This is a genomic window from Labilibaculum euxinicum (assembly GCF_963678175.1).
Lineage (GTDB): Bacteria > Bacteroidota > Bacteroidia > Bacteroidales > Marinifilaceae > Labilibaculum > Labilibaculum euxinus.
In genome coordinates, this window is record NZ_OY782756.1 from 4,844,400 (window position 1) to 5,075,085 (window position 230,686).

The window sequence follows — 230,686 nt, forward strand, 5'->3', positions numbered from 1 at the left end:
TTCTTAAATCTGCTTCTACATCAACTTTATCGACCAAAACACGACAGTGAATTTCATTTCCACCTTGTTGGATCACAACTGGCCGGGTTTGAAATTCATCATTTCTATTTTCAGCATGAATAGTAGAACAACAAGAAATCAGAAGTATAAATAAAATTGTACGCATGAGTATTCGGTTTATCAGTTAATATTCTTTTAGAGCAACAATTACTTTTTCAGTTTCTCAATTTCTTTCTTTAATATCTTAATCTCATCAGTTTGAGATTTCAAATGAGTATTCTGATTTATCAGATATAATGTCAATTCCTCAATCTTTTGTAATAACTTTTGGTTCATCTCAGATTGATTCACTCCATTTTCCTGCATTTCTTTTGCCGGGGCAATTTCGGGCAAGTGTTTGTTCTCAATAATGTAATCTTCTAATTCCTCTATGGGACGAAGTACATAGTTCTCTCCGAATACAAAATCGGCTCCTTGCATATCAACCTTTAACTCTCTTGCTCTTATTGTTCCTAGAACATCAAGTTTGTAAGCTGGAGAGGATGTGCCAATTCCGATATTACCAACTTCTGATGTCATAAAAATTTGATTAACAGCACACTGCTCAGTGATATTCTGTTTATCGGATATGTTATAATCTAAAATGTCAATTGAAGAATAACCAACTGCATCTACCAACCATGATCTAATATTTAAAAATGGGTACGATGCAGTAGTATGTACCACAAAATCATATTGAGTACTACTCTCATATACCATAAATTCATATCTTGAATAAGCTCCTCCATGAACTTCCTGATTTATCTTTATTCCATCTCGCGATGAAATAAAATATTCATTTTCAGCTAAATTACTATTGTGCCAATTACCTCCATTAATGATAATTTTTAATTTCTGATATACACCACTACTCGATTTTGACAAACTTCCAGCCAGATAATACCTATCATATCCACTATTCCCTAGTCTTATTGACCTTCCAACATATTCCTGTCCAAAGACAGAAAATGATAGAATTAAGATCCAACCTATAATTAATACTCTCTTCATCTGGTTTTATTTTTTGCTTTTATTTTTCAATTCTTTATTCTCCTCTTGCAGATCTGTCACCTTTTTGTTCAAATCAATCACATAAAGCGTTAGCTCCTCTATTTTCTGCAATAACTTTTGGTTCATCTCAGATTGATTCACGCCATTAAACTGCATTTCTTTAGCTGGTGCAATTTCTGGAAGGTGTTTGTTCTTACTAATGTAATCTTCTAATTCCTCTATGGGACGAAGTACATAGTTTTCTTCGAATACAAAATCGGCAGTTTTAGCCTCTATTTTTAATTCTGTTGCTGTTATGGAGCCAGCTACATCAAGCTTAGAGGATGGCTCTCTTGTTCCAAAACCTATATTCCCATTTCCACTATAAAAAACACAAGTATTTACATCTGTACTTGTATTCCATATTTCTTCTCCTTGCGGAGAGTCTTCCACGCTAAAAAAAACAGCATACGAGTAGCCTCTCACCATAAAAGTGAAACCAACATGATAAACTGGTGTTTTTATAAATACATCGTAACCGTTATTACCATTTTTATCAACATTTCTATATGCATACCAATCAAAATCATTTGATGCATTTCCATGCAAAACTAATGTGGGCTTCTGGTTTGAATCAACTTTTTGAGGAAAAGTAAAATTAATTAAACCTCCTCCTGATCCATAATAATTCTGAAACATCAAACTTCCAGAAACGCCACCACGACTCCAACCAACATCATTAATACGAAAGAGTTTTAACCATTGCTGTTCTCCCGTATGATTATAGAATTCATAAACCCGAATTTGCGTAGCTTCAATATCGCCAATTATAGTTTGTGACTTACCAACAAACATATTGATCAAACAAAAAAATAGTAAAACATTTTTTTTCATTTTTTCAGTGTCAAATTCTTTAATTCTTGCTGTATATCTTTCAACTCTTGATTCTCACCTTTCAAACCATTTATTTCTTTTTGTTGTTGAATTGCATATAAAGTCAACTCCTCAATCTTCTGCAATAACTTTTGGTTCATTTCCGATTGATTCACTCCATTTTCCTGCATTTCTTTTGCCGGAGCAATTTCGGGCAAGTGTTTGTTTACACTTACAAACTCTTCAACTTCTTCAATTGTTCGAAGCTGATAATCTTTCTCGAATACAAAATCGGCTCCCTGCATATCAACTTTTAACTCTCTTGCACGGATAGTACCAACAACATCTAGTTTGTAAGCTGGGTTTGTTGTTCCAATTCCGACATTACCGTTATCAGCCCATTTTCCATTAGGGAAATAAATATTCCCCGCAAAACGGTTCTCATAGGGTACAACCATTACATTACTACTATTCAAAGCTTCATCGACAATTGTCCATCCTGCAAACATACTACTCGTTTCTCCTTTACCATTTGCATAAGCCCGAATTGTAAATCGATCATAAAAGTTCCGCTCATTGATGAAAATTACAATTTTACCATTTTCGACAGCAAGTTTAATTTCAGGTGTATATCCTCCATAAGATGATACTTTAGGAGAATAAAACACACCTCCATAAACATACCAAGTTATTGCTAATCCAATTGAATTATGCTTACCATAGCAATTCCCTTCCAGAATAATCGTAGGCATACTTATCCCATGTTGAAAAGGAATATTAGTTTCTATTTTAACCCCGTGAGTTGGTGTTCCGTTGTAATAGTAATTTACAACAGGCGTATAAACCTGCGAATAAAGTCCTGTGGTAAATAGCAATAATGATACAATTACTAATATTCTCTTCATCAGTTCTTACTTTTTAGTTTCTTTTTTCAATTCTTGATTCTCCTCTTGCAAGTCGGTCACCTTTTTGTTCAAATCAATCACATAGAGTGTTAACTCTTCTATTTTCTGTAATAACTTTTGATTCATCTCAGATTGATTCACTCCATTTTCCTGCATTTCTTTTGCCGGGGCAATTTCTGGAAGGTGTTTGTTTACACTTACAAACTCTTCAACTTCTTCAATTGTACGAAGCTGATAATCTTTCTCGAACACAAAATCGGCTCCCTGCATATCAACTTTTAACTCTCTTGCACGAATAGTACCGACAACATCAAGTTTATAATTTGCAGTTGTTGTTCCTATGCCAACATTTCCACCTCTGGATACGGTAAAATGATTTTTAATATCTCCAATAGCAAACAAATAATTCACATCATATTCATTAACTAGGTAACCAGATGGAATTACACCGTCACTCCAATTTACAGCATCCCATCCTGAAATTTGGACATTATCTTGAATAGAACAATTCACACTACCCGATCTTCTTACGAAAACTTCCAAATATTGTGTATCGTAAGTATTTTTAGTCAAAACCCTCACTTTTGTAAAAGTTAATTGATTATAGTAATTATGATTAATTAATGAAAAACTTTGACCACTTCTATAATTATAAGACGTACCTAGCTTAAATTCTAAAGTAGAATGACCTCCACTTGATATATAATCCCACAAAATAAACCTTGCGTTTGCACGATTACCTGAATTCTGAGCAATACGATACCATTTCCCAGCTACTACAGTTTTTGTTTGTGAAAATAAATTTTGAGTTGTGATAACAATAAAGAGTACTAATAACAGCCGTTTCATTTTTTCAGTATTAAATTTCTTAATTGAATAATGTCATTTTCCTGTTTTTTAAATTGCTTATCAAAGGCTGCAATTTTCTTTTCTTGTGCAATTGTATAAAGGGTTAGCTCCTCAATCTTCTGCAATAACTTTTGGTTCATTTCCGATTGATTCACTCCATTTTCCTGCATTTCTTTAGCTGTAACAATTTCTGGAAGATGTTTGTTCTCAATAATGTAACCTTCCAATTCCTCTATGGGGCGAAGTACATAGTTTTCTTCGAATACAAAATCGGCTCCCTGCATATCTACCTTTAACTCTCTTGCTCGAATAGTACCAAGAACATCGAGCTTGTAAGCCGGAGTACACGTGCCAATCCCGATATTTCCATTTTGGTGCATTGCCAAAACCCCTTCGCTTGTTTTCAACATAAGACCATAATAACCTGCCAATTGAACCGTTCTCTTAGTCTTCTCATAAGACAAAGAGGTAAAATTACTATAACCTATACCATACCAAGGACTATCATTTATTCTATCATTAATATTCCCGGAAAGACTAATCCTAGAAGCATTTATCCCATCCCCAATAACCTCTAGTTTCGCATTAGGGCTAGAAGTTCCTATTCCAACATTACCCCCATTAAAGTAACTAGTACCATGTGACTTAATGAGTACTTTTAACAATCCGTCACCATCTTTAAACCACAATTGACCACTCTTATCACTTGTAACTTCAAATCTAGAAACAAGTATATTCCCTGAATTATAAACATCATAAGACCTCGCAATACTACTTCCTTGATATATGGATATGTTACCATCTTCAGGAAACACGTTTGTCTGCGAAAATAAATTATGCGTTATAAAAACAACAAGAACAATAAATAATAACTTCTTCATAATATCCCTTAATTATTTTTTATAAAGGTTCTCTTCATATCTTCCCTTTTCATCACAATAGAGTCAGAATAAATTTTATCTACTTTAAAATCTTCATACTCTTTTCCTTCCTGCACCAAAAGATTTTTAGAGTTTATTTGCAAGATCCCTACAATTTTCTTTTTGTTTACAATGCATCCGCCATAGGTCATGTTGGGCCAGTTCCATACATAAACTTGGTTCATTTGTGAATTCTCCGGCGTATTTTCCAAAGCTCCATTCTCCTCGATTCTAAGATGCTTCAGGAATGGATCCGGATAATTTAGCAATAGGCTAAAATCATCAGTAATATCTGAAGCCAGCTTACTTCTAATTGCCGGCAATTCAGAATTTGGCAATTCGACATCAGGATTAGCTTGTTCAAGCACCCGATAAATAATATATCCCCATAGGATTAAGACCAATGGCAACAATACATATATGGTTTTCTTGTTACTCATTCGCTATTGTAAAACTAAATGCTGTTGTATACTCACTTTCATTTCCAGCCTTATCGAGAGCTTTCACTCTCCAATAAAAAGTTCCTTTTTCTGAAAATGTTATATCGTACTGTCTGGCATCCACTTCTTTTTCTTCAAGCAGAGTAGTTAAGCTCTGATCGGAATAAATCTGAATAAAAAAGACAATTGGTGTTAGCTCATTATCTTCTAGATGGGTCCAAATAAGCGTTTGGCTCAATCCGTTCACACTTGCCTTATCTGCAGGAGCAGAAAGAGTTGCTTTATTAGGTTCTGTTATGTCAACAACCAAGTTGCGATAGGTAACAGGCGTTTCTTCATTATTTACTGTATCACGAGCTAATACACCCCATGCGTAGGTTCCTTCTTCCAAATCCAATGTTAATTTAGTATCGGTAAGAATTTTAGGATCGATCACATCTTCACCTGACCAATCGGTTTGATGAAGTTCGAACTGATACTCATGAGCTATGCTCAATTCATCCCAATCGAAAACAATTTGGTTCACATTCAACTTAGCCTCTTTACCGGGTGATATCAATATCACTTTTTGTTTGGTAATGTCAACAGGTTCATTAATGACTAACTTTCTGGAGATAAAATCAGTAGTATATGCAGAATTTTCAGCCCTTACCCGCCACTCAAAATTTCCAGGGTAAAGGGTATGCTCAAATTTATTGCCTGTAATTAATGTATCCAATTCCAAACGCACAATGTCTGTAAAATCAGGATCTGCAATTTGAAGCCGGTAAGCATCAGCTCCGTCAACAAAATCCCACCAAAAAGTCAGACTCTGAGTTTCGGTTGATACACCATCAGCCGGGCCAAGAAGCTCAACACTATCATCTTCTATATCCTCCTCGGTAAAATCACTGCAAGCAATGCTTAATCCAAGTAAGATTATCATTACATAAAAATATCGTTTCAACATATGTGTGTATATTTTAGTCTCAAAAAATTAGAATCAAGTATTAAACCAAATTAACATCAAAACATGCCTTATAAAATGTTTCTTTTCAGCTATATCTTCGTTAAAAAAGATGCATCGTAACATGGCTGTGCTTTACTTTTTTGCCTCGATACAGCTAAAAATTAATTCATTTTAATTAAAGTCTGTTTTAAAATTAAATTGGTAGTTAAAACATGCTCCTTTACCAATTTTAATTATTCAATAACTTTTTATTTATTAATCTTAATTCACTGTTTGCAAATAAATTGTAAGACTCAAATACTCCTCACGTGTACGCTTGTCTTTCTTCAATAAAAAATGCAAAGCCGAAACTTTCCCCAAATATGTATCCTGTTCCAAAAAATAAACCATTTTAAGCAATCTGCTGTAGGTTCCTTCCACTTCCAACAGGTAAGTTTCTACACTGTAATCGTCTGTAGATAGTTCATGCGGCAATGGAAATTCACGAATCGTCAATGCATTTTGTTTGCAATAAACAGAAAGCTTCTGAAAAATCTCTTCTTGAGATATATTGCCCGAATGGGTACCTATTCGTTCTTCAATCTCTTTCAATCGTTGCTTTAAAATCTGTATTTGCAAAGGAGCATCGCTCAAACGATCCACTTGATCTTCTAACTGATTTACCTCTGCTGAAAGTTTTACCGTATTGGAAACAGCAAACGAATACACCAACAATCCTCCAAGCAAAAAAGCCAAAGGAAGAAGTTTCATTTTCGTGTTGTATGTTATTTTTTTCAGATTCATTTCACACGTATTTCGAGAATAAATTCAGCAGGTTCATTTTTTTGCTTTAAAAAATATTCTTGTTTCTCTACTTTATCAACCCATTCCTCTTTTTTCAAATTTTGAATCCATCGGTTCAGATCCATTGGTTGGTCGGTTTCCCCTTGTACCAAAATATTCCCCACATTGTATTGAATCTCTTTTCCTTTCCGAATCTTTTTTTGAAGAGGATTTACTTCCATTGACTGCAAGCGAACACTTTCCGGCAATTCAACAACCAATCTATCGGCATAGAAACACAATCTACTTTGAGTATTCAAACCGCTTTTTAATAAAAAATCTTCCTTCTGAGAAAAATCTATTTTTAAAGCATCTAATCTTGTGAGTAAGTTCCGGCCTGTTTCAACCTGAGCTGACAATTGAGATTGTTTCTTTCGAAGAGAATCAAAAACGAAAAAGTTGATCAATACGGAAAGAAAAATCACAACTAAACTTAAGGCACCGCCTTTGATCACAACTTGACGTGCAAAGAATTCATCAGCTAACACTTGTACCTCTTCCGGTAAATTTCTGCTTTCCCCAACAACCAAAGTAGATAAGCCCGATGCAAATGGCAGCAATTGATTGGCCCACAGATTCTCCCCGCCCAAATGATAATATTCCTGAGGTTTTGTTTCTGATTTTCGGTAATCATTCAACTTCCCATTTACAAACTGAAGCTCCACTCCGGGCACCAATAATTTTGCTTCCCCTTCCGGTAAAAGTGAAGACAAGGATTGAAAACAAATTGGTCCCAAAAAAATATCAACAATCCATAAATTGTGTTCCGAAAATTCTTTTATAATGGATGCTAACAAATCTCGACGCATTAAGGCAAGCAACATTCTCCCATCAGTCATATCCATCTGCTGCACCACGAACTCCTCTGTCCGAACATTGGGTAAAACAGCTTCCACCCCCTGCTCCATTTGTTCGGCATTCACTTTTTTTATCAGTACACCTGAACCAGAAACACACAGACTAATTCGACTTTGAGCAGGCACTTGTTCCCAAAAATCATCAATTGATCTTATCCCTTCCCCTTTATTGGCTAGTTGTATATCATCCCGCTTCCGCCGGAGTTCAATCATGTCTGCCTGCCAGTTTTCCGCTCCTTTTAATTGAAGCGAAACACCAAACAGCTGATTGCTTTTTGTAAATTCTTTAAGCTTTTCTTGCATCTGTTTATAATTTTCAGGCTGTTGTCAGATGAAACTTAGCATGAACCAATAATGATCCCCTAGTGTCAAAATCACTTTTGTATGGACGTTTAGGATCTCTTTACCCAATTATGGTAGGCTTAATTAAAATATTTAATTTACTTTTTGAATCCTCTTCCTGTCTGCTGGAAAAAAACCATTTTAGAATGGGTATTCTTGATAAAAAAGGAATGCCACTTGAGGTTTTGCTCTTTCTTTTCTCTTCCAATCCTCCTAATAATATGGTCTCCTGATTTCCAATACGAATCATCGATTTAAACTGACGGGTTACTTTTCCCGGAGGAGCAAATTCTGAAATTCTGGTTGTTAAATCTGACTGATTAACATCTATTTCAAGAGTAATATTTCCATCGCCGGAAACAAAAGGTTTTATCACTACTTTTAACTCCGCTTCTACTGGTTTATAAGTCGTCTGGCTCGACAATTGCGGATTCTGAGTTCCATAATAATCGTTGCGTTCTTCTTTGTAGTATTCTGTCTCTCCAATCACCAAAGTAGCCTCGTGCCCATTTAAGGTTGACAACCTTGGAGTTGAACGCAAATCAATTTTCCCTTGGGTTTCCAAAGCTTTTAATTTCACATAGAAATTAGGAGCTACCTTTCCTAAATTGGTCAGCCCCAAATCCCCCAATAAATTATTCACCGAAGAAGAACTTAGGGTCATGTCTACTCCGGATAAAATGGTTCCTGATGTTTCCACGGATTCTGAGCCCAAACCAGCTTCAATACCTGTCTCTTCACCTCTCTTGTCGGTTACCTCCATAATGATTACATCAATCAAAACTACAGGAACCAAACGATCTACTTCCTTTAGAAACAGGTTGAATTCATATATTCTATCTGCTCCGCCCATCACCACGAAACTATTCAGCTCGGCAAATTCTTTAATTTCAATTTCCCGGGTTAAATCAGCAGGAAAGTTTTCCTTTAGCTTCTCAACCGAACGAAACTGCAAAGGCAATAACTTGATGGTCTTAATTTCAGGGTTTGTTCTGTCTCCTACAAAACACACATCATTCTGAAACTTATAGGTACTTGCTCCTCCTTTAAACAAATAGTAGAGAAATTCTTCCCAGTTCACATTTTTCAGATGCAGATTTACATTTCCTTTGGGAGTGTTAAGTATTGCATATTTCTGATTTACTTCTTGAGCCACATAGGGAAATAATTTATCTATCGGATAATTATCAACATCAATTGTAATATCATCGGACGAAAGCACTTCCAACTTTGTGCCGGCCAGCATACTAAGTTTTAGATTTTGAACAGGCGGTTGGTTGGATTGCGAACTGCCGTTTCTTGAGCTATTCGCCAATTGATGTTCCAGCACATACAAAAGTTCATCTTCCTTTTTTACACGCAGATTATTCGAATAGGCCAATTGCTGCAATGCTTTATAAACATTCATATTCTGAACAAAACCATTCACTTCCTGCCCCTCCAATCCTGGCGCAAGAATTAGGTTCTTTCCACTTTTCATGGTTATTTCCCGGGCAACCTCTCCCAAACGGGCATTCGTAAAATCGTAGGACAATGTTTCGTTCTTTTCATTGTACTCAATATTTGGTGCAGGAGGTAAAGCGGTTGTCTGATAGGGCATATCCAATTTAATAATGTTCCCCATTACCTGCAATTGCAAATTGTATTCCCTGCACAAAAACAGCAAAACATCCTTTGCTTTTACCTTCGAAAAATTATTACTTACGTAGATTTCCAAACCCGTTGGGATACTTAAATTCAACTCTACATCGTTGGCCAAAGCCCTTAAAAATTCATCAACCCGGCTTCGGTTTACACTAATATTTACTTCTGAATTTAAAGCGGGAATTTGTTCTTTCGACAAGTCTTCCAAAACCTGTTGCAGACTATCTATTTTCACTTGTGCTGACAATTTTACCGGCACCACAAATAAAAATAACAACACGAATAAACTAAAATGTATTTTTTTCAAGATATATTAATTTCAGGGTTCTATTATTGTTGTGTGTAATTGTGTGCAAACAGTATAAATTGCTTAACACAAAGACATACAAGGCAAGCATTTACTTATGCTAATAACATACAATAACAATGCCTCTAAAATAGCATTATTTATGTTTTGTCGCAAAATAAATTAACTATCTATACTAAATTTAATTAGCGGAAGAAAAGTACTCTTTTAAACTCTAAAAACACCCGCTCTTCACTACGAAGTGTTATTTGTTCAATGTAATGTGTTCAGCACAAAACCAGATGATTCCACACTATGTAAATATTAACACCCGCAACAAAACAAATGGTGATTAGGTAAAGCATTAGCCGACTTAAGATGCATCATTGACATATTAATAAAATAAATGTCCCTGAAAGCTTCGTTAGACTGGTCTGTACAGAAAACGGCCTTCAATTCTCCAATAGCCGATTCGTTTTGAAATACCTTTTTCTGGTTAATTTGCTCCCTGCTCCGGCTAATTAAGCCGGGTGGCTGTATTTTTGTGAGATGAATCCGGCATTTTTGATCATGCGTCTGTCTTTTTGAGAGCTCAGCCTCTATTTTTTCTTCGGCTATTCTGACTGCAAGGGAGAGTGACCTCCCTTTTTGCCAGGTGCAGTTCCAAATAAGCTGGAACTTTCTCCCAATTTACCAGGCCATGCTCCCAAATAGCCAGTTCCCTTCTGGCGAAAAGCCAGCACGCTCTCACTTAAACTTAGGTTTAGCTCTTTCCAAACAAGAACCCATTCGCTAAAAGCCAGCCAGATGTGCAAAAAAGAGGAATGCACCCTATTAAAAGAAGGAATGCCTTAGCTAATAACCAAAGTGGAATAATGCACAATTGCAAAACTGTTTATAGATTTAAGGCATAACAAAGCCCAACACTTTTAATTAAGTATTGGGCTTTAATTTTCAGTTATCGCAACAAGTCACAGACTTGCTGCATGTGGGGGTCTCATGCCGGCCGCATTCTTAAGTACTTTGTAAATAGACAGTGCTATGGTTTAGTTGGGTTTGGATGCTCAGGCGGGATTTAATGTCGCTTATTTCTATAGTTTGAAAAAAGTTTAAAATATTTTTAGCTCTTATAAAGGGTTGTCAACATGGATACTTTCGGTAAAAAAATAGCTGCACTTAGAAAAACCAGCAAAATGTCGCAGACAGAACTGTCTAAAGCTTTAAATACTTCAACTTCTGTAATTGGAAGATACCGAACGTGACGAGATGACACCATCAATTGATGCTGCTAGAAAACTAGCTAAAATCTTAAAAACTACCGTAGGATATTTACTTGGAGAGACTGAACAGGAAGATCTATTCAAAGATCCTGATATGCTTAAACGCCTGAACGAGATTTAAAAAATGAACCAGGAAGATAAAGGACATATTCTTTCCGTAGTAGATGGGTTCATTAAATCAATTAAGCTTAAAAATATTACTGCGCTATAAAAACAAAGCCTACTAACATTAATGTAAGTAGACTTATATTTTTGCTTTTTTTATGGCTTACCTAAAGCACAAGTTGCAAACTTGCGCTAGTTGGTGGGTTATATTTTGCTTTCTATTTTAGCATACTCAAACTATCAAAGGTTTTAATGAGATGCTTTTAAAATATTCTTAACATTTATCTTCTCTATTATAGATAGCTTATCATTTACATCGTAATATTTTGGAATATACCATATTTTATCTGTAAAATATTCCTTCCATTTTTCTGTTTTAAAGATATAGCCATGACTAGCAAAAATTTCATTTCTCATTATATCTAAACTAGATTTATCCATTTTCATTAGTTCTGATAATCCAAGTATTCTAACTGTAGTCTCAGGATATTCTCGTCCTTTTGAAGGTTTGATTAGTTCTATCAAGCTAATACTCCTTTCTTTAATTCTCAAATAAGAATAATCCATTTTAGAAACTATTTCTTCATCAAGATCATTAAGCTCAACCGTTTTCTTTATAACCTCTATTAAGCTATCATTGACTATATCGACATCACAGCGCACTCCTCCCTCATAATCAATCATATTGCTACCAACTACTTTTGTCTCTACAACATTCTCATTTTTCGAAAAAAGAATAGCCAATAATGAAGAAGAATAGCCTCCTTCAGGATACATTGCTTCAATAATAAATACCGAACCATTCTTTACATCTATTGATTCAATAGCAAATATTGAAACTACATTATTATCAATTATAGATTCCCCTAATAATTTACGTGATAATTCAACAGGAACTTCTATCTTCTGACAATCTTGAGATGGCTGTAAAAAGGTAGACTCAAAAAAAGATTTAAACTTACCAAAATCTTTATTTGATATATCCTGAGAATATACGCATGAAGAAACGAACACCCATAGTAAAAATATTAGTTTTGTTTTCATATCCTTTATTTTAATTTACCCCATAGGTTATTACTAGTCATCCAGCTATTAAAATCATTCCAAGACATCCCACTTCCCTTATTTTTTGTAACATAAGTATCCATAATCAAATCTCCATCTCTATTAGTATGCCCAATTCTATTATTGCTATTTACACTTTTCCAAGTGGTTTCAACCTGTTTACCAGCTCCAGGAGAATGGGTCACTTCATAGGAAACTACATTACCATCCTTATCAACTTTTACTTGTCCTGTTGCAACCATAACATGATTAGCAGACCTTTTGCCTTTTTTATTAGCCCAAGTATTAAAAACTAAATCTCCCTCTTTTAATTGACTAAAATCTGAATGAAGTAAACCAGTTCCTTTCTTCTCTGCAGTTTGAAATGCTCCCATTTGTGCAGTCGCTCCAGCAGGTAAATCTGCCATATGTTTGTCTGGATCCGCATTAAAGGCTATTCGAGACAATCCAGAACAATCAATCCCAACTGATTGTCCTTTGGGAACATACAGGTTATTTATTGAATATATCTCAGATTTTGGCACAAAATAACCATATCTACTATTAACAGCTCTCTCCATTTTATAACTAGCGTAGGCCATTTTACCAACCATCCATCCCGTCATAGGAGAAACTAAATGTCCACCTTTATAAAAAGGGTTTTTCCCACCCCATTCATACCAAGTACCTAAATAAGAATTTGCTTTATTAGTGACATCAATTGGTAAATTACCATCAGGATCAACAAAGCGGATAGGATTATTTAAAGAATAATTATAAGAGGATAATTGAATATAGTTTTCAGCAAGTGCATCTGGTACATGCCACCTTCCTAAACTTGCATCATACATTCTGGCTCCGTAATCCAACCAATCCGTCTCTTCCTGCATCTCTTTGCCGTTGTACAGGTATTTTTGGTCTGCATCTGCTTTCGTGTTGGCCATGGCCATACGCATTCCAAACGGATAGTAATGGTTCAATTCGGTAGCCACACTGCTTTCTCCTTCGCCTACAGCCAGGCGGGTATTGCCCAAATGATCCTTCACAAAGTATTTGTAGGTGCCGCCTGTACCATTTACCTCCAGTTTTCCTTCGCTGTTCAGGATGTATTTCAAAGAGCCGTTCTCATAAACAAAGTTAGCACAATACTGCAATAATTTGTTATCCGGCAAACGGTTTTCCAGCTTTGCTCCGGATGCAGAATATGCATAGGCTACATTTCGCACCTTGTTAAGTGCATCTTTCCTGGTGATGCTCTCCGGCAAATTCAGCAGATTATAGGCAACCAAGCTGATCTTTTTGTTGTCGTCACTTATCATGTTGCCATTGGCATCGTAAGCATACTCACTTGTGGTATTCGAGAATTCTTTGAATCCTTTTGCATCATCCTTCCCATCGTTCACATAAGTCAACTGGTTGCCGTTGTATCCGTAAGCCAGCTGGTCTATTTGTGTGCCTGCTCCATCACGGTTCAGACTCAGAATATTACCGTTTAAATCGTAGGTAATCCCGTTTACATCGTAGGTGGAAGCTGTGTTTTTCCAACCGGATAAGTTTTCTCTAAAATCGGCATTGGTAATCCTGTTTAATGCATCGTAGGTATATCCGTAGGCTTGCTGGTGGTTGGTTAAACCGCTAATGCCATTGCTCCACCATTCCATGGAGCCAATGTTGCCGTTGTACTGGTTTTGCCCGCCAAAGCTTGTTGCTCCTGCATTGTAATTCAGGGCAAAACCAAATTCATCGCTTCCTTTGCCTGCCACAGCACTTTTTTTGTGTCCGTTCATGCTGGTCAGCCAGCCTCTGATATTGTACTGATAATCTAAATTACGGCCGGCGCCTGTCAGCTTTTTGGTTTTCAGCTGTCCCAGTTCATCGTAAATCATTTCGGATATCGTCGTTTTTGCTTTGCTTACTGCTCCGGAATACTGCTGCTCCACTTTGGTCAAACGTCCGGCATGATCGTAAGTCATCCATTGGGTTTCTACAATGGTTTTACTGTTGGCTATATGCTCATGAATGCTTCGGTCAACCTTGCCTACAAAATCGTAAACATTGGTAATCCGGTCATATCCGCCTAAATAGTTGTCGCTTCTGGATTGAACCAACCGGTACTTTTTATCGTAAAAGTTAACGGTCCACAGGCCTCCGGCTTTGCCTGATGATGCATTTAGGGTTTTTGCCCACGTAGCAGTCAATTGTCCTTTTGGTTTAGTCAACAAATACGAATTTGCAATTTGGGAAGTATTATAGCTCGTCTGCGGACAATGAGTAACACTATAATCTCCATAATAATTTGCAGTTAATACATCCGCATCAGCCAGTGTTTTGGGAAATGATTTGTTGTCGTACGACTTTAATGCTGTTCCCCGGCTTTCGTACATTGGGTTGGCTGTGCCGGCATAGAAAGTATTGACTTCTGTTTGAAGGTCGTCCTGATTTTTACTGCTGGTGTAAAAGCCTGTCAGTACTGCCCGGTTGAAACAATCGTATTTGGTTACCAGCCATTTGTTATCTTTTCTTTGGTTTCCATCCTGAGTCGCCACCAATCGGTCACGATCATCATAAACCATATAAACTGGTAATGCGCCGGGAAGTTTCTTCTCGATCATGCGTCTACGCCCGTCATACTTGTAGCTGTAACATAGATCTGACTGAATGCTCCCGCTTGTAATCGTTAAGCTATTTGTACTTGTGGCTGAAAAGGTGAAACCGTTACTTAAGGTTAAACTGCTCCCTTTTTCCACCAGGTATTTACTCACATTTTGACCGGGGGAACTAATGCTTTGATTGCTGTTGACCAAAACAACTCCCGACGATTGCTGAACATCTCCGAACATTTGTTTGACGGCCTCCGGAGGCAGTACAAAACGAAGCAGGCCAAAATCATCATATACGTAGTAAGTATCCAAAGAGGTGCTTTCGTTCAGATTGCTGCGTTTTAAAACAACCTGTCCCTGCTTGTCCTTGTATTCTTCTGTAGTATGGGATTTTCCTGAGATCCAGTTTTCATCTTTGTTTACTGTTTTGTACAACTGGTTGACTGAATAATACCCTTTATTTTCCAGTTTATTACTATTTACGGCAAACAGAATCACCTTGTCTGCTGCTTGATTGGATGCATATTCCAGCTTTACCGTATGGCCTGTAAAATCGGCTGCTCCCGGTTTTGGCTGCCAGACAGCCCCCGGTGCACCCTGTTCCAAAATCCTGTTCAACGGAGAATTGTCGTATTTTTTCGTTGAAAAAGGTACTGCATCATTCACAATTGAATTTACCTTAACATTATAAAACTGATAATGTTCACAACTACTTGTGTAATTATCATCTACAGCACTAGAATGAAATGAACCTGTTGTGCCAGAAAATGCTTCGTAAGGAAGATAATCTTTTTTTTGCCTTCCAAAATCATCATAACAAATAGGTTGAATGAGATCTTTTTCATTTGGGCTGGCTTTCACCTGAACAACTTGATTTGGACGTCCTAAACCATCGAAATACTGTACACTTGCTCCCAATTCCTTTAATGCAAGATTCTGAAGAGCAGACTCATTCTTCGCTTCTTTTATAGGTGCATAACTTGCAATATAATTCCTATCTGGCAAGGATAACAAAACCGGATCGGGAATCGGGTCTTCTGACACTGGTCCTAAATTGATTACAAACTTTTTCACTACAGATGAAAGATTCTCCTGTGCCAGCGAGGCAATATACAAACCTCCGTTTTTAATATAAGCGGTATAGGTTCCGGTAATTGTCCCCAATTGAATATCCGGCAGTTTTGGTGTTGTTGCTAATGTCACAATATATCCTCGCTTTAATGGACTGGATACAAATCCTGCACTAAAATTCACCGTTAATACATTACTTATCACACTCACTTGAAATCCGCCCCCACCGTTAACACTATAAGGTTTTAATTGCGTATAGCTCCAACTTTGGGAATAATTCTGATAGGTAGTTTGAGCTTGAATCAAAATCGTCGTACTAAAAAAGACGATCAAGACAATTATATATTTTTTCATATAATTATAATTTTATTTGGATTACACAAAAAGCTACTGATTTTGATAATGATAAGAATGGTATTTTAAAATATTGCCATCCTGATCTTTGATGTATTTCAACCTCCCAAAATTATCGTATTCATAGTAGGTTGTTATGCCGTTGGAATCCGTTTGAGAGGTCATCCCAATCAGTGGATCGTAAGTGTAAGTTGTGACCAGAGCACCTGCAATATTCCGTAAAGCATCTAAAGCTACCCTTAGCTTTTCTTCATTAGTGGCACTGCCTCTTATTCCATGATCGTTATCAGCATTGGACAGTGTCTGAATATTTGAAACGTTTACTACTGCTTCAACCTTCGAATATGTGGCATTCTCTATTTTCGCAACAGGATATTGATTGTTATAACCCCACAAATAAGTTGTACTAATGCCGGAAATATTTTCTATACTTATAGTTCTGCCACTATCACTATATCTAAGAGTAATATCATTTTTTAACCTATTGCTAAATGAATTAAAATCAGTTGCATTGCTCAACTCATTAACAGTAAGAGGAATTGTTAAATTCGATTCGCTAAGAACATATAAATTTGCAACATTTACATATGGTTGCACATTGTATTCATACAAAACAGAAGAAATAATCTTCTTTGTTTTTTCGTTTTGTGATTCTACGCAAATGGCTTGACTAATTTTAGCCTCCTGCAACTTTTTCGTATTCAAAATATTATCATTACTACTAAAATCCTGAGGATAGATGTATTTAGTAGAAACAGACTCTCCTTTACTATCATCTATTTTCTGAGATGCCAATCTTCTATTTCCATTATAAGTGAATGTCTTTACTGTTTCAATATTATCAATAACTGTTGTTTTGCTATCTAACCTGTTCCAATAACACTTGTAATCAAATTCATTATATAAATAGCGAGAATCAGCCCCTACAGTGTGAATTTTTATTGCAGACACCTTATCTAATATCATATTTGAATATTTATTCGTCTCTCTTTGCATTAATTTGTGGGAACTATCATAGACTCTTTTTTCCAACAACAATCCATTTTTCCAGCTTTCATCTTCAATAGGTCCAAAAACCCACCAAAGAGGTCCTATTGTATAATCTTGTTTTTCAGGATCTAAAAGGGTTGGTTGAAAAATACTACTAACCTCGTATGCCAAAACTTCATTGTAAGGATTCATAGAATAATCATATTCTGCATATCCATTACCTGATTCAAATTCTCTAACCCGACCATAACCCACTAAAGGACCTTCATACAAGCCCAAATTATATGTTGAGCCCGGAGATAATTCTACTGTCAACCTATAATCTGAATCGTCAAATTTAAATCTTCTAAGTGGAAATATATCAATATCCTTGTATTCATCACTATAAGACGTATACCTTAAAAACTTAGGGACTTCTCTACCTAATGCCGGATTTTCATATTCATACTTTTTTTCCTTTAATAGTGATCCATATTTATCAATATAAGAAATACCATCTACTTTTAAGCCCCAAAGTAATTCTTCGTTATATGGGTTTCTATGAGTCGAAAAAGAATACTCAACCCTACCTCCTGTTGGATAGATTACATTCTTTAATGTGCCGTATTTCATGTAATTTTCATCAGAACTTCGATCCGCCCCCGCTATTAATATATTAGATCCTTCAACTGGAAAAAAGTAGATCGAAAGAGTTGAATGTTCCAAGGGCATAGATGGATAATTATCCTTATAATTAAATGTTGGGATAAGTGTCGTATTATTGTTCTTTCCGTTATAATATCCACCTAAATCCTGTGCAAAGGATAGTCTACAAGGTAAAGGATCTTGTGTTTTTGATATGCGCCCATAATATTCAAAAGTGTAGCTTTTTTTATCTCCATTGGCTGCAACTTCAGTAAAGCTATCTAAATACAACCTGTAATTTACTTCATTTCGCCATCCTATTGGCGGATAACCGATTGATGTGAGAGAATATGGATGTGCCGTTTTCACACAATTATTTTCAAAAAGAAACTTTTTTACCGGCACACTATTCTTCGAATTATATATATTAATATCGGTTAGTTTTTTTTGATTGGAAATAGAATTCTCCACTTCTTCATTATTACATACTTCATACAACAAAGCAATAGAATCATTGCTTGATGTATATATCTTACGCAACAGATCACCCTGATACTTAGTTTCATAATTTCTTACGTATGGATTGTATATTTTAGATGTTACACCATTAGACCTAATCATATGAAATTCTGAATTTTTCGGAGGAATAACACAAGTGCCTCCTTTAACATATTCAAAATAGATTATATCATTTGAAGAGGCAGAACAAATCTTTTGTAAGTACCATTCATGATAATAAAAACCCGAAAGATATTTTCTCTTCCAAAAATAATACTTTGTTCCATCTGGTGTTGTGCAGATTATTTCTTTAATTTCTAATCCTTCTGTTTGTAATTCAAAACTAATGTCTGCTTGATTTTTCAAAACTACCTTTCCATTTTTCAAATAAAATCCTCCTGAATACCCATTAAAATTGTAATAGAAAGCATCTGGCTCTGTATCTTTAGTTGTAGCTAAATTCAACATATTATCAAAAATACCTTGCTCATCTGCTGGTAAGGGTAAATAATTTTTACCAGAATTCACTAAATCGACAAAACCACCTCTTACTGATCTTGTTATAACACCACCTGCGTTTAAAGTCCAACCAGTCCCCATAGATGTAGGAAGACTTTCAACCCTAACACCTTGCGCATCATACGACAAAGATAAGTTGGTGCTTAGGCTTCCACATTTCAGATTGTATATAGGAAATCCAATATTAGGTGTACCAGTAAATAAACTAACCGGAGTTTCTGCAACTTTAACTAAAGATGCAGCTTCCGGACTGGGACCAATGATATTTGTGTTTAAATAAGATCCAGAATCTTGTCCATTAACTTTATGAATAAAGATGCAAATCACCGATAATAGTATAACTATTCGTTTTTCCATATTTCAATTTTTTACTTTTTATAATAATTTTCATGAAAATTAAACTTCTGTCTGTAAATCAAGAGATGTTTTATTTCCTTTCTTCAGGCGTCAATACCTCTCTTTTATTACAACAACTTATTCATGTCAACTACTAACTCTGTTTTCTTTCATTTCAATTGCTTCTTGAATATCCTGTAAATGTTTTGGGTCCCCTCCTAAGCTCAAGAAAAATGGAAGCGAACTGATTAGTGATAATAATTTTATCTGCATAGTTTATTTATTTGACACTAATTTTTTAATAGTTTGTAATTCACTTTTCATAAATTTCATTTCTTCTTTCAGGCTCTCTCTTTCGCTCTGTTCTTTTTTCCTTGCTTTCTCCATCTCAATACTGTAAAGAGTCAACTCCTCCACTTTCTGTAACAACAACTTATTCATCTCAGCCAGTCCCACTCCATCCTCTTTCATTTCTTTGGCTGATGGAATATCTGGTAAGTGTTTGTTAGCATGAATAAATTGCTCCACTTCGATAAGAGGTCTTAATTGGTAATCATCTTCGAATACAAAGTCGGCAGTTTGAGCTTCTACTTTTATTTCGGTGGCGCGGATGGTGCCTGCAACATCTAATTTTGCATTTGGATCGGGATTATTCATTCCGATACCAACATTTCCTGTTTTCTTTAATATCATTAAGGGTTGCGATGTTGTGCCATCGTATTGGTCAAAAACAAAATCGCGGTAAGCTCCTGTTCCCCGCTTTTGAATTCTGATTCCATATTGTGTTGCATCGGCATAGCCATTGTTGTAAAAATCTAAAAACTCTAGATTACCTTTACTTCCACGCACCAAAGCAAGAGTCGCCTCCTTACCTTCTGTTTGATTGGCAGAAATTCTAAATACCGTTGCATCAGCAGCATCACCAGAACCCCAATTGGTAAGATCAAGAAAATATTTTTCCCATCGGGCCAATACCAAATCTGGCCATTTATTATTTTCAGCAGAAAATCCAATTCCTGCATTTTCCATAACCAAATCATGGCTTCCTGTGCCTTTTATGTGGAGTTTCCCATTTGGTGTTTTCGTTCCAATCCCTACATTACCATTTTCTTCAGCCATAAGAATACTTTTCCACAATCCCCAAGCATTACTGTCAGGTAATCCATTGCGATAATATAATCCACCATCATTAAAATTAAGTTGATGACTCATACAACCAGAGTTATCTTCCCAGGGAGCAATAGTAAGTAAACCTGAAAAATTTCCGCTTCCGGGAACTCCAAGTCCTGACCTTCTCTTGAACTCAATCTTCATTTCATGATTGTAATTTGTTGGTAAAGAAGGTACATCCCGTGTATCTGGAATCACAATAACTCCAACTTGCCCATAACTAACCGTTACGACAAACAACAAACAAATGCTTACTAATAATTTCATCATTCCTATCTTTAAAATTTTATTTATTTTCAAGTATTAACAATCTTGATAAGTAATCTTCCAATTTCTGATTTTGATGATCTATTATTTGTGATTGATCACTTATAATTTTATTCTGTTTAATTACATACAAAGTCAATTCCTCAATTTTTTGAAGCAACTTCTGATTCATCTCTGATTGATTCACTCCTTCTTTTTGCATTTGTTTAGCAGAGGCAACATCAGGCAAGTGTTTATTGGTAATTATGAATTCTTCCACTTCCGTAAGAGAAAGAAGATTGTAGTCTTCTTCGAAAACGAAATCAGGCCAATTACTGGAATTTTTAATTTGGATTTCTTCAAAAATTCCTTTCCCGCCTACAGCAAGTATAAATCCATTAGGTACGTCTTTATATCCAACTTTCAATTTTTTATATGTAATACTGTTTTGTAACCTAATGCCAATATCTTCAGAAAGAGGTCCAATTAATTTTAGTGCATTCTGTATAGAAGAAGCATTATTACTAAAAACATCAACCTGAACATAAAGGTTTGTCCCAGAATACTCATTTAATTTATAAATAGGAATCCGAACCTTATTATCCATCACTAACACCTCACCAATTCCATAAGTTTCAACAGTTCTTCCATGAGCAGTCACTACTTCAGAATTGTACTGGTCTACTGTATTACTTCCAACAGTATGATGAAAAGAAAAAAGCTTGGTAACTTTCCCAAAAGATGGAGCATAATTCCACCCTCCAAAAATAGTAACCTCAAATGCTCCTGTCATTGCAATATCATCCATTTCAATATATGCTACCTCATTCAGTATGTCATGCGTAAATGCAATATTCCCTTCCCACGTAGCATTTTGAGCACAAACTTGAACAATAATCAAGTTCATCAATACAATTAGCCCCAATATTTTCTTTTTCATTTTGAATCCCTTATAAGTTTTTCAATTTCTTTCTGTTGCTTAACATTTTCTTTTTTCATTTCAATTATATAAAGCGTCAACTCCTCAACCTTCTGCAATAAAAGCTTATTCATCTCTGCCAAGCCAACTCCATCTTCTTTCATTTCTTTTGCGGATGGAATATCTGGTAAGTGGTTGTTGGTTTTCACAAACTGCTCTACTTCTTCTAATGATTTCAATTGATAGTCTTCTTCGAAAACAAAATCGGCGGTTTGGGCTTGTACTTTTATTTCGGTGGCATGGATGGTTCCAACTACGTCTAAATTCCCGCTTACAATACCATTTTTCATGGCAAAATCCTCATCTGAATGATCCACGACAGGGGCAACAAAATTTGCAATATCAATCCCAACCGGAGAATCATAAATCTTGATTTGACCTATAGAATTCAACACATCAACCTTATTATACACATAGGTCATTCGAACATTATAAACAGAGTAATAGGCAACATCTACATAAATCGGAACTATCATATTATCGTATCCTCCATAGGTCGTTCCTGCTAGATATGACTCTCCCAATTCTACTTTCGCGTAATGACCACTACCATGAGATTCCAATATTTTCAATTTTTTGGGAGTAGTATGAGTTCCTTCACCATATCCTATCTGTATTTTATATTTTTCATACCCGGTATATGGTCTAACAGAAAAAAGTTCAACAATCATAAATCCACTTGCCTGCCAATGATGTGAATTCATAGCAACCTGAGCTATCTCATAACGTTTGGCTTGTGTTGCATTAGCCATTAGATTTCTTACAACAGAGGTTCTAATTCCATTTTGATCGGTGTGTGCTTCCTGACTTATTCCAATAAATGTTATTGCTGAAAGACTCAACAAAAGAAGTATTCTTTTCATTGTTTATTTCTTTAAATTTTCAATTTCTTGTTGTAAGGTTTGATTCACTGTTTTCAGAGTTTCTACACTCTTGCTTAAGTCAATCACATATAGAGTGAGTTCTTCTATCTTCTGAAGTAACTTAGCATCCATTTTCCCTAAGGAAACCCCTTCTTCCAAAACTTTTTCTTCTGATGGAATATCGGGCAAGTGATTATTGGTCTTAATAAAAGATTCCAATTCCATTAAACCAGTGAGATGGTAATCATCGTTGAAAACAAAATCGGCCCAAACATTAGTTTGAACTTTAACCTCTTTGGCCATTAGTGTTCCGTTAATTGCTGCATTACCAGCAACGGCTAATTTATTTCCATGTACGTCTTGAATACCAATCCCTAATTGTCCTTCCATAAAATTTACACCTCCACCTAAAAAATACGAGGTATAGTTTATTGTCGCTCCTTTTTGATTCAATTTAGAGTTAGGGCTGACTAAATAAGAATGATTTGGACCATTTACTTGCTTAAAAGGCAATGAATTCGCGATACCATCATACACACGAGGAATATTCATTTGTGCATTTATACTTCTAAAATCATAAGTAGTTCCTCCTCCACGCAACCAAATAATAAAATCTAAAGTTCCATTCGCACCTGTAGCATCTTTATAATCTGCTATAAATACCGAACCATGAAACTTAATATCGGCATCGCAAAAATGCGAAGAGTGCCCCCAACGTATCGTGTGAAATCTAAACTTTGCGATTAATGAGCCTCGCCAGTTACTATTTGTATGAACATTAGATCTTGAAATCTCCAACTGTGTCGCTCCACTCCCCCAACCAGCATCTTCAAACACAACAGGATAAAATTTATCAAAATCACCACCAACAGTGAAATTTTGACAGTCTATAGATTGTCCAAAAGCAAGTAAAACTGACAAATTAAGAACTATCCCAATTAAAATCTTCTTCATAATGTTGAGTATTTATCGATTGCTTATTTTTTGCTTAATAACATTTAGTTCTTCTCCTTGTCTCATTAACATCTTCTTTTGTGCCAAATTTTCAATTTCCAATTCTTTAAATCTCTTATCCTGCAAAATCAAATACAAAGTCAACTCCTCCACCTTCTGCAGCAACAATTTATTCATCTCAGCCAAGCCAACTCCATCCTCTTTCATTTCTTTGGCTGATGGGATATCCGGTAAATGATTGTTGGTTTGAATGAACTGTTCGACTTCTGCAAGTGGTTTTAACTGATAAGCATCTTCGAAGACAAAATCGGCAGTTTGGGCTTCTACTTTTATTTCTGTGGCACGAATGGTTCCTTCAACATCTAATTTATAGTCTGGAGTATCTGTTCCAATACCTACATTACCACCATTAAAAAATGTCGAACCTGAAGTATGTATTTGAATTTTCTTAATATGTTCTGTTTGAGAGATTGCTGAATACATCTGGAACACCGAAAATAAATATCCTTGTTCTGCCCCTCCCGGCTTCAACTTAAAAATATTGTGCGCATAATCACCTGACCTTGTTCCCATTGTCATATTATGACTTCCCCAATAGATATGATTATCACCTATACCTGAATTAACATTCATATCTCCACGAACATCTAATTTTTCAATAGGATTTGATGTACCAATACCAACATTTCCATTGTGTTGAAAATTTATTATTGTTTTTGTCCAATTGTTATTGTCATTTTGAGCCGAAAGAGAAAAACCTTTATTGCCCATTCCTATGTAATACCTATTCTGATTAGCAATAGCATCCGATCCATCATATATTAACTGAAATGGATAATTCGAGCTGGAAATGGATAATTTGGCCCATGGGACAGTTGTACCAATCCCAATATTTCCAGCAAAATACATTGTTGGTACACCATTGGCCGCCGGTCTGTTTTTAATCCAATAATCAACATTGTAGTTTTCATCTTTTAAAAAGATTGGATAACTTACTGTTCCATCATTGTCATATCCCTCAATCAATAGTTTTATTCCTCCAATATTTGCCCCGCTATTATGCAACCCCGAAATTGTCAACTGTTCACCTCCCAATGTACCACACTCTCCTGCATTCCACATTCCAAGTGATAATTGTGCAGTCGGCGTACTAACTCCAATCCCAACTTTTTTACTATTTTGGTAAATAGGACTATCAGTTCCCCCAACCTGTGTTTGTGCTCGCACAGATAAAACCAAAACCAACAGCAAACAAATACTCAATAATTTTCTCATAAACATACAGTTAACAATATTTTTCAATTACTATCTCAATACAATCAAAATCAGTTTTTAATCTTCAGCTTCAAATCTAATTTCTTGTAATTATCATACATTTCAAAAAATCACAAATTCTATTTATCTAAAATGGATTACTCAATTGCAAAATACAATTATAAAATTTCACATAAATACTCAATTCTTTATTCTTGTAAAGCACAAAAGGTAACCCTCATAACGAATATATTATTCGCTGTGATTTTGATTTATACTCATTCTAATTAATGAATTACAAGAACTTAATCGAAAAATACAACTAACATACTCTATATCAAACCAAAAAGAAAAGCCATATCTGTTTAATATTCATAACACCAATAATAATTTTAATTATAAGCAATTAACATTAACTATTTTAATATTTTTACTCTATTAATCAATTCAAATTACTAACAACCAAACTACTGCATCACATCATCCAAAAAAAGAACGTTTTATTTTATTAAACCACTCACTTCTATTAAACTTTAAAATAACAAAAAAACAATACGATTGCCATGAGAGTGTTCTCCCAATTTGATATGAATATATCCGACCTAACGTAAGTGCAAACAGCATTGAGAAAATTAAAACTGATGGAAAAGCATAGTAAAAAGAAAGAGTTAATAAAACACACAATTACAAATCCAATAAATTAGAGACCTAACAATTATGAAAAAACTAAGCACATTAATAGCAATCGTATTGTTTGCATTAAATTCCTATTGCCAAACAAATACTTTTCCTGCCAATGGAAATGTTGGAATAGGAACAACTTCACCTGTATATAAAAGTGTTATTTCGAATGATGGTGCTGCAGGCTTAGAAATCGACCCTGCAGGATTACAATTTCCGGATGGAGTTGGGATGCATACTTACAATAGAACAACAAATACGTATGTCCCCTTTCAAATTTACAGTTCAAAATTAATTCTAAATGGGGGGAATGTTGGAATTGGAACAAATAAACCAGTAGCGAGATTAGAAGTTAATGGTGATATCTCTTTGGCCCGAACTCATAAAATTAAATTTCTAGAAGTTGTTGGTGGAGGTGATCGTGCTTATATCCGATCAACTAACGGTACAAATGGAGAAGATTATAATTCATTAATATTTGCTGTTAATGCAGGGAATGAGTCAATGATTATTAAAAGCGATGGCAACGTTGGCATAGGAACCACAACAACCGGCACACACAAATTAGCAGTTAATGGTACAATTGGTGCCCGCGAAATTAAGATAGAAGCTACCGGTTGGTCCGATTTTGTTTTTGAAAACGATTACCAATTAAAAAACCTGGAAGAGGTAGAAAGCTACATTACAAAAAACAATCACCTACCCGATGTACCTTCGGAAAAAGAAGTTCTAAAAAATGGAATACAACTGGGCGAAATGAATGCCAAGCTATTGCAGAAAATTGAGGAACTCACTCTTTACATGATCGAGCAGAATAAAGAAATAAAGGAGTTACGAAAAGAGATTCAAGTTCTTAAAACAAGATAAATTCCTTTTACGATAAGAAGCATTTAAATAACTAAAACAAAAAAAAATGTCGAAAATGAAGAAAATAATAGTTTGCATTGCAAGCATATTATTGACAATGAACTCCTATAGCCAGTCCACAAACATTTTAGAGCAAAACGGCAATGTAGGTATAGGAATCAATCCACAGCACAAACTACACATACAAGGTACCCATTACAATAGCCAATTCTTATTACACTCTCTTGGTGGTGGCACTAGTGAAAGAATGGCTGATTTATTCCTGTGGGCAAGTGAGCCTGGTTTAACTTATTCTGGAACTGGAATTGGAAACAATGTAATTAATGTAAGTACTACTCCATATTTAAGAAGAATCAATAACACAAGAGGTGGTTCATACATAAGATTATTGGATGGAGAAATAAAAATGAATATAATAAAAACTGATGGTCACGACATCAATACTATATCAATTAATAATTCAGGAAATGTAGGCATAGGAACCACCACAACCGGAACGCACAAACTAGCAGTTAATGGTACAATAGGTGCCCGTGAAATTAAGGTAGAGGCTACCGGTTGGTCCGATTTTGTATTTGAGGACGACTACGAATTGAAAGATTTGGTAAAAGTTGAAGCTTTTATTAAAGAAAACAATCACCTTCCTGATGTTCCTTCAGAAAAAGAAGTTTTGGAAAATGGCATACAACTGGGCGAAATGGATGCCAAGCTATTGCAGAAAATTGAAGAATTAACACTTTATTTGATTAAGTAAAACAAAAGAACCAACAAACTAATCGAAGAAAACAAAGACTTCCGAAAAGAGATCGAAAATCTTAGAAAAAGAATAAAATAACTCAAATTAAAATTTTACTAAAATGAAATATATTGGTCTAAGTTTTTTATTAATCATGTTTGCGTTTGAATTATTTGCACAGCAAGATATTGAAATAGGATACTCTCATCAACTAAAATTACAAAGGGAAAATATTCACGGTGATGCATGGATACTACATAACGCCGAATATTCCCGAGACAATGATATCTTAAAATGGAAAAACACTCATAATAGTTTTGGTTCCAGAGGAATTCGTTTTTCATATAGTTCGATGAGCGGGATTCATTTTTATGCTGACAACAAAGCTTCAATCGCAGGATCTGAATTCACTCCTACAACGAGATTTTTCATTGGAAACAACGGAAACATTGGGATAGGAACAACTAACCCAAGTCAGAAATTAAGCATACAAGGAGGAAATATTTACATTGCAAATGGTGAAAGTTCCACCATATACTCCAGCGCTCATAATTTGTATTTCTCAGGCCCAGATAATGGATATGCACATAAAGGATATACATTTAGACCTGCATGGGGTACGCAAGGCGGTACATTTACATATTTAATGTTGCAAACAGCTGACACAAAAGGAGAATATCAAACAAAAGTATTCTTTCACTCAGCAGGAACAAGTTATATTAACGGAGGGAATCTAGGTATTGGTACTAAAGATACAAAAGGATTCAAACTGGCTGTAAAAGGGAAAATAGGAGCGGAAGAAGTTCAGGTGAAAGCTAATTATTGGTCCGATTTTGTTTTTGAGGACAACTACCAATTAAAAAAACTGGAAGAAGTAGAAAGCTACATTACAAAAAACAATCACCTACCCGATGTGCCTTCGGAAAAAGAAGTTTTGGAAAATGGCATACAACTGGGTGAAATGAATGCCAAGCTACTGCAGAAAATTGAGGAATTAACGCTTTATGTGATTGAGCAGAATAAAGAAATAAAAGAGATGCAGGCAATTATTGAAAGGAATGGTTTGAAGTAAATCCTCAACTTCAATGGGTTGTTTATTCCATCAGATGCATCATTGACATATTGATGGAATAAATGTACCTGAAAGCTTCATTAGACTGGTCTGTGCAGAAAGCCGCCTTCGATTCTCCAATAGTCGATTCGTTTTGAAATGCCTTTTCCGGTTAATTCGATCCCCGCTCTGGCTATGTAAGCCGGATGGCTGTATTTTTGTGAGATGAGTCCGGCATTTTTGATCCTTCGTCTGTCTTTTTGAGAGCTCAGCCTCTATTTTTTCTTCGGCTATTCTGGTTGCAAGGGAGAGTGACCTCCCTTTTTGCCAGGTGCAGTTCCAAATAAGCCAGAAAGTTCTCCCAAATTGCCAGACTATGCTCCTAAATAGCCAGTTGCCTTTTGGCTAAAAGCCAGTACTTTCTCACTTAAACTTAGGGTTAGCTCTTTCCAAACTAGAACCCGTTCGCTAAAAGCCTGCCAGATGTGCAAAAAAGAGGAATGCACCCTATTAAAAGAAGGAATGCTTTAATAAAATGCCAAAACATTGGATTCCTGCCCGCACAAGCTGATTCAATTTACTGCATGTGCAGACAAAAGAAATCCCGGAACATCATGCCCGGTATTACTGATTGTAAAAATTCATATTATACAATTGCTCTATCTGCTATTCACTTAGCTCTTCTGCGTTCTCCGTTTTTTTCCTTGAACGTGGAAAGCGGTTCTTTAATTCATTGGCTGCTTCCTTAGCTCCTGGCTGTCCCATGCCGGCCGCATTTTTAAGTACTTTGTAAATAGACAGTCTATGGTTTAGTTCGGTTTGGATCCTCAGGCGGGATTTAATGTCGCTTATTTCTATAGTTTGAAAAAAGTTTAAAATATTTTTAGCTCTTATAAAGGGTTTTCAACATGGATACTTTCGGTAAAAAAATAGCTACACTTAGAAAAACCAGCAAAATGTCGCAGACAGAACTGTCTAAAGCTTTAAATACTTCAACTTCTGTAATTGGAAGATATGAACGTGACGAGATGACACCATCAATTGATGCTGCTAGAAAACTGGCTAAAATCCTAAATACGACCGTTGGGTATTTACTTGGTGAGACCGAGCAGGAAGATCTGTTCAAAGATCCTGACATGCTTAAACGCCTAAACGAGATTGAAAAAATGAATAAGGAAGATAAAGGGCATATCCTTTCTGTAGTTGACGGATTCATTAAATCAATTAAACTCAAAAATATTGCGACACTATAAAAATACAAACCCCACTCACATTACTGTAAGTGGAGTTATATTTTTACTTTATTATTTACCGATTACCTAAAGCACAAGTTGCAAACTTGCACTATAAGGGGGCTTTTGTGTTTACTAAAATTTTATTGGTAATGTTATAATATTTACCCCTTGAGAAGATACTCCTTCAATTCTTTCTATTTCCAGTGAATTTAAATATTCTTCAAAGAAAGGCACATACAGTTTCATTTTATCAATACTCTCAGTATTATTAATGCCATAATAATAATCAATGAAATTTTCCCCATCTACTGTTTGTAGTTTCAGTTTCATTACTTTCACATTGACTATCTTAAGAGTACTGTCAACTATTTGCCCTTCTACAAAAGCAATTCCTTTATATTTCCCTCTCCCTAAACTATCAGGTAGATTAACATATGGATTAACTCTTAAAACTTTATAAGGTGATGGTTTTACAGGGTCAATAATCTCATTATTCTTCTCCCGTACTTTACAAGCAGATAAGCTTATAAGGATAATTAATATTAATAATTTATTCATAATTAACGTACTAAAGGGAAAAAATTCTTTATTAATGGATTTGCAGAAACAGGCTTAACAGATGCTCCCTTATAAAGTCCTTGCCCGCCAGTACTAGTAGTATTCGCACTACTACCTTTTTTAAAATTGTTAACCGCAGTACTATATTTACTATAATTAAAAGCTGGCGCCCAAATTAAACTATTCATAGCTCCATGATATGCATCTCCTGAATTTGTTCCATTGCCCCATGGCATCTCTGCATAAAAACCGACACTATTCATTTGACCAGTGTACTGTACTGCTCTTCCAAATAAATATGCCCCTATCTCATTATTAACAGTACCTTTTTGACCATGTTCATCTTGATAAGCATGGAATAGTTCATGTGCTGTAGTTCCAAGTATTTGCGCTCCTCCTAGTTTACTATTCATCCACGCACCTGCTTTTATTGTTCCTCCACCATCATTTTTATTTGCATTATAAGATAATGCTTTGTCTATTGGCTTTCCATTTTTATCGACAGGAACTTCATTCTTAAAATTAAACATATTCTCAGAAGAAGCAAGAGCTCCTAAGACAACGCCTCCTATCTCAGTCTTACCCATCTGATTTAAAGCATTTACAGAAGCAGAAATAAATGAATTATCACCCTTGTAATTCATCCCTGTTGTGTATTGCATTTTTTGCTCTTTATCATCTTTATCCTTATAATATATCCAAATTTCCTCTCCATTTGGATCAATGAGCAACATAGGATTATTTGCCACATAATTGTACGGAGACATAGAACTATATCTTTCTGCTTGAGGATCTATACAGTGCCACCTCCCCAAACTCGGATCATACATCCTGGCTCCGTAATCCAACCAATCCGTTTCTTCCTGCATCTCTTTGCCGTTGTACAGGTATTTTTGGTCTGCATCTGCTTTCGAGTTGGCCATCGCCATGCGCATTCCAAACGGATAGTAATGGTTCAATTCGGTAGCCACACTGCTTTCTCCTTCGCCTACAGCCAGGCGGGTATTGCCCAAATGATCCTTCACAAAGTATTTGTAGGTGCCGCCTGTACCATTTACCTCCAGTTTTCCTTCGCTGTTCAGTATGTATTTCAAAGAGCCGTTCTCATAAACAAAGTTAGCACAATACTGCAATAATTTGTTATCCGGCAAACGGTTTTCCAGCTTTGCTCCGGATGCAGAATATGCATAGGCTACATTTCGCACCTTGTTAAGTGCATCTTTCCTGGTGATGCTCTCCGGCAAATTCAGCAGATTATAGGCAACCAAGCTGATCTTTTTGTTGTCGTCACTTATCATGTTGCCATTGGCATCGTAAGCATACTCACTTGTGGTATTCGAGAATTCTTTGAATCCTTTTGCATCATCCTTCCCATCGTTCACATAAGTCAACTGGTTGCCGTTGTATCCGTAAGCCAGCTGGTCTATTTGTGTGCCTGCTCCATCACGGTTCAGACTCAGAATATTACCGTTTAAATCGTAGGTAATCCCGTTTACATCGTAGGTGGAAGCTGTGTTTTTCCAACCGGATAAGTTTTCTCTAAAATCGGCATTGGTAATCCTGTTTAATGCATCGTAGGTATATCCGTAGGCTTGCTGGTGGTTGGTTAAACCGCTAATGCCATTGCTCCACCATTCCATGGAGCCAATGTTGCCGTTGTACTGGTTTTGCCCGCCAAAGCTTGTTGCTCCTGCATTGTAATTCAGGGCAAAACCAAATTCATCGCTTCCTTTGCCTGCCACAGCACTTTTTTTGTGTCCGTTCATGCTGGTCAGCCAGCCTCTGATATTGTACTGATAATCTAAATTACGGCCGGCGCCTGTCAGCTTTTTGGTTTTCAGCTGTCCCAGTTCATCGTAAATCATTTCGGATATCGTCGTTTTTGCTTTGCTTACTGCTCCGGAATACTGCTGCTCCACTTTGGTCAAACGTCCGGCATGATCGTAAGTCATCCATTGGGTTTCTACAATGGTTTTACTGTTGGCTATATGCTCATGAATGCTTCGGTCAACCTTGCCTACAAAATCGTAAACATTGGTAATCCGGTCATATCCGCCTAAATAGTTGTCGCTTCTGGATTGAACCAACCGGTACTTTTTATCGTAAAAGTTAACGGTCCACAGGCCTCCGGCTTTGCCTGATGATGCATTTAGAGTTTTTGCCCACGTAGCAGTCAATTGTCCTTTTGGTTTAGTCAACAAATACGAATTTGCAATTTGGGAAGTATTATAGCTCGTCTGCGGACAATGAGTAACACTATAATCTCCATAATAATTTGCGGTTAATACATCCGCATCAGCCAGTGTTTTGGGAAATGATTTGTTGTCGTATGATTTTAATGCTGTCCCACGGCTTTCGTACATTGGGTTGGCTGTGCCAGTATAGAAAGTATTGACTTCTGTTTGAAGGTTGTCCTGATTCTTTATCGTCCCATTTGAATTCTTTGCAGGCTGATAAATTCCGGTTAGTACCGGTCGGTTCAGGCAATCGTATTTGGTTACCAGCCATTTGTTGTCTTCTCTTTGGTTTCCATCCTGTGTGGCCACCAATCGGTCTCGCTTGTCGTAAACCATGTATACAGGTTCTGCGCCGGGAAGTTTCTTCTCGATCATGCGCTTGCGAGAGTCGTATTTGTAAGAATAACATAAATCAGATTGAATACTCCCACTTGAAATAATTAAGCTATTTGAACTTGTGGCTGAAAAGGTGAAACCGTTACTTAAAGTCAAACTGCTCCCTTTTTCCACCAGGTATTTACTCACATCTTGACCGGGGGAACTAATGCTTTGATTGCTGCTCACCAAAACAACTCCCGACGATTGCTGAACATCTCCAAACATTTGTTTGACGGCCTCAGGAGGCAGCACAAAACGAAGCAGGTCAAAGTCATCGTACACGTAATAGGTATCCAGAACATCAATTGCGGTACCATTATCGGACCCGTCTTGTACATAGCTACGCTTCAGTATTACCTGCTCCTGCTTATTGGTATATTCTTCTGTAGTATGCAATTTATTCAATTCATCAGTCGTCTGATTTATCCAATTTTCATCTCTTACTACACTTTTATTCAACTCACTGGACAAGTAATATTTATCTTCGACCAATACTAAACTCTCATTTACTACCTTAAAACAATATACATCATTAGCAATATTGGCACCATAGCCTAGCCTAATACAATGTCCACTAACAGGCTGCCAATTCACACCTTCCCTCCCCTGTTGCACAACTCTATTTAAGGGGGAGTTCTCAAAAACAGTTCTAGCGTAGGGCGCATAATCATTTACTACATTATCGGTACTAGAGGAACTGTAAAAGTCGTGCTGAGCGACAATAGGACTAGCATATTTTACTCCCAAACCCACTTTCGTAGAATAAGGAAGATATTTCATTGCTTCTCTGCCATATTCATCGTAAGAAAAAGCCTGCACAATATCAGTCTTATCAGGAGAAGCCTGCCAATTTACAGTTTGTTGTGGACGACCAAGTCCATCATAGTAATCTATTATAAGGCTACGATCATCACTACTTAAATTATCAATCATATCTTTATCATCAATTCCCTCTTTTAAAATTGTTGTTTGCACAATATAATTCTGATCTCCAGGTAAGGCAATTTGCGGCACATTTATTTTAACAGGAATACTATAAATAAATGACCCATTGCTGAGTATTAATATTCCCGTATTTATAACATCACCAGAGTCCTCTCGACTAATCAATTCTATATCAATTGAATGAAGAGAAGTTCGAGTTATTGACATTTTCACCAATGATGTTTGGACATAAAAAGATAAATCACAATAAAGTCCTTGATCAAATGACAGTGATATTGTCTCTCCACTAATACCAGAAAATATTACAGTGGAGGGGGTTGTTGAGTTTACGGTACATTCACCCAACAATAAACTTATATTCATCAAGAACACAGTTGTGAGAAATGTAAAATATTTTATCGCTTTCATATTTTATTATATTGTTGTAAGTATAACTAATGATAGAAGTCAAGTACATCAAATACTTTTTCACTTTTATCTGTATTATCCCTTAAAAGGAAATATTATAATCATAAGATTTAACAATGTCGCCATTATTATTTCTTATTCGAATTAAACGACCAAAATCATCGTACTCATAATAAGTAGTTATGCCGTTAGTATCCGTTTCACTGGAGATGCCAATAAGCGGTTTGTAAGTATAGGTGGTCATTTGAGCATCGAAAGGATAAATCCTTATATACTTTATACTACTAGGAATATTACCTATCCCACCAAAACTTATTGTGCTTATTATTTTTTCTATCGAATACCATTTATCATCTCCTTCTAAGGTAACGACCTTATCATTGATATGGATTTGCGAAGTTGGAGCAAGGTCAAAAGGCCCACCGTAAAATTCTATCCGATATTTACCCCTTGGCAATGTTCGTAAATTCAGATCTCCTGAATTAGCTATATTTTGCCATCCTTCCTCATAGATACATTCCTTAAGTGTAGCATTCTCGATTTTCGCAACAGGATACTGGTTATCATACCCCCACATATAATTCACTACTATATCATCAGCCTTATCAATTGAAATAACATTACCAGTTAAATCATAAGTTAATGAATATTTTTTTTGATATTGAGTATTAGATTTCAACTCTCCGGTTTCGGTAAGTCCAATAAATGAGGATTTACTAATGGGACATTTCAAATCTATACTGTAATAGTCTGTTAGAAATATTTTTGAACCAACAACAGAATATAAATTAAAGGATGCATCTATAAGGCTATTACCTTTATATTTTCTGGATTCAATAAGAGTATTAATCCGATTTGAAATATTTAGCGAATCATATATATTGCCCTCCGAAACAAAATCATTAGGATAGCTCATTTCTTGAACATACAATTCATCTTTCGAATTTTCGGTTGAACTAGTCGAAGTAGCAACCCTATTTGGTAAATAGTTCTGCTGGTTGTACTTATAAGTATATATTTTTGTCACAGTACCCTCACTTGTTTTCTTTTCAGAAAGCAAGTACTTATATCTCAAAAACGTATAATTATATAATTTCCACCTTCCTACATATGCACATTCATTATATCTAATTGTCCCAGCATCAGTACATTGACAAGAAGGTCCCCTATAAGTATCGGTCATATAGAAATTCACATATTGTTCATTTTTTTTAGAATCGTCATAATCCTCATAATCCAGCGTTTCTTTGTAAACATAATTTCCATTTGATAAATAGTCAGTTGAAGATACCAGCAATCCATTATCCAAACAAAAATCTGTACAAAGTAAAAAATCAAATATAGGGTATGGTTCTTTATTCCTAAATTCCTTTATTACATACCCATTATTGCTTCCTGAACTAGTTGCGTTTTGTATTTTCACTCTGCTATACCCTACTATTGCTTTTAGTGGCGTTGTTGAACTCGAATATATTGTAGATGTTCCTGTTGTCCTTACTTCAATACCACTATTCGCACTATTACTATCCCCACAAACTATTTTATAATTTTCTTTTTTAGTATAATCTATTGGTGTCATCAAAATACCACTTGATGTACTATCATCATCAGTTGTATACTCATATTCTTTTATTGAAGCAATGCCTTCTGAGGTGCAGTTTTTTATTTTCTTTATTCGAAGTCCACCTCCTATAGATGAATTTGAAATGGTTGTATTTCCTTCTGTGGTTGTTTCAACCCACACAGAAACTTCATAATTACAATCATAAGAACTACATGAAGTATTTATACTCGCAACAATCGCATAATTTCCTGCAGGCAAGATCTTTGTTTCTGATTGAAAACCAGGTGACGTTGAAGACCAGCTTAAACCAACAGGACCGAGTAGCATCGTTCTACCAGATGAAGTTTCATCATCACAGGCTGGCGTGATGATAAAAGCACTTTTGATTTTCACCTTTGACTCGGATGTCAAAGTAAAAGTTGAATTTACCGAAGATGATCCTCTATAAACCATGGCCGATGCACATTGTTTATAACTTGTTAGCGGTCCAGATTGGGTGGATGAATATATTGTTGTATTACTAAAAGAATGAGGTTCAAAAGTAAATTCAGTACTTCCTCCTGTTGGATAGACTATTTTTTTTAGAGTCCATGCTGAACATGTCTGTGGATTAGCTCCTTTATTAGCCCCGTTAAAATCAAGCGCACCTCCGCTACTATATATACTAACAGGTAGAAAGGTACTATTATCACAACCATTATAAAAACCCCAATGATCAACAGCATAAGAGGTCTTTAATGGTAAATCTACTGATTCATTGTATACAAAACCATAGCGTTTTTTCGCATTAGAATAACCTTCTACAAGCTCAAGACTATTTAATTTTAACCGTTTCGATAAATAACAATTTGCCTTTGTGAAATTTTCATCCACGTAATAGTCACCTCCAATATCTGAACCCTGAAAATAGCTATAATTAAAAATAACACTTTTACGGTAATTTGTTTGAAATTTATCTGTAACACTAATTGAATCCAATCTAGCAGCACCAGAACCTTCAATGTCCTGACGGTTTTGACTTGTCCAAAACTTCACTGTCTCTTTTTCCGTTTCTATTTCTGAAAGGTATAAAGGAAATAATACATCATTTACTGACGAAAAGGGATGTGCTATTTTTTTGTTCATTCCATACTGACTATCATAGGTCTCAGATAATGGGTGAATAGGTTCTATTGATCCATACTTTTTATATGTAAATCGCACATATTTCCCTTCTGGACTAACAATGGATGTTAAATACCAAGCATTATAATATCTCTGACCAAACATCTCTCGAGCATCGAAAACATATATGTTCCCACTTTCATCTATTATTGATATTCCTTCAATTTTACCTCTCGAATTTAAAGTGGTTGTAATTGCAATTTTACTATCTTCTCCAAAGATTTCTGCTTGGCCGGTTGACCTATCAACATAGAAGTTTGCTGATATACCAAAGCAATTAACTGAAAAATAATCTAACTGTCCAATACCTTCCTTGATAGCTCCCATTATTGGCGCCTTGCATATCTTAGCTGGATGTTCATCATAACAAGCGCAAGGGTTTTCAAAGTTTCCGAAACCATATGTTCCATCTTCGAATGAAAAAGTAGCACTTACGCCATAATAATTACTTGATTTTCTAATATAATTTGACATATCACACCAATCTGAAGTAGGTATTGTTGTCCCATTATAGCATTGATCATTAGAACCGTTTGGGTGATAAAGAACAGCATTAACACAGCTTAAGTCCCATCCCAAACCAACCCAAGTTGCTTCTTGCGCTACACGAACTCCTGTTGCATTGTAAGTTGCCCCAATAGGTACACTTATCGATCCTGTTTTAACAATATGTATAGGAACAGAAATATTCGGAGTTCCTGTATATTCAGAACAATTAACTTCTCCATAACGTTCCAGACTTGCAACTTCTGGGGACTTCGGAATTACATCCGGAATGTTAAAGGAATTATCATTTGTTTGCCCAATACAATTAAACACGTAAAACGAAAAAACGAAAATCAAAAGTTGAAATCGTTTCCTCCAATTAAAATTATTATTATTTTCCATTTACTATTTTTTAATTAATTAGTTACACCTAGTAGTCTGTCGGACTTAATTTAAATTTGATTATCTCTATATTTAACATATGAAACGTTTTGTAGTCGCAAGTAGTTTCTCATTGTTTATTGGTATATTGATTCGATTTTTCTAAATAATTTATTCTCTTTCCTTGCTGCAAAATGTATAAGGTTAATTCCTCAACTTTTTGCAACAACAGCTTATTCATCTCAGCCAAACCAACTCCATTCTCTTTCATCTCTTTTGCAGATGGAATATCCGGTAAGTGTTTGTTGGTTTGCACAAACTGCTCTACTTCTTCTAATGATTTCAACTCGTAATCTTCCTCGAAAACAAAATCGGCGGTTTGGGCTTCTACTTTTATTTCGGTGGCACGAATTGTTCCATTCACCTCCAACTTGGCCGTAGGAGAAGTAGTTCCAATACCCACATTACCTGATCTTCTAAAAGCATTGTCGCCACTTGATTCCCATCCGTTTTTTAACCCGTAATAAGGTGTTGTAGCTTCGGGATGTAGAAAAAACAATTCAGAGATTCCTATCCTACCATCGGTACCTGTTGCAGACATAAACGTGAATCTCAATTTGGAAAAAGTCCCTGAAGGCATTCTCACATTAAAATCGGATCCAGAATAAATAGTTTGAGAATAATCCGCTACAGTCACCCAAATATTTGCTCCACTATGAACATTATATGCCTCAATTTTAAATTTATTAGCAGGCCACCATCTTGTAGACCACCCCACCCAAGCTCCTGCTTGGGTATGGTAAGCTGGTAAACCTTCAATTAAAATAACTGTTGGATTCTGCTCCGTTGGTGCAGTACCAGAATAAGAAGGAGTAAAAACTCCATCAAACATTCTCCTAAGATCTATTGTTCCACTGCCGGTTTGCGTAACTTGGTATCGCGTATCAGCACTAAATAAAAGATTGTGTTCCATACCGACTACATTTCTGTTGGTCGTAATTGTTTGCGAGCGGGTCGTGAGTGCGCTAAGCAAGAATAAACAAAGCGGGAGTCCCTTGGTCCATTTAAATAGGGTTTTCATACATGTTAAGTTTAGATTTTATTTCTGATTCATGAATTTCTCTATTGCTTGTAACCGTAAATCCAGATCTTCCAAAGCAACTAATTTGACTTTTTGGGTCTTAATTTCTTCCTTTTGCAATACCAACACTTCTTCTTGTTGATTTTGCTTCTCAACCAAAGTTTGGTTATCCTTCTTGAGTTGAATGGCGTATAGGGTTAACTCTTCAATTTTCTGGAGTAGTTTGGAATTCATTTCACCCAATGATATTCCTTCGGCTTTCACCTCTTTTTCTGTGGGAATATCGGGCAGGTGTCCATTTTCAATAATGAATTCTTCTACCTCAGTTAGATTTCTTAAACTATAATCCCCTTTGAATACAAAATCGGCCCAATTGGCTTCTACTTTTATTTCTTTAGCTCGGATGGTGCCATTTACCGCTAACATATAGCTATTAGGAGATTGTGTTCCTATTCCAACATGTCCGTAAAAAACTGAACAGGCATAATCGTGATATTCTGTAACATTGGGTGAATAATCCCCTACAATTAATAATACATCCTGATTTACCGGAATGCCCCGATTCTCATAAGCTATCCACTTCATATTTTCTCCGGTAGATTTCGTCCAACCCTTAAACCTAAACCCACTACTATGATAGTCAGGTCTGTATGGCACATCTAATGCCAGGTATTTTTTCCCTTGATACATTACCAATTTCAATTTCCAGACACCATCAGAATTAAAACTTGTAAGTCCTCCTTCAATATGAGTATAGCCAGAAGAAGTATTTACAAATGCAAGATTTGTTCGATTATTACTTACTTGACTCCCTCGAATTGCGCAAACCTCACCAATTGCAAAGTTTTTACCAATTTTTACTCCATCGTAAACTTCATGCAAAAGAATAACGCTTTTTGTGTAGTCTCCCAGTGTGTTATATCCAATATTTACAGCTTTAAAATCCTCTGGAGAAAGATTTGTTACCTGAGCAAATCCAGAATTTATTCCTACAAGGAAAAAAACTACTGTTAACTGCTGATATAATTTATTCATAATTTTATTATTGTAGATTATCTAGTTTTTCTCTTAATTCTATATTTTCATTTCTCACACGAGTCAATTCTCCCTCAATACCTTCCACTCTTTTATGAGTTTCCAGCACATATAATGTGAGCTCTTCAATCTTTTGCAACAATTTGGCATTCATTTCACCAACCGAAATCCCTTCTTGTTTCACCTCTTTTCCAGTTGGAATTTCGGGTAAGTGTTTGTTTTCCTGTATAAATGTATCGAGATCATTCAGGCTCCTCAATTGGTATTCGTCTTCGAAAACAAAATCGGCCCAGTCTGTATCGACTTTTATTTCTTTTGCTCGGATGGTTCCATTCACTTCCAATTCATGTTTTGGATTTGAAATTCCGATTCCCATTTTTCCTTCGATTACAGGATCTTTAATAGGTGCAGTAAATGATTGACGATCTCCTGTCTTGCTATCCCAAACCAATTGGTAGTCAACAGGAGGATTTTCATAAGTCCAGGACTCCAGACTTCCGGTTGCCTGATAATTGAATACTGCGTACCTGCAATAATTGCTTTGCCACATCCACAAATAGTGATAACCATCGGGAGCTTTGTAAATTCTCCATTCTATTCTGTTTGTATTAATTGTGCTTCTTCTGGCGGCATCCCCCATTTCAAAAAGCAATGGACGAATTCCTCCGCGACTGCCAAACGAAAAAATAGCATAATACTGTTCTGACCCTGTCCGACCAAAATCTGTTTGAATATTTAATGTTCCCGAAAATTGAGAATACTCAGCACCATCTATTGGTTCGCGGTTTTGTATCCGAGCTATTTTTACCCAGCGTCCGGTTGCTCCCGTTGCCCCCAATCCTTTTTCAATGGAATACCCTGTAAATGCATAAAGGATTAAGCATATTCCTAGCACTATTTTTTTCATTGCTGTTCTTTTTTAATTTGTGGTTTTACCGATTCGTTTTTCAAGACTTAAAACCCTTTTTATCAACTCCTTATTTTCAGAATTTTGACTTTCATTCTCATTTTTGAGTTGTATCACATAAAGCGTTAATTCTTCTATTTTTTGAAGCAACAGCTTATTCATCTCAGCCAAACCAACTCCATCCTCTTTCATTTCTTTTGCAGATGGAATATCCGGTAAGTGTTTGTTGGTTTGCACAAACTGCTCTATTTCTACAAGGGATCTTAATTGATAATTGTCTTCGAATACGAAATCGGCAGTTTGAGCTTCAATTTTTAATTCGGTGGCGCGGATGGTGCCTGCAACATCAAGTTTTATACCGGAATCTGGATTATTCTTTCCTATGCCTACATTTCCGCAAAACATCACATTCCCCCCTCCTTCAAACCTGGCAATCTGAGAGGCTGCATTTATATCTGCACAATCACCTCCTCGACAAGTATTTCCCCATATTGAAAATGAGTCATTAAAGTCATCGGTAATATATAATCGTAAATCAGAAGCTGAATTTTGATGAACTGGAACCAGCAATGCGGCATCGCTGGAATGCATTCCATCCTGATAACCCGAAACAGCATCTGTTAACCAAACAGTGTTTGCATTTCCAACTTGCAACCTATTTCTTAATACGAAACTACCATTAACATCTAATTTAGAAATTGGTTTACTTGTCCCCATACCAAGATTCTTAGCTATAAATACGTTCCCATTGTTATAAAATATCACTCTTTGATTACAACATCCATTGGAATCATCTGCCGGATAGTTCCAAAATTGCAATCCTCCTCCAGCATAATCCACTCCGTTTGAACTCATATTATACATTATCCAATTAGCTTGTTCTCCAATAATCCCGTCACTATAAAGTCTTAGATAACCACCAATACCATTATCACCACTACCTTGAATTCGAAGATTCCCTTTTACATCCAGACTTTCTGTTGGCGAATTTGTTCCCACTCCTACTTTCCCATTATTAATATAAACTGGACTTTCTGATCCTCCAATTTGAGTTTGTGCCCAAACAGATAAACTGGTGAGGCTTATAAAAATTAGTATGCTTAGTCTTTTCATAATTCAATTAATAGTTTATTTCCAATAATACACCTGTTCCCTGCTGAAGAATTCTTACTCAATACATTTCAATCAGCTAATAGATTGGGATAGATTTACTGACAATTATTTACCTAACAATATAGTTTCCAATTTGGCTAAACGGTCTTCAATCACTTCGCGGGAATTGGTCTCTGACTGAAGACTTTCATCTAATTCTTTTATCGTTTTTTGCTGTTCAATAGAATATAGCGTCAACTCTTCTACCTTCTGAAGCAACAGCTTATTCATCTCAGCCAAACCAACTCCATCCTCTTTCATTTCTTTTGCAGATGGAATATCCGGTAAGTGTTTATTGGTTTGCACAAACTGCTCTATTTCTACAAGAGATCTTAATTGATAATCTTCTTCGAAAACAAAGTCTGCAGTTTGAGCTTCAACTTTTATTTCGGCAGCGCGGATGGTGCCTGCTACGTCAAGTTTAGATTTAGGTGAAATAGTTCCTATTCCAACATTTCCATTATTCTTCACAAAAAATCTTTGTTTCCAATTCCCTTCATTATAAGTTGAAAAGTAAATATCGCTTGCACCATGTAATGCAATCACCTTATTCCCGGAACCATTTATATTACTCTCCAGAACAAGATATCCTTCACCACTTCCCCTAATTCGTCCTGAATTACCATCTCCGAAATAAGTCCAATGATTATAGGCATTACCTAATCTTGCGCTAACTAAATCTCCATGATAAAGAACTGCATTACTGACTTGTAGTTTTGCTTCAGGATTAGATGTTCCTATCCCAACATTTCCAATAAAACTCAATCCATTATTTACTGATTGCCAATAATTTGACAAGTTTAAATCCGTCACTTTAAGTTCATCTATATTACCGGAATGCCAAATTCGATTCCACTCACCCCAAGTAGATAGATAATTGCCACGCAGATATAACTCTGACTCTAATCCGGCACAAGGCATAAAAATTTGCCCAGAATATCGGGTATCCATAAAATTAAATGTAAAACCCGAACCATAATTAAATCCCGGACGGTTTACAGGTTGCCAACCCGTGCTGAAAATAGCTGTTTCGGTAAAATTCAAGTCGGATACACTTGTTTGGGTGTACTGAGCTTCAGTATTTGCATAGAAGCCCATAAATAAAATGAGAATAAGGATAAATTTTTTCATGTATTTTAATTCTTTGATTTTTGCAATGCCTGTACTTGCTGAGTTAAAGCATCAATTCGATTCGATTGAAATTCCATTTGTTGGTTTTGTTCCAGAAGATAAAGGGTTAACTCTTCAACCTTTTGAAGTAGCTTAGCATTCATTTCTCCTACTGAAAGCCCTTGTTTTCTGACTTCTGCTTGCGCTGGAACATCTGGTAAATGTCTATTATGAAGAATGTAGAGTCCCAATTCTGATAATGGCATAAGTTGATAATCTTCAGAAAACACGTAATCAGGCCAGGATTGAGATAATTTTATTTGAATTTCTTCAGCCAATATTTTCCCATCAACTGATAACCGATACCCCACAGGAAGATTACTCGATCCTATACTAACTCCCCCTCCTGTGCCATTGCCATGTAAAATCATTACTTCATTCCTATTGGCATTTGCTCCGCCACCAGATTCTGTATCGGTATTCACCATACGAAAAACCAATCTATTAGATCCTTCGTCATTGCGGTATTCTTGTATGGCTTCTGCATCTTGTACGAATGTGTAAATTGCCTCTTCAAAACCTGTAGTTCTTTTAATTACAAAGGGTCTGTTATCCTCTACTTCTCTGCTGTAATCAGCAAACGTATTATTAAAAATCGCAACTGGCGTGCCCTTTGCTTCTAATGTTCTTACATCAAAAGGTGCTACAGGAGACGTAGTTCCAATCCCAAGCCTCCCACTTTCCGGAATTGAGTTGGTTTGAGCTTGTACAGTATATAATGTGCTTGAAATAAATAGAAAGGTGACAATAATACAGGTTCGTATTTTTTTCATTTTCTTAGTTTTTTGAGTTTTCAATTTGGTTCACTTTGTATTGCAATTCCTGAATCTGCTTTTGTTGTTCTATCACGTAAAGGGTTAGCTCTTCTATCTTCTGCAATAGTTTCGCATTCATTTCTCCAAGAGAGACACCATCTTTTTTCACTTCATCTTGTGTTGGGATTTCAGGAAGGTGTTTGCTCTCTTTTATAAAAACATCCAGATCATTTAGGCTTCGAAGCTTGTAATCTTCTTCAAAGACAAAATCGGCCCAATTGGCTTCTACTTTTATTTCTTTTGCGCGAATTTTGCCATTGACAGCCAGTTTATATCCATTGGTATTTTGTGTTCCTATACCCACGGAACCATTCACATTTAATCTCATAACGTGCGTAAACTCTGAAAGACTGCACGCCGTTGCATCAATCCCCCACGTATTGCCGTAAAAGTCAAGATTGCTACAACCTCCAGATTCCATTGTCAGTACCATTCCAGAAGCAGTACTTGAACCAGACCAAACCGGTTTAAATTTGCTCACATCCCCGTCATCAATAACGGCGTTAAAGCTTATAATCCCGGCATTATTAACTGTTTCCCTTTCGTTCAACTCTATATAATCACCAACTCTTAGCCCATTGTTTGCTCCAACAGATTTACCTATATCAAGTCTCGATCTTGGAGTTAAGGTGCCAATTCCAACATTGCCATCAATACCACTCACTATAAACTTGTGACTCTTTGCATATCCTCCTGACCATACTCTAAAATCACCATTAGAACCTCCCAGGTCACAAAAACCTTCGAAACTTCCTGTACGCTCCATTCGCAACTGAATCATATTAAAATACCCAACACTATGAAGAGGAACCAGAGGATTTGGCGTTCCAACACCTACATAACTTCCCTTGTAATATATTGGACTGCTCTCAATTTGTGTTTGTCCAAATGTTGTGATAGCATCACAAATAAATAAGATGACAAGTATCCTTTTCATTACTTTCTAATTTCAAGTTCTTTAATTCTATTATTTTGACTTTCAATAGTCCTATTTAATTCTATTACATACAAGCTTAACTCCTCTATCTTTTTGAGAAGTTTCGCATCCATTTCAGCCAGAGAAATACCCTTTTCTCCCACTTCCTTTGCCGAGGGAATCTCCGGTAAATGTTGATTCTCATTGATAAAAGTTTCTAATTCATGCAAAGACAATAGTGAATAATTAGGTTCAAATACATAATCTGGCCAACCAGTCGCTGTTACTTGTACCTCTTTCGCATTTATTTTTCCATTAACTGAAAGTTTTGCTGTTGGAAATTTCATTCCAATTCCCACATTCCCATTTCCTTGAATCACGAATAAATGTTTAAACACATCATCCTTGCCTGTAGCTCCGTAAACAACCGATCCATCAACAGTATTATCATTACTGTCAGTCATTTCAAACACATATGCATCTTGATAATTTTGACTTCCTGCAAATGAAGCCTGTGCTCCAGCATCCTGCTTATAAATTTTCAATCCTGTTTCTGCACCTATTCCTCCAATAGATAGAACGTTTTGGTAATTCGAATTGTCAGTAGGATAATCTCCGCCATACTGAGATCGACTATTTAAATTAATACTTGTCGCCTCTACATACTGTGCCCTGATATAATTTACTGAGAGCAACATTATAAACAGGAACACCGCTGTTCCATTAACTTTTTTATTCATTTTATATTATTATAATTTGTTTTTTGTTTTCTACACAGCCTGTCCCGAACTTTTTTTGGGAGAACTTACCTTGGTGGAATAATCATCCTCCTGCATGTCAAAATATCCTTATCATGGACGTTTCATATTATTTTATTACAAAACATAAATGAGAATTATATTTTCATTTATAATATCAAGAAAAATTTATGTGAGCATACATTAATTTATCATTACATTCACATTTCTAAAAAATAGATTTATCAAAAAAAATGCAAAATTAAACAATCCTTTACCTTGTATATATATTCCTGTTTTTAGAAAAAGGTAACCCTTTAATTAACGATATTAATCATATATATACTCAGTCTAAATACTGAAATAAAAAGAAACTATAATACACATATTCATTTAATACCGAAATACTTATTGACATATTGATTTTGACAATTGATCTAATGTAACAGGTTGTACATCAAAAACAAGTAAACATTAATATATAAATAACAATCGAAATACATACGAAACAATAATATATCTCAAACTATTACCTGCAGAAAAAAAAATAACAAATAAAAGAGTATTAAAACATAATCTGGAAACAATCAACGAAACCAAATATTTGCACTAGATTTTGGCAAATGAGTAATTAGTTTAATCACTTCATTTATTCAAAGAAATTTCAAGAGATAAAAAGATGAATTCTGAAACTTGGAGGGTAATAAAATTAATTTTTCATAAATCTTTTTTACAGTAGATAGAAAAGCAGGCATTAAGACGAAAATGGGTAATATTAAGATTGAATGGTAAAAAATTAAAAGCAGGCACCTACTCGGTCACCTGAAAAGCAATACACACTAACTATCAATACATTAAGACTAAGTTTCGATTCCCTGCAGCTCCACCAGAAGAACCTCAAACTTCATCAAAACCGCTCAAACCAAAAGGTTTGAGCGGTTTTCTTTTTATATTGCAATCAAGAAAAATTGAAAATAATTCTATTTTCTTTAAGCATTATCTTGAAATTACACCAATTAAAAATCAAAACATTCATTAAAGCAATTTAGAAAAAAGCATTTTGAGTAATTGATTTAACAAGTTTCTTTTTCAGCTTATTTTCAGTGAATTTGTGCCGCCATTGTTTCACAGCATCTAATGTTGCGAATACTTTATTTTTATAATATTGCTTTATGTATTGCCATATTTTCTCAGAAGGATTTAACTCTTGCATGTATGGAGGGATTCGTATTAATCTAATATTCTCTGGTGTTGTGCAATGCTTAAAGGAATGAAAGCCAGCACTGTCAATTACCACTATCTTTAGTTCTGTTGGTTTATATTGAGAGAATCGTTCTAAATATTTGTAGAAGATATCGCTGGAAACGCCTTAAATTTCATAGACAAAAGAATCGCCATTCATAGGAGAGAAGCTTACATATAGGTAAGTATTCTTAAAAGCAAGTTGATATCTCACAACTGGCTTTATTCCTTTTATTGTTAAACATTTCCCTATAAGTGTCATTAAACCAAATCTGCTTTCATCTTGATAATATAAATTAACTGACTCATGCTTATCTTTATCAAGATTAATTCTATTTGAATGTAACCAATCAGGTAGTTTTTTAAAGACATCAATGGTCTGTTCGTTTTTTTTGTAATGAGATTTTGTCGGAGTTTTAAGTTTGCACTTGAAGTGTATAGTCATATAAGCTCTTAAAGTATAATATTCAATATCAGTGTTATATGTTGATTTAACCCAAATTACAGCATCCCAATACACTCACAATGGATTCTTAGAATCTGCACGCTTTTCTTTAAGTCAGTATGAATATCAGTTAATTACAAAAAAATATCCCATTTTGAAAAAATCAAGATGGGACATCTATTCTAAATATGACAATTTTCACATAAAATCGATACGTTCGATATCTTCCCATTTAAAGTTTTGGTATTCATCTTCATTTACAAAAATAATTACTCCCGCATTTTTATTGGAAACATCGGTTTGGTCGCCAAGATACAGCTTCATCCCATTTTTTAGTTCAACAAGACAATAGTTGTATGCCATTGGTTTAATACTGCCAATATTTCTAAAAGGGATAGCAAATTCCAATTTATCATTTAAACCATTTAAAATTTCCGAATCCATTGCCTCATCTAAATCGTAAACAATTACTCCTTTATACGATTTACCTTCCTTTGTAACTAATGTACCAAACAACCTTTGCGATGCCCTAAATTCAGATAAACAATCTGTATTTTTGGAAAGAGGAAGAATCTCCAAAGAAAGAAAGTGACTCCAGGGAAAATCTACTCTTCCAACATTAGGAATACTAACAATAATTCCTCTATTGTATTTATTAACATCATTCTCACCGGTCAATTCGAACTGTCGTTCGGAATGCAAAGTAATGAGACTTCCATTTTCTGTTTTTTCAATTTTTTTTATTTTATCAAAAGAGATGGATACGTCTCCATCACGGCTTCTTCCATCCAATTTATCTCCCAAAAGACGCTCATCGTGATCCCATTGAATAAAACCTGTAAACTCTCCTTTCGTTGTTGTAATCTTTCCATAAATTGGGTCTCCAAAAGTCTCCATATGATCAGTAGGTGTTGTTTCAAAATTGACTATATCAATACGATCCCAATCAATTTTCAACAAGCCTAATTCCTGATCAATGATCCAAACTTTTGTTCCCACATCATTTGAACCGCCACTTAAGTTAATATACTTTCCATTTTTAAGTTCTAAACTTACCGATTCGCTTCCAGTTACAGATATTGATTTTATATCGCCAAACCGACATTGAAATTTTCGATCGTAAACACTGGTTAAATTTCTCCTCTCATCATTAATTGTGACTTCGAAGCGATCCCATGTTCTATTTCTACTGTATCTCTCTTCATTATTTTTAATTTTGGATTCCGGAAGGTATTTCAGGTACGGATTTTCTTCTTTGTCAGCATTAAACACATCTGTTAAAAACACCTCTTCATCATCCCAACGAATGGCACCCTTATACACATCACCATCAATTGTAGTGATACTACCGTATAAATAACATGGATATGTTTGACCCAAAACAGAGAATGAGCCAAAAAACAGTTGAATTAGAAGAAAAAAGAATATGAGATTTTTTGCTAGACGATCCATACTTCCTGATTTAAATTTATTGTTCTTTCCGCTCGTATGACGAATAGACACAACAAAAGTTACACAAGAAATAAATATATCTTCAGCTATTTTTTACGAAACAGCACCTGAATGTTCTTTGATGACTCTGAAGGAGTAAAAATCTGTATTAATTCCCAATCTGAATCATAGTCGGCGATGAGCTTTTTTAAATTATAGATCTTGAGTAATTTCTCTGTTATATCATCTGATTTATCTGCAATTTCTTTGGATACATCCCAAGAAAATGATTCCAATCTAAAAAACACAGATATTTTCTTATTCGCAAGTTTAACTTCCACTTCTGCAACTTCATTATCATCACCAAGTGGTATCGGAACACATATTTCTCTCATGAGTAAAAGATTTAGAAGATTTATACCATATTGAGTTTATTCATATTTAATTGCCTTAATTGGGTCGGAACTTGCTGCCCGGTAAGACTGCCATGCTACAGTAAACAGCCCAATCACTAAAGAAACAATTAGGGTGACAACAAATATCCAAATGCCTATTGAAATGTGATAAGGAAAATCGCTCAACCAAGCACTTAAAGCCCAATAAGATATTGGAACAGCTATGATATTCGCAATTACAATTAACCTGATAAATTCACGAGTCAGCAAATACACCAACTTCGCTACCGATGCACCCAATACTTTCCGAACACCCAGCTCTTTGGTTCGTTGCTCGGCCATAAAAGAGGACAATCCAAAAAGCCCCATGGATGCAATTAAAATGCTTATCAAAGAAAATATTGAAAAAATCCATGTCAGTCTTTCTTCCGGTTCATAATTTTCTTTCATTCTATCATCTAAAAAGGAATAACCAAATGACATATTGGGACAGAACTCATTCCATACTTTCTGAATATATAGTAGCGTTTCTTTTCTATTTTCAGAATTAATTTTCACGTGCAAATTCCTTCGGTAATCAGGATTTTCCGAAACAATGAGGTTCATCGGCTCAATTAAATCTTTAAGAGGCTGATAATTAAAATCCCGAATTACACCAATCACCTCTCCCAATTGAACTTCTCCTCCTTCATCAACACCATCAATTTCAACTCCCAACTGAAGCTTTTTCCCTAAGGCATTTTCGCCCCAGTTAAATTTAATTGCGGCCGACTCATTAACGATAAATGCATTGATTGTATCTGATGGAATCTCCCGATTAAAATTTCTTCCTTTCAGAATATTCATTTCCATTAAATCGATATAATCGAAATCGATAACATTGAAATTTAATGCATACTGCTGCATCCCTTCATCACTCTCGTACAAATGCACCGTTTTCGATCCGCCAAAACCAATTAATGAACTCGAAGTTGCAACAGCCTTTATATTAGGGTTTTTCTTCAGTTGCATTTTTAACGCATCTATTCTTGTCCGCAACACAGAATCGCGAATAACCGAGACTACAATATCTTTTTTATTAAATCCCACATCCATACTATTCATGTACAGGAATTGAGATGCAACAATGATAGTTCCGCTAATCATCATGGCTGAAACTGTAAACTGTGAAATCACAAGCAATTTTCGCAAAAAACCATTTGCTCCACCTCTGCCATTTCTTCCTTTTAGAATAAAAACCGGCTGAATTGAAGACAAGTAAAGAGCAGGATAACTCCCCGAGAAAAGACCTAAGAGGACGGCAAGAATTACATTAAACAAAATCACCTCCGGAGTATCCAAAATACTCAATGTGAGATTCTTATTTACCAATTGATTAAACAGAGGCAACAATAATTCAACGCATATTAAGGCTATAATAAGAGCAAAAACTGTTAAAGATATACTCTCCATCATAAACTGACGAATGATATTATCTCTTTGTGCACCAACTACTTTACGAATACCAACCTCTTTTGCTCGTTTGGAAGACCGTGCTGTTGCCATGTTCATGTAATTAATACTGGCAATGGACAAAATAAAAATGGCAATTGCTGTTAGAATATAAATGTATTTTATATTGCCGGTTGGAGCATCCCATTGCAATTGTGATCTTAAATGAATATCCCCAAGATGCTGAATTATTAATTTGTAGGAAACCCCCAGTTGATCTCCAAGCTCCTTCATGTATTTCTCATAGTAAGCCGGAAACTTTTCGAGAATAGCATCAGCCCGTGAATTTTCTTTTAACAACAAAAAAGTATAATTATTAAAAGACCAAAATGAAATTGGTTGCTGACTGTTAAATTGCTCCGCTCCCCTTATGCTTTCCAATGTTTTCATGGAATAGAAAGCATTATATTTAAAGTGGCTGTTGGAAGGGAGGTCTTTCATTACTCCACTAACAGTATAGGCTGCATTTTCACCAACAAGCAATATCTTTCCTATTGGATCCTCGTTGCTAAAATACTTCTTAGCCAAAGTTTCATTTAGTACTATTGAGTATGGCTGAGTAAGAGCTTTTTTGGGATCTCCTTTAAGCAGGGGAAAGCTAAAAATAGTAAATACTGAAGAATCAACAAAGGCGATATGCTCTTCATAAAACTCTTTATCATCATATTTAAACTGCTGTCTTCCTGAACCTTGAAACCGAACAAACTGCTCCACCTCAGGAAATTCCTCAGCAAAGGTTGGCCCGAATGGCAAAGGCGATGTCGCAACACGGTCTCTCTTTCCACTCAAAGTAAAATCTGATCCCAAACGAATGATCCGTTCATGATTCACATTGTACTTATCATATGATAATTCATCCTGAACAAACAGTAAAATCAGAATTGTACAAATTAATCCTACAGATAAACCAACAACATTAATTGTTGTATAGAATTTATTTCTGGAAAAATTTCGGAAAAGTGTAATGAAGAAATTCTTAAACATACTTGCCTTATTAATATGCAGCTCAATTTTCAGAATATGAACCTAAGAATTGATTAATAACGATAATATTTTCGTTCTAAAGCTTTTGTCTCATATTCTCAGTTACAATATGTCCGTCAAACAATTGAATAATACGATGACTTCTATCTGCATCTGACGGCGAGTGAGTTACCATAATTATTGTAGTTCCTTCCTCATTAAGCTGAGTTAAAAGATTCATCACCTCTTCTCCGTTAGCAGAATCCAAATTACCCGTTGGTTCATCCGCTAAAATCAATTTGGGATTGGAAATAACTGCTCGTGCAATTGCAACCCTTTGCTGCTGTCCTCCAGATAATTGCTGAGGAAAATGCTTAGCTCTATGGGCAATATTCATTCTTTCCAATGCCTCATTTACTCTTCTTTTTCTCTCTGCTCCCGATACTTTCATATACAAAAGAGGCAACTCAACATTCTCAAAAACAGTCAATTCATCAATCAAATTAAAACTTTGAAAAACAAAACCAATGTTTTCTTTTCTCAAATTTGTTCTTTGCCTTTCAGTGTAGTTCTCTACCTGATAGCCATTAAAATGAAGCTCTCCTTCACTTGGATTGTCAAGCAAGCCAATAATATTCAGCAAAGTTGATTTGCCACATCCCGATGGCCCCATTATCGCAACAAATTCGCCTTTATTAATTTCCAGATTGACATTATTTAATGCCGTAGTCTCCACCTCGTCGGTTCTGAAAACTTTAATTAAATTTTTAGTATTAATCATAGCCATATCTATTTATACAATCACTTATTCATATTTTAGCACTCGCACCGGAGTTTTTAAAGCCAATTTCCATATTTGCTGATAAACTGTAAGAAAGGTTATCAACAGAGATACAAATCCTGACAAGATAAAAATTCCAATTCCAATATCTATTCGATAGGCAAACCCTTTTAACCACCACTCCATCACAAAAAATGAAAGTACCCAAGCAATGAAATTGGAAAGCATTACCCATTTAAAAAATTCTTTCAACAACAATTGAAATACAGTATCCATATTAGCTCCAAAGACCTTCCTTAGTGCCATCTCACGGGATTTCCGTTCTGTAACAAAGGAAACAAGCCCAAACAAGCCCAAACATGAAATAATAAAAGCTATTATTGTAAATGAAATAAATATTTTACTCATTCGTGATTCAGCCGTATAAAAATACTTAAAGTCCTCTTCCAAAAATCGATAAGTAAACGGAATATCCGGAACTGTTGAGTCCCAAACTGTTCTTATTTTATTTAGAATTGGCTCCACATCTTCTCCAATTCGAATAGCTATATATTTAAATGCTGCCGGGTTTCGCATCATGATTAAGGGTTCCACTCCAACCTGAAGACTATTAAAATTAAAATCTTTAACAATACCTATCACCTCGCCCGAATAATCCCAAATCTGCAAAGGTTCTCCAATGATATGGACCATATTCATCTTTTCTGCCGCCGATTCATTAATAATAAATTTCAAGCTATCCCCGCCATGCAATTTGGAAAATCCCCTTCCCTGAATCACATCCATTTCAAATGTTTCAATGAAATCATAATCCACAAAAGACAATTGAAACAAGATATCTTCAGAATCTTTTATTTTTCCGGGCCAATCTACATCCCAAGTTGAATTTGTAAAATTCACCGGCATTTGGTTTGCTGCAGTTACCCAGTAAACTCCCTGGATTTTAGTCAACTCATTCTTCAACTTAGGATAAATCGAATTAAAATCATCTGCCATCTCAATATAAATCAAATCGTTCTTATTGTAGCCAACATCCGATTCCCTTAAAAATTTCAGTTGCTGATAAATAATCCCTGAACAAATAAACAGAGATATCGACATGCTAAATTGAATGACTACCAACACCTTCCTGAGCAGAGCAGAATCTTTTCTTGACACACCTTTAATTACATGAATTGGCAGAAAAGAGGACAGAAACAACGCCGGATAACTTCCTGACACAATTCCAGTAAGCAATACAATACCAGAAACGCTAAACAAAAATTTTATATTATTTATCCCCAATGACAAATCTCTATCCGTTAAATCGCAAAAAACAGGGAGTAGTAATTCGACCAAAACAACGGCTATTCCTAAGGATATTAATGTGAAAAATATCGATTCGCCAAGAAATAAACCGATTAAACCTTTTCGCTGAGCTCCAACTACTTTTCTAACAGCTACTTCTTTTGCTCTTCTTTCTGATCTGGCTGTTGCCAAATTCATATAATTAAAACAGGCAATTAAAAGTATCAAAACAGCTACCAGCAGGAATACTCTCACATACCAAATTGAACCCACTTTATTCGTGTTAATGGCATACAAATGATATTTCACGAAAGCCTGAAGATCAAGATCTACATTTGAATTCTTAATACGATCTTTAATATACGTTTGTAACTGAGCCACCAAATCATCCGAATCAACTCCTTCTTCTACTTTAATAAAAGTGTGAAAAGTATTTGCCTCCCAATCATTTAAATCATAAGACCACAATTTCCCAAAAAATTGAAAAGGAAGAATAAAGTCGAAAGTTATTGATGAATTAGCCGGCGGATTTTGAATCACAGCCGAAACTACATAATCAAATTTGGAATTTATTTCAATCTTTCTTCCAATCGGATCCAATTCACCGAACAATTTCTGAGCGAGCTTCTCTGTAAGCACAATTGAATTTTCCTCCTTAAAAGGATTCTCTTTTTCTCCTTCTACGATAGGAAAAGTAAAAATCTGAAAGAAATCTGCGTCAACAATTTTTCCGCCATCCTCAACAAAACTTTTCCCATCCGCAGAAAGAATCAATTGCCCCCAGGTAGTAACCATTCTGGTGGAATACTTAATTTCCGGAAATGTTCTTTTTATTGATTCGGCTAATGGCGCAGGTGTTGAATATACCGAAAACACATCCCCGTCTGCATAGTTCTGATTCTCATAAACACTATAAACCTGATCAATATCCTCGTGAAACTTATCAAATCCCGTTTCATATTCTACCCATATTAATATGAGTAACGTACAAGTCACACCAGTTGCCAATCCTAAAATATTCATTAAAGAATAGGCTTTTTGCCGATATAAACTTCGTAAAACGGTATTCAATAGAATTTTTAACATCCACTTACTTTAAAACCAATTTGTCAACATCCCCGTAAGATTCATAGCTATTTGTTACAACTCTCTCTCCCGGTTTCAAGCCCTCAAGAACCTCATAATACATCGGATTTTGATTTCCCAATTTAATTGCACGTTTTGTAGCAAACTCACCACTGGGATCCACAACGAATATCCACTGCCCTCCTGTACTTTGAAAAAAACCTCCTCTTTGAATCAACACAGCCTCCCTGGGCTCTCCCAATTCAATTTTTGTTCTAAATGTTTGCCCGGTTCTAATTCCAGGAGGAAGTTCACCAACAAATTTCATATCAATTTCGAACTGACCACTACGTACTTCCGGATAAACTTTATAAACCACTAAATTATAATCAACGCCGCTAAAACTAAATTTAGCCTTCAATCCTTTATTTAATCGTGCAATGTAGAGTTCGTCAACCATCGCATTTATTTTATAATTATCCAATACATTCACCTGTCCTAAACGCTGCCCTCTTGACTTTGACTCTCCCAATTCAACATTTAAAGATCCTAACTGACCATCAACAGGTGCTTTTACATTTAGATTCTGGAGTTTTGCACGAACCATTTCCAGATTGTTTTCCATGTTTTTCAAATTGGCATCCAATCGTTGAATTTGAATTGTTCGCGCAAGAGAATCGGTTTTTTGTCTCTCCAAAAGCAACTCCCTGGTTTTTTTATAGTAATTGTAATTATCATTTGACTCGTCGAATTCTTCCCGGGAAATTAAATCCTTCTCAAAGAAAACTTTATTTCTCTGATAAGCCCTTTTACTCTTTGCCAAATTTAAATCGATATCCAACAAACTTCTTCTTACATTTAAACGATCCTGTTCCATACTCAAACGGGTATCCCGTAATCTATTTACTTGCTCAGTAAAGCCAGCTTCCGAATTTAATATTTGTAAGTTCAACTCTGAATTGCTTAAACGAAGAATCACATCGCCCTTTTTAACCATACTTCCCTCTTCCAGCAGGATCTCTTCAACCCGGCCTCCTTCAATAGCATCTAAATAAACAGTGGTAATTGGATTGACCGTTCCCGTTCGGGCAATGTATTCCTGAAAATAATCAGTCTTCACATCTCCAATTGAAATTTTCTCTGCATCAACACGTAATCGGGATCCTGACTCTCCCAAAAATGCTGCATACAAAACAACGACGCCTAGAACAGCTCCCGCTAAGTACCAATTTTTCCTTAGTAAATACCAGGCTTTCTTTTCAATAATTCTATCCATTATAATTTGACTTTTTTAATCCTTTTTCAAACACAACCGCAATATAGCCACTTTCATGCCAAAACACTTTTAACATTGATTAACAACTTCTTGAAAAACCAAAACATATTGATTTCCACGCATCTGTGAACGAAAACAATACAAGAACTGTACGTATGCGAACATTTTTCTTTTAATATTAAAATTTTAATGATAACTTGGATTCCTATTTAAGATACTAAAACCTGAAACGACAAATTAATTCAAATTATGGCAAATCAAAAAAACGGCAAAATATTAGCTATTGATGATAACGAAGATATCCTGTTTTCTTTAAAGTTGCTGCTTAAACAACACGTAGAATTAATACACACTGAGTCTGATCCGGAAATGATTCCCAAACTCATGAAACAGGATCATTACGATGTTGTGTTGCTTGACATGAATTTTACAAAAGACGCAATTAGCGGTCAGGAAGGATATCATTGGCTAAATAAAATACTTGAAATTGACCCACAGGCAGTTGTACTATTTATTACTGCATATGGTGATATCGAAAAATCGGTAAAAGCTATAAAAGCGGGCGCTACAGACTTCATATTAAAACCATGGCAGAACGAAAAACTTCTTGCCACCATCTCGTCAGCAATAAAACTACGCAGATCGAAAGATGAAGTAAAAGAACTAAAGACAAAACAAAAAGAATTAAATGCAGTTCTTGACCAACCATTTAATGACTTTATTGGTACATCTCCTGAAATGCAGCAGGTATTCTCAACCATCACAAAAGTGGCGGTAACAGATGCCAACGTCTTGATTCTTGGTGAAAACGGTACAGGCAAAGAATTGGTTGCAAGAGCACTACACCGAAACTCATCAAGAAAAGATGAAGTTTTTATCAGCGTTGACCTTGGATCCATAAATGAAAACTTATTCGAAAGTGAACTGTTTGGACATGTGAAAGGTGCATTTACAGATGCCCGCGCCGACCGTCCCGGCCGATTCGAAATTGCTTCAGGCGGAACACTATTCCTAGATGAAATTGGGAATTTAAGCCTGCCGATGCAAGCAAAACTATTAACTGTTTTAGAGCGAAGAGAAGTGATTCGGGTTGGATCAAACAAGCCAATTCCTATCGATATCCGTTTAATATGTGCAACCAATATGCCACTAAAACAAATGGCATCAGAAGACAGATATCGTCAGGATCTTCTGTACAGAATTAATACTGTTGAAATAAGTCTTCCTGCTTTAAGAGAACGATACGAAGACATCCCACTTTTGGCAAATCATTTTCTTGAAATATATTCTAAAAAGTATAAAAAAGGCATCAACCCTCTATCAAAAGCATGCCTAAACAAACTTTACGATTACAGTTGGCCTGGAAATGTGAGAGAACTTCAACATTTAATGGAGCGGGCAATCATTATGGCAGACGATCGAAATCTGGACCCGGCCGATTTCCAAGTAAGTATTGAAAGAAATGGTCAGGATGATGTTGAATTTGATTCCTATAACCTTGAAGAAGTTGAAAAGAACATCATACAGAAAGTATTGAAAACAAATAAAGGAAATATTTCCAAAGCTGCTGGAGAATTAGGTCTTACGCGCACATCTCTTTATCGAAGACTAGAAAAATATGGTTTATAAAAGCTTCCGGATTAATTTTATAATAAGAATCATCGTGCTCTCAGCAACGATATTCTTATTATTTTACTTGATTGCAAAAAAGAGCCTCTACTTCACAGCAAGCCTTACTTTTATTGCGATTATTTATCAAATATATGAAATTATTAAGTACGTTGAAAAAACCAACCGCCTGCTAAAGAATTTTCTGGAATCCATACGATATTCTGATTTCACACGAAATTTTCAGGTTCAAGGCCTTGGAAGCTCATTCGACAAGCTGCAGGAGTCTTTCAATGCGGTAATTACTGATTTTCAGAAAATAAGAGCAGAAAAAGAAGAACATTATTTCTATTTACAAACCGTAATTCAACACATTGGAATTAGCTTAATTGCATTTCACCGCGATGGAAAAGTAGAAATGATTAACAATGCCTCTAAGAAACTTTTTCAGGTAAGCAACCTTAAAAGAATACAAGACTTAAGCGGTTTTAGTGAAGAGCTTGTAAATTGCCTGTTAAGCCTTAAGCATGGAGAAAACACACTGGTTAAAGTTGTTGACAACGAAGATATCCTAAAGCTTGCTATTTACGCTACCGAGTTTAAAATTAACAACCGGCAAGTAATACTTGTGTCAATTAAAAACATCCAATACGAATTGGAAGAACAGGAAATTGAATCCTGGCAAAAACTAATTCGGGTACTGACTCATGAGATTATGAATTCAATCACGCCAATCTCTTCCCTATCTACTACGCTAACAACAATTCTTGATGATTTCGGGGAAAACAACACCAATAAGTTTCAAGATGAGGATCTGGAGACGCTGAACGAGGTTAAACTGGCTCTTGAAACAATCCATAAAAGAAGTTCCGGACTTTTGCATTTTGTAGATACTTATCGGAATCTTACAAAAATTCCAAAGCCAAATTTCGGTATTTTTCAGATAGAGAAGCTGTTTGACAACATTCATCGCCTGATGGAGGAGGAAATAAAGAGGAAAGGCATCAAATGTGAGATTAGTATCAACCCTCAAAGTCTGGAGCTTTCTGCCGACGAACAGCTGCTTGAACAGGTTTTAATCAATTTGATTAAAAACTCTATTCATGCACTCGAACACACAACCGATCCAAAAATTGAACTGAAAGCCTTTATGAACAAAAGAGGCAGAATATCAATTCAAATAAGCGACAACGGACAAGGCATTATAAAAGAGGTACTTGACAAAGTATTTATTCCATTTTTCACAACAAAGCCTAAAGGCTCTGGTATTGGATTAAGCCTGTCAAAACAGATATTGCGACTGCACGGAGGAACCATTACCGCACAGTCAATTCCAAACGAAAAAACCAGTTTTACTCTTACTTTTTAACATGATTTAACACCCTAATAATTTTAAATTAACAATTACTTTCGTTAAATTTAAGGAGCAAATCAATTTCTAACCTTTAATTAAAACTTAAAAGCATATGACTAAAACAATCACATTCAATAAGTTAAGAGAAATTAAAGATAGTTTACCTGAAGGTAGTATGCAAAGGATTGCAGAAGATTTACAATTAGAAGTAGAAACCGTTAGAAATTATTTTGGTGGAACCAATTTTGATGAAGGCCAATGCACAGGAATTCATGTTGAACAAGGCCCTTATGGTGGTATTGTTGAACTAGATGATACAACTATTTTAGATCACGCCATTAGCATTCTGGAAGATTAAATTGTAAACATCAATAAAATAAAAGACAGGGCTGTTGAAACTTTTCAACAGCCCTGTCTTTTATTTTATTATTGATCTTATATCTTACAGAACTTCTTTTCTATCGTTATGCAATTTATTAAAAATAATTGCCAGATTAGAATAGAGTGTTGTGTTTTGAACAATGATATCTTCCGGAACCTTGATTCTTGCCGGCGTAAAATTCCAAATCGCTTTAATACCCCATGCTACCATCAAATCGGCAACTGTTTGAGCATTTTCAGCTGGAACAGTAATAATTCCCATTACCACATTCATTTCCTGTGATAAATCACGAAATTGATCGATGTGAAATACTTCAATATCATTAAATTTTTTCCCAATAGTCGAAGAATTAACATCGAAAGCCGCAACGATATTTAATCCAAAATGCGACAATCCGCTATCATGCAATAATGCGGACCCCAAAGATCCAGCTCCAACAAGAAAAGCATTATCCATAATAGTAAATCCAAGAAACTCCGACAAAACATCTACCAACGCTTTAACTTCGTAACCTACTCTTGTTTTTCCAACAATAGTTGTATAGGATAAATCTTTTGTGACTTGGGTAGGGTCGATATTCATGTAGTTTGCTATCTGCGTAGATGAAACAAACTGCTGTCCTTTCCTTAACAAGCCTTCTGCAAATGCTAAGTATGAAGGCATGCGCCTAATAGTCGGCTCAGGAACTCCCTGAATTTTCTTAGAACTTTGAACCATAATTTCTTACTTACACCTTAAATGAAAACAAAAATAACCAAGTTTCCATTAAAGAAAAATTTCTCTAATGATTATTTTGTTATACAAATTTAATTTTAAATAAATGGCGCTGGGGACACTACAAAAAACAATACATTAATTTCTTGTAAATGTGGGCGATATAGGATTCGAACCTATGACCCCTTGGGTGTAAACCAAGTGCTCTGAACCAACTGAGCTAATCGCCCTTAACGACTGCAAATATAAACAGAAAAAATTACCACAGCAATAAAAACCTTAGTTTTGTTTATACAACCTCTGCTACAACAAAAGTACTTCCACCCACAAAAACCAAATCATTTTCATAAGCATTTGTCATAGCCGCCTTTAAAGCATCCCTCACAGATAAGTATGTATTTCCAAGCAATCCATAAACTTTTGCCCTTGCAGCAAGAACTTCCTGATCCAATGCTCTGGGAATATTTGCCCGACTAAAATAATAGCTCGCATTCTTCGGCATTAATTCAAGAATATCAGTAAGATCTTTATCATTTACAACACCAAAAACAATATGCAATTTTCCGTAATCTATCGATTCAATTTGCTCTATTATTTCTTTAATTCCTGCAACATTGTGTCCGGTATCACACACTACTCTTGGAGCATTACCAATTGTCTGCCAGCGTCCTAACAAGCCTGTATTTTTAACTATTCCTGAAACTCCAAGTTTCATAGATTCTTCGGAAATACCCCACCCCTTGCTATTCAATTCATCAAACACGCATAAAGCCGTTCTTATATTCTTAATCTGATAAAGACCTAATAAATCACACGATAAATTGATTATTGAATTATTTTCAAGAGACTGGTAAACAAGATTTCTTTTGTTATCAATCAATTCAGAGGACTGATTCATATACCTGTCTTCTGAAAATATCAGATCTGATTTGTTGTTTAAGGCAATTCTCAAAAAGACATCAATCACCTCTTCCTGTTTCTCTCCAATAATAACAGGAACATTTTTCTTTATAATTCCAGCCTTTTCTGTGGCTATTTGTGCAAGCTCCGAGCCCAACAAATTAGTATGATCCTTACTTATATTAGTTATCACCGAAAGTTCAGGCGAAATAATATTAGTTGAATCCAATCTTCCACCTAAGCCTACCTCCACAACAGCAACATCAATCTTTTCATCAGCAAAAAAATCAAAAGCCATCGCAACTGTCATCTCAAAAAAAGAAGGACATAATTCTTCAAATTTATTTTGATGCTTCCGAATAAAATCAACTACATAATCCTCAGAAACAAGTTCTCCATTAACTTTTATTCTCTCTCTAAAATCTTTTAAATGGGGCGAAGTGTACAGACCAACTTTATAACCCGCTGATTGCAAAACAGACGCAAGAGTATGAGAAACTGATCCTTTTCCATTTGTTCCTGCTACATGAATCGATTTAAACTTCTTATGAGGATGATTAAAATACTCATCCAAAGCCAATGTTGTATCTAAATTGGCTTTATAAGCAGCCTGCCCTGTACGCTGATACATAGGCAGTTTAGTAAACATATAATCTAAAGTTTCCTGATAATTCATTTTGTATTTTCTACTAATATTGATGATTTTACAAAGAAGAATAAAATTTCTTAAAATTTGTGTTAACAGGTTGAATTTCCTGCAAAAATTGCTAAATTAAAACTATGAAACGCTACTATTTAATCAAAAGCATTAGATATGTTTCCTAAAATCAAGAGATATAGAATCACTTTTAGCACCTAACAATTTAAGTAGTAGTATTTTATAATTATGATAAAATAAAACCTGGCTCTAAATGCCTGCCGAAATTAACCTCTAACACCATTCATTATGGCAAAACTCAAAAAGGTTTTCGTTCTTGATACAAATGTTATTCTTCATGATTTTAATTCAATTTACAATTTTGAAGAAAATGATGTTGTTATTCCCATAACCGTTCTGGAGGAACTGGATAAATTTAAAAAAGGTAATGATCAGATTAATTACCACGCACGTGAATTCAGCAGAGAATTAGACCGTATTTCCGGAGACCTGCTCTTTACTGCCGGTGTTCCTCTAGGAAAGAACTTGGGGAAATTATCCGTTGAAACGGGAAAAGAATTTTCTCCTCAAATGAAAAGTTCGTTTCAGGAAAACATCCCCGACCACAGAATTCTGGCTATAGCAGAGTATCTGCACAACCACCGCAGTAAAAAAAAGGTCATTCTTATTACCAAGGATATTAACCTTAGAATGAAAGCAAAATCGTTAGGGATTCCTGCAGAAGATTATAAAAACGATCAGGTTAAGGATCTTGATGATGTAATTAGCCTGGGAATAACAACCCTTGAAGATTTTAATGATGAAAAAATTACTTTTCTTTATAAATCAAACGAAGGAATTCCTGAAAAAGAATTTGGACTTGAAAAACCAATTAAAGGTCATGAATATTTTATTTTGAAAAACAATTCATCTAGTGCGCTTGCACATTTCGATCCCGTTGAGAAAATAGTATCCCGGGTTGAAAAACCAAATGCTTACGGAATTTATCCCCGAAATGCAGAACAGACTTTCTCCATGCATGCTCTCATGGATCCAAAAATATCCTTAGTCGCTTTAACCGGACGAGCTGGAACCGGAAAAACATTACTCGCTTTGGCAACTGCTCTTCAGCAAATCGACATGTACGATCAAATTTTCCTTGCCAGACCAATTGTTGCTTTGGCCAATAAAGATCTGGGCTATTTACCGGGCGATGCCAAAGAAAAAATAGGTCCTTACATGCAACCCCTTTTCGACAACCTGAGTGTAATCAAGCATAAATTTAACGTCCATAGTAAAGAGTATCTCAAAATTGACGAACTTTTAAAGGAAGAAAGATTACAGATTACTCCATTAGCATACATTAGAGGAAGAAGCCTTTCGAATACATTCTTCATTGTTGATGAAGCTCAAAACCTTACCCCTCACGAAATTAAAACAATAATTACACGTGCAGGCGAAGGTACTAAAATGATTTTCACAGGAGATATTGAACAAATAGACTCACCTTATCTGGATAAAAAATCGAATGGATTAGCATACCTCTCAGACAGAATGCAAGGACAGGATATATTTGCTCATGTCAACTTAATAAAAGGAGAAAGAAGTCACCTTGCAGAACTGGCAAGTCACCTTCTATAAAATCTATTTATTGCATTACTGGGAAATTTCATTTAAATTATATTCCTGAATATGTACATTTAATCGCAAAAAGGCGTTACATGAAATTGAATCATCTGAGTTATTTTTGCTCACTGAAAATCTAAATATACTTTTTATGAAAATAATGAAATTTGCCGCCATAGATATCGGATCAAATGCCATCCGGTTGTTATTTATGAATGTGCTTGAAGAAGGCGGTAATGCTCACTTTAAGAAATCATCATTAGTAAGGGTTCCAATTCGTTTGGGAACTGACACTTTTATAGATAAGATTATCTCTGCAGATAAAGCCGAGAAATTAATTAAAAGCATGAAGGCATTTCGCAACCTTATGGACGTTCATGAGGTTGTGAATTACCGTGCTTGCGCAACATCAGCAATGAGGGAGGCTGTTAACGGCACTGAAATTATTCAAAGAATTGAGAATGAATCTGGGATAAAAATTGACGTTATCAATGGAAAAGAAGAAGCAAGCATTATTTTTGATAATAAAATTGCCGATACTCTCGATCCAAGCAAAGATTATTTATATGTTGATGTTGGTGGTGGCAGTACCGAGCTAACTCTTTTTTCAAAAGGGATTTGCAAATTCTCCGCCTCATTTAATGTGGGAACCATTAAAATTCTTCGGGATTGTGTCCCAAAAGATGAATTTGTTCGTATAAAAGAGTGTTTATTGGATGTATGTCCTAGTTGTGAAAACATTGAACTTATCGGATCAGGTGGTAACATCAACAGATTGGTTAAACTCGCTGCACCCAAAAAAGAAAAATTCATTACATACCAAGAATTTAAAAGCATTTACTACGACCTTAAACAATACAGCTATCAGGAATTAATGATCAACTTCGACATGAATCCTGACCGGGCTGATGTTATCATTCCTGCGGCAACAATTTTCCTAAGTATTATGGAATGGGCAAATGCAGATAAGATACACGTACCCAAAATTGGGGTTACCGATGGTATTGTTCATCAGTTGTATAAAGAATATATTTCCAACAGCCTTGTATTGGGGTAAAAAAGTAATTCTTTTTCCTAAATTTGCACTTTAAATTATTTCTATATTTTGAACTATTTCAAATTAAATTTGAAATAGTTCATTTATTTTAGCTAGAAGCTGAATATCAGCAAGAAGGGAAGAAACTATGTTACAAGGTAAAAAAGTAGCATTCTACACATTAGGATGCAAACTTAATTTTTCGGAAACCTCTACAATTGGCCGTTCATTTAAAGAAATGGGCTTCGAAACAATTAAGCATACGGAGAAAGCTGATATTTACATCATAAACACTTGTTCTGTTACAGATCATGCTGACAAAAAATGCAGACAAGCCATTAAAAAGGTTATTAAAACCAATGCTAATGCATTTATTGCCGTAATTGGATGCTACGCGCAACTTAAACCTGATGAAATTATCGCGATTCCTGGAGTTGATCTCGTTTTAGGAGCCAATGAGAAATTCAACATCCACAAATACATAGATCATCTTGAGAAAAAAGGTACCGGAGAACTGCATCCATGTGAAGTCGAATCGGTTAAAGATTTTCATTCTTCCTACTCAATGGGAGACAGAACCCGTTGTTTTCTCAAAATTCAGGATGGATGCAATTACTATTGTACCTATTGCACCATTCCATTTGCCAGAGGCAATAGCCGTAACATGAGCATAAGTGAAACGGTACAACAGGCAGAGGAAGTTGCCAAACAAGGTGCAAAAGAAATTATCCTGACAGGAGTAAATATCGGTGATTTTGGAAAAAGTACAAACGAAACATTTCTGGATTTAATTAAAGAGCTTGAAAAAGTAAAAGGAATCAGTCGTTTTCGGATCTCGTCCATTGAACCCAACCTTTTAAGCAACGAGATTATTGAATTTGTTGCCCAATCAGAAAAATTTGTGAATCATTTTCATTTACCTCTTCAAGCTGGATCCAATAAAGTTTTAAAGCTTATGAAGAGAAGATACAATAGAGAATTATTTGCTCAACGGATTGAGAAAATTAAATCCTTACTTCCAGATGCATTTATTGGGGTTGATGTAATTGCCGGAAGTCGCGGTGAAAGTGATCAAGATTTCGAAGATGCATATTTATTTATCAAAGAATTACCCATTAGCCAACTACATGTATTTCCTTACTCGGAAAGACAAGGCACCAAAGCTCTTGAAATTAAAGAGGTTGTTCCAATTCCTGAGCGGAAAAGAAGAGCAAAAATGCTTCAAATTCTTTCTGAGAAAAAATTAAATACATTTTATCAGGAAAATTTGGGCAAGACAGAAGAAGTCCTGTTCGAATCCTTTAATGATCATGGTAAAATGTATGGATTCACTAAAAATTACATTAAAATAGAAATTCCGTACAACCAAAACCTTAGCAACAAACTTACATTTGCTACCTTGCAGGAGATAAATTCAAATGGCAATGTTTCAGGTTCTGTTGTTGACAAAATACGATTCAACCTAAAACCTGTTTCGCAATAAAATATAAAAGCATGATCGATCTTAAAGAACTTTGTTTTAAAACAAATGACATAGCCCGAAAAGTTGGCATATTCATAAAAGAACAGCAAAGCAAGATTAAATCTGATGTTATAGAAGTAAAAGGTATACACGATTTTGTAACCTATGTTGATAAAACTGCGGAAGAAAAAATTGTTGCAGAATTGAAACTAATTCTTTCTGATACAGGTTTTATTGCAGAAGAAGGCACTGAAACCTATCGCGCAGAACGTTACAATTGGATTATTGATCCGCTTGACGGAACAACAAATTACATTCATGGATTATCCCCTTTTGCTGTTAGTATTGCGCTGCAAGAATACGATGAAATTGTATTGGGAGTAATATATGAAATTAGCCATGACGAATGCTTTTATTCGTGGAAAGGAGCTCCAGAAGCTTATTTAAATGGCAAAACAATTTCCGTATCGAAGGCAAATTCGATCGACTCAAGTTTAATTGCAACAGGTTTTCCCTATTCCAATTACGACCAATTGAAAACATTTATGGCTTCTTTGGAATACTTCATTATTAATTCGCACGGCGTTCGTCGCCCCGGCTCTGCTGCAACCGATTTAGCTTATGTTGCCTGTGGCAGATTCGAAGCTTTTTACGAATATAGTCTTCAGCCCTGGGATGTTGCTGCCGGCTCATTTTTGGTAAGCCAAGCCGGCGGGAAAGTCTGCGATTTTAAAGGAGATCAGAATTTCATATTCGGAAGAGAAATTATTGCCAGTAATACAATGGTTCATGATGAGTTTAAAAATGTTGTGATTCAACACATGATAAAATAAACTTAAATGAATTTTCCTGCTTTCAGCAGATTATAAAAACACATTTCATCTAAATGATAAAGCTTCTTTCCTATATGTTGTATGGTGTGGTAAGGCTAATAAGTTACTTGCCATCTTCAATACTGTATTTCTTTTCAGACATTCTTTTTCTTTTTGTTTACCACATTTTTAGATACCGAAGAAAAGTTGTTACCTCAAATCTTAAAAACTCTTTTCCTGAAAAATCTGAAAAAGAAATCAAGGCAATACGAAAGGAATTTTACTGTCATTTCTGTGATACATTTATTGAGACCATAAAACTTTGGACAATTAGTGAAAAAGAAATTAGAAAACGCTGCAAATTTATAGCCCCGGAAATTCTCAACAAATATAAAACATCAGGTAAAAGCGTTGTTATTGTATTTGGACATTATGGGAATTGGGAGTGGCTGACATCCATTAATTTATGGATAGAAGCGTACTATCTGCCTATCTACAAACCTCTTCATAATAAGGTTTTTGATAAAATGTTTCTACAGATAAGAAAACGATTTGGATCCAGGCCATTAGCTAAAAATGATACTTTGAGAACCATGATTTCATATCGAAATCAAAACAAATTTACAACTACTATTTTTATTGGTGATCAGACACCAAACAAAAGAAACCTTAACTACTGGACGAAATTTCTCAATCAGGATACTCCTGTTTTGCTGGGAACTGAACGTATCGCAAAAAAACTTGACCAGCCAGTAATTTTTGTTCATATGAAGAAAGTAAAAAGGGGATATTACGAAGTACACTTTATTCCTCTTTTTGATAATCCCAAAGAAACCGCTGAGTTTGAAATCACGGAAAAACATACGCGCGTGTTAGAAGATATAATCAAAGAGGAGCCGGCATACTGGTTATGGTCTCATAAACGATGGAAACACACAAAACAAGACTCACAATAAGTAATTATATTGTAATACATCAGTTTAAAAAAAAATGAATAGAATTGGAATCGTAATACTAAACTGGAACGGGAAAAAATTATTAGAAACATTCCTTCCATCTGTTGTTGCTCACTCAAAACGTGAATGGGCCGATGTTATTATTGCAGACAATGCATCCAGTGATGATTCCATTGCATTTTTAGAAAAAGAATATCCTGATCTTCAAGTTATTCAGCTTGATAAGAATTATGGATTTGCTGATGGTTACAACAAAGCATTGGAGCAACTCTCACACAGCTATTTCGTTCTTTTAAATTCGGATGTTGAAGTTACAGAAAATTGGCTTGACCCGATTTACAATCATCTGGAAAAAGATCCAAGCATTGCGGCTGCACAACCCAAAATTAAAGCTTATCACAATAAAACGGAATTTGAATACGCTGGCGCGTCAGGTGGTTTTATTGACTATTTAGGCTATCCTTTTTGCCGTGGAAGAATACTGGATCAAATCGAAAGTGATCGCAATCAATACAACTCAGAACTTGATATTTTCTGGGCTAGTGGCGCCTCTCTCTTCATTCGTGCCGATGTTTATAAAAAATCAGGAGGATTGGATGGTGACTTTTTTGCTCACATGGAAGAAATTGATTTGTGCTGGAGAATAAAAAATCAAGGATACCGAATCATTTCAGAACCTAAATCGACAGTTTATCATGTTGGAGGGGCTACTTTACCAAACCACAGTTCAAAGAAACTCTATTTAAATTTCCGCAACAACCTATTCATGCTGCACAAAAATCTGCCTGAAAATAAATTCTGTTCCATTCTCCTGAAAAGAATGGTATTGGATGGTATCGCAGCGATGAAGTTTCTTTTGAGTGGCGAATTTTCAAATTTTGGCGCTGTGTTTAAAGCTCATCTTTCCTACTATTCCATGTTCTCAAAAATGAGAGAAAAACGCACAAAGATGATTCCTTTTGTCACTAAAACAGATCACAAGGAAATGTATAAAAACAGCATTATTTTCGATTTCTACCTAAGAAAGAAAAAACATTTCTCCGACATCACCTTCTAAAAATTAAGAATTACTAATTAGTTCACGGCAGTGAATTTAAGGCCAATAATTGATACAAGAAGAAGAAGTAAAAAGAATATTCTTGAGAAATGAATTGGCTCGCTAAATAAAACAACGCCCAAAATTGCTGTTGTAAATGCTCCTATTCCTGTCCAAACAGCATAAGCAGTTCCAACAGGCAATGTTTTTATTGCCAATGCAAGAAAATACAAACTAATCGCCATTGCGACAATCGTAATCACACTAGGCCAAAACTTAGTAAATCCTTCAGCATATTTCAATCCGATAGCCCAAACAGCTTCAAACAATCCTGCAATAATCAAATATACCCAAGCAATAGCCATACTTACAATTTTTCAATTACCTGTTCCAAACGAATTCCTCTTGATCCTTTAATCAGAATATACTGGTTCAGCAGCTCTGTCTTATCAAGTTCCTTTATTAATTCGGAAGTATTTTTAAAGGTTTTGAACTGCTCATTAGAATTCACTTCTGTAAAAATATCTCCAACCAAAAATACCGATTTCAATTGTCTATCCTGAATCAACTGCAATAAATCCAAATGTTCTTTGCGGGCATCAGAACCCAGTTCCAGCATATCACCCAGAATAATGACTTTATTTTTCCTCGACATACCTGCAAAATTTTCTATTGCAGCCTTCATACTGGTTGGATTCGCATTGTATGCATCCAGGAACAAAATGTTTTTCTCCGTTTTCTTCAATTGAGATCTATTGTTGCTGGGCACGTACTTTTCGAGTGCTTCCTTTATCTCAATCTCATCAATTTTAAAATATCGTCCTATAGTTACAGCAGCTAAAGCATTTTCAAAATTATAGGTGCCGATTAGTTTTGTTTTAATATACAATTTACCAATTGCTGATCTTATTTCTAAAACCAGATATGGTTCAGCCTGCAGAAACTTTGCCTTAGAAAATGCATTCTCCGAATTTCCATAGCTAATAGATTCCTGATCATTCAACATTTCAGTCAGGTAATCGTTATCAGCATTAATAAACACTTTGCCTCCATTCTTAAAAAGAAAATCGTACAACTCTTTTTTTGTTTTTACAACCCCCTCAAATGAACCAAATCCTTCCAGATGTGCTTTTCCAACATTCGTTATGATTCCATAATCGGGTTCTGCAATTTCGCATAATTGCTGAATCTCTCCCGGATGATTAGCTCCCATTTCAACGATCCCAAATTCAGTATCTGTATTCATAGAAAGCAGAGTTAACGGAACACCAATATGATTATTGAGATTCCCAATTGTAGCTGCCGTTCTAAACTTTCGCCGCAAAACCTCATGAACCAATTCCTTCGTAGTCGTTTTTCCATTAGTTCCCGTAATAGCAAGAATCGGAATATTTAACTGCCTTCGGTGTTCTCTGGCTAAATCCTGAAGCGTCGCCAATACATCTTCTACCAAAACAAAACGGTTATCAACAGCATATTCCTTTTCATCAACAATTGCATAATTACAGCCTTTTTCAACCGCAGACATGGCAAATTTATTCCCATTGAAATTATCGCCTTTCAAAGCAAAGAAAATTGAATTGGGAACAATCTTTCTGGTATCTGTTACGACTATTGGATGTTCCTTAAAAAGAAGGTAAATATTTGACAACTGCATTGTATTCTTTTTCAAATTTAGTTAGACAAACGAAATTAGCAATTTCCAACAAAAAACCCCATCCTTTAGAGATGGGGTTTAAAAATATTTAAGATTACTACTTTGTCTTTTTATTTGCAGGATGTCCTACATGAGTCATTGCACATCGGAATCCAATATCGTCACGTGCTTCTTTCTGATTTAAAAAACGACGTGCACTTGGTGACATCCAGTAAGCACGATCTTTCCATGAACCTCCTTTGTATACCCGGGAATCATCAGTTATCATAGAACTAAAATCGCTTCCGTTCTGACCTCTGCCCTGAACATACATACGACTAGAACCAGCAGCCTGATGTTCTGGATTATTCCAGGTATAATCTGAAACGATACTTGATTCAACATCACCATCCCGATAATTTCTATTATCTGCAGTTTTGTAATTCTCACGCCCCACTAACTCCTCATCTTTCTGATTTCTGTAACGAATTCTTCCTAAACTATCTTTTTCTGCAATATTTCCTTCTTCATCTCTAACTGCAGTTTTAAAAACATTTCCTCTGTAAGGATTAAATTCCGAAATATCTTCAGGAGACATAGGACGATAAACATCAGCAACCCATTCGCTAACATTACCAGCCATACAGTACAATCCAAAATCGTTAGGCCAGAATGAATTTACAGGAACGGTAATATCACCGGCATCATTTAATGCACCGGCTGTTCCCATATAATCCCCACGTCCACGTGCAAAGTTAGCCATCATCTGACCGCGAACTTTTTTCTGATCATTTCTAACCCAATGCCCGTTCCAAGGGAAAATCTTACGGTCAGTAATTCTTTCATCCTGTGAATTTCCAATTAAAGCAGCCGCAGCATATTCCCACTCTGCTTCGGAAGGAAGACGATATTTAGGAAGTAACATACCGTCACTCCATCGAACCGATCTTTCTTCGTTATCCGGATTTAAATCTGTAAGATTTTTATTAACAGCACCTTCATACTGTCCAGCCAGATAGGCTTCTGTATTAAAATTATTTTCATCGCGTTGAGTAGGATCATTATTCAAAATTCCTTTATCAATAAGAATTCTTTCATTTACACGATCGGTACGCCATTCGCAAAAATCAACTGCTTGTTCCCAGCTTACACCAACTACAGGATATTCTCCATAAGCAGGATGACGAAGGTAATTATTAACGTAAGGCTCATTGTAAGCCAGTTCATCACGCCAAACCAAAGTATCGGGCAATGCTTTTCTATAAACTTCCGGATAAGAAACAAATACTCTCTTAATCCAATGTAAGTACTCTAAATAATCAACATTTCGAACCTCTGTCTCATCAATATAAAAAGAAGGAACTGTAACTCTTCTTGGAACATTGTTCCAATCATACATCACGTCCTGTTGTGTTCTTCCCATAGTAAATGTACCTCCCTGAATAAATTTCAGACCAGGACCAGTTTCTTGCTGAAAACCGCTATGATATTCAAAACCCCCATTCTCAGGTTCGTTGTAAGCCCAACCAGTGGTTTTAGATTTTTCTCCCTTTCCAACAAGATTTTTCACTTTCGAACAAGATGGTAAAATCATCAGTGAAATTGCAAAAACAAAGAGAATAATGCTCGATTTTAATTTCATAATAGATTGAATGTAGTTTATCTCAAAAATACTTAACTCAACAAATATAACTAAAAGAGTAGAGAGTTTATTGTATTTAATTTTACTTTTTTACAAAATTATTTAACATTTCAAGGGTATAATTCAGTTCAAAAAAATCACTAATCGCATGTTGCATGACAGCTTAAACATCCCTACCACCTTAACTATCTGATACAAAACAATTTTTAAAAACCATCCGGTTCAATCCCCAAGAAAAGTCTTCCTTTTATCTTAATATCTTTTCTCGACTTTGTCTTAAGTTTTGCTTATTTTGCATACCTTCAATTCTCGCAAATCGCCAATTTTGTTTAATTTAGATGTAAAACACCTGTAATTGTTTATGCGTTATCTGGTAATATTATTATTCTCCATTATAAGTGTTAGTTCATTTTCACAAACTACAACTCCAATTAATTTGGATTGGACAGAAAGTTTAATTGTCTATCCTACAGGAGAAAAAATTAACACTCTAACTTTTACAGGAGCTTCTTTGAATGAGGAAAACTCATGGTTACCAGAATATTCACACCTACAATTAACAAGCTCAACCAACGAATTATTCACAGTCGAGTTATTTGATACGCAATTCAAATTGTTAAGTTCCACTGAAAGGCAGATTTTACGAAATAAAACAATCTCCAACACAATAAAACCTTCAATTAACACAGTTGTTATTCGAAAACAAAATTACCAACAAGTTAAATTTACGCCCATACGGAAGAATCCTTTAACAGGCCAACTCGAAAAATTGATTCGGTTCTCACTGAGATTTCAAAAAAAAAGTCAGACTAAATCGCTAAAACAAAGCAAATCTTACGTCGCCAGCTCTGTTCTTCAATCCGGAAAATGGGTGAAAATTGCAATTGACACCACTGCCGTGCATAAAATTACCTATTCCCAATTAATTGATATGGGAATTTCCAATCCAGAAAACATACGAATTTATGGATCCGGAGGGGGAATGCTTCCTAAAATGAACTCTGAGGATAGTCTGGATGATTTGCCGAACAATCCCATTTTCATGGATAAAGGAAGTGATGGTATTTTTAATTCGGGCGATTTTATTCTTTTTTATGCCAAAGGACCAAGATCATGGAAATTCGATGAAGCCTCCAATGAATTTGTCCACGAAAATCATTTGTACTCTGATTTCTCACATTATTTTCTTAGTTCTGATATGGGAAGTCCGACGCTCATTCAATCGGCAGCATCCTTAGCTTCCTCTAATATAAATGTTACCGGATTTGATGACTACGCTGTATTCGATCAGGACAACATCAATCTTTTGGAGAGTGGCAGACTTTGGCTTGGGAATACTTTTGATGTTACAACAAATTACTCTTTCAATTTTTCATTCCCAAACCTAAAAACAGGAGAACCTATTTTAATTAGTACAAATTTAGTGGCAAGATCATCGTCCACAACAAAATTCAATCTGCTTTCCGGAACGAATTCAATTGGAGATATAGAAATGCCATCGGTAAACACAGGAAGCTATACAGCTAACTACGCATCGGTTGCAGAGAAGAAATTCATTAATTTCATTCCTTCATCTGCTGATTTTAAATTGAGTATTGACTATGAAAAAAGTTCCCCATCCTCAAAAGGATGGTTAAACTTTCTTCGCGTAAATGCCAGACGAAATTTAGTTTTCACTAACAATCAAATGGCATTTAGAGATACCAAAACCATTGGAGTTGGCAACAAGGCACAATTTACGCTTCAAAATACAAATGACAAAACTCAAATTTGGGATGTCACCTCTCCCCAATCTGTAAAATTCATATCTGCTAATTACAGTAACAATACAACATCTTTTACTGCAGATGCAAATTCTTTAAAAGAATATGTTGCCTGTGATCCAAATGGAAATTTCCCTACACCAATTATTATTGGATCGGTTAAAAATCAAAATTTGCATGCTTTAGCTCAAACAGATATGATTATCATTAGTCCTTCCAAGTTTTTGTCTTACGCCAGTCAAATTGCAGATTTTCACAGAACCAAGGACAATTTAAAAGTGACTATTGTTGATCCGGAGGAGATCTACAATGAGTTTTCATCCGGTTCTCCTGACGTGAGCGCCATTCGTAATTTTGTAAAAATGTTTTACGATCGATCGACAAGTGAAGAGAATCTACCCAAATATCTTTTACTTTTTGGCGATGGCTCATTTGATAATAAATCTGACCGCGAAAACAACACGAACCAAATTCCAACTTATCAATCGGAAAATTCTTTAAGTCCAACCCAATCTTTTGTTACTGATGATTTTTTCGGACTACTTGATGATGATGAAGGAGAGGCAATTGGCATGGTAGATATTGGCATTGGACGTTTGCCTGTAAATACGGCCGAAGAAGCACAAATTGTCACCAATAAAATTTTAAACTACAACAATTCAGAGTGGGGAGATTGGAGAAGCAAGATCTGTTTTATTGGAGACGATGAAGACAATAATACTCACATGAGGGATGCCAATAAGCTGGCTGTGCAGGTAGAAACAGACTATCCTCAATTTAAAATACAAAGAATTTTCCTTGATGATTATGAACAGATAACAAGCTCTGCCGGGCAGGAATATCCCGATGTCAATTTAGCAATCAGTGAAAGTATAAACAAAGGAAGCCTGCTTATGAACTACACCGGGCATGGAAATGAGAACGGACTGGCACATGAACACATTCTAATGCTCAACGATATTTTAAGTTGGAAAAATCCAACAAAACTTCCTTTGTTTATGACTGCTACCTGTGAATTCAGCCGTTTCGATAATTACAAAAAACTCTCTTCAGGCGAGATGATTCTTCTTCGTGACAACGGTGGTGGCATCGGTCTGTTCACAACCACCCGATTGGTTTTTTCATCTCCGAATTTCAGCTTAAACCAAAATTTTTATCATCATGTTTTTGATAAAGACTCGGATGGAAACTATCTTCGTTTGGGTGACATCATGAGAAAAACGAAAAATGAAACAGGATCTGGCATTAATAAAAGAAACTTCACTCTTTTAGGAGATCCGGCTCTTAGACTGAATTATCCTACTCATTCGGCCAAAACACTTCTAATTAATAATGTAGATATCAGTCAACCAACAGATACTTTAAAAGCATTGAGTAAGGTTCATATTTCCGGTGATATAATTGCAAACAGCAGTGAGATTTTGAATAATTTTTCAGGAACTGTTTATCCAACAATATACGATAAAGCAACAACTAAATCGACCCGTGGAAATGATGGTGAACCATTTGAATACACGGTTCAAAACAGTGTCCTTTTTAAAGGAAAAGCCAGTGTTACCAATGGAAACTTTAATTTTAACTTTTTCGTTCCTAAAGATATTAATTATCAATATGGAAATGGGAAAATCTCCTACTACGCAAACAGTATGAATGCTGATGCGGCCGGATACACCAATAGTATTGTGGTTGGAGGTACAAATCCAAATGCGGATAAAGATAAAATTGGTCCTGAAATTGAACTTTATATGGACGATGAGCAATTCACTCCGGGCGGTATGACAAGCACATCTCCTCTTCTGTTAGCAATCGTTCAGGATTCCAGCGGGATAAATACCGTTGGTAATTCCATTGGACATGATATTATCGCTGTGTTGGATCAAAAAACAGATCAGCCTTATGAGCTTACTGATTTCTACGAATCGGATCTGGATAATTACCAAAAAGGAAAGATCAGCTACCGACTTTCCGATCTGGAAACAGGTGAACATGAAATTCAAGTTAAAGTTTGGGATAACGTAAATAATTCATCCGAAAATATACTTGAATTTCTTGTTGCAGATAATGCTGACCTTATTCTAAAACACGTACTAAATTATCCAAACCCTTTTACAACTAATACAGGTTTTTATTTTGAGCACAATCAAGCCTCCAGAGAACTGGATGTTTTAATTCAGATACTCACCATATCAGGAAAATTAATTAAGACTATTGAAACAACAGTAAATTCAACCGGAAATCGTGTTGGTCCTATTCAATGGGACGGGAAAGACGATTTTGGCAATTTCATTGGTCGCGGAGTTTACTTCTATCGTGTAAAAGTTAGAGCCGATAATGGAAAAGTGGTAAATAAATTTCAAAAATTAGTAATCCTAAAATAATAAAAACCAAATTTAACAGTTTATTGAATATATTTGCAGACTATTATATTAAATCATTATGAACTACAAGCTAACTCTAATCACAAGCCTTTTATCCATTTTGCTATTTTCAAACATGGAAACGAGTTGGGCACAGACCTCAACATCGGGAGCTAATTACATTTCAACAGCCGTTCCCTTCCTAACAATCACTCCCGACTCCCGTGCAGGTGCGATGGGAGATGTTGGTGTGGCTACATCGCCTGATGCGAATTCGATGCATTGGAATCCTGCTAAATTTGCCATGATTGATGGTAACTACGGAGTTGCAGCATCGTACACACCTTGGTTAAGAGACCTGGTTGATGATATGAGTCTTGCCTACTTAACCGGATATTATCGTTTGGATAAGAATCAAGTTCTTGCCTCTTCGCTTCGATATTTTACCTTGGGTGAAATCATCTTTTTAGAAAGTGAGAACGCAACACCTGTTTCAAGAAACCCAAATGAGTGGGCTTTTGATATTGCATATTCAAGAAGATTAACCGATAATCTATCCGGAGCCATTGCATTTCGATACATCCGCTCCGATCTTACCCAAGCTCAATATGTTGCAGGAGTGGAAACTCAAGCCGGAAATGCTTACTCTGCAGATATTTCTGTTTATTATCAGAAGGAATTTAAAAGAAACCGAAAAGAAATTCTTTGGTCGTGGGGATTGAATATTTCAAATATCGGTTCCAAAATAAGCTACACAACCGACGATGAAAAGGAGTTTATCCCTACAAATCTCAGACTTGGTTCTGCACTTAAATTTGAATTGGATAATTACAATTCGTTAACTGTCGCTGCAGATTTTAACAAATTATTAGTTCCAACTCCTGCTAATGGTTCTCTTCAAGATGGTGAAGATAACGGAACCGTTATAGTTGGCGGACAAGCATCTAATAAATCAGTAATGAGTGGTATTTTCGGTTCATTCTCAGATGCTCCCGGCGGAATGAGTGAGGAATTTAAAGAAATTACATGGTCGCTTGGTCTTGAATACTGGTATCAAAAACAATTTGCATTACGCACAGGTTACTATTACGAACACGAAGAAAAAGGAAACAGAAAATATTTCACAGCTGGATTAGGCGTAAAACTAAACATGTTTGATTTGGATTTTTCGTACCTAATTCCTTCAACTCAAAATAATCCGTTAAAGAATACTTTGCGTTTTACACTTACTGCCAATATTGATAAAATTATAAAGTAAGATGAAGATTAGAGTTGGATTTGGTTACGATGTTCATCAATTAGCCGAAGGAGAAGAATTTTGGCTGGGAGGAATAAAATTAACTCATAATAAAGGCTGTGTTGCCCATTCGGATGGAGATGTATTGATTCACGCTATTTGCGATGCTCTGCTTGGAGCGGCCAACATGCGTGATATTGGATATCATTTCCCGGATACCTCGAATGACTTTAAAAACATTGACAGCAAAATACTTTTAAAAAAAACGGTTAGGCTAATCGCCGAGAAGGGTTTTTCAATTGGAAATATTGACGCAACAATAGCACTGCAGCAACCCAAGATTAAACCGATTATTCCTGAAATGCAAAAAGTACTTTCGGATGTAATGGAAATTGATTTGGAAGATTTAGCAATAAAAGCAACAACAACAGAAAAACTGGGTTTTGTTGGTACCGAAGATGGTATTGCCGCTTACGCCACAGTTTTAATACAAAAATAAGTACACTCAGTAGTTTTAATTGGTTAAAAACCTTCCCTGAAGTAATTTCAGGAAGGTTTTTTTTGCATTAAATAAAATCTATATAATCAACTACTCCTCTTTGATAATTTATTCATTTTACTATATTTGTTGTATATAGATATATAAATACTTAAACTACTCCACAATGAGAAAGACAGTTGTAATTGGTGCCAGCTTAAACGAGGAAAGATATTCAAATCAATGCGTGCGTTTGCTGCGTGAGCATAATATCGAAACCATTGCTGTTGGAAACAAAGAAGGTAAAATTGCCGATGTTGAAATTAATGTAGGGCATCCATACGAAAGAAAAGTTGAAACGGTTGCTGTTTACCTTTCTCCAAAAAATCAAGAAACCTATTACGATTATATAATAGGTTTGAAACCTGAACGGATTTTATTCCCTCCTGGAACAGAAAATCCGAAATTCTATCGCAAAGCAAATGCTCTGGGAATAGAAACAGAAGAAGCCTGTCCTTTGGTAATGCTTCGCACAGGAGTTTATTAGATGAATAAATGCAGAGAGGCGCTATTCTTTAGTGTCTCTAGTTAAAAAGAAGCTCATAGGTACGTCTTATCTCCTCTTCAACTTGCGATACTCCTATTGATCGACTTTTACGCAAAACTTCTTTTCCATCCAAATAAACCAATAAACTGGGATTGGTATATAAGCCTAATTGTGCAGCAATTTCCGGTTGTAGCGAATTATCAACATGAAAAGCTTTCAAGTTTGGAAACTGCTCCTTCATCATGTACCTAAGTTTAGGTAATAACACCTCGCATACTCCGCAGGAAGGTGCCGAAAAGTAAATATAAAATGATTCCCTTTTCTCTTTAAGTGTTTCCAATTCGGACAATGATAAGTTCATAAAGCAAATTCTGTTTTAAGATAGATTGCAAAAATAATAAAAACACAGGGGAGATTTCTTAAAATACAGACAATTAGTACAACTGTAACGAAAATATTCACATTAAAAAAAGCTGTTTCAAAAAAAATGAAACAGCTTTTTATATGATATAAGAATAGTACTATTCTTTTTTACGAGTTCTTCTTTTTGGCTTTTCAGCTTGTTCAGCTTTTTCTGCTTCCTCCAGACTATTGTCATAATCAACAATAAAACGATCTACCAAAATACGCCCGCAATATTCACAAACGATAATCTTTTTACGAGAACGAATATCCATCTGACGTTGAGGTGGAATCTTATTAAAACAACCACCACAAGCATCACGCTCAACTGTTACAACTGCAAGACCATTTCTTGCATTTGAACGAATTCTTGTATACGCTGTTAACAATCTTGGTTCTATTTTTTTTCTATACGAAGCAGACGCAGCAACCAATTTTTCTTCTTCAATTTGAGTTTCTGATACAATTGCATCAAGCTCACCCTTTTTGCCTTCCAAATCAGCTTTTCTCTCAGCAAAAACTTTATCTGAGTTTTCAATTACCGCTTTTTTATTGGCAATTTCCGAAGTAAATTCTTTAATTCTCTTTTCGCACAATTCAATTTCTAAATTTTGAAATTCAATTTCTTTTGAAATAGAATCAAATTCACGATTGTTACGAACATTCATTTGCTGAGCTTCATACTTCTTAATAAGTAATCCTGCTTCTTTAATTTCTTGTTTTTTCTTCGCAACAGTTTCAACTAAATCTTTTACCTCATTGTTTAGGTTGGCAATCCTAGTATCAAGACCTGCGATTTCATCTTCCAAATCCTGAACTTCTAATGGAAGCTCTCCCCTTAGCGTTCTAATTTGGTCTACTTCAGAATCAACACACTGCATTTCGTACATTGTGCGCAATTTATCTTCTACTGAAATATCCTTAAAATCTGAAGCCTTTGGATCTTGTGTAGTCATATGTTTTACAAATAATTTATTGGATTCGAATTTATCTCTGAAATATAAACCGCAAAGTTAGGGAATTTTTTTGTAACAATCTCATAAAAAATATCTCTTGTAAATTGTTCACTTTCGTAATGCCCGATATCGGCAATTATTATTCTGCCTTCAGCATCAAAAAACTCGTGATATTTAAAATCTCCCGACACAAAAACATCAGCTTTCCGACTGATAGCCTTACGTAACAAGGAGCTTCCACTCCCACCACATACTGCAACGGTTTTTATTTTTTTCTTACTTATCTGGGTGTGTTTTACACATGCCGATCCGAATATTTCCTTTATCCTGCTTAAGAAGAAAAGTGGATCTTCGGGTGCTGTAAGTTCGCCAATCATACCCATTCCTACCTGTTTGTTGTCGTTTTCGAGCAAATAAATATCAAAAGCAACTTCCTCGTAAGGATGATTTTTTAGAAGTGCCGAACATATTTTCCCCTTTAAATGCTTTGGGAAAATAGTTTCGATGCGAACTTCAGCCTCTAAATGCAATTCTCCTTTTTCACCAACAAACGGATCGGTATTCTCTCCGCCTCTAAAGCTTCCGGTACCTTCAACAGCATAACTGCAGGAATCATAACCTCCAATGCTTCCGGCACCGGCCTCAAATAATGAATCTCTAACTTTTTGAGCAAACTTATTGGGTACAAATGTTACCAGTTTATAAAGATCGTTACTTACCGGAGATAGAATTCTCCTGTTTTGAAGTCCGATTAAATCGCAAATACGATCGCTCACCCCGCCTTTTACTGAATCTAAATTGGTATGGGCAGCATAAATTGAAATATTATTTTGAATGGCAAGAATTACTGTTCTCTCGACATAATTACTCCCATTAAAACGCTTTAACCCTTTAAAAACGATAGGATGATGAGCAATAATTAAATTTACCCCTTTCTTAATGGCTTCCTCAACTACACTCTCTATAACATCCAAACAAATAAGAACACCGGTAACATCTGAATCATAACTACCAACCAGTAAACCTGAATTGTCGTACGATTCCTGATAGGTCAAAGGAGCCATCTCTTCGATAGATGAAACAATATCTCTTACTTTCAATTTCAATAAAATTTACGAATTACAATTCTTCTTTAATCTCAAGAAGCAGACCTTTAATTTCCTGTAAACGAGTAACAACAGCAAAATTATTCTCGGTATCTTCTTTATTTTCTTTCAACTTGAGCTGGGCTCCTTTAAGAGTCATCCCTCTTTCTTTCACTAAATGAAATATCAAATGAAAATTTTCAATATCCGCTTGTGTAAAAAACCGATTTCCCTTCTTATTCTTTTTAGGTTTTATAATATCAAATTCCTTTTCCCAAAATCGAATCAAAGAAGTATTTACCTGAAACATCTCAGCTACTTCTCCAATGGCATAATATAGTTTTTCGATTTTTTTTTCTTTGTAAGGCACCGATGTTACGATTTAAGTTTCACAAGCCAAATAAATTGTATAGAAATGAACCGATTAGGACAATTTATTATCTAAAGTAACAAATAAAATGGCACGAAATAATATTTTCCGTGCCACTTTTTTATGCTTTCCTATTTTCTTTCGATAGAACTAATCCATTGTTTGACCAGTGTTAGCAGCGTAAGCAACCATACTGTCATACTCGTCGGCTGTTAAATCGTTAAAAAAATAGTTGATCGGATCGATCGTCTTGTTATTCTTCCTTACTTCATAATGGATATGAGGTCCCGTTGATGAACCAGTATTTCCAAGGAAGGCAATAACTTCTCCCCGTCTTACTTTCTGTCCGGCTTTCACGTTGTAGCCATTGAGGTGGGCATATACGGTTTTATATCCAAAACCGTGGTCAATTACAATTTTTTTGCCGTATCCCCTCTCTGTATTCTTATAGGTAACCACACCATCACCAGTTGCATATATTGGCGTTCCAACGGTTCCGTTAAAATCCATTCCATCATGGAATTTACGGGTTTTATAAATTGGATGAATCCTCCATCCGTAACCGGATGAAATTCTTCCAAAATCTTTTATTGCAATCGGCATAATAGCAGGAATAGATGCAAGCATTTTAAACTTGTTCTTTACCATTACTTCAACGTCATCGTAAGATTTAGTCTGAACGTACATCGATCTGGCAATACGGTCAATCTTTTTATTGGTTGAAATAACCAATTCAGAATTTTCAAGATTCTCCAAATTACTGTATCGGTTTACTCCTCCATAACCCGCTTTTCGAATATTTGAATGAATCGGTTCCGCCTCAAAAATTACACGATAAATATTATCATCCCGCTGTTCAAGATCCGTTAAAACGTTTTGAAGTTTTGCCAACTCTGAATTAAGACGGGTATATTGTGCAATTAACTGCTGATTTTCACGAATGAGAGATCTCTCTTTTGGGGATCCGAAAAAATAGAACAATACCACAACCATTACAATGGCAAGGACTGAACTTGAAGCCATATGTTTTAGAACGTTAATTATTTTCGTCTTAAAATTGGCCTCTACTTTTTCGTAACTAATAGACTCTGGGTTAAACTGATACTTAGTCTTCGCCATGTAATATTTTTAGATTTTTTTTATAGAAAAAAGCCTAAACTTTTTCCCTCCACAGCTAACAAAATTAAGGAAATAATCTAACTTTGCAAGCTAAGTATACAAATCAGATTGATATAAAACATAATAGCATGAATTCTAACGAAATCAGACAGGCATTTTTGGATTTCTTTGCCTCAAAACAACATAAGACTGTTTCTTCGGCACCAATGGTTATTAAAGATGATCCAACTTTAATGTTCACCAATGCGGGAATGAATCAATTTAAGGATATATTTTTGGGTAACACACCAATTAAATACAAGCGAATTGCCAACTCTCAAAAGTGCCTGCGCGTTTCGGGAAAACACAACGATTTAGAGGAAGTCGGTCACGACACCTATCATCATACCATGTTTGAAATGTTGGGTAACTGGTCGTTTGGTGATTACTTTAAAAAAGATGCCATCAATTGGGCATGGGAACTTTTAACTGATGTATTCAAACTGCCGCAAGATAGATTGTACGCTTCTGTTTTTGAAGGAAGTGCTGATGATAAATTAGGCCGTGATGATGAAGCTGCAGAATTATGGGCCAAGTTTCTTCCTGCCGAACAAATTATAAACGGAAATAAGAAGGACAATTTCTGGGAAATGGGTGATACAGGCCCATGTGGACCTTGTTCCGAAATTCATGTTGATTTACGTAGTGATGAAGAACGGAAAATAGTTGCCGGTCGTGATTTGGTAAATAAAGATCACCCGCAGGTAATTGAAATTTGGAATCTTGTATTTATGCAATACAATCGCAAAGCGGATAGTTCTTTGGAAGCTTTGCCTCATCAGCATGTAGATACAGGCATGGGTTTTGAACGTTTGTGTATGGCTATGCAGGGAAAAACATCAAATTACGATACTGATGTGTTCCAACCAATTATTCAGACTATCGCAAAAATGAGTGCGAAGGAATATGGTAAAGATGAAGAAATTGATATTGCTCTTAGAGTAATTGCCGACCACATTAGAACCATTGCTTTTGCCATTACCGACGGACAATTGCCCTCGAACAATAAGGCAGGATATGTAATCCGAAGAATTTTGAGAAGAGCTGTTCGTTACGGCTACACTTTCCTTGGCTTTAAAGAGCCATTTATGCATCGTTTAATTCCGGTACTAATTGAGGTGATGGGAAAACATTTCCCTGAACTGATTAAGCAGCAAAACTTAATCGAAAAAGTAGTAATGGAAGAGGAAAACTCTTTCTTAAGAACTCTCGAAAACGGAATTCGCCTTTTGGATCAAATTATTGATAAAACAAAATCGGAAGATTACAAAGTTGTATCGGGTAAAGTGGCTTTTGAATTGTACGATACCTATGGTTTTCCGTTGGATTTAACGGAATTGATTTTGAAAGAAAACGATTTGGTTATCAACCGCAAAGAATTTAACGAAGAAATGGAAGCTCAGAAAAATCGTTCCCGTTCAGCAACATCTGTTGATACCGGCGATTGGATTGAGATTTTAAAAGATGATGTAGAAGAATTTGTTGGTTACGATTACCTGACTACTGAGGTAAGAATTACCCGTTACCGTAAAATTTCTTCGAAAGATAAAGACCAGTATCAAATGGTTTTCAACATTACTCCCTTTTATGGTGAAAGCGGCGGACAAGTTGGAGATACCGGATACATTGAAGCGAATGGAGAAAAAATCTCTATTGTAGATACAAAAAAGGAACATGGATTAATTGTTCATTTTACAAAAGAATTACCAAAAGATCCAACTGTAGTATTTAAGGCTGTAGTCAGCGAAAGCAAAAGAACTTTAATTGCAAATAACCATACAGCAACTCACCTAATGCATCACGCACTCCGCGAAGTATTGGGCGAGCATGTGGAACAAAAAGGATCTCTTGTAAATGCTGATCATTTGCGTTTTGATTTTTCGCATTTTCAGAAACTAACCGAGGAAGAAATTGCCAAGGTAGAAGAAATTGTGAATGCTAAAATTCGTGAGAACATCTCTATCGAAATAAAGAATAACATACCAATGACTGAGGCTGTAAATCTTGGTGCAATGGCTTTATTTGGTGAAAAATACGGCGATTTGGTTCGTGTTATTAAATTTAATGATTCAGTTGAGCTTTGTGGAGGAACACATGTGAATGCTACTGGTCAAATCGGGTATTTTAAAATTACATCGGAAAGTGCAATTGCTGCCGGTGTTAGAAGAATTGAAGCAATTACTGCTGTAAAAGCAGAACAATTTATCAACGATAAGTTGAATACCTTAAAGGAGATTGAACGCATTTTTAAATCAAATCAGAATCTGATTAAGAACATTACTGATTTGATGAATGAGAATTCAGGTTTGAAAAAAGATTTGGATGGTTTCATAAAAGACCGTTTGAAAATCGTTAAGAATGATTTGAAAGGAAATATCTCGGTAACGAATAATGTTAATATTATTGCCGAATCAATTGCTGTTGCCAGCGCGGGTGACATTAAAGATATCGCATTTCAACTAAAAGGAGAAGTTGATAATCTTGTGTTTATTTCGGGTGCCGATTTGGATGGAAAAGCAAACATTACCATCATGTTCTCGGATAATCTGGTAAAAGAATACGATTTGAATGCCGGAGCTATTATTCGTGAAGCTGCCAAAGAAATAAAAGGCGGCGGTGGCGGACAACCATTCTTTGCTTCAGCTGGCGGTAAAGATCCTCAGGGACTGGAAAAAGCAATTGAAGTTGCCAAAAAAATGGTTCTTCATAAAATTGAAGGATAATATTTTAGCTACAAGCATACAAAAAACGCCGTTTCAAATCGAAACGGCGTTTTTTGTATATTCTAATTTCTTACAGAATCTGACTGTAAAGTCTTGAAGAGTTTACGCAATCAAAACAGACATTTATCTGCCTTATTAAAGATAAATGTCACAAGACAAAAAAGAGATTTACTTACTTACAACAAGTTACATGTTTGCATGAAAAAATAGTTTGTAATGCAAATGGCAAGTGTAACTTGAGCTATTTTGAAATTATAAAGAAAAGCGTACCTTGAACTCTCATATTCGGAAACTGACGAAACATAAGGCTTTCATCCGAATTTCAATAAAATTCTTTAAACGAATTAAATTTCTATCAAAAATGAATAAGTTTCTGAATTTCCTATTCTCAATGCAAATGATGGGAGTACTCATCATTTTATTTGCTTTCTCAATTGGAACAGCAACCTTTATAGAGAATGATTTTGGCACTTCAGCTGCCCGTGTATTGGTTTATGATGCCTGGTGGTTCGAGTTAATGTTACTTTTACTAACCATTAATTTGGTTGTAAATATTTTCAGATACAAGCTTTACAAAAAAGAGAAGTGGTCTATATTCCTGTTTCATGCAGCCTTCATTATCATTTTCATAGGCTCGGGGATTACCCGATATATTGGTTACGAGGGCAATATGCACATTCGCGAAGGGCAATCAACCAATCAGATTACCACGATGAGTTCCTACATCAATATTCAGGCACGAACCAATAGTAAGATCAGTCAATTAAGCGAAAAAATTACTGTTTCATCGGTAAAGACAACTAAATTTAGTGATGATTTGAATATCGACAATAAAAATGTTGAGGTATCACTTAAAACAATGATTCCCAATGCTCAATCGACCATTGCACAGGACCCGAATGGCACACCCATTATTGAGATGGTTGCGGTTGGTTCTACTGGAATGGCAGGAATGCAGAATTTTACTATAGCTTACAGCGAACAAAAAAACATAGGTGCTAATCTTATCGCATTTGGAGGTAGTCCCAATGCAAATACTATTGTTTTCGATTACTCGGATAGTTTAAGAATAATTTCTCCCTTTGAATTTTCGGAAGTAAGTATGATGGGCGGAGATCCAATTCCAATGGAAGCTAATAAATGGCACGTGGTATTCCCTAAGAAATTATACGATTTAAACGGCACCAAAATAGTAATCAAAAACTTTTTCCCTGCAGCAATTTACAAATACATACAAGGCGGAGATAAGAATGCCCCTACGGTATTGGTATTTGATGTGAAAAGTGGAAATGAGCAAAAGGAAATGATTGTGAAAGGATCAAGTAATTATGTTGGCGTACCCAGTAATTTGATGATAAACGGTATTGATGTTGCAGTAGCTTACGGTCCAAAAACAATTGAAATTCCATTTTCTCTGAAACTAAACAAATTTATCTTAGACCGATATCCTGGCTCAAACAGCCCATCATCATTTGCAAGTGAAGTTACTCTTGTGGATAATGAAAAAGGGATTGAACAAAACCATCGTATTTTCATGAATAACATTCTAAAATACAAAGGATTCAGATTCTTTCAGGCATCGTATGATACGGACGAAAAAGGAACTGTTCTTTCGGTAAATCACGACCAGTGGGGAATGAGAATTACCTACTTTGGTTATTTTATCCTTATGCTGGGTATGGCCTGGTCACTGATTAGTCCGGCTACCCGTTTTAAAGCATTGGGGGCAAAATCGAAAAGTATGAAAGTTATTGCCGTAACGGCTTTCCTGATTGCAGGCAGTCTGTGTCCTGCTTCGGCACAAAATGAAATATTACCTATTGTTCCATTAAAGCAATCGCAGGATTTTGGAGCATTGTTAGTGCAAGATAACGGCGGTCGTTTCGAACCCATTAATACCATGGCCAGCGAGGTGATTCGTAAAATCACAAAGAAAAGCAAGTTTCAGGGATATACTGCCGAGCAGGTTTTTCTTAGCATGATTGTAAATCCACAACAGTGGCAAACGGTTGCCATGATTAAGGTTGGGAATTCGGAATTGGCTAAGGAACTTGGCATTTCGGGCAAATACGGATCGTTCGGACACTTTTTAGACCAACAAGGACAGTACAAACTTTCGAAGAAAGTACAGGATGCTTATTCAAGAAAACCATCGCAGCGCACAGGTTACGATAAGGAAATTATTTCGGTTGACGAAAGGGTTAACATCAGCTATATGGTGTTTACTGGTGAATTCTTAAAAATATTCCCTGATCCGAACGATGACATGCATGCCTGGTACAATCCTACTGCTGAACTGGCTTTTTCCGGCGATGATTCTTTGTTTGTAAAAAAATCAATGTTGCTGCTGGGACAAGCCTTAAACAGCGGCGATTTTACAAATGCAGACAATTATATTGCAGGAATAAAAACCTATCAAAACCGTTTTGCCCAAAATGTAATTCCATCGCCTACCAAACAAAAAATTGAGATTCTATACAACAATACCAATATCTTTAAAAGGTTATTCCCCTACTATTTATTAATTGGTTTCTTTTTAGTTGTGTTTCTGGTGATCCAGATTATCAACCCGAAATTTTCGGTAAAGTGGATTATGCGTGCAGCCATACTGATATTAGGAATTGGCTTTATCTTACACACAACCGGATTGGCTGCCAGATGGTATATTTCCGGTCATGCCCCCTGGAGCAACGGTTTTGAATCGATGACTTATGTGGCATGGGCTTGTTTACTTTCAGGATTTATATTTGTGAAGAAATCGGATTTTGCCTTAGCTGCAACATCTATTCTTGCAGGTTTAACTCTTTTTGTTGCGCATTTAAGCTGGATGAATCCAGAGGTTACCAATTTGGTTCCGGTTCTTAAATCGTACTGGCTAACCATTCACGTAGCCATTATTACTGCCAGTTACGGATTTCTTGCTCTGGCGGCAATTTTAGGAATGATCAACCTCTTCCTGTTCAATTTACAGAATAAGAATAACATTGATAGAATTAAAAGCACTGTAACAGATCTTAGCCGGATTAGTGAAATGACTATGACCATCGGCTTGTATTTCCTGACCATCGGAACTTTTCTGGGTGGTATTTGGGCCAACGAATCGTGGGGCCGCTATTGGGGTTGGGATCCAAAAGAAACTTGGGCACTGGTAAGTGTTTTGGTATACAGCTTTATATTGCACATGCGTTTTATTCCCGGCTTAAAATCGGTTTACTCCTTTAATATTGCTTCGGTTTGGGGCTACAGCTCAATCTTAATGACTTATTTTGGTGTGAACTACTATTTGGCAGGTATGCATTCGTACGCAAAAGGCGATCCTGTTCCGGTGCCAACCTGGGTGTACTACACCGTTGCAATTGTTCTGATTCTAAGTTTAACTGCTTACTTCAATTACAAAAAATACAATACCGAGCCAGAAGAGGTGGAGGCATAAAATAAATATATTTCAAAGTTTAAAGAGCTTCGCTTAGGTGAGGCTCTTTTTCAATTTTTTATAATAGTCCTCAAACTGGACGGGCTTCTGCAATACTCCTAAACAAGTAACTCCTATAATCTGAGCGTGCTTTGTCAGCCTGCCGTAAGGCTTGCCACAATGCAACCACACAGAAATGACAAGGATCAGGCTGACTTGATTCTTTTATTCTTGAAATATTATTTTGGTACTCATGGTTTCACTTTGTTCGGCAGTTTACTTTTCTCATCTAAGGAGAAAAGTAAAAGCCTTGTGGCTTGAGCAAAAGAACAAAAAAGGAACCTGTTGGGGGTCCTTTTCTATATAATAAAAGTATTTACTTATGCCTTATTCGTAGTAATCACAAAAATGATGAGTGGCTCGTCGGTGGTGTTTTGCACAGAGTGAAATCCCTCATTGCTTACTGCTGTGATGCTTCCTTTCGTGATTTTATGGGTTCTCACTTTGCCGTATTCACCTGCCTTATCGGAATACTCTCCTTCGCCATGCATCACTACATAAATTTCTTCTTCTCCTCTGGGGCCGTGATCGTGAAATCCAGCCTGATCGTACTTGTTTAAAAAGACCATAAAACAACCAATCCTGTTATTAATCAACTCATCCGCATCAAACATCTGCAAGAGGTAAACAATGCCATTGCCGCCATACATTGGCTGACGGGTATCTACACGAACAACCGACCTTTTGTCCTGTCCAAATGGAACAACCGAAAGATCGATGTACTTCGATACAATATCAATTACCTGATTGGCATCCTTTATCTTCATAGAATCGAATGGAGTTTGGTTCCCGTTTAGTTTACAGAGATCAAATGGATATCAAAAATAAGGACTGATCCCCCAGGGATTTTTGAATAGTTATAGCTACCATAAGCCAAGGCTGCAGGAACAAACAACTTTCCCTTACCTCCCTCTTTAAAATAGGTAATACCTTCTTTCCAACCTTTAATTACCTCATCCAATCCAAAAGAAACTCCAGCAGAACTACTTTCATCAAAAACAGATCCACTCAAAAAATAGCCTTTGTAGGCCACAGTTACATTCGACGTACCTGTTGGCTGTGCTCCTGTTCCTTCCTCTTCAATTGTATAATACAAACCTGAATCGCTTTTGGTTGCACTTATGCTGTTTGCTTCCAAATAAGCCAGTATATCTTCATCATTCTTTGCAGCAATCATTTCAGGAGTATATACCTCAATTTCAAAAATCAGTACAGATCCTCCGGGAATACCATTGTAATCTTTACTGCCATATCCTAAATGGGCAGGTATTAATAACATTCCTTTACCGCCTTCTTTAAAATGGGTAAGTCCTTCGGTCCAACCAGGAATAACACCTTGTAAATTGAAGGAAACTAAATTCCCTTTACTATCATCGAAAACCGTACCGTTGGCATAATAACCTTTGTAGGTAACTGTTACATTAGAAGTACTTGTAATTGCGGCTCCTGTACCCTCCTCCTCAATTACGTAATACAGACCCGATGCAGTTTTTTCTGCAGTTAAATTGTTTGCGAGCACATAAGCTGCAATCTCTTCTTCATTCTCTGCCCTGTAATCTTTTTCATCATCGGAACCCGAACATGAAACCAAAAAGGCAAAACACAAGGCTAATAAGCTATACTTCATATGATTTATAATTTGTTTTTAATTTGCCATATGGAACTTACCATGCTGGAATAATTATCCCTCAATGTCAAAAACACCTTGGCATGGACGTTTCATATCTATCTGTTTTTAGTAAGAAAAACAAATATAGTAAAAACTGGGAATGCTGCTTAGTAATCTCAAAATTGATCAGCATGACTGTAATTTTCAAGATATGCCACGGCATGCCCCACCTCATTCATATCCCCTTTCACTTCTTGACCTTATAATCTTATTTAGAAATAGACGCTATCTAAATTACTGATGCCCAACAATATTTTAATCCGAATTCCGTAAATTCATCTAAAACCATACCTATGTCGAGATTTATACATGTTCTATCCTTAGTCTTATTTGTACTGATTGTTTTAATTGCAATTGCAGTTCTTTGCTACTATGGATTCACCTACTATCATCTGAATGTTGAGGAGCGTTTCTATCATCCCGATCATCAAATATTGAAACCAAGTGGTATTGTTGGGCATGGTTTGGGAATTATTGGTTCGCTGCTGATTATTATAGGTGTGTTTATGTATATGGTTAGAAAACGAATTGCGCGTTTTTCGAGAATTGGAATTCTAAAATACTGGCTCGAATTTCATATTTTCCTGTGTTCGCTCGGACCTGTTTTGATTCTCTTTCATACAGCCTTTAAATTTGGAGGAATTGTCTCCATTTCGTTTTGGAGTATGGTGGCAGTTGTTATTAGCGGTATTATTGGGCGATTCATCTATATTCAAATTCCCAGAACAATAGAAGGCCGGGAATTGAGTTTATTAGAAGTAAGAGATACAAAAACTGACGTTGGTGCACTGCTGAAGAAAGAGTACAATTTGAATGAAGAAAGCCATCAAATTATTGTGGCATCGGTAGCCGGAAATTCTGATAACAATTCAGGTTTGCTTCTGTTCCGATTACTAAGAAAAATGGCAAAAGATAGAAAGACCTATAAAAAAATAGATTCTGAACTGAAACGAAACAAACTCTCCCAAGCCGAACGGAAAAAAATTAAGCGTTTGGTGATTCATGAAATTACTTTGAACCGTAAGATTGATCGACTGAACTACATGCAAAAGCTTTTTAAATACTGGCATGTTGCCCATCTGCCTTTTGCACTGGTGATGTTGGTTATTTTACTCATTCATGTAGCAGTTACCATCATTTTTGGATACAAATGGATATTCTGATATTAATAGATATGAGATTCCAGCTGTGAGAAATGAGATTGATATACTCAAATAAAACTCCAATATCTTTCTTCATAAGATGGATAAGAGAAACTTATTAAAAAACATTCTATATAAAATGGATTTGTTGCTGGAAGAGATAATAATTTACGGCTCGGTTTTCTTGCTTTGTTTGTTGGTTGTGTTCATTTACATCCGAAAGCAAAAAAGAGAATCGCGCATTGTTGAGCAAAAAATTACGCAAGCCAAAGCCGACGGATTGTACGAACCGGTATCACTCCATCCGGTAGTCGATCAGCATTCCTGCATAAAGAGCGGCGCCTGCATAACGGTTTGTCCCGAGAAAGATATTTTAGGAATCCGAAACGGAAAAGCTACCGTAATTAACGCATCACAGTGTATTGGGCATGGTGCATGTTTTCATGCCTGTCCTACTCAGGCAATCAGCTTGTGTATTGGTACCGAAAAACGTGGCGTAGAATTGCCTCATGTCGATCAGAATTTTGAAACCAATGTGCCGGGCATTTTTATTGCCGGCGAATTGGGTGGTATGGGACTGATAAGAAATGCAGTTGAGCAAGGCAGGCAGGCAATCGAGAATCTGACTTCCTGCATCAAAAAAAACAGCAAAGCGAAATATGATGTACTCATTGTTGGAGCAGGACCCGCAGGAATATCGGCATCCTTAATGGCAAAAAAGAACAATCTGAAGTTCATCACTCTGGAACAGGATAGTCTGGGCGGAACAGTTTTTTCTTTCCCTCGATCGAAAATTGTAATGACCTCCCCTATGGATCTTCCTCTTTACGGAAAAGTGAAATTGTACGAAACCAGCAAAACAGAATTGCTCGAACTGTGGGGAGACGTAATGAACAAAAATGAAATCAGCGTAAGCGAAAATACAAAGGTTGAATCGATAGAAAAGAAGCACGAGTTTTTTAGTATTCGTACAAAAAACGGAGAAGAATATACCTCTCAGACAGTACTAATCAGCATTGGCCGGCGCGGTAGTCCGCGCAAGCTGAATGTAAATGGTGAACAGCTGGAAAAGGTAGCCTACCGATTACTCGAGCCCGAAAACATCTCCAACAAGAATATTTTGGTGGTTGGCGGCGGCGATTCGGCCATTGAATCGGCTCTGCTTTTGGCAGATCAAAACAAGGTAACCTTATCGTACCGAAATAATTCTTTTAACCGCCTAAAACCTAAAAACAGTGAGCGAATTCAAGATGCAATCGCTCAGAACAAAATAAACGTGGTCTACAATTCCAATATCGATCTGATACAGGAAAATTCTCTTATACTTTCGATTACTGATTCGGAAGATAAAATTGCCCTTGATAACGATCTGGTCTACATTTTTGCCGGTGGCGAATTACCCTCTCAATTCCTGAAAAACTCAGGCATACAAATCACCAGGAAATTTGGCGATGCAATGCTAAAACACTGACAAATAAAATCTGGAAGAGTCTTGAAAAGTCGAAAGGTCGAACAAATTATGAATGATGAATTTCACTCCTAACTTATAATTCATAACTCTTAATTGACAACTCATCATTAATAAAACAAATGCACAGATATTCCCTCATCATATTACTCTTGCTTGTTTCACAAGTTGTCCTTGCTCAATTGTCGCCGGGTGATTTGTCAAAAGCACATGCCAATTTGGAAGGTCTTTCGAATTGCACCCAGTGTCATGTTATTGGCGAAAAGGTAAGTAACAGCAAGTGTTTGGATTGCCATACATTACTTAATGAACGCATTGTTTCGAACAAAGGCTATCACGCTTCGGGCGAAATTAAGGGAAAAGAGTGTGTTGAATGTCACAGCGATCATCATGGGCGAAAATTTGAAATGATCCGCTTCGATAAAAATACTTTTAAGCATGATTTAACGGGTTACGAACTACAGGGTGCACATCAGAAACTGGATTGTAAAGAATGCCACCAAAGCAAATTCATTACGAATAAACAAATTGCCAAAAAGGACTATTCCTATCTGGGACTGGAACCCAAATGTGCCGTTTGCCACACTGATGTTCATCAGCAAACACTTTCGTCCAGCTGTAATGATTGTCATGATCAGAATCAGTTTGTGCCTGCTTCAAATTTCAATCATAAAAGCACCCAATTCCCTTTACTGGGTAAACATGAGAATGTGGACTGCGAAAAATGCCATCAGACAGAGATAAAAAACAACGAGAAGTTTCAGCATTTTGCCGGCATCAAATTCAATTCCTGCACCTCCTGCCATACCGATGTTCACAACAACAAATTCGGCCCCAATTGCACCGATTGCCATACAGTAAACTCATTTAGAAGCGTAACTGCACTGAGTAATTTCGACCACAACAGTACTAATTTCAAATTAAGCGGAAAACACAGGAATGTAGATTGCAAAAGCTGCCACAAAGGCTCATACACCACACCCATTGCACACAACAGGTGCTCCAATTGCCATCAGGATTATCACCAAGGACAATTTACAGCAAAGAAACTTTCGCCGGATTGCAAGAATTGCCATAGTGTAAACGGATTTGCAGGCTCGAGTTATTCCATCGATCAACACAACAAGAGTCAGTTTCCTTTGCGGGGAGCCCATTTGGCGACTCCTTGCTTTGCCTGTCATCAGCAAAATGAAAAATGGCAGTTCCGAAACATTGGCAAAACATGTGTCGATTGCCATGAAAACATACACAAGAATATCATTAGCGATGGATTTTATCCAAACCAAAACTGTACTGCCTGTCATCAGGAAAATACATGGAACCAAATCGAATTCGATCACAATTTAACCGCCTTTAAATTAAAGGGCGCGCACACTAAACAAGATTGCCGCGCCTGTCATTTTACTAAGAACAATCAAGGCGAAGCCATTCAAAAATTTACTGGTTTCGATCAGGAGTGCCTAAGTTGCCATCAGGATGAACATCAGAAGCAATTCGAGAAAAAAGGCACAACCAACTGTTTAAACTGCCACCATCATGATGATTGGAAAATTGCCAATTTTAATCATGATAAAACTGACTTTAAACTGGAAGGAAAACATGCTGTTATTGATTGTAATGCATGTCACAAACCTCTGGAAATGAATCAAACTTTTTATACACAATATAAATTTAAAGATTTCTCATGCGCTACTTGTCATCAATAATCTTGATTTTATCATTTTCGCTCAATGTCTTTTCCCAATCACCTCACGGAAAAGACATGAAAATAGATTGTGCAACCTGTCATACTCAGGAAGGATGGGTGGTGAACCCAGAAACATTTTCTTTCGATCATGCCAAAACGAATTTTCTGCTCGAAGGTCAGCATAAAGCCACAGACTGTAAGTCGTGCCATACCAATTTGGTATTTTCCGAAGCTAAAAGCGAATGCATGCAATGTCATACCGATGTGCATACCGGCACGCTGGGTTCGGATTGTATGCTGTGTCACACAACACAATCGTGGCTGGTGACCAATATCTCCGAAATTCATCAGCAAACCAGCTTCCCGCTTGTTGGTGCTCATGCCACAGCCGATTGTTTCGACTGCCATACCTCCAATAATTTTGCACAATTCGAGCCTTTACAGGTTGAATGTATCAACTGTCACAGAAAAGATTATATGGCGGCTACTGAACCAAACCATGTAACCGGTAATTATTCTACCAACTGCGAAGATTGTCATGAAATGGGTGCTTTCCAATGGTCATCGGGAGGTTTCAACCACGATTTTTTCCCTTTAACAGATGGTCATGCCATTAGCGATTGTTTCCAATGTCACACAAACAACAATTACTCATCGCTGTCCACCGATTGTTTTTCATGTCATCAGGCTGATTACAATGCCAGCACCACCCCTAACCATGTATCGGCCGGCTTGCCGCAAAATTGTGAATTGTGCCATACAACCAAACCAGGTTGGAAACCTGCCAGTTTCGATACGCACAACGATTACTATGTGATACAGGGAGCACACAACAGAATTGCAACAGATTGTTTTGCCTGTCACGAAGGCTCCTATTCCAACACACCAAATACCTGTGTTGGTTGTCATCAGGCCGACTACAATCAAACTTCAGATCCGGTGCACAGCACATCGGGTTTCTCTACCGATTGTGAAACCTGTCATTCGCAGGATGTTTGGGAACCAGCAAATTTCGATCACAACGATTTTTATGTGATTGAGGGAGCACATACCAAAATTGCAGCAGATTGTTTTGCCTGTCATCAAGGATCGTACGACAACACGCCAAACACCTGTGTTGGTTGTCATCAGGCCGACTACAATCAAACTTCGGATCCGGCGCACAGCACCTCAGGATTCTCTACTGATTGCGTAACCTGCCATTCTCAAAATGCATGGGAACCTGCCAATTTCGATCACGACGGTTTTTATGTGATACAAGGAGCGCATACAAAAATTGCAACAGATTGTTTTGCCTGCCATCAGGGAAGCTATGTGAACACACCAAACACTTGCTTTGGTTGTCATTCTGCGGATTACAATCAAACTGCTGATCCTGCTCATCAAGCAGCTAATTTCCCAACGGAATGTACCGATTGCCATACCGAAAATGCCTGGGAGCCTTCCACTTTCGACCACGACGGACAGTATTTCCCAATTTACAGCGGAAAACACCGCGATGAGTGGAATTCATGTGCCGATTGTCATACCAACACAAGCAATTATGCTGTTTTTTCGTGCATTACCTGTCATGAACACAACCAATCCGATACCGACAGACATCACAGTGATGTAAACAACTACGTGTACAACAGCACCTCTTGTTTGTCCTGTCATCCAGATGGAAGAGAGGATTAACCCTCGCAAAAGCATAAAGAACAAACCTGGTTGTAAGGTGATATCAAAAAGATGATTAATAGAGCTAAACAGAGATAAAAATGAGAACTTTACCAGCAATTGTCGTAATTATTTTGCTTTGCCTAAGCACCCCGCTTCGGGCACAGGAAAAGTTTTTGGAAGGTGAAATCTCCTACAAAAGCTCACAAAACACCTATGCGAAATTCTCAAATACCGAATCAATTTCCGTTGGCGATACGCTGTATGTGAAAAAGGATTCTGATTTCGTTCCCGTATTAGTGGTGAACAACAAATCGTCGATATCGGTAATTGGAATGGCAGTTGGAGATATCAAGCTTGCCAAAGGCGATAAAATTATTGCCTTTCCTACAGCTAAAAAAACACCCGAAAAAGATATTATTCTGACTGAAGATCCCGAATATAATACTGAGATTGTTGAAAAAACAACACCAGCACCCAGAACCAAACAGGAATTGAACCGGGAGGAACAAATCCGTGGTAAAATTTCAGCTTCGTCCTATTCCAACCTGTCCAGCTCATCGGGAGGCAGTAATCACCGGATGCGTTACAGCTTATCAATGAATGCCAAAAACATCGACAATTCGAAATTTTCAGCCGAAACCTACATTCGCTTTTCGCACAATTCGGGCGAGTGGGATGAGGTAAAATCGGATATTTTTAATGCACTTAAAATTTACAATCTGGCCATTTGTTACGATGCCAACCAGAGCACAAGCATTTGGTTGGGGCGAAAAATAAATCGGAAAGTTTCGAACATTGGCGCTGTTGATGGTGTACAGGTAGAAAAAAAAATTGGCAATTTCTCGCTGGGAGCTATTGCAGGCTCGAGGCCCGATTACGAAAACTATTCCTTCAATTTTGACTTGATGCAGTTTGGCGGATACCTGGAACACAGCATGAAAACCAAAGTGGGAAGCATGCAAAATACGGTGTCGTTTTTCGAACAAAAATACAAATCGAATACCGACAGACGGTTTGCCTACTATCAGCACAGCAATTCGCTTTTAAAAAACCTGTTCCTGTTTGCCTCTTTCGAAGTTGACCTGTACAAATTGGAAGAGGAAGTTTCGAAAAACACCTTCGACCTCACCAGCATGTATCTTTCTTTGCGATATCGGGTATCCAAACAACTTTCTCTTACGGGTTCGCTCGACAGACGCAAGAATGTGGTGTACTACGAAACCTTTAAAAGCCTTGACTTTCAGATACTGGAAAACGAAACCCGTCAGGGAATTCGCTTTCGGGTGAACTACCGGCCAACAAATCGAATTTCGATGGGGGCAAATGTCGGCCATCGTTCCCGTAAAAGCGAAGTGGAAGATTCAAAAAACCTGTATGCCTTTGTATCATACCGCAACGTTCCGGGAATTAACAGCAATGCCACCCTGTCAACCTCCGTTTTGCAGACTCATTATCTGGATGGAATAATTTACAAACTAAGACTAACGCGCGATATTATTCCGGGAAAACTATTTGCAGGTCTCAACTACAGCTATGTGAATTACCAGTACAAATTCAACAATAATGAATTGATTCAGCACATTGGGGAAGCAAACATATCGTGGCGAATCAATAAAAAACTCTCTTTCTCGGCCAATTACGAAGGAACATTCGAGTCTTCGCAGAATTATTCCCGACTGTATTTGAATTTGATCAAGAGGTTTTGATTTGCTTTTCTTGAAATGCCCCAGCTGAAGCAGGGGACAAAGAAAAAAGACCAAATCATTGTCATTCTGAGCGTAGCCGAAGAATCCATTCATTAATAGGAGATGTTTCGACAGGCTCAACATGACAGCTACACCTCTACCGCACGATTGTATCGTGTGGTACTAACTTTATAATATTAAGGGACGCGATACAATCGCGCACCAGCGTGGGAGAGGGAGTTTTGACAATCCTTTTGAAAAAAACGAAGCTATCTTCTCTTCTCATTCAGGAGCTACTCTTTATACACATCTTGTTGGTTGAAAAAATCAAGAGCAACAAGATGTATAAAAAGGATCATATCAAGAATTAACACCCTTTCGCCTATCGGCACTTTGTTCACAATATTATTTCAAATTGCGTTCACGATCTTCACTTCGTTACGGTACCCTCAAAAAGGGAAGATTCTGTTTGTGAACGATTTTCCCATTTTAAGGGGAGATGTTCGAAGAACAGAGGAGTGCTTATGTTTACAATCAAACTATTGACTGGGAAAGCGAATATTTGTGTATTAAAGAGTAGCTCCTAAAGGAGAAGGATTAGGATGATGCTATATCAATCCTTGTCCCCTGCTTTAGCTGGGGCAACAGAGAAAAATAAATTATTTACTACGCACCAACCACAATCCCAGAAAGGTTAACGCCCCGTTAATCATCAGCAACTCAAACCCGATGGCAATTCCAAACCAATCCATCGAATTATCTTTTAGGATGTAACAGATGATCGGTGATAAAATGGCAACAACAGGTACCAAATTATCTTTCACTTTCAGTTTGGTAAACAAGCCAAAAGCATACAATCCCAACAATGGACCGTAGGTGTAGCCCGCAATGGTGAAAATGGCGGCAATTACCGAATCGTCGTTAATGGCACGAAATATCAATATCACAACAAGCAGCAACAGGGAAAACAACAGATGCGATCTAAATCTTAACTTTTTGGTCTGCGCCTCATCATTTTCGTCAGCACCTAAAATATCAACCGTAAAAGATGTGGTTAGTGATGTTAAAGCCGAATCGGCGCTCGAATAAGCAGCAGCCATCAGCCCAATTAAAAAGAACAAGCTAACCACTGGCCCCAAATGCTGCGTTGCCAATATCGGGAACAGATCATCTCCCCTTTCAGGAATTGCAATGCCTTGGTGTTGGGCAAAAATCAGCAGCAAAGCACCCAAAATCAGAAACAATAAGTTTGCCGGAATAAAAGCAAAACCATACCAATACATGTTCTTTTTGGCTTCGCCCAGATTTTTACAACTCAGGTTTTTCTGCATCATGTCCTGATCCAATCCTGTCATTACAATGGTAATGAAAGCTCCGGTAAAGAATTGTTTAAAAAAGTTCTGCTTGCTTTGCCAGTCTCCAAACTCAAACACTCTTGAATAATCGCTTTCGCTGATGGTATTGGCTAAACCGGTAATATCCATATTCAGCTGATCCATTATCAGGTAAATACTGATGCCTACCGCCAAAAGCATAAAAAGAGTTTGAAGTGTGTCGGTCCAGACAATTGTTTTTATTCCTCCCTTAAAGGTGTACAGCCAAATCAGCAATATGGTAATTGAAACAGTTACAAAAAACGGTACATTCCAGGCATCAAAAACAGTTATCTGCAGCACATTTGCCATTAAAAACAATCGAAACGAAGCTCCAATGGTTCTGGATAGTAAAAAGAAAGAGGCTCCGGTTTTGTAGGAATTTTTACCAAACCGACCGTCCAAATAGGAATAAATTGAGGTGAGATTTAACTTGTAATAAAGCGGCAGCAGAATATTTGCCACAACTACATACCCCAGCATGTAACCAAACACCATCTGCATGTAGGTAAAATCGATGGACTTGACCCAACCCGGAACCGAGATGAAAGTAACGCCGGAAAGCGATGCTCCCAACATACCAAACGCAACCACATACCAAGGCGATTGTTTGTTGCCAACAAAGAATCCTTTGTTATCGGCCTTACGGCCTGTAAAATATGATATAACTAACAGAAGGGAAAAATACCCAACAACAACTAGCAGAATAGAAACTGGTGACACAGGCTGAATTTTAAAATGCAGATCAAAAATACACAAACCTAAGAGGTTTCGAAAACCTCTCAGGTTTAAATTCAATTCTAAATTGTTACTTTTGGGGTAGACTAAAGAATCGATCGTAAAAATGAGTTACACCAATTTCCCTTCCAAGCTTCTTGAGAATGCTGTTTCTGAGTTTTCAAAACTTCCGGGCATAGGACGAAAAACAGCATTGCGCCTTGTTTTGCATTTACTGAACCAACCCAAGGAAGATGTAAATCTTTTCGGTTCTTCCATCATCCAATTGCGCAACGAAATTAAGCATTGCAATTCCTGCTTCAACATTTCGGACACTTCTTTGTGCGACATTTGTGCCAACCCAAAGCGCGATCATGAAACCATTTGTGTGGTAGAAAGCATCCGCGATGTAATGTCAATTGAAAGAACACAGCAATTCAATGGAATTTACCATGTATTGGGTGGAATCATTTCCCCTATGGATGGAATTGGTCCCAGTGATCTGAAAATTGAACCATTAATTCAGAAAGTAAGCGAAGGCAAGGCAAAGGAGATTATTTTAGCTTTAAGCACCACCATGGAAGGAGATACAACCAACTTTTACCTTTATAAAAAACTAAACAAATTTAAAGTACCAATAACAACCATTGCACGAGGCGTTTCCATTGGCGATGAATTGGAGTATACCGACGAAATTACATTGGGAAGATCAATATTACACAGAACCCTTTTCGATCAAAATTTACAGTAAGCACTTAATAATTAGTAATTAGATAAAGTTCGGAGTTCCGTAATTCAAGAACAAGATTATTGAATACTTATTACTTGAAGCTTGATACTTGTAACTTGCAACAATCCCTTTTCGGATGTGTTTGTCCGTTTCTGTAATTTTATTAATTTCGTGTAGTATTTAGACTAAATAAACACAATCAAAAAAACACAACGCTAACATGGCTAAAATAGAAATCCTGATTCCCGCAATGGGTGAAGGAATCACAGAAGCAACAATTACTCAATTCCTTAAAAAAATTGGCGATTTTGTTGAGGAAGAAGATTCCATCATGGAAATTGCTACCGATAAAGTCGATTCAGAAATCCCGGCTCCGAAAGCAGGTAAAATCGTAAAATTCCTTTTTAATGAAGGTGACACTCCTCAAGTGGGCGATGTGGTTGCCATTATTGCAACCGAAGGAGAAGAAGCAAATACTGAAAATACAGAAGAAAGCCCTGTACAGAAAGAACAGGAACCAATATCAGAAGATTTTGCGGCACCTGTTCTCCTAGAAACAATAGCTCCTCAAATCAGCAGTAAAACCGAAGGCGGCACTTTTATTTCTCCATTGGTGAGAACAATTGCCAGAACTGAAAATATCACTACCGATGAATTAAACCAAATTCCAGGTACAGGAGAAGCCGGCAGAATCACTAAAAGAGATATTCTTCAATATCTGGAAGATAAAAAATCACAACCAACCAAAATTATTCCTGCAGAACCGATTGTTGCTCCAATTGGTTCGGGTTCCGTTGCTGTTACTGCTCACAAAAGCTACGAAGGCGAAAATGTTGAGATCATTGAAATGGATCGCATGCGTAAACTCATTGCCCAGTACATGCTCAGTTCAAAACAGACCTCTCCTCACGTTACTTCCTTTATTGATGTAGATGTTACCGGTTTGGTAAATTGGAGAAATAAAGTGAAAGATGAATTTCTGAAAAAAGAAAATCAAAAATTAACCTTCACTCCTATTTTTGTTGAAGCGGTTACCAGTGCTTTAAAAGATTATCCCATGGTTAATGTTTCTGTTGACGGTGATCGGATTATTCGTAAAAAATACATCAATATCGGAATGGCAACGGCTCTTCCGAGCGGTAACTTAATTGTTCCGGTTATTAAAGCAACCGATGAATTAAATCTGATAGGTATTACAACAAAAGTGAATGACCTTGCTGAGCGGGCAAGAAACAACAAACTGCAGCCCGACGAAATAAAAGGCAGTACGTTTACCATCACCAACCTTGGTGCATTTGGCAGTACAACTGGAACTCCAATTATTAACCAACCCGAAGTAGCCATTTTAGCGGTTGGCGCCATAAAAAAGAAACCTGCGGTAATTGAAACTCCTCATGGAGATACAATTGGTATCCGCCAAATTATGGTGTTGTCACTCTCGTATGACCACAGAGTTGTTGATGGAGCTCTTGGAGGTATGTTTCTGAAAAGAATTGCTGAGAACTTAGAAAATTTCGACACAAAAAGAACGGTTTAGTATCAATAAAACAGATAAAAAAGCCATTGAATCTTCTTCAATGGCTTTTTTATACCTATTCCTTGGCTATTACTCAAAACATCAAACAAAATTATTTATTTTGTACAGTATAAATGTGCAGCAATGATTACTTTAGCAAAAAGTAAAAAATGGCAGAGAAAGTTATAAGTTTTTATTAACAATTCTGCTTTTTTATTACATTTGCTATTGGAGTTTGACCCTTATCTACTATATTTAGTTATTGTTAATTAATTTAAACCATATAAACTGTTCAACAGCCCATAAACTGAACAAAAAGACACCTTTTGCACTAAAGGTTTTTTTTATGGTTCTTATCTCTATTTTAATAGGGATAACTAACTCTCACTCTCTTTTTGCTTCTCCTAAACAGCAAAAAATTAAGTCGAAAAGGCAATATCAAATCGCAGAAAAATTTCTGAACAATCGAAACTATTCAAAAGCAGCACTCATTTACAAAGAGTTACTCAATGAATCCTCCCGAAATGCTGATTTAAATTTCAAACTAGGATTGTGCTATCTGAACATTGTATCAGAAAAAGAAAAATCTGTTGACCTGTTGGAAAAAGCTATTCAATACACCAGCTCAAAAAACAATGTTTCAATGGATGTATACTTCAATTTAGCTAAAGCATATCATGCCAATTACCAATTTAAAGAAGCTCTAAAAGTTTACAAGGATTTACTACAGATTATTTCACCTCAGAATACATCCTTTAGAAATGATATTCAGCGCAATATTCAAATGTGTAAAAATGGTATTGAATTGATGAAGAATCCGGTAAACATTTCCATCATCAATCTGGGAAATAAAATAAACACCGAATTTTCTGAACACAGTCCGGGAGTTACTGCTGATGAAAGCACCATGGTTTTCACTTCCAGGAGAAACGGTACCGGAAGCAAAATTGATTCTGACGGTCAATATTTCGAAGATATCTATATCTCTCACCGCATAAATGGAATTTGGTCGGATCCGGTGGGGATCGCAAAGCTAAATACCATCGACCACGATGCCTCCATCTCCATTTCGGCTGATGGGCAGGAACTTTATATTTACAAAGCCGGCTATGTTAACAGCCGGGAATCCGAAGGCGGAGATATTTATAGAAGCAGGTTGAATGGCAATGAGTGGAGCAAACCTGAAAAACTGGCTCCTGTTATTAACTCATCAAGTAAGGAAAGCCATATTTCAATTTCTGCTGATAACAGAACAATATTCTTTTCCAGCAATCGTCCGGGCGGATTTGGCGGGATGGATGTTTACACCGTTACCAAACTTCCGAACGGCAAATGGGGACGTGCAAAAAATCTTGGTCCTGCTATCAATACCGAATATGATGATGATGCTCCCTTCATTCACCCCGATGGAAAAACCTTATATTTTAGTTCTGCCGGACATAAAACAATGGGTGGATTGGATGTTTTCAAAAGTGTAAACATCAAAGGTCGCTGGACTGCACCGGTTAATGTCGGTTACCCAATTAATTCAACAGACGATGATATTTATTACACTCCAACACCCGATGGTAAAAGAGCGTATTTTGCTTCCTACAGAAAAGGGAGTTTAGGAAGAACAGACATCTTTTTAATCAAAACTCCTGACGAAAATACAGCGGGACTATTTGTACTAAAAGGAAAAGTTATCAATTCGAGCGGCGACGTAGTTATAAATTCTAAAATCACAGTAAATAAAGATGGAAATGTAATCGGAATTTATACACCAAATGCTGCAACGGGTAAATTCCTGTTTATTGTTGATGCCGGTAAAAAATACGATATAGAAATTGTAGCTGAAGGGTACAGAACCCTACGTACCGTTTTAAATATTCCACCCGAATTTGCGAACAAAGAAAATCACAGTGTTATTACACTGCTTCCGTTAACATTGAGAACCAAGGACGAACCGGACTATCCAAACACTTTGGAACTGATCGATTTGGATGAAAGTAAACTAAGAGATATTGGTTCACTTCCTCCTGGCAAAGATTCTATTCCTGAAGATAAAAAGTTCATTACTCCTGAAGTTACCGGCGATACAATCAGTGTGAATGAAGAAATTAAAATTGATTCTGTTGTACCGGCAGAAATTAAAAAGGATATAGTAAGTGCAAAAGACGAATCTGGTAGTACCACGATTCTTCCCGGTAAAAATCTGACTCCGATAAAAAATCCGGTAACAATACCGAAAATGAAAAAAAACGAGCCAACAAAAAAACCTGAAAATATTAATATTGAGGCGAAGGATGAATTAATTAAACAGTCAATTATTAACGCTCAAGATTCAAAAGTTGAGGTATTAAATTCCGGTGATTTAGCATTCACGTTGGATTTAGGGAATTTTAATTCTCCACAACCAGAACTTTTTGAAACCCTTGATGGTGTGAAAGAGACTATTGGTCCGGACAAAAAATACCACTACACCTACGGTAAGTTCAAAGACTATAAGAAAGCTGCTAAAGCTCAAAAGGATATTGTTTCTAAAGGATTCACAGCTTCGAAAATCAAAATTTTATCGAACGATAATTTAATTAAAGAACAAACCGGCGGAGAAACTTATTACACCATTCAGATAATGGCGCTGAAACTATACGTTGAAACAGACTTTTTTGATAATCTGGATAATGTAAAAGCTTTCCGCGGAAGCGATGGCTATACCCGATATACCTATAAAAAATACACATCGTATCAGGAAGCCATCACCGAAATGAACAGATTGATTCGAATGGGCTATTGGGATGCTTTTGTTCGTACGGTAATCAACGATCAATTGCTGTATTCCGGAATGAAATATTCCGAAAAAGAAACCTACACCATTCAGGTAATGGCGCTTCGAAATCCTAAACCCTTATCTTTCTTTGCTGATTTGGAGAATGTTACTGTTTTCTCTGATGTGAATGGATTGTACCGCTATACCTATCGGACATATCAAAGTAAAGGTGCAGCTGTTAATGATTTAGGATATGTTTTAAAAAGAGGCTACTGGGATGCTTTTGTAAGAAAATCTCTTTCGGGAGAACATGTATTGAATTTCAATACTGATGAAACAGATAACTTCTACACGATTCAGGTAATGGCACTTCGAAACACCAGACCTCTGTCTTACTTTAACAACCTAGGAACTGACAGCCTTCAAATTTACAAGGGAAACGATGGTTTATCCAGATATACTTTTCAGAAATATTCATCATTGGAAAAAGCCAAAAGCAGACTTTCCTCAGTGACGAAAAAAGGTTATCTTGATGCTTTCACAAGGGAAATTAAATGGTATAATGAACACTAAAATGCAAATCCTTGAAGGCAAAAGTATTCGATTACGGGCTCTTGAACCAACCGATTTAAAACTTCTCTACAAATGGGAGAATGATTCTACTATTTGGGAAGTCAGTCATACCTTAAAACCATTTTCAATTTTTATTCTAAAACAATATCTGGAATCGTCGCATCTCGATATTTTTGAGACCAAACAACTCCGCTTGGTTATTGAATTAATTGAAACAAATACACCGATAGGCTTAATAGATATTTTTGATTTTGATCCATTTCACCAAAGAGCAGGGATTGGGATCTTAATAAATGACACAGAAAACAAGAACAAGGGATTTGCTTCGGAAGCATTACAGATCTTATGTAATTATGCATTTAGTATTTTACAGGTTCATCAGCTGTACTGCAATATTACAGCGTCCAATGAAGTCAGCCTTCGCTTGTTTACCAAACAAGGATTTGAAATTATTGGGAATAAAAAAGATTGGATCCGCTCGAAAAACGGATGGATGGATGAATACAGCTTACAAAAAATTAATCCTGCAAATCCTTAATACTTTCATAAACAGGAATCTCAGGAATGAATTTAAAACTCTTTTTGCCATAATCCATTTGGCAGCAATAATGCTGTAAACCATTGGTAACAACCAAAAAGGGAACTCTCAGTTTCATATTGTAACGTGCAATTTGATTGAAGACATCCTGAGTTATCTTCACCTTAACCGATTTGCATTCAACAATCATAACAGGTTGTGCATTGTTATTGTACAAAACAATATCGCTTCGTTGAGGAAGAAGATTAACATCCACTTTCTTTTCAATTGCAATTAAAGATCCCGGATACCTCTTTTCATTCACCAAATACTGAATGAAATTCTGCCTGACCCACTCTTCCGGAGTCAATACCACATACTTCTTTCGAATACTGTCAAAAATTAGTTTTCTTTGCAGTTCAGATTTTATTTTAAAGGAATAAGTTGGTAAATTTAAGTTTTCCATAAAATTGCTCTAACAGCCTGTAAAGGTAGAAGATTATTCCTGATATTTAATGACCAAACCTACATGAAAACAAAAGAGGAAATTGTAAAAAACTGGTTAACCAGATATACCGGCAGAGAACTCGCTGATTTTAGTCCATATATACTTCTAACTAATTTTAATCACTATGTTGAGCTGTTCGCTGAATGGCACAATGTTGAAATTCTAGGCGAAGACAAAGCAATGCCAAATGCATCGGCCGAAAATATTACCATAATTAATTTTGGTATGGGGAGTCCGAATGCGGCAACCATTTTAGATTTACTTAGTGCAGTTAAACCCAAAGGAGTTCTTTTTTTAGGCAAATGCGGTGGTTTAAAGCGTAAAAATAAACTTGGAGACCTAATCCTGCCAATTGCAGCAATTAGAAGCGAAGGAACCTCTAATGACTATCTGCCGGCAGAAGTCCCTTCTCTACCAGCATTTAGTCTTCAAAGAGCAGTTTCTCAGGTCATTTCAGATCGAAACAGAGACTATTATACAGGAACAGTATTCACGACCAATAAGCGGGTATGGGAATACGATGAACGTTTCAAGAAATATCTGTCAAAAACCAGAGCCATGGCAATTGATATGGAAACAGCAACAATATTTACCGTCGGCTTTTATAATGGAATTCCCACAGGAGCTTTGCTTTTAGTTTCTGATCAACCAATGATTTCTGATGGAATAAAGACAGATGAAAGTGATGCCAGTGTGACACTTAATTTTGTAGAAGAACATATCCGTATTGGTATTGAATCCTTAAAAGAAATCATGCACAATAAGCAATCTGTAAAACACTTACGCTTCTAACACAAACACTTATGACATTTGAGGACATCCTTAAAAGCTTAAAAAAGAAAGAATACGCTCCGGTTTATTTTTTAATGGGAGAAGAAAGTTTTTTTATCGATCAAATTACTGATTACATTATTGAAAATGCACTGAATGAATCTGATAAAGATTTTAATCAAACAATATTGTATGGTAAAGATACAGATATTGGAACCATAGTAACAACGGCCCGAAGATTTCCAATGATGGCTGAAAAACAATTGGTTGTGGTTCGGGAAGCTCAAAACATAAAAAACATTGATCAACTTCTGTCCTACATTCAAAATCCATTGCATTCAACAATACTGGTAATTAATTACAAATATAAATCTTTAGATAAAAGAAAAAGCTTTACAAAAGAGGTTGCCAAGAACGGAATCTTATTTGAATCGAAAAAAATTTATGAAAATCAAGTTCCCGATTGGATAAAAAATTACACCAGTAAACAAGGATATCAAATTGATTCAAAAGCATGCTTTTTACTTGCCGAATTTTTAGGCAACGATTTAGGTAAAATTACCAACGCGATTGATAAATTAACAATAAATACCACGGAAGCTAAAACAATATCGCCAGGCGATATTGAAAAAAATATTGGGATATCTAAAGATTTTAACAATTTTGAATTACAAAATGCATTGGGCAAAAAAGACGTTTTTAAAGCCAACCAAATCATAAACTATTTCGCTACAAATGAAAAAAACAATCCAATGGTTGTAACCATTGCCTTATTACACTCGTATTTCTCAAAAGTTTTAAAGTATTATTTTATCAAAAATAAAACCAATGATAAAATGGTAGCGTCTACTTTACAAATTAATCCTTATTTTGTAAAAGACTATAAACTGGCAGCAAAAAATTATAACCCGAAAAAACTAGTATCTATAATTGCACTGCTGCGGGAATATGATCTTAAATCGAAAGGAATTGGAGATGTAAGTACGAAGCATGGAGATTTATTAAAGGAATTAATCTTTAAAATTCTTCATTAGAAATTTGATTAAAAAACAGTCACAAAAAATTAAGTTGTACATAAATCCCAACTATGAGATTTTATTTACCCATTTGCCTGCTTTCAATACTCATTTGCCTAAACTTCTCAGTAAGTTTTGGACAAATTACTCCTGTTGCACAAAACGATACGGTTTCAATAACCAATAAAAGCGTAGCAAACGAAGTGATATATATTGAAGTTGATTTTTTACAAAATGACAAATTTTCTGATGTTGATGAACTTGAGATTTCAATCTTAAATCAAACAGACCAATATGGGAAAATGCATTTGATAGAGAATAACACTTTAATGATTTACTATCCTTATGAAAATTCATATGGCACTGATACAATCCGTTATCAAATTTGTAACGAAAATAAAAAGTGCAGTAAAGCTTTAGTTATCGTAAATGCTGTGGATCCAAATCAAGTTGAACTTTTGATCCCATCCTCCTTCACACCCAACAATGATGGAACCAATGAGAAATTTTTCATTAAAGGAATAGAGAACTATCCTGAAAATGAATTTATCGTATTTTCCAGATGGGGAACAAAGGTTTTTGAAAAACGAAATTATTCGAATGATGATGCCTGGGATGGTGGCTACAATAAGGCCGGCGTTAAATTAGGCCCGGGGGATAAACTTCCCAAAGGCACCTATTTCTTTAAGTTGATTATTAAAGACAAAGAGTATGTAAAAAGTGGATATATTGTTATTAAGTACTGATAATGAATTACATATTAAAATCCTCTATTCTCTTTGTATTTGTTCTTTTGTGTTCTGTAAACTTGCAGGCTCAGGAAGAAATCCGCTTTTCAAATCATAAATACAACCGTCTTTTTTACAATCCTGCTTATGCAGGTAACACCGGATTTATGGAGGCTGTTCTCGCCTACCGAAACCAATGGGTAGGTGTCGAAGGATCGCCGGAAACCGCAATGGTTTCTTTTCAGGCTCCAATAAACTACACCAATTCGGGTTTAGGAGCTGTTGCTTACCACAACAAATTTGGAATTCAATCGGATATTGCAGTCTTCTTAAACTATGCCTATCAAATTCAAATCAACCGTGAAGGAAAATTATCAATGGGATTGCAGGCTGGGTTCATTAATAAACAAATTAATTGGACTGAGCTGACTTTTTATGATCCAAACCCAAGCAGTCCTAATGATGCAATAATTCCTGATAATAACATATCGACCTGGGTTCCTAATTTTGGTCTGGGCTTTTACTACTACACACCCCAGTACTATTTCAGCCTTTCGGTTCCAAGATTACTTTCGAACGATCAACCCTCAACGGAAGGAATATCGAATAATGTGAGTTTTGATTCTAAATCCCTTTTCTATTATTTAAGTGCCGGGGTTACCCTGCCAATTAACCGGGAAATTAATTTCTCTCCTTCGGTTTTATTTGTTGGTTCACATAAAACCTCGAACTTAATAAATGTAAACTTCGATTTTATACATGACAGCGGTGTTTCTGTGGGTGCTGGTTACAGAAGCGATGGCACTTGGGCCGGCTTGTTCGGTTATCAACTAACTCAAAAACTAAGATTTTCGTACTCATACGAAAAATCTTTCGGAAATTATCCCACAAAAGGCTATACAAATCATGAAATAATATTAAATTACAATTTATCATTACGTAAAAGCCAGATTACATCACCAAGATATTTCTAGTAATATGAATAGAAGTCGAATCTTACACTTTCTGTTAATTCTTGTATTTGTTCTTACGGGTGTTTCTGCATCCTTAGCTCAGAATCAGCAGGTACAAAAAGGCGATCGTTTGTACAATAACAAAGAGTTTGCCGCTGCAACCTACTACTACGAAAAATACCTCGAAAATTCTGAAGACATTAAGATAAAGAGAAAACTTGCCGATTGTTATCTTCAAATACAAAAAGATACCGAAGCAAATTATTTACTGGAAAATATGGTGGCAAGCGCGGAAGCCAATGCTGAAGACTATCTGCATTATGCAAATCTCTTAAAGAGAGTTCGCAACTATGAAAAAGCAAAAGTTTTTTTCAAAAAATATGCCGAATTAAAACCTGAAGACAGTAACATAAGCAAATTGATTCTTTCCTGTAATTTAATTAAGGAACTACAAGATGATCATTTGTATTCCATAAAATCACTTTCAATTAATTCTCTCCAGTCCGATTTTGCGTCGGCATTTTATAAAAACGGACTTGTTTTTGTTTCCGGGCGGAAAAATAATACTTCCAAGCAAATTGATGGCAGAAGCGGAGAATACTTTTTGGACATGTATTTTTCAGAAAAATCAGGAGATAATTATTTAAGTCCAGAACCCTTTTCTGATGATTTCAACACTAAGTATCATGAAGGTCCAGCCTGCTTTAGCTCAAACGAAAAGTTTATTTTCTTCACTCGAAACAAAGGAACTTTGAATCTGGAAGGGAAGTCGGAATTAAATATTTACACTTCAAGACACAACGGTACAGATTGGGATAAGGCTGAAATATTCCAATTTTCAGGTCAGACTTATTCCATGGGGCATCCGAGTATTTCCCCCGACGGAAGACATCTTTATTTTATTTCGAATATGGCTGGTGGCTACGGAGGCACAGATATTTATGTTTGCCGAAAGTATGGATTCAGCTGGAGCAGACCGATTAACTGCGGTCCTACCATAAATACCGACGGCAACGAAATGTTTCCGTTTATTGCCGAAGATGGTTATTTATATTTTGCTTCGGACGGTCATATAGGTTTCGGCGGTTTAGATATTTTTAAATCAATTTTTGAACAAAACGAATGGACATATCCGGTTAATTTAGGACCTCCTTTCAATTCCTCAAAAGATGATTTTGGATATCTGATCAGGAAAAACAAAGAAGTTGGTTATTTCTCTTCCAACAGGAATGGAAGTGATGATATTTTTGAGTTCAAACAGAATCCGGAAAAAATACAAAATCTGCGTGGCCGATTACTTGCCAGTACTAATAAGAGTGCTTTGAAAGATGTTGAAGTTATTCTTATGGAGAATTTATCCAAAGAAAAATCAACTCTAACTGATGAAAACGGGCTTTTTTCTTTTGATATTTTTAAGGGTAAAAATTATAGTTTAATTGTTAGTAAACCCGGTTACAAAATAAAACGAATTCTCTATTTTGCTCCCGACGAACAAACAACTCCCAAACAATTAAATATTTCTATGGATACAATCCATTGGGTTAAATTCAAAGGGAATATTATAGATCAATTTTCCGCTCATGCTGTTGAAGAAGCATCAATTCAGATAATTAACCAGACCTACAAGAGTAATTCATTCTGTGTAACTGATGAATATGGTGATTTTGAACAAGAAATTGATCCTTCAAAAGCTTACGACATCATTATCCAAAAAGATGGTTATTTCACCAAAGTGATCAACAATTATAAATATCAATCGGCAAAATTTGAGCAAATCGAACTTCAAAAATTTTCTACTAATCAGGACATGGAACTATATGGAGTAGAGTACGATGAGGGTTCGTGGGAATTAAAAGAAAATACAATAATGGAGCTGAATAATTTAGCCGGTCTTCTAAAAGTAAATCCACATATTTCCATTGAAATTAATGGATTTACAAATCAGGATAAAGGGAAAAAAGAGAACAACATAATTTGCGAACAAAGAGCAAAAACAGCCTCCGAATATATTATTTCCAAAGGCATAACTCCAAACCGCATTCAATACAAATCAGCCGGATACAATTCCGGAAGATCAGCTTTAGTCGTAAAACTAACTGAAGCATTTTAAACTATAAACAATGACCATTATAATAATTGCCATTACTGTTTTGATATCAGTCGCAGCCTTTAAAAAGGTTGAGTTATTGTACAAATACCAGTTTAATGCTTATCAAATACTTAAAAGAAATCAATGGTATCGAATACTTACCTATGGTTTTCTTCATGCCAATTGGGATCATTTATTGGTGAATATGGTTGTGCTATTTTTCTTTGGAAGAGTACTGGAAACTTATTTCAACTACTATTTTGGGGCTTCAGCGGTTCTTTATTTTATTCTGTTGTATGTTGGCGCTATTGTATTTTCTACTCTTTACGATTTAAAAAAACACCGGGAGCACTATCATTACAATGCTGTTGGTGCATCGGGTGCTACTTCTGCAGTAGTTTTTGCGGCTATCTTCTTTGCTCCTTTAGAAAACATTTATTTCATGTTTTTTATTCCGATTCCAGGAATCATTTTTGCCTTAGGCTATTTGTACTATTCGTATTATATGAGCAAGAAAAATTTAGACAATATTGGTCACAGCGCCCATTTCTACGGAGCTCTTTTCGGATTTCTATTTCCAATCCTTATTAAACCCCAATTATTCTCCTTATTTTTGCAGCAGATTCTCAATTTTTAGGACATGCAAAAAGCCCTCTTCCTTGATCGTGATGGTGTAATAAACTCTGACGAAGGACATTATTATATATACAAAACCGAAGATTTTAAACTTAATGAAGGCATTATTCCTTCCCTTCAAAAAATTTCGGAAGCCGGATATATTTTATTTATTGTAACAAATCAAGGTGGTATTGCCAAAGGAATCTATTCTGAATCTGATGTGGAGATACTTCATAAACATTTACTTTCTGTTTTAGAAAAGAAAAATATCTATATCAAACAGATTTACTTCTGCCCTCATCACGAGAGTATAGCAAAATGTGATTGCCGGAAACCAAGTCCTTTTTTCATAAAAAAAGCCATTGCCGATTTTAATATTGATGCTTCTAAATCCTATATGATTGGAGATAGTCCCAGAGATATTCAGGCTGCAGAAGCTGCCGGAATAAAGGGAATAAAAATTAAATCCAATGAGAATATCAGTATTTATTGTGATCAGATAGTAAAGGGAGAAATATAAAAATGAATACAACTGAAAAAATCTGTTTAGATGGTAAACTATATCCCAAAGACGAATTACTTTTTGGAGCAGGCAATCGTGCCTTCCGTTATGGTGATTCACTTTTCGAGACCATTCATGCCAACGGAACTGAAATTCAGTTTCTTCCTGAACATCTTAATCGGTTGACTCTTGGAATGGAATGTTTGGGTATGATTATTCCTCATGGATTCCGTGAAAAAATTAAAACAGATATCACCTTTTTAATCCATAAAAATAAAGCTTTTGCAGGCACAAGAATTCGATTAAGCGTTTTCCGAAAAGATGGTGGATTATACACTCCAACAGATAATTCTATTTCCTACTTGATAGAAACTTCTCCTTTAGATCATGATCATTACGTACTAAACCGAAAAGGATTAAAAGTTGGAATTTATGAGGAAATGAGGAAATCTCCCAACCTCACATCAATATTTAAGACCGGAAATTCACTGCCATTTATTCTGGCTGCAAACTATCGTAAAAAAAAGAATTGGGATGATTGCATTCTACTCAATGACAGAGGAAATGTTGTTGAAAGTATCAGTTCAAACCTATTTTTAATGAAAGATGGGGTTTTAATGACTCCTTCGAATGAAAATGGCGGCGTTTCCGGAATTATGAGAGAACAAGTTATTGAAACAGCAGTAGATTTAAACATTACTGTTTTTGATGATTGCGTTTTAAATCCTGAAAATCTTTTAGCTGCCGATGAAATATTCCTAACCAATGCAATTAGTGGTATTCAGTGGGTTGTTGCTTATCAGGAAAGACGGTATTTTAATAAAACAGCTAAACTTTTAATTGAGGAATTAAACCGAAGAGCATTTAATTGGAGAGATAAATCCGAATTTAACTAAACAACTAATTCATACCCGGGTTTTCGGGGAAATTAGACCACATTTTATATCGTCCCCCCATACGCCGCAAGGATTGTGCCCACAATCTTTCGTTATTACAATTCATTATTTCCTGAACGCCAAGCTGACTAACCAACCATGAATTTTCATTAATTTCATCGCTGAGTTGTCCAATACTCCAACCGGAATAACCTGCAAAAAAACGAACCTGATCGGGACGAACTACCTTTTGTTCAATCAAGTTCTTTAAAATTACAAAATCACCTCCCCAGTATAGATTCTCAAATATATGAATGCTGTCCGGAATTAAATCAGGTATTGTGTGAAGAAAATAAATTCGGTTTGTATCAACCGGACCTCCTATAAAAACCTCACCTTCAAAATGTGCAATATTAATCAGCACTTCATCAATAGTTAAATTAATTGGCTTATTAAGAACAAAACCAACGGCACCATTCTGGTTACATTCAACCAATAAAACAAGAGATCGTTTAAAATAACGACCTTCCAAAAAAGGTTCAGCAATCAGCACTTTTCCCTTCTCTGGATTAATTTTGTTCTTTCCAACTCCAAAAAAATCTGATGTCTCGTCCACCATAATCCCCAATTGTTTATAGTTCCAAAATAACCAATTTTACTGAGTAAAAAAAGAATTTTATTATTTTGGAATTTGCCATACCTAATCAATTCAATTAGCATAAAGATTGCAAATTTATTATATTAGAGCCACCCTAAAACTAACTTCATGTACAAACGAATTTATTTAATCTTACTGATATTTCTTATCAACCTAATTCCCTTTTTAGCATATTCTTCCGGCAGTACAGCAACTAAAGCGCAGGATAAACTACAGGTTGAACTTCCTAAAATTATTATCGCAAATATTTCAACACGAATTGCAATCTCAATAGATGATACGAGTAGAATTGTTAGTGAGAATGACAGTCTTTGGATTCAGGTAAATAACCAGAATATAGCGGCAGTAATTGAAGGGAAACAAGTTGTTTTTCATTACACTTTTAAAGAAAAAAAAGAATTTCAAATCTCCTTCCAAAACAAAACCTTCACAAATACAATAAATCCAATTCCTTTATGGCTCTCTATACTTCCACCACTGATAGCCATTCTTATGGCTCTGTTTTTTAAAGAAGTATTTTCTGCTTTATTCGTAGGTCTGTTTTCCGGAACATTAATAATCTATTCGTATCAGGAAGCTTCTATTTTTTCAGCCTTTTTTAAAGCCATATTTGCTATTTCAGATACATATGTTCTTCATTCTCTGGCTGACACGGGTCATATTTCCATTATTCTATTTTCAATGTTAATAGGTGCAATGGTTAATTTAATTACCAAAAACGGAGGTATGCAGGGAATTGTAAATAAACTTTCCAAATTCGCCGGCAGTCCGGGATCTGGCCAATTTGTAACATGGCTTTTAGGGGTTCTTATTTTCTTTGATGATTATGCGAACACATTAATAGTCGGAAATACGATGCGACCGGTTACCGACAGGTTAAAAATATCAAGAGAAAAACTTGCTTATATAGTTGATTCAACGGCTGCTCCGGTGGCATCGATCGCAATGATCACAACCTGGATTGGTATCGAATTAAGCTACATTCAATCTGCTACAGTTCAAATAAATATAGATGAAAGTCCATACAGTATTTTTCTCAATTCTTTACCCACACGCTTCTACCCTTTCTTCACCCTATTTTTTATTTTGATGCTTGTGGTTTTAAAAAAGGATTTTGGCCCCATGTTAAAAGCGGAACAAAAATGCAGGCATGAATCAGAACCGGAATCGCTGGAAAACGAAGTTGTATCATCTGAATTAAAAGAAATTCAAATTGATGAAAATACTCCTACCCGTTGGTACAATGCTGGCATACCAGTCTTTATTGTAATTTTAGGAACATTTGCAGGTTTAATTTATACTGGTTGGGATGCAACTATTTGGAACGATACAAATCTTGCCTTTGGTAAAAAACTCTCTCACATTATTGGAGCTTCAGATTCATACCTTGCCCTTTTGTGGTCCTCTCTTTCGGCAGTTTTGGTCGCTTTGGCACTTACTATTGGGCAAAGGATACTTAGCTTAACTAAAGCCGTAGAAGCTCTGGTTGGAGGCTTTAAAAGCATGCTGACAGCAATTCTTATTTTAGTTCTTGCATGGGCACTGGCTGACATCACTAAAGACATGCATACTGCTGATTTTATTTCGAATACTCTAATTGCAAGTAATGTTTCACCAATTCTCTTGCCATCTTTTACATTTATACTTTCAGCATTAATCGCGTTTTCAACGGGCTCTTCCTGGGGAACTATGGCGATTCTATATCCTTTAATATTGCCTGCATCATGGGCATTGTGCCATTCATCCGGAATGAATGATCCTGAAAGCATGAACATTTTCTACATTACCGTTTCAGCTATATTAGCCGGTTCTGTTTTGGGTGATCATTGTTCGCCAATTTCAGACACAACCATTCTTAGTTCCCTAGCCAGTTCCTGCAATCATATTGAACACGTACGAACACAATTGCCTTATGCATTAACTGTAGGTATCGTTTCTATTTTTGCAGGTTTACTTCCTGCAGCCTACGGAGTTTCTTCCTGGATTTTAGTTCCAGTCGGCTTTGTATGTCTTTATTTAATTGTGAAGTATGTTGGAAGTAAAACGGAGTAAAAGCCCGACATATAATAGTGGGTACTAAATATGCCGGGAGTAAACTTTATGCTGATTTGCAATTATCATATTTGACAATTATACCACTAACCACAATGTATCAAACCAACACTAACTAAAAGTTCTATACATTAAAGACAACTTTATTTATAAAAAGGTGGTATGGACTCATAATTTTTAACAATTATTAACTATTTCAATATCAATTCCCAATATCCAACATCTACCCATTTATTAAATTTATATCCGACCTCCTTAAAGTGCGCTGCTTTTTTGAAGCCGATTTTTTCATGCAATGCAACACTGGCATTATTTGGCAAAGCAATGCCACCAATTGCCGCATGCAACTCTAATTTTAACAGCTTTCTTATTAATTCCTGATACAACAAAGTACCAATTCCTTTTCCTCTGGCATCAGGATGCAGGTAAACCGTAGTTTCAACCGAATATCTATAAGCACATCTTGATTTCCATTCACTCGCATAAGCATAGCCATACATTTTTCCATTTTCAGAAAAAACGATCCATGGCAGTTTAGCTGTTATACTTGAAATTCTTGATTCCATTTCTTTGAGAGAAACTTCATCTTCCTCAAAAGTAATTACAGTATTTTTCACGTAATGATTATAGATTTTACAGATGTCTTCAGCATCAGAAAAGCATACATTTTTTATCATAGAAGCTAAATTTTGGATTGACTTAAAGATACAAAAAAAGAGAAGCCATCCCTTTCGGGATAGCTGTTACCCCAGTATATTTTGGAGCCCTTTTAGAATTGATTTGTTGTTTAGAATTACCACATTGCATCCAACAATCACTAACTAAAATATCCGGAATTTTCCCCTATAGATTCTCCCGAACATATATAAGACAAATAAAAACCCTAATAGGGTGAATACTTACATAGTAAATAAGTGATAATTAATATTGTCCTATACTAAAATCAATGACCGCTTGGAATTTTAATCATTAAAATAATTTACAACAACATACATAAAAACAGCCATCGCTTTCGAGATGGCTGTAACTCCAATATATTTTGGAGCCCTTTAGAATTAATAATTAATTGAACTACCACATACAATCAATTATTTCCAGAAATCTTGGAATACCCCTAAAATAACCAAGAAGGGTTCTTGAGCGAATGATAAAACACCCAAATAATATAATGATCAAAATAGTAAAAAAGGTTGCGTGAAAGTCATAGTTATTTCCGAAAAGAGAAGCTATCCCTTTCGGGATAGCTGTTACTCCGTATATTTTGGAGCCCTTTTAGAATTGGTTTGTTGTCTAGAATTACCACATTGTATCCAACAATCACTAACTAAAAATATTCAAGATTCTCCCCTATAGATCCTCTCGAACAATACTATAACAGGTTGATCAAAAAAAAGGGTGACATCATTATGAGAATAATCTCACAATTAACAATTTTTAACAAAAAAAGAGACTGAATCGGTTAATAATCCAGTCTCATCAATTCAAAAAAATAATTTCTTAATTCGTATAAATAGGTGGAAACTTTTGAGGATTTGATTCTCTCATGATGTCATAAATTATCTGAAAAACATCCTCGGCATTAGGATTCGAGAAATAATCTCCATCGGTACCATATGCTGGCCGGTGATCCTTAGCAGTAATAGTTCTCGGTTCTGAATCCAAATAATAATAAGCATTCTGATCCTCCAACACCTTCTGCATCATAAAGGCAGTAGCACCTCCAGGTACATCCTCATCGAAAAATACAATCCGATTGGTTTTCTTTACTGATTCAAGAATTCGACTATTAATGTCAAATGGTAATAAGGTCTGAACATCAATCAGTTCAACTGAAATATTAAAATCTTTCAATTGCTTAACTGCATCTTCTGCAATTCGCACGCATGATCCATAAGTAACCAATGTGATATCAGTTCCTTCTTCTAAAACTTCAGGTATCCCTAATGGAGTATTAAACTCACCTAAATTATCAGGCATTTTTTCCTTTAATCTGTAACCATTGAGTGGCTCAATTACTAATGCCGGCTCGTCCGATTCTAAAAGTGTATTGTAAAAGCCTGCTGCCTTGGTCATATCTCTTGGTACACACACATGAATTCCTCTGATTGAGTTAATCACCATGCTTAGAGGCGAACCCGAATGCCAAATTCCTTCCAAACGATGACCGCGGGTACGAATAATTACCGGTGCTTTTTGACCTCCTTTGGTTCTGTATTGCAATGTAGCCAAATCATCACTCATAGTTTGCAATGCATACAGCAGATAATCGAAGTATTGGATCTCGGCAATTGGACGCAATCCTCTTAATGCCAAACCAATTCCCTGACCTAAAATTGTAGACTCTCTTATTCCTGTATCTGTAACTCTAAGATCGCCGTATTTTTTCTGCATTCCTTCTAAACTCTGATTTACGCCGCCAATAAAGCCGGTATCTTCACCAAAAGTCAACAGTAAAGGATATTTACTAAAAAGTTTATCGAAATTATCGCGAAGCACTTCACGTCCGTTTACCATTTTTGATTCGTCAGAGTAAACAGGAGCACAAGTTTTGATGTTTTGCACTCTTAAATCAGTCTCGCTGTATAAATGACTGCTGTATCGTTCATGATTTTCCTCAAGAGAATTTTTAAGCCACAACTGCAACTGCGATTTTAAAGGTTTGAAGCTTTCGCATGAACTACAAATAAAACGCAGTATTTTCTTTGCTGCCGTAAAATTATCCTTTCGAACCGGATGAATAAGCTTTTTGAGATCATTTACAATTTTATCGATTCGCTCCGTTTTTTTACAATCGCAACCGGCATTCTTAACCAATTCAATCAATGCATCTCTTTCTTCTAATATTGGATCAGAAAAAGACTTCCAAGCAGCTTTTCTTGCCATTTTCACTTCTTCCAGAGCTGCATTTTCAATTTCGTCTAAGCTTTCCTCCGTTGCTAATTCAAGGGAAAGAATCCATTCTCTCATTTTTTTAATTGGATCATATTCATTTTCCCAATCGAGACGTTCCTTAGTTTTGTAACGCTCGTGCGAACCCGAGGTTGAGTGCCCTAAGGGTTGAGTCATTTCTGTCACATGAAATAATACCGGAACATGATTTTTCCTGCAAAGTTCAACACCTTCCATATACATTTTACAAAGCGAAGCATAATCCCATCCCTTTGCCTTATAAATTAAGTAACCATCTCCATTTTCATCCTTTTCAAACCCCTTAAGAACCTCTGATATATTCGATTTTGTTGTTTGATATTTATTCGGAACTGAAATCCCCCAGCCATCATCCCAAACACTCATAGCCATAGGGACCTGCAGAACACCGGCAGCATTAATGGTTTCCCAAAAATGACCTTCGGAAGTACTGGAATCTCCTATTGTACCAAAAGCTACTTCATTTCCCTTGTCTGAAAACTCAGGGAAATTGTGTAATTCTTTGTTTTGCCGAAACATTTTTGATGCGTAAGCTAAGCCCAGTAATCTTGGCATTTGACCCGCTGTTGGTGAAATATCAGCGGATGAATTTTTCTGATTTGTTAAATTTTTCCAGCTTCCATCCTCATTTAAACTTCGGGATGCATAATGATTATTCATTAAACGGCCCCCATTAGCCGGATTTTTATCCAGTCTGGTCTCACCAAATAATTGAGCAAAAAATTCCTCACTTGATAACATACCAGATGCAAGCATAAAAGTTTGATCGCGATAATATCCAGAGCGCCAATCGCCATTATTATAGGCCTTGGCCATAGCTATCTGAGCAACTTCTTTTCCATCCCCAAATATTCCAAATTTCGCTTTACCTGTTAATACTTCTTTTCGCCCCCATATACTTAACTGGCGGCTAACATTGGCAATTCGATAATCTTCCAGTACTTCAGTTGTAAAATCGTTGAATGACAAATTTTCTTTTTTTGTCTCCTTATCTTCTTTTACCATTTCCGACATATAATTTTGCGTTATTAGTCTGCAAAGCTTTTCCCCCCTGCAATTGCAAACAAAGATGTGTTAGTGTGCTTATTTAACAGAATATCCCTCAGTTAAATTTAGATCAAATTTAGCAAGAATTATTCTAAATAAGAATATTTTATCCAAGTATTTACAGACCTTTAAATCTGTTTTTGTTTGGAAGAACAATACCGAAATGATATCTTTGCCTGTGAATAATAACTACTTATTATTAATTTATTTGTATTACTAATGTAATACTCTTCTTGTTGTCAACAAATAATAAATTGGTATTATACCAAAATAATTTAAAGGCTTTTACAGCTCTTTTTATAAAAAATTAAGAACTATTCAAATGATTACAGTCGTACTTATAACAAGCTTTCTTCTGGCAATTGGCTTTGCAGGTTTTGCTATTACTATATTGGTTAAAAAGAATGGTAAATTTCCAGAACTCCATATTGGAAATAATAAAGATTTGAAGAAAAGAGGAATTGGATGTGCTACTTCGCAAGATAAAATGGAGCAAGCTAAAGCCAAAAAATCGCTTCAATTCAAACAATTAACACTTTTAGAGAAAGAATTAAAATCTCTCTAAGCCGAAAATAAATTTAAATTTTAACATTAGATATATAACTATCTAATTTTACAATCGTATCCTTAACGGGAGTATCCTTAAATCTAATTTAAAATGGCAGTGTTTTTTAAGATATTACTACTATCACTATTTTTATTGCTGCTTGCTTTTATCGGAATTGGTATTAAGTTGTTATTCGATAAAAATGCAAAGTTTACCGGTGGCAGCTGTGGTTCTTGTAACTGTACCGATCCGGACAAAGAAAATTGTGATACACAATAAAGAATTGAGTTATCGGTTTTTTATTTTCCGTTGTTTGTATTATTTCATAACAACTACTTATTTTCCAAGCTGCGGAAATCGAGAACCGATAATTTTCACCCCCTCCCTATCATCAATTCAATCTACTTTATGAGTGAATCCTTTAACTTTTCGCTTACATAGGTTTTATAATTACCCAAAGAATCCGCATAAATAAAATAAGCTTCCAATAGTGAATCTTTCTCAACAATTCCAATGCTTTTTTCCAATCCCAACACCATAAAACTGGTTGCATAGGCATCGGCTGACATACAATCCGGTGCAAATACAGAGGCCGAAAGAAGACTGTGCTGAACCGGATATCCTATACGGGGATCAATTGTATGAGCATATTTTTTCCCATCCTTAATGTAGTACTGACGATAGTTTCCCGAAGTAGCCAAGGCTCCATTTCCCATCTGAACTACCTCTTGTATTTCTCTCGACATGGTTGATGGATCATCAATTGGCTTATCAATACCCACACGCCAGATTCTGCCTTTATCATTTTCACCTTTAGCGCGGATTTCACCTCCGATTTCAACCATATAATTACTAACACCATTTAATTCCAAAAGATCGGCAACAACATCAACACCATATCCTTTTGCAATAGCACTAGCATCGAACATTATTCTGGGATCGTCCTTTACAATTTTCCCATTTAGCAAACGTACTTTTTCATAGCCAACAATTTCCAGCAAACTATCAACAGGAATCATCTCAGGATCGAGCTTATTCTTAAATCCAAAACCCCAGGCGTTAACCAAAGGTGCAACAGTCATATCAAATGCACCATTCGTAATCCTCGAAATTTCTTCTCCTCTTTTAAAGGTTGTTAGAAAATAGTGATCCAGCACTACACTTGTATCGTTAGTGTTTACCCTTGAAATTACCGACTGAGGCTTATAAGTGGACAGAGACAGGTCGAATTCTGCTAACTTAGCCATTATGTTATCATGAAGACTTTTGTCGCCTGTATACTCGTATGTGATGTGATAGAAGGTGCCAAATATCTGCCCTTCATCGAAATAATAATTTTTACTATTGTTTTGGCACGATGATAAGATCAGGATACCAACAAGAGCGAATGAATTAAATAAATTTCTCATGACTAAATAATAGTTCGTATTTTAAAAAGGTATTAGTGAAACAAAAATAATCAAGCTTATAAAAACAAACAAGCCTCGAATTCTTCGAGGCTTGTTATATATAAATTACGATCCGAAATCGTCAAATTCAACCATTTCGTCTGGTACTCCTAATTCATACAGCATGTTTGTAACAGCTGAATTCATCATTGGAGGTCCGCAAAGGTAATACTCAACATCTTCCGGCTCCTCATGTTTGCATAAGTAGTTGTCGTAAATCACCTGGTGAATAAATCCAGTTGGTCCATCCCAATTATCTTCCGGCTGAGGCTCAGATAGAGCTAAGTGCCACTCGAAATTAGGGAAATCAGCAGCGATAGCATCGAACTGATCTGCATAAAACACCTCTTTTAAAGAGCGTGCACCATACCAGAAAGTAGCCTTACGACCGGTTTTCACTGTATGGAACAAGTGAAAGATATGAGAACGCATTGGAGCCATACCAGCACCACCACCAATAAACATCATCTCGTTGTTAGTCTCTTTGATAAAGAACTCACCGTAAGGTCCTGAAACGGTAACTTTATCACCTGGTTTACGAGAGAAAATAAAAGAAGAACAAATACCCGGATTCACATTCATCCAACCACCGTTTACACGATCGAACGGAGGAGTTGCAATACGAATGTTCAACATTACAATATTTCCTTCGGCAGGATGGTTAGCCATTGAATAGGCACGATATGTAGGTTCAGGATTTTTCATTTTAAGATCAAACATCTTAAATTGCTCCCACTCCCCACGATATTTATCTTCAATAATCATATCCTTAAAGTCAACATCGATTTTAGGTACATCAATTTGAATGTACCCTCCCGATTTGAAATCAAGAATTTCACCTTCCGGCAATCTAACTACAAACTCTTTAATAAAAGTAGCTACGTTTTTATTGGAAACCACTTCACATTCCCATTTCTTGATTCCCATAATTTCCTGAGGAATCGACATGCTAATGTCTTCTTTTACTTTTACCTGACAAGCCAAACGCCAGTCGTTCTGAGCTTCTTTACGAGTAAAATAACCTGTTTCTGTTGGTAATATACTACCTGCTCCGTCATGCACCTGACACTTACACATTGCGCAGGTTCCACCACCACCACAAGCTGATGGTAAGAATATTTTCTGAGCTCCTAAAGTTCCCAATAGGGTATTGCCTGGCTCTACAACCAATTTTAGGTTTCCTTCATTAATATCAATAGTAACCTCTCCCGATGGAGTAAGTTTCTTTTTGCATACAAAAGGATAGAAACCAGTACCAGGATCACAAGTAGGAAAATCACAATACTTGTGGCAATAACTGTTCCCTGTGTTGTTAATAATATCATCTCTATTCCAGTTTTTAAAATTATGAATGATTAATCATTAATTAAGAATTAGGGCTTATCTGTTCAAATGATATTGATTTTCAAATCAAACAAATAACCTGTATTCTATAATTTACAATTATAACTCATAAATTATAATTCATAATTAGTTAAAAGCTTAGAGTTTGATCCCCATAAAGCTCATAAATGCAATTCCCATTAAACCTGTTACAATAAATGTAATTCCAAGTCCACGTAATGGCGCAGGAATATTTGAGTAACGGATTTTTTCACGAATTGCAGCGATACCAATAATAGCAAGAAACCAACCAATACCTGATCCAAGACCAAATGAAGTTGCTTCTGCCAAAGTTCCGTAGTCTCTTTCCTGCATGAAAAGAGATCCTCCTAAAATCGCACAATTAACCGCAATTAAGGGAAGAAAGATACCCAAAGAAGAATAAAGAGCCGGAGCAAATTTTTCGACAATCATTTCAACCAACTGCACCAAAGAAGCAATTACTGCTATAAACATGATAAAGCTTAAAAAGCTTAAATCAACATCTTTAAATGAAGGATCTACCCAGGTAAGAGCTCCGCTAACCAGAATGTACTTGTTTAGCAGGTAATTTAAAGGAACGGTTATTCCCAAAACAAAAATTACAGCGATACCAAGACCCACTGAAGTTTTTACCGTTTTTGAAACAGCCAGATACGAACACATTCCTAAGAAGAATGCGAACACCATGTTGTCGATAAAAATCGACTTGATAAATATATTAATCAGATTTTCCATGTTTCGATTTTTCTTTACAATTAGTTCGACTCAATTAAAGATTTATCTCTAGATCTTTGAACCCAAATAATAATTCCTACAGTAATCAATGCCATTGGAGGAAGAATTATTAAGCCGTTGTTTTGATATCCCATATCATAAAAGGCTTTCGGTACCACTTGAAATCCATAAATTGCACCTGATCCCAACAATTCACGGAAGAAAGCTACAATTATTAAAATTACGCCATAACCGGCACCGTTACCAATTCCATCCAGAAAGGCTGGCCATGGCTTATTACCAAGAGCAAAAGCTTCCAAACGTCCCATAATAATACAGTTAGTAATAATTAATCCTACAAATACTGAAAGTTGCTTACTTACTTCGTAGGCAAAAGCTTTCAATACCTGATCAACTACAATTACCAATGCAGCTACAACTACAAGCTGAACAATAATACGAATACGTGAAGGAATTGTATTTCTTAATAATGATATAATAACATTAGCAAATGCAGTCACAGCCATAACAGATAGGCTCATCACCACTGCCGGTTCCAACTTTGCTGTAACCGCCAGAGCTGAACAAATTCCTAATACCTGTACGGTAATCGGGTTGTCGCTACTCAATGGATTTTTCAGCAATTTCCGATTTTTAGCGGAGAATAATGGTTCTTTATCGCTCATCTCGTGCTTATTTTGAAGATTTTAAATACATTTCATAACTGCTTAGGTTTTCACGAAGCATTGCCTCTAAACCTTTTGAAGTAACAGTACCACCGGATACCGCATCGAATTCATGAGGATGACCAACAGCACCACCACCTTTAACCAAAGCTAAAGAAGTAAACTTTCCTGTCTCATCAAAAATTTGTTTTCCAGAAAATGGTTTCTGAAATTCAGGTTTCGAAATTTCTGCACCTAAACCAGGAGTTTCGCCTTTGTTTCCGAATGTAGCGCCATAAATGGTTTTTCCATCCTGTTCCATAGAAACAAAGCCCCAAATAGGTCCCCACATTCCTCTGCCTCTAATTGGAATAATCATTTTCTCCCCAATTCCCTCTTTCTTAAAAATGAAAACCGGTAATTTTCTTTCTTCCAATTTCTTTTTGTTCTCAATTTTCAAGTCTACAGCAAAAGTTGCATCCTTATCTTCCGAAGTAATATCTCCCTTCGAATTAACAATAAAAGATTGTACAATAAATTGATTGTATAACTCTTCTGCATCTTTAGGAGTGGAAGCAATATTGACAGCTTTTAAAATGTCTTGCTTTTTCTCTATTTCGATATTCCTCGTTTGGCGCGGCTTAAGTTGCAAAGCAGCAAAAGAAAGAACCGCCGCAACTAACACCACCATAATGGAGGCATAAAGAAATGTATATGTATTGCTTTGAGTATTCATGTGATTAATAATTTATATTTTTAATTGCCACATGGAACTCGCCATATTTTACCTGTACTTGTTCCGATAAAATTTCAGTCATGGCTCGTTTCATTTTCTAATTGATTATTTGTTTAAGCACTCACCTTAACCCGTTTCAATCTTCTTTTGATATTTCCCTGTACCACATAATGATCAATTAGCGGTGCAAAAGTATTCATCAGTAGAATCGATAACATCATAGCTTCCGGGAAACCTGCATTCAATACGCGAATCAAAACAGCAAGGAAACCAATTAGGAAACCATAAATATATTTACCTCTGGCTGTTTGTGCTCCCGATACCGGATCAGTAGCCATAAATACAGCACCAAAAGCAAAACCACCCATAATTAGATGCTGCCATGCCGGTATCAATTCCATATAAGAATTACCACCAATCAGGTTGAAAAGCATTCCCATTACATATCCTCCGGCAAATACCGAAACGATAATTTTCCAGCTGCCAATTCCTGTTGCAATTAAAATGACTGCTCCAATTAGAATAGCTATTGTAGATGTTTCTCCTATTGATCCTGGAATCAAACCAACAAACATATCCCAAACATTTGAAAGATGTTGTTGATAAAGAGTAACAGCTGCATCACCTTTTACATCAACCAAATTGGCCGCATGTGCCAATGGTGTTGCTCCTGAAAAGCTATCCGCTTTTTCTGCAATCCAAACTGATTCACCAGACATTTTTGATGGGTAAGCAAAGAAGAAGAATGCACGGGCAACTAAAGCCGGATTCCAAATATTCATTCCAGTTCCGCCAAATACTTCTTTACCAATAACTACAGCGAATGCAGTTGACACAGCTACCATCCAAAGAGGAGCCGTAACAGGCATTATTAAAGGTATTAGCATACCCGAAACAAGGAACCCCTCGTTTACCTGATGACCCCGCATTTGTGCAAATGCAAATTCAATACCCAAACCAACCACGTATGAAACAACGATAATCGGAAGGATTTTAATCAAACCATAAATACAAATATCTAAAAAATCAGTATTTGCAAGCTCGCCAACAGATAGGAAATGCTGGTATCCTGTATTGTAAATCCCAAATAGTAATGCAGGAATTAAAGCCATAACAACAATCGACATTGTACGCTTTAAATCAATAGCATCTTTTATATGTGTACCGGTATGGGATGTATGATCGGGAACGAATAGAAAAGTTTCAAATGCCTCGAAAGACGACTGCAACTTTGCAAACTTCCCACCCTTTTGAAATAAGGGTTTCTTTTTATCAAGAAATTTTCTTAGTGCTTTCATTATATAATATTATCCGTTTTTTCTTAGCTCATTTCTTTAATCATCAGATCAATTCCTTTACGAACCAAATCCTGTACATTAATTTTCGATGTACAAACGAATTCGCATAAAGCAAGATCCTCCGGAGCAACTTCGTATATTCCCAACTGTTCCATTTGATCGATATCCTCAATCATAATGGATTTAACCAATTGTTGTGGAAGCACATCCATAGGTAATACCTTGTCGTACTCGCCTGTCATTACGAAAGCCCGATGCTCCCCATGAAGATTAGCATCCAAACGGTATTCTTTATTTGGTGTTAACCAAGAGAAGAATGTTTTCGACATTGAGAATTTCTGTAAACCAGGTAATGCCCAACCTAAAAATTCGAATTTATCTCCTTCTGGAATAACGGTAATTTGTGAGTCGTAAAAGTTAAGAAATCCGTCTTCAGAGATTTGTTCTCCTGTTAAAACATTGCCTGAAATAACGCGGATTTTCTCATCATCTTTCAATTTACCTTTTAAGATATTTCGTACAGATGCTCCCAAAATTGTTTCAAAATAACATGGGGTTTTCACTTCAGATCCGCAAAGTGCAATTTTACGACTTACATCGTAGATGCCTTTTGTGAATAATCTTCCGATGAAAATAACTTCCTGCGGACGAATAACCCAAGCTACTTCTCCTTTATTCATCGGGCTAATGTGGTGAATCTGAATACCAACATTTCCTACAGGATGAACACCTGTAAATTGTCGTACTTCTACATTCTTAGCTCCCGAAATAATTTTACTTTGGTTCAGATTAGGATTCGTATTTAAATATAACTTTCCATCAGTCAATTTTGCCAAAGCATCAAGACCCGCCTGAAATGCCACTGCTTCATTCTCCAAAAGGAAGTCAATATCCGCGGCCAATGGAGCCGTATCGAAAGCTGAAACAAAAATTGCTTTCGGAGTATCTTCAGGTTTCGCAATCACATCGTAGGGACGTTGACGAACAAATGCCCAAAGACCACTTTTCAACAACTTTTCCTTTATCTCCTCACGGGAAAGTACGTTAGGGTCAGCCTTTTTAAACTCCTGGTATTGAATCTCAGCATCTGCTTGAATCACTACCTCTAAAATCTTTCTTCGTTCTCCACGATTTACGGCAATAACCTTACCACTGACCGGAGAAGCAAAATTAATTTCAGGACAGTACTTATCGAAAAACAGAGAATCTCCTGCTTTTATTTCAGCATCTACCTTAATTTTTAATTTAGGTGTTAATCCGGGGAAATTGGATGGTTTAATGGCGTATGTCTCAGAACGATCAGCTTTTTCAAGTACCTTTTCAGCCTTTCCTGCCAGCTTAATATCTAAGCCTTTTTTGATCTTTTTAACTTCAGACATGTTAAACTATTTGAATTTATTAATTTGCATCAAAAATAACTAATTTAATCTCTAATTCACAATCTTTACACTGATACGCGATATGTTATTGAACGCTATGCGCATCATTTTTAAGGAGTCGTAAAATTTTCGAACACAAATATATAAAGCAATTTTGTATTTTTGAAGTCATTTGTTCTATTTTTAACCAGCATATATACATATTCAAATGCATAAAAATCTAGTTGTTTACATAAGCATTATATTTCTTATCCTTCCAAAGGGATTGTTTGCATACAACTCTGAATCTGAGACCGTTTATTTCAATGAAATACTAAAAAAAAGCATCCATACTGTTCTGATGCATCCGGTTAACTGGGAACTAACAGAACCAATTATAGAACTTAATGGAGATAATCAACTCCTTTTTTCTTTTGATGACATTACAGAAAATATTCAGGATTACTCCTACAAAATTATCCATTGCACATCTGATTGGCACAATTCCGGCTTAAGTGAATTTGATTTTATTGATGGTTTTACTGAAAACCAGATTCAAGATTACGAACATTCCTTTACTACCAATGTTGGTTTTATTCATTATTCCCTGAAAATCCCCAACAACGAGATACAATTAAAACTATCAGGCAATTACATCCTTGAAATCTATGAAGATTTCGATCCTGAAAAAGTAATTATCCGGCAACGGTTTATGCTTTTGAATTCGAAAGTTGAAATTAAAGGAGATGTAAAACATCCAATTGCAATTGATTTAAGAGAGACACATCAGGAGGTCGATTTTAGTATTCTTCATCCAAATTTCAATATTGATAATCCTCATGCTGATTTACAAGTTGTGCTAACTCAAAACGGGAGATTAGATGGAAGTGAGAAAAACCTAAAACCTCTTTTTATCCGTAAAAATGAATTGGTTTTTGATTACGAAATGGAAAATGTTTTTCCAGGAGGCAACGAATTCCGAAATTTTGATTTGAAAAGTCTGAGGTACCAAACCCGCTATATCAAAGAAATCACCAAAGAGAATGAACAAACAAATGTTCTGTTGACAGCTGGAAACAACCGTCATTTTAAACAGTACATTTACGAACAGGATTTAAATGGCCGGTTTTTAATTGATGTTCAGGAAAGAGACGAACCATCTACCGAAGCAGACTATTGCAATGTCACATTTTGCTTGCCGTTCGACAATGAAATTAAGCATGGGAATCTTTATGTTTACGGCGGCTTCTGTAATTGGACTTGTTCTGATAAAAACAAAATGGAATACGATTTTGATACCGGCAGCTACCGCAAAACAATTTTCTTAAAACAAGGATACTACAATTATCAATACGCCTTACTCGAAAATGGAAAAAAGACACCTGACCTTACGTATATTGAAGGCTCGCATTGGGAAACCGAAAATAACTACATGATTTACGTTTACTATCATGATATAGCTTTAAATTACGATATGCTGATTGGTTACAAAACCATTAATTCAACGTCTAAATTTTAGACCAAAGATCAAAGCACAAGGACCTTGTATGCAAAGTCATTACCCGACAGATTCCTATATGTTGTAAAAGTATTTCCTTCTTAAAAAAAAAGAATACTTTTGACTCCGAAATAGAGAGAATCATTATCTTGCTTTTTCTTAATTTAAATTTAAACACATATGAATCCTGTTTTTAACAAAGGTCGATACAAATCGGACTCGCAGGTATTCAGACGATGGAGCCGAAAAGGCTATGCGGCTTTTGCCAGCATGAACAAGGAAATTACAATTTCCTGTATCAACACCAGTTATAATTTACTGGTTCCATCAACTGAGTGCGGCTTTTCCGGATTTTGCTATGTACCGTTAAACAGCAGGGATAAGAATGAGACTGATGAATTGGAAGCCTTGCGCTTCGAACTCATGCAAGTTAAGGTACTGCAAAACCAGAGCACGACCAAAACCAGTCAGACTGAACCTCATCAACAAACGAAAAAGGTTCTTTCTACTAATTCCTATTCCCGCAATTTTAGAAACTAAAAAAGAACCTAAGTTATGAGTGATATCAGAAACAACTGGACACACGAAGAAGTTAAAGAAATTTACGACCTGCCATTACTGGATTTGGTGAACAAAGCAGCCAACCTTCACCGCAAGTACCACGATTCTACAAAAATGAACATGAACACCTTAATTTCGGTTCGTACCGGAGCATGTTCACAAGATTGCAGATATTGTGCCCAATCTGCCCGTTACAACACACATGTAAAACCAGTAAAATTAAGCTTGGAGCAGGTTTTGGAAGAAGCCAAAATTGCCAAAGAGAATGGTGTAAAACGTGTTTGCCTGAGTTCTGCCGGCAGAGATGGGAATCGTGATGACCGTTTCAACGAAATGGCTGAGATGATTACCGAAGTAAAAAAGCTTGGACTGGAGGTTTGTTGCACCATGGGAATGATCAACAAAGAAAAGGCTGCAAAATTAGCTGATTTGGGAATTACTGCCGTAAATCACAACATTGATACTTCGGAGCGTCACTACCCTAACATCACCACCACACGTACATACAGTGAAAGACTCGAAACTCTTGCCAATTTGCAGGAAGCGGGTATCTCTTACTGTTCCGGCGGTATTTTAGGGATGGGCGAAACCGACGAAGACCGTATAGAAATGCTTCGCACGCTATCCAATCAGGAAAATCACCCTTACAACGTACCGTTGAATTCATTGGTGCCGGTTGAGGGAACTCCGTTTTTCGGAAAAGAAACCATTGGTATTTTTGAAATGGTACGTGCCGTTGCAACTGCCCGTATTCTGATGCCAAAAGCAGTAATCGCTTTTGCTGCAGGCCGGACCCATTACAGTCAGGAAGGACAAGCGCTTTGTTTCCTTGCCGGTGCAAACTCTATCTTTTTCGGAGATAAATTGCTTACCGTAAAAAACATGACGGTGAACGAAGATCAGCATTTGCTGGATAGTATAGGAATGGTGCCAACGCGTTATCAGGAGCTGACTACTTTGGAGGAATAGAAATATACCCATACATTATAGTTATAAGGGATGTGCTTGCAGCATGTCCCTTTTTTCATTCTTAGGAGATCATTTTTCGTGTACTTTTTCTGCCTTTCCGTCACTTTTTAGCAATTCCCCCGACTTTTCATCCATTTATTTCACTTTTCAGTGACTTTCTGTCATCTTTCAGCAGTTTCCCCAGCTTTCCATCAATTTATTTCACTCCTGAGCAATTTTTGACTTCTCTTGAGTGATTTTCCTGCGCTTTTTACTGCATTTCCCTACTCTTGAGTAATTTTCCCGACCTCATGTGATATTTCCCTGCGCTTTTTGATATTTTTCTATACTCCGGAGTAAAAAAACTGTATCCTGCACTGGCCGGTATTTATTTTGGATCAATTTTTTTACGCTTTCGCAATTCCCAATCTTCATTTAACAATCAAACCTGCATAATACGAAAGCAATAATTATACGTACCATTTCTTTTCCAATTGTTTTTTCGTAAGTTCACCCCCTATATTAACCGACCACAAACCACAAATGAACGAAAAAAACAAAACCATCTCCCTTTTGGAGTCCCTTATTCCAATTATTTTACTAATTATTCTGCTAAGTGTAAATGCAATTGTTTTTGGCGATGGAGCAATTGAAGGTGCCAATCAGTTTTCACTTTTAATGGTAGCTGCTGTTGGTGGACTAATTGCTCTGCGACATGGTAAAAACTGGGATGACCTTCAGAAAGGGATTGTTGAAAGCATTAGTACGGCAATGCCTTCGATGCTGATACTGCTATTAATTGGTTCTTTAGCAGGCACGTGGATGATTAGCGGTGTGGTTCCAGCAATGATTTACTACGGATTGGAATTTCTCAATCCAAAGTTGTTCCTAATGCTATCTGTAGTAATCTGTGCAATTGTTTCAGTTGTTTCAGGGAGTTCATGGTCGACCATTGCAACCATTGGAGTTGCTTTACTGGGTGTTGGCAATGCAATGGAATACAATAACGCCATTGTAGCCGGTGCAATTATATCAGGCGCATACTTTGGCGATAAAATTTCTCCCTTATCCGATACAACCAATTTGGCTTCGGCAATGGCAGAGGTCGACTTATTTGTACACATTCGTTACATGATGTATACAACCATACCTTCCATCCTTATCACTCTGTTGATTTTTCTGGCGATCGGTTTTAATAAGCAAGGAGAGATTAATCCGGAAAGCATTCGTGAGGTTCAGGCAGCTATAAAAGCAACATTTACAATTACTCCTTGGCTGTTTTTGGTTCCTATATTGCTCTTTGTGATTATCAGCAAAAAGGTGCCTGCCCTGCCTGCAATTTTTGCCGGCACATTAATAGGAGGCGTATTTGCCATTATTTTTCAGCCACAGATTATTCAGCAAATTTCGGGAAGCGGCTCCTATATACAAGCTTGTTATCATACGGTAATGCAATCCATCTTTACGGATATTAGTATTCCTGTTCAAAATAAAAATATTCAGGATTTATTATCGACGGGTGGAATGGCCGGGATGCTCAATACCATTTGGCTGATTTTAACCGCTATGGTTTTTAGCGGTGTTCTGGAAACAGCAGGCATATTGCACAAAATCACCGAAACCATGCTGAAAGCAGTTAGTTCCACCGGATCGCTGGTAACAACTACAGTGGCCAGTTGTGGATTTCTGAACCTGACTGCTTCGGATCAATACATTTCTATTGTAGTTACGGGAAGAATGTTTTCGGAATCGTACAAAGATCAGCATTTAAAACCTGAAGTTTTGAGCCGAACTCTTGAAGATGCAGGAACTGTTACCTCTGTGTTAGTTCCCTGGAATACTTGTGGTGCCGCGCAGGCTGGAGCATTGGGTGTAGCGACTGTTGCCTTCGCCCCTTTTTGTTTTTTCAACATCATTAGTCCTATAATGACCATTGCTGTTGCTTACCTAAATATTAAGATTAGAAAAACAACTGATCCTGCTGTAGAATCAGCACAAATATAAATTTAATCACAGCTTGAAAAACTTGTGAAATTCTTACCCTAAAAAAGTTTCTTTTCTTTTTTAAAAGTATGACAATACTCATTACTGATGCTTTGTGTTTTCTTTAAATTTGCAAAGAAAGAAAATAATAAATAACCCTTAAAACCACATCATTATGCCCAAAGGTATATACAACGTTCCTGCCGTAACTAACGAGCCAATTTTATCCTACGCTCCTGGATCTCCAGAAAGAGCTGAATTACAAGCTACAATTAAAAAAATGCGTTCCGAAGTGATCGATGTGCCTATGTACATTGGTGGTGAAGAGGTTCGTACGGGCAATTTATTTGCAATGACTCCTCCTCATGATCATCAGCATGTACTAGGTCATTATCACCAAGGTGAGAAAAAACATATCCAAATGGCTATTGATGCTGCTTTAGCTGCAAAACCAGCTTGGGAAGCAATGGCCTGGGAGCATCGCGCTTCTATTTTCTTGAAAGCTGCTGAATTAATTTCCGGTCCTTACCGTCAGAAATTAAATGCTGCTACTATGTTGGGACAATCGAAAAATGCATTTCAGGCTGAGATTGATTCTGCCTGTGAAATTGCTGATTTCCTTCGTTTCAACGTTCAGTACATGACTGATATTTACAAACAACAACCGATATCTTCAAAAGGAATTTGGAATCGCGTAGAGCAACGTCCGCTGGAAGGATTTGTATTTGCACTTACTCCTTTCAACTTTACAGCTATTGCCGGTAACCTGCCAACAGCTCCTGCTATGATGGGTAACTGTATTGTTTGGAAACCATCTAAAACTGCTGTTTATTCGGCTAAGGTTTTAATGGAAATCTTTATGAAAGCCGGTGTTCCTGCCGGTGTTATCAACTTGGTATATGTATCAGGTCCTGCTGCTTCTGAAGTACTATTCAGTTCTCCGGATTTTGCAGGTATTCACTTTACAGGATCAACAGGTGTATTCCAGGACATTTGGAAAAATATTGGTGAAAACATCCATAAATTCAAGTCTTATCCACGTATCGTAGGTGAAACCGGTGGTAAAGATTATATTTTCATGCACCCGACTGCTCCTGCTAAAGAAGTAGCGACTGCAATCACCCGTGGAGCATTCGAATATCAAGGACAAAAATGTTCTGCTGCATCCCGCGCTTACATTCCTGCAAGCAAGTATGAAGAAGTAATGGCGTTTGTAAAAGAAGATTTGAAAAAAATTAAAATGGGTGGAACTGAAGACTTCACCAATTTTGTGAATGCAGTAATTGACGAAACTTCTTTCAATAAATTATCTTCAGCTATCGATGCAGCAAAAGCTTCTCCTGATGCAGAAATCGTGGCAGGTGGTACTTACGACAAGTCGGTAGGTTATTTTATTGCTCCAACTATTATCAGAGCTTTAAAACACGATTATATAACTATGGAAGAAGAGCTGTTTGGCCCTATCCTTACCATTTTTGTATACGAAGATGACAAGGTAGATGAGACTTTGGATATCCTTGATAAAGGTTCAATGTATGCCCTTACCGGTGCTATCTTTGCTGATTGTCGTTACGCTATTGAAAAACTAGTGAAACGTTTAACTCACACAGCAGGTAACTTCTATATTAACGACAAACCAACAGGTGCTGTTGTAGGACAACAACCATTTGGCGGTGGAAGAGGATCCGGAACCAACGATAAAGCGGGTTCTATGATCAACCTATTGCGTTGGGTTTCTCCACGTACAATTAAAGAAACTTTTGTTTCAGCTACAGATTATATGTATCCTAACTTTTTAGAGGATTAATCTTAAAGATCTGATATATCAAATGTGAGATTTGAGAATAAGAAAATCAATCTTTTGATACCAAAATTGAATTGAGTAAAACGACCGGAGTTCTCTTCGGTCGTTTTTCATTTACTTAGCTTTCATCGAATCAAACTTCCTACTCTTTTACATTTCACCCCTCCTACTTTCAGACTTTCACATATTCTTTGTAATTTAGCATGCAAATAGAAACAAAATGAATCAGAAGAAAGCACAAATTATAATTCTCAGAATTGTACGTAACAAATACGTAATCACTTTTCTGATCTTTTATTTTTGGCTTTTCTTTTTCGATCAACACTCTGTTTGGGAACGAAAAGGAAATGAAGATACTATTGAATCTCTTGAAAAAGAAAAGGCTTACTTTATTGAGAAAATTGAAACAGACAAGAATCGGATTCACGAGCTGAAAACCAATCGTAAAAATCTTGAAAAATTCGCCCGCGAACAATATTTAATGAAGAAAAAAGGCGAAGATATATTTATAATGATAGAAGAATAAAGACGTTGCAGGCAACGTCTTTTCTATTATTCATGGTTTTTTTCGTACTCCCTATAAATCTCCAGCAACTCCTTTGCAGAATAAATCCCTTTGGTTTCGATACCAAGATCGATGAGTAGTTGTTTGGCACAAACAACAATGCTCTCCTCATCAATAAATTGCTCGTGAACATTATTCAGGTATTTCAGTACTTTAAAAGCATTAAAAGCTCCAAAGAATTTCTTCCGAAATGATTCGACACTGGAACAGTTTCGGTTAATTTCCTCCAATGCTTCAAAGAAATTATCCTCTTTTAAATAGGAACGTACGGGACCTGGAAGATCAACAATCAATTTATTTAAATAAGTATCGTAATCAACACCAAAAAAATCATCGGCACGATCAAAAAATTTTTTCACATCCTTAAAAGCAGAGTAATTGTAGGTTTTGTAATCGATAATTCCTTTTTCCATAAAGGTGGAAATTGCTTTGCCTGTTCCAAATGGAACCCGATCTGACTCTCTTGGTGAAGGAATAACTCTGGTGGTTTTAATCTCATAGAACTTACCCAAAGCAATAATTTTCTGCAGAAAATAAAAATCTTCACCTGCCTGCCGGCGATTCATTCCACCTTGCATGATATAAGCTTTTGCCGTAACAGCAAAACTGGAACCTACCGTATGAAAGGCGTGCGGATGACCGGCATACCGCATGGCCAACATATAATACCGCAGGTAAAGTTCGTACTGAGCAATGGCATCATAAATTGGCTGATCGAATTCTGTTCCCTCCAAAGGATGCTCGTAAAATATGTTAGCTCCATTCGCCTTTGGATGCTTTTTGAACATCTTCTCAATCTCAACAAAATAATTGGCATCACATCCCGAATCGGCATCAAAACCAGTAATAATTCCATTTGGTTTGTCAATTTTATTGAAACGACTTACCGCCTCATCCATCGCAATTTTTCGCGCCAAACCAACTCCTGCAAATTTCTTAGGCAAATTTGGCTGATGAATTAAATAGAATTTCAACTTCTCATCCTGATGATCTGCCATCCAGTTCGTTGCATCAGCAATGGTTTTCTCATTTTGTGCAAGTATTTCTTTGCCGGCCAACTCTCCTGAATTCACAATTACGATTACTTCTGCATTGCAATCCGGACGTTCGCAATTCCACAAAGCCTGTAAACCTGGAATCAAATCAGGCTCATTAAAGCACGGAATAGTAACAATGATATTTAGTTGTTCCGAAGCTATATCTTTAATATAATCGGGATACAGACGTTGTTTTTTCAGATAGTTATCAGCAAAAGCCATAGTTTTATTTTAGAGTTGAGAATTGATAGTTTCTCCATCGAAACTAATCTTCATTTCTCAATAAACAGCAATTTAAATTTCAGTTCTTTAAGATGTCTTTTAAAATCTTACATCTTAAAAAAAACAAAGATATAAAAAAGGGCAGATAGCTTGCATAGCTGATCTGCCCTTAAAATATTTTGTTGTTGAAATTTACTTAGCTGCAGGTGTATATCTGCTGTTTAAACCAGTAATTATTTCCGCTGTAATATCTAATCCATCCTGAGAAAGAAGAACATTTCCTCCTTTTGTTGTACTTAAAATTAAGCTGTAATTATGAGCAGCATTGTATTCTTTCAAATAGTTAGTAACACTATCGAATAATCTTTTACTGTTTGCCTGTTGTTCACCCATTAATTGGTTTGAAAGCTCACGATCCAATTGTTGTAAATTCTGTTGTTTTCCAATCAATACACGTTGAGCTTCTTCAGCTCTCTCGCGGCTTAGGAATCCACCATTTTGAACTTTACGTTGAAATTCACCTGCTTCTTTCTCTAACTTCTGAGCCTTGAAGTTGAAATCAGTTCTTGAATCTTCCTGCTTTTTAAGAAATTTTTCATTCAAATCACGGGAAAAATTATAATTAGTTAACAATGAATCGGTGTTAATATAAACAACTGCACCTTCACCTGCCACCGATTTTACTTTTTTAGAATCTGCTGACGAATTAGAAAAATGAAGTACATAAAGAATACCAACTGCTACAATTAGTACCGCATTTAAAACAATAGATAAATTTTTCATAGGTATTTTAAGATTTAATTATTCAAGATTATTTCCCGGTCAATTGAAATTTTGGAATCAGAATAAAGATTTCATCTTTATGAGCATCTGAAATACAAAAGTCATTGTCGGTAGTATTTATTTTTTTTTGATTTTGCCTAACAAATATAAGCTTAAAAAGGAGACTAAAAAATACTGTGACATCAAAATTCACATTCGGGAATCCTTGACAGACTTAAAATATTGAAATAATAATTGCTGATAAACATCATTCTTTTATTTTGGAATACTATTTACATTGATCCCATAAATAAACCCTAATAAACAATTTAAAACCTATCCCAATGTTTAATAAATTAATAGCAGCTACCCTGCCATATATGCCTAAAAAGCTGGTTTGGATCTTTTCTAAAAGATACATTGCCGGCGAAACCATCGAAGAAGCAATTAATGCTTCAAAAGAACTGAATAAAGAAGGTATTAAAGTTACTGTAGACCTTTTGGGTGAATTTATAGAAGATTTAAGTCAGGCAACTGAAAACAAAGAGGCTTACCTTAATATCATTGAGGTTTTTCAGGAAAATAAAATTGATGGCAACTATTCGGTGAAACCTACCTTTTTTGGTTTGCTGATTGATGAAGAGGTTTGCTATCAAAACATCCGAACTGTTGTGGCTAAAGCCGCAGAATATGACAACTTTGTTCGTGTAGATATGGAAGATTCTCTCTGTGTGGATAGAGAAATTAAACTTTTCAGAAGATTAAAAGCAGAATTCCCGAACAATGTTGGCTTAGTAGTTCAAGCTTATCTAAAAAGAACTTTAGATGATTTAAGTAATATGATGGACATGCAAAACGGCAGTTCAAAATTGAATTATCGTCTTTGCAAAGGAATTTATGTTGAGCCGGCAGAAATAGCCTACAAAAAGTACGAAAAGGTAAATGAAAACTTTATTAAGGGGTTGGAGTTCATGTTCCAAAACGATGTTTATCCTGGAATTGCTACTCACGATAAGAATGTAGTTGAACCGGCTTTTGAATTAATAAAAAAATACAATGTTCCTAAGGACAAATATGAATTCCAAATGCTTTATGGAGTTACTCCTGAACTTAGAAAAATGATTATAGACAAAGGTCACAGCATGAGAGTCTACGTTCCTTTCGGAAAAGATTGGTTTGGATATTCTACCAGAAGATTGAAGGAAAATCCTAAAATGGCTATGCTAATTATAAAAGCTTTATTTAACAGAGGGTAGTATCACTCTGAGTTTTGGCAATGAAAAAGCGGTGAAATATCACCGCTTTTTTTTTTATTCTTTTTTCTTTACACCATACTTATACATTTGCTTTAAGGTCGTTATCTCCTTATCTGTAATCAAGTTATCGGGAATCTTCAATTCTCTTTTTCTCTTCATCCGCTGCACCTCAGGCAAAGTTCTTGCGACACTAACACCAACCATCATATCCGGAGGCACCATAACATGGTGCTCATTCATAATAACATGATGTTTTACCAACATATCCGTATTCGCCTTTGCGTCCATTTTTTCCGGTTGTTTGGTAAGAGCTTCGTAGGTGGCTGAATTGATATTGTTTTTAGCCCGAACATATTCCGGTGTATTCACCTTTGCATTGATAAATGCTTCTCTAAAATCACCAAACCGCGGCAAAATAAGAACTTCCTGCAAAGCTATTGTATCCTTTGCCATAAACACGCCAAATAAGTAAGCATTCTGTTTTAAGCTGTCACTCACAATAATCTTTACATCATGATACCCTACATAGGTATATTGAATGGTGTCGCCGGAGTTCACCCAAAACGAAAACCTTCCAAAAGAATTGGTAGTTCCCGCTCTTTTATCATTTACCCGAAAATGAGAATAAGGCAAAGGTGATAATTCTTCCTGATCCAATACAGCACCGGTAAAAAAGATTGAATCAGTTCTAACTTTCTGAGCACTTACATTTTCTATTATAAGCAGTAACAGAAGCACTACCAAACAACTAACACACGTTTTTTTCATCTCTAAAATTTTTACTTACTATAGGTTTCCTATTATCAGATCCTCTAATTTTCGCTTTGGAACATGATGAACCTGATTTTCATCCCGCCAATATTTTATATCTTCATTCTTCATCTCATCAATCACAACCACCTCCTTAGGTTTTCCTAAAGCAACTACTTGTATAATTTTATAATTCGAAGGAATCTGCAGCACTTTCCGTAATTCCTTTTCTTTAAAAGCACGAATGATACAACCGCCAAACCCCATCTCTACAGCTCCAAGCAGTAAGTTCTGAACTGCAATTCCATCATCGCTAAAATAATTCTTTCCTAACTCTTCATCATTCAGCATGATTACATAAGCGGTTGGCCTCTCTCCTTCAACAGGTCCATCCCAATCTGACAGGTAACCAGCCCATGCTAAAGTATCAAACACCTGGTTTCGTTTCTCAGCACTCAGCACAATCTGATATTTAAGTGTTTGTCCGTTTCGGCCGGATGCACCCATCCTTGCCAAATCAATCCATTGCCGAATATTTTCTAAGGATATTTGCTCTTCCTCATAAAACCGTCGGTAACTTCTGTTTCGTAAAATAAGTTCTTTTAACATTTGATAATTGTAACTATGATTCAATTGATTTTTATTGCTCAATTAATAACTTCCCTGTTCCTTAAATTAAGAGAATTTTCCCTATCGATCAAGGAAAACTCAAATCATTTTAGGATGTAAGCGAATACTCAAAACTACATAATTTTTAAAACAAAATTAATTTAACAGGCAACTACCTAATAATGAAAAGAAAGGAGGTTTCTCTTGGAAATTTGAATCAATCCTTGTTTGAATTATTACCGAAATCACAACCAGCCATATGGTCAGATTATGCAATAAAAAAAGCGGTGATCCCTACTATGCAAATCACCGCTTTATTTATCATCTACTTACTTTACAAATCATTATATCGTTTTTCAATCACTTCCCAATTTACCAAATTCCAGAAGTTCTCAATGTATTTCGGACGAGCATTTTGTGTATCCAAATAATAAGCATGTTCCCAAACATCCATTGTTAATATCGGTGTCATTCCATCGGTAATAGGGTTGCCTGCATTATTTTTCTTCATGATTCTTAGCTTATTATGAGAATCGGCAACCAACCAAACCCAACCCGATCCAAACAAAGTTGCTCCGGCTTTCGAAAATTCTTCTTTAAATGCAGCAAACGATCCAAATGTCTCGGTAATCGCATTAGCAAGTGCACCCTTAGGTTCTCCTCCTCCATTTGGACTTAAGGCCATAAAGTAAAAGGTGTGGTTGTATACCTGTGCTCCATTATTGAAAATTCCACCTTCGGAATGCCGAACAATTTCTTCCAAACCAGCTTTTTCAAAAGCAGTTCCTTTAATTAAATTATTCAAATTGGTAACATAGGCCTGATGATGCTTTCCGTAATGAAACTCTAATGTTTTTTGACTAATTGAAGGTTCAAGCTCATTTAAAGCATAAGGTAATTCGGGCAGTTCGTGTATCATAATTTCGTTTTTTTGATTTAGTATACAATTTCACAATAATTCTTCACAAAACCAATAATTAACAATACTAAACTAAAAGACCGGCTTTCAAAAGAAAGCCGGTCCCAAAATCAAAAAAACAATAAACAAAACTAATCCTGAAAGCGTTTAGCCACTTCCTCCCAATTAATTACATTCCAGAACTCCGAAATGTAATCAGGTCGTTTATTCTGAAACTTCAGATAATATGCGTGTTCCCAAACATCCAATCCTAAAATTGGTGTTCCTTTTACTTCTGCTAAATCCATTAACGGATTATCCTGATTTGGAGTTGAACTCACAACAAGTTTGCCGTTAGATTGTTTCACCAACCAAGCCCAACCTGAACCAAAACGAGTAGCCGCAGCTTTGGAAAATTCCTCTTTAAATGAATCAAACGATCCAAAATCTTTTTCAATTGCAGCTAATAATGACCCTGAAGGTTTTCCTCCTCCCTTAGGAGACATTACCTGCCAAAATAAATCGTGGTTAAAAAACCCGCCTCCATTATTTCGTACAGCAACTGATTGCTTTGAAATGTTCGCTAATATATCCTCTATACTTTGCTCTTCGATATCTGTTCCAGCAATAGCAGCATTCAAGTTATTTGTATATCCTGCATGATGTTTCGAATGATGGATCTCCATTGTTCTAGCATCAATGTGTGGCTCAAGAGCATCGTAAGCATATGGTAACTTTGGTAATTCAAATGCCATATTTTGTATTTATTTTAATTGTAATTACTATCTGTTTTTTTAACACTAAAACAAAGCTAATTTTTATCTGGATTAGATCCAAATAAATTAAAGACTTTTTTGTCTTTTTATTTTCAACACTCCCAAAAGCCTGTCAGATAAAAGATTTTTAGTTACTTTCGTGTCTTTAACTATTCTCAAAATTCTTTCGTGAACAAACGGATTCTAAAAATAGCGCTTCCAAATATTGTCAGTAATATTACTATTCCTCTGCTTGGCATTGTTGACCTGGCCCTAATGGGACATTTGGGAAAAGTCGATTTCATAGGTGCAATAGCCCTTGGTGGAACCATATTTAATTTTCTTTATTGGGGATTTGCTTTTTTACGAATGGGAACTTCAGGAATTACAGCACAAGCATATGGTGCAAGAAATCTAAGTGAAACTATTCTATCCTTATCAAGAGCTCTTCTTGTAGCATTAATTGGCAGTATTTTCATATTAATTCTCCAAAAACCAATTGCCGATTTAAGTTTTTATGTAATTGACTCGGAAGAATCGGTTGAAACAATCGCAAAATCATACTATTACGTTAGAGTTTGGGCCGCTCCGGCCACTATTGGCTTGTACGCCTTAACAGGATGGTTTATTGGAATGCAGAATTCTAAAATTCCAATGGTGATTGCCATTATCAGTAATATTATCAATATTGCTTTGTCGTCATTCTTTGTTTACGGAATGAATTTAGATGCCCGGGGAGTTGCATTAGGAACTGTTATTGCCCAATATTGCGGTTTATTTCTGGCTTTGTTTTTTATCTTTCGTTTTTACCGCCGGCTGTTTCGTTACTGGAGCATTCTAGGAATGATGAAAATTAAAGAATTGAAGAACTTCATTGCCATTAATAAAGACATTTTCATTCGAACACTCTGCATTATATTCGTTTTCACATTTTTTACAACAGAATCGGCAAATACCAACAAGAACATATTGGCAGTAAATTCACTACTGCTTCAATTTTTATTCATCTTTTCCTACTTTATGGATGGCTTTGCCTTTGCCGCTGAGGCATTAGTGGGAAAATTTATTGGAGCTAAAAATCAAACCGGATTGAGAAGTGTAATTCGTCTTCTTTTTATTTGGGGAATTGGAATCAGCCTGGCCTTCACATTTTTTTATGCTACAAGCAGCAATTGGATATTATCTGCATTAACAAATAATAAATCGACAATATTAGAAGCACAAGCCTACATAAAATGGGTTGTATTATTACCAATATTAAGCTTCGGATCTTTTCTGCTCGATGGAATTTTTATTGGTGCCACAGCGTCAAAGTATATGAGAAAAACAATGATGGCCTCAACTCTACTTGTATTTATACCTTGTTACTATTTTCTGAGTGAAAGTTTTCAAAATCATGGATTATGGATTGCCATGCTTGGATTTATGATGGCCCGGGGAATATTTCAAACACTCTATTACAAAAAAGCAATCCTTCTGAAATTTAATTAATTCACACCTAATACCTCAGCTAAAGTTACCTGCAAAGCTTCCGTTAATTTTGAAACTTCATCAGCCTCTATTTTATATTTTTTACTTGCATTTTCAAGCCGGTCAACCACGTAAAAAAGCTGAATTAATTTCACTTTCTCTTCCAAACAAACATACAATACACTCGCTCCATCCCGACTCATTACATCGGGCTGATTTTTTTGATACATACGCGATATTGAAAACAAACTATTTGGTATTGAATTACAACTGATACCACTTACTTTTCGGTATTCAATCTGAAAATCAGGCAACAGCAGATTGTTTTCAAGAATTTCGTTTGTAAACGGGTATTCATTCTTATTCCGTATCCCCAAATCAAATACAGAAGAAAACTCTTTATCAGTTTCAAAACCTAAATCACCAAAGTAATCTTCAATCAAATTAATTACAATACCTGATTCAAGTTGATCTTTTAATGAAAAACACCTTCCCAAATGAATTACAACATCATATTTCTTTAAATTTAAAGCTTTACACAAATAATAGGAGGTAACACTCCCTCCCGTACCCGAAATAAGTATATCCAGATCTTTATCCTGATACTTAAAACGAGCATAGTTTTTCCCTAAATTTTCAACCAAAACCAGTTGACTAATAAAATTTTGCATGGCCGAAAATGCGCCAGCAATTATCAAAATCTCCATTGATGCAAGAACTTAGCCTAAACAAAAGCTTCGAAAAGTTTGTTATATAGGTGAAATTTATACTTATTTTGCAAGTCAAAAATGTGACTTAAATTAAAACACTAAATACAGATGGAATTTTCAACCAACGGAGACACTAATAAAGGTTTTACAAAAATAGAAAAATACAATCAGGATACTACTGAACAGTTAATGTTTCACTATAAAAAAGTACTTGAATTATTAGGAGAAGATGCCGAACGCGAAGGTCTTTTAAAAACACCCTTACGGGTTGCCAAAGCAATGCAGTTTTTAACGCAGGGATATCACAATAATCCTGAAGATATATTAAGATCTGCCATGTTTCAGGAAGACTATCGTCAAATGGTAATTGTTAAGGATATTGAAGTTTATTCAATGTGTGAGCATCATATGCTGCCATTTGTGGGCAGAGCACATGTTGCTTACATTCCCAATGGTACCATTACCGGATTAAGTAAAATTGCCCGGGTTGTAGATGCTTTTGCCCGCCGTTTACAAGTTCAGGAACGTTTAACCACTCAAATTAAAGACTGCATACAAAACACCCTGAATCCACTAGGTGTTGCTGTAGTTATCGAAGCTCAGCACATGTGCATGTCGATGCGTGGAGTTCAAAAACAAAATGCAATTACTACGACCTCTGATTTTACCGGTGCTTTTGAAAAAGTAGCTACAAGAGAAGAGTTTATTCGTTTAATTGCTAACAAATCAAACTACTAATTAGTTAATTGTTCATAGGAATCAAAGAATTACCAATTTACATTGTACTTATGAAAATTGCACATTGTAAATTGAATAGATATCTTTGTGCCCGGAATATTTTTAAATCTTACCATGATAATCAATTCATTGCTATTAAAAAAAATACGAATGAATTGAAATTTATTAATTGAAGAAGAATATGAAAGCATATGTATTTCCAGGGCAAGGAGCCCAATTTGTTGGTATGGGAAAAGACCTGTACGAAAATTCAGACCTTGCTAAAGAGCTTTTTGAAAAAGCCAACGATATTTTAGGTTTTAGAATTACCGATCTAATGTTCGAAGGAATTGACGAAGATTTAAGACAAACAAATGTTACACAACCAGCAATCTTTCTGCACTCAGTAATCTTAGCCAAAACTCTTGGCGATGATTTTAAACCAGAAATGGTAGCAGGTCACTCTTTAGGAGAATTTTCTGCTTTGGTTGCTAACGGATCATTATCGTTCGAAGATGGTCTTAGATTGGTTTCTCAACGTGCTTCAGCAATGCAAAAAGCTTGCGAAATTGAGCCTTCAACTATGGCTGCAATCATTGGATTAGATGATGAAACTGTAGTGAAAATATGTGAGGAAATTAATGAAATTGTTGTTCCTGCTAATTTCAACTGTCCTGGTCAATTGGTTATTTCGGGCAGTATGAAAGGGATCGAAATTGCTTGTGAAAAATTACTGGAAGCTGGAGCTAAAAGAGCGCTTCCGTTAAAAGTTGGTGGTGCATTTCACTCTCCACTTATGGAGCCTGCACGCGTAGAGTTGGAAGAAGCTATTGAGAACACAACTTTCTCAACTCCAATTTGTCCTGTATATCAAAACGTAAATGCCTTGCCAGTATCCAATCCTGATGAGATCAAGAAAAATTTGGTTTCGCAGCTAACTGCTCCGGTACGTTTCACTCAAACCATGGTTAATATGATTGCTGATGGTGCAACATTGTTCACTGAGGTTGGTCCTGGAAAAGTAATTCAGGGATTGGTGAAAAAAGTTGACCGTAAAATGGAAACTGCAGGAGTAGACTCTTTTCAAGGATAAAAATTACAACTAATAAAAAAGCCGTTTCAAAACTTTTTGAAACGGCTTTTTGCTATTTATAACTTATAACACTGGTTTGTTTTTTACCATCCATTAAAATATCCAGCGGTTCTTTAAACCGAACATGTTTAAAATAATGAATCTGCTCTTCGAGTTTTTGCTTGTCAAGAATTTCAGTATTCACAAAACTTTGTTCGGTATTACTTCTTACCGAGAAATATCCAACATTCATAGAAGTTACATTGTGAAAGAAATGAGACCCCAAGGAAGCATCTAAAGGAAAATCTTCCAACCCCTGCTCTACAATTACCTTTGCATTGGATATTTGAGACCAAAGTACAGGGATACCGGTAAACTTATCTCTTGTACCCCAGCGGCCGGGACCAATCAACACATATTGACGATCCTGCTCTCTCATTTTCTGGTTCAATTTCTCAATTTCAAGAGCCATTTCTTCAGTTTTGGTTCGATCAAATTTCTCAATATCCATGTAAATTACATCACGAACATGGTCTATTTTTCCGTTACCCATACCTTTACTTGCCAATAACACAAGCTTATCCTTATCAACCTTAGTCATATCTATATCAATACTCATCTCCTGACGAATCAGAGGTTTAATCTGCAGGAGCTGGAAAGTAGGCAAATCATTTTTTCCTTTTGAAAGATCAACGGCAAACTCAATTTCAACAGGAGCTCCCATTGCTTGTTTAAAAATATTCAGAAGTACACTCAAAGCATGAGCAACAGGAACTTGATTGTATTTCAGAATATTTGCAAAGTTTACCACCCTCGGGCCCCGCAAATTCAAATCCGGTTCCAATCTGTCATTCTGGTAATCGTAAACTGAAGCACAATGCAGTAAATTCCCATCCTTTTCGGCATCCGAAAGTTCATATTTAATCGTAACAGCATCTTCTCCATCCTTTAAAAGATTAACATCTTTCTTTTCCATATTGATCGCATAAAAATACTTCTGCGAATCTTTCATCTGATCTTCAATTGATGCCAATTGCAATTTTGGGTGTTCCGGGCAAAAACGATGTGTTTTTTCCCCTCCCACAACATATTTACCCAGTCCAACAGCTATCACAGCAAAACCGTCCTCAGGTTTCATGTAAGAAAAAGGATAGTAGTTGTAAGATTGAGCTACGCCACTGATATTTGGATAATATCTGCCGTTGTTTTCCTGCCCAACCACTTCCTGAATAATTACAGCCATTTTCTCCTCTTCAATTTTATAGTCAACCGCACTAAAATAGGATTGAGCTTCGGGTGAAAAAATAGAAGCATAAATAAGCTTGATTGCGGTTACCAATTGACGAAACCGCTCCCCAATATCCGGATGATTATTTGGAAGCAAATAAGTCGCATAAACCCCTGCAAATGGCTGCATTAAAGAATCCTCAAACAAACCGGATGAACGCACAGCTAATGGGCAAGTCATTTCCTCAAGATAATCCAGAAGTCTTTCTCTTAATTTATCAGACAACTCACTTTTCGCAAATAAATCACGTACCTTTTTATAGTTCTTATCCAGATAAATCTTATTGTAAAGATTATTCTTCTCAATAAAATTATCGTATTCATCAACACCAATAACAGCTGTTTTAGGAATCGAAATATTAATATCCTTAATCAACTTTGCGAAGTAAATATTTTCTATAAAGTTACTCAGGAAAGCCAGTCCACGCCCTTTCCCTCCTAAAGATCCACGTCCCAAACGAACCACATAATGATTCGAATTAACAATATTTGGCCTGAATTTAATAATCCTGCCCCGCAACTGTTTTATACGTGAGGCTTCAAATACATCCAAACAAAATTTACGTAAATCTTTTACTGATTTAAAATCCTCTATCTGATATCTTCTTAACTTTTTAGCAATATTAATTTCACCTCTGGCCATTAACCATGTCGAAATTCCATTTCTTTTCGAATGAAAAAGAAGTGATTCATCCGGAACATATTTCAATTTTTCCTCAAACTCTTCAAGGGACTTCGCTATTGCAACCTTAGTTCCACTTTGGTTTCTGAATACAAAATCACCAAAGCCCAGTTTCGTGTAGATGAAGTTATAGATATCCAAAGCCAAAGTATCACTGTTCTTGTTAATAAAATCGGCTTCAACCTGCATTGCACGAATTGCATTATCGGTATCATGCGATTGCATTAAACATGGAATTTTCATGTTTTTTTCCTGCACGTATTTAATCAGATCGACACCTGAATCATCATCCAATTTACCATCCCGCGCAAAACGAACATCAGAAATTACGCAAAGCAAGTTTTCCAAATAATTATCGACAACTTCAACTGCATCTTCATAAGTGCTCACCAAAATGACTTTAGGTCTGGCCCGCATTTTCAAAATCTTATGCATTTCGTCAATATCCCCTTCATCCGAAATCACTTTTTGGGTTTGAGTCATTACTGATGTATACAACAACGGCAGATATCTGGAGTAATACTTTACTGAATCTTCAACTAACAAAATGACTCTTACATCTCCACTTTTTGTATCGGGTTCCAGATTCATTCTATCCTCAATATACTTGGTCATGGCCATAAAAATTTTGGTAGAACCATTCCAAACAAAAACCCGATCAATATTATTCTTAATCTTATCTGCAGCTCTGTCAAAATAAGCCAGGTCGCTATTGTTATTTACCAAAACCAAAACAGGAATCTCGGGCTGAACCCTTTTTATTTCCTGACTTAACTCCAAAGGGGATTGTTTATCCAAACCAGCCATTAAGATGACCACATCGTAATTTCGATTTTTTAAAGCATCCAAGGCTTCATCATTAGTGGCTACACTGGTAAAACGTGGTGCCGCATATAAATTTAACTGTAAATATTCCCCAACAATTTTATCAGAAAACTGTCCTTCCCTTACAATAGTATAAGCATCGTAATAAGTCGCGATAAGAAGAATTTCTTTCACTTTAAAAGGCATCAATTCCTGAAAAATATCTCTATCACTCTTTTTCCGTTTGTATATCTTGGAAATCGAAACTTCTTCCATGTCAATTGCTATTTATGTTTTTTGTTGTCTTGTATTCAGAAATACAAAATAATATAAATTTCTGGTTTGATATCAACCTTTTACCAACAAGTACTGATTTCATTTAAAATCAATTAATGAAAAGGAAAAATATCTTTTAGTATTCATTATTCCCTAAAAAATGGTGCCGAAAATAATAAAAATAAGGGATAAAAAACAAAGAGGAAACTTATGGTTTCCTCTTTTTAGGTATTGATGAATTAAATATTTCAATCTTATTATTTAACTTCCCAAGTATCACCGCTATTAAGCAGATCATCCATACACTTAATTGATGATACAGCTTGTACATCTTTAATTTGCTTCACCATTTTTTCTTCATAAGAAAGCGCGGCAACATCTCTTATTACACCAAGTGCAACAGGATACTCAGGAGCTGACATATTTGACAATAGCCAAGCCATATGAGGATCAGGGTTATGGGCATCGTGAACTAAAATATCCTGCTCAGTAATACCAAATTCACCAATTGTAACAACAATTAGTTTACCATTACCTCCTAAAACTAATCCTTTGTTTCTATTCTTTCCGAAAATCATTCTCTCTCCATGATGCAAAATCAATTGGAAATCATCCTTCGTTTCCTTATCAGTAATCAGAGTATGTGCTCCATCATTATAAATTACACAATTTTGAAGAACTTCTATAATAGATGTTCCTTTGTGTTTTGATCCAGCCAAAAGCAATTCTGTGGTCAGTTTAATATTGGTATCAATAGATCTCGCATAAAACTTAGATTGAGCGCCCAAAGCTAATTCGGCAGGATGAAATGGTTGCTCAATTGTTCCAAACGGAGAGGTCTTGGTGACCATTCCCTGCTTCGAAGTTGGTGAATATTGACCCTTTGTAAGACCGTAAATCTCATTATTAAAAAGAATAATTGTCATGTCAATATTACGACGAATAGCATGGATAAAATGGTTACCTCCAATTGCTAACGCATCCCCATCTCCAGAGACTTGTATTATTTCAAGATCAGGATTCGCCGATTTCACCCCCGAAGCAACCGCAGCAGCTCTTCCGTGAATTGTATGAAAACCATAGGTATTCATATAGTACGGAAAACGGGAAGAACATCCAATACCCGAGATAACTGCAAATTTTTCCTTTGGAATGTTCATTGCAGCCATTGCCTTTTGAACCGAATTCAATACTCCATGGTCTCCACACCCGGGACACCATCTTACTTCCTGATCACTTTTAAAATCTTTTGGAGTCAGATTAACAGGACTATGCGATTTAAGAATTGTATCTGTCATGACTATTTCTCCTCCAATAATTGGTTAAACCTCTCTTTTAATTCCAACACAGTAAAAGGCAATCCTTGTAATTTATTATATTGATTGAATTTAACATCCTGAAAACCTGCCCGTAAATACTCAGCAAACTGTCCTTCATTCAACTCACAGACAATTACCTTTTTATGACGTTTTAAAACCTCTTTTGTATTCTTTGGCAACGGAAAAATATAGTGAAAATGTGCCAAAGCAATACTTTTTCCTTCAGCCTGAAGTTCACGAACCGCTGTTGTTAAGTGACCATAAGTACCCCCCCAACCTATAACCAAAACTTCAGCGTCATCATTTCCCTTTACAGGAACATCAGGAATGAAATTAGCAACCCGTCTAATTCTTTCCGATCGGACATCTGTCATTACCTGATGATTTTCAGGTACATACGACACGGTACCCGTAATATCCATCTTTTCTAAACCTCCTATTCGATGTTCCAAACCTTTTGTACCGGGAACAGCCCACTTTCTAGCCAGTTTCTCAGTATCTCTGGCATATGGTTGATAGTTATCTCCCTCCTTAGCAAATGGCACCTCTATAGGTGATAGATCGGCCATTTTAGGAATTCGCCACGGTTCTGCTCCATTAGCAATAAAACCATCCGTAAGCAAGATAACAGGGGTCATATGCTCTAAAGCAATTTTACCTGCACTATAGGCGTATTCAAAACAATTTGAAGGTGTACTTGCCGCAATTACCGGCATAGGACATTCTCCACTGCGTCCGTGAATTGCCTGCATTAAATCTGATTGTTCTGTTTTAGTTGGAAGACCAGTTGATGGCCCACCACGTTGAACATTCACAATTACCAGAGGGAGTTCCGTCATTACAGCCAAACCTGCAGCTTCTGTTTTAAGAGCCAAACCCGGTCCCGAAGTGGTTGTTACAGCAAAATTCCCTGCAAAACTTGCTCCAATTGATGTGCAGATTCCTGCAATCTCATCTTCTGCCTGAAATGTTTTTACACCAAGATCCTTACGAGCCGCAAGTTCCTGAAAAATCTCGGTTGCAGGTGTAATTGGATACGATCCACAAAACAATTCCAAACCCGCTTTTTCGGCTACTGCAATTAATCCCCAAGCTGTAGCTTTATTTCCTGTAACATTACGGTAGGTTCCTATCTTAATTTTTGCCGGAGCCACACTAAAATTATATGGCAAAGCTTCTATTGTTTTTGCAAAATTATAGCCGGCCCGCAGCACCATCTTGTTTCCCTCAACAACCAAAGGATACTTTTTGAATTTATTCTCAATAAACTCTTCTGTATGCTCCAATGGACGATCGAACATCCAATAAACCATTCCCAAAGTAAACATGTTTTTACTCCTAAGGATACTTTTCTGATCCAGTTCAGTATCCTTCAAACATTCTTTCGTCAGAGAAGTTACTCTTGCTTTAATCAGATTGTAATCGGAAAGATTCTCATCATCTAATGGGTTGGAATCATAACCAGCTTTTTCAAGATTCTTATCCGTAAAACTATCCTCATTTACAATGATCGTTCCACTAGGTTTAACCCATTTTAAATTTGCTTTTAATGCTGCCGGATTCATTGCTACAAGCACATCAGCAAAATCTCCTGGAGTATTTACCTCCATCTGCCCGAAATGCAATTGAAAACCTGATACTCCACCTACTGTTCCCTGTGGAGCCCTGATCTCAGCTGGATAATCAGGAAAAGTAGCAACATCATTCCCAAACAATGCGGAAGTATCCGAAAATTGCGTTCCTGTTAGCTGCATCCCATCTCCGGAATCGCCGGAGAATCTTATGACAACCTCTTCCTTTTCAATGACTTTTGTCTTTTGACTCATGACTGTTTTGAATTAAGCTTGAAATTAATTCCTTTGTTTTGTTTGTTGATTTTGATTTTTCATCTATATAACGCAATGCTATAATAATGTTATATAGCATGGTAAAGGTAGCGTTTCCCAGTTTTTAGACAAGTAAAGACAAAAAAAAATATTGATTTTTTGCAAACGTTTGTGTTATAAAAAGTTACAAACTACATCAAGTTAAAAATAAGGTTGATTAAGAGTTGATTAAGTCTTAATCAGAGAAAAGAAAGAAAGGAAAATGGTAATTTTTGAAGAGAACTGGGAGAGTTGATAATCTTTGCAAGAATACACAATAAAGCAGAACCTTATACGAAAAAAAAGGCTGTCCAAAATGAATTGGACAGCCTCTATAAAAGTTAACATTAGAAAAACAAATTATCTCAATAAAGGATTAATATCCTGAGAACCTTGAGGATATGGGAAACGATAGGTTTCACCTTTAAGTTTCAAATCGCTCCACCTTACCCACTCAAAAGATAACTCTAAGCGACGCTCGTCATCCAAAGTCAAAGATGATTTACGAATTGCTTGAAACTCTGTCAAACGGTTTGCATTACCCGCTTCCGCGGAAATTAAATACATCTCAGCAATACGCGACATTAATAAATCTGAATCATCGTCAGTCTTATATTTCTTAGAATACACATACCCAGTTGCATCAGGTGCATCAAAAAGAATATTGCGAGTATCATCAGCATCTAGTAAAGCAACTAAATCATCTGCGCATGCAAAACAATTCCATGTCTTAGCCGCAGGACTCATAATCCACCCCCAAGATCCATTCGCTTCAGCTTTATTACCAGCAAATCTCATAATAACCTCATTGGTTCGTTCTAATGGATTTGCAGCTAAAGTAAACTTTTTTGAGGTAATTAATTCTTCAGCCTCTATTCCTGCTTTTGCAATTTCACCATTCATTCTATATACTCGAGCCAATAAAGCACTAGCAGCCTCTGCTGAAGGCAATGTTTGACTTATTGCTAGTTGATTGGTATTTATTGGGTTCATTAGAACTTTTGCTGCTTTTAAATCCTCGATAATAAATTTCAAAACGTCTTCTTTTGAAGCTGGAGCCATTGGCTGATTATCATAGTTTTCATCAATTAATGGTACCCTTTCAAACAAATCATACAATCTAAGATAGGTAAGTGCTCTACAATACTTAGCTGCTCCTTTTTGATGATCTGATGCAGAAGGTACATTAAGAACAACATTTGCGCGTGAAATCCCTCTGTAATACCCACTATACTGATAACTCAGTAAAATATCATTAGCAGGAACTTTATGCTCGTACATGTACTGAACTTGAAACCACTGAAACTTAACTGGCTTATAATTATCCGCCATTAACTCAGGCGCCATAATATTGAAATAAGCGTAACCAGAAGGTTCCATCATTCTTTCATAAACACCAGTAAGCAATTTATCCACATCTTCCTGAGCCAACGGAGCAGTAGCAGATAAAGATGCTTCTGATGCAATCTCCAAATCCTTCTCACATGAAGAAAAAAGTCCGGAAATTGCAAATGCAATTACGATTAATATATTTCTTTTCATAATTCTTTTTTATTAGAACTTAATATTTAAGCCTACCAAGTAAGTTTTAATATTTGGTATACCGTTATTATCAATACCTGCTATAACCTTATTATTCACGTTAGCTACACTATCTGCATCACCAGGATCAACATACTGAACCTCAGGATCCAGTCCACTATAAGAAGTGAAAGTAAAAGGGTTACGAGCCTGAACATACATCCTAATAGACGATACATACGGTATTTTAATATCTTTGAAATTATAACCTAATGTGATGTCTGTAATCCTTAAATAGTCAGCATTCTCAAGAAAACGACTGGATCTTTTTAGATTCCATGAAGAAACATCTGTAGATAGATGTGGTCTAGGATTAGAAGCATTTGTATTTGTTGGAGTCCAATAGTCATTCATATCTGAAATCATATTATTCGAGAATGAAGGATAACCAGTAGCTCCACCATTCAATGCATCTTCTTTATACATTGCATAATTCTTTTTACCAATAGAGAATTGTCCATTAACTGATAAATCAAATCCCTTGTATTCAATGCTCATATTAACTCCACCATACATTGGAGCTATACCACCATCAAAAACCTTACGATCATCGCCATCAATCACCCCATCGTTATTTTGATCTACATAAATCATATCTCCAGGCTGAACCTTTTTCACATTCCCATCTTTATCTGCAGCATAACTATAAACCTCCTGAGCTATTCCTGCAGCTTCAATCAAATAAAAAGAACCTAAACTCTCTCCTTTTTTTACAATTGAGGCAAAACCTGTTGTATAATAATCTTTATTACTTGAAATCTCAACAACCTTGTTCTTATTGTAAGAAAAATTAGCACCAATTCTCCACTTCAAATCAGTTTTTTGTAAAATCACCACATCAGCTGCAATTTCGAAACCTTTATTCGAAATTTCACCTGTATTTGATTTCATTGTTTCAAAACCAGTTTCATGAACCACTGGCGTGTTATATAATAGATCTATAGTGGTTTTATCATATGCATCAATAGTTAATTTAACACGATCATTAAGCAAACCAAGATCTAAACCAATATTTGCTGATTGTCCTTTTTCCCATTCTAAATCTGGATTATATAAATTAGAAGCTGCAAGACCTGGATTTTGATTATAATTAAAACCACCTCCTAATAAGTTCTGTCCAGAAGAATAAAGAATCCCTGATTGATTTCCAGTATAACCAAACGAAGCTCGCAATTTCAGATTATTAATAACCTCAACATTAAAAAAGTCTTCATTAGAAACATTCCAGCCTGCTGAAATAGCAGGGAAAGATCCCCATTTATTACCAACAGCAAATTTGGAAGAACCATCACGACGCCAAGAAAGCATAAGGTTATACTTATTATCCCAAGATAATTGAAGACGAGTAAAGTATGATTCCAATGCACTTGCATAGTAATAACTACGCCCTTTATTAACCTCACCAGCAGATGTTAACCATGTCAGATCGTTAGATGGAAAATTTTCACCTTGCAAAAAAGAATCTTCATACCTCCACTCTTGGAAAGAGTGGCCAGCCAGCAAAGTATATTTCAACTTACTATCAAGCACTCGCCCAGAATAAGTTAAAGTATTTTCTATTAAATAATCTCTTGTATCAATACTCTTATATCTACCATAACCCCATGGTTCTCCATCTCCATTCTCTCCTCGCTTAGTATTTGGAGCGTCAAAACGATTATATCTTCCATTAGCAGTATTACCACTATAAGACGAATGCCACGTTAATCCTTCGATAGGTGTGAAATCAAAGAAAAATGTAGCTCCCATATTTCTCCATTTATCAGTCACTTTTCTTTCGAAAGCAAATAATGGATTTACAAAATTATACCTTCCAAGTTTCCCATTCTCGTCATAAGGACTTGCCACCGGACTCGCATTATGAGCAGCACTCCAAGGTTGATACATATTGTTATCCTCTTCCAAAGGAATCGATTCTGAAGCAGAAAAATATGACTGAATTCCAATTTTAAATTTATCACTAACCCTATGATCTAAATTAAATTTAGTCCGGTATTTTTTATAGGAATCCATTTTAATAACCCCTTCTTGATCATACAAAGATCCAGAAAAATAAAACCGTGTATTCTCAGAACCACCACTAATACTTACTTGGTGTTTCTGAACTTTCGACGTTTTTCTCAAAACTAAATCAATCCAGTCTGTATCAGCATTTGACGCCCCCATAGGTGTCAATACGTTAGGATCCTTAGGTCCAGCCAATAAACCTGAAGCAATATCCGCCTCATAGTTCTGACGAGCAACATCATGAATGTTTTTGTATTGTGCTCCATTCAATAAATTTGGTTCTTTAATAATTTCCTGTATTCCAAAAGAAGAATTTACTGAAACTACAGTTTTAGCATCATAAGTTCCTCTTTTTGTTTGTATTAACACAACCCCATTAGAAGCCCGAGAACCGTAAATCGCAGTTGATGCAGCATCTTTTAATACTTCCATACTCTCAATATCTTCAGCGGAGATATTCCCCATTGTTTCTTGAGCAACTCCATCAATAATGTATAGAACATTATTAGAAGCACTCAAAGAACCGTTACCTCGAACAGAAATCTGCGTCGCATCACCAGTCCTACCGCTAGTACTAACAATTTGAACTCCAGCAACCTTACCCTGTAGAGCCTGAGCAACTGAAGCTACTGGCTTTCCTGCTAAATCTTCAGTATTAACAGACGCAACAGAACCTGTCAACTCACTTCTTGTTACCGTACCATAACCAACAACTACAACCTCATCCATACCAATGGATTCAGACGCCATAACAACATTAATTGTAGAAGAGGTGATCTCTAACTCCTGCATAGTCATTCCAACAAAAGAAAAGACCAAAACCTTTCCATCAGCTGGAACATTTAAGGAGTAGTTACCATCGAAATCTGTAGTGGTACCGATGGTTGTACCTTTAACAATTACGGAAACTCCCGGGATAGACAGCCCATCATCGGCTGAAGTAACCACCCCTGAAACTTCTCGACTTTGAGCTAGAACGCTCTGTAATCCTATCACGAATAGGATTAACATCGAAAATAAACTTTTTTTCATAAACCTTTAGTTAGTGGTTAATTAACATTAATACACATTTATATATAAATTCATTCATCCCATAAAATGAGATAAAAGCAATAAAATGCACCCTTTAGAATTGTTCAAAGAAGAAATTTTAGTTTAATCACTAAAAAATAACTTCCCAAGTTGCAGATTTCAAAATACCCCTATTCATATCTGCGTCATCAAAAGTGTGAAAAAAACTTAAATTTTCAAACCTTTTTTATCGTAAACCTTTTAAATTTAAGTTGAAATAGACTTTAGAACTAACAAATTACCAATATGTAACACTTTTTGCTTTCAAATTAACACTATGCTATTGCTCTCATTTTCAAATTCATTCACGTTAACGTTTGCGTAACTTTTTTTACAACATATTTATAAAAGATCTTCAAAATATTTTTTTAATTATCTTTGTATTTATAATCAAACTAAATAAGAATGGCATTTATTAGAGAATTAAATGGAAAAACTCCGGTATTTGGAGACAATTGCTTTTTAGCAGAAACCGCTGCCATAATTGGTGATGTTGAGATGGGTAATGATTGTAGTATCTGGTACAGTGCTGTTTTACGCGGTGACGTTCATTCTATTCGTCTCGGGAACAATGTGAATGTTCAGGATAATGCAACCATTCATGCAACCTATAAAAAATCACCTACCACAATTGGAAATAATGTATCTATTGCCCACAATGCAGTGGTGCATGGTTGTACAATTAAAGACAATGTTCTTATAGGCATGGCCGCTGTTGTTCTTGATGATGCGATTATTGAAAGCAATGCGATTATTGCAGCAGGATCAGTTGTTACAAAAGGTACGCATGTTGAATCAGGCAGTGTATATGCAGGATCTCCGGCAAAAAAAATAAAAGAATTAAGTCCGGAATTATTAGAAGGTGAAATCAATCGAATTGCAAATAGTTATGCAATGTATGCCAGCTGGTACAAAGAAGATGAAGAAACCATCAAAGAGTAATTCAACTAAAAAAAACAGAGCCTTTCAATATAAAATTGAAAGGCTCTGTTTTTTATACTATAACCTATTAACAGTTAATAGCTAATATGCCGGGCCTTTAAAGCAATATTAAGAAATCGACTGGCCTTCTCCTCAAAACTATCTACAAATTCTGTAGTAAAGAATTCACAATTTGAGTTTTTACTGCATCTAACATCCATTTCGGGATGTCGAAAAAGGTAATCTTCTAAACTTCGGGCAACGATCTCTCCCTGAGAAATCAACTGAATGTGATCAGGAAGCATTTTCTTAATCTCCGACTGCATCAAAGGATAGTGAGTACACCCTAGTATTATCGAATCGATAAGAGGGTCTTTAGCCAATAAACTATCAATGTTCTTTTTAATGAAATACCTTCCACCATCCGTATCAATCTCATTATTTTCAACCAAAGGAACCCACATTGGACAAGCCTCCTGGACAACAACAACATCCGGGAACAATTTAGCTATCTCCAATGGATATGAATTAGAACGAATTGTGCCTACAGTTCCCATTACACCAATATGTTTGGACTTCGTAATTTTGGAAACCTCTTCAGCACTAGGGCGAATAACTCCAAGAACCCTCCTGTTGGAATTTATTTTTGGTAAATCATGTTGCTGAATGGTACGAAGCGCTTTGGCCGAAGCTGTATTACATGCAAGTATAACCAACTCACAGCCCATTGAAAAAAGCTGCTCAACAGCCTCTAGTGTGTAATCATATACAACATCATATGAGCGGGTACCATACGGACTTCTGGCATTATCTCCCAGATAAATAAAATCATATTCAGGTAAGCTCTTAAGCAGTTCATTTAATACGGTTAAACCTCCATATCCTGAATCGAAAACACCAATGGGCTGACTATTTTTTATCATTCTGGTAAAAATAAGAAAAGGTGATATTAAAAATACCACCTTTTCACAATATCCTGAAAAATATTTACAGTATTCCTAATTTTGTTTTTACCAATGGCATAATATCAACACTGTTATTTGAGTTGAACAAGATAACACCAGTACTAATATCAAAAACATAAATGAATCCATTCTCAGCACCAACAGCCTTTATTGCAGCTGAAGCTTTATCGAAAATCGGCTTTAATAATTCATTTTGCTTTTTTTGAAGTTCTTGCTGAGCAAATCCATCAAATGTCTGCATACGATTTTGCAAATCCTGAATTTCTTTTTCTTTATTGGCTCTTACAGCCTCCGAAAGAGTTTCTCTTTTCTCTACATAAGCATTTACCAAAGTTTGATACTCTTCTCTCATTGCTTTAATTTGAGCATCATACTCTGCTGCCGCAGCTTGAATTTGTTTTTGTGCCTGCTCTTTTTCAGGCATAATCGACAGTAATTTATTCGAGTCGATATGGCCAAATTTTAAGGTTTGAGCAAATGTACTTGAACCTGCAGATAGGATAATGGCTAATAAAGTTACTTTTAAAAAATGTCTCATAATATCACTCAGTTAGTTTTTATTTTAATTTTAATTAGTTCTAATACCTAACTTATACAGTACCTTATCACTTAAATCAAACTTTTGATTACTGTATATAATTGTTGGTCCATTAGCACGATCAATAATCATACCATAAGTTCCGTCTTTTGCAATTTCTTTTATTGCTTCATAAATATCGTCCTGAATTGGCTTTATTAATTCCTGACGCTTTTTATAAAGATCCCCATTTATTCCAAAATACTTTTGCTGCAATTTTTGAGCTAAAATTTCATTGTCAAAAATCTCTTTTTCTCTTTTTTCTCTCATTTCTGAGGATAAAAACACCTCATCAGCTCTAAACTTCGCCTGCAATTCCTTTATCTCAGAAGCTATTTTCTCAATTTCTATTTGCCAATTGCTTGAAATCTGATCAAGTTGTTCCTGAGCATTCTTATAATCAGGCATTTTATCGAGAATATATTCTGTATCAACGAATCCGTAACGTTGCTGAGAATACAAATTCCCTATCAATACACATACACATCCAATTATTAATACTAAACGCTTCATTCGATTCTTTTTTAGAATTAAAATCTAAAATAACTTAAATTATAATAGCTCCAAAGACCAGTTACATGAAATAAGTTAAAATTGTTGACCAATTACAAAATGGAATTGACCACCGTTCTGTCCTGCCTGATTCGCTTCATCAAATCCATATCCGTAATCAATTCCTAATAATCCAAACATAGGAAGGAATATTCGAAGTCCAACACCTGCAGAACGCTTCAAATTGAATGGTTGAAATTGTTCAAAATCGTAATAGGCATTACCTGCTTCAGCAAATGCCAATGCATAAATTGTTGCAGACTGGCTTAAAGATAATGGATAACGAACCTCTGCTGTAAATTTAGAATAAATATTACCACCCAAACGTCTGCCATTTGCACTTACTGGTGTTAATGATCCATTTTCATATCCTCTCAGTCCAATATTGTCACTTCCGTACATGCTGTATCCCGACATACCATCACCTCCTACTTCAAATCCTTCGAAAGGTGACCTTTTATCCTTATTAAAATACCCCAAGTATCCAAATTCAGTTCCTGTATATAAAACCAGTTTATCAGTACTATTCAATAAGGATGTGTACATTTTTCCTTTAAATACCCATTTGTGATATTCAATCCATTTATATCTCTTTTGATTATCTCTATCACTAGTCGTCAGTCGAGAATAGTTTATATTATCAAATAACGAATATGGAGGAGTTACCTTAACACTTAATGAAAAAGATGAACCTCTTCTTGTGTACAGCGGATTATCAATTGAGCTTCTGGATAATGTTGTTGTAAAACTGAAATTATTAGATGTTCCATTAGCTATTAAATAATACTGCCAATCTTTTAATCTATAGTTTTGATAACTAACCTCGTTATACAAAGAAAAATAATTATCAGGCCACTTTAAACGACGAGCCAACCCAACACTTGCTCCAAATACCTTCTGGCTTTGATCTGAATTACCATTCATTCCAGCACCATAACTATAGTTTCTGCTATAAGAGCGACTATATCCGGTTTGCTGAGAATAATAAATTGAAGTGCTTAATGAAGTTGGTTTTTTACCCCCTAACCAAGGCTCGGTAAATGACATGCTATAAGAATTGTAGTATGAACCATTCGTTTGAGCACGTATACTCAATGTTTGCCCGTCTCCCGTTGGCAAAGGACTCCAAGCCTCTTTGTTAAACATATTTCTAATCGAGAAATTAGAAAATTTCAAACCAACGGTACCAATAATCATTCCAGCACCCCATCCTCCGGAAAGTTCTATCTGGTCATTCGCTTTTTCTTCTAACTTATAATTAATATCCACGGTTCCACTTTCAGGGTGAGGTTTCACATCCGGACTAATCGTTTCCGGATCAAAATGACCTAACTGAGCCAATTCCCTTACACTTCGAATGATATCCGATTTGCTAAACAATTCTCCAGGATATGTATACAACTCCCGACGGGCAACATGCTCATGAGTTTTTGTATTTCCAATAATATTTACTCTATCTATGGTTGCCTGTTTTCCTTCAACAATTCTCATTTCAAGATTAATAGAATCCTTACCAATAACTGTTTCTACAGGATTCACATTGAAGAATAAATATCCTTTGTCAAGATACTGATTACTAACAGCATCATCATCGCTGCTCAATCTCTTGTCAAGTAAAGTCTGATTGTAAACATCTCCTTTTTTAATTCCTAATACTCTTTGCAACCAGTAACCGGTGTACACTGTATTACCAACCCAATCTATATTATTGAAGAAATACTGATTCCCTTCTTTCACTTTCACATGAATATTCACTCTATCCTCAGATACCTGTTCAATGCTATCTGATAAAACAAGTGCATCCCTATAACCTTTTTCATTGTACTTCTCAATTAAAGTCAATTTATCCTCATTCCATTTTTCTTCAATATACTTCGAAGATTTTAAGAAATTTCTGAATGTTTTTTCTTTTGAATCCTTGATTGCCTTTTTCACCTTTTTATCGGTAAAAGCTGTATTTCCCTCAACAAAAATATGCTTAATCTTAATTTTATTGTTTCGATCAATATTAATATCGAGTATCACACTATTTTCCTCTGCTGAATCATCCCTTTGAATAACGGAAACACTAGTATTGTAAAAACCCTTTTCTTTAAAGTATCCTTCAACTATAGTTTTTATGTTTGTAACCAGATAATCGGTAACCTGAGTTCCTTTCATCAGCTTTAATTTCTCTTTCAGCTTTGTTGTCTCACTTTTTGATGTTCCGTTATAATTTACCAAAGACAATCGAGGACGTTCCTGAAGTTGTATATTAAGGTAAATCTTGTTCCCTATTTCCTTGGTTGCTGTAATTTGAATGTCCGAAAAGAGACCTTGTTTATACAATTTATTAATTGCATTTGTTACTTTTTCACCAGGAACTTCAATGGTAGTACCAACACGAAGACCTGAAATTTGCACCAAAACATTATTTTCCAAATGTTTTACTCCTGTTACTGTAACGCCACCCAATTCATAACTTTTTGGAGAAGAATAATGAGTTACCGGATTATAAATTGTATCGGTTTCCTGTGCTAACGCACTAAAACTTAAAAATAGAGTAAAAATGAAAGTTAATCTTTTAATCATTACTTGAATTATAATGGTTAATGCTTATTTATCTTTAATTTGTTCACTAATCTTACCAAATCGACGCTCTCTGTTCTGATAATCAAAAAGTGCTTTATATAGTTCTTCTTTATTGAAATCAGGCCAGAACAATTCAGTAAAATACAATTCAGAATAAGCTATTTGCCACAAAAGAAAATTGCTTATTCTGTTTTCTCCACTCGTTCTTATCAAAAGTTCCGGATCAGGAATACCTTTTGTGGTAAGTTGATTAGAGAACAAGTCCGAATTAATTTCATCCAGAGATATATCTCCGTTTTTAACCTGACTTGCAATACTTTTAACTGCATTCACAATTTCCCATCTAGAGCTATAACTTAAGGCTAAAACCAAAGTCAAACCTGAATTCCCAGATGTATTGGAAATTGTTCCCTGTAATTTCTCCCTTACCTCAAGCGGCAAACTTGCCAGATCGCCAATTGCCTGCAGGCGAACATTGTTCTTCATTAAAGTGGGAGTCTCATTTTCTATTGCTTCGACCAACAAGGACATTAATCCTAAAACCTCATCCTGAGGTCGATTCCAATTCTCGGTAGAAAACGCGTACAGGGTTAAATAAGAAATTCCAAGCTCGCCGGCAGCTTCAACAGTTCGTCTTACTGCTTCAACGCCGTTCTGATGACCAACAATACGATGTTCTCCCCGCATTTTTGCCCATCTCCCATTCCCATCCATTATAATGGCAAGATGAGTTGGCAGCTTTTCCTTTACTATTTTATCTTTAAATGACATATCTTATTTTACAAAGCGATCGTATGAATGGCATTCTTCATTATCTGGGAATAATTTATAACTTATCATTACTCCAAAAAAAGATGCCCAATCGTTATTGTGTACTAAACTACTTTTATTAAGATCATTTGGATCATCAAGATGATCCAGATCATCGGTAAAACTCTTCCTAAAACTCCATTCTAAAGCCGCTGTCCATCTTCCTGTTAAGTTAGTTTTCACACCAACTCCCATTGGAATTGTGAATGAAGAGCTGGTGCTGCTTGGAGCAATGTATCCTATTCCTCCTGTAAGATAAGGAACCAGAGTCTGGCTTTTTGTTTTTTTAGGTGACCAAAAAGACTGAAAGTTAAATTCTACCTGCAGTGATAGATCAACTAAATCTGTTTTGAATGATGCACCTCTTGCTTGTTGATATGAATTATTAAAATCCCTATCCTCTGCTTTTAAACCTGAAAACAACATGCCAGCCCTTAAGGCATACCGTGAATTAAAATTATAGCGGTAAATTCCTCCCAAGGCAACTGAATTTGAATAAAACTGCTTTTGAGGATTAATATCACCCATGTAATAGGAGACTCCGCCAAAGAAGCCTAACTCTGCTTTAGTCTGCGAAAAAGCTGAATTTCCTATCGCAAAAAACAGTATTCCCAATATCAGTTTATACATGAAATCAAGTTTGTGTTTTCCTTCCTGTAAACAAAGTGAAGTTGTTGCTTAAGCTCCTAAAACCGTTGGTTTGAAGAGGATGTACTCTATCTCAATTTATTCACAAGCTACAAAAGTAACATATAATCTTAAAAAACCTTATCAATGAAAAAAAATAACGCCAACCCGTCGTTAAATTTTGTTAAAATGAAAACCCAAATAAAATTGTTCTCTAGTTACGTTTATCAACACCCCACATGAGCTTGTTTCTCAAGGTTCCGTAAAAACTATGTGTTTTTAGTTTTAATACCTTAATCTGAAAATCAGCTCTCCTGATTTTCAGTTCAATTGATGATTCAAAAGTACAGGAGCGAGAATCAAGCGAAGCCAAATAACTCTCACTTCGACCTTCAACCCGAAGTGTTATTTCATGATGATTGGGCACAACAATCGGTCGAACTGTAAGGTTGTGCGGAGAAATAGGTGAAATGATAAAATTTTGTGTGTTGGGGATTAATATTGGTCCGCCAACACTTAGCGAATATGCTGTAGATCCGGTTGGAGTCGCTATAATTAAACCATCGGCCCAATAAGAATTCAAATACTCATTATTCAGATAGGTATGAATAGTGATCATCGAAGCCGAGTCAGTTTTATGAACGGTAAATTCGTTTAAAGCATAATTAAATTCCTCAAACAAACCATTCCTTGATGTTTCCAACTGCAGTAAGTTCCGTTCCTCGAAACTATATTCTCCGGCCACAATATCAGCCAATGCCTGCGGTATTTCATCCTGAGCAATATCGGCCATAAAACCTAAGCGACCACTATTAATCCCAACCAATGGAATCCCCGAATCGCGCACAAATGTCACCGCATCCAAGAAAGTACCATCTCCACCAATACTAAAGAAGAAATCCACTTTCTTATCCAAATCCTTATTGCTACGAAAATAGGACTGAACAGGAGGTTTAAAATTAATTTCCCTGATTAGAAAATCATAAAAAGGCTCATAAATGATTACTTCGATATTATGACTGGTAAAAACGTCAAACATCATAATAAAACTTTCGGTAAAGCTTTCGTTAAATGATCTGCCAAAAAGTGCAACTTTCATACTTCACAAATTTGTGTTTTGTTTATTTGCTTGTGTAACAGAATCCAAAAAATTCTAAAACCTTTTTAAATTTACACTCACTTAAAATCCTATAAAACCTTAAGATTGGCTTGGTATGTCTGTTTAAGTAATGTTTAGCACAAATATAGAGTAATCTGATTAGTGGCAAGAATTCTACGCAGAAAAAGAAGCCTAAAACTTAAGCTTTTTAGATATTTAGAAACCTCATGAACGAATTGTATCGATCCTCCATCATATCTTTCATGTCATCTTCACGAACATAGGTAGTTTTAATGGTGTAATCGTAACGCAAAAAAGTTTGTATTATTGAAGTGATATTGGTTCGGTTTATTTTAATAGTTAATTCAATTTTTCTTGAATCCGTAGATGATGTCACATACAGACTGAGAATTTTTGCATCATTACTCTCTACAATTCTAGATATTTCACTTAAAGAATAATCTACAGAATTAAGTTCTAACACAACGATACCTCCAGGTTCGCGAACGGAAAAAATTCTTTCAATGTATTGCATCAAATCATTTAAAGTTATAAGACCAACATAGGTTTTCTCATCTTCCAAAACCGGTATCACAGTCAATTTAAGCCTTGAAATTATCTCTATTACTTCGTAGATATGATGATTTTCGTTTACATAGGGACTAAACAGGGATAATTTTTGATCGCCGATAGGTTCTTCCGCCTTGTTTAAGTCGTAGATATCGTTGTCTGAAATTAAGCCCAGAAACTGATCCCCCTTTACTATTGGCAAATGAGAAACTCTGAAAATCTCCATCCAGTTAAGAGCTTGAATCCCCGTATCTGTTTCCCGTAATACCGGAACTACATCAGAAATTAAATCTTTTGCTATCATACATACCTGTTTTCTAGGAATTACTTTTAATTTTGCCTTAAGGAGAATTTAATTACACAAAGAAAATTTGTACTTATTTTCACCTATTTATTCTACCAATAAAGTTATATAAAATGACCAGACTTAGTGTAAATATAAACAAAATTGCGACAATTAGAAATGCCCGCGGAGGGAATACTCCTAATGTTTGCAAGGTAGCTTTAGATTGTGAAAGATTTGGAGCTGAAGGTATTACAGTACATCCTCGTCCTGACGAAAGACATATTCGTTATCAGGATGTTAGGGATTTAGAATCTTTAGTTATAACCGAATTTAATATTGAAGGATATCCAACCCGGGATTTTATTGATTTGGTTGTAAAAGCAAAACCGGCACAGGTCACTCTTGTTCCTGATCCTCCAGAGGCATTAACTTCGAATGCAGGATGGGATACAGTTAAAAATCGTGATATATTAGTCGAAATTATAAAGGAATTTAAAGCTGCCGGCATCAGAACTTCCATTTTTGTTGACACAGATCTTGCTAATATTGAAGGTGCTGTTGCCACCGGAACAGATCGTATAGAACTATACACAGAACCGTATGCGACAAATTATCCTAAAAATAAAGAGGAAGCCATTCGTCCTTTTGTGATTGCAGCAAAAAAGGCTCACGAATTAGGCTTGGAAATTAATGCCGGACACGATTTGAGCTTGGAAAATCTTAAATATTTTAACGATAACATTCCAAATTTAACTGAGGTATCAATTGGGCATGCCCTTATTTCTGATTCATTGTACTATGGTTTGGAAAATACCATTCAGATGTATCTTAGGTGTTTGAAATAAGCCTGAACTCATTACATATTTACAAAAGGATGCTCTCAAAGCATCCTTTTCTATTTCTAAATCTTCTTAAAAAACTCAACTTCACCAATCACTTTATTGATTTGGTTCTTATCTTTATTTCCGAAATAAATCTCAGGCAAATGAAACTCAATTACAAAAAACTTGGCAAAGGCCGCCCTTTACTAATTCTTCATGGTCTTTACGGCGCATCGGATAATTGGCTGACTATTGCCAAAGAGCTATCGAATAACTTCACGGTTTACATTATTGATCAGAGAAACCACGGAGACTCTCCTCATGCCAACTCACATACTTATCAGGATTTAAAAGAAGATCTTCTGGAATTTATGAACGATCACAAAATTGAAAAGGCCATTTTACTTGGGCATTCGATGGGCGGGAAAACGGTTATGTTCTTTGCTGCCGATCATCCCGAAAGAGTAAGCAGTCTGCTTGTTGTGGATATTGCTCCCAAAAACTACAGCAAAATTTCCGATTACGCCCCACAAACAATCGATCACTCCTGCATCGTTAAAGCAATGCTTAATTTGGATTTATCGCTTTACAAAAACAGAACCGAAATTGATGCAAAATTAACAGAAAGTATAACCAGTAAACGTGTCAGACAATTTCTTCTTAAAAATTTGAAAAGAGACGAGAACAAACAGTTTATCTGGAAACTAAATATTAAAACCATTAACGATTACTTACCTCAAATAATGGACGGTATTGATGGTGATCGTTTTGCAGAAGGCAAAGGAATCACAGCATTTCCTGTTCTATTTATCCGTGGCGAAAAATCGAATTACATAAGCGATAACGACCACAATTTAATACGAACAATATTTCCAAAAGCAGAAATAACAACCATTCCCAATGCCGGACATTGGGTGCATGCCGAACAGCCAAAACTACTGGTTAAAACTGTTGAATATTTTGCTTTGGATTAAAATGTGCTATTTCAGGAGAAGACACTCCCGTTCGTAAATTGACCATCTCTGTGCGCCGACTGAGGTCTTCCGTTTGGCATGGATGGGCTTCCGTGCGCGTTGGACCCCTTTCCGTTCGGCAGTTTTGTGCTTCCGTGCGCAGGTTGAAATACTCCGTTCGGAGTGAATACCCTTCCGTTCGCGAACGGAACAAGTGAAAGTACGAACGGAACACTCGCCTTCACGAACGGAGAATTATTTTCAGGGAACGGAAAGAATCCGGAAGCGAAACAAATTGTGGGGACAGGCTACATTTGTTTGAGGACAGGCAGAGCAAGCAAAACTATTGATTATAACAGTGAAGTATTTTGTTTTGGATTCAATAAAAAACCCGAAACGAATTCGTCTCGGGGCTAAAATTCAATTATTTTCATACTACCACTGACCACCTTTTAAAACAAAGCGTGTCATAGCTTGTATGTTTTCTTCCTTGTTTGAACTATTATCTGCATGAATGCCGTCTTCGTATTTGAAACCAATAATCTTCACAAAATAGTCTTCACCTACTGTTAATTCAGACAACAAATCCAATTCATTAGCAGTAGAAGAGCTAATTACAATTTCTTTTTCCTCTCCTGCCACAGCAGATTGTCTTGCGCTTCTGAATTTAGGAGCATTTTCATTCGCATTCTTATCCAAAATCTCAACATAGTAGTAAATATTATCCTCATCTACGGCCTTCCACTTTACAGTAACTTGTGAACTACCACTTGCATGTGATGCTGTAATATCAAAATTACTTAACGCTTTAATATCTGAAGCGTAAAGTTGTTCCTCCAATTTATACTGCTCTTTATTAGCCAGTTTGATATAAAACTTGATCGTTTGAGATCCCGCAAAATCATTAACATACTTAAACCGATCATTAGCTGATAACTGAAATGCCTTCCCCCCTTTAAAATCGGTAAATTCTTCTAACTGATAAGAACTTGAAGCGTCAGGCAAAACAGTTACATTAGAAAGACTATTACCACGAACAATATATTCCAATCGGTAAGCTGACTCATAAACATTATTAACCAAACGTAACTCATTCACAACATAAGCATCTGCTTTCACATCATTTATTCCATCTATATCTGTATAAAACTCCCTGGTTCCTGTCGAACTATTAAGCTTCAAATAGGAATTAGTTGATTTATCCTGAATAAACCATTCTTGCCTATTATCCGCAGAAATAGATTCATCTTTAATCACCAACTGATTATCTATTAAACTCCATTCTCCAACAACTTCATCTCTCCGACCACTAAATTCTTGCTTTTTCAACACTCCTCCCCCTTCAAAACGATACACGATCAAAGCATCATTACGATTATAATCAGATGATAAAAAAGGATTTGCATACCAATACTTGTTGGTTAGGTCGGAAGATTTAAATTCAAAAACGTCCTCTTCTCCACCTCCACTACTGCTTCCACAAGAGGTTAAAAATAGGCTTCCAGCAATCAATATCGCAAAGGACAATTTATTATAAAATGAAGTATTCATCAGATTTACTATCTTTTAGTTTTTAAAATATTTTTGAATAAAATTAGGATTTACATCCTGATATACAAACACGAAAAAAGCGAAACTATTGTACAATAGCAAGACATTTATAACAATACCCGCTCAAAATTGGTTTCCGGAATTAAATCCTCTCCCTGATAACGTAAAAACACCTGCGCTGTGGCCAGAATATCTTTCTCACAATATACAGCAATGCGTTCCAAATCATTATCCTGCCAATACACTTTACCCACCATCGATCCGTCAATATCATCTTTTGGTGTAGAGATACCGAAAATCTCACAAAGCAAAGCCAAAGAAGTATAATGCTTATAATCGCCGAATTTCCAGAGTTCCATGGTATCTAAAAACTGTACTTCCCAAGGTTTTTTGCCTGCAATATCCAGAACTGAAGGCAACACAACGCCGTTTATCAGCATTCTTCGGGCTATGTATGGGAAATCGAATTCCTTTCCATTGTGTGCACACAGGTTTCGATTCGGTTTGCTGCAAAAACGATCCAACATCAAAGCAAATTCCTCTAACAATTGCTTTTCATCGTCACCATAATATGATTTCGCAACAAACTTTTTCTCTCCATTTTTTTTAGTCACCAAACCCGTTGAAATGCAAACAATTTTACCAAATTCGGCATAAATTCCTGCCCTTCCATATACATCAGATGGCGATTCTTCCTCTTTTCGAAAATAATCAGATTTTTTCTCCCACAGCTCCTGCAACTTAGGCGACATTTCCTCAAAAGCTGCATTTCCTGAAACTGTCTCGATATCTACAAAAAGTAAATTTTCAACTTTAATTTGATTCAGCATAACAAAAGACTTATCATAAATAAAAATGAAAAGTTAGAAAAAAAGGAGACAGTAACAAAGTCTCCATTCTAATTTTTCTTATCCAGAAATAAAAATAAACAACTTACTGATGCTCGATCAGGTTTTTCTGAATAAAATGGGTTAAAATATCTATCGCCACAATATTATTACCTCCTTGCGGCACAATAATATCAGCATAACGCTTGCTTGGTTCTATAAACTGAAGGTGCATTGGTTTTACCGTTTTTTCGTAACGATCCAATACTTTTTCAACAGACCTGCCCCGTTCAACAATATCTCTTTTAATTACCCGGTTTAAACGATCATCAGCATCGCAATCAACAAATACCTTTAAATCCATTAAATCCCGAAGAACCGGATCGGTTAAAATCAAAAGTCCTTCTACAATAATTACTCCTTTTGGTTCTACTCTAATCGTTTCATCGGAACGCAGGCAAGTGATATACGAATAAATAGGTTGATTTATTGAGACACCTTGTTTTAAATTCTTCACATGCTCAATTAACAATTCAAACTCTATTGATCTTGGATGATCAAAATTTATTTCCTGACGTTCTTCCAGTGTAAGCTCTTCATTCGACCTGTAATATGAATCCTGAGGTAAAACGGCAACGTCTCCATGATTTAACCTTTCAATGATTTTTCTTACCACTGTAGTTTTGCCAGAGCCTGTTCCTCCGGCAATTCCAATAATCAACATGTTGTATGATATTTAGATGTTTGATTCAAAAATGCTAATTTTGCATTAACTTCGGCTGGAAAGTTACTAATAATTTAAAAAATAATTAAAATGATCAAGCACATTGCAATGTTTAAGTTTAAAGCTTTTGAATCGGCTGAAGCAAAAGAGAATTACTTTAACAGATTAAAAAAGGCATTTGACGGATTGGATGAAAGAATTCCTGAAATTAAATTTTTACAAATTGGTTTTGACCAACTTCGTTCTGATGCTTCATTTGATTTTGTAGTGAATGTTGATTTAGAAAACATTGACGCCTTGCCTTTATACGCTAACCATCCTGAACATTTAACAGCAGCATCGGTTGTAAAAGAAATGGCCGCAGAACGCAAAGTAATTGACTACGAATTTTAAGATTAGCCAAAAGCCAATATAGCAATCAAATTAATAAATTGTACAAAAATGAGTTTGTATCCATTGAAATTTACGCCCATCCTTAAAGATAAAATTTGGGGCGGAAGCAAATTAAAAACAGTATTGAATAAAGATTTTTCGCCACTGCCTAATGCGGGTGAGAGTTGGGAAATTTCAGGTGTAGAAGGAGATATTTCTGTTGTTAGCAATGGCTTTTTAGCTGGAAATGATCTGGAAGAACTCATTGAAATTTATATGGGAGACCTTGTAGGTGACCATGTTTATGAAAATTTCGGGGTTGAATTTCCTTTACTGATAAAATTTATTGATGCCAATGACGTCCTTTCCATTCAAGTACATCCTGATGATGAACTTTCGAAAGAAAGACACAATGCATATGGCAAAACAGAAATGTGGTATGTTATTGAAGCCGACAAAGGATCTGAACTGATTGTTGGATTCAATCAAAACATCACCAAAGAAGAATATTTAGCGAAATTGAAGGAAGGCAAACTGGAAGAGATTTTAAACAATGCACCTGTAAAAGAAGGAAGTTGTTTCTTTATTCCGGCTGGCCGTGTTCATGCAATTGGAAAAGGAATTCTGTTGGCCGAGATTCAACAAACATCTGATGTTACTTACCGGATGTACGATTTTAACCGAACTGATGATGCCGGCAACCCAAGAGAACTGCATACAGAACTTGCTGTTGATGCCATCGACTATAGTTTTGAGAAAAAATATGAAACCAGCTACCAAACTGAAATTAATAAAACTTCAGAACTTGTTCGTTGTCCCTATTTTACAACCAATATTCTGGAATTTGACAAACCACAGGAAAAAGACTACATAGAATTAGATTCTTTTGTGATTTATATGTGTTTGGAAGGTGATATGGAAATCACCTACGAAGAAGGTTCAATAACAGTTGCTAAGGGAGAAAGCGTTTTAATTCCTGCGATTATTAATAATTTGACTCTTACTCCGAAAACAAAAACAAAAATTCTTGAAGTCTATATAAAATAGACTGATAATAAATTATACGATCCTCTTTTTATACAATTAAAAAGAGGATTTTTTTATTCCCATACAATATGGGATGATCAGTCAATAAAGTTGAATCATTTTTCGGAAAAGATAAGAATCTGTATAACTTTGCAACGTAAAACAAAATACTCCATGAATATTACTAGTGCTAAATTTGTGATGTCCAATTCGGATATAAGAAAATGTCCGACCGATAATAAAGCAGAATATGCTTTTATCGGGCGTTCGAATGTTGGAAAGTCATCACTTATAAACATGCTGACCAATCATAAAGGTTTGGCAAAAATTTCTACCAAGCCTGGTAAAACACAATTGGTTAATCATTTCTTAATTAATGATGAATGGTATTTGGTAGATTTACCAGGATATGGTTTTGCCAAAGTTGCAAAGAATACCAAACAACGGTTTTCAAAGTTAATTTTCAGCTTTATTGAAAGCCGTCCCAATCTTATCAACTTATTTGTACTTGTGGATTGCAGACACGCACCTCAAGCCAAAGATGTTGATTTTATGGAATGGTTAGGTGTAAACGGAATCCCTTTCTCTATTATATTCACAAAGGCTGATAAGCTTGGCAAGCAACAATTATCTGAAAACATTAAAGCCTACGAAACTGAGTTATTGAATACATGGGAAGAAATGCCCCCTTACTTCATTAGTTCGGCATCAAGTGGATTAGGGAAAGACGAAATATTAAATTCTATTGATGAAACCAACAAAACGGTTTTGCTTCAAAAGCGAAAATAACAATAAAGGAAGATCTCGTAAAGACATCTTCTTTTTTATTTAAACAAAATAAATTATTCTTTAAAATGGATAAAATAAATTGCGGCAACTTGACTAAAATCAGTTTTTTGGCGCAATAATTCATAAATTTGCACAGTACAATAGTTATCTGATTTATAAACAAATAATATTTTAATGAAAGCCCCGATTAAAATCTTTTCTGGTTCGAACAGTGAGTATTTAGCAGGTGAAATTGCAAAAGCAGCAGGATTACAGTTAGGAAAATCAAGCATTACAAGATTTAGTGATGGTGAATTCGAAGTCTGTTACGAAGAAACTGTAAGAGGTGCTCAAGTATTCATTATCCAATCAACTTATCCCCCAACTGATAACTTGATGGAGCTATTGCTAATGATTGATGCGGCCAAAAGAGCATCTGCATATAAAGTTATTGCAGTAATCCCTTATTTCGGATTTGCCCGTCAGGATCGAAAAGATCGTCCCAGAGTTGCGATTGGAGCCAAATTGGTAGCCAATTTATTAATGGCTGCGGGCGTTGACCGTGTGATGACAATGGATCTTCACGCTGACCAAATTCAAGGATTTTTTGACATTCCTGTTGATCACTTGTATGGTTCCTCTGTACTTCTTCCTTACATCGAAAATTTAAAATTGGATAATCTGGTTGTTGCTTCTCCGGATATGGGTGGTAGTAAAAGAGCGAATACTTACGCAAAATATTTAAATGCAGGTTTGGCTATCTGCCACAAATCCCGCGAAAAAGCGAATGTGGTTGGTGAAATGACTGCAATTGGTGATGTTGATGGCAGACATGTTGTAATTGTTGATGACATGATTGATACGGCAGGCACAATTACAAAAGCCGCCAACATGTTAAAAGAGAAAGGTGCTCTTAGTGTACGTGCTATTGCAACACATGCTGTTCTATCCGGTCCGGCTTATGAACGAATTCAAGAATCGGCTTTAGAAGAGGTTGTTTTCACCGACTCGATACCTTTAAAAAGCGAATGTTCAAAAATTAAAGAATTGACTATTGCTGATATTTTCGCAAAAACAATTCTTAATGTTTATAATTGCGAATCAATCAGTTCCAATTTCATATTATAATTTATATCTTTGCGCAGATTTTTTCGGTAAAATATTTTATAAACGTGTAATGGGAAGTAAACGGAACTTTTTTACCGGGTGATGACGTTTATTTTGAGTAGCACATAATTTCAAGGAAATGAAAGTTTTTGAATTAAAAGGTTCTTTAAGAACAGATTTAGGAAAAAAAGCAAACAAAGCTCTTCGTAAAGAAGAAATGGTGCCATGTGAAGTATATGGTGGCGGTGAAAATATTCACTTTGCTATTAACGAAAAAGTATTGGGTAAATTACTTTTTACGCCAGACGTATATGTTATCAATGCAGATGTTGACGGAAAAAAATTCTCTTGTGTATTAAGAGATGTTCAGTATCACCCAGTTAATGACAAAGCTTTACATGCTGATTTCTATCAGGTATTTGAAGACAAAGCATTCGAAGTAGAATTACCAATTCGAGTTGAAGGATTCGCAATCGGTGTTCAGTCTGGTGGTAAATTAGCAGTTATCTCAAGAAAACTTAAGGTAAAAGGTCTAATGGCTGATCTTCCAGAAAATCTTCTTGTTAAAGTTAGCCACCTTGGACTTGGAAAAAGTATTCAGGTTGGAGAACTTGCTTATGATAACTTAGAACTTCTTAACTCTAAGAAATCAGTAGTTGTTCAAGTTAAGCTTACAAGAGCTGCTCGTGCTGCTGCTATGGCTGCAAAATAGATTTCAACACTATTTTGCTCAGCACAATGAAGCAAATAAATATAACCTCCCATTTATTGAAGAATGGGAGGTTTTTTTTAATATCCTTCGTTCCTAAAATGAAGGATGGAATGAATGCAAAGTTTTCATGGAAAATGCCGTGAATATTCTAACTTTGGATTTGTTATGATACAATTTCTAAAAAAACTATTTGGGCAGACTAAACATCCGCTGCAAGAAAATAATATTGAGATGAAATATCTGATTGTCGGCCTTGGCAACATTGGTGCTGAATACGCAAACACAAGACACAATATAGGATTTCGTATTTTGGATGCTCTTGCCGAGACAGCTAATATAGAATTCAAAGAAGCAAGATATGGAGCTGTTGCTGAATACAAGTTTAAAGGCCGGATCTTTGTGCTTGTAAAGCCAAACACTTATATGAATTTAAGTGGAAAATCGGTTAATTACTGGCTTCAGAAAGAAAAAATACCCGTTGAAAACATGATGGTTTTGGTTGATGACCTTGCCTTGCCGTTTGAAACTTTACGGTTGCGTCCGAAAGGAAGTGATGCCGGTCATAACGGATTAAAACACATCAACGAGATACTAGGACACCAAAACTATAACCGCCTGCGTTTTGGAATTGGTTCCGATTTTAGCAAAGGAAAGCAAGTAGACTACGTTTTAGGTGAATGGTCGCCTGAAGAGCTGGAGAAACTACCTGAACTCTTTAAAATCTGTATCAACATGATAAAAGGAATGAGTACCATTGGTATCCAGAGAACCATGACAGCATACAATACAAAAAAATCAGGCAGTTAAAAAAATAAGAAGCCATGGATGATAAGGTTAGAGTAGACAAATGGCTGTGGGCTGTACGTATTTTCAAAACCAGAAGTATGGCGGCCGAAGCTTGTAAAAAAGGAAAAGTTACCATTGGTGGTGTACACGTGAAACCATCGCGCGAAGTAAGGTTAAACGAACAAATTGATGTGCGTGTACCACCTATTACCCGCAGTTATTTGGTTACAGCTATATCCGGCAAACGGATGGGCGCAAAATTGGCCGTTGACTTTGTAAAAGACATAACTGCTCAGGATCAATTGGATTTATTGGAAGCAACCAATACACGTGGGTTTGAATCACGGGACAGAGGTATTGGAAGACCAACAAAATTAGATCGCAGATTAATTGATAAGCTTAAGAAGGAATAAACACATCAGGAACCGACAAGAAAAAAATATGATAATAGCACAGGATAAAAAGAAAACGAATTTAGCAGAATACATCCTTTACATGTGGCAAGTTGAGGATATCATCAGAGCCTATCAATTCAACATTGATAAAATTGACGAAAACATCATCAAACAATTCAATCAGCCGGAAGCTACTCAAAACGAAATTAGAGACTGGTACGAAAATCTGATTGAAATGATGAAGATTGAAAAAGTGGAAGAAACAGGACATCTTCAAATCCTTAAGAACAACGTAAACGAGCTTTACGATTTTCATGTTTATCTACTAACAAAAGGCAAAGATTCAGCCTACAACAACCATTATCAGCAGGCTCTTGGCAACATAACCGAATTTCGCGAAAAATCGAAAGCAACCCAGGAAAACAACGACATTGAGGTATGCCTTACTGCTTTGTATGGTATCTTAATGCTTAAACTTCAAGGAAAAGAAATCTCGAAAGACACCCTCTCGGCGATTACTACTTTCAGCCAAATGATTTCTGAATTAACTGCGAAATACAAGGCTTTCGAAGAAGAAAACGAATAATTACACAGCACCCCAAGATAATGATACTGCCCCCAAAATATAACAATTGGATATTACTGATTTTGGTTTCTTTTATTTGGGGAAGTCCATATATTTTGAGGGAGATTGCATTGGAAAGCTTTAGCCACAATCAAGTGGCTGCTTTTCAGGTGTTTTTTTCATTCCTGCTATTTATTCCTCTGATTATTAAAAACATCAGAAAACTTTCGAAAGAAAACATACTTCCGTTACTACTTTCAGGAATCACAGGAAATATTGGCCCGGCCTACTTTTTCGCCAAAGCGCAAACCCAAATCAACTCTTCGGTGGCAGGCATGCTAAATGCCATGCTGCCTATGGTTACATTGCTGATTGCCATCCTTTTTTTTAAAGCAGGTACGAATAAAAAAGTGCTGGTCGGAATTTTACTGGGATTTGCAGGAACACTTATCATTAGTTTTTCCGGAGATTCTTTCGGATCGTCGTATTTCTGGGGTGTCTTTTTCGTGTTTATGGCCATTTTATCGGTAGCCATCAGCATAAACATTGTCAGTTTTTCATTGCCTAAACTTACCGGAACCGAAATAGCCTCTCTGGCATTTCTATTTGTTGGCCCCATGGCTGGAATTTTTCTGGCTTTCACCGATTTAAGTTCACCTTTGGCATCTGAAAGCTTATCGAAAAGTGCATTAATGCTTGGTTTGCTGGCTGTATTAACTTTCGCAGGAGTTATTCTATACAATCAGCTCATCAAAAAATCCTCGCATGTTTTTGCAGCATCAATAGCCTATATTATTCCCATTATTGCCATCTTTTGGGGCATTGTAATTGGCGGGGATCATATTTCGATTGCTCAAACCGCATCCATATTTATTATCTTAGTTGGAGTTCATCTAACTCATCGATAACGTGAAAAAAAACATATTATTTGCCATTGCATCAGGTCTTTTGCTGGGCATGCCTTTTTGCATACCACAACTTTTTCCGATCATTTTTTTTGCATGGATTCCTCTTTTATGGCTGGAGGAAAAAACAATCAATCACCACAATCCTTACACACTTTTCAACTATGCTTTTCTGAGTTTTTTAGTGTGGAACATTCTGGCATATTGGTGGGTGGGCAAAGCTCAAATCACAGGCGTAATCCTCATCATACTTATTAACTCTCTTTTGCTTGCTCTGATTTTCTGGCTGATTAGCCGATCGAGAAAGCACTTGAAAATTTCCATTCTCTTTCCCTTTCTACTTATTTGGCTGGGCTTTGAATATTTCGATACCTGGTGGGATTTAGCCTGGCCCTGGTTGAATTTGGGAAATGCTTTTGCTTCAGCACCGAAATGGATACAATGGTACGATATTACAGGAACGCGTGGTGGAAGTTTATGGGTGATTTTAATCAATCTCGGATTCTTTTCTCTGATAAAAAATCAAAAAAAGAACATCGCTTTTAGATCTATTGGAATGTTTCTTTTAATTGGTATTCCTCTTCTCTACTCTATTTTTCTGTATCACCAAAAGGAAAATGGAATCGGAACCAAAAGCTTCGCACTAATCCAGCCAAATTTAGATCCGTACAACGAAAAATTTGTTCCTGAAAATGAAGAAAAACACTTTGCGGATTTTATGACCACAGCAGATTCGGTATGCGGTATTCACCATCCCGATTTTTTATTGGCGCCGGAAACCGTAATTTTAAAATATATCGATGAAAATAATCCAAGACAATCTTACAACTATTTACGATTACTCGATTTAAAAAAGAAATATCCTAAAACGAAAATACTAATTGGTACTCACAGCAAAATTGAATCAGAATCATTCAATTCAGCATTATTTTTAACCGATACCATAAGACCTCAATTTTACCACAAAACAAAGCTTGTTCCTTTATTTGAGAGAGTGCCGTTCGATAAATACCTGAGCTTTTTAAAAGACTATTCGATTGAAATTGGAGGATACCAGGGAACCTATAGCAGCAGGAATGATATTGACTATTTCATATCTGATTCCATAGCATTAGTGCCGGTAGTTTGCTTCGAATCAATTTTTGGAGATTACTGTGCACAAAGAGTTCCTGAGATCCCCGGCTTTCTTTGCATGATTACCAATGACGGATGGTGGAAAACAACTCCGGGATACAAACATCATTTCAATTTTAGTAGATTAAGGGCCATTGAAACACGCAGAGACTATATTCGGGTTGCCAACAATGGAATTTCAGCTTACATCAACTCAAAAGGCACAATTATTGCAAAGAGTACATGGTGGAAAAAAGAGGTGCTGACCAGCAGGTTAAAATTACGGGAAAATAAAACCTTTTACTCCGAACATGGAGATTTCATTGGAAGGGTTTGTCTGTTTATAGCCACTCTTTTATTAATCTTTGTTAAAATTCGTATTGCAACACAATCTAATACTTCAGGAAGTAGTTAAATATTTTACATTTACGATCAGATTAAACATTGTTAAACAATTAATTTTAAAATAATAAATACAAATACTATGAGACGATTACTATTTGCACTTTTTAGCATCTGCTTTTTTGTTGGATCAGCAAATGCAGTAACCAAACACAAAAAAATTGAGAAGACGTTTAAAGCCGGAGAAAACCTTAAAATTGAATCGAAATACAGTAAAATTCAGATTAAACACTGGGACAATCCTGAAATTAAATTCGAGGTACTTATTAGTGTAGAGGGGTCGGATGATGAGAAAACAAAAAGGATGACCGATGATATCAATATCGATTTTACGGAAGGAGAAGCTCAATTATCTGCAGAAACCGTATTTGGAGATTTTTTCTCACTAAAAAAACTCACCAATTCTCTTTTTAACAAGGGAGAAATAAAGATCAGTTACACCGTTCAGTTACCTTCCAACGTGAACTTAGAAATTATCCAAAAAGATGGAGATGTTTTTATGGATAGTCATGATGGCAACCTAATTCTTGATTTGACAAATGGAAACTTTACTGCCGCGAGCTTACATGGTGAAAACAGCTTTACAATTACCGGATGTACTTTTAAAGTTGAACAACTAAGTGATTCCAAATTAAACGTAGCCAACTCTAAAGTAAGTATCGAAAATACCGGCAAATTAACCGGTGAGAGCCGCGATTCTGAATTTACGATTGGTGTTGCCGATAACATTGGCATGACTTCTGCCCGCGATAAATTCGACATTAAAGAATTGGAATACCTGTACGGATCATCAAACTTCAGCAAAATTGAAATTAGCCAATTGGGAGGTGAAGTTGATTTTGATCTAAAATTTGGACACATCAATATCTTCAATATCAACAATATGTTTTCATTTATTAAAATAGACTCGAAATACGGAGATGTTGGCCTTAGTTTTATGGAAGGTGCTCAAATTGATTATGAAATCAATCACAAGTCAGTAAAATTCGATAATTCGAAAGACTTCATCTTATCGAACAAAGAAACTGCTGATAGAAAGACTTTTGTAGCAAAAGGCCGTGTCGGCGATAAAAAAGCCTTTTCTAAACTAAATATCAGAGCAAATAACTGCAAGATTAGATTGCAGTAAACATCACCTGAAAAGGAAAATCAGAAAACAAAAAAAGAAGAGGATGTTTCAAATGAAATTTTAAGACTCTGAGATTTTAATATTTGAAAATATTCTCGAATAGGTATATAAAAAGAGGCTGTTTCGTAATTATGAGACAGCCTCTTTGTATTTAAATAGTCTTGGCTGGAAAAGTCCAAATACTGCGTTATACCAAATTAACGTAAAATTGATCTCATAAAATAATGCTTATAGAATCAAGTCATACCCTGACAAGAACGGACTTTATATAGTCAGAGCATGACAAGCTGATATTTTAAGCAGAATTTTGAAATTAAACTGGTATTACACTTGTTTTGAAAACTGTCATTTCCAAAAACTTAAAAAAAACCTGATTTCCTGCATACACTAAATAACAGGAATACAGTTTCGTTTTACACAAAAAATAAATACCAGATTTGTGTGGTGAAAAAACAAACCATAAAACCTAACACAATAGGCAGAAAGGTTGAAACCATTGTCCATTTCACACTCCTTGTTTCCTTAAAAATGGTATAAATTGTAGTTGAACATGGGTTATGCAACAAACTAAAAAGCATCAAGTTCAATCCGGTAAGTAAAGTCCATCCTCCTGCATGAAGAATGTTTGCAGTATCGCCTACTGAGTTGAGTTCAAATATTACACCTGTTCCTGCTCCCACACCGTTAGCTCCGGTAATAAGAACTGTTAACATCAGTATTGTAGGAATTACAATTTCATTAGCAGGTATAGCAATGATATAAGCGAGCAAAATAACGCCGTTAAGGCCAAAAACAAATGCAAATGGATTGGACCACTGAATAAAATATTCTGCCAGACTTAGTTCTCCAATATGTACATTAGCCACCAACCAAATTACAATTCCGGCAGGCACAGCAAAAATAACAGCACGCCAAAGAACAATAATGGTACGATCAATCAACGAGGTGTAGAGTGTTTGCCAAATTCTTGGCGGACGGTATGGTGGTAATTCAAGGCTAAAAGCCGACGCTTCCCCCCTCAGAACTGATTTGCTTAATCCCCACGAAACAACCAAACTGAAAAAGATTCCCAAAACAGCGATACCAACCACTGCTCCAGCAGAAACAACACTTGCCAATTGTGCTGGCACAAGTCCACCAATAAAAATAGAAGCTATTAGTATTTGGGTAGGCCATCGTCCGTTGCATAAGGAAAAATTATTCGTAATAATGGCTATTAATCGTTCCCGGGGACTATCTATTACCCTTGCAGCAATTACCCCGGCAGCATTACAACCAAATCCCATACTCATGGTTAATGCCTGTTTGCCATGTGCACCAGCCTTACGAAAAAGACTATCCATGTTAAATGCCACCCTTGGCAAATAACCAAGGTCTTCAAGCAAAGTGAAAAGTGGAAAAAATATCGCCATAGGAGGCAGCATCACAGCAATCACCCAAGCCATTGCAAGGTAAGCTCCGTCGATTAAAACACCATCGAGCCACCAAGGCATATGAATGGAAGCCGCTGCGCCTTTTAAGATCGGGTGCATATAATCAATTAAGAATGAGGCTAACAAGCCGGAAGGATAATTGGCTCCTGTTACAGTTAGCCAAAAAACCAAAGCCAACAACAAAAACATGATCGGAAAACCAAGCCATCTGCTTGTTACAATTTTATCAATTCTCAAATCCAGAGCATATGCTGCTTTTTCTCCTTTCTGCTTCACCGCTTTTCTGGCAATTCGAGAAGCATCTTCATAAATGGATTCAATAACGGTATCATGAAGATCAATCCCAAGATCCCATCGGGCTTTATTGGCCTCTGATAATATATTTTCTCTTTCTTTTAAATGAGTATCATTCATCGCTTTACTAAATTTAGAGTTGAACAGTTGAATCACCGGCATTTATACTTCCCAGTTCGCCCGATTGAACTGCTTCAATAATACTATTATCACCTTCGAGTAATCGCAAAGCAACCCAATTCAAATTAGGAAGATTAGGAAACTGTTCTGCAAGTTTTGATGCTAAGCTTGAAATGGCATTATTAAGCTTAATTGAACGGCTTTTAATTTTATGTGGTTTGCAAACATACTTTCCTGCTGCCACTTCTTCGATAGCAGCTAGAAGTTCTTTCATACCCTCTTTTCTACGTGCAGACGCAGGAATAACGGGTATCCCCAATTCCTTTGATAAAGCTCTTTCATCAATTTCGATGTTATTGCGTTTGGCTTCGTCCATTAAGTTAAGGCAAAGCACTGCCCGATCTGTAATTTCGAGTATTTGCAATGCCAGATTCAAGTTTCGCTCCAGCCGCGTTGCATCAACAACAATTACAGTTACATCAGGTTGCCCGAACAAAATAAAATTACGCGCCACCTCTTCATCTGTACTTGTTGAGAGCAGTGAATAGGTACCTGGCAAATCGACCACTTTGTAACGTTTCTCGTTGTATATAAAACCGCCCTCAGCCCGGCTTACCGTTTTTCCCGGCCAGTTGCCCGTATGCTGATGCAATCCTGTAAGGTTATTAAAAACAGTACTTTTCCCCGTATTTGGATTGCCTGCCATCGTTATTACATAATCAACCTGTTCCATATTTAACCCAAGTTTAATCAGGTTTTCTTTGTTGTGAACAGGGCAATTGTCACAATTATTTGAGTTACTCATTTGTGTCATTTTTTTTGTGGACAAAAATTAAATCAGCTTGTGTTTTTCTGATTCCGATTGTTGCTCCCATTACCCGGTATCCAATCGGATCACCGGAAGCGCTTTTCATTTCTGCTGATACCAAACTACCTGCTACCACTCCTAAATCCATCAGTCTTCTTCGCTGTTGTCCTCTGCAATTGGGTGAAATTCCGGCAATTTCAGCTTTTTCTCCTATGGCCAGAGATGACAACAATTCGTATTTTGGAGCTAAGGGTACAGTTCCCGACAGCAATTCAACAGTTATCTGGGAAGCAAAAAGTGGAGTTAAAGTACATTCATCTCCATTGGCAATAAAAGTGGTTTTTCCTTTATCTACATCTGTTACATAGACTTGCATGCCAGGATATAATCCTTCTACCACCAATTGCTCATAAATACTTCGTGGTTCATCTTCGATGTGAATAATCCGGCCAGTCACACCTTTTTTTAGGTTACTTAGTAGTTTCCCTTTAGGTTCAGGCAATTCCCCGTCAATTGAAGGTATAGGATCTCCATGCGGATCAAATACAGGATTGCCCATTTGGGCAGCCAATTTTTCCGTATCTTCCTGTGTAACAAAATGCTCTATACGATCGGCCTCGTTATGCCAATCAGCTTGAGCTACACTTGTTTCATCGGCAAGATACCTTTCCCATATACGATGTACCCGAATTACCCGAAGTGAATAAGATCTTCCGGTATCTGTTAAAGATATGGTGTTATCATCCATAGTTACCAAACCCAAAACAAGCAGACGCTCAATCAGTTGACTTGCGCTATCATCTGAAATATTCAGATTGCCCGCAATACTATTCATATTGCATAAATTCTTGTTGTACTCACAATCAAACAAGTACTTAAGGGCATCTTCCAATTGAACCCTTTGATTGTTCATTTTTATCTTTGAAAAAAGGGCTATCAATCCTTTTTTGGGCCAGAAAATCCAAAAAAAGATTAATACAACCACGACTCCAAAGAAAAACAATATACCTGATTGTATACCTACTGTTAATAATGTAATCATCTATTCTTTCTTTAACTTTTTTATACTTAATGGTTGCTGGATATTCTTTACTCCAGCTTTGAAAAAAAACTCTCTCATTTTTAATAAAATGTGGCTTTAAAATAAGCCCCAGATCTTTGTTTCCTCATCTAAAGTAATTCTCTTATATGATTAGTCCAAGTTAAACTTTGAATTTATTAGCAGACAATTATACTACCTTCAAAGACCCTTTAAACAATATATAAATATCACATTGAAATTAGTATACAAAATTCAAGAAGATTATATCCTGCTAAAAAAGAACTCCTCTACTTGAATGGAAGTTCATTTCTTAAAGAAAAAAATACCATATACTTGAGTAAGAGTCTGTTTTCAGAAAAAAAAAGACCATCTATTTAGGGTGAAACTCAATTCCATATCAAAAAAACAATTGGTTCATTAGCTGAAAGATTTCCGAATAAAAAGAAGTTTAATGCTTCAAATTTTATTCCGTTGATTGTCAATAATTCCAACGCGCCGACTTACCATACAGAAATGATGAAAACAAGTTGAAATAAACTGCCGGTATCAACCAAAAGGGTACCTAAGAAGCTTTTCTAATTTCTTTGGCTGGAAACTGTAAATATTCTTTAATTTTTCATGTTTCGTACTACTACACAAAACCTTTTTTGAGTAAATTTGAAACTATGACTGTTACAAGAAAAAAATACTCCCTATTACTCATTATTTTCATTTTAGTATTCTCCGATAAGGGATTTTCAGAGGATCAATTCAAAATCGGTTTTTCGCAATGTACATCGGTAGACAGCTGGCGAAAAGCGATGCAAAGTGAAATGCAAAATGAATTGATTCTATTTCAAAATATGGAATTAGTAATAACCGATGCACATGACAATAATGAAAACCAAATTAGGGATATTAGGGAACTAGTTAAAAGCGGCATTGATTTACTAATCGTTTCTCCCAACGAATCGGCTCCAATAACTCATATTGTTGAGGAAGTTTTTCGCAAGGGAATTCCAGTAATTGTTCTCGATCGAAAAATTGAAAGTGAAAACTATACAGCTCAAATTAGCGCCGACAATTATTTGATTGGGAGGGAGGCTGGAAAATATGCTGCCAGATTATTAAATGGCAAAGGTAACATTGCTGAAATTTGGGGACTAAAAGGTTCCAGTCCTGCCATTGAACGACACAAAGGATTCTCTGAAGTCATCAGTAAATATCCTGGTATCAAAATTATTTTCTCTGAAACAGGAGAATGGTTCAAACAGGGTGGTACTAAAATGATGAAGCTAGCCATTGAACAACATGATAATATCGATTTGGTTTTTGCACATAATGATTACATGGCTATTGGCGCGTATGAAGTGCTGCAATCGAAATTTGGCGAACACAGACCCTTTTTACTTGGGATTGATGGCCTGCCAGGGCCAAATGACGGTGTTAATGCTGTAATTCAAAAGAAAATTAATGCTACATTTTTATACCCAACCGGTGGTGCGGAAGCAATACAGTTAGCCTTTAAAATTTTAAATAAAAAACCATTTAAGAAAAATATCATTCTAAAAACAGTTGTTATTGATTCTGACAACGCAGAAATCCAGAAACTGCAAACCGATCAGATTCTTTCCCTTCAGGGAAAAATATCCGCAGCAAAAACCATTCTTGACTCTCAAATTATTAAATACAAAAGTCAGAGAATGTGGCTGATTATTTCGCTTAGTTTTCTTCTTATTGTCATTCTTTTGGCCGTACTCTTGTTTCAAGCATTCAAAAATAAAATTAAAGCCAATCGAAAATTAGAAGAACAAAAAGAACAAATCGAAGATCAACATGAAAGGCTCATTTTGATTTCATCTCAATTGGAAGAAGCAACTCAAACTAAACTAAGATTTTTTACCAATGTTTCGCATGAATTCAGAACTCCTTTAACTCTAATTCTTGGATCTATAGAGAATCTTTTAGATCAAAAAATTAAAGATAAAGAGTCGTATCAACAGTTAAATGTAATGCACAGAAATGCCAATCGACTGCTTCGCTTAATCAATCAGCTGATGGATTTTCGAAAAATGGAGAATGAAAAAATGCAGATGAAGATTTCCAAGAATGATATCAATCAGTTCATTAAGGAGATATCCGATTCGTTTCAAGAATTAGCAAATAAAAAGCACATTAACTATTCATATTTGTCGACCATTCAAAAAGAATACTTGTATTTTGATACAGATAAACTTGATAAAATCCTGTTCAATCTTTTATCGAATGCCTTTAAATTCACGCCCGAACAAGGTGAAATTACAGTTCATTTGGAGAATTCAAATCATGAATTTAATAAAGAGATGAAGGATTGTGTAAAGATTAGCGTAGTTGATTCGGGTTGTGGAATTTCAGAACCGGATCTTAAAAACGTCTTTCAACGATTCTATCAAGCCAAAACCAATGCTTCGTTTCCTGGAACCGGAGTTGGCTTGTCCTTAACCAAAGCTCTGGTTGAATTGCACTCAGGAATTATAAATGTTGAGAGTAGTTTGGGGAAAGGGACAGTATTAACAGTCTATTTGCAGAAGGGTAAATCACATTTTAATGATGCTGATTTAATTTTTGCCGACTCTAAAGAAAAAGATACTTCGAGGCAGATTCCATCAGAATTAGATGAAATGGACTTTATTCCCCAGCTTACTGAGTCAAACGAAGAAGAAAATCCTTCCTTTTTAACCGACAGAGAAATTCGGATTCTTATTGTAGAGGACAACCCGGACGTTTCGGAACATATCGCAGAATCGCTAAAAGGAAACTATAAAATTTTGAGAGCCGAGAATGGAAAACAAGCTTTAAAAGTGATTGAAGCAGAGAATCCGGAATTGATCATTACCGACCTAATGATGCCAGTGATGGATGGATTGGAATTGACAAACATTGTAAAATCAGATTTAAAAACCTGTCACATTCCAATCATCATGCTCACCGCAAAGGCTTCACAAGAACATAAAATTGAAGGGCTGGAAGTTGGTGCTGATTCCTACATTCCAAAACCTTTTAACAGGAAACATTTGCAGGTTAGGGTGCGGAAATTAATCGAAAGCAAAAAAAGAATTCGAATTCATTATCGCGAAAGCATCGATTTCACGGAACAAAACGATGGCATTAACAGATTGGATCAACAGTTTTTGAAGAAAGCTTGCGAAGCCATTGAAACCAATTATCTGAATTACGATTACGGTGTTGAAGAATTGAGCAAGGATATTAATTTATCGAGAGTTCATCTGTACCGTAAAATAAAGAACTTAACCGATTTGTCGGCCAGTGAGTTTATCCGAAATGTAAAGTTGAAAAAAGCCTCATCGCTACTTTTGGAAGGAGAATTAAGTATTTCTCAAATTGCCTATCAAACAGGGTTTGCCAGTCCATCCTATTTCAGCAAGTGTTTTAAAGAAAAATTTAAAATGTCTCCCAAAGAATACATTCAGCAAAAAAAATAAAGCAAAAGCTTACATAGAAAATCAAAATGAATTGATGCCTGATAAAAATAACTGCACATCCTATTTTGGATTAGTTGGCTTTGTTTTTTTCATTAATGTGATTGAGTAATCAAAAAAAATCCGGGCCATACAGACTCCGGATTTTTCCTTATTAAAATAACATCCTTTTTCTACCAAATTGATTTCAATTTGTAGAATTTGGCTTCTTTAACCGAAATTTTATCACCACTACTAACTACATCTATTTTATCAAACTTTTCAGCAGAAAAAAATTGATCTGTCATAACCAACTCTCCATCATTTACAAAAACCTCAATGGAAGATTCATCAATAAGTATCTGTAATTTTATTCCGGTTTTACAACTTATCTTTGCTTTATCAATGCTTGCGAAAACATCTGAGAAGGAAATATTCTTAAGCTTTGTTCTATCAATAGTAAAGCTTTCATTCACTCCGGAATAAAAGGCTTCCAATTCTTCACCTGCCGAATTGCTTAGCTTAACACCAAACTTTTGCGGTTGTTCATCCCATGCTATTTCCAAGTCAATTTCCAAGGGGATGGCCTTAAAAGGAATTGTATTTGTTACATCAAAATTTCCGTTTATATCCTGATTCGGAATGATATAACATTCCTCCCGGATTAATTCCAGCTCTTTAACCGGAACAGAATTTAAATGGTAATTGTTATCCTCTTTTTTAAGAACCAATTCTCTTGGAAAGGTATTCGCACTTCTCCACTTGTAAGTAGGAACCACAGTCGCATATTGCCAATTACTCATCCAACCTATAAACAGCACTCTTCCATCCTCTTCCGGCACATTCGACCAGGTTACTCCTGCATAATTATCTCTTCCATAATCAAGCCATTTGGTATCGTTTCCAATACTGACAAATTCTTTTCCATTAAAATCTCCAACAAAATACTGAGTAGTGCTGCCACCATTAGGTCCTCCGGCACCAATGCTGACAGTTAAAATCCATTTCTCCTCATCGGTTCCTACAACTTTTATTGGAAATAAATCAGGACATTCCCAAACACCGCCATGTGAACCAAATTCTTTTCCAAAATCACTTTCAAAAGTCCAATCAATAAGGTTTGTGGAAGAGTAAAAACTTGTATGATCCTGTACTGCAAGAGTCATGATCCATTTCTTAGTTTCTTTATGCCAAATTACTTTAGGATCTCTGAAATCTCTAATTCCAGGATTTTTTAATACAGGATTCTTTTCATACTTGGTCCATGTTCTTCCTTTGTCTAAGCTATAAGCGATTCCCTGGGATTGAAAATCATTCCGTCCGGCCTTTTCTCCCTCCATATTGTGGTAAGTATAAATAGCAACCATTGCCGGCTTATCTTTTGATCCAAATCCTGAAGTATTTTGATAATCTATCACTGCTGAACCAGAATATATATATCCCAAAGAATCAGGATATAATGCTATTGGCAGATGTTCCCAATGTACTAAATCCTTACTTACAGCATGCCCCCAATGCATTGGTCCCCACACCGAACTTTCGGGGTGATACTGGTAAAACAAGTGATATTCGCCCTCATAATAAACCATTCCGTTTGGATCGTTCATCCAATGGGTTTCAGGCGTAAAATGAAATTGCGGACGATAAGGTTCCTTGTAATTTTTTTCGGAGATATCTAACTTCTCTTTTCTTGTTGAAGTACAAGAGCACCCTAAAAAACTTAATATTATTATCGTTATTATGTATTTTCCCATTTCCAGCATTTTTTATTACTTACCCTTATAATTAAACTTTTAAGATTTAATAGTTAACTTAATACTACATACAAGATCTAAAAGAAATCCAACTGCGGTGTATCCCTTTTCTTTTGAAAAAATATTTTTTCACAAACTATTTATTTAAATACAATTCACATTTTCCGAATCAGTTGAATATATTCCATGAATTACAGCCAACTAAATTAACACTTACACACTAATTTACTGTTTTATAAATAGATAGATCAGAAACTTCGATTTGTCCATCATCCACAAATATTGTCCATGGGTTTTTGTTCATTTTGTATATGCGGTTTGTAAAAGCAACATTATTATTAACATAGACTACACAGATAGATTTCTCAATAACAATTTTGATATCGAAAACATTATCTTCAGGAACAATTAAAGGGGTGAAATTTAATTCATTAGTATATGAACCAGTTGAATAAATGGACTCCTTATAAAGAAATAAAGCCGGCGCTGACCATTTATTAGAAGATGTTAAATCAAAAGTTACAGAATAAACTTCGGACAAATCATCACAAGCTCCAAATGAAAATCCAAATCTGGAAGACTGAGAAGCATCTATACTGAGTTCTATTTTTACAGGAACTGTATTCCGATTAAATAGGCCATAAGATCTTCCATCCTGATATCTCATTAAGTATGTTCCATCTTCCCCCGATACATCACCCTTCGACTTAACCATTAAATAATCTGCCGGAGTATTAAATTTATTGTCTACTCCTTCCGAAATTGTAGTATATAACTTACCACTGGGTTGTTGAACCAGTTTATGCGTTATTAAACTACCTGCCCAATCAAGTTCGTTATTTCCATTAACTTCCTGTCCTGTTGAACACCATCCGGATAGATAACGTTCCGTTCCATTTGAAGCTGTTTTTCCAGCATAAAGATACAGACCATCAAAGGTTTCATGATGACCTTTTTCATCTTCACAACGTTTCCACGGACCATCAGGACTATCAGCTATTCTATAAAATGTTTTTCGATGCTCATCTCTATTAATACGAGAAAACAACAGGTACCATTTATTACCCATTTTAAAAATATCAGGACACTCCAGTATTTCTGCATCCGAATCAAAATCTGTAAGAGGAGCTATTATATTCCAGTTTTCGAGATCAACTGATGCATAACGTGCCAGTATACCTTTTCCATCTTTAACTGCGGTAACCAACATTACATAGGCAGATTTTGTTGGATCATAATACACACAAGGATCTCTAAAGGTATTTTTATCATAGCCATCAGGCGCCTCAAATGTGAATGAAGGAACTTTTGTAAAAGTTCTCATATCGGTTGAAGTAGCCAACATTATTTTTTCTGCAGGGTATAAATTACCATTATGTCCTGTATAAAAACCGTATAATTTCCCTTCTGAATTTTTTATAAAACTTCCTGTTCCTAAATAAGCCTCCTGTGAATTTGATTCTCCGGTGCCTATTGATTGAGTAAGCCCAGAAAAACTGCTGTAGTCTTTAGTTGTAGTACAATAGATTGGATGGTCTGTACCAGCCCCATTTCTCCAATCCTGCAAATAAAACAGGTAACACACATTATCATCCATATTATAATATGGCATTGGATCGCCCACATAACCGTTTTGAGGTTTGTAGAATGTTGAATATGCACCACTTTCAACAACCGACCTACAACTTGTTGTTGTGTCAACTTGCAGAGGTATTACATTCTCAATATTGTTGTCTTTTGAACAACTTGTATTAATCAAGAGAAAAATATACGTAAGTAATAATAGTTGAAATCTCATTTGAATGATTATTTAGCGAACGGAAATAAATTCCGTTCGCTTTGGTTTAATATTATTCCTTTGGATAGGCCTTTAATTCGTCCCAATATATCATGTGAGAAGTGAAAGCTTGGTCATCTACTGTTTCATTTACATGCGGAGCAACCAAGATATTGTTTATAACAGCGGTTCTACTTTCCGGAATTTCAAATATTAATTCCTGCCATTCACCAATTGCTTCCGCAGAATAGAAAACTTTTAACCAATCTTTATTTTGCTCTCCATCCGATTGTATCTCTATCTGTACATCACCGGCTGCTTCTTTTAATACCATTAAACTAATTTTACTATACTCAGCCGGATCAATATCCACTTTATATGTACCCCATAATGCACCACCCGACCATGGCTTTCCTCCATCATCAGTATCTTCCTTATTTCTCATTATTGCAACACATGTTGATGTGGAATTAACAGCATCCCTTTTGGGATTAGCATAGCCGTTATTGATTGTACTGGCAATTGGTGCCCAAATTGGAGATACATCTTCTCCATTGTAAATAACAAGAACAGGTTTAGGAGCTTCTCCCAAGATTACGGTAACCTCATATTTAAACAAAGAACCTAAATAGTCAAGAGTAAAGGTTACTGGGCTTGTAAAATCAACAACAGCCCCTGATTCAGGAGTTAAAGCAGCTCCTTCCGTATATTCAACAATTGGAATTAGAGACGTGATATCGGTACCTTCCGGCAAATAAATTACAATCGTCTTGTTTGTTTTATCAATATCACCTTCTGCCGAACCAATTTTAAAACTTGTAATATCAGCTCTCGCAACATCTACTGATACATCATACTTCCGATATATACTTAGGTTAGTCACTGTATAAGTCACATTAAGCAGATTTCCATTACGATCTGAAAAGTCTACTGGCTCATCACTAGCTGGAGCAATCACCGCACCTTCTCCTAGTGTAATCTGTGGTGTTAAAGCAGTTAAATCTGAACCAGCTGGAAGGATTACTGAAATGGATGAATTTTCCTCATTAATTGTGCCCTCAACACCATTTACCACAAAAGAATGAATATCAACGTCTCCTGAAAAATCAAGAGATGGTGATTCTGTGTCATCACAAGCACTAGATGCCAACATGCATAAAACACACATTGCTACGAATAATTTTTGATATATTTTTTTCATGAAATTAATTTTAGCTTAAACTTAGTTTTGAAAATAAAAATACGATGCTTCAAGAATTTCTATATTTCCTTTCTCAGTGAAAAGAAATATCTGATCAAATTCACTAGAATCTGACACAAGACTTGACAAAACACGTTTTCCCGTTTCCGTATAAAATTCAATAATCCCAGAATCAATAAGAACATTTATTTCTAAAGTAGAATCTCGATGAATGCAAGGCATTTCAACTGCTCTTTTCTTTTCCTCATTTATTGTTGATAATAGAAAGTAATTTTTCCAGAAGTTTTCATATCCAAATACCAAATGTTCTCCATCCTTATTCTTAAACTCTATCCCCAATTTGCCTGGAAAGGAAATTCGAGTCATGTGTTCGGTCTTAAATTTCAATTTTAGATATAAAGGTTCTTTATTTTTCGGTAAATAATCGGATAAATTCATCCTTCCTGAGAGTTTAACTGAATCCAAAATCACCTTTTTATTCTGAGGCTGATTATAGTCCAATTTGGGATACAACTCAATCATTAACTCGTTGTAGATTTCAGTAATATGAACAGTTCGGGGTACTGTATATTTGCTTTCAGACTTATTTTCTCCCTCAACAAATCCAATAAGAATTGGAGCCTTATTTTCTTGAGAAAAAGCTACAGCTCCACAAACATTCTTTCCAAAATCAACAAAATGATGCTGAGTGGTTTCTTCTATAAAATCATTCTCCTCGAAACTTCCAATATAATATTGCATTTCTGGTTCCAATGTCACTTGTTTTCCTGACGAAAAAGTAATCAGGCAATAACTTGATCCATCACCCAAAGGAAATATCACATTATTATTCAGAACCGAATTTTTAGGAAAATGATCTGACCAAAATTCACTTGCATATTCCCAGGAAACAAAATCTTTTGATGAATAAAATTCAACATGATCTCTAACAGAAATACTCATCATCCATTTCTTTTCTGAATCAGACCAAAAAACAGAAGGGTCCTGAGGATTTTCCAACAATGAATTTGGAACCTCTGGTTTTCCCTTGAAAATTGTCCAATTCAAGCCATTATCAAGGCTATATTTCAGAATGGCATCCATTTGGTTGTTTTCATTGTTTTCAATCAACAAGGCAAGCAATGGAACTCCAGCCTTTGTTCCGATAGGAAGACAATGCTGTTTGTCCTGCACAATGGCGACACCCAAAATATTCTCTCCTTTTGGAAATATAGAAGTTTCCTTTTTTTCCCAGATTAACAGATCCTTACTGAATGCATGTGCAATATTTACAGAAGCGCCGCTTGTCTTTTTGTTTTTGTAATAAAGGTGGTAGATTCCAGCTTCATAATATAACAATACCGGTGCATGCAAGATCCCAGATTCCAATCCAAAATGTATTGAATGTATGTTATTTTTCTTTTGTGAAGAAGAACACCCTACAAATAGAATAACAATCCAAATACTTAATATAATGTTTCTCATGATCATCTTGTGTTTCATGCAATAATTAATCTTTACCCAAAATGGTAAATTGATATTGTTGTTTAACCGAAATTTTCGGTTAAACAACAAGTAAATATATCCTGCTTAGTACCCAACATTTTGTTGATACAATCCCTTACTGAAATTGATCTGTTTTTGAGGAATTGGCAAGTATTCATCCCGGCCTTTTGTTACACTGCTGCCTTCGTAATAGCTGATTCGTTCTTTTTCCTTCATAAAATACTTATCCATGGTTTCTTTAGCAATACCCCAGCGTACAAGGTCGAAATAACGGCTTCCTTCCATCGCAAATTCCAAACGACGTTCCCATCGAAGAGCCTTTCTTGCAAAATCCTGAGTCCAGTTACAATTCACACCATCTACATAAATTCCAACTAAATAATTCCCCATATATGATCCATTAGCAAACTTCAACAGTTCAGTACTGGCCTGAGCACGTTCTCTAATTCTGTTAATCAATTCCAAGGCTTCAGCCTGTCTTCCTAATTCTATTAATGCCTCAGCTTTCCACAACATCACATCTGCATATCTAACCAGAATTCTGTTTTTTGAATTACCATAAAATGGATCAATATTTACAAAACAAGGACAATCAGGAGAAACATTTTCCTTTAAAGATGCATGCACACCATACACATCAGGGGAACGATTCCAACTTTCTTCATAAAGAAGGTTTTGATCATATTTCCACATGTGCCCGGGAGTTGCAATGGTATGGTCAATTCGAGGATCAACATTATTGGCCGTAAAATCAAGATTGCTTTGATTGTACGTATCAAACTCTGGCAAACCATCAGCAGAGGTTTTATAAGCATTCACCAAATTCTGACTCGGCTTGTGAAAATCACAACATCCCAATCCCATTGGAACTGCCAACACATCACCAAAATTTAACCGTCCGTGCATAGTTCCATCATCTGTTGAGTACTGAACTGCAAAAATCGATTCCTTTCCATTTTCATAATCTCCAGGTAAAAAATTGTATGCAAAATCCGCTTCCAAATCATATGGTGAATTATTAAGCACCTCATTTGCAAGAGAAACAACCTCCTCTAGTTTACCAGTGTTAATATTGGTCACATTATTATCATCATCCTGCTCGTAAGCCTGATATAATCTTGTTTTGGCCAACATTGCTTGCGCGGCAAACTTGTCAGCTCGTCCAATATCTGTTTTCGATACAGGAAGATTGTCAATTGAAAATTGAAAATCAGCAGCAATCTTTTCCCATAACTCATCGTTTGATAATGCAACATTTGAAATATTCTCATATTCTGAATCAGGAACTGTTTCGTCGATATAAGGAATATACTTAAACATTATTTTTAATTGAAAATATTGATAACCTCTTAGAAATCTCATTTCTCCTTCTCTGACTTTCTTCTCTGGATATTCTTCTTCGGAAAGCAGAGCCAACTGATTTAAAGCCTCGTTTGCACGTGAAATGGCAATGTAATAATTGTACCAAAGCGCATCAAGTTCACCAAAGTTTGGTGTAACATTGGAAAAAGTTTCTATGAAGTGAAAATCTTGAATATCAGCAGGACCTGAACCACCTTTGTAAGCATCGTCAGACCTGACATTTCCAAAAGGCCAAAGACTAAAAGGGTGATCGTAATGGTCATTCCCCAGACTTGAATAAGCTGCAGTAACAAACCCATCTACATTGTCGGCTCCTCCAACCTGATCATCGCCTAACAATGCTTTAGGACCCATGTCAAGTTCATTAGAACAAGAAAGCATTGTCATACAGATTAAAATATAAATTATTCTTTTCATCTTTTCTTATTTTTTGTGTTCACTTGACTTAAAATGCAACATTTACACCTGTGGTAATCATTACCGGGTTAGGGTAGCCAAAAGAAGGATTTTCAGGATCCAGACCGGTAAATTTCTTACTTTTAATCGTCCATAAATTCTGACCGCTGACATACAACCTCAGTTTACTCAATTTCAATCTGTCAATAACTGATTTTGGAAATGAATACCCTAATTGAGCTGTGCGCAACTTCATGTAACCACCATTTTCTACATAGTAGGTTGAAAAACGACCTTCCCAATTTGCATCTGTATTTGTAAGTGCAGGTATCGAAGAATTTGAATTTTCAGGAGTCCATGCATTTAACAACCGGGTTCCTTTGTTTGAACCGGCATCATCAACACTCCAAAAATCACCTTGTCTCTTCATATCATTAATAACATCAATTCCAGCAATTCCCTGAAAGAACATGGTTAAATCAAATCCTTTAAATTCTGCTGATATATTAAGACCGTAAGTAAAATCAGGATGTGGATTTCCAATCCAGGTTCTGTCGGCATCGTCAACTACTCCATTATTATCCAAATCGGCAAAACGAATTCGACCCAAACCTTTTCCTGGTTGTTCTGCAGAAGCATCAAGCTCTTCCTGTGTTCTAAATAAACCATCAGCAACGTAACCATACATTGAATTGATTGGTCGGTTTAAAATATTATCATCAGAACCGTTTCCTCCATAGTCATTCACAACTGCAAGCGGAAGTTTGGTGATTTTATTGCTGTAGGTTGCAAAATTGGCTGCGATCTCGAATTTAAATTCTTCTTTCAGGCTGCCACGGTATCCTACAAGTACTTCCAAACCTTCATTTTCCATTGAAGCTCCATTCACCCAACGACTGCCACCTTCGCCAATTGCACCAATATATCCTGGTAGAATCAAGATATCCTTGGTTGATTTAAAGAAATAATCAACTCCACCAAACAGTTTTTGATCAAACAATCCGAAGTCGATCCCCAAGTTGGTTTGGATGGTTGTTTCCCATTTTAAATCATCATTCCCTGTTTGAACTACACTGTAACCTGAAGGTAATGTTCCTGTTCCCTGACCATACATATCATATGCAGTTCCATTAGGCGATCTCCAGGTAGGATCTCCACCTCCGTAATTGGTCTGATACAATGAATAAGTTGCATTGTTATCAATTTCCTGATTACCAGTTTTTCCCCAACCAAACCGCAATTTAAGATTGGAGACTGACTTTAAATTATCTTTAATGAAATCTTCCTGATTAATTCTCCATCCAACAGAAAAAGCAGGAAAAAGACCGTATTGATTGTTGTTCCCAAAACGAGAAGAACCATCATAACGAAGAGTAGCTGAAGCAAGATATTTATCGTTATACACGTAGTTCATTTTTCCAAAGTAGGACATTAACGCATACTCTGCTGCAGAACCGCCATTATCTTTTTTCCCGGTAGCCGCATCCAAATACATATAATCTTCGTCCTCTACAGCAAAATCCTGAGCAGAAGCCCAAAAAGATTCATCTTTTTGTTTGTAGAATTCACTACCAGCCATTATATCAAAACGGTGATTATCAACCTCATACTCATAAGAAAGAGTATTACTCCAAACAATTTTTTTATTGGAGGAATGGTTATTTGTTACCATATTGGTTTCATTCTTCAAATAACCGGAAGAATAACTCAATTGACTGTTAAGAGCATCGTAAATGCCATAATCAATCCCCAGACTTGAACGGAATTTTAAATTTTTCACTGGTTCAACGTCCACAAAGAAATTTCCAAACAATCTGATGTAGTCGTAATCGTTTTGTTTGTTGTTTTGCAGGATACGAACAGGATTTTGTCGGTCATTCATTCCTCCAACCGGTCCCCCCCATCCAATACCATCAACAGTATGAACCGGAATTAAGGGAACAGCTCTAACCGCTCCGTCCATAACTCCACCAGGTATATTAACCTCATTGGTTTGATTGAATGAGAAATTCTCTCCAATCACCACCTTACCATCAGCTAATTCATAATTAGAATTCATTCTAGCTGAAACTCTTGTAAACTCAGTAGTTTTTATAATTCCCTGATTATCCAGATAACCCAAAGAAAATAAGTAACTTCCTTTATCAGTTCCGTTTGAAACAGACAAATCATACGATTGCGAAACAGAAGTCTGAGAAACCTCATCAAACCAATCAGTATCCGAAGCTTTCATTGTTTGATTAGCATCCAAAAACTTGGGAACCAAAATCTTATTCAGGCTAGGATTCGCCAAGTCTCCATTCCAATCGAATTGATAAGAAAGATTATTTGAATTAGGATCAGTTCCTGTATTTACAAGTGATCTCCATAATGCTGATCCATACTGTTCTGCATTCATCACATCAATTTTGTTATCGTACCAGGAAATATTGGAATAAGCATTTAAATTCACCTGAATCTTTCCTTTTTTTCCTTTTTTTGTGGTCACAATAATAACACCATTAGCAGCTCTCGATCCGTAAATACTCGCTGAAGATGCATCTTTCAAAACCTGAATGGACTCAATATCATTAGGGTTTAATTCATGCATTCCCGCTTTTGTAGGAACCCCATCAATCACATACAAAGGATCGTTATTATTTAACGTACCAATTCCTCTTATGCGGATTGTAGTTCCTGAACCACTTGGCGATCCATCTGAGGTAACAAACATGCCAGGAACGTGCCCTTGCAATGATTTTATGGGATTAGCACTTGGAGTGCTAACAATTTCATCTACATCAATAACAGAAACCGCTCCGGTTAAATCTGCTTTCCTCTGCGATTGATATCCTGTAACAACAACCTGATCCAACTGCTGGAAATCTTCTTCCATGACAACGTTTACGGAACTAAGTCCGTTAACAGGAATTTCCTGCGTTTTGAATCCCACAAAAGAAAATTGAATTGTTCCTGTTGCTGATACTTCAAATGTGTACTGACCATTGATATCGGTTACAGTACCATTCACAGAGCCCTTTTCGACCACTGAAACTCCTGGAATTCCTTCATCGGAGTTGACCATCGTAACTTTTCCGCTAACATTGATTATCTGAGCCAATGCATGTAACGGAACTGAAACCGCAAGAAAAATCAATAGAGCTGCTATTGATCTTTTTGTGATTTGTAAGAGTTGATTTTTCATAGAAATTTAAATTAGGATTGATTCATAATTCGTAAAACTTCACTCATATCGTACTTGGGTGTTGCTCCCTCTTTAGAGGCAACAAACGCCCCGGTTGCCGAGCCAAAATTCAATGCTTCTTCCGGTGATTTATTTTGTACCAAAGCTGATAAAAACCCAGCTAAAAATGCATCACCAGCTCCCACAGCATCAACTGCAGCAACCTTATAACCTAAATGATTAAAAAATTGATTGTTTGTAAACAGAACAGCACCATTAGCTCCTTTGGTCACACAAACCATTGAACATTGGTACTGTTCTGAAAACCAACGAATCAAATCTTCTTCATTTTTAGAGGTCTTTCCGTACCATCCTGATATCTGGATCAATTCCTCATCATTCAGTTTTGCGACGTCGGCTTTACCAAGCAATATTTCGACATCTTCTTTCTGATCGAAAGGCGGACGGAGGTTTACATCAATTACTTTTAAACAATCAGAATCCAACACATTCAAGATTGTTTGTTTTGCTTTTTTGTTTCTGGAACCCAATGTCCCAAATACAACTATTCCTGATTCTTTTACTTTGTGAGACAATTGTTCGGTATATTCTAAATGATCCCATGCAACCGGCTCACAAATTTCATATTTCGCATTATTCTTATCATCCAAATGAACCAATACCTCACTGGTAGGCAATTCTGAATCAAGCTGAATTAACACTGTACTCATTCCTGATTCTTCTAAAAAACGTTTCAGTTTTAAACCTTGTTCATCATTCCCAATCCGACTTGCAAATTCAACATCAAGTCCAATATTGTTTAATTGCAAAGCCACATTCATAGGTGCTCCACCTGGCTTAGGACCAGTGGGCATCATATCCCATAACATTTCACCAACACTTATTATTTTTTGATTTTTAATGTCCATCACAAATTATTTTCTCAATTTATATTTGACTTAAGCCCGTTTTAATTCCTTTTGGATTTGTTCCAACGATTTCCCTTTAGTTTCAGGGAAGAACTTGAATACAACAATCAACTGCACCAACATAGCCACAGAGAATATCATAAAAGCAACACCTCCGCCATTGGCACCACTTTCGGCAATTGCAGGAAACATCCATGATACCATTGCTGCCATTATCCAATGCGTAAAACTTCCTAAAGCTTGTCCTTTTGCACGTATCTTATTAGGGAATATTTCTGAAATAAACACCCAAATTACAGCTCCTTGAGAAAATGCAAAAAATGCTATAAACCCAACTAAATAAACTACAACCAAAATATTTCCCGTTGATCCCTCAAACAAAGTTTTTGCCACCATTCCAAGAAATGCCATCATTCCTACTGAGCCAATTAAAAGCAATTTCTTACGGCCAAACTTATCGATTACAGTCATTGCCAACATGGTAAATAAAAAATTGGTTGCTCCTATCGTTACAGATTGAAGCAGAGCGTCATCTTTACCAAAACCAGTCATTTCAAAAATTCGTGGTGCATAATACATAATTGCATTAATACCTGACATCTGATTAAAGACAGCAACCAATATGGCAAGAATCACCGGCAAACGATACTCTCTTGCAAATAGATTTGCACTGGATGTTGCGTTATCCCCTTGTAATGATTCTTCGATCTCTTTTAATTCATTTTCAGGGTTACGAGAAGCTAATTTTTTTAATAAACCAAGAGCCTCTTTTGATCTTCCTTTCAAAACGAGTAACCGAGGAGTAGATGGAATATAAAATAATAGTAAGAAAAAAATAAAAGCAGGCAGCGCCTGCACTCCAAGCATCCATCTCCATGCATCAACCTCCACTATAGATGAAATTAAGTAGTTGGAAAAGAAAGCCAATAGAATACCGCTTACTACATTTAGCTGAAACATACCAACCAATCTTCCTCGAAGATGTGCCGGAGCTATTTCTGCAATATACATAGGGCCAATAACCGATGATGCTCCAACGCCTATTCCTCCAATAAACCGAAAAGAAATAAAAACCAACCAATCATCTGCCACAGCTGTTGCCAATGCTGTCATTCCATAAATAACCGCAATAACAATCAATACACTTTTTCGTCCATATTTATCAGCAGGTTTACCCGCAGTCATTGCTCCGACAATTGTTCCTATCAACGCTATTGCAACTGTAAAACCATGCCAGAATCCATCCAATCCGAACATCTCCTGAATCGATTTTTCAGCACCCGATATTACTGCCGTATCGAAACCAAATAGTAATCCACCCAAGGCTGCAATTAATGCACACGTAAATACATAGGTATTATTCTTCTTCATCACCGTTTTATTAAATCGTTTAAATTTTATGTGACGAATCTAGTATGTTCGCAAAGAATCGTATCCTTCATATGTTACCAACAATATCATTTATGTATCAAAATGCGGGAATACAAACGTTTGTATGATATATGTTACCATTTTAGCATAAATGTTACATTTCCAAATTTGAATTAGAACACCGTACAAAAACCAGACAGCCATTTATATTATGACTTAACGATCAAACACATTTGTATTTTAACATCTTTTTAATCATTGATATCATCCTTTTTCTTATCTTCCTAAGAATTTAAAAAAAAGATGACATGAAGAAGATAGCCATACTGCTTGTACTAAGCTTTGCAATAACGACAGGATTTGCTCAAACACAACTGAAACAACATTTCGAAAAAGATCTGCGGAATTACACAACAGCTTTTAATAACAAACAATGGAATACGGTTACCGATATGATGTATCCTCCCATGTTTGAAATGATGAGCAAGGATAACATGCTGATGGTTTTGGAACAGATGAATAATCTGGGTGTTAAAATGACAACCGACTTTCATTCTATCGACAAAATATCGAAGGTAGTGGATTATGGGAAAGAGAAATATTGCAAAATTCAATATTACGGAATTATTAAAGTTAAACTTACTGGATTAATGTCGCAAGGCAGTTCGTTAATGCAACCCCAGTTCGAACAGGAATTTGGTAAAGAAAATGTAAAATATCACGAAGCATCGAATTCATTTACCATTCAGGCACACCGATCGATGGTGGCAATTGCCGATAAAAAATCGGATAACTGGAAATATGTAGATGTGAATTCACCTCAGGCAAAAGGATTAAAAAAGTTGATCCCCGAAAAAGTACAGGATCAACTAAATTAACTTACATCCCTAAAAGCATAAAACAAAAACAGTATGAAAATATATTTTTCAGGATCGATACGCGGAGGACAGCAAGACACAGATTTGTATGCCGAACTGATTCAGGAATTGAAACAATATGGAACCGTTTTAACCGAGCACATTGGATCAAAAACGATAGACACCACAATAAGCGATAAGGAAATACACGATCGGGATGTGAAGTGGGTAAAAGAATCGGATATAGTGATAGCAGAAGTAACTGTTCCTTCGCTTGGGGTTGGCTACGAAATTGGCCGGGCTATTGACATGAATAAACCCATAATATGTTTGTACAGAGTATTAAACGGCAAAACGACCTCTGCAATGATTCGCGGGTGTTCCGATTTGCAGTGCTTTGAATACTCAAATGTAGCAGAAGCTAAGGAGATTTTAAAGAAACAACTTAAAACGACATAGATGAACTGGCAAGATATTTCATACCTGAATTCGGGTTCGACAATTCAGAAAAGAGCATTTAAATGCTTAAATAAACTTCAGGTTTTCAATCTTCTGGCAGAGTATTCTCCTATTTTAACCGGTACAATTCCTATTGGAATTTCAATTGATTCAAGTGATTTAGATATTACCTGCCGATTTATGGATGCTGATAAATTTGAAAGAAAAATGGAAAATCTGTTTAGAGATCAAACAGATTTTAAAATACAGCAAAAAGAAAAAAACGGATACTGGGTTGTAGTGGCAAGCTTTACTTACCAGGATTTCCCTTTTGAAATATTTGGTTCTCTTTTTCCTCCTACAGATCAAAATTCCTATCGTCATATGCTGATTGAGCATCGTATTCTACAATTACTTGGCGAAGATTTTAAACAAAAAGTAATTCAGTTAAAAAAGGAAGGTCTGAAAACAGAACCTGCATTTGCTAAATTATTAAAATTAGAGGGTGATTCATATCAGCAATTGCTAAATATGGAAGGTGTAACCGATTCCGAAATACTTCAACATTGGAATAAGAGCTAAAAACACCGATCGTAATTCATAGTAAATCAGACAACAGCACAAATTAACATCACATTTAAGGAGACGAAATTTCAATGTTTACCATTGATTACAATTCGTTTGCCAAACAGCAAAAGTAATTGCACTATAAATTTTGATTACCAGCAGTTTATAATCTATTTTTGATCAATATTTTATATTGATATGGAAGGATTAAACTGTTGGGAATATTATTTGTGTGGCAGAGAGATAGGTGGAATAAACTCTGAGGAGCTGGGTACTTGTCCCGCAAGTACACTTTATCATAACAGTGGTATTAATGGCGGAACATTCTCCGGCAGGTATTGTTGGACAGTTGAAGGTACTCTTTGTGATTCGGAAATTCAAGGTGGACTGGAAGATAAGCTGCTGAATTGCATCAACTGCAGTTTCCTTAAATCAGTAAACGTCGAACAAGGACGTGAATTTATTCTCATGCCTCAAAAAATCCATTAAAACAAATAGGTTGTCGAATCATCAACAACCTATTCTTTTATAAAGCTCATTCCCTAAACTACATTAATAGTTCTAAGCCTTTTCAATCATATATTCACTTAAATCCAAGTCTTGTAACCTCTTTTTTGTCGGATCAACAATCAAATTATAAACTGTTCCTGCAAAAAGTATCACAGCAAAAACTGTAGCAAGCATAAATCCATACTTTGCATCGCTGCCAAAGGCATCGCTTATTGCTCCCATGGCCAATGGTCCAAGTGCAGCGCCGGCGGCTGTAAAAAACAAAATCACTCCCGCAACTGCTCCATGGCTTGATTTTGGAAAACAACTAATCCCTTTCGAATTGATGGTTGGATAAATAACAGACATAAACAATCCGGACAACGGCAATAAGAATACCGTTGCTTCCACTCCAAATAACATGCTGCCAACAAAACAAACCAAAATAGCAAAACTAAACAGACTTAATACCACGGCCCAATTGAAACGAGACATCATCCACGCACCTAAAAATCGTCCTCCAGCTCTCAAAATAAAGAAAATCGGCAAAGCATAAGTGGCTATAAACAACAAGCTGCCATCATATCCTTTAATCAAAGTAGGCATCCAAACATAAATAGCTGCTTCAACCGAAACATAAAGAAAAGCTCCCATTGAAAAACCAAAAGCATAAGGATCTTTAATCATTGCAAAGGTTCTTCTTATATTAATGGCTTCACCTGACTTTTTTTGAGTTTCGGGATATTTAACCTTAACGGCAATTAAAATCAGAACAACGCATAAACTTGCTGCTACAACATAAAGCCATTTCCAATCTACTCCTTGAGTTAAAAAATAACTTACAATAAATGGTCCGATAATAGCACCAACACCAAAGAATCCTTCAACCGCATTCATGGTAGATGTATGCTCTTTTGTCGATTTCGTAATATCACCTATTAGAGCCAGGGCTCCAGTTTTAAATATTCCAATAGCCGCTCCCGAAATTACCATCAGTGTCAAGAAAAATGCAAAAGCATTTCCAATAATAAACAGATAGGAATTAACAACAAAAAGAAGCAAGCCAAGTATAATTGTTTTCTTTCGTCCCAATTTATCAGCTAAAAACCCAAGGAAAATTCCAGCCAAAGCAATTGCTGTCATCGGACCATAGTGCAGCAATCCTGCTGCTGTCATGCTTAAATCGAAAGTTTTCATTACTTCCGGAATAATTACTCCAACGGCATCGGTTGTCATGGCAAACATCAAAAACATCATGTATGTCAGCCATTTAATCAGTTTTATATTTGTAATACCTTGTATATTATCAGTATTTCCCATCTTTTTATTTTTATGTAAGGATAAAATAATCCTACTAGAAATTATATACTACCTCTCCTTTTTCGTTGGTCGCAACTATATTGAAGGTATATTTTTTCAAATTTGCATCAAAAGCGGCAATGCATCCATTATTTTCCCATTGTAATTTTAGTGATTCCGGTTTGGATTCCAGAATTTTCAGTTCAGCATCAAAACCAAAGGCCGGGAAACTATTTCTAAATTTCAATAAAGAGAGTTGCTTAAGTACCACATCTTTCCCTAATTCATTGAATGCTTCCTCTAATTTCAAATTTGTTCTGTTGATTTCTTTGTGCCCTCCAGCCCCGGCATTTTTGACAGCTTCATGATCATTCTTTCCAGCAAGAAGATCGAGGTACCAAACCTGAGGTTTGCCGGGCATAAAAATTTGAATAGCTCTCGCCAACAGAAGTTTTGCATCATTTTCGCCCAATGCGCTGTAATACGTTGCATTTACCTGATAATACATGTTCTTTTCCCCATGCAGATCTTTCACAAATCCTCCCCGTTCAACAACAGTGTCAATCAAAACCTGAATCTGTTCTTCTGTCAGCAAGCCTTTTAAATCCAATAAAGGTATTCCATCATGACAACCGAGCATATTTACAACTTTGATATCTTTTTCCAACATGTCCTTAATCCATTGGATCAAAACTTCATTTGTGTTTCTTTCAAAAGCATCTATAATTAATCCAGGCAAGAAAAAATCATAAGTCAAATAGCCTTCACTTGCTAATTTTTCATGCATTTTATCTTCGTACTTTGCGTGTATTTCGGGCAAGAGCGTTAAATTATATTTATCGGCCAAAGCCTTCACTCTTCCCAATAAATTCCACGTTCCCGGATCGTTCAAAAAATTTGGCAGACCAGGTTCTTTGGGAGCATATGCAAATGCATCAAGCCTAATAATCTCGGCACCATAACCGGATAATTTTTTCAAGGTATCTTCGTAAAATTCCCACACCAACGGAGACTTGATATTAAGATCCATTTGTCCAAGATATTTTCTTCTGGATTCAAGTAAGTCAATTGTATCTTTACGGTACTCGTCAAATTTCCCAAATTCAATCTCTGCAAGCTTTTTGCCTTCTTCTATAGCTGTATTTACTATTTTCGCCAGTCTATCTGCCGAAACATATTGAATATCAAAAGCCTTCATCAAGTCCTGAGCATCAATTTTCCCATATTTCACTTCCTGATAAAAAGTGTTCCAGTAGGGAACCTCCTTTCCATCGGGCATGCGAACCATTAAAATCGGCAGACCAGGTTTTCTGAAAAACATATCCTTGATGTATTCTGTATCAGGTTGGATATAACCTTCTTCTGATATTTCTCCACATCCATCCCAAAATTTATTCCATGGTATAAAAAACTCCTTATACTTAGAATTCTCACCATTTTTTAAAATATCCTGAAACTGACTGGAAAGAACAGACGAATGGTTTAACACAAAATCAAACTTTAGTGCAATGTTCATTTTTTTCAGTTCGATTAAATTTTCCTTCGAAGCATACATCTTATTCAGGTTATAATCGATAACGGAAAAACCTCTGTCTAAATCGGTATTAAAAACACTAGGTAAAATATAGAATGACTGAAATACATCATCCAGTTCATCTTTATTCAGAAATCTAATGATATCATCTAAAGTTCCTCCAATACTATCAGGATAAGCATTCAGCATTGGACCCGATTTTATGATTGATTTATTCTCATTCATGTCTTTCATCTCCTCCTATCTAATCAAGATATTAATCATTAAACTTGAAATTATAATGCACTAATTATTTCCTTTAAGGCAAAACAGTTAATTATTTTATTTCCAATTCATAATCTTTTGTGATTACAAAATCAGCCAGTTGTTTATGACCAGCGATTATTTTGTGCTCGGTAATTAAAACCTGCTCAATAAAAGGATCACCAACCTCCTTACCACGGTTTCTTTTCTGTCTGTGTTCCAGTGTATCAATTCTGTTGCGGGCAATAAAAACCTTTGTATCTACATTTTTCAATAAACTGGTATAGGTTCCTTCTGCAATCACAACCTGAATTCCTTCCAGGTTAATTACTTCATTTTCTACACTATTCTGGTTGTAATCAATTAAAGGTTTTACAATCTCATTTTTGCCATCAATTGCATCCTGTAAATTCTGATCCATTAAATCCATTTTAACCTCAACGTGAGGTCCTAACCATTCAGGATCTTCCCTTCTTTTTGCATCATTTGATTTTGGAGGAAGAACAAAATAATCATCCTGTCCAAGCAATACCGATTTTATTCCTTCCTTCTCCAACTCATCGGCAATAGCCTTTCCTGTTTCTGATTTTCCACTTCCCGATTCACCAGATACGGTAATTGTATATCGTTTGCCCTTATTTTTAATTTTCTCTACCAAACTGGGAGCAATTTTTCCTGCAACCTTAACATGGTGTTCTTCCACTACAATAATATCACCCTTCATGATTTTATATTTTAGTTGTTCATTGATTCTTTAAGACATACTTTGAGTGTTTCGGAGGAGATCTTTACCTCCCCCGATTCTCTGCTTTTCAATATTAATATGCTAAAAAGTATATGTAATACTTAAAGTTGAAGCCCGGCCTGTAATAGGTCTTGCTCGCATATAATTCGTAGTATTTTCAACAAAAGAATCCCCTTCCATTTCAGTAAATCCAATCGTATTAAACAAGTTGTTTATATTTGCACGAATAGATAAACCTTTGGTAATGTTCTGACTGGCATAAGCATTCACATAAGCATATCCTGGCAACACAATACCATTATCATCCTGAGCATATACCTTTGTTGTACCTATCAAACTAAAACCGATAGACGTTTTGCCTTTGTTGAAATCGTATGAAGGTGTAATGTTGTACAATAAATCAGGTACTCTTCGAGGAGTATTTCCTTTTTCATCAGCGTTTAAACTCTTGTCAATTTCGGCATGTGTGTAAGTTGCTCCAAAAGCCACATTGAAATTTGATTTTTGATAAATCCCTTCGAATTCAGCACCATAGGTTGTGAATTCCTTGTTAATAATTTTACCAAACTCTTCATTCTGTTCCGAGATATCAGTATAAAAACCTGTAACAATTACAGCCAGTGATGGAGACTTGTATTTATATCCCAATTCGAATTGCTTAATTTCATCAGCATCCAGTCCATCAACAGTTCCTCCTTCAGGAGTGATAAACGGAGAATACAACAAGCGGTCGGCATTAGCTCTGCCACCTTTACTGTAGCGTGTATAAACAGCCTGATCGTCATTGATCTTATAATTAGCACCTAAAGAATAAGAAACATAGTTGTAATCGTAATCAACAGGCATTGGATTTGCATTATCCAAAACAGTTACACTTTCTTCAACCGGAGTTATGCTTCCGTTATTATCAACATCAACAGGAGCTTGATAATTTGACAAATAATGACCTGTTACATCACCCATATCGTAACGAACACTACCTTCAATATTTAATTGATCAGTAACTTCAATTCCAACATTTGCATAAACAGCATCAATATCATAAGTCATATCGTAACCACGGGTACAACAATTTCCCCAGAATGGAACACCATGTGCTATCAAACCATTACTGCTATAGTAAGAATTATCAGCACTTTCAATATTCATTAATCTCGGTCCGTCAGAACTAATATCAGTAAGGAAAGTCTGCCACAACCAAGTCATTCCAATTTTTTGTTGTGCTTTATAATAACCAGCCGTAAAATCAACTTTATCAAATGATTTCGATAAATAAAAATCATTTGTGAAATTGCCAAGGTCGTTCATATCAACGTCGAAAAGAATCGTTCTCATCAATAATCCATTATTATTTAGATTACCGATTTGTGAATCATTTAAAGCAACACCAGCATTCGCACCATTTGCATAGCTTAAACTATATCCTGCACCGGCAATACTTTCAGCTATATCGTTTGCATTTCCAATTTGAGCAGGAAACGGAGCCACAAATGAACCGTGATTGTTCGCATAACGAAATTTTTCTTTCAACTGCCATCCCTCACCAATATCGAAGGAAAATTCACCACCTACAACTTTCGAAACGGGATGCATTCCATCACCAATGTTACTGGTTCTGCTGTTTCCATTCGCATCCACACTTAATACGTGCATGAAATTTGGACTTTGAAGAGAACTGCCGGTAATACTATAACCAGGAATCGACTTATATTTAGGATCACCTTTTGTTCCGGTCACTTTTACCGGCATAGGCATGTACGCAATTGATTTATCATCCAAAACTTTAAAATACAACCGAACGTATCCTTTTTCAAATTCTTTGGTAATATTCGCTTTTATCTGACCTCCGCTATTACCTGTATATCCAGGATTTCGAGGACCTTCTCCTTCGCGGAAAAATCCACCAACATGAAAGCGGAATCCATTTCCAATTGGAGCTCCATACTCAAAATCAGTTCTGTGTGATTTGTAATCAAGTCCCATGGTCATTCCAATACTTCCACCTTCAACTGCACCATTCTTACTAATAAAGTTAATGATACCAGCAGGCGAATTACTTGCGAAAGTTGATGCACTACCTCCTTTAATGGCTTCGATACGACCAATAGTTCTGTCTGATCTTAGAAAAATATCAGCATTACCAAAAGAGATATCTCCAAACTGCATTACCGGCAAACCATCTTCATGAATTTGTAGAAACTTTGAACCTCCTGAAGCAATTGGAATACCACGAACAGCGATATTCGCATTTCCTTCACCTCCCGAAGACTCTGATCGGATACCAGGAATTGCTTTAAATAGTTCAGCCGTAGTTGCAGCTCCAAAAACTTCAACAAATTTTGGTTTCAGTGTTGTTAACGCAACACTCGATTCAATGTTCGATTTTTGATTCACAACACCGGTTACAGTAACCTGATCCAAACCAATTAAATCTGCAGACAAATCAAAATCAAGAGTAATTTCCTGATCTGCAATAATAGTAACTTCTTTCTCTACTTTCGAGTACCCAATAAAAGATGCTACAATAGTATAGGTACCTGCTTCAATATTTTCCAACTGATAAGTCCCGTCAATATTTGAAATAGTACCATTTGTTGTTCCTTTAACAACTACAGATGCTCCAATTAAGGGTTCTTCATAAAGCTTATCTGTAACGTTCCCTTTTAAAATCCCTGTTTGCGCATTAATCAATCCAATAAAAAGGAAAAGATTAGCAAACGTCAAAAGAATCTTTCGTTTCATAAATTCATTTTATTAATCTATTACGAGTGAAACATCTGGGATGTAAGGAATTTTTTGTTCAAATTTACACCCAAAGGTATTTCAAAGAAATAGTAGTTAGTTGATTCGTTTTTTTTTCGCAATCGTTATCTTAGCTAAGATTATACTAACAAATATATGTAATCCTGAAATAATAGTCAACATGCAAATACTTTAAAAACAGAGTGTTAAAACTGCAACCGGTCGTGCAACCGGTTGCAGTTGATAACTTTTAATAAAATATTTCAAACGATTTCGAAAAATAACCTTGAAAACATATTATTCATGACTAATAAAACCATTACAATAATTGACATTGCAAAAATCTTAGGCGTTTCAAAATCTACAGTCAGCAGAGCTCTTAAAGATCACCCCGACATTAGTAATGCTACAAAAGAGGCCGTACAAATGATGGCCAAACAGCTTAAATACAAACCTAATGCGGTTGCTATGTCCTTACGGCATAAAAAAAGCAAAGTGATTGGTTTAATTGTACCTACCCTTTCCCCGTTTTTTTTCCCCTCTGTTATTCACGGAATTGAAAATGAAGTTAATAAGAGAGGTTATAGTTTAATGATTCTGCAATCCAACGAATCATACGAAAGAGAAGTGCTTAATGTAGATATCCTGCAAAGCAATAATGTGGAAGGAATTTTAGTCTCCATTTCCAGAAAAACCGAAAATTTAAGCCATTTCACGGCTCTAATTGAGGATAACACTCCTATTGTTTTTTTCGATCGAATTCCAAAATCCATTCAAGCAGACATGGTTTTAGTTGATGATATTTCAGGTGCATTCAATGCCGTTGAACATTTGATTTCGATAGGAAAAAGAAAAATTGCAATATGTCTGGGGAATCCAAATCTACTAATTAGCAGCAACCGACTTAGTGGATACAAGAAAGCATTAAAGAAACATAGCATAGAAATTAATGAGGAATTCATTATAACAGGACAGTCATCGGAGGAAGCTGAAAAAGAGACAAAAAAGCTTTTAGAATTAACAAATCCCCCTGATGCAATCCTGGCAATTAGCGATCTTACAATGTCTGGAATTATGAAAGCGTTGTATGCTGCTAAAATTAAAATCCCTGAAGACATTGCTGTTATTGGTTTTTGTGAAGATACATTCAGTCAAATGTACAACCCTCCGGTTTCAACAATTGACCCAATGGGAATAGAAATTGGTAAAATTGCAGCCGAAAGGCTTTTTCAAAGAATTCACGAAAACAACATATTGGAACCCAAAACAATTAACCTGTCAAGTAGATTAATTATTAGAGATTCAACAAAAGTATAACATCCAAACACAAATAAATACTTAAAAGTTTGTTTGTCCACAATGCGTTACATTTTTTGTCAATTCTCAGAAATTAGAAAATAATCTTGTTAAATGTAATGGATTAAGATTATCAATCGTAAAGCGAATTGTTCAAAAATAAGACGGCTGGGCAGCTGTTGAAAGTACACCCAACAAGGGAAGTATATTTAGTTTTTACCTGCCGCACCCAAAGAATAATTTCGATTAAAAATTTATTGAGCTGATTGCTGATAACAATAGAATCAGCAACCAACAAAATAACTGTAATTACACTTTCTTTAAAATCTCTCTTGCAATAACAACTCCATTAACCGAGGCCTGCATAAGGCCACGGGTAATTCCAGCTCCATCACCACCTAAATAAAGATTTTCAACCGAAGTAGACTGAAAACCATTATCCACTTTAGTGATATTGCTGTAAAATTTTACTTCAACGCCATACAATAATGTTTCATCTGAGGCTAAACCTGGTGTCACTTTATCCAGAGCCAAAATCATTTCCTCGATATCTTTCAATATTCTATGAGGCAAAACAAGGCTTAAATCTCCGGGTACTGCATCTTTTAGTGTTGGTATAATGTTATTTCGATACAAACGACTCGACGTTGTTCTCCGCCCCCTTATCAAGTCTCCGAATCGTTGCACCATTATTTGATTATTCGTGAGCATATTTGCCAAACGAGCAATGTGCTTGCCATACTCAATAGGAGCTTTAAAAGGTTCTGTAAATTTCTGCGATACTAATAAAGCGAAGTTAGTATTATCACTCTTCAAATCTTTAAAACTATGTCCGTTCACCACAGCCAAATTATCATCGTAATATTCCGACGATACAAAACCACCTGGATTTGAACAAAAAGTGCGCACCTTGTCATCAAAAGTATGCGTATAATGAATCAATTTTGCCTCGTAAAAATTGTCATTAATATCCTTCATCACCTCATTCCGGCACTCCAATCGAACACCTATGTCTACCACTCCAACTTCGGTAGAAATGCTTTCCTTACTGCACTCCTTCATTAACCAATCTGCGCCATCTCTTCCCACCGATACCATTACTATATCGGCAAAGTAACTCCCCTTTCCATTTTTAACTCCTTTGATTTTATCTTCCTCTAAAATCAGATTTTCAACAGCGCAGTTAAAATGTACTGCAACACCTCTATTAATAAGGTAATCGTATAATTTCCGGTATAATTCCTGAGCTTTTTCAGTGCCCAAATGCCGAACAGGACAATGCACCAACTTCAAATTTGCCTCAATAGCCTTTTTTCTGATCTTCTGCATTTCAAGGCTTAGCGATTCCCCATGAATATCAGATGCGGCTCCAAAATCTAAATACACCTCATCGGTATATTTAATTAATTTGATTGTTTCCTCCAAACCCAAATAATCAGGCAAAGTACCTCCAACCTCCGGCGATAATGAAAGTTTTCCATCAGAAAATGCCCCTGCTCCAGCCCAACCGGTAGTAATACTGCACGGCTTACAATGCACACACTTTCCTCCATTGGTATGTTTTGGACACTTCCGTTTATCCATTCCTCTCCCTTTTTCAAGGATTAAAATATTTAAATCATCTCTGTTCTTTACTAATTCATAAGCACAAAAGATACCGGCAGGTCCGGCTCCGACAATAATCACATCGTATTTCTTCATACGTTTTATTTAAATTTCTTTAGATTAATGCGGCTTGCCTAATTTTTGTTTTTTCAAAAGGCAAACTTTTAAAAATAGGCATTCTTTTCATTCAAATCACATCAAACTCTCTATAATGAATATAAATATTAAGCAACTCTTAACAAACTACGCCTAAACAAAAAAAGGCCGGAATGATTATTCATCCCGACCTGTTACAACTATGCTGTAATTTCTATTGTCTATTCTTAAACTCTTTTTTTCCGTTTTCAAGAAATTCAACAAATGCATCTGCATTTAAATCATAAGCTCTTGGTTCAACCAAAGTCTCCTCCGCTTTATCCAAAAGCACATAATAAGGTTGTGCATTTACTCCAAATCGTGTAATTTGAAAATCGGCATATTTCTTACCTAAGGTCTTTTTCACTTTTCCATCGTAAGTTGAAGTAATCCAATCAGATTCCGGCAATGCCTGCTTGTCATCAACATACAAGGCAATAATCACATAATCTTCTCTTAATATTTTCTGCACCCGCGGATCCGACCAAACATTGGCTTCCATCTCACGACAATTTACACATCCGTGCCCCGTAAAATCAATAAAAATAGGTTTGTTCTGCTCTTTTGCACAAGCTAATCCTTGTTCAAAATCGAAATATCCTTTTAAACCATGTGGCAAATGCAGATACTCAGCATACTTAGGTGCTTCACAAATCTCCATAGCTGCAGATACACTGTTAGCCCCGGATTGATCGCGAACAATTGCAGAAATATCGAAGTCCTGAGTTGTTTGCGGTGGTAAATAACCGGAAATCGCTTTTAATGGAGCTCCAAACATTCCGGGAATCATATAAACAACAAATGAAAACGAGGCAATAGCCAGCATTAAACGTGGAACAGATACAAATTTAATATCACTATCGTGGCTAAACTTCAATTTACCCAGTAAATAGAACCCCATCAATGTGAAAATTACAATCCAAATACCCAAATAAATTTCACGATCCAACAATCCCCAATGATAAGTCTGATCTGCAATACTTAAAAATTTTAATCCCAATGCAAGCTCTAAAAATCCTAAGATAACTTTTACTGAATTAAGCCAACCACCCGACTTTGGCAGATTATTCAACCACGACGGGAATATAGCAAACAGCGTAAATGGTAAGGCAAAAGCAAGAGAGAAACCGAACATTCCTACAATTGGTTCCAAAACCTCTCCTCCAGCCGATTGAACCAAAATAGATCCAACAATGGGGCCGGTACAAGAAAATGAAACCAATACCAATGTAAATGCCATAAAAAATGAACCTGCTATACCACCTTTATCTTCATTTGCTACCGACTTATTTACAATCCAACTTGGCATCGTGATCTCAAACATTCCAAAAAATGAAAACGCAAAGAACAAGAATATTATGAAGAACAGGATGTTCGGAATCCAATGAGTACTTAGCCAGTTGGCAAAACTTGGTCCTAAAGTTACCGCTACAATGGTTCCTATAATAGTGTAAATACCAATGATTGAAACTCCATAAACAACGGCATTAAAAATTGCTTTTCGTCTGTTTTCTGAACTGTGCATAAAGAAAGAAACCGTCATGGGTATCATTGGAAACACACATGGTGTAAGAAGAGCTATTAATCCAAAAGAAAATGAAATAAAGAACAAAGACCACAATGAAGTATACTCCTTTCGAGGATTCTTCATCGGATTTATTTTCTCTTTCACTTTAGGAGTTGACTCAACTGCTGAAGAAGTTTTACCGGCATTCAGTTTGAATTCAAAATCGGGTGTAAACATCACGCACTCGCCTTCGCGACAAGTTTGATATTCCATTTCCCCATTTACTGAAAATGCTGATTCGGACAGTAATTTTATTTTTTGCTTTAGAATTGCCTCACCAACAAAATACTGAATATCCATTTCAAAAATATCATCGTACTCTGATTTTGGCTTGGTGATCTCTTCCAAATCTCCAATTAATTCATAATTATCCGATTCTGCAAAAGTTGCACTGAACCGAATTGGACCACCATCCGGGAAATGTTGGGAATAAAGATGCCATTCGTTGGCTATTTTGGCTGTAAAAACCAAGTTAACTTCGTTGTTGCTAACTTTTTCTGTTGAAAAATCCCAGGATACCGTTTCACGAATTTGTGCTTGAACGGAGATAAGGCTGTTAAGGAAAACTCCAAGGAATAAAATAAGAAGTTTTTGTTTCATGTGCTATAATTTAAATGCTTTAACGCATAAAATTAATATTATAAAGCACCTTAACAAAGCCTTTAACAAAATGATAACAAAGTTTCGAAAACCCTCAGATCAGAAATTTTGTATACTTAATTATAACATCTCTATTTCCTGATTGTTTTTATCGAAGAATTTATAAACCAACATATCGTAAGAAGGAATTTCACGAACAGAAAGCTTTATTCCAAATTCAGATTGCCATTTTCTACGCAATGTATTCCAAATTCCTTTGTTGATGTATGCTGCAACAAAAGGATGTACTTTTAAAGTAAACTTCTTGTCATTTTGCTCATCAACCAGTCGCTTAAGACTCTGTTCTATCTGATCGGTAAGCAGAACTGCAGGAGTTATTTTCCCTGATCCTAAACAAGTTGGACACACTTCTTGAATTTCAACATTCATTTCAGGACGAACACGTTGGCGGGTAATCTGCATTAAACCAAATTTACTCAATGGTAAAATGTTGTGTTTCGTATGGTCAAGCCCCATTATTTCTTTCATTTTCTCGAAAACTTTCTGTCTGTTTTCGGCAGAATGCATATCAATAAAATCAACGACAATAATTCCTCCCATATCGCGCAGGCGAAGTTGGCGGGCAATCTCCTCAGCTGCAGCTAAATTTACTTCTACTGCGTTTGACTCCTGATCGTTTCCTGCTTTGGAACGATTTCCACTATTTACATCAACAACATGAAAAGCTTCTGTATGCTCAATAATTAAATAAGCACCATTTTTGAAGGAAACGGTTTTCCCAAAAGAAGATTTAATTTGTTTATCGATACCAAGTTGATCGAAAATTGGCACATCACCAGTAATATGCTTTACAATTTTAGATTTCTCGGGAGCAATGCTTTCAATGTAGTTTTTAATATCTTTTGCTGCGTTGGCATCATTAATATATATATTCTCGAACGAAGAATTCAGAATATCACGCAAAATAGCCGATGTTCTATCCATTTCCCCCAACACTAATTTAGGTGGATTCACATCTCTAATGTGCTCAAAACCAGACTCCCATTTCTCTACAAGAGATCTTAATTCCTGATCAAGAACAGCCACTCTTTTCCCCTCAGCAACCGTACGAACAATTACACCATAATTCTTAGGCTTGATACTTTGAAGGAGTTTTTTCAGTCGGAGTTTCTCCTCGGCAGAGCTAATCTTTTGAGAAATGGAAACTTTATCTGAGAAAGGCATTAATACCAGATTTCTTCCGGCAATAGAAATTTCAGAACACAATCTAGGACCTTTTGTCGAAATTGGTTCTTTTGCAACCTGAACAAGTATATGCTGACCCGACTTTAAAATCTCGGATATTTTTCCATTTTTGTCGATATCCGCCTCTAATTTCATTTTAGAGATGGAAAGGTTACGACCATTTCGTGCTAAAGCCTGTTGCAGGAACTTACTTAGAGATCTAAATTGATGACCTAAATCCAAATAGTGTAAAAAAGCATCCTTCTCATATCCTACATCAATAAATGCAGCATTAAGACCCGGCATTATCTTTTTCACTTTTCCCAGATAAATATCACCTACAGCAAACTGAAGATTACTTTTCTCTCTGGTTAACTCAATCAGTTGCTTATTGCTCAGTAAAGCAATTACAATTTCATTAGGGGTTACATCAATTACAAGCTCGTTACTCACTACTTTTTTTCTTATTTTTAATAAAGATAATCAGTTCTTACAAATAGATAAACCTAAAGTACTAAAAAGTTCTTTAGGTTTATTTATTTTGTTACTACAAACAATCAATTCAAAAGAATCTATTTCTTCTTCTTATGACGGTTTTTTCTTAATCTTTTCTTACGCTTGTGCGTAGCCATTTTATGTCTCTTTCTTTTTTTTCCGCTTGGCATATCTTCAATATTTTTAATTAATTACAATCTAAGACTACTTTACGTTAGTTTTAACTTTACTAACGAATGTTTTAGCTGGTTTAAAAGCTGGTATAAAGTGCTCAGCAATAATAATTGTTGTGTTTTTAGAAATGTTTCTTGCAGTTTTCTCTGCTCTTTTCTTAACGATAAAACTCCCGAAACCTCTTAAATACACATTTTTGCCTTTTACCAAAGAACCTTTGATAGTATCCATGAAAGCTTCAACAGTTTTTTGTACTGTAATTTTCTCAATTCCTGTGTTTTTAGAAATCTCGTTAACAATATCTGCTTTAGTCATCTCTTAAAAAATCTTTAATTATCAATTATTTACATCATCATTTTCTCAAATCAGAATGCAAATATATATGATTTCTAGCTATTAATGAAATCGAAAACAATTATTTTTACCCAAATTTGAAAAAAAATAAATCAGGACAAATATTTTCAAGATGCTTAGTAACCAAATCATAAGCTGGTATTTGCAAAACAAACGCGACTTACCATGGCGGGAAACAAAAGATCCGTATCAAATATGGATATCAGAAATCATGCTTCAACAGACCAGAGTAGCCTCAGCTATTGATTATTTTAATCGCTTTTTGGAACAATTTCCAACAATTTCCGATTTAGCTAAGGCAGAGGAGCAGGAAGTATTAAAACTATGGCAGGGATTGGGCTATTATTCCCGGGCCCGAAATTTACATACTGCTGCAAAAACTATTCAATTAGAATATAATGGTGTTTTTCCAGACTCTTACAAAGAGATTCTTAAATTAAAAGGTATTGGCACGTATACTGCTGCGGCGATTGCTTCATTTGCCTTCAATCTGCCACATGCCGCAGTTGATGGAAACGTTTATAGGGTTTTGTCAAGACTATATGGCATTAACAAAGCAATTGACAGTACCGAAGGGAAAAAATACTTTCAAGCAATAGCAAGCCAAACAATGGGAAATGCCATACCTGAGATCTACAATCAGGCAATTATTGAATTTGGAGCTCTTCAATGCATTCCCCGCAATCCTAAATGTGATATTTGTCCACTCCTCGCAAATTGCTTTGCCCACAATAATGCACAAGTTGATCAATTCCCCGTTAAATCGAAACAAATTAAGACTAAAAATCGATATTTTTACTATTTGTTTCTATCTTGTAAAAGTCGGTTTTTAATCGAAAAAAGAAAGAAAAAAGACATTTGGGAGAACTTGTTCCAATATCCTTTGATTGAATACAATAAACCTATTTCAACGAATGAATTGTTACAAACTTCTGAATGGAAAGAGTTATTTGGAAACAATCAATTAGTGATTCATTCGGTATCCGAAAATGTGATTCATAAATTAAGCCATCAAAACCTGCACACAAAATTCATTCACATCGAAATGGATATCGATAAAATGAAATATGGATATATAATTATTAATCATTCCGACATATCGGAATACCCGTTCCCGAAACTAATTGAAGATCATTTAAATATAATGAATAAAAATAACCCATAATAACATTATGATCCTATAATAAGTTTGTATCTTTAAACTATTGTTAAATTAAAAAAATCAAAATATGTCAGTAAACAAAGTAATTCTTGTTGGAAATGTTGGTAAAGATCCGGAAGTGAAATATCTTGACAATGGTGTAGCCGTTTGTAACTTTTCACTTGCAACCAGCGAAACGTACAACAATAAAAGTGGCGAAAAAGTGACCCAAACAGAATGGCACAATATTGTATTGTGGCGTAAACTGGCTGAAATTGCAGAAACTTACGTTAAAAAAGGAATGCAGATTTACGTTGAAGGACAACTTAGAACACGTAACTGGGAAGACAAAGACGGTGTAAAAAGATATACTACTGAAATTTTTGGAACCACTATGCAAATGTTAGGCCGTAAAGCAGAAAACAGCTCTGAACCACAAGGAAGTCCTGAAGTCGCGCAACAAACTACTTCCGACTCATCTGACGCAGAAGAAACGGATGATCTTCCATTTTAGGCATCCTATTTAAAACTAATTTCATACAAAATTGGAAACTGAAGAATTTACTAAACTTTTTTTAAGCAATATTGATATTGCTTTTTATTCTATAAATATAAGTACCATTATAAGTTTGCTTATAATGGTACTTCTTTTGTTTTGTTCTGCGGTGATTTCAGGATCAGAAGTGGCTTTGTTTTCACTTTCTCCACAAAACATTAATGATTTGGAAGCCGAGGATAATCCAAAAAACAAAAAGCTTTTAAAATTATTAAGCCAACCTGAAAGATTACTGGCGACGATCCTAATTGGCAATAATTTTGTAAACATTGGAATTGTAATCTTATCCAGCTTTATCACTAATTCTCTGGTCGATTTTTCAAATGCTCCAACGCTGGGCTTTGTAGTTCAGGTAGTGATCATTACATTCTTACTTTTACTTTTTGGTGAAATAATCCCCAAAGTATATGCGGCACAAACTTCTTTGAACTTTTCAAAATTTGTTGCTTATCCGTTATTCTTTTTAGAAAAAGCATTTCAACCTCTTTCTATCGTACTTATTAAATCAACATCTATCGTCAACAATCGTATTTCTAAAAAACAGAACATCTCGATGGTAGATCTTTCTCAGGCATTGGAATTAACTGCCGATGAAATATCTGAAGAAATGGAAATTTTGGAAGGAATTGTAAACTTTGGCAATATTAATGTTGAAGAAATAATGATATCCCGAATGGATGCAGTAGCCGTAGACGTTAGAACGAGCTTTAGTAAATTAAAATCAGTAATTATTGAATCAGGTTTTTCACGAATTCCTGTTTTTGATAAGAGCTTTGACAATGTAAAAGGAATATTGTATGTGAAAGATTTACTTCCTCATCATCATAAACCAAATACATTTCGTTGGCAATCTATTATCCGCCCACCCTACTATGTGCCACAGACAAAAAAAATAAATGATTTACTGGAAGAATTTCAAACTCAGAAAAACCATATGGCGGTTGTTGTTGATGAGTATGGAGGTACTTCAGGAATCATTACCATGGAAGATATTATTGAAGAAATAGTTGGGGATATTACCGATGAGTCGGATGATAGTAAAGCTACTTTTACCAAGGAAGAGGATGGTTCCTACTTATTTGAAGGAAAAACATCGCTAAACGATTTCTTTAAAATTGTAGATATTGAATCGGATATTTTCGATAAGGTAAAAGGTGATGCTGAAACTTTAGCTGGCTTACTTCTTGAAATAAAAGGTGAGATTCCACAAAAAAAAGAAGAATTCAAATACAAACACTATCGCTTTATTGTGGAAGCTGTTGATAACCGTCGAATCAAAAAAATTCGTTTTATACTACCAAAACTCCCGGCGAAAAAGTAATTTCGTGTCATTAAACAAACAAATGTTCTTAACCAACATTTGCATCTACATCTGCAACTTATGAAATTGTATCGAATTCTTTCACCCTTTCTTTTTATTCTTGTCGTTTTGGTCCCTATTTCGTGTAAAAAGAAATATACTCCCAAACCAAAAGCATATTTCCGAATTGATTTTCCATCAAAGGAATATCAGAATTGGGATTCAGATTTTCCATACAGTTTCGATCTTTTATCAATGGCTAAAATTGAAGAGGATCCAAGTAAAGGAGCTGAAAAATATTGGATCAACATTCAATATCCCGAATACCATGCAACCATTCACCTTAGTTATAAAAATGTTGATAACAATCTGGAAGAATATCTTGAAGATTCCAGGAAAATGGCATACAAACACTCCATTATGGCAGATGCTATTGCCGAGCAAATCTATATTAATGATAAAGAAAAGGTATATGGTATGATCTATCGGATTAAGGGCAATGCAGCATCATCGGTTCAGTTTGTTGCAACAGATAGTACAAATCATTTTTTAAGAGGTGCTTTGTATTTTCGGGAACATCCTAATCAAGATTCTTTGGCGCCGGTTATCCAATTCATTGACAAAGACATTGTTCGCCTGATGGAAAGTCTAAAGTGGAAATAAGCTAATATTGTAATTCATGCCAATTTGCAATCAAATACAAATTAATAATTTCTGCAGACTAATTGTTTGGAAAACCACTGAATCTTTAGAAGAACTGCTGCAGATTGTAAACTTAACACCTGGCGAAACAGCAAAACTGAACTCGTTCGGGAGCCAATCCCGTAAAATTGAATTTGCAACAACACGTTGCCTGCTGCAATTGAGCTTAGGGGAAAATATTCAGATTGAAAATGATGAGCACGGCAAGCCTCATCTTATTAACTCAGACTTGAATATTAGTATTTCTCATACGAAATCATACGTTGGAATTCTAATTGGAGACAAGCATTCTGTTGCATTGGATATGGAATATTTATCGGATCGGGTAAATAGAATTGCCAGCCGGTTCCTTTCTGAAGCCGAATTAGATAATATTGAAGAAGAAAATAAGATCTTACATCTTTATCAGCATTGGTGTGCCAAGGAGTGTTTAATTAAAATGTATGGGAAAAAAGATGTTCATTTAATTGATGAATTAAAGATTGACCCTTTTTCTCCGGGCGACTCTACTTTCTCAGGTCAGGTTTGCAGAGCCGATTTTTCCGAAACCTACACATTTCAATATCTGCAGTTCGATAACCATTTACTGGTTTATTCCATAAAAAAAGCCAATAGTTATTGAATCGTCAATTGCTACTGGCTTAATATCCATTAAGAAAAATTTTAATTCACCAGCTCTTCAATCGGATTTCCATCACATCCGGAAGGAATCGAAATATTTAAGAAACTTGAAACGGTAGGAACAATATCCTCAATATAAACTGATCGTGAAACTACCGACCGCTTAATTTTCCATCCGTACCAAAATAAAGGAACCTGATTGGTATATGAATATTGCGCTATTTCATCACGTTCATCTTTTATTTTATGCATCCATCCTTGCTCCAAAGTAAGCATTACATCTCCCGAACGTTTTTGATTGAAAGAGCGTTGCACTTTTTGCAATATTCCATGTGTATAATTCGATTTCACCAAACTATTCGCAGTAGTAGTAGTTGCCACTCCCGAAAACTGAATTAAAAATTCTGCAGCCTTTGTTTGCAGGTCAATAATTGACAGTTTCGAATCTTCAATCAGCTGATGATTCAAATAAACCTGTTGTGAATCGTAGCCTAAAACCCATTCTCCATTTCCATATAATATATTGAAATACGATTTTAATAAAGCAATTGCATTGTAAGTACTAAAGTAGCCGTTCGGAATATTTTGTTCTGAAAGATTCTCGGGCGTATAATTAGCAGATTGATCGGCAGTTACAAACACCAATACATTCTCCAGTCCAATCTGCTCATCTAAAAACGAAAGGAAATGTTCCAATTCCTGATCTAATCTGATAAAATTATCAATCATTTCGGGAGCAAAAGGAGACAAGTCTCTATGTTTCTCGTCCAAACAGGAAAAGGTAACAGATAAAAAATCAGCATCGTCATCCTTCCCCAAATTCTCGTTAATAATAGCAGATATAGCAAAATCCTTTACCAACATGTTCCCAAAAGGTGTCTTTTTAATCGCCTTGTATCCGTGCTCTCTCTTCTCCTTATTCAAATCGTAGAAGAACTGATTATTCAAACCAACTTTCCCAAGTAATTTATCAGACACACTCGGTGCATTTCCATCATTAAAAGGTGTCCAAACACGATTTAGATAAAAATCAGCAAACTTTTTCTCATTAAATTCCTTTACCCAATTGTATAAGGTGTCCTGATAATACGATGATGTTATAAATTTCCCTGAAAGATCATCCATCCAATAAGCTCCGTCGGCAGCATGACCGGCAGAAAACAAAGCTGATTCACAGTTTAAAGCCACACCAACCACTCTCGAACGAGAGTTGAACAACTTAATTTCGTCTCCTAATGTTGATGCCAGCATCTTTTTTGGCGAAATCCCCTTCTCTTCAGATTCTATTCCCACAAGTTTGGTTTCTGAATCTTCTTTCGCCAATTCAAGTTCTCCCGATAACCGATTGTACCATCCGTTGGAAATAATTCCATGAAAAGCTGGCGGTGTACCTGTAAATATGGAAGCATGATCGGGTCCTGTTTGAGAATACAAATAACTAAATTTAGCGTTTTTGCAATAGGTTCCCTGATTCATTAATCGTTTGAATCCTCCATCTCCAAGCAAATTTGAATAACGAAAAAAATAATCGGCACGTAAATGATCTACAACAATACCTACAACAAGCTTTGGTTTTTCTGATGGGATTTTTCGTGTATTTTGTGCAATTGAAAATTGAATTGTAAATACTAGTAATGCAAACAATAGGGTGCCGAATCTCTTACTCATTATAATTCTCGTTGTGGTTATTAACTATTCGCCACAAATATAATGGATTCGAATTAATTAAACAGGAATAGATTTTGATATTACAGGATCTTTAACATTTGGAAATTCAAATATCAAAACAATTATTTTTTCTGAGGCTGATATCTGATTACGTCAACTTGTTCCATCGTAATCATTCCTCCTCCACCCGATTTTTCAATTAGCAATTCAAGAATGTGAAGGTAGCCGTTCACCTTTTCTTCAGAATCGACCAATTCTATAATGATTGGCAAATCATCTGACAAAGTAAATATTTTTGAAGAATGAACTCGTGAATTTGCGCCATAAGACATGATTCCCCGGTGAACTGTTGCTCCTGCCAAACCATATCTTTTTGCTCCGTAAACAATTGCCTCATAAAGAGGTCTTTGATAAACCCGATCGGCTTCACCAACAAATACGCGAAGTAGCTTGGCCTTGCCTTTCAGTTTCATATCAATTTACGTTTAGAATAATTTATGAATTTGTGTGCCAAAGTAAACTGCAAGTAATCCCAGAAATACACTTCCGGCCACATATACTGAAAGATACAAAAATCCACTGTCTTTTAAAAGATTAAGATTATCGAATGCAAAAGATGAAAAAGTCGTAAAACCTCCGCAAAACCCTACAGCCAGAAACATCCGCATTTCCGGACTCACCAAATTATCCCGTTCTGCCATGGAATATATTACTCCTATTATAAAGCTGCCTACAATATTTACCGTCATGGTTCCTATTGGAAAAATAGTGTCAAAATAACGATGAAGACCTTGTCCTATCAAAAATCGAGAGACACTTCCTAAAAACCCTCCTATTCCTACCAACAAAACTGTACGAAACATGCGATAATAAAATTATATAATGAATAATTAGTAATGGGCAATTCAAAATCATTCCCGATGACAAAGATACTAATCTTGATTTAGATAAATAATGCAAAAAAATGACCGTTCAAATTGAACAGCCATTCATGTATCATTGGAAAATTCAATTATACGTTGAATCGGAAGTGCATAATATCACCATCCTGAACTACATATTCTTTTCCTTCCACATTCATTTTACCAGCTTCCTTACAAGCTGCTTCTGACCCTAAAGTTGAAAAATCTTCGAACTTAATTACCTCTGCACGAATAAATCCTTTTTCAAAATCGGTATGAATAACACCAGCTGCCTGAGGTGCTTTCGCTCCTTTAGGATAGGTCCATGATCTTACCTCTTTTACACCTGCTGTGAAATAAGTTTCAAGATTAAGCAATCTAAATGCTGCTTTAATTAATTTATTAACGCCTGGTTCCTTTAGACCTAAATCTTCCAAAAACATTTGTTTCTCTTCGTAAGTTTCCAGTTCTGCAATATCAGCTTCGATACCGGCACCAACAACAATTACCTCTGCATTTTCATCTTTAACCGCTTCCCGAACCGCATCAACATGAACATTGCCATTCACTACAGATGCTTCATCAACATTACAAACGTATAAAATAGGTTTTGTAGTTAGTAAGTGAAGATCCCCTGATACTTTCTCATCAGCCTCGCTCAATTCAACCACACGCCCAGACTTTCCTTGTTCTAAAGCTTCCTTATATCTTCCCAATACCTCAGTTAAACGAACTGCATCAGGATTTTTTCCAATTTTCGCCAATTTAGCCGCCTTTTGCAATCTTGCCTCAACAGTTTCCAAATCCTTCAACTGCAATTCAATATCAATGGTCTCTTTATCCCGGATAGGATTTACAGAACCATCAACATGAACAATATTGTCATCTTCGAAACATCGTAAAACATGTATAATCGCATTCGTCTCACGTATGTTTGAAAGAAATTTATTTCCTAAACCTTCTCCTTTACTTGCTCCTTTTACCAAACCGGCAATATCAACAATTTCCATTACCGAAGGCTGAACTCTTTGCGGATTTACCAATTCAGTTAATCTGATTAAACGTTCATCGGGTATAGTAATTACACCAACATTAGGTTCAATGGTACAAAAAGGAAAATTTGCCGATTGTGCTTTTGCATTCGACAAACAATTAAATAAGGTGGATTTTCCAACATTTGGTAATCCTACAATTCCACACTGTAAAGCCATGGCTATTTATATATTATATGATTTGCTACTATTCAATTTAAAAAAATCTGTGCAAAAGTACATTTTAATTTTCGTTGTGCCAATTTTATACTTTTATCTCCTAAATAAATGTTAAAGGATGAAAATCAGTAAATAGGCTATCTATATTTTCATTAGCTTTAAGCATAGGTCGTTTTACTATGTATAAAAAACTGGCAATCTTTATTTTTTTAACATTGGTTTCTCTTGGGTTGGTGCAGGCTCAGGAACCAGCATTCGGTAGATATGGAAGTATTGACCGTCATGTAAGAAAAACACCCGACAGCTTATCCCAAAATATTGTTTTATTGCACGATTATTTAACAGCTCCCGCAAAAAATGATGAGGACAAAATCCGGGCTTTTTACCTATGGATTATCTCTAATATAGAATATAAAGATCAGGTAGAATTACTATTCGACCCGAACCTGTTGTTTTATATGGGGTCAAACAATTGCTCTTCTCCGGTTTGTGTTTTACAGAAAAGGAAAGCGGTTTGCGAAGGGTTTTCTAAGTTATTTGAATTTTTCTGCACTTATTCCGGATTTGAATCCTATAGCATTGGAGGATACATCACTAAAAATGGAGCCCTGCAAGATCGTGCTACTCATTCGTGGAATGTTGTTAAAATAAATAATGAATGGCGTTTTTTTGATTTAAGTTGGGCCAATGCAATACTCTATCATTCTGGAATTAAGAGCAAAACAAACGAGTATTTTATGGTTTCTCCTGAAGAATTTATCCTAAGCCATTTACCTATTATTCCAATGTGGCAATTTTTAGAAACTCCAATTAGCTTACAAATATTCAATTCGGGAGAAGAATCAATAAAAAATTATCTAAAAACTGCCCCAGCCAATTACAACTATACCGACACCTTATCAAATTTTAAACTGTTGTCTGACGCAAAGAAAAGATTGAAAACTGCTCAGGAAATATACAGAACAAATCCAAACAATAAATTCAATCTTGCTATCGAATATTATCGATACGCCCGAAATATGATAAGTTTCGATGGTGAAATAGATACTCTAAATTATTTTAGATTGATAAAAGCCAAAGGGAAAATGCAATTAGCAATTGATTTGTTTACATCCTCTTCTGATATCTCCTCACAAATTATGCTGTTGCAAATTAAAGATGAACTATCGAAAGTTGACAGGCTTATAAATACCGCAAGCCCGAATATTAAACATCTCAAATAAGCAAATCTTAACCTTTACATCGAATTTCAATATGCGCCAAAATTTTGTATGGTAAACAATTGACAATTAACCATAATACACCTATCATTAATTAAATTTAAAATTACAGGAACTATCGATTTTAATTCTTTAACACATTCCCTATCTTTACTTACTAATCAAAATAACTCCCTGACTCTTGAAATCAAATCTTAAATACTTCTCAATCTTTTTACTACTGCTATTGTGTTCAAAACTAAATATAGCTCAAGGGGCTCTTGAAAAAGTTGAAAAAACAAGAATATTATTCATTTTCGATGCTTCTCAAAGCATGAATGGATACTGGGAGGAATCAAAAAAAATAAATATAGCCCGTAAATTTTTGATTCAGATGATTGACAGCCTGGAATATCAAGACAATGTTGAGATGGCTTTAAGAGTATACGGTCATCAAAGCGTTGTTCCTCCACAGGATTGTAATGATACCAAACTGGAAGTACCTTTTAAACCGGGTAATGCAGGAGAAATAAGACAAACCTTACGGTATATTGATCCTAAAGGAACAACACCAATTGCCCATTCTTTAGAATTGGCCGCCAGCGACTTCCCGGAAGTAAATTCCGATATCAGAAATGTGATTATTCTTATTACAGACGGTGTTGAAGCCTGCGATGGTGATCCTTGTGCTGTATCGTTAGAATTACAAAAAAAAGGAATCTTCTTAAAACCATTTATTATTGGAATTGGTCTTGATGTTGATTTTAAAAGCAGTTTTGAATGCATTGGGAATTTTCTTGAAGTAAAAAAAGAAGAACGCTTCGGAGGAACATTGGAGTATGTTATCTCGCAGGTTTTGAACAAAACTTCGGCGCAAATAAATTTAATTGAAGCCAATGGTTCCCCTACAGAAACTGATGTTCCAATGACATTTTACAATTCTGTTTCTGATAAAGTAAGATATCAGTTTATGCATACCATGAATGCAAAAGGAAATCCTGATACATTATTTTTAGATCCGCTGCTTACTTATAATATTACAATTCATACCATACCCGAATTGCATCGCGACAGCATTAGACTGATTGCCGGCAAGCACACAACCATTGGATTTGATGCTCCTCAGGGAATGCTGAAAATTGAATGCCCGAGAACAACCATGTACAAAGATTTACAAATTCTTATCCGAAAAAATACAGAAATTATTAACATCCAAACCCCCAATGAGGTAACTAAATACCTGACCGGCAAATACAATTTGGAAATTTTAAGCCTTCCACGGATTTTAATTCCTGATGTTGAAATCAATCAAAGCAAAACTACTTCAATCACAATTCCACAACCTGGGTTAGTTACTATTTTTAAACCAACTACCGGCCCGTGCAGCATGTTTGTTCAAAAAGGAAGTAAATTAGAATGGATTTACAACATCCCCGAAAAATCATTACGGGAAACTTTGACTCTTCAACCAGGTATATATCATATCATATTCCGTAACAAAAACGCCTATCTGTCGCAAAGCTCCAAAAAAGCAAGTTTTGTTATAACATCCGGCAAATCAATACCTGTACGCTTGTAATCATATTGATTTACAATATTCTAATATTGCAAAAACCTTAATTTAAAAGCTTTTATTAAGTGTTTACATGGTGCTAAAAGGCATTTTTGTTTATCTTTGCATGCATTAATAAAACCTTACCAAGTTTTTATCATCTAAAATCTCATTTTCAAAAATGGATCTAAAAGAAATGAAAAACCAAGTGGATCTGACAGCAACTGACATGGCTGCGAATAATGTTCGTATCCTATCTGCTGCAATGGTAGAGAAAGCTAAATCCGGACATCCGGGTGGCGCTATGGGCGGAGCCGATTTTATCAACGTTCTTTATTCTGAATTTTTAAATTTTGACCCAACAGATATGAACTGGATTAATCGCGATCGATTTTTCCTTGACCCAGGTCACATGTCTCCAATGTTGTATTCCATTCTTTCCTTAATCGGAAATTATACAATGGAAGAACTTGCAAATTTCAGACAATGGGGAAGCCCAACTCCCGGTCATCCTGAAGTTGAAGTTGCAAGAGGTGTTGAAAACACTTCCGGTCCTTTAGGACAAGGTCATACTATGGCTGTTGGAGCTGCAATTGCAGAGCGTTTTCTAGCAGCCCGTTTCGGTGACTGGATGTCACATAAAATTTACACTTTCATTTCTGATGGTGGAATTCAGGAAGAAATTGCTCAGGGAGCTGGTCGAATTGCAGGTACTTTAGGATTAAGCAATTTAATCATGTTCTATGATTCCAATAACATCCAACTTTCAACTAAAGTTGAAGAAGTTACAGTTGAAGATACTGCTAAAAAGTACGAAGCATGGAACTGGAATGTTATTACGATTAAAGGAAACGATGCAGCAGCAATTCGTGAAGCTTTATTAGCCGCTAACAACGAAAGTGAAAGACCAACTCTTATTATCGGAAAAACCCTAATGGGTAAAGGTGCTGTTGATGTGGATGGTTGCAGCTTCGAAAATATGGTTTCTACTCACGGACAACCACTAGGTGCTGCTGGTGCCTCAATCGAAAAAACAATTGAAAACTTAGGTGGAAACCCAGAAAATCCATTCCAGATTTTCCCTGAAGTTCAAGAATATTACGCCGAAGTTCTAAAGAAAAAACAAGCATATGCTTCTGCAAAAAAAGCTGAACAAGCTGAATGGGCAAAAGCAAATCCTGAATTGGCTGCTAAACTTGAGAGGTTCTTTAGCAACGAAGCTATGGAACTTGATTACGAAGCAATTGTTCAGAAATCAGGTGATGCAACTCGTTCAGCTTCATCTGTAGTTTTGGCTGAACTGGCTAAAAATGTTGAAAACATGATTGTGTCATCGGCTGATTTAAGTAACTCTGATAAAACTGATGGTTTCTTGAAAAACACCAAAGCTCTTGCTAAAGGTGATTTTTCCGGAGCATTCCTTCAGGCAGGTGTTGCCGAATTAACTATGGCTTCTATCTGTAATGGTATTGCTCTTCACGGTGGTGTTATTGCTGCTTGTGGAACTTTCTTTGTATTCTCTGATTACATGAAACCTGCAGTTCGTTTAGCGGCTTTAATGCAGGTTCCGGTAAAATATATCTGGACTCACGATGCATTCCGCGTTGGAGAAGATGGACCAACTCATCAGCCAATTGAGCAGGAAGCTCAGATTCGTTTACTGGAGCAGTTGAAAAATCACTCCGGACAAATGAGTTTATTAGCTCTTCGTCCTGCTGATGCTGATGAAACCACCGTGGCTTGGAAAATGGCAATGGAGAACACAAAAACTCCTACTGCCTTAATTCTTTCCCGTCAGAACATTAAAGAACTTCCATCGAAAGAAAATCGTTACAAGGAAGCTCTTCAGGCTCAAAAAGGTGCTTACATTGTTGAGAAACCTGAAACAGCTCCTGATGTTGTTCTTTTAGCAAGTGGATCGGAAGTAGCAACTTTAGTTGAAGGTGCTAAGATCTTACGTGCTGAAAAAGGATTAAAGGTTCAAATTGTATCTGTTCCTTCAGAAGGATTATTCAGAACTCAATCTGCGGCATATCAAAACGAAGTAATTCCTGCCGGAATTCCCGTTCTTGGATTAACTGCAGGTTTACCTGTAACTCTTCTTGGATTGGTTGGCCCTCTTGGTAAATCAATTGGATTGGATCATTTTGGTTATTCAGCTCCGGCAAATATTTTAGATGAAAAATTTGGTTACACTGCAGAAAATGTTGTAAAAGAAGTATTAGCTCTGCTTCAAAAATAATATACAATGCAAATAAAAATTATCCGGGATCGTTTCGATTCCGGATTTTTTTTGATCCCAAATTAAACCTTTTACCAAGAAAATAGTCTTACCTAACGCATAACAAATGTGAAATAGCTATTTTTAAAATCCATTACCTGAATGCAAATTGATGAACCACAAATCTGACGAAGAAATACTGGAACTTTTTAGTGATAAGAATACACAAAGTCAGGCATTTTCCTTCTTGGTGAAGAAATACCAGGAAAGATTATATTGGCAAATCAGAAAAATTGTTCTTTTGCACGACGACTCTGATGACGTTTTGCAAAATACTTTTGTGAAAATATGGAAAGGTTTACAAAACTTCAGATCCGACTCCCAATTGTTTACCTGGATGTTTCGGATTGCTACAAATGAGGCCTTAACTTTTATAAAAGAAAAGCAAAAAAAATATTTGGGATACTCAAATAGCGAAGTTGAAAATATACTTTTAGCAAACTTAGAGGCAGATCCTTATTTTGATGGAAACAAGGCTCAATTGGAATTGCAAAAAGCAATCCTGAAGCTGCCTGAAAAACAACGTTTGGTATTTAACATGAAATATTTCGATGATTTAAAATATAATGAAATGTCTGAAA

General features: G+C 36.0%; 187 protein-coding genes and 1 tRNA gene (2 of these 188 only partly in view). 79 read left to right on the plus strand and 109 right to left on the minus strand.

Annotation, left to right across the window (positions count from 1 at the left end):
* The 12 genes from ACY0M5_RS19145 to ACY0M5_RS19200 all read right to left on the minus strand — a co-directional run.
* Window positions 1-166, minus strand: the 5' end (the start) of a protein-coding gene (locus ACY0M5_RS19145; protein ID WP_461630259.1) for a toxin-antitoxin system YwqK family antitoxin. The gene continues 491 nt to the left of window position 1, outside the view; the window shows 166 of its 657 coding nt (coding positions 1-166); the start codon lies at window positions 164-166; its stop codon lies beyond the left edge, outside the window.
* A 41-nt stretch (window positions 167-207) separates the two neighbouring features.
* The gene (locus tag ACY0M5_RS19150; protein WP_461630260.1) at window positions 208-1,050 is read right to left on the minus strand and encodes a hypothetical protein; all 843 of its coding nucleotides are present in this window, start codon (window positions 1,048-1,050) and stop codon (window positions 208-210) included.
* A gap of 6 nt (window positions 1,051-1,056) precedes the next feature.
* Window positions 1,057-1,923: a coiled-coil domain-containing protein gene (locus tag ACY0M5_RS19155; RefSeq protein ID WP_461630261.1), complete on the minus strand. Its 867-nt coding sequence runs from the start codon at window positions 1,921-1,923 to the stop codon at window positions 1,057-1,059.
* Window positions 1,920-2,807 carry a hypothetical protein gene (locus ACY0M5_RS19160; RefSeq protein ID WP_461630262.1) on the minus strand — a complete coding sequence of 296 codons (888 nt, stop codon included), beginning with the start codon at window positions 2,805-2,807 and terminating at the stop codon, window positions 1,920-1,922. Before ACY0M5_RS19160 ends, ACY0M5_RS19155 begins: the two co-directional genes overlap by 4 nt.
* Window positions 2,808-2,813: 6 nt before the next feature.
* Window positions 2,814-3,656: a hypothetical protein gene (locus ACY0M5_RS19165; protein WP_461630263.1), complete on the minus strand. Its 843-nt coding sequence runs from the start codon at window positions 3,654-3,656 to the stop codon at window positions 2,814-2,816.
* On the minus strand, window positions 3,653-4,537 hold the full coding sequence (locus tag ACY0M5_RS19170; RefSeq protein ID WP_461630264.1) for a hypothetical protein: 885 nt from the start codon (window positions 4,535-4,537) through the stop codon (window positions 3,653-3,655). Before ACY0M5_RS19170 ends, ACY0M5_RS19165 begins: the two co-directional genes overlap by 4 nt.
* An 8-nt stretch (window positions 4,538-4,545) precedes the next feature.
* Complete coding sequence (locus ACY0M5_RS19175) at window positions 4,546-5,016, minus strand: hypothetical protein (RefSeq protein WP_461630265.1); 471 nt, start codon at window positions 5,014-5,016, stop codon at window positions 4,546-4,548.
* Window positions 5,009-5,965 carry a hypothetical protein gene (locus tag ACY0M5_RS19180; protein ID WP_461630266.1) on the minus strand — a complete coding sequence of 319 codons (957 nt, stop codon included), beginning with the start codon at window positions 5,963-5,965 and terminating at the stop codon, window positions 5,009-5,011. The genes ACY0M5_RS19175 and ACY0M5_RS19180 overlap by 8 nt, the downstream gene beginning before the upstream one ends.
* 261 nt (window positions 5,966-6,226) lie before the next feature.
* The gene (locus ACY0M5_RS19185; protein ID WP_461630267.1) at window positions 6,227-6,748 is read right to left on the minus strand and encodes a hypothetical protein; all 522 of its coding nucleotides are present in this window, start codon (window positions 6,746-6,748) and stop codon (window positions 6,227-6,229) included.
* Window positions 6,745-7,947, minus strand: a complete 1,203-nt coding sequence (locus ACY0M5_RS19190) for a hypothetical protein (RefSeq protein WP_461630268.1) — start codon at window positions 7,945-7,947, stop codon at window positions 6,745-6,747. Before ACY0M5_RS19190 ends, ACY0M5_RS19185 begins: the two co-directional genes overlap by 4 nt.
* 100 nt (window positions 7,948-8,047) lie before the next feature.
* Entirely contained in the window at window positions 8,048-9,937 is a 1,890-nt protein-coding gene (locus ACY0M5_RS19195) for a type II secretion system protein GspD (RefSeq protein WP_461630269.1), read from the minus strand.
* 593 nt (window positions 9,938-10,530) lie between these two features.
* Window positions 10,531-10,746, minus strand: coding sequence for a hypothetical protein (locus ACY0M5_RS19200; protein WP_461630270.1), 216 nt, complete (start codon window positions 10,744-10,746; stop codon window positions 10,531-10,533).
* A gap of 412 nt (window positions 10,747-11,158) precedes the next feature.
* Here ACY0M5_RS19200 and ACY0M5_RS19205 point away from each other — a divergent pair, with 412 nt between their 5' ends.
* Window positions 11,159-11,317 (plus strand): hypothetical protein, encoded by a 159-nt coding sequence (locus tag ACY0M5_RS19205; RefSeq protein WP_461630271.1) that lies wholly within the window; start codon window positions 11,159-11,161, stop codon window positions 11,315-11,317.
* Between the two features lie 233 nt (window positions 11,318-11,550).
* Here ACY0M5_RS19205 and ACY0M5_RS19210 read toward each other — a convergent pair whose 3' ends face one another.
* The 8 genes from ACY0M5_RS19210 to ACY0M5_RS19245 all read right to left on the minus strand — a co-directional run bounded on the left by ACY0M5_RS19210 (window position 11,551) and on the right by ACY0M5_RS19245 (window position 24,824).
* Window positions 11,551-12,345: a YARHG domain-containing protein gene (locus ACY0M5_RS19210; protein WP_461630272.1), complete on the minus strand. Its 795-nt coding sequence runs from the start codon at window positions 12,343-12,345 to the stop codon at window positions 11,551-11,553.
* A 5-nt stretch (window positions 12,346-12,350) separates the two neighbouring features.
* The gene (locus ACY0M5_RS19215) at window positions 12,351-16,370 is read right to left on the minus strand and encodes a DUF6443 domain-containing protein (protein ID WP_461630273.1); all 4,020 of its coding nucleotides are present in this window, start codon (window positions 16,368-16,370) and stop codon (window positions 12,351-12,353) included.
* Between the two features lie 33 nt (window positions 16,371-16,403).
* Complete coding sequence (locus ACY0M5_RS19220) at window positions 16,404-19,358, minus strand: hypothetical protein (protein WP_461630274.1); 2,955 nt, start codon at window positions 19,356-19,358, stop codon at window positions 16,404-16,406.
* 255 nt (window positions 19,359-19,613) lie between these two features.
* Window positions 19,614-20,777, minus strand: coding sequence for a hypothetical protein (locus tag ACY0M5_RS19225; RefSeq protein WP_461630275.1), 1,164 nt, complete (start codon window positions 20,775-20,777; stop codon window positions 19,614-19,616).
* 16 nt (window positions 20,778-20,793) lie between these two features.
* Window positions 20,794-21,693, minus strand: a complete 900-nt coding sequence (locus ACY0M5_RS19230) for a hypothetical protein (protein ID WP_461630276.1) — start codon at window positions 21,691-21,693, stop codon at window positions 20,794-20,796.
* Window positions 21,690-22,595: a hypothetical protein gene (locus ACY0M5_RS19235; RefSeq protein WP_461630277.1), complete on the minus strand. Its 906-nt coding sequence runs from the start codon at window positions 22,593-22,595 to the stop codon at window positions 21,690-21,692. The genes ACY0M5_RS19230 and ACY0M5_RS19235 overlap by 4 nt, the downstream gene beginning before the upstream one ends.
* Window positions 22,596-22,598: 3 nt before the next feature.
* Window positions 22,599-23,549, minus strand: a complete 951-nt coding sequence (locus ACY0M5_RS19240) for a hypothetical protein (RefSeq protein WP_461630278.1) — start codon at window positions 23,547-23,549, stop codon at window positions 22,599-22,601.
* A 12-nt stretch (window positions 23,550-23,561) separates the two neighbouring features.
* Window positions 23,562-24,824, minus strand: coding sequence for a hypothetical protein (locus ACY0M5_RS19245; protein WP_461630279.1), 1,263 nt, complete (start codon window positions 24,822-24,824; stop codon window positions 23,562-23,564).
* 696 nt (window positions 24,825-25,520) lie between these two features.
* Here ACY0M5_RS19245 and ACY0M5_RS19250 point away from each other — a divergent pair.
* The 4 genes from ACY0M5_RS19250 to ACY0M5_RS19265 all read left to right on the plus strand — a co-directional run bounded on the left by ACY0M5_RS19250 (window position 25,521) and on the right by ACY0M5_RS19265 (window position 29,391).
* The gene (locus tag ACY0M5_RS19250; protein WP_461630280.1) at window positions 25,521-26,351 is read left to right on the plus strand and encodes a hypothetical protein; all 831 of its coding nucleotides are present in this window, start codon (window positions 25,521-25,523) and stop codon (window positions 26,349-26,351) included.
* A 55-nt stretch (window positions 26,352-26,406) separates the two neighbouring features.
* The gene (locus tag ACY0M5_RS19255; protein WP_461630281.1) at window positions 26,407-27,105 is read left to right on the plus strand and encodes a hypothetical protein; all 699 of its coding nucleotides are present in this window, start codon (window positions 26,407-26,409) and stop codon (window positions 27,103-27,105) included.
* A gap of 103 nt (window positions 27,106-27,208) precedes the next feature.
* Entirely contained in the window at window positions 27,209-28,159 is a 951-nt protein-coding gene (locus tag ACY0M5_RS19260) for a hypothetical protein (protein ID WP_461630282.1), read from the plus strand.
* Between the two features lie 887 nt (window positions 28,160-29,046).
* Window positions 29,047-29,391: a helix-turn-helix domain-containing protein gene (locus ACY0M5_RS19265; RefSeq protein WP_461630283.1), complete on the plus strand. Its 345-nt coding sequence runs from the start codon at window positions 29,047-29,049 to the stop codon at window positions 29,389-29,391.
* 114 nt (window positions 29,392-29,505) lie between these two features.
* Here the strand turns inward: ACY0M5_RS19265 and ACY0M5_RS19270 are convergent, their stop codons facing one another.
* The 18 genes from ACY0M5_RS19270 to ACY0M5_RS19355 all read right to left on the minus strand — a co-directional run bounded on the left by ACY0M5_RS19270 (window position 29,506) and on the right by ACY0M5_RS19355 (window position 55,683).
* Window positions 29,506-29,931, minus strand: a complete 426-nt coding sequence (locus tag ACY0M5_RS19270) for a hypothetical protein (RefSeq protein ID WP_461630284.1) — start codon at window positions 29,929-29,931, stop codon at window positions 29,506-29,508.
* Between the two features lie 2 nt (window positions 29,932-29,933).
* Entirely contained in the window at window positions 29,934-33,698 is a 3,765-nt protein-coding gene (locus ACY0M5_RS19275) for a DUF6443 domain-containing protein (RefSeq protein ID WP_461630285.1), read from the minus strand.
* Between the two features lie 283 nt (window positions 33,699-33,981).
* A complete protein-coding gene (locus ACY0M5_RS19280) occupies window positions 33,982-37,515 on the minus strand; it encodes an RHS repeat domain-containing protein (RefSeq protein WP_461630286.1) in 3,534 nt (1,177 codons plus the stop codon).
* Between the two features lie 109 nt (window positions 37,516-37,624).
* Window positions 37,625-38,575: a hypothetical protein gene (locus ACY0M5_RS19285; RefSeq protein ID WP_461630287.1), complete on the minus strand. Its 951-nt coding sequence runs from the start codon at window positions 38,573-38,575 to the stop codon at window positions 37,625-37,627.
* A gap of 18 nt (window positions 38,576-38,593) precedes the next feature.
* Entirely contained in the window at window positions 38,594-39,610 is a 1,017-nt protein-coding gene (locus ACY0M5_RS19290; RefSeq protein WP_461630288.1) for a hypothetical protein, read from the minus strand.
* Between the two features lie 7 nt (window positions 39,611-39,617).
* On the minus strand, window positions 39,618-40,517 hold the full coding sequence (locus ACY0M5_RS19295; protein ID WP_461630289.1) for a hypothetical protein: 900 nt from the start codon (window positions 40,515-40,517) through the stop codon (window positions 39,618-39,620).
* A 12-nt stretch (window positions 40,518-40,529) separates the two neighbouring features.
* Window positions 40,530-41,630 (minus strand): hypothetical protein, encoded by a 1,101-nt coding sequence (locus ACY0M5_RS19300; RefSeq protein WP_461630290.1) that lies wholly within the window; start codon window positions 41,628-41,630, stop codon window positions 40,530-40,532.
* 105 nt (window positions 41,631-41,735) lie between these two features.
* Window positions 41,736-42,800: a hypothetical protein gene (locus ACY0M5_RS19305; RefSeq protein WP_461630291.1), complete on the minus strand. Its 1,065-nt coding sequence runs from the start codon at window positions 42,798-42,800 to the stop codon at window positions 41,736-41,738.
* A gap of 5 nt (window positions 42,801-42,805) precedes the next feature.
* The gene (locus ACY0M5_RS19310; RefSeq protein ID WP_461630292.1) at window positions 42,806-43,612 is read right to left on the minus strand and encodes a hypothetical protein; all 807 of its coding nucleotides are present in this window, start codon (window positions 43,610-43,612) and stop codon (window positions 42,806-42,808) included.
* A 4-nt stretch (window positions 43,613-43,616) separates the two neighbouring features.
* Entirely contained in the window at window positions 43,617-44,591 is a 975-nt protein-coding gene (locus ACY0M5_RS19315; protein ID WP_461630293.1) for a hypothetical protein, read from the minus strand.
* On the minus strand, window positions 44,591-45,310 hold the full coding sequence (locus tag ACY0M5_RS19320) for a hypothetical protein (protein ID WP_461630294.1): 720 nt from the start codon (window positions 45,308-45,310) through the stop codon (window positions 44,591-44,593). The genes ACY0M5_RS19315 and ACY0M5_RS19320 overlap by 1 nt, the downstream gene beginning before the upstream one ends.
* Window positions 45,311-46,352: 1,042 nt before the next feature.
* Window positions 46,353-46,661 (minus strand): transposase, encoded by a 309-nt coding sequence (locus ACY0M5_RS19325; RefSeq protein WP_461631697.1) that lies wholly within the window; start codon window positions 46,659-46,661, stop codon window positions 46,353-46,355.
* A 531-nt stretch (window positions 46,662-47,192) separates the two neighbouring features.
* A complete protein-coding gene (locus ACY0M5_RS19330; protein ID WP_461630295.1) occupies window positions 47,193-48,446 on the minus strand; it encodes a hypothetical protein in 1,254 nt (417 codons plus the stop codon).
* An 86-nt stretch (window positions 48,447-48,532) separates the two neighbouring features.
* Window positions 48,533-48,820, minus strand: coding sequence for a hypothetical protein (locus ACY0M5_RS19335; protein WP_156194281.1), 288 nt, complete (start codon window positions 48,818-48,820; stop codon window positions 48,533-48,535).
* A 36-nt stretch (window positions 48,821-48,856) separates the two neighbouring features.
* Entirely contained in the window at window positions 48,857-51,295 is a 2,439-nt protein-coding gene (locus tag ACY0M5_RS19340) for an ABC transporter permease (protein ID WP_461630296.1), read from the minus strand.
* Window positions 51,296-51,371: 76 nt separating this feature from the next.
* Window positions 51,372-52,055 (minus strand): ABC transporter ATP-binding protein, encoded by a 684-nt coding sequence (locus ACY0M5_RS19345; protein ID WP_101308872.1) that lies wholly within the window; start codon window positions 52,053-52,055, stop codon window positions 51,372-51,374.
* A gap of 24 nt (window positions 52,056-52,079) precedes the next feature.
* Window positions 52,080-54,428: an ABC transporter permease gene (locus ACY0M5_RS19350; RefSeq protein WP_461630297.1), complete on the minus strand. Its 2,349-nt coding sequence runs from the start codon at window positions 54,426-54,428 to the stop codon at window positions 52,080-52,082.
* A gap of 4 nt (window positions 54,429-54,432) precedes the next feature.
* Window positions 54,433-55,683, minus strand: a complete 1,251-nt coding sequence (locus tag ACY0M5_RS19355; protein ID WP_461630298.1) for an efflux RND transporter periplasmic adaptor subunit — start codon at window positions 55,681-55,683, stop codon at window positions 54,433-54,435.
* A 249-nt stretch (window positions 55,684-55,932) separates the two neighbouring features.
* Between ACY0M5_RS19355 and ACY0M5_RS19360 the strand changes: the two genes are divergently transcribed.
* The 3 genes from ACY0M5_RS19360 (at window position 55,933) to ACY0M5_RS19370 (ending at window position 59,003) form a co-directional block, all read left to right on the plus strand.
* Window positions 55,933-57,312 (plus strand): sigma-54-dependent transcriptional regulator, encoded by a 1,380-nt coding sequence (locus tag ACY0M5_RS19360; RefSeq protein WP_101308839.1) that lies wholly within the window; start codon window positions 55,933-55,935, stop codon window positions 57,310-57,312.
* Window positions 57,313-57,346: 34 nt separating this feature from the next.
* The gene (locus ACY0M5_RS19365) at window positions 57,347-58,660 is read left to right on the plus strand and encodes a sensor histidine kinase (protein ID WP_306597680.1); all 1,314 of its coding nucleotides are present in this window, start codon (window positions 57,347-57,349) and stop codon (window positions 58,658-58,660) included.
* Between the two features lie 97 nt (window positions 58,661-58,757).
* Complete coding sequence (locus ACY0M5_RS19370; RefSeq protein WP_101308841.1) at window positions 58,758-59,003, plus strand: DNA-binding protein; 246 nt, start codon at window positions 58,758-58,760, stop codon at window positions 59,001-59,003.
* Window positions 59,004-59,087: 84 nt separating this feature from the next.
* Here the strand turns inward: ACY0M5_RS19370 and ACY0M5_RS19375 are convergent, their stop codons facing one another.
* From ACY0M5_RS19375 to ACY0M5_RS19385, 3 genes are all read right to left on the minus strand, one after another.
* Complete coding sequence (locus ACY0M5_RS19375) at window positions 59,088-59,744, minus strand: redox-sensing transcriptional repressor Rex (RefSeq protein ID WP_101308842.1); 657 nt, start codon at window positions 59,742-59,744, stop codon at window positions 59,088-59,090.
* 152 nt (window positions 59,745-59,896) lie between these two features.
* A tRNA-Val gene (locus ACY0M5_RS19380) sits at window positions 59,897-59,971 on the minus strand.
* 59 nt (window positions 59,972-60,030) lie between these two features.
* On the minus strand, window positions 60,031-61,317 hold the full coding sequence (locus tag ACY0M5_RS19385) for a bifunctional folylpolyglutamate synthase/dihydrofolate synthase (protein WP_461630299.1): 1,287 nt from the start codon (window positions 61,315-61,317) through the stop codon (window positions 60,031-60,033).
* Between the two features lie 270 nt (window positions 61,318-61,587).
* On the opposite strand from ACY0M5_RS19385, the gene ACY0M5_RS19390 reads away from it, so the two are divergent.
* From ACY0M5_RS19390 to ACY0M5_RS19415, 6 genes are all read left to right on the plus strand, one after another.
* Entirely contained in the window at window positions 61,588-62,919 is a 1,332-nt protein-coding gene (locus tag ACY0M5_RS19390; RefSeq protein WP_124991305.1) for a PhoH family protein, read from the plus strand.
* A gap of 136 nt (window positions 62,920-63,055) precedes the next feature.
* Window positions 63,056-63,961 carry a Ppx/GppA phosphatase family protein gene (locus ACY0M5_RS19395; RefSeq protein ID WP_225441302.1) on the plus strand — a complete coding sequence of 302 codons (906 nt, stop codon included), beginning with the start codon at window positions 63,056-63,058 and terminating at the stop codon, window positions 63,959-63,961.
* A 127-nt stretch (window positions 63,962-64,088) separates the two neighbouring features.
* Window positions 64,089-65,423, plus strand: coding sequence for a tRNA (N(6)-L-threonylcarbamoyladenosine(37)-C(2))-methylthiotransferase MtaB (gene mtaB / locus ACY0M5_RS19400; RefSeq protein ID WP_461630300.1), 1,335 nt, complete (start codon window positions 64,089-64,091; stop codon window positions 65,421-65,423).
* A gap of 11 nt (window positions 65,424-65,434) precedes the next feature.
* A complete protein-coding gene (locus tag ACY0M5_RS19405) occupies window positions 65,435-66,235 on the plus strand; it encodes an inositol monophosphatase family protein (protein ID WP_461630301.1) in 801 nt (266 codons plus the stop codon).
* 53 nt (window positions 66,236-66,288) lie between these two features.
* Window positions 66,289-67,170 (plus strand): lysophospholipid acyltransferase family protein, encoded by an 882-nt coding sequence (locus ACY0M5_RS19410; RefSeq protein ID WP_461630302.1) that lies wholly within the window; start codon window positions 66,289-66,291, stop codon window positions 67,168-67,170.
* Between the two features lie 34 nt (window positions 67,171-67,204).
* Window positions 67,205-68,227: a glycosyltransferase family 2 protein gene (locus ACY0M5_RS19415; RefSeq protein ID WP_461630303.1), complete on the plus strand. Its 1,023-nt coding sequence runs from the start codon at window positions 67,205-67,207 to the stop codon at window positions 68,225-68,227.
* Between the two features lie 17 nt (window positions 68,228-68,244).
* Here ACY0M5_RS19415 and sugE read toward each other — a convergent pair whose 3' ends face one another.
* The 3 genes from sugE to gldJ form a co-directional block, all read right to left on the minus strand.
* Window positions 68,245-68,571, minus strand: coding sequence for a quaternary ammonium compound efflux SMR transporter SugE (gene sugE / locus ACY0M5_RS19420; protein ID WP_461630304.1), 327 nt, complete (start codon window positions 68,569-68,571; stop codon window positions 68,245-68,247).
* Between the two features lie 2 nt (window positions 68,572-68,573).
* Window positions 68,574-69,863 (minus strand): UDP-N-acetylmuramoyl-tripeptide--D-alanyl-D-alanine ligase, encoded by a 1,290-nt coding sequence (locus tag ACY0M5_RS19425; protein WP_461630305.1) that lies wholly within the window; start codon window positions 69,861-69,863, stop codon window positions 68,574-68,576.
* A gap of 97 nt (window positions 69,864-69,960) precedes the next feature.
* The gene (gene gldJ / locus ACY0M5_RS19430) at window positions 69,961-71,484 is read right to left on the minus strand and encodes a gliding motility lipoprotein GldJ (protein ID WP_124991311.1); all 1,524 of its coding nucleotides are present in this window, start codon (window positions 71,482-71,484) and stop codon (window positions 69,961-69,963) included.
* 361 nt (window positions 71,485-71,845) lie between these two features.
* Here gldJ and porU point away from each other — a divergent pair, with 361 nt between their 5' ends.
* The 4 genes from porU (at window position 71,846) to ACY0M5_RS19450 (ending at window position 77,866) form a co-directional block, all read left to right on the plus strand.
* Window positions 71,846-75,625: a type IX secretion system sortase PorU gene (gene porU / locus ACY0M5_RS19435; RefSeq protein WP_461630306.1), complete on the plus strand. Its 3,780-nt coding sequence runs from the start codon at window positions 71,846-71,848 to the stop codon at window positions 75,623-75,625.
* Between the two features lie 58 nt (window positions 75,626-75,683).
* A complete protein-coding gene (porV, locus tag ACY0M5_RS19440; protein WP_461630307.1) occupies window positions 75,684-76,862 on the plus strand; it encodes a type IX secretion system outer membrane channel protein PorV in 1,179 nt (392 codons plus the stop codon).
* Window position 76,863: 1 nt separating this feature from the next.
* Entirely contained in the window at window positions 76,864-77,340 is a 477-nt protein-coding gene (ispF, locus tag ACY0M5_RS19445; protein WP_156194265.1) for a 2-C-methyl-D-erythritol 2,4-cyclodiphosphate synthase, read from the plus strand.
* A 166-nt stretch (window positions 77,341-77,506) separates the two neighbouring features.
* Window positions 77,507-77,866, plus strand: a complete 360-nt coding sequence (locus ACY0M5_RS19450) for a CoA-binding protein (RefSeq protein WP_124991315.1) — start codon at window positions 77,507-77,509, stop codon at window positions 77,864-77,866.
* 37 nt (window positions 77,867-77,903) lie between these two features.
* On the opposite strand, the gene ACY0M5_RS19455 is transcribed toward ACY0M5_RS19450, so the two are convergent.
* The 5 genes from ACY0M5_RS19455 to ACY0M5_RS19475 all read right to left on the minus strand — a co-directional run bounded on the left by ACY0M5_RS19455 (window position 77,904) and on the right by ACY0M5_RS19475 (window position 81,798).
* Window positions 77,904-78,227: a thioredoxin family protein gene (locus ACY0M5_RS19455; RefSeq protein WP_461630308.1), complete on the minus strand. Its 324-nt coding sequence runs from the start codon at window positions 78,225-78,227 to the stop codon at window positions 77,904-77,906.
* Window positions 78,228-78,387: 160 nt separating this feature from the next.
* Complete coding sequence (locus ACY0M5_RS19460; RefSeq protein ID WP_124991317.1) at window positions 78,388-79,224, minus strand: zinc ribbon domain-containing protein; 837 nt, start codon at window positions 79,222-79,224, stop codon at window positions 78,388-78,390.
* 5 nt (window positions 79,225-79,229) lie between these two features.
* Complete coding sequence (locus tag ACY0M5_RS19465) at window positions 79,230-80,324, minus strand: Nif3-like dinuclear metal center hexameric protein (protein ID WP_156194261.1); 1,095 nt, start codon at window positions 80,322-80,324, stop codon at window positions 79,230-79,232.
* 19 nt (window positions 80,325-80,343) lie between these two features.
* Window positions 80,344-80,679 (minus strand): MerR family transcriptional regulator, encoded by a 336-nt coding sequence (locus ACY0M5_RS19470; protein ID WP_289532043.1) that lies wholly within the window; start codon window positions 80,677-80,679, stop codon window positions 80,344-80,346.
* 150 nt (window positions 80,680-80,829) lie between these two features.
* Window positions 80,830-81,798, minus strand: coding sequence for a M23 family metallopeptidase (locus tag ACY0M5_RS19475; RefSeq protein ID WP_124991320.1), 969 nt, complete (start codon window positions 81,796-81,798; stop codon window positions 80,830-80,832).
* Window positions 81,799-81,926: 128 nt separating this feature from the next.
* Here ACY0M5_RS19475 and alaS point away from each other — a divergent pair, with 128 nt between their 5' ends.
* Together alaS and ACY0M5_RS19485 are read left to right on the plus strand one after the other, a co-directional pair.
* Window positions 81,927-84,560 (plus strand): alanine--tRNA ligase, encoded by a 2,634-nt coding sequence (gene alaS / locus ACY0M5_RS19480; protein WP_461630309.1) that lies wholly within the window; start codon window positions 81,927-81,929, stop codon window positions 84,558-84,560.
* Window positions 84,561-84,921: 361 nt separating this feature from the next.
* Window positions 84,922-87,993 carry a cytochrome c biogenesis protein gene (locus ACY0M5_RS19485; protein ID WP_461630310.1) on the plus strand — a complete coding sequence of 1,024 codons (3,072 nt, stop codon included), beginning with the start codon at window positions 84,922-84,924 and terminating at the stop codon, window positions 87,991-87,993.
* A gap of 359 nt (window positions 87,994-88,352) precedes the next feature.
* On the opposite strand, the gene ACY0M5_RS19490 is transcribed toward ACY0M5_RS19485, so the two are convergent.
* A complete protein-coding gene (locus ACY0M5_RS19490; RefSeq protein WP_461630311.1) occupies window positions 88,353-88,799 on the minus strand; it encodes a cupin domain-containing protein in 447 nt (148 codons plus the stop codon).
* Window positions 88,800-88,825: 26 nt separating this feature from the next.
* The gene (locus tag ACY0M5_RS19495; RefSeq protein WP_461630312.1) at window positions 88,826-89,659 is read right to left on the minus strand and encodes an FKBP-type peptidyl-prolyl cis-trans isomerase; all 834 of its coding nucleotides are present in this window, start codon (window positions 89,657-89,659) and stop codon (window positions 88,826-88,828) included.
* Window positions 89,660-89,994: 335 nt separating this feature from the next.
* Between ACY0M5_RS19495 and ACY0M5_RS19500 the strand changes: the two genes are divergently transcribed.
* The 5 genes from ACY0M5_RS19500 to ACY0M5_RS19520 all read left to right on the plus strand — a co-directional run bounded on the left by ACY0M5_RS19500 (window position 89,995) and on the right by ACY0M5_RS19520 (window position 97,363).
* Window positions 89,995-90,864, plus strand: a complete 870-nt coding sequence (locus ACY0M5_RS19500; protein ID WP_124991324.1) for a hypothetical protein — start codon at window positions 89,995-89,997, stop codon at window positions 90,862-90,864.
* A gap of 79 nt (window positions 90,865-90,943) precedes the next feature.
* Window positions 90,944-92,314: an NAD(P)-binding domain-containing protein gene (locus ACY0M5_RS19505; protein WP_461630313.1), complete on the plus strand. Its 1,371-nt coding sequence runs from the start codon at window positions 90,944-90,946 to the stop codon at window positions 92,312-92,314.
* Between the two features lie 119 nt (window positions 92,315-92,433).
* Window positions 92,434-94,017 carry a hypothetical protein gene (locus ACY0M5_RS19510; protein WP_461630314.1) on the plus strand — a complete coding sequence of 528 codons (1,584 nt, stop codon included), beginning with the start codon at window positions 92,434-92,436 and terminating at the stop codon, window positions 94,015-94,017.
* Between the two features lie 56 nt (window positions 94,018-94,073).
* Window positions 94,074-95,675 carry a hypothetical protein gene (locus ACY0M5_RS19515; RefSeq protein WP_461630315.1) on the plus strand — a complete coding sequence of 534 codons (1,602 nt, stop codon included), beginning with the start codon at window positions 94,074-94,076 and terminating at the stop codon, window positions 95,673-95,675.
* Window positions 95,676-95,755: 80 nt separating this feature from the next.
* Window positions 95,756-97,363 (plus strand): TonB-dependent receptor, encoded by a 1,608-nt coding sequence (locus ACY0M5_RS19520; protein WP_461630316.1) that lies wholly within the window; start codon window positions 95,756-95,758, stop codon window positions 97,361-97,363.
* A gap of 638 nt (window positions 97,364-98,001) precedes the next feature.
* On the opposite strand, the gene ACY0M5_RS19525 is transcribed toward ACY0M5_RS19520, so the two are convergent.
* A complete protein-coding gene (locus ACY0M5_RS19525; protein WP_461630317.1) occupies window positions 98,002-99,438 on the minus strand; it encodes a sodium:solute symporter in 1,437 nt (478 codons plus the stop codon).
* A 121-nt stretch (window positions 99,439-99,559) separates the two neighbouring features.
* Between ACY0M5_RS19525 and recR the strand changes: the two genes are divergently transcribed.
* The 4 genes from recR to ACY0M5_RS19545 all read left to right on the plus strand — a co-directional run bounded on the left by recR (window position 99,560) and on the right by ACY0M5_RS19545 (window position 105,538).
* Window positions 99,560-100,183 carry a recombination mediator RecR gene (recR, locus tag ACY0M5_RS19530; protein ID WP_461630318.1) on the plus strand — a complete coding sequence of 208 codons (624 nt, stop codon included), beginning with the start codon at window positions 99,560-99,562 and terminating at the stop codon, window positions 100,181-100,183.
* Window positions 100,184-100,382: 199 nt separating this feature from the next.
* The gene (locus tag ACY0M5_RS19535) at window positions 100,383-101,699 is read left to right on the plus strand and encodes a dihydrolipoamide acetyltransferase family protein (RefSeq protein ID WP_461630319.1); all 1,317 of its coding nucleotides are present in this window, start codon (window positions 100,383-100,385) and stop codon (window positions 101,697-101,699) included.
* Between the two features lie 325 nt (window positions 101,700-102,024).
* Window positions 102,025-105,000 (plus strand): hypothetical protein, encoded by a 2,976-nt coding sequence (locus ACY0M5_RS19540; RefSeq protein ID WP_461630320.1) that lies wholly within the window; start codon window positions 102,025-102,027, stop codon window positions 104,998-105,000.
* Window positions 104,990-105,538 (plus strand): GNAT family N-acetyltransferase, encoded by a 549-nt coding sequence (locus ACY0M5_RS19545; RefSeq protein ID WP_197092567.1) that lies wholly within the window; start codon window positions 104,990-104,992, stop codon window positions 105,536-105,538. The genes ACY0M5_RS19540 and ACY0M5_RS19545 overlap by 11 nt, the downstream gene beginning before the upstream one ends.
* On the opposite strand, the gene ACY0M5_RS19550 is transcribed toward ACY0M5_RS19545, so the two are convergent.
* Window positions 105,519-105,983: a type I restriction enzyme HsdR N-terminal domain-containing protein gene (locus ACY0M5_RS19550; protein WP_124992332.1), complete on the minus strand. Its 465-nt coding sequence runs from the start codon at window positions 105,981-105,983 to the stop codon at window positions 105,519-105,521. The two genes, ACY0M5_RS19545 and ACY0M5_RS19550, sit on opposite strands and share 20 nt — an antisense overlap.
* Window positions 105,984-106,046: 63 nt before the next feature.
* Here ACY0M5_RS19550 and ACY0M5_RS19555 point away from each other — a divergent pair, with 63 nt between their 5' ends.
* The 8 genes from ACY0M5_RS19555 to ACY0M5_RS19590 are packed head-to-tail and all read left to right on the plus strand — an operon-like array spanning window position 106,047 to window position 113,598.
* The gene (locus tag ACY0M5_RS19555) at window positions 106,047-106,817 is read left to right on the plus strand and encodes an AMP nucleosidase (RefSeq protein WP_124992333.1); all 771 of its coding nucleotides are present in this window, start codon (window positions 106,047-106,049) and stop codon (window positions 106,815-106,817) included.
* Window positions 106,818-106,828: 11 nt separating this feature from the next.
* On the plus strand, window positions 106,829-107,830 hold the full coding sequence (gene holA, locus ACY0M5_RS19560; RefSeq protein WP_124992334.1) for a DNA polymerase III subunit delta: 1,002 nt from the start codon (window positions 106,829-106,831) through the stop codon (window positions 107,828-107,830).
* A gap of 53 nt (window positions 107,831-107,883) precedes the next feature.
* Window positions 107,884-108,558, plus strand: coding sequence for a T9SS type B sorting domain-containing protein (locus tag ACY0M5_RS19565; RefSeq protein ID WP_156194227.1), 675 nt, complete (start codon window positions 107,884-107,886; stop codon window positions 108,556-108,558).
* 2 nt (window positions 108,559-108,560) lie between these two features.
* Entirely contained in the window at window positions 108,561-109,514 is a 954-nt protein-coding gene (locus ACY0M5_RS19570) for a PorP/SprF family type IX secretion system membrane protein (RefSeq protein WP_461630321.1), read from the plus strand.
* A 4-nt stretch (window positions 109,515-109,518) separates the two neighbouring features.
* Complete coding sequence (locus ACY0M5_RS19575) at window positions 109,519-111,603, plus strand: OmpA family protein (RefSeq protein WP_461630322.1); 2,085 nt, start codon at window positions 109,519-109,521, stop codon at window positions 111,601-111,603.
* Between the two features lie 10 nt (window positions 111,604-111,613).
* Entirely contained in the window at window positions 111,614-112,219 is a 606-nt protein-coding gene (locus ACY0M5_RS19580; protein ID WP_124992338.1) for a rhomboid family intramembrane serine protease, read from the plus strand.
* Between the two features lie 3 nt (window positions 112,220-112,222).
* Complete coding sequence (locus ACY0M5_RS19585; RefSeq protein WP_461630323.1) at window positions 112,223-112,720, plus strand: D-glycero-alpha-D-manno-heptose-1,7-bisphosphate 7-phosphatase; 498 nt, start codon at window positions 112,223-112,225, stop codon at window positions 112,718-112,720.
* 2 nt (window positions 112,721-112,722) lie between these two features.
* Complete coding sequence (locus ACY0M5_RS19590) at window positions 112,723-113,598, plus strand: aminotransferase class IV (protein ID WP_461630324.1); 876 nt, start codon at window positions 112,723-112,725, stop codon at window positions 113,596-113,598.
* A 4-nt stretch (window positions 113,599-113,602) separates the two neighbouring features.
* On the opposite strand, the gene ACY0M5_RS19595 is transcribed toward ACY0M5_RS19590, so the two are convergent.
* The gene (locus ACY0M5_RS19595) at window positions 113,603-114,196 is read right to left on the minus strand and encodes a YqgE/AlgH family protein (RefSeq protein WP_124992341.1); all 594 of its coding nucleotides are present in this window, start codon (window positions 114,194-114,196) and stop codon (window positions 113,603-113,605) included.
* Window positions 114,197-114,343: 147 nt separating this feature from the next.
* Here ACY0M5_RS19595 and ACY0M5_RS19600 point away from each other — a divergent pair, with 147 nt between their 5' ends.
* Window positions 114,344-116,287: a Na+/H+ antiporter NhaC family protein gene (locus tag ACY0M5_RS19600; protein ID WP_461630325.1), complete on the plus strand. Its 1,944-nt coding sequence runs from the start codon at window positions 114,344-114,346 to the stop codon at window positions 116,285-116,287.
* Window positions 116,288-116,478: 191 nt separating this feature from the next.
* Here the strand turns inward: ACY0M5_RS19600 and ACY0M5_RS19605 are convergent, their stop codons facing one another.
* A complete protein-coding gene (locus tag ACY0M5_RS19605; protein ID WP_124992343.1) occupies window positions 116,479-116,964 on the minus strand; it encodes an arsinothricin resistance N-acetyltransferase ArsN1 family B in 486 nt (161 codons plus the stop codon).
* 820 nt (window positions 116,965-117,784) lie between these two features.
* A complete protein-coding gene (locus ACY0M5_RS19610; RefSeq protein ID WP_461630326.1) occupies window positions 117,785-120,229 on the minus strand; it encodes an alpha-ketoacid dehydrogenase subunit alpha/beta in 2,445 nt (814 codons plus the stop codon).
* A gap of 355 nt (window positions 120,230-120,584) precedes the next feature.
* Between ACY0M5_RS19610 and ACY0M5_RS19615 the strand changes: the two genes are divergently transcribed.
* Window positions 120,585-120,827, plus strand: coding sequence for a hypothetical protein (locus tag ACY0M5_RS19615; RefSeq protein WP_101308289.1), 243 nt, complete (start codon window positions 120,585-120,587; stop codon window positions 120,825-120,827).
* A gap of 93 nt (window positions 120,828-120,920) precedes the next feature.
* Window positions 120,921-121,088 carry a hypothetical protein gene (locus ACY0M5_RS19620; protein ID WP_154675801.1) on the plus strand — a complete coding sequence of 56 codons (168 nt, stop codon included), beginning with the start codon at window positions 120,921-120,923 and terminating at the stop codon, window positions 121,086-121,088.
* 122 nt (window positions 121,089-121,210) lie between these two features.
* Here ACY0M5_RS19620 and ACY0M5_RS19625 read toward each other — a convergent pair whose 3' ends face one another.
* The 7 genes from ACY0M5_RS19625 to ACY0M5_RS19655 all read right to left on the minus strand — a co-directional run bounded on the left by ACY0M5_RS19625 (window position 121,211) and on the right by ACY0M5_RS19655 (window position 128,414).
* Window positions 121,211-122,218 carry an FAD:protein FMN transferase gene (locus tag ACY0M5_RS19625; RefSeq protein ID WP_461630327.1) on the minus strand — a complete coding sequence of 336 codons (1,008 nt, stop codon included), beginning with the start codon at window positions 122,216-122,218 and terminating at the stop codon, window positions 121,211-121,213.
* Between the two features lie 105 nt (window positions 122,219-122,323).
* A complete protein-coding gene (gene nqrF, locus ACY0M5_RS19630) occupies window positions 122,324-123,613 on the minus strand; it encodes an NADH:ubiquinone reductase (Na(+)-transporting) subunit F (protein WP_461631698.1) in 1,290 nt (429 codons plus the stop codon).
* A gap of 126 nt (window positions 123,614-123,739) precedes the next feature.
* Window positions 123,740-124,357, minus strand: a complete 618-nt coding sequence (gene nqrE / locus ACY0M5_RS19635; RefSeq protein ID WP_101308273.1) for an NADH:ubiquinone reductase (Na(+)-transporting) subunit E — start codon at window positions 124,355-124,357, stop codon at window positions 123,740-123,742.
* A gap of 20 nt (window positions 124,358-124,377) precedes the next feature.
* Window positions 124,378-125,022: an NADH:ubiquinone reductase (Na(+)-transporting) subunit D gene (locus tag ACY0M5_RS19640; RefSeq protein ID WP_101308272.1), complete on the minus strand. Its 645-nt coding sequence runs from the start codon at window positions 125,020-125,022 to the stop codon at window positions 124,378-124,380.
* Between the two features lie 7 nt (window positions 125,023-125,029).
* Window positions 125,030-125,737, minus strand: coding sequence for an NADH:ubiquinone reductase (Na(+)-transporting) subunit C (gene nqrC, locus ACY0M5_RS19645; RefSeq protein ID WP_124992346.1), 708 nt, complete (start codon window positions 125,735-125,737; stop codon window positions 125,030-125,032).
* Window positions 125,738-125,850: 113 nt separating this feature from the next.
* A complete protein-coding gene (locus ACY0M5_RS19650; RefSeq protein ID WP_461630328.1) occupies window positions 125,851-127,035 on the minus strand; it encodes an NADH:ubiquinone reductase (Na(+)-transporting) subunit B in 1,185 nt (394 codons plus the stop codon).
* A gap of 23 nt (window positions 127,036-127,058) precedes the next feature.
* On the minus strand, window positions 127,059-128,414 hold the full coding sequence (locus ACY0M5_RS19655) for a Na(+)-translocating NADH-quinone reductase subunit A (RefSeq protein ID WP_124992348.1): 1,356 nt from the start codon (window positions 128,412-128,414) through the stop codon (window positions 127,059-127,061).
* 208 nt (window positions 128,415-128,622) lie between these two features.
* Here ACY0M5_RS19655 and ACY0M5_RS19660 point away from each other — a divergent pair, with 208 nt between their 5' ends.
* From ACY0M5_RS19660 to ACY0M5_RS19685, 6 genes are all read left to right on the plus strand, one after another.
* Window positions 128,623-129,912 carry a type IX secretion system plug protein gene (locus tag ACY0M5_RS19660; RefSeq protein WP_461630329.1) on the plus strand — a complete coding sequence of 430 codons (1,290 nt, stop codon included), beginning with the start codon at window positions 128,623-128,625 and terminating at the stop codon, window positions 129,910-129,912.
* 159 nt (window positions 129,913-130,071) lie between these two features.
* On the plus strand, window positions 130,072-130,431 hold the full coding sequence (locus ACY0M5_RS19665; RefSeq protein ID WP_461630330.1) for a hypothetical protein: 360 nt from the start codon (window positions 130,072-130,074) through the stop codon (window positions 130,429-130,431).
* 15 nt (window positions 130,432-130,446) lie between these two features.
* A complete protein-coding gene (gene bioB, locus ACY0M5_RS19670; RefSeq protein ID WP_461630331.1) occupies window positions 130,447-131,421 on the plus strand; it encodes a biotin synthase BioB in 975 nt (324 codons plus the stop codon).
* 522 nt (window positions 131,422-131,943) lie between these two features.
* Window positions 131,944-133,404, plus strand: coding sequence for a Na+/H+ antiporter NhaC (gene nhaC / locus ACY0M5_RS19675; protein WP_461630332.1), 1,461 nt, complete (start codon window positions 131,944-131,946; stop codon window positions 133,402-133,404).
* A gap of 154 nt (window positions 133,405-133,558) precedes the next feature.
* Window positions 133,559-135,190: an L-glutamate gamma-semialdehyde dehydrogenase gene (gene pruA, locus ACY0M5_RS19680; protein ID WP_461630333.1), complete on the plus strand. Its 1,632-nt coding sequence runs from the start codon at window positions 133,559-133,561 to the stop codon at window positions 135,188-135,190.
* Between the two features lie 217 nt (window positions 135,191-135,407).
* Window positions 135,408-135,713 (plus strand): FtsB family cell division protein, encoded by a 306-nt coding sequence (locus tag ACY0M5_RS19685; RefSeq protein ID WP_101308262.1) that lies wholly within the window; start codon window positions 135,408-135,410, stop codon window positions 135,711-135,713.
* A gap of 26 nt (window positions 135,714-135,739) precedes the next feature.
* Here ACY0M5_RS19685 and ACY0M5_RS19690 read toward each other — a convergent pair whose 3' ends face one another.
* Together ACY0M5_RS19690 and ACY0M5_RS19695 are read right to left on the minus strand one after the other, a co-directional pair.
* Entirely contained in the window at window positions 135,740-137,011 is a 1,272-nt protein-coding gene (locus tag ACY0M5_RS19690; RefSeq protein WP_461630334.1) for a glycosyltransferase family 2 protein, read from the minus strand.
* A gap of 192 nt (window positions 137,012-137,203) precedes the next feature.
* Window positions 137,204-137,794: an OmpH/Skp family outer membrane protein gene (locus ACY0M5_RS19695; protein WP_124992356.1), complete on the minus strand. Its 591-nt coding sequence runs from the start codon at window positions 137,792-137,794 to the stop codon at window positions 137,204-137,206.
* Window positions 137,795-138,117: 323 nt separating this feature from the next.
* Between ACY0M5_RS19695 and ACY0M5_RS19700 the strand changes: the two genes are divergently transcribed.
* Window positions 138,118-139,029, plus strand: coding sequence for a proline dehydrogenase family protein (locus tag ACY0M5_RS19700; protein WP_461630335.1), 912 nt, complete (start codon window positions 138,118-138,120; stop codon window positions 139,027-139,029).
* A gap of 54 nt (window positions 139,030-139,083) precedes the next feature.
* On the opposite strand, the gene ACY0M5_RS19705 is transcribed toward ACY0M5_RS19700, so the two are convergent.
* The 4 genes from ACY0M5_RS19705 to ACY0M5_RS19720 all read right to left on the minus strand — a co-directional run bounded on the left by ACY0M5_RS19705 (window position 139,084) and on the right by ACY0M5_RS19720 (window position 142,041).
* Window positions 139,084-139,797, minus strand: a complete 714-nt coding sequence (locus ACY0M5_RS19705; RefSeq protein WP_124992358.1) for a peptidase associated/transthyretin-like domain-containing protein — start codon at window positions 139,795-139,797, stop codon at window positions 139,084-139,086.
* Window positions 139,798-139,815: 18 nt separating this feature from the next.
* Entirely contained in the window at window positions 139,816-140,388 is a 573-nt protein-coding gene (locus ACY0M5_RS19710; RefSeq protein WP_461630336.1) for a nitroreductase family protein, read from the minus strand.
* Window positions 140,389-140,722: 334 nt separating this feature from the next.
* Window positions 140,723-141,307, minus strand: coding sequence for a superoxide dismutase (locus ACY0M5_RS19715; protein ID WP_461630337.1), 585 nt, complete (start codon window positions 141,305-141,307; stop codon window positions 140,723-140,725).
* 131 nt (window positions 141,308-141,438) lie between these two features.
* The gene (locus ACY0M5_RS19720) at window positions 141,439-142,041 is read right to left on the minus strand and encodes a superoxide dismutase (protein ID WP_461630338.1); all 603 of its coding nucleotides are present in this window, start codon (window positions 142,039-142,041) and stop codon (window positions 141,439-141,441) included.
* Between the two features lie 189 nt (window positions 142,042-142,230).
* On the opposite strand from ACY0M5_RS19720, the gene ACY0M5_RS19725 reads away from it, so the two are divergent.
* The gene (locus ACY0M5_RS19725) at window positions 142,231-143,532 is read left to right on the plus strand and encodes an MATE family efflux transporter (RefSeq protein ID WP_461630339.1); all 1,302 of its coding nucleotides are present in this window, start codon (window positions 142,231-142,233) and stop codon (window positions 143,530-143,532) included.
* Here ACY0M5_RS19725 and ACY0M5_RS19730 read toward each other — a convergent pair.
* Entirely contained in the window at window positions 143,529-144,218 is a 690-nt protein-coding gene (locus tag ACY0M5_RS19730) for a hypothetical protein (RefSeq protein WP_124992363.1), read from the minus strand. The genes ACY0M5_RS19725 and ACY0M5_RS19730 overlap by 4 nt on opposite strands.
* A gap of 111 nt (window positions 144,219-144,329) precedes the next feature.
* Between ACY0M5_RS19730 and folE the strand changes: the two genes are divergently transcribed.
* Window positions 144,330-144,959 (plus strand): GTP cyclohydrolase I FolE, encoded by a 630-nt coding sequence (gene folE, locus ACY0M5_RS19735; RefSeq protein WP_124992364.1) that lies wholly within the window; start codon window positions 144,330-144,332, stop codon window positions 144,957-144,959.
* Window positions 144,960-145,140: 181 nt separating this feature from the next.
* The gene (gene fabD / locus ACY0M5_RS19740) at window positions 145,141-146,031 is read left to right on the plus strand and encodes an ACP S-malonyltransferase (protein ID WP_461630340.1); all 891 of its coding nucleotides are present in this window, start codon (window positions 145,141-145,143) and stop codon (window positions 146,029-146,031) included.
* A 52-nt stretch (window positions 146,032-146,083) separates the two neighbouring features.
* Here fabD and ACY0M5_RS19745 read toward each other — a convergent pair whose 3' ends face one another.
* The 5 genes from ACY0M5_RS19745 to ACY0M5_RS19765 all read right to left on the minus strand — a co-directional run bounded on the left by ACY0M5_RS19745 (window position 146,084) and on the right by ACY0M5_RS19765 (window position 156,863).
* A complete protein-coding gene (locus ACY0M5_RS19745; protein WP_124992366.1) occupies window positions 146,084-149,059 on the minus strand; it encodes a PEP/pyruvate-binding domain-containing protein in 2,976 nt (991 codons plus the stop codon).
* 257 nt (window positions 149,060-149,316) lie between these two features.
* On the minus strand, window positions 149,317-150,357 hold the full coding sequence (locus ACY0M5_RS19750; RefSeq protein ID WP_124992367.1) for a 2-oxoacid:ferredoxin oxidoreductase subunit beta: 1,041 nt from the start codon (window positions 150,355-150,357) through the stop codon (window positions 149,317-149,319).
* 2 nt (window positions 150,358-150,359) lie between these two features.
* A complete protein-coding gene (locus ACY0M5_RS19755; protein ID WP_461630341.1) occupies window positions 150,360-152,204 on the minus strand; it encodes a 2-oxoacid:acceptor oxidoreductase subunit alpha in 1,845 nt (614 codons plus the stop codon).
* A 399-nt stretch (window positions 152,205-152,603) separates the two neighbouring features.
* A complete protein-coding gene (locus tag ACY0M5_RS19760; RefSeq protein ID WP_461630342.1) occupies window positions 152,604-153,785 on the minus strand; it encodes a RagB/SusD family nutrient uptake outer membrane protein in 1,182 nt (393 codons plus the stop codon).
* Between the two features lie 12 nt (window positions 153,786-153,797).
* A complete protein-coding gene (locus ACY0M5_RS19765; protein ID WP_461630343.1) occupies window positions 153,798-156,863 on the minus strand; it encodes a SusC/RagA family TonB-linked outer membrane protein in 3,066 nt (1,021 codons plus the stop codon).
* Window positions 156,864-157,307: 444 nt separating this feature from the next.
* Here ACY0M5_RS19765 and ACY0M5_RS19770 point away from each other — a divergent pair, with 444 nt between their 5' ends.
* Window positions 157,308-157,844, plus strand: coding sequence for a gamma carbonic anhydrase family protein (locus tag ACY0M5_RS19770; RefSeq protein WP_461630344.1), 537 nt, complete (start codon window positions 157,308-157,310; stop codon window positions 157,842-157,844).
* A gap of 74 nt (window positions 157,845-157,918) precedes the next feature.
* Here ACY0M5_RS19770 and murI read toward each other — a convergent pair whose 3' ends face one another.
* The 8 genes from murI to ACY0M5_RS19810 form a co-directional block, all read right to left on the minus strand.
* Window positions 157,919-158,746, minus strand: coding sequence for a glutamate racemase (gene murI / locus ACY0M5_RS19775; protein ID WP_461630345.1), 828 nt, complete (start codon window positions 158,744-158,746; stop codon window positions 157,919-157,921).
* Between the two features lie 64 nt (window positions 158,747-158,810).
* A complete protein-coding gene (locus ACY0M5_RS19780; protein WP_101308243.1) occupies window positions 158,811-159,326 on the minus strand; it encodes an OmpH/Skp family outer membrane protein in 516 nt (171 codons plus the stop codon).
* A gap of 30 nt (window positions 159,327-159,356) precedes the next feature.
* Entirely contained in the window at window positions 159,357-159,878 is a 522-nt protein-coding gene (locus ACY0M5_RS19785) for an OmpH/Skp family outer membrane protein (protein ID WP_461630346.1), read from the minus strand.
* 75 nt (window positions 159,879-159,953) lie between these two features.
* Window positions 159,954-162,488, minus strand: coding sequence for an outer membrane protein assembly factor BamA (bamA, locus tag ACY0M5_RS19790; RefSeq protein WP_124992376.1), 2,535 nt, complete (start codon window positions 162,486-162,488; stop codon window positions 159,954-159,956).
* A gap of 24 nt (window positions 162,489-162,512) precedes the next feature.
* Window positions 162,513-163,259, minus strand: coding sequence for an isoprenyl transferase (locus ACY0M5_RS19795; RefSeq protein WP_461630347.1), 747 nt, complete (start codon window positions 163,257-163,259; stop codon window positions 162,513-162,515).
* Between the two features lie 3 nt (window positions 163,260-163,262).
* On the minus strand, window positions 163,263-163,928 hold the full coding sequence (gene porG, locus ACY0M5_RS19800) for a type IX secretion system protein PorG (RefSeq protein ID WP_124992378.1): 666 nt from the start codon (window positions 163,926-163,928) through the stop codon (window positions 163,263-163,265).
* A 211-nt stretch (window positions 163,929-164,139) separates the two neighbouring features.
* Entirely contained in the window at window positions 164,140-165,024 is an 885-nt protein-coding gene (locus ACY0M5_RS19805) for an NAD kinase (RefSeq protein ID WP_124992379.1), read from the minus strand.
* A gap of 208 nt (window positions 165,025-165,232) precedes the next feature.
* Entirely contained in the window at window positions 165,233-165,898 is a 666-nt protein-coding gene (locus ACY0M5_RS19810; RefSeq protein WP_101308237.1) for a CBS domain-containing protein, read from the minus strand.
* Between the two features lie 113 nt (window positions 165,899-166,011).
* Here ACY0M5_RS19810 and ACY0M5_RS19815 point away from each other — a divergent pair, with 113 nt between their 5' ends.
* Complete coding sequence (locus tag ACY0M5_RS19815; protein WP_461630348.1) at window positions 166,012-166,725, plus strand: pyridoxine 5'-phosphate synthase; 714 nt, start codon at window positions 166,012-166,014, stop codon at window positions 166,723-166,725.
* 140 nt (window positions 166,726-166,865) lie between these two features.
* The gene (locus tag ACY0M5_RS19820) at window positions 166,866-167,675 is read left to right on the plus strand and encodes an alpha/beta fold hydrolase (RefSeq protein WP_124992381.1); all 810 of its coding nucleotides are present in this window, start codon (window positions 166,866-166,868) and stop codon (window positions 167,673-167,675) included.
* 414 nt (window positions 167,676-168,089) lie between these two features.
* Here the strand turns inward: ACY0M5_RS19820 and ACY0M5_RS19825 are convergent, their stop codons facing one another.
* From ACY0M5_RS19825 to udk, 3 genes are all read right to left on the minus strand, one after another.
* Window positions 168,090-169,205, minus strand: a complete 1,116-nt coding sequence (locus ACY0M5_RS19825; RefSeq protein WP_461630349.1) for a hypothetical protein — start codon at window positions 169,203-169,205, stop codon at window positions 168,090-168,092.
* A 107-nt stretch (window positions 169,206-169,312) separates the two neighbouring features.
* On the minus strand, window positions 169,313-170,035 hold the full coding sequence (locus ACY0M5_RS19830) for a 3'-5' exonuclease (RefSeq protein WP_156194536.1): 723 nt from the start codon (window positions 170,033-170,035) through the stop codon (window positions 169,313-169,315).
* A gap of 103 nt (window positions 170,036-170,138) precedes the next feature.
* A complete protein-coding gene (gene udk / locus ACY0M5_RS19835; RefSeq protein ID WP_124992384.1) occupies window positions 170,139-170,756 on the minus strand; it encodes a uridine kinase in 618 nt (205 codons plus the stop codon).
* Window positions 170,757-170,846: 90 nt separating this feature from the next.
* Between udk and ACY0M5_RS19840 the strand changes: the two genes are divergently transcribed.
* The 11 genes from ACY0M5_RS19840 (at window position 170,847) to ACY0M5_RS19890 (ending at window position 180,036) form a co-directional block, all read left to right on the plus strand.
* Window positions 170,847-171,149: a Dabb family protein gene (locus tag ACY0M5_RS19840; protein WP_461630350.1), complete on the plus strand. Its 303-nt coding sequence runs from the start codon at window positions 170,847-170,849 to the stop codon at window positions 171,147-171,149.
* 48 nt (window positions 171,150-171,197) lie between these two features.
* Window positions 171,198-172,175, plus strand: coding sequence for a type I phosphomannose isomerase catalytic subunit (locus ACY0M5_RS19845; protein WP_461630351.1), 978 nt, complete (start codon window positions 171,198-171,200; stop codon window positions 172,173-172,175).
* 153 nt (window positions 172,176-172,328) lie between these two features.
* On the plus strand, window positions 172,329-172,943 hold the full coding sequence (yihA, locus tag ACY0M5_RS19850) for a ribosome biogenesis GTP-binding protein YihA/YsxC (protein ID WP_124992387.1): 615 nt from the start codon (window positions 172,329-172,331) through the stop codon (window positions 172,941-172,943).
* A gap of 174 nt (window positions 172,944-173,117) precedes the next feature.
* Window positions 173,118-174,050 (plus strand): ribose-phosphate pyrophosphokinase, encoded by a 933-nt coding sequence (locus ACY0M5_RS19855; protein WP_124992388.1) that lies wholly within the window; start codon window positions 173,118-173,120, stop codon window positions 174,048-174,050.
* Between the two features lie 118 nt (window positions 174,051-174,168).
* The gene (locus ACY0M5_RS19860) at window positions 174,169-174,741 is read left to right on the plus strand and encodes a 50S ribosomal protein L25/general stress protein Ctc (protein WP_124992389.1); all 573 of its coding nucleotides are present in this window, start codon (window positions 174,169-174,171) and stop codon (window positions 174,739-174,741) included.
* A gap of 165 nt (window positions 174,742-174,906) precedes the next feature.
* On the plus strand, window positions 174,907-175,548 hold the full coding sequence (gene pth, locus ACY0M5_RS19865; protein WP_225441368.1) for an aminoacyl-tRNA hydrolase: 642 nt from the start codon (window positions 174,907-174,909) through the stop codon (window positions 175,546-175,548).
* Window positions 175,549-175,562: 14 nt separating this feature from the next.
* Window positions 175,563-175,940: an RNA-binding S4 domain-containing protein gene (locus ACY0M5_RS19870; protein WP_101308225.1), complete on the plus strand. Its 378-nt coding sequence runs from the start codon at window positions 175,563-175,565 to the stop codon at window positions 175,938-175,940.
* A gap of 28 nt (window positions 175,941-175,968) precedes the next feature.
* Window positions 175,969-176,508 (plus strand): DUF4924 family protein, encoded by a 540-nt coding sequence (locus tag ACY0M5_RS19875; RefSeq protein ID WP_124992390.1) that lies wholly within the window; start codon window positions 175,969-175,971, stop codon window positions 176,506-176,508.
* Window positions 176,509-176,528: 20 nt separating this feature from the next.
* The gene (locus ACY0M5_RS19880; RefSeq protein WP_461630352.1) at window positions 176,529-177,395 is read left to right on the plus strand and encodes a DMT family transporter; all 867 of its coding nucleotides are present in this window, start codon (window positions 176,529-176,531) and stop codon (window positions 177,393-177,395) included.
* Window position 177,396: 1 nt separating this feature from the next.
* Window positions 177,397-178,920, plus strand: a complete 1,524-nt coding sequence (lnt, locus tag ACY0M5_RS19885) for an apolipoprotein N-acyltransferase (protein WP_461630353.1) — start codon at window positions 177,397-177,399, stop codon at window positions 178,918-178,920.
* 69 nt (window positions 178,921-178,989) lie between these two features.
* Window positions 178,990-180,036 (plus strand): hypothetical protein, encoded by a 1,047-nt coding sequence (locus ACY0M5_RS19890; RefSeq protein WP_461630354.1) that lies wholly within the window; start codon window positions 178,990-178,992, stop codon window positions 180,034-180,036.
* 413 nt (window positions 180,037-180,449) lie between these two features.
* Here ACY0M5_RS19890 and ACY0M5_RS19895 read toward each other — a convergent pair whose 3' ends face one another.
* From ACY0M5_RS19895 to ACY0M5_RS19905, 3 genes are read right to left on the minus strand one after another with little or no spacing between them, the layout of a single operon-like run.
* Window positions 180,450-181,883 (minus strand): nucleoside recognition domain-containing protein, encoded by a 1,434-nt coding sequence (locus ACY0M5_RS19895; RefSeq protein WP_461630355.1) that lies wholly within the window; start codon window positions 181,881-181,883, stop codon window positions 180,450-180,452.
* 13 nt (window positions 181,884-181,896) lie between these two features.
* On the minus strand, window positions 181,897-182,688 hold the full coding sequence (locus ACY0M5_RS19900) for a FeoB small GTPase domain-containing protein (protein ID WP_197092596.1): 792 nt from the start codon (window positions 182,686-182,688) through the stop codon (window positions 181,897-181,899).
* The gene (locus tag ACY0M5_RS19905; protein ID WP_160463437.1) at window positions 182,681-183,604 is read right to left on the minus strand and encodes a metal-dependent transcriptional regulator; all 924 of its coding nucleotides are present in this window, start codon (window positions 183,602-183,604) and stop codon (window positions 182,681-182,683) included. The genes ACY0M5_RS19900 and ACY0M5_RS19905 overlap by 8 nt, the downstream gene beginning before the upstream one ends.
* Window positions 183,605-184,398: 794 nt before the next feature.
* Here ACY0M5_RS19905 and ACY0M5_RS19910 point away from each other — a divergent pair.
* Window positions 184,399-187,194, plus strand: a complete 2,796-nt coding sequence (locus ACY0M5_RS19910; protein WP_461630356.1) for a hybrid sensor histidine kinase/response regulator transcription factor — start codon at window positions 184,399-184,401, stop codon at window positions 187,192-187,194.
* Between the two features lie 170 nt (window positions 187,195-187,364).
* On the opposite strand, the gene ACY0M5_RS19915 is transcribed toward ACY0M5_RS19910, so the two are convergent.
* The 8 genes from ACY0M5_RS19915 to ACY0M5_RS19950 all read right to left on the minus strand — a co-directional run bounded on the left by ACY0M5_RS19915 (window position 187,365) and on the right by ACY0M5_RS19950 (window position 200,608).
* Window positions 187,365-188,924, minus strand: coding sequence for a glycoside hydrolase family 32 protein (locus ACY0M5_RS19915; protein ID WP_461630357.1), 1,560 nt, complete (start codon window positions 188,922-188,924; stop codon window positions 187,365-187,367).
* A 220-nt stretch (window positions 188,925-189,144) separates the two neighbouring features.
* Window positions 189,145-190,722, minus strand: a complete 1,578-nt coding sequence (locus tag ACY0M5_RS19920) for a glycoside hydrolase domain-containing protein (RefSeq protein ID WP_461630358.1) — start codon at window positions 190,720-190,722, stop codon at window positions 189,145-189,147.
* 52 nt (window positions 190,723-190,774) lie between these two features.
* On the minus strand, window positions 190,775-191,902 hold the full coding sequence (locus tag ACY0M5_RS19925; RefSeq protein ID WP_461630359.1) for a hypothetical protein: 1,128 nt from the start codon (window positions 191,900-191,902) through the stop codon (window positions 190,775-190,777).
* A 21-nt stretch (window positions 191,903-191,923) separates the two neighbouring features.
* Window positions 191,924-193,366 carry a GH32 C-terminal domain-containing protein gene (locus tag ACY0M5_RS19930; RefSeq protein WP_461630360.1) on the minus strand — a complete coding sequence of 481 codons (1,443 nt, stop codon included), beginning with the start codon at window positions 193,364-193,366 and terminating at the stop codon, window positions 191,924-191,926.
* A 105-nt stretch (window positions 193,367-193,471) separates the two neighbouring features.
* Entirely contained in the window at window positions 193,472-195,166 is a 1,695-nt protein-coding gene (locus ACY0M5_RS19935) for a RagB/SusD family nutrient uptake outer membrane protein (protein WP_461630361.1), read from the minus strand.
* Between the two features lie 28 nt (window positions 195,167-195,194).
* Entirely contained in the window at window positions 195,195-198,329 is a 3,135-nt protein-coding gene (locus tag ACY0M5_RS19940; RefSeq protein WP_461630362.1) for a SusC/RagA family TonB-linked outer membrane protein, read from the minus strand.
* 11 nt (window positions 198,330-198,340) lie between these two features.
* Complete coding sequence (locus tag ACY0M5_RS19945) at window positions 198,341-199,237, minus strand: carbohydrate kinase family protein (protein WP_124992403.1); 897 nt, start codon at window positions 199,235-199,237, stop codon at window positions 198,341-198,343.
* Window positions 199,238-199,267: 30 nt separating this feature from the next.
* Entirely contained in the window at window positions 199,268-200,608 is a 1,341-nt protein-coding gene (locus ACY0M5_RS19950) for a sugar porter family MFS transporter (protein WP_124992404.1), read from the minus strand.
* A gap of 308 nt (window positions 200,609-200,916) precedes the next feature.
* On the opposite strand from ACY0M5_RS19950, the gene ACY0M5_RS19955 reads away from it, so the two are divergent.
* The 4 genes from ACY0M5_RS19955 to ACY0M5_RS19970 all read left to right on the plus strand — a co-directional run bounded on the left by ACY0M5_RS19955 (window position 200,917) and on the right by ACY0M5_RS19970 (window position 202,959).
* The gene (locus tag ACY0M5_RS19955; protein WP_461630363.1) at window positions 200,917-201,486 is read left to right on the plus strand and encodes a hypothetical protein; all 570 of its coding nucleotides are present in this window, start codon (window positions 200,917-200,919) and stop codon (window positions 201,484-201,486) included.
* Window positions 201,487-201,519: 33 nt separating this feature from the next.
* Window positions 201,520-201,924 carry a nucleoside 2-deoxyribosyltransferase gene (locus tag ACY0M5_RS19960; protein ID WP_461630364.1) on the plus strand — a complete coding sequence of 135 codons (405 nt, stop codon included), beginning with the start codon at window positions 201,520-201,522 and terminating at the stop codon, window positions 201,922-201,924.
* Window positions 201,925-202,485: a DUF4269 domain-containing protein gene (locus tag ACY0M5_RS19965; RefSeq protein WP_461630365.1), complete on the plus strand. Its 561-nt coding sequence runs from the start codon at window positions 201,925-201,927 to the stop codon at window positions 202,483-202,485. It begins immediately after the preceding gene.
* A 183-nt stretch (window positions 202,486-202,668) separates the two neighbouring features.
* Entirely contained in the window at window positions 202,669-202,959 is a 291-nt protein-coding gene (locus ACY0M5_RS19970; protein WP_461630366.1) for a two-CW domain-containing protein, read from the plus strand.
* A 72-nt stretch (window positions 202,960-203,031) separates the two neighbouring features.
* Here the strand turns inward: ACY0M5_RS19970 and ACY0M5_RS19975 are convergent, their stop codons facing one another.
* The 4 genes from ACY0M5_RS19975 to ACY0M5_RS19990 all read right to left on the minus strand — a co-directional run bounded on the left by ACY0M5_RS19975 (window position 203,032) and on the right by ACY0M5_RS19990 (window position 209,522).
* Window positions 203,032-204,279 carry an MFS transporter gene (locus ACY0M5_RS19975; protein WP_156194503.1) on the minus strand — a complete coding sequence of 416 codons (1,248 nt, stop codon included), beginning with the start codon at window positions 204,277-204,279 and terminating at the stop codon, window positions 203,032-203,034.
* 34 nt (window positions 204,280-204,313) lie between these two features.
* Window positions 204,314-206,026, minus strand: coding sequence for an alpha-amylase family protein (locus ACY0M5_RS19980; RefSeq protein ID WP_461630367.1), 1,713 nt, complete (start codon window positions 206,024-206,026; stop codon window positions 204,314-204,316).
* An 82-nt stretch (window positions 206,027-206,108) separates the two neighbouring features.
* Window positions 206,109-206,759, minus strand: a complete 651-nt coding sequence (locus ACY0M5_RS19985; protein WP_461630368.1) for a uridine kinase family protein — start codon at window positions 206,757-206,759, stop codon at window positions 206,109-206,111.
* Window positions 206,760-206,861: 102 nt separating this feature from the next.
* Window positions 206,862-209,522, minus strand: a complete 2,661-nt coding sequence (locus tag ACY0M5_RS19990) for a TonB-dependent receptor domain-containing protein (RefSeq protein WP_461630369.1) — start codon at window positions 209,520-209,522, stop codon at window positions 206,862-206,864.
* A 303-nt stretch (window positions 209,523-209,825) separates the two neighbouring features.
* On the opposite strand from ACY0M5_RS19990, the gene ACY0M5_RS19995 reads away from it, so the two are divergent.
* Complete coding sequence (locus tag ACY0M5_RS19995) at window positions 209,826-210,839, plus strand: LacI family DNA-binding transcriptional regulator (protein ID WP_461630370.1); 1,014 nt, start codon at window positions 209,826-209,828, stop codon at window positions 210,837-210,839.
* A gap of 288 nt (window positions 210,840-211,127) precedes the next feature.
* Here ACY0M5_RS19995 and ACY0M5_RS20000 read toward each other — a convergent pair whose 3' ends face one another.
* The 4 genes from ACY0M5_RS20000 to ACY0M5_RS20015 form a co-directional block, all read right to left on the minus strand.
* Window positions 211,128-212,519 carry an NAD(P)/FAD-dependent oxidoreductase gene (locus ACY0M5_RS20000; RefSeq protein WP_321318578.1) on the minus strand — a complete coding sequence of 464 codons (1,392 nt, stop codon included), beginning with the start codon at window positions 212,517-212,519 and terminating at the stop codon, window positions 211,128-211,130.
* Window positions 212,520-212,733: 214 nt separating this feature from the next.
* Window positions 212,734-214,725 carry a protein-disulfide reductase DsbD family protein gene (locus ACY0M5_RS20005; protein WP_124992414.1) on the minus strand — a complete coding sequence of 664 codons (1,992 nt, stop codon included), beginning with the start codon at window positions 214,723-214,725 and terminating at the stop codon, window positions 212,734-212,736.
* A 120-nt stretch (window positions 214,726-214,845) separates the two neighbouring features.
* The gene (locus ACY0M5_RS20010) at window positions 214,846-216,402 is read right to left on the minus strand and encodes an Rne/Rng family ribonuclease (RefSeq protein ID WP_124992415.1); all 1,557 of its coding nucleotides are present in this window, start codon (window positions 216,400-216,402) and stop codon (window positions 214,846-214,848) included.
* 246 nt (window positions 216,403-216,648) lie between these two features.
* Complete coding sequence (locus ACY0M5_RS20015; protein WP_101259605.1) at window positions 216,649-216,933, minus strand: HU family DNA-binding protein; 285 nt, start codon at window positions 216,931-216,933, stop codon at window positions 216,649-216,651.
* Window positions 216,934-217,084: 151 nt separating this feature from the next.
* Between ACY0M5_RS20015 and mutY the strand changes: the two genes are divergently transcribed.
* The 5 genes from mutY (at window position 217,085) to ACY0M5_RS20040 (ending at window position 221,293) form a co-directional block, all read left to right on the plus strand.
* Window positions 217,085-218,137: an A/G-specific adenine glycosylase gene (gene mutY / locus ACY0M5_RS20020; protein WP_461630371.1), complete on the plus strand. Its 1,053-nt coding sequence runs from the start codon at window positions 217,085-217,087 to the stop codon at window positions 218,135-218,137.
* A gap of 64 nt (window positions 218,138-218,201) precedes the next feature.
* Window positions 218,202-218,627 carry a single-stranded DNA-binding protein gene (locus tag ACY0M5_RS20025; protein WP_124992417.1) on the plus strand — a complete coding sequence of 142 codons (426 nt, stop codon included), beginning with the start codon at window positions 218,202-218,204 and terminating at the stop codon, window positions 218,625-218,627.
* 124 nt (window positions 218,628-218,751) lie between these two features.
* Window positions 218,752-219,990 (plus strand): gliding motility-associated protein GldE, encoded by a 1,239-nt coding sequence (gene gldE, locus ACY0M5_RS20030; protein WP_124992418.1) that lies wholly within the window; start codon window positions 218,752-218,754, stop codon window positions 219,988-219,990.
* A 60-nt stretch (window positions 219,991-220,050) separates the two neighbouring features.
* Entirely contained in the window at window positions 220,051-220,632 is a 582-nt protein-coding gene (gldD, locus tag ACY0M5_RS20035) for a gliding motility lipoprotein GldD (protein ID WP_124992419.1), read from the plus strand.
* A gap of 16 nt (window positions 220,633-220,648) precedes the next feature.
* Window positions 220,649-221,293: a 4'-phosphopantetheinyl transferase family protein gene (locus ACY0M5_RS20040; protein WP_461630372.1), complete on the plus strand. Its 645-nt coding sequence runs from the start codon at window positions 220,649-220,651 to the stop codon at window positions 221,291-221,293.
* A 41-nt stretch (window positions 221,294-221,334) separates the two neighbouring features.
* On the opposite strand, the gene ACY0M5_RS20045 is transcribed toward ACY0M5_RS20040, so the two are convergent.
* From ACY0M5_RS20045 to ychF, 4 genes are all read right to left on the minus strand, one after another.
* Complete coding sequence (locus ACY0M5_RS20045) at window positions 221,335-222,960, minus strand: alkaline phosphatase family protein (protein ID WP_461630373.1); 1,626 nt, start codon at window positions 222,958-222,960, stop codon at window positions 221,335-221,337.
* A gap of 122 nt (window positions 222,961-223,082) precedes the next feature.
* On the minus strand, window positions 223,083-223,433 hold the full coding sequence (locus ACY0M5_RS20050; protein ID WP_101308192.1) for a DUF190 domain-containing protein: 351 nt from the start codon (window positions 223,431-223,433) through the stop codon (window positions 223,083-223,085).
* Between the two features lie 12 nt (window positions 223,434-223,445).
* Window positions 223,446-223,823, minus strand: coding sequence for a fluoride efflux transporter CrcB (crcB, locus tag ACY0M5_RS20055; RefSeq protein WP_124992422.1), 378 nt, complete (start codon window positions 223,821-223,823; stop codon window positions 223,446-223,448).
* 149 nt (window positions 223,824-223,972) lie between these two features.
* Window positions 223,973-225,073: a redox-regulated ATPase YchF gene (ychF, locus tag ACY0M5_RS20060; protein ID WP_461630374.1), complete on the minus strand. Its 1,101-nt coding sequence runs from the start codon at window positions 225,071-225,073 to the stop codon at window positions 223,973-223,975.
* A gap of 179 nt (window positions 225,074-225,252) precedes the next feature.
* On the opposite strand from ychF, the gene ACY0M5_RS20065 reads away from it, so the two are divergent.
* The 4 genes from ACY0M5_RS20065 to ACY0M5_RS20080 form a co-directional block, all read left to right on the plus strand.
* Entirely contained in the window at window positions 225,253-226,296 is a 1,044-nt protein-coding gene (locus tag ACY0M5_RS20065) for a transglutaminase domain-containing protein (protein ID WP_461630375.1), read from the plus strand.
* A 178-nt stretch (window positions 226,297-226,474) separates the two neighbouring features.
* Window positions 226,475-227,851, plus strand: coding sequence for a vWA domain-containing protein (locus tag ACY0M5_RS20070; RefSeq protein ID WP_461630376.1), 1,377 nt, complete (start codon window positions 226,475-226,477; stop codon window positions 227,849-227,851).
* A 154-nt stretch (window positions 227,852-228,005) separates the two neighbouring features.
* On the plus strand, window positions 228,006-230,066 hold the full coding sequence (locus tag ACY0M5_RS20075; RefSeq protein WP_461630377.1) for a transketolase family protein: 2,061 nt from the start codon (window positions 228,006-228,008) through the stop codon (window positions 230,064-230,066).
* Window positions 230,067-230,217: 151 nt separating this feature from the next.
* Window positions 230,218-230,686, plus strand: the 5' portion of a protein-coding gene (locus tag ACY0M5_RS20080; RefSeq protein ID WP_461630378.1) for an RNA polymerase sigma factor. It continues 89 nt past the right edge of the window; only the first 469 of its 558 coding nucleotides appear in the window; it begins with the start codon at window positions 230,218-230,220; the stop codon falls past the right edge of the window.

Excerpts from the sequence above, each read along its gene's own strand:
- ACY0M5_RS19150 (WP_461630260.1), bottom strand. The coding sequence starts at position 1,050 with ATGAAGAGAGTATTAATTATAGGTTGGATCTTAATTCTATCATTTTCT.
- ACY0M5_RS19155 (WP_461630261.1), bottom strand. The coding sequence starts at position 1,923 with ATGAAAAAAAATGTTTTACTATTTTTTTGTTTGATCAATATGTTTGTT.
- ACY0M5_RS19160 (WP_461630262.1), bottom strand. The coding sequence starts at position 2,807 with ATGAAGAGAATATTAGTAATTGTATCATTATTGCTATTTACCACAGGA.
- ACY0M5_RS19165 (WP_461630263.1), bottom strand. The coding sequence starts at position 3,656 with ATGAAACGGCTGTTATTAGTACTCTTTATTGTTATCACAACTCAAAAT.
- ACY0M5_RS19170 (WP_461630264.1), bottom strand. The coding sequence starts at position 4,537 with ATGAAGAAGTTATTATTTATTGTTCTTGTTGTTTTTATAACGCATAAT.
- ACY0M5_RS19175 (WP_461630265.1), bottom strand. The coding sequence starts at position 5,016 with ATGAGTAACAAGAAAACCATATATGTATTGTTGCCATTGGTCTTAATC.
- ACY0M5_RS19180 (WP_461630266.1), bottom strand. The coding sequence starts at position 5,965 with ATGTTGAAACGATATTTTTATGTAATGATAATCTTACTTGGATTAAGC.
- ACY0M5_RS19185 (WP_461630267.1), bottom strand. The coding sequence starts at position 6,748 with ATGAATCTGAAAAAAATAACATACAACACGAAAATGAAACTTCTTCCT.
- ACY0M5_RS19190 (WP_461630268.1), bottom strand. The coding sequence starts at position 7,947 with ATGCAAGAAAAGCTTAAAGAATTTACAAAAAGCAATCAGCTGTTTGGT.
- ACY0M5_RS19210 (WP_461630272.1), bottom strand. The coding sequence starts at position 12,345 with ATGAAAACAAAACTAATATTTTTACTATGGGTGTTCGTTTCTTCATGC.
- ACY0M5_RS19215 (WP_461630273.1), bottom strand. The coding sequence starts at position 16,370 with ATGAAAAAATATATAATTGTCTTGATCGTCTTTTTTAGTACGACGATT.
- ACY0M5_RS19220 (WP_461630274.1), bottom strand. The coding sequence starts at position 19,358 with ATGGAAAAACGAATAGTTATACTATTATCGGTGATTTGCATCTTTATT.
- ACY0M5_RS19225 (WP_461630275.1), bottom strand. The coding sequence starts at position 20,777 with ATGATGAAATTATTAGTAAGCATTTGTTTGTTGTTTGTCGTAACGGTT.
- ACY0M5_RS19230 (WP_461630276.1), bottom strand. The coding sequence starts at position 21,693 with ATGAAAAAGAAAATATTGGGGCTAATTGTATTGATGAACTTGATTATT.
- ACY0M5_RS19235 (WP_461630277.1), bottom strand. The coding sequence starts at position 22,595 with ATGAAAAGAATACTTCTTTTGTTGAGTCTTTCAGCAATAACATTTATT.
- ACY0M5_RS19240 (WP_461630278.1), bottom strand. The coding sequence starts at position 23,549 with ATGAAGAAGATTTTAATTGGGATAGTTCTTAATTTGTCAGTTTTACTT.
- ACY0M5_RS19245 (WP_461630279.1), bottom strand. The coding sequence starts at position 24,824 with ATGAGAAAATTATTGAGTATTTGTTTGCTGTTGGTTTTGGTTTTATCT.
- ACY0M5_RS19250 (WP_461630280.1), top strand. The coding sequence starts at position 25,521 with ATGAAAAAACTAAGCACATTAATAGCAATCGTATTGTTTGCATTAAAT.
- ACY0M5_RS19255 (WP_461630281.1), top strand. The coding sequence starts at position 26,407 with ATGAAGAAAATAATAGTTTGCATTGCAAGCATATTATTGACAATGAAC.
- ACY0M5_RS19260 (WP_461630282.1), top strand. The coding sequence starts at position 27,209 with ATGAAATATATTGGTCTAAGTTTTTTATTAATCATGTTTGCGTTTGAA.
- ACY0M5_RS19265 (WP_461630283.1), top strand. The coding sequence starts at position 29,047 with ATGGATACTTTCGGTAAAAAAATAGCTACACTTAGAAAAACCAGCAAA.
- ACY0M5_RS19270 (WP_461630284.1), bottom strand. The coding sequence starts at position 29,931 with ATGAATAAATTATTAATATTAATTATCCTTATAAGCTTATCTGCTTGT.
- ACY0M5_RS19275 (WP_461630285.1), bottom strand. The coding sequence starts at position 33,698 with ATGTCAATAACTCGAACTTCTCTTCATTCAATTGATATAGAATTGATT.
- ACY0M5_RS19280 (WP_461630286.1), bottom strand. The coding sequence starts at position 37,515 with ATGGAAAATAATAATAATTTTAATTGGAGGAAACGATTTCAACTTTTG.
- ACY0M5_RS19285 (WP_461630287.1), bottom strand. The coding sequence starts at position 38,575 with ATGAAAACCCTATTTAAATGGACCAAGGGACTCCCGCTTTGTTTATTC.
- ACY0M5_RS19290 (WP_461630288.1), bottom strand. The coding sequence starts at position 39,610 with ATGAATAAATTATATCAGCAGTTAACAGTAGTTTTTTTCCTTGTAGGA.
- ACY0M5_RS19295 (WP_461630289.1), bottom strand. The coding sequence starts at position 40,517 with ATGAAAAAAATAGTGCTAGGAATATGCTTAATCCTTTATGCATTTACA.
- ACY0M5_RS19300 (WP_461630290.1), bottom strand. The coding sequence starts at position 41,630 with ATGAAAAGACTAAGCATACTAATTTTTATAAGCCTCACCAGTTTATCT.
- ACY0M5_RS19305 (WP_461630291.1), bottom strand. The coding sequence starts at position 42,800 with ATGAAAAAATTTATCCTTATTCTCATTTTATTTATGGGCTTCTATGCA.
- ACY0M5_RS19310 (WP_461630292.1), bottom strand. The coding sequence starts at position 43,612 with ATGAAAAAAATACGAACCTGTATTATTGTCACCTTTCTATTTATTTCA.
- ACY0M5_RS19315 (WP_461630293.1), bottom strand. The coding sequence starts at position 44,591 with ATGAAAAGGATACTTGTCATCTTATTTATTTGTGATGCTATCACAACA.
- ACY0M5_RS19320 (WP_461630294.1), bottom strand. The coding sequence starts at position 45,310 with ATGAATAAAAAAGTTAATGGAACAGCGGTGTTCCTGTTTATAATGTTG.
- ACY0M5_RS19330 (WP_461630295.1), bottom strand. The coding sequence starts at position 48,446 with ATGGATCGTCTAGCAAAAAATCTCATATTCTTTTTTCTTCTAATTCAA.
- ACY0M5_RS19335 (WP_156194281.1), bottom strand. The coding sequence starts at position 48,820 with ATGAGAGAAATATGTGTTCCGATACCACTTGGTGATGATAATGAAGTT.
- ACY0M5_RS19340 (WP_461630296.1), bottom strand. The coding sequence starts at position 51,295 with ATGTTTAAGAATTTCTTCATTACACTTTTCCGAAATTTTTCCAGAAAT.
- ACY0M5_RS19345 (WP_101308872.1), bottom strand. The coding sequence starts at position 52,055 with ATGATTAATACTAAAAATTTAATTAAAGTTTTCAGAACCGACGAGGTG.
- ACY0M5_RS19350 (WP_461630297.1), bottom strand. The coding sequence starts at position 54,428 with ATGTTAAAAATTCTATTGAATACCGTTTTACGAAGTTTATATCGGCAA.
- ACY0M5_RS19355 (WP_461630298.1), bottom strand. The coding sequence starts at position 55,683 with ATGGATAGAATTATTGAAAAGAAAGCCTGGTATTTACTAAGGAAAAAT.
- ACY0M5_RS19360 (WP_101308839.1), top strand. The coding sequence starts at position 55,933 with ATGGCAAATCAAAAAAACGGCAAAATATTAGCTATTGATGATAACGAA.
- ACY0M5_RS19370 (WP_101308841.1), top strand. The coding sequence starts at position 58,758 with ATGACTAAAACAATCACATTCAATAAGTTAAGAGAAATTAAAGATAGT.
- ACY0M5_RS19375 (WP_101308842.1), bottom strand. The coding sequence starts at position 59,744 with ATGGTTCAAAGTTCTAAGAAAATTCAGGGAGTTCCTGAGCCGACTATT.
- ACY0M5_RS19385 (WP_461630299.1), bottom strand. The coding sequence starts at position 61,317 with ATGAATTATCAGGAAACTTTAGATTATATGTTTACTAAACTGCCTATG.
- ACY0M5_RS19390 (WP_124991305.1), top strand. The coding sequence starts at position 61,588 with ATGGCAAAACTCAAAAAGGTTTTCGTTCTTGATACAAATGTTATTCTT.
- ACY0M5_RS19395 (WP_225441302.1), top strand. The coding sequence starts at position 63,056 with ATGAAAATAATGAAATTTGCCGCCATAGATATCGGATCAAATGCCATC.
- mtaB (WP_461630300.1), top strand. The coding sequence starts at position 64,089 with ATGTTACAAGGTAAAAAAGTAGCATTCTACACATTAGGATGCAAACTT.
- ACY0M5_RS19405 (WP_461630301.1), top strand. The coding sequence starts at position 65,435 with ATGATCGATCTTAAAGAACTTTGTTTTAAAACAAATGACATAGCCCGA.
- ACY0M5_RS19410 (WP_461630302.1), top strand. The coding sequence starts at position 66,289 with ATGATAAAGCTTCTTTCCTATATGTTGTATGGTGTGGTAAGGCTAATA.
- ACY0M5_RS19415 (WP_461630303.1), top strand. The coding sequence starts at position 67,205 with ATGAATAGAATTGGAATCGTAATACTAAACTGGAACGGGAAAAAATTA.
- sugE (WP_461630304.1), bottom strand. The coding sequence starts at position 68,571 with ATGGCTATTGCTTGGGTATATTTGATTATTGCAGGATTGTTTGAAGCT.
- ACY0M5_RS19425 (WP_461630305.1), bottom strand. The coding sequence starts at position 69,863 with ATGCAGTTGTCAAATATTTACCTTCTTTTTAAGGAACATCCAATAGTC.
- gldJ (WP_124991311.1), bottom strand. The coding sequence starts at position 71,484 with ATGAAATTAAAATCGAGCATTATTCTCTTTGTTTTTGCAATTTCACTG.
- porU (WP_461630306.1), top strand. The coding sequence starts at position 71,846 with ATGCGTTATCTGGTAATATTATTATTCTCCATTATAAGTGTTAGTTCA.
- porV (WP_461630307.1), top strand. The coding sequence starts at position 75,684 with ATGAACTACAAGCTAACTCTAATCACAAGCCTTTTATCCATTTTGCTA.
- ispF (WP_156194265.1), top strand. The coding sequence starts at position 76,864 with ATGAAGATTAGAGTTGGATTTGGTTACGATGTTCATCAATTAGCCGAA.
- ACY0M5_RS19450 (WP_124991315.1), top strand. The coding sequence starts at position 77,507 with ATGAGAAAGACAGTTGTAATTGGTGCCAGCTTAAACGAGGAAAGATAT.
- ACY0M5_RS19455 (WP_461630308.1), bottom strand. The coding sequence starts at position 78,227 with ATGAACTTATCATTGTCCGAATTGGAAACACTTAAAGAGAAAAGGGAA.
- ACY0M5_RS19460 (WP_124991317.1), bottom strand. The coding sequence starts at position 79,224 with ATGACTACACAAGATCCAAAGGCTTCAGATTTTAAGGATATTTCAGTA.
- ACY0M5_RS19475 (WP_124991320.1), bottom strand. The coding sequence starts at position 81,798 with ATGGCGAAGACTAAGTATCAGTTTAACCCAGAGTCTATTAGTTACGAA.
- alaS (WP_461630309.1), top strand. The coding sequence starts at position 81,927 with ATGAATTCTAACGAAATCAGACAGGCATTTTTGGATTTCTTTGCCTCA.
- ACY0M5_RS19485 (WP_461630310.1), top strand. The coding sequence starts at position 84,922 with ATGAATAAGTTTCTGAATTTCCTATTCTCAATGCAAATGATGGGAGTA.
- ACY0M5_RS19490 (WP_461630311.1), bottom strand. The coding sequence starts at position 88,799 with ATGAAGATAAAGGATGCCAATCAGGTAATTGATATTGTATCGAAGTAC.
- ACY0M5_RS19495 (WP_461630312.1), bottom strand. The coding sequence starts at position 89,659 with ATGAAGTATAGCTTATTAGCCTTGTGTTTTGCCTTTTTGGTTTCATGT.
- ACY0M5_RS19500 (WP_124991324.1), top strand. The coding sequence starts at position 89,995 with ATGTCGAGATTTATACATGTTCTATCCTTAGTCTTATTTGTACTGATT.
- ACY0M5_RS19505 (WP_461630313.1), top strand. The coding sequence starts at position 90,944 with ATGGATAAGAGAAACTTATTAAAAAACATTCTATATAAAATGGATTTG.
- ACY0M5_RS19510 (WP_461630314.1), top strand. The coding sequence starts at position 92,434 with ATGCACAGATATTCCCTCATCATATTACTCTTGCTTGTTTCACAAGTT.
- ACY0M5_RS19515 (WP_461630315.1), top strand. The coding sequence starts at position 94,074 with ATGAAAATAGATTGTGCAACCTGTCATACTCAGGAAGGATGGGTGGTG.
- ACY0M5_RS19520 (WP_461630316.1), top strand. The coding sequence starts at position 95,756 with ATGAGAACTTTACCAGCAATTGTCGTAATTATTTTGCTTTGCCTAAGC.
- recR (WP_461630318.1), top strand. The coding sequence starts at position 99,560 with ATGAGTTACACCAATTTCCCTTCCAAGCTTCTTGAGAATGCTGTTTCT.
- ACY0M5_RS19535 (WP_461630319.1), top strand. The coding sequence starts at position 100,383 with ATGGCTAAAATAGAAATCCTGATTCCCGCAATGGGTGAAGGAATCACA.
- ACY0M5_RS19540 (WP_461630320.1), top strand. The coding sequence starts at position 102,025 with ATGGTTCTTATCTCTATTTTAATAGGGATAACTAACTCTCACTCTCTT.
- ACY0M5_RS19545 (WP_197092567.1), top strand. The coding sequence starts at position 104,990 with ATGAACACTAAAATGCAAATCCTTGAAGGCAAAAGTATTCGATTACGG.
- ACY0M5_RS19550 (WP_124992332.1), bottom strand. The coding sequence starts at position 105,983 with ATGGAAAACTTAAATTTACCAACTTATTCCTTTAAAATAAAATCTGAA.
- ACY0M5_RS19555 (WP_124992333.1), top strand. The coding sequence starts at position 106,047 with ATGAAAACAAAAGAGGAAATTGTAAAAAACTGGTTAACCAGATATACC.
- holA (WP_124992334.1), top strand. The coding sequence starts at position 106,829 with ATGACATTTGAGGACATCCTTAAAAGCTTAAAAAAGAAAGAATACGCT.
- ACY0M5_RS19565 (WP_156194227.1), top strand. The coding sequence starts at position 107,884 with ATGAGATTTTATTTACCCATTTGCCTGCTTTCAATACTCATTTGCCTA.
- ACY0M5_RS19570 (WP_461630321.1), top strand. The coding sequence starts at position 108,561 with ATGAATTACATATTAAAATCCTCTATTCTCTTTGTATTTGTTCTTTTG.
- ACY0M5_RS19575 (WP_461630322.1), top strand. The coding sequence starts at position 109,519 with ATGAATAGAAGTCGAATCTTACACTTTCTGTTAATTCTTGTATTTGTT.
- ACY0M5_RS19580 (WP_124992338.1), top strand. The coding sequence starts at position 111,614 with ATGACCATTATAATAATTGCCATTACTGTTTTGATATCAGTCGCAGCC.
- ACY0M5_RS19585 (WP_461630323.1), top strand. The coding sequence starts at position 112,223 with ATGCAAAAAGCCCTCTTCCTTGATCGTGATGGTGTAATAAACTCTGAC.
- ACY0M5_RS19590 (WP_461630324.1), top strand. The coding sequence starts at position 112,723 with ATGAATACAACTGAAAAAATCTGTTTAGATGGTAAACTATATCCCAAA.
- ACY0M5_RS19595 (WP_124992341.1), bottom strand. The coding sequence starts at position 114,196 with ATGGTGGACGAGACATCAGATTTTTTTGGAGTTGGAAAGAACAAAATT.
- ACY0M5_RS19600 (WP_461630325.1), top strand. The coding sequence starts at position 114,344 with ATGTACAAACGAATTTATTTAATCTTACTGATATTTCTTATCAACCTA.
- ACY0M5_RS19605 (WP_124992343.1), bottom strand. The coding sequence starts at position 116,964 with ATGATAAAAAATGTATGCTTTTCTGATGCTGAAGACATCTGTAAAATC.
- ACY0M5_RS19610 (WP_461630326.1), bottom strand. The coding sequence starts at position 120,229 with ATGTCGGAAATGGTAAAAGAAGATAAGGAGACAAAAAAAGAAAATTTG.
- ACY0M5_RS19615 (WP_101308289.1), top strand. The coding sequence starts at position 120,585 with ATGATTACAGTCGTACTTATAACAAGCTTTCTTCTGGCAATTGGCTTT.
- ACY0M5_RS19620 (WP_154675801.1), top strand. The coding sequence starts at position 120,921 with ATGGCAGTGTTTTTTAAGATATTACTACTATCACTATTTTTATTGCTG.
- ACY0M5_RS19625 (WP_461630327.1), bottom strand. The coding sequence starts at position 122,218 with ATGAGAAATTTATTTAATTCATTCGCTCTTGTTGGTATCCTGATCTTA.
- nqrE (WP_101308273.1), bottom strand. The coding sequence starts at position 124,357 with ATGGAAAATCTGATTAATATATTTATCAAGTCGATTTTTATCGACAAC.
- ACY0M5_RS19640 (WP_101308272.1), bottom strand. The coding sequence starts at position 125,022 with ATGAGCGATAAAGAACCATTATTCTCCGCTAAAAATCGGAAATTGCTG.
- nqrC (WP_124992346.1), bottom strand. The coding sequence starts at position 125,737 with ATGAATACTCAAAGCAATACATATACATTTCTTTATGCCTCCATTATG.
- ACY0M5_RS19650 (WP_461630328.1), bottom strand. The coding sequence starts at position 127,035 with ATGAAAGCACTAAGAAAATTTCTTGATAAAAAGAAACCCTTATTTCAA.
- ACY0M5_RS19655 (WP_124992348.1), bottom strand. The coding sequence starts at position 128,414 with ATGTCTGAAGTTAAAAAGATCAAAAAAGGCTTAGATATTAAGCTGGCA.
- ACY0M5_RS19660 (WP_461630329.1), top strand. The coding sequence starts at position 128,623 with ATGCATAAAAATCTAGTTGTTTACATAAGCATTATATTTCTTATCCTT.
- ACY0M5_RS19665 (WP_461630330.1), top strand. The coding sequence starts at position 130,072 with ATGAATCCTGTTTTTAACAAAGGTCGATACAAATCGGACTCGCAGGTA.
- bioB (WP_461630331.1), top strand. The coding sequence starts at position 130,447 with ATGAGTGATATCAGAAACAACTGGACACACGAAGAAGTTAAAGAAATT.
- nhaC (WP_461630332.1), top strand. The coding sequence starts at position 131,944 with ATGAACGAAAAAAACAAAACCATCTCCCTTTTGGAGTCCCTTATTCCA.
- pruA (WP_461630333.1), top strand. The coding sequence starts at position 133,559 with ATGCCCAAAGGTATATACAACGTTCCTGCCGTAACTAACGAGCCAATT.
- ACY0M5_RS19685 (WP_101308262.1), top strand. The coding sequence starts at position 135,408 with ATGAATCAGAAGAAAGCACAAATTATAATTCTCAGAATTGTACGTAAC.
- ACY0M5_RS19690 (WP_461630334.1), bottom strand. The coding sequence starts at position 137,011 with ATGGCTTTTGCTGATAACTATCTGAAAAAACAACGTCTGTATCCCGAT.
- ACY0M5_RS19695 (WP_124992356.1), bottom strand. The coding sequence starts at position 137,794 with ATGAAAAATTTATCTATTGTTTTAAATGCGGTACTAATTGTAGCAGTT.
- ACY0M5_RS19700 (WP_461630335.1), top strand. The coding sequence starts at position 138,118 with ATGTTTAATAAATTAATAGCAGCTACCCTGCCATATATGCCTAAAAAG.
- ACY0M5_RS19705 (WP_124992358.1), bottom strand. The coding sequence starts at position 139,797 with ATGAAAAAAACGTGTGTTAGTTGTTTGGTAGTGCTTCTGTTACTGCTT.
- ACY0M5_RS19710 (WP_461630336.1), bottom strand. The coding sequence starts at position 140,388 with ATGTTAAAAGAACTTATTTTACGAAACAGAAGTTACCGACGGTTTTAT.
- ACY0M5_RS19715 (WP_461630337.1), bottom strand. The coding sequence starts at position 141,307 with ATGATACACGAACTGCCCGAATTACCTTATGCTTTAAATGAGCTTGAA.
- ACY0M5_RS19720 (WP_461630338.1), bottom strand. The coding sequence starts at position 142,041 with ATGGCATTTGAATTACCAAAGTTACCATATGCTTACGATGCTCTTGAG.
- ACY0M5_RS19730 (WP_124992363.1), bottom strand. The coding sequence starts at position 144,218 with ATGGAGATTTTGATAATTGCTGGCGCATTTTCGGCCATGCAAAATTTT.
- folE (WP_124992364.1), top strand. The coding sequence starts at position 144,330 with ATGGAATTTTCAACCAACGGAGACACTAATAAAGGTTTTACAAAAATA.
- fabD (WP_461630340.1), top strand. The coding sequence starts at position 145,141 with ATGAAAGCATATGTATTTCCAGGGCAAGGAGCCCAATTTGTTGGTATG.
- ACY0M5_RS19745 (WP_124992366.1), bottom strand. The coding sequence starts at position 149,059 with ATGGAAGAAGTTTCGATTTCCAAGATATACAAACGGAAAAAGAGTGAT.
- ACY0M5_RS19750 (WP_124992367.1), bottom strand. The coding sequence starts at position 150,357 with ATGACAGATACAATTCTTAAATCGCATAGTCCTGTTAATCTGACTCCA.
- ACY0M5_RS19755 (WP_461630341.1), bottom strand. The coding sequence starts at position 152,204 with ATGAGTCAAAAGACAAAAGTCATTGAAAAGGAAGAGGTTGTCATAAGA.
- ACY0M5_RS19760 (WP_461630342.1), bottom strand. The coding sequence starts at position 153,785 with ATGAAAAGAAATATATTAATCGTAATTGCATTTGCAATTTCCGGACTT.
- ACY0M5_RS19765 (WP_461630343.1), bottom strand. The coding sequence starts at position 156,863 with ATGAAAAAAAGTTTATTTTCGATGTTAATCCTATTCGTGATAGGATTA.
- ACY0M5_RS19770 (WP_461630344.1), top strand. The coding sequence starts at position 157,308 with ATGGCATTTATTAGAGAATTAAATGGAAAAACTCCGGTATTTGGAGAC.
- murI (WP_461630345.1), bottom strand. The coding sequence starts at position 158,746 with ATGATAAAAAATAGTCAGCCCATTGGTGTTTTCGATTCAGGATATGGA.
- ACY0M5_RS19780 (WP_101308243.1), bottom strand. The coding sequence starts at position 159,326 with ATGAGACATTTTTTAAAAGTAACTTTATTAGCCATTATCCTATCTGCA.
- ACY0M5_RS19785 (WP_461630346.1), bottom strand. The coding sequence starts at position 159,878 with ATGAAGCGTTTAGTATTAATAATTGGATGTGTATGTGTATTGATAGGG.
- bamA (WP_124992376.1), bottom strand. The coding sequence starts at position 162,488 with ATGATTAAAAGATTAACTTTCATTTTTACTCTATTTTTAAGTTTTAGT.
- ACY0M5_RS19795 (WP_461630347.1), bottom strand. The coding sequence starts at position 163,259 with ATGTCATTTAAAGATAAAATAGTAAAGGAAAAGCTGCCAACTCATCTT.
- porG (WP_124992378.1), bottom strand. The coding sequence starts at position 163,928 with ATGTATAAACTGATATTGGGAATACTGTTTTTTGCGATAGGAAATTCA.
- ACY0M5_RS19805 (WP_124992379.1), bottom strand. The coding sequence starts at position 165,024 with ATGAAAGTTGCACTTTTTGGCAGATCATTTAACGAAAGCTTTACCGAA.
- ACY0M5_RS19810 (WP_101308237.1), bottom strand. The coding sequence starts at position 165,898 with ATGATAGCAAAAGATTTAATTTCTGATGTAGTTCCGGTATTACGGGAA.
- ACY0M5_RS19815 (WP_461630348.1), top strand. The coding sequence starts at position 166,012 with ATGACCAGACTTAGTGTAAATATAAACAAAATTGCGACAATTAGAAAT.
- ACY0M5_RS19820 (WP_124992381.1), top strand. The coding sequence starts at position 166,866 with ATGAAACTCAATTACAAAAAACTTGGCAAAGGCCGCCCTTTACTAATT.
- ACY0M5_RS19825 (WP_461630349.1), bottom strand. The coding sequence starts at position 169,205 with ATGAATACTTCATTTTATAATAAATTGTCCTTTGCGATATTGATTGCT.
- ACY0M5_RS19830 (WP_156194536.1), bottom strand. The coding sequence starts at position 170,035 with ATGCTGAATCAAATTAAAGTTGAAAATTTACTTTTTGTAGATATCGAG.
- udk (WP_124992384.1), bottom strand. The coding sequence starts at position 170,756 with ATGTTGATTATTGGAATTGCCGGAGGAACAGGCTCTGGCAAAACTACA.
- ACY0M5_RS19840 (WP_461630350.1), top strand. The coding sequence starts at position 170,847 with ATGATCAAGCACATTGCAATGTTTAAGTTTAAAGCTTTTGAATCGGCT.
- ACY0M5_RS19845 (WP_461630351.1), top strand. The coding sequence starts at position 171,198 with ATGAGTTTGTATCCATTGAAATTTACGCCCATCCTTAAAGATAAAATT.
- yihA (WP_124992387.1), top strand. The coding sequence starts at position 172,329 with ATGAATATTACTAGTGCTAAATTTGTGATGTCCAATTCGGATATAAGA.
- ACY0M5_RS19855 (WP_124992388.1), top strand. The coding sequence starts at position 173,118 with ATGAAAGCCCCGATTAAAATCTTTTCTGGTTCGAACAGTGAGTATTTA.
- ACY0M5_RS19860 (WP_124992389.1), top strand. The coding sequence starts at position 174,169 with ATGAAAGTTTTTGAATTAAAAGGTTCTTTAAGAACAGATTTAGGAAAA.
- pth (WP_225441368.1), top strand. The coding sequence starts at position 174,907 with ATGATACAATTTCTAAAAAAACTATTTGGGCAGACTAAACATCCGCTG.
- ACY0M5_RS19870 (WP_101308225.1), top strand. The coding sequence starts at position 175,563 with ATGGATGATAAGGTTAGAGTAGACAAATGGCTGTGGGCTGTACGTATT.
- ACY0M5_RS19875 (WP_124992390.1), top strand. The coding sequence starts at position 175,969 with ATGATAATAGCACAGGATAAAAAGAAAACGAATTTAGCAGAATACATC.
- ACY0M5_RS19880 (WP_461630352.1), top strand. The coding sequence starts at position 176,529 with ATGATACTGCCCCCAAAATATAACAATTGGATATTACTGATTTTGGTT.
- ACY0M5_RS19890 (WP_461630354.1), top strand. The coding sequence starts at position 178,990 with ATGAGACGATTACTATTTGCACTTTTTAGCATCTGCTTTTTTGTTGGA.
- ACY0M5_RS19895 (WP_461630355.1), bottom strand. The coding sequence starts at position 181,883 with ATGAATGATACTCATTTAAAAGAAAGAGAAAATATATTATCAGAGGCC.
- ACY0M5_RS19900 (WP_197092596.1), bottom strand. The coding sequence starts at position 182,688 with ATGAGTAACTCAAATAATTGTGACAATTGCCCTGTTCACAACAAAGAA.
- ACY0M5_RS19905 (WP_160463437.1), bottom strand. The coding sequence starts at position 183,604 with ATGAACAATCAAAGGGTTCAATTGGAAGATGCCCTTAAGTACTTGTTT.
- ACY0M5_RS19910 (WP_461630356.1), top strand. The coding sequence starts at position 184,399 with ATGACTGTTACAAGAAAAAAATACTCCCTATTACTCATTATTTTCATT.
- ACY0M5_RS19915 (WP_461630357.1), bottom strand. The coding sequence starts at position 188,924 with ATGGGAAAATACATAATAACGATAATAATATTAAGTTTTTTAGGGTGC.
- ACY0M5_RS19920 (WP_461630358.1), bottom strand. The coding sequence starts at position 190,722 with ATGAGATTTCAACTATTATTACTTACGTATATTTTTCTCTTGATTAAT.
- ACY0M5_RS19925 (WP_461630359.1), bottom strand. The coding sequence starts at position 191,902 with ATGAAAAAAATATATCAAAAATTATTCGTAGCAATGTGTGTTTTATGC.
- ACY0M5_RS19930 (WP_461630360.1), bottom strand. The coding sequence starts at position 193,366 with ATGAGAAACATTATATTAAGTATTTGGATTGTTATTCTATTTGTAGGG.
- ACY0M5_RS19935 (WP_461630361.1), bottom strand. The coding sequence starts at position 195,166 with ATGAAAAGAATAATTTATATTTTAATCTGTATGACAATGCTTTCTTGT.
- ACY0M5_RS19940 (WP_461630362.1), bottom strand. The coding sequence starts at position 198,329 with ATGAAAAATCAACTCTTACAAATCACAAAAAGATCAATAGCAGCTCTA.
- ACY0M5_RS19945 (WP_124992403.1), bottom strand. The coding sequence starts at position 199,237 with ATGGACATTAAAAATCAAAAAATAATAAGTGTTGGTGAAATGTTATGG.
- ACY0M5_RS19950 (WP_124992404.1), bottom strand. The coding sequence starts at position 200,608 with ATGAAGAAGAATAATACCTATGTATTTACGTGTGCATTAATTGCAGCC.
- ACY0M5_RS19955 (WP_461630363.1), top strand. The coding sequence starts at position 200,917 with ATGAAGAAGATAGCCATACTGCTTGTACTAAGCTTTGCAATAACGACA.
- ACY0M5_RS19960 (WP_461630364.1), top strand. The coding sequence starts at position 201,520 with ATGAAAATATATTTTTCAGGATCGATACGCGGAGGACAGCAAGACACA.
- ACY0M5_RS19965 (WP_461630365.1), top strand. The coding sequence starts at position 201,925 with ATGAACTGGCAAGATATTTCATACCTGAATTCGGGTTCGACAATTCAG.
- ACY0M5_RS19970 (WP_461630366.1), top strand. The coding sequence starts at position 202,669 with ATGGAAGGATTAAACTGTTGGGAATATTATTTGTGTGGCAGAGAGATA.
- ACY0M5_RS19975 (WP_156194503.1), bottom strand. The coding sequence starts at position 204,279 with ATGGGAAATACTGATAATATACAAGGTATTACAAATATAAAACTGATT.
- ACY0M5_RS19980 (WP_461630367.1), bottom strand. The coding sequence starts at position 206,026 with ATGAAAGACATGAATGAGAATAAATCAATCATAAAATCGGGTCCAATG.
- ACY0M5_RS19985 (WP_461630368.1), bottom strand. The coding sequence starts at position 206,759 with ATGAAGGGTGATATTATTGTAGTGGAAGAACACCATGTTAAGGTTGCA.
- ACY0M5_RS19990 (WP_461630369.1), bottom strand. The coding sequence starts at position 209,522 with ATGAAACGAAAGATTCTTTTGACGTTTGCTAATCTTTTCCTTTTTATT.
- ACY0M5_RS19995 (WP_461630370.1), top strand. The coding sequence starts at position 209,826 with ATGACTAATAAAACCATTACAATAATTGACATTGCAAAAATCTTAGGC.
- ACY0M5_RS20000 (WP_321318578.1), bottom strand. The coding sequence starts at position 212,519 with ATGAAGAAATACGATGTGATTATTGTCGGAGCCGGACCTGCCGGTATC.
- ACY0M5_RS20005 (WP_124992414.1), bottom strand. The coding sequence starts at position 214,725 with ATGAAACAAAAACTTCTTATTTTATTCCTTGGAGTTTTCCTTAACAGC.
- ACY0M5_RS20015 (WP_101259605.1), bottom strand. The coding sequence starts at position 216,933 with ATGACTAAAGCAGATATTGTTAACGAGATTTCTAAAAACACAGGAATT.
- mutY (WP_461630371.1), top strand. The coding sequence starts at position 217,085 with ATGCTTAGTAACCAAATCATAAGCTGGTATTTGCAAAACAAACGCGAC.
- ACY0M5_RS20025 (WP_124992417.1), top strand. The coding sequence starts at position 218,202 with ATGTCAGTAAACAAAGTAATTCTTGTTGGAAATGTTGGTAAAGATCCG.
- gldE (WP_124992418.1), top strand. The coding sequence starts at position 218,752 with ATGGTACTTCTTTTGTTTTGTTCTGCGGTGATTTCAGGATCAGAAGTG.
- gldD (WP_124992419.1), top strand. The coding sequence starts at position 220,051 with ATGAAATTGTATCGAATTCTTTCACCCTTTCTTTTTATTCTTGTCGTT.
- ACY0M5_RS20040 (WP_461630372.1), top strand. The coding sequence starts at position 220,649 with ATGCCAATTTGCAATCAAATACAAATTAATAATTTCTGCAGACTAATT.
- ACY0M5_RS20045 (WP_461630373.1), bottom strand. The coding sequence starts at position 222,960 with ATGAGTAAGAGATTCGGCACCCTATTGTTTGCATTACTAGTATTTACA.
- ACY0M5_RS20050 (WP_101308192.1), bottom strand. The coding sequence starts at position 223,433 with ATGAAACTGAAAGGCAAGGCCAAGCTACTTCGCGTATTTGTTGGTGAA.
- crcB (WP_124992422.1), bottom strand. The coding sequence starts at position 223,823 with ATGTTTCGTACAGTTTTGTTGGTAGGAATAGGAGGGTTTTTAGGAAGT.
- ychF (WP_461630374.1), bottom strand. The coding sequence starts at position 225,073 with ATGGCTTTACAGTGTGGAATTGTAGGATTACCAAATGTTGGAAAATCC.
- ACY0M5_RS20065 (WP_461630375.1), top strand. The coding sequence starts at position 225,253 with ATGTATAAAAAACTGGCAATCTTTATTTTTTTAACATTGGTTTCTCTT.
- ACY0M5_RS20075 (WP_461630377.1), top strand. The coding sequence starts at position 228,006 with ATGGATCTAAAAGAAATGAAAAACCAAGTGGATCTGACAGCAACTGAC.